Below are 230,686 nucleotides of genomic sequence, written 5' to 3' on the forward strand. Positions count from 1 at the left end.
AGGCGGCAGGAATTCCATCAGCTGGACTTACGGCTTTGCAGTCTTTTAAGAGAATGAATGTTACGTTAACCGATTCGATATTGATTACAGGTGCGGCTGGAGGAGTAGGAAACGTTTTTATTAAACTGCTTATCGCTAAAGGTTTTACCAATTTTGTGGTAACAGCTGGAAACGAAGAAAGTATAAAATCTTTATTAAATCTTGGAGTCAGACCAGAACAAATTATCAATTACAGAAAAGAAGCAATTTACGAAGCGACTTTTGTTTTAAATGGAAATAAAAAATTTGATATAGCAGTAGATTTAGTTGGAAATAATGTTGCTGAAATAGCAAAGAAAACTTTTAAAAATAAACGGAAAGTATATTGATGTTACGAACTTTTCTACTGCAGAATCGCGTGGTATACTTTTTTCGAAAGGAGCTACAATTCATAATATTTCAAACTATGCTTATGGAATTGAAAAGCAATACGATTACTATAAAAAAGGATTGTCAGAATTGAATCATTTAGTGGAGAATGAAATAATTACAGCTCCCCATATTGATGTAATAGGAGAATTGAGCAAAGAAACGGTAGATAAAGCGCTTAAGATTTTGAGAGAAAACAAAACCGTGGCAGAAAATTAATAATGAAGATTAATTAAATGAAAACAATACCAAGAAGAATCGTAACTGGTTTACGAAACGGAAAATCGATTATAGAACAAGATGAAATTGTGACCAATGTATCGGAACATTTTCCGGGTTTGATTATTTCGGATATCTGGTCAACAGATTCGACACCAGCGAAATTTGAAGAAAAAGTTATTGAGAATACGGCTTTTCCAAACACACCCAAAAACGGAAGCTATTTTCGTTACGTCCAGATTCCACCTGATAAAGATTTAGGCATTATAGTCACAGAAGGACAACCGCATCCTTTGATGCATCAGACCGATACTTTAGATTATATTATCATAATTTCTGGTGAAATTTATCTAATTGTTGATGAAGAGGAAACTTTATTGAGAGCTGGAGATATCGTAATTCAGAGAGGAACCAATCACGCTTGGAGCAATCGCTCAGACTCTTCTTGTATTCAATTGGCAGTTTTGCTAGATGCTCGCAAAAGCTGAAAAATAGAATTATACGCCGAAAACTATATTTTGATTTATTTGTAAAAAGCAATAATCTACTTGATTATTGCTTTTTTTTTGTCTTTGGATAGACTTAAAAAAGTTTCAAAATGGTTTCATCTTATAAAATGAAACCATTTTAAATTTTTGTTTTAAAGTATTGATTATTAATTATCTATATTTAATTCAAAAAATAACTGCCTTAAAAAAAGCAAATTTCTAAGCCTGTACTGCTACTTTAAAAACAGGTGAATTTGCAAGTTTATCTGAAATGTTTGCTAAATAATATTGATTACAAATTCCCGAAAAAAGCAAAATTAAATCAATATAATCGAATGAGTTATTGGCAATTTAGAGCTCCAAACATAAAACATTTGGTTCTAGTTTTATTGTGTCGCGGTTCTAACTTAAGTTTTGCGCAACAAGATACCGTTAGCCTCGTTTCTGCAAAAAAAATAAGGCTCGACGAAGCAATTTTATTAGGCATTAAAAATAACCGGCAATTAAAACTGGCAAATGCTGATTTGGCTATTGCTAACGAAAATGTTGGTCAGGCTAAAATTGCAAAAATGCCAAGGATAAACTTAAACGGCGGATACAATTATATTGGCGATCCTAAATTGTATAACGGATTTTATGAAAGCCAAGTTACTGTAGATTATTACAATCATCAGGCATTTGCCAATGTTGTTTCTTCACTTCCAATTTACGCAGGAAACGCTCTTAATACTAGAATTAATCAGCAGGAATTAATTACCCAAATGCAAGCAATCTGCTGTGAGAATGACCGAAGCTGATGTTAAAAATGCCATAACAGAGCAATATTTTACACTCGAAAAACTATACCGTCAGATTGAGGTTACAAAACAAAATATTATAAATACCGATATCCGAATCAATCAATTAAAATCGCGTGTAAAGAATGGCCAGAACTTGACGAGTGATCTTTTAAGAACCGAATTACAGCAATCAAACTTTAAGGTTTCGGTCTTTAGAAGTACCAATACCATCGAATTAATCAGCAATTATCTTGATATATTGATTGGTTTTCCAAATAATACCATTCTGAAACCAGAAGTGGCAGAAAGCATGATTCCGACAGAAAGTATGAATTTGCAAGCAAAGTTTAGAAGAAGCTTTTGCTAACCGCGAAGAGATAAAACGGGCGGCCGTAAAAATCAAATTATCAGAATCATCATTGAGTTTAACCAAAAGCGGATTTAAACCTAATTTAAACGCAAATCTTATTCTAAATACAGAATATCCGGCGCAATGGCCCAATTATGTTAATCTACTTAATTATTGGGCTGCAGGACTTTCTTTAAATTGGGATATTTCTAGTTTTTACAATTTAAAACATCGCATAAGCGGAGACAAATTAGAAATTGACAAAAGCAATTTAGCTCTAGAAGTGACCAAAGATCAGATTTCTACAGAAGTTAAAAATGCTTATGTGAGATATGCAGAAAGCAAAGAAAACATCAAAACCTATAAGAAAGATGTAGAATTGTCTATGAGCAATTATAAAATTGTAAAAAGCCGATACGACAATGATTTTGCTTTAATAAGTGAGATTGTAGATGCCGAATTACAATTAAACAACTCTCGTATTTCGTTGGTAAATGCCAATTTAGATTTGATTATTCAATACTATTCACTTCAATACGCAATGGGCAAACTTTAATTTATCTTGTTATGAGCGAAGCAGATATACAAAATAGCGCAATTCAGAAAAGCGAAAAAAGAAGAAACAGAGTTCTTACGATTTTGTCTTTTGTTTTTTTAATAACAGGAGGATTGTGGATTTTAAGCCTATTCTTCGATTTCAGTTCTTACGAAACTACAAATAATGCTCAGGTCGAAGCTTATATGAACAATATTGTGGCTCGCGCTACGGGACATATTAAAGAAATAAAATTTGAATCCAATCAGTTGGTGCATAAGGGAGATACTTTGGTTGTTTTAGACGATGAAGAATACCTCATTAAAGTTAGACAAGCCGATGCAGATTTGGCTATAGCCGAAGGAAATCTACATTCGTTAGAGCAAAATATTACAACTTCAGTTTCTAATCAGGCCTCGGGAAAAGAAAAATTAGCAGGAGATTTGGCCAGTTTAGAAAAAGCCCAAAAAGATTATCAGCGCTTTAAAAATATGTATGCAGATTCGGCTGTAACGCGAAATCAGTACGATCAGGTTATTTCCAAATTAAAATCGGAAGAAGCTTATGTTAAAGCAGGAAGAAAAGGCTTAGATGCAAGTAGTTCTATGACCAAACAAAGTTCGATTAATCTGGAAGCCGCAACAGCAACTGTTGCTAGAAAGAAAGCCGATTTGGATGCGGCCAAACTTCAGTTGTCTTATACGGCAATTATCTCGCCAGCAGATGGTTTTATTGGCGAAAGAAATTTGTCTATTGGCGAATTAATTAATGCCAATCAAACTATTGCCACCATGGTGCTGAGTGAAAAACTATGGATTTCTGCGAATTTTAAAGAAACTCAAATCGAAAAAATAAAGCAAGGTCAAGAAGTTACCATTAAAATCGATGCTCTGGACGGAAAAGAATTTAAAGGAAAAGTAATGGGTTTTTCGCCAGCAACAGGAGCCAAATTCTCGATGGTAGAACCAGATAATTCGACCGGAAATTTTGTAAAAATCACGCAGCGTATTCCCGTTAAAATAGAATTTGAAGTTTCGTCTAAAGAGCTTCAAGATGTAAGACCAGGAATGAATGTTACAGTTAAAGTAAAAAAGTAAAAGATGTTTGCAGGAAAAAAAGGAGCCTTTTTACACTGACAGGATTGTATATCCTGACGATTCCTTTTTTAACGGATTGAATGTAACGACTTATGATAATTCGCGACTATTAGGACATTTTGCACCTTCTACTACTGCTTTTAGTTACGCCGTTTATATTCCCATTTTTGCCATGCTAGCTTTTTTGCCTTTAGGATTAAAATTAGGAAAACAAATTAAAGTGCGTACCATGATTTTATCGGTTTCATTTTTATCACTTTTATTTAATACTGCTTCATTGTTTGCGCCAACTATTGCGTGGTTTGTTTTATGTCGTTCTCTTTTAGCAATTGTTTCCATAATCGGAATATTTGCTTCTATGGTGCCTATTTTATTAAAATACAATCCAGCGTTAAATATGGCTTTGATGTATGGCATTTTTCAGTTTATACAAAAAGGGAGTCAGCATTTGTATCAATATTTAGGAGCAAATTTTGTAAGTTTTCATAACTGGACATTTGGAGTTTATTTCTTAAATCTCAATTTTTTAATCTGTATTATTCTGGCTTGGTATTTTTACAAAGCTGATGTTGCACCTCTTAAAACCAAATTTCAATTTGATTGGAGAGGTTGGATTATTATGATTTTATTCTTTGCGATTATTCTTTTTTTGTGTGCTGAAGGACAAACGAGAAATTGGCTTAGCGACCCTAAAATAACTCTCGCTTTTGCATTTTTATTTATTACTGTGGGCATTTATCTGCTTCACGTTCGATTTACGACAGAACCTTTAATTAATCCTGATGTTTACAAATTTAAAAATGTAATTGTAGGTGCTTTAATGATGTTTTATATCGGGATAATGAACGGAACAGGAAGCGTAGTTACAGGTTATATGACCAATGTTTTAGGATTTGATTCTGTTCTTGGGGCAGTAACACATCTTTCATTGCTGATCGGATTATGCATTTCGATTCCGCTTTCGACTTATCTTTTATACAAACGAATTTATTTGGCCACAATTTGGATAATTGGTTTTGCTTGTTATGGAATTTATCATATTACGCTCTACTTTAGGTTCTATCCAGGAATCGATGCCTCTGATTTTTATTTGCCCTTAATTTTTAAAGGAGTAGGAATGGGATTTATTTTTCCTGTTTCGTTACTCTATATTTCAGAAGGAGTTCCACCGCAGCTAAGCACTTCACGGATGATGACAGGAATTATAGCTCAAGCCATTTTTGCTTCTTTATTGGGCGGTGCTGTTTTGGGAACCTTTATTTCAAAAATGAATGTACAGCATAAAACGGGCTTAAGTCAACAGTTAAGCGCAATAAACAAGCAAGCAGAAAGCCAGCTAGAAAATTCAAAAAAGAAATTTTTATTCCTGGGATTATCTGATGCTGAGGCGCAGAAAAAAGCAGAAAAAAGTCTTTCTAACCAAACTTCGCAAGCTTCTATTTTGTTGGCTTACAAAGATATTTATCTCGTCATGTCGGCAATTTGTTTTCTGCCCATTTTTATTATTCTGATTTTCAAACTTTGGCGCAGACCAATAGGAAGAGTAGAAGTAGAACCAATACCGATTTGAGAATGAAGAAACTAAATGAAGAAGCAAGAAATGAGACTTTAGAAAAAGCAACTAATTAAGCATTGATTTATATTATGATAGCAAAGAAAGATCGTTTTTTATACCGCTTTTGGACTCAAGAAAAGGGACTTAGTGGCATGCTGATACTTTTGTGTATCATGCATTTTATTGCTATTCCGTTTTTTGGGAGTAAATCCCATTTTATGGTGGCTGTCAATATATTTTGGATGCTGTTTCTTTTTGCGGGAATTGTGGCATTATCAAAACATAGAAAGCAAGCCATAAGTATTTCAATAATCCCTATTCTGTTTCTTATTATACAATGGATTAATTACTTAAATCATAATGTCTTTATTTTATTTGCCGATCTTATTTTTTCGGTTGCAATTATGCTTCTCTTAATCTCTTTGGTTTTAGTAAAAGTTTTAGAGCCAGGTCCTGTAACCAATTATCGCATCATAGGATCTATTGTAGTCTATATGCTTTTAGTTCACTTTTGGTCGGTGCTTTATTTATTTCTTTATAACCATATCGAAGGTTCTTTTCAGATTGCAGAGTCAAAATTTGCAAGCAATAGCGACCAAGCTAATTTTATGTATTTCAGCTACATCAGTATGACTTCAACAGGTTTTGGAGAAATAGTTCCTCTTCATCCGTTGGCACGCTCTTTAGTTCAAATAGAAGTTCTTACAGGCGTTTTATATCCTGTTATCTTAATTGGAAGACTGGTTTCTGATGCTAATTTCTCTATTAATAAGACTGGAAGTAAAGAAGAATCAAGAGGCAAGAACCAAGATTAGAGTATTAATAAGAAAGAAGTTAGAAAAGAGATTTGTGGAGAGAAATCATTTACCATTAACAATTCACAATTTACAACTCATAATTACCATTCACCATTAAAAAATATAACCATGAAAACAACAACTAATTCGAATAAGAGAAAAGAACTCTTTGATACTATTTTGCAGTTATTTTTCATTTTTCTCCTTGTAGGATTTTGTCTTAAATTGCTGCTACCTTTTTTTATGCCAATTCTCTGGGCTGTAATTCTGTCGGTGGTATTTTATCCTTTGTTTAATTCGTTGCAGAAAATTCTGAAAGGCCGTAAAGCATTGGCTTCAGTTGTCATTACTATTTTGATTATCGCTATAATGATATTGCCTTTAATTTATTTCCTAAAAGCGGCAACGGGAAATTTCTTAGAATTGAAAGATAGTTTTGATGCAGGAACGCTAAAAATTACGCCACCCGGAGCTTCTATAAAAGAATGGCCAATAATAGGAAAACCGCTTTACGAATTTTTACTTTCGATGTCGACAGATTTGGAACAGGGAGTTATTAAATACCAAGACCAGATAAAAGAATTAACTTCTAAAATTATGGCTAGCATTTTGAGTTCTGGAGCTGCTTTTCTTCAGTTTATTCTATCTATTATTATTGCAGGTATTTTACTAGTATCGCCAGGTGGAAAAGCTTTTTTTATGAAATTCCTTAAAAAAATTGCTGGAAATGAGGCTGAAGAGATTATGACAATTTCGGTTTCTACAATTTATCAAGTTGTGAAAGGAATTTTGGGAGTTGCGGTTATTCAAACTATTATTCAGGCTATTGGATTGTTTTGTGCTGATATTCCGTATGCAGGAATTTTGACTTTGATTTGTCTTATATTTTCTATTTTACAGATTGGACCAATTATTATTAATATCGGAGTTATCATTTATCTTTTCTCAACAGGAGATTCTGGTTATGCCATTTTTTGGACGGTATTTTTCATCATCAGCGGATTATCAGATAATGTCTTAAAACCGCTCTTATTAGGAAAAGGCGCGCTTGTGCCAATGCTTGTTATTTTTCTTGGTGTAATTGGTGGTTTTATCATGTCGGGTTTTATTGGGTTGTTTGTAGGACCAATTGTATTTTCAATAGGTTACAAACTTTTTGTTGCTTGGTTAGACGACAATATAGAGCCTGTTGAAGAACCAGCAGAAGATATTGAGATTGTCTAGATTGTGAATTATTTTTAGCAGTAATTTACAATTCACAATTTATAATTCACAATTAAAAGAAGTATTTTTGCAGGATTATAAATTCCTCACAAATGAAACGTTCAGGCACGGCAGATCTTCCCTTACATTATGGACATGTTCCAATGTGGCTTGCTGAGCGAATGTCTAAACTTGGTTTTGCAATTGTCGAAACCATTGCGATGGAATTTTCTACTGCCGAAGTTATCAGTAAATTGAGCAATCCGTTTTGGTTTCAGAGTTTTGGCGCTGTTATGGGAATGGATTGGCATTCGTCTGGAATTACAACTTCGGTACTTGGAGCTTTAAAAAAATCAGTTAATCCGCACTCAAAAGAGCTCGGAATTTATATCTGCGGAGGCAAAGGAAAGTATTCTATGGCAACGCCGCAGGAACTTTTATTTGTTGGCGAAAAAACAGGTCTTGACGGAGTTAATCTTGCGAGTTGCGACCGACTTACCGCCAAAGTAGATAACACTGCCATTCAAGACGGATTTCAATTGTATCAGCATAATTTTATTGTCGATAATAAAGGGCAATGGGCTGTTATTCAGCAAGGAATGAATCCAGATTCTAGAACTGCGAGAAGATACCATTGGCATTCTCAAGATTTGAAATCCTTTATAAACAAACCTCATACTTTTATTTATGGCGAAAATCAAGGTTCTATATTGAACCTTACTGCCGACGTCTGCTACAAAATCTCGAGAAGGAATTTTAGAGTTGGTAAAAGAATCGCCAGTAAAAATCATAAAAGAAATGCAAGCATCTTTCTATGCCTGCGCATCACGATGTGAGAATAGAAGATGTGAATATGAAAAGATTGGGCGCAATGCTTTGGACAACTCACGAAAATAAACCAGAAGATTTTGAAGAATTACTGCTTTTAAAAGGAATGGGACCAAGAGCTTTGCAGTCATTAGCATTAGTGAGCGAAATTATTTATGGAACTCCAACACGATTTGAAGATCCTGCTCGTTTTTCTTTTGCTCATGGTGGAAAAGACGGACATCCGTTTCCTGTTCCTGTAAAAATTTACGATGAAACCATAGATACGCTTCAAAGAGCTATTAATCGAGCCAAAATTGGCAATAGTGACAAATTAAGCGCTATTCAGAAACTATCTGAAATTTCGCGGAAAGCAGAAGAAAGCTTTACTCCAAATTCAAATTTTGATGCTCTTGTTCAGAGAGAACGAGAAGAATCGCATAAATACGGAGGAAAAACCGTTTTTGGAGATGCAAAACCACCAAAAAAGAAACCTATAAACCCAAACAATCAGTTGGAATTATTCTAAAAAAATAGATATTCCTTATCAGCCTTTAGTTATCAAAAAACAAATAATGTCACAAAACGAAAAATCAATCTACACCCTACAATTCATTTTACTTTGTTTGAGTTCTTTATTATTTTCATCAAGTTTTAATATGATGATTCCTGAACTTCCAAACTACTTAAGCAGTTTGGGAGGAGCAGAATACAAAGGACTTATTATCTCCTTATTTACTTTAACGGCTGCAATTTCACGTCCTTTTAGCGGTAAACTTACCGATAAATGGGGAAGAGTTCCTGTTATGGCAATCGGATCTTCGGTTTGTGTGGTATGCGGATTTCTTTATCCGATTTTGAGTTCTGTTTCCGGATTTTTATTATTGCGTTTGGTTCATGGTTTTTCAACAGGATTTAAACCAACATCGACATCAGCTTATGTAGCAGATATTATTCCGCAACATAGATGGGGTGAAGCTTTAGGAATGCACGGATTGTGTTTTAGTATTGGTGGAGCGCTCGGACCTGCATTAGGAAGTTTGATTGTGAATTTGTACGGAATTAATGTCATGTTTTACTGCTCATCTTTTTTGGCGTTTTTCTCTATTATTATCGTAATGAATATGAAAGAAACTCTTGCTACAAAAGAAAAGCTGAACCGCTCTATGTTTATTATTGGACGAAAAGATATCGTAGACAAAAATGTATTTCCTGCAGGAATTATTACTTTTCTTTCATACACGGCATTTGGACTTATCTTGACTTTAATTCCAGATTGGAGCGAGCATGTTGGAGCAACCAATAAAGGTATATTCTTTACTGCCTTTACGGTGGCCTCAGTTTTAGTTCGTTTTGGAGCAGGAAAAGTTTCAGACCGACATGGGCGACCAAAAGTGATATTGGCAGGATTAATTATAACGGCTTTTGCACTTTTTGTAATAAGTGAAGGAAGAGATATTCAGATGTTATTGGTTGGAGCAACAATTTACGGAATTGGTACAGGGATTTTGTCTCCAGCAGTCAGCGCTTGGACTATCGATTTGAGTAATCCCGATCATAGAGGAAAAGCAGTTGCCACAATGTATATTTCGATGGAACTTGGAATTGGTTGTGGAGCGCTTTTAGGCGGAAGTTATTACAGCGATCAAATTATGCGTATTCCGCAGATTATGAAATTTGATATTCTGATTCTCGTTTTAGGAATTGTATATCTTTTGTATTGGGCAAAGATTGCTAGAAAAAAACACAAAAGTCTTAGTTAAGAATTTGTTGTGTGAAATTATTCTAACAGATAGGCTGCATAGTTTTTTGGTAAGCATAAAAGTCATTCTATTACTTAAAATATACATAGCAAGACTGTGTGAGAGAAATGCTTTTCTCTTTGTAAATTTTTTTAGAGAAGCAAATCTATATTTTTATATGTCAGAACTGCCTTTAATCAATTTCACTTAACTGGTAAAGGATTATTTTTAAGCCTGTAAATTTATTTTTACAGGCTTTTTCTTTTCGCCAATAAATTAAACTTTTGCGTCCCAAATTAGTTTTTTTGAAACTAGAACACTGCTGTTCAATATTATTAAGATTAATCATATTGAATTTTATTCAAAAATGTTTACGAAATCCTTTGCGCTTTTCTAAACTTAACAATCTTTTGGCTTTTAACATTAAAATTGTTTAATATTGTGTTTTTGATCCTCACTTTTTATTAATTAATGTCTGTTTATAGCAAATATGCTGATCATATCTTATTAAATCTCCTTAAGGAAGATGATCAATTAGCCTATACAGAAATTTTTGAAAGATACTCCAGACTTTTAGTAAACCATGCTTACAAAATGACTGGAAATCATGATGAAGCCAACGATGTTGTTCAGGAAGTATTCTTGTTTATCTGGAACAAACGTAAAGAGTTGGGAATTACAGGATCGCTATCTTCCTATTTATACAAAGCAACCAAAAACAGAATTCTAAATCATATCGCACACGAAAAAGTGGTTTCGCGTTATGCCGATTCTTTTTCAAATTTTATTAAAAATGATCATGTTTTTGCTGATTCTAAACTTCAAGAAAAAGAATTGGAAACTATCATTGAAAATGAAATTGCTTTGCTTCCTGAAAAAATGCGTGAAGTTTTTCTTTTAAGAAAAGTAGAAGAACTTTCGTATGACGAAATTGCACTTCAATTAAATATCACAGACAAAACAGCAAAACAACAAGTTTATAATTCGCTAAAAATTCTTCGCGGAAAACTAAAATCTGCGTTGAATGTTTTTATCTGGTAAATTTTTTTTGTTCTTTTTGTTAAATTTTAAAATAAAATATACTCATAAAAGCCTCATTAATAAAGAGAAACTAACGTTTCGAGAAATTTATTAATGATAAATTAATATTTTTTTGATTTTCATCTATGACAAAACCCATTTCTAACTGTCTTATAGTAAAACAAGACAAAATTTCGTGTTGTAATTATGAATGAAACTGAATTTCTAGAACTGCTTAAAAGATATCAAAATGGCACTTTATCTAATGAAGATAAAGACAAACTTGATGCTTGGTATTTGCATAAAGCAACAAATAGCAATAAACAGCTTAGCGAGTACGAACTAGAAGATAGTTACGAATATCTGAAATCGAGACTTCCTTTGGCAAAAGAGAAAAAAGTGATCAATCTTTGGCCGCGTATTGCAGCGGCGGCATCTGTTGCTTTGTTATTTGGCGCAGGATTATTCTATTTTACAAAATCGGAGTCGGTTGTAAAACAAGAAAATATTCAAGTTGTCGAAAAACCAAAAGAAATTGCTCCGGGCGGAAACAGAGGAATTTTAACGCTTTCGAACGGAAAACAAATTGTTCTATCTGATGTTTCTTCAAAAGATATTATTGCTAAAGAAGATCAAGATGAGGTAACCATAAAAATGGATGCCAACGGAGTAATTACTTATATGATAAATCCAAATGCTGATACTTCAAAAGAAGATTCGAATTCGTTCAATACACTTTCGACACCAACAGGCGGACAATATAATATTGTTTTGGCAGACGGAACAAAAGTATTTTTGAATGCAGTTTCTTCTATCAAATACCCAACTCAATTTAACGGAAATCAAAGAATTGTTGAATTGGAAGGGGAAGCTTATTTTGAAGTTGCTAAAAATAAAAACAAACCTTTCTTAGTAAAATCTGATAATCAAACAATCGAGGTTTTAGGAACGCATTTTAATGTTCATGCTTATAATAATGAATCTGTTGTAAAAACGACTTTGTTGGAAGGAAGTGTTGCGGTTTCGTCTAAAAATCAGAAAGCAATTTTAAAACCAGGCCAGCAGTCAAATGTATCAGACGGTTCTAATAAGATTGCTGTTAAAGAAGTTGATACGGAAGCGGCAATCGCTTGGAAAAATGGCCGATTTAAATTTGATAATGCTGATTTAAAATCGGTAATGAAACAGCTGGAACGCTGGTACGGTATTAAAGTAGAATATCGCGGCGATGTTTCTGATGTGAGATTTAACGGAGGTACTTTTAGAAATAAAAATTTGTCTGAAGTATTAAAAGTACTTGAGCTTAGTAATATAAAATTTAAGGTTGAAGGAAAGACGATTATTGTGTATCCGTAAGATCTTATTTAACCGATTATATTGAGTCTATAAACTAAAAAACCAGAGGCAGTTGCGATGCTTCTGGTTGTTTAAAAAGTTTATAGCCAATATAAGTGTCCACCTATTGTTTAACTATAACCAATGTAAATGTATGAAATTAAATTTACAACCAAAAAAACCTTACAAAAAACTTAAAAAAAGATTCCCAAAGTTCATTTTTCTGCTCATTTATGGGCGCTATGCACTGTTTTTATGGTGTTGTGCAGTTTTACTGGACAAGCACAAAGTGTTACCATAAACTTTAAAGATACTCCTTTAGAAAAAGTGCTAAAAGAAGTGGCTAAACAAGCTAATTTCGAAGTTTTTTATACTCAAAAATTGCTTAAAGATTCGAAACCAGTTAGCATTAGTGTTAAGAGTGCGAATGTAAATGAGGTTTTAAATCAGATCTTTAAAAATCAAAATGTAAAATATACAATTACCAACCAAACTATCGTGGTAACGGCTCCAAAAACCGAAGAGCGGGGAAACGGATTGATAGATATACGAGGCAAGGTAGTAAATAATAGAAACGAGCCTTTTCCTGGTGTATCTGTAACCATTTGGGGAACTAATCGAGTTAGTGTAACTGATTTTGACGGTAGCTTTTATTTTGAAAAAGTGCCATCAAATGGAGTTTTGGATTGTACAGGATTAACAATTGAAAAAAAATCTTTTGGCATTAATGACCGAACAGAACTTACTCTTGTTGTCGAAGACAAAGTTGTCGCTATGAAGGAAGTTGTGGTAACTGGTTTTCAGACTATTGCAAGAAGCAATTTTACAGGTGCAATTGCTAAAGTGGATGAAAAAGTTTTAAACGAAAACATTAATGCCAATTTATCAAGCGCTCTTGAAGGCCGTGTGGCTGGTTTAATGTTTCAAAAAAATCCAAGTGGGTCGGCGGCAGACAAACCAATATTAAGAGGTATGGGAACTTTTTCTGACCAAGTTGGATATAGTCCGCTTTTAGTCATAGATGGTCTTCCAACGGAGTTGACTTTAGACGATATTAATCCTTATGATATCGAAAGTGTAGATGTTCTTAAAGATGCGGCGGCAGCATCTATTTATGGCTCTAGGGCTGCAAACGGTATTATCGTTTTAACTACCAAAAAAGGAAATGGTAGGCTGAAAGTAAGTATTAATTCTGATTTCTTTATTGCTGAAAAACCTAATTTAAGGGATATGAATTATGCTTCTACAAGCGATTTAATTGATTATGAGCAAGCGGTTTATAATAGAGAAAGAGCAAGATATGCTGATACAGCAACTATGTTCAACAGTTATGGCGATATTGGAAGTAGCAGTATGAAATATTACAGTCCGCTTTATCAGCTAAATAGAGATTTAGAAGAAGGCGTAATCAACAATGCTGATTATAATAGTACAATTGCGCAATGGAGAAAAAACGATTACAATAAAGATTACCGCAATAATGTTTGGCAGAACGAATTTAGACAACGTTACAATATTGCTTTTTCTGGAAGCACAACGAGACAGAATACGTATGTGTCACTTAATTACGACGAATCAAAAAATCGTATAAAGTATAATAATAGCCGTGCATTTAATCTTTATGCAAAAAGCAGTTTTCAGTTAAATAACTGGCTGAATGCTACATTTGGAGTAAACGGAACGTACAGTAACGATGATGTAACCGATTCTAGTTACAATAATTACGATATTCAAAAAAGATACGAGCGTATTACAGATGATAACGGAGCTCTTGTAATGTCACCATTTGTTGGTATTAATGACGGTTTTACTTCGGGTAGTGTAATTAATCCTTATGTGGCTAGAAAAATTGGAGCTTTAAGCGGTTTCAAATCAACAGAATTTAATGTTTTAGATGCGCTTAAAGAAGGGATTGAACAGCAAAATTCATTAAGCTTAAGAACTTTTGCTAATGTAAAAGCAAAATTATATAAAGGATTAAGCTTTAACACTCAATTTCAGTACGAAGTACGACGAAATGATAATGAGCAATATTATGATATTGACTCTTACAAAATGCGTTATGCAATTAACTCTTTAACAGGATACAATCCAACAACAAATTCCTATACATATGTAGATGGTTTTTCATCAGGAGGCCGATACAAACAATCAAGCAGTCAAGCGAGTAATTATTCGTTTAGAAATCAATTAGATTTTAATCAGGATTTTGCAGATGGAAAACATTCTATTAATGCATTAGCTGGTTTTGAAATGCGCGAAACTTTTGTACCAAGAACAATTGAGCAATTAAGATACGGTTATGATCCTGTAACACTTAGTTCTGCGGTACTTAATAATTTAGCGTTAAGCCAAACTGGTGTTGCGAGTTATATTTATGGAAGTAACCGTACGCTAGCGGCTTTAGGAAGAACACAGACTGAAATTTTACATCGATATTTTTCAGTTTTTAGCACAGCAAGTTATACTTATTTATCTAAATATAATGTTACAGGAAGCTACCGTGTTGATAGAGCCGATTTGTTTGGAGTAGATCCAAAGTATAAAAATCGTCCATTATGGTCTGTAGGTTTAGGATGGAATATCAGTAATGAAGATTTCATGAAAGAGACAAAATGGGTAAGCATGCTAAAATTAAGAGCTACTTATGGTATTAACGGAAATATTGATCAAAGTACAACTCCATATATTACAGCAACAAGAAGAAATGATAACTTATATCAATCTTTACAATATACCAATATTACAGCACAGCCTAACCCAATGTTAAGATGGGAAAAAACGCAAAGCACCAATTTGGGTGTTGATTACAGTTTATTCCGTGCAAAGTTAAATGGTAGTATTGATGTGTATCGTAAATACAGCAGTGATTTGTTAGCAACAACAGATCTAGATCCGACAGTTGGAGCTTTGTCAAGAAGAATAAATGCTGGAGCATTGTTAAACAAAGGAGTAGAACTAAGTGTAGGATCTGAGTGGTACAATACAGGTGATTTACGTATTTCTTCTAACTTAATTTTTGCTTTCAACGAAACAACGGTTAAAAAAGTTACAAGAGCTCAATCTACAGCTTCTGTTTATGTGTCTTCGCCAGCAAATTACTTTTTAGAAAATGAAGCATATAATAGTTTATATGCTTACAAATATGGAGGAACTGTTAATGGATATCCTTATGTTTTGGATGAAAATGGAAATCCGTCAATTACTTTTGATGATAATGGAAACCCAATTTCGACTTCAGTAAAAACAGTTACAAACCCAGATGCTTTGGTTAACATGGGAACTTTGATGCCAAAATATACGGGATCGATTTCTCAACGTTTTTCATACAAACAATTTGATTTGAATTTCTTGTTTGTTTTCTCTGGAGGAAACGTAATGCGCAAAGAAACTCTTGATATGGGTTCTGATTTAGTGAACCTTTCAGGAATTGCAGATCGTTATACAGATACAAACAGAAATGGAAACACTCGTTTGTATGTAGATTTTGACGAAAGTATGAGAAACTACGCAACAACTATAAGCAGTCAGTGGAGAAATTCAAGTGCAAATGTTGTAGACGGTGATTACATAAAACTTAGAAATATATCATTAGGGTATAATTTGCCAAAAGCTTTTGCAAACAAAATTAAAATGGCATCGGCAAAGTTTACTTTTCAAGTAAATAATCTTTGGTATTGGAGTGCTTGCGGAAATCATATTGATCCAGAAGTTTATAGTGCAAACTCTGCTACACGTAATTTACCGTTACCAAGAACTTATTTACTTGGTTTTAATCTTACTCTTTAAAATAATGAAAAAGATATATATAACACTAATAACGCTAGTGATGTTAACAGCATCATCATGCGAAGAATACACAGATGTTACACCAAAAGGAGCTTTGGTGGTAGAAACGCCAGAACAATTTCTTGAATTGGTGTCGCTGCCAAACAGAGGTTACCCGATCAATAACTTTCAGTATTTGTCAGATGATCAATGGATGCGTGAAGCCAATGTAATCGGAAGAACGCCAAACATCGATATCATTAATTTTACTTTTGACGAAAGCGTAGACCGAGTTTCTTTAATGACTGGTTCAAGTTTTTATAATCAAGCTTATACCTATATCAACCGATGGAATACAATTATTTCTTTAGTAGATAACAGTAAAGGAGATGAAAGCGTAAAGAGATTAGCCAAAGCTGAAGCTAAAATTTACAGAGCTTATGATCACTTTTTATTGGTAAATACTTATGCAAAAGGTTATGACCCGCAGACTGCTGCAACTGATGGAGGAATTTGCATCATGGATAAATTTGATCTAGAAGCACAGCCAGCAAAAGCTACTGTTGCTCAGGTTTACAATTTTATTCAGAAAGATATAGAAGATGCATTGCCATATCTTCAAGAAAAACCAACAGATGTTTATCATCCGTCACTTGCATTTGCTTATGCTTTTAAAGCGAAAGTGCATTTGTTTAAACGTGAAATCGCAGAGGCAGAATCGGCAGCGCAAAAATCGTTGAGCTATAACAATCAGATTTTTGATATGGTAGCATATAATACAAAAGGCGGACCTACGGCACTTGCTGTACCAGCTGCAGATAACGTTGAGGTTTTGAGTTATATGTACATGACAGGTTATAATGAAATGAATTTTGCTCAGAGTTATATTATTAGTCCTGAACTGCGAAATTTATTCGGAACAAACGATGCTCGTTTTAATTTGTTCTTCAATTCTACAAGTACAACCAATTTAGATCAAGGTTCGAATACAGCGTACTGGGCAACTCAATATACGAGATTCTTTTACCCAACAGTTGGAATGAAAACAACAGAAGTATATTTAATTCTTGCTGAATGTTATGCGAGAGAAAATAGACTTAGCGAATCGGTAGATGTTTTAAATACATTAAGAGCAAAACGTATTTTATCAGGTACAATAAACTTAGAGGTTCCTGCTACAAGAAAAGAAATAATGGAACTTGTAATTAACGAAAGAAGAAAAGAATTGCTTTTAGGTTTTAATAGATTTTTTGATTTAAAAAGACTGAATACAGAATCTGAATATGCAAAGACAGTTACGAGAGTATTTCCAATTGTAAACAAAACAGTTCCGCAGAAAACATATACTTTACAGCCTAATTCAAGACTATACATTGTTCCGTTCCCTTTATCGGCATTGACAAAAAATCCAAAACTTACTTTAAATACAGACGAAAAAGTTCCGTTTTAATTCCAATGAAAAAGATAATTATTTCCCTAATCATGCTGTCGGTTTGGCAGACATGGTTTTGCCCAGACTCCAGAAAAAAAAGCCGATAGTACCAGCACACAGCCAAAAGGCATGCAGGCTTATAATAAAGTAATTACAGATAAGGCTAAAAACAAATCAGGTCTTTTTACTGTTAGCCAAGTTGATGCTAAATATTACTTTCAGATTCCTGACAGTTTATTTAATCGATACATGTTGGTTGTAACAAGATATCTTTCTACGCCTGAAGGTTTTGGAAGTTTTGGTGGAGAAAAAACGAACGAACAGACAATCTATTTTGAAAAAGGTTCGAATAATACAGTCTATTTAAGATCGCTTCAATACAGACAAGATGTTCGTTCTGCCGATTCTATGCTGGCAAAAGCATTAGAAGGAAGCAACGAAAATCCGATTGTGGCTGCATTTCCAATCAAAACAACCAATCCAGACACAAAAGATGTAGTTATTGAAGTAACAGACGTTTTCAAAAAAGATAACGCGATGTTTTCTATCGGAAATCAGGACAAAACAGAGAAAAAATTAAGTTCTCTTGCTGATGATAAATCTTTTGTTGAAAGTATAGATACATATCCCATTAATATTGAAGCCAAAACAACAAAAACCTACACGAGTTCTACTGCAAGTAGCGGAAGCATCACATTACGATTAAACACTTCTATTGTACTGCTTCCGAAAACGCCAATGCGAAAACGTTTCTTTGATGAAAGGGTAGGTTATTTTGCTAATAAATATGTTTTGTTTGATGATGATGAACAGCGCGCTCAAAAGAAATTTATTGTTCAACGCTACCGTTTAGAGCCAAAAGACAAAGACATTAAAAAGTACTTGAGAGGCGAATTGGTAGAACCCAAAAAACAAATTGTTTATTATATCGATCCAGCAACGCCAAAAAAATGGAGGCCTTATTTAATTGCAGGTATCAACGATTGGCAGAAAGCTTTTGAAGCGGCAGGATTTAAAAATGCTATTGTAGGTAAAGAATGGCCAGAAGATGATAAAACCATGAGTTTGGAAGATGCAAGATATTCTGTAGTACGATATTTAGCTTCTGAAACACCAAATGCTTACGGACCAAGAATTAGTGATCCAAGAAGTGGTGAAATTATGGAAAGCCACGTTGGCTGGTATCATAATGTAATGAAATTGGTTCAAAGATGGTACATGATTCAAGCCGGGCCTTTAGATCCAAGAGCAAGAAAAATGCATCTGGATGATGAATTGATGGGACAATTAATTCGTTTTGTTTCTTCTCACGAAATTGGGCATACGATTGGTTTGCGTCATAATATGGGAGCGAGCAGTGCAACTCCAGTAGAAAAACTTCGCGATAAAAAATGGGTCGAAGAAAATGGACACACTGTTTCTATTATGGATTATGCCCGTTTTAATTATGTAGCACAGCCAGAAGATAATATTAGTCCAAAAGGCCTTTATCCGCGTATTGGGAGTTATGATAAATGGGCTGTTGAATGGGGGTATAAATATTATACAAACACTAAAGACGAATTTGAAGAAGAAAAATTATTGGCCAAATTAACAACCGATAGTTTAACAGCAAATCCGAAATTATGGTTTGGAGGAGAAGGTAAAGACGAAGATCCGCGTAGTCAATCTGAAGATCTTGGAGACGATGCGGTACTTGCGAGCGATTACGGAATTAAAAACTTAAAGCGTGTTGTGCCTCATCTTATCGAATGGACCTATCAGCCAAACGATCCGTACGATAATTTAGCAGACATGCACAAAGCAGTAGTAAGACAATACGGATTGTATTTGTATCATGTTCTAAAATATATCGGAAACAACTATATCACAAAAAGAACAGTAGATGAAAAAGGAGTAGTTTATAAACCAGTTCCTAAAGCAAAAGTAAAAGCGGCAATAGATTATTTAGGAAGACAATTGTTTGTTTCACCGCTTTGGATGTATCCGCAAGAAATTGATGATCTTATTGCTTTAAAGAGAGAAGACCAAATTTCAGATCAGCAGAATCAAGTGTTGAATATGTTGTTGAGCTCTGGAATGCTTTATAATATTAGTTTGAAGTCGATGCAATCTGAAGGAGCTTATACAGTTCCTGAGTTTTTAAACGATGTACAGCAAATCGTTTGGGTGAAATTTAGCGGAGACGAAAAACAAGATTATTACAGAAGAAGTTTTCAGCGAGGCTATATTGAAAAGTTAGGAATGCTTTTATTGCCAAAAGAACTAGAGCCTGGCAAAGCTTCGAATACGGCACAACGCAGTGATGTGAGATTGTATGGAAAACAGCATCTTTTAAAGTTAAAAACAGATATCACGAAATTGATGAGTGCTTCAACAGGAATCAACAAAGACCACTACGAAAGCATCTTAATAGAAATAGATAAAATCATTACCAAATTAGATAAACCTACATCATGAAAAATTTATTAGTTATAATATTTGTTTTCTTTAGCTTTTTAGCACAAGCACAACTAACTTCAAAAGAAGAAGTAACTCCTGAGTTGGTTGCAAAACGTGAAGCAGAGAAAAAAGAAATTACAAAAAGCTATTTAGCTTTAAAAAATAGCTTTTTGACATCTGATAGTTTAGCAGTTGTTAAAAATGCAGAAGCTTTAAAAAGCTCTTTAAAAAATTTCAAGTTTAAGAAATTAAGCTTAGAAAATATGAATGCAGACCACCACTTCAAGAAGAGAAATTATTGAATTGGCAACAGCATTAACAGCAACAAAAAACATCAATAAACAGCGCAAGATTTTTGAAACGCTTTCAGTAAAATATTGGGATCAGGTTTCAAAATTTAAACCTGCAGATGAGACATTATATTTACAAGTTTGCCCAATGACTGGAGCAGTTTGGACAAGTGATAGTAAGGAAATCAAAAATCCGTACTATCCTAAAAATATGCTGACTTGCGGCGAAGTGAAAGCAAGTTTGTAGTTTTTTTAATTTTGAATTAGTTTGATAAATGCGGTCTCTTAAGGAGCCGTATTTGTCGTTTCTGAAATACACAGCTTTTGTGACCAAATTTTAGATTATAAATAAAAAAGCCTTTTCTAGAAATTTTAGAAAAGGCTTTTTTTATAATTTTTTTAGATGATTATTTATTGTTTAATAATTTTTCCAGAGCTTTAATTTATTCCTTTTAAAGCTTCAATTGAAATTCTCATTGAATTTGAGATTTGTTTGAGCTCTTGAATATCAAAAATAAAAACATCTTGCAAATATTCTTTTTTGTCAGGTATAAAGAATGAATAGTTTTTTATATGTAAGTTTTTCAGATAAATAATATATATCATTTTTTAAATAAAATGGTTTCCTAAGAAAAAAAAGCTAACTTTATAATGTTGAAAGGGAGCTGATTACTAAAATTAAAGATTGCACTTTTGAATATTTTTAATTTTAAATGCAAATAAATACTCCTTCAATAATAGAGCTGTGATACTTTTAAGTTCCCCAGATTAAAAGTGTGGATTTATGCAGTTACTCCAAGTTTAAAATAATAATGTTTAGTTATATATGTAAATGAATATTTAAAAATTAAATTAAGAGCAATGTTATGAAGATACAACTTTTAAAAGCCAAGTTTTATTTAATTCTCTTTTCAGTTGCTCTTATTAGTTTGGAGGTAAATGCCCAAACAGCATCGCTTGAATATTGTTTTAATGCCGCAAAACAAAATAATATTTCGCTCAAGCAAGCCAAATCGGGCTTAAAAACAGTAGAATATAATCTTCAGGCTGAAAAGAACAGTTATTTTCCAAAAGTAGATCTTTTATCCAGCTATACTTATTTAAGCAGTCCTTTAACAATTAATCTGCAGTCAGTTAAAGACGGAATTGTAGAAGGGTCATCAAAGCAGAGTGTCAATACGGCCAATCAGATATATAATGAAATCACTGGAGGTAATTTATCGCAAGCCGCGCAGGATCGAATTTATAATACTTCGAAAACTATAATCGGAGGCATTTATCCTAATTATAATCCGTCTTTAAGCGAACAGTCTTATTTTTTGGCAGGTGTGGGAGTGAGGCAACCTCTTTATTTAGGAAATAAATTAAACTCTTCTGTAGATCTTGCTCAGTCTGTCGTTACTTCGGCTGGACTTAATGTCGAAGCTGTAGATAAAGAAGTAACTTTCTTAATAACACTTCAATATTTAAGAATACTGTATCTTAATTCTTTAATGCAGAAACAGCAAATGATTATTACGGCTTTAGATAAAAATAAAACCTATGCCGAAGAGTCTGTAAAAAATGAAATTCTGCCTCCATATCAAAAAAATTGGACGAATGTAGTTTTAATTCAAGCAAAAAGTCAATTTAACTCCATCGAGAATGATAAAAAAAATGCACAAATTGAATTGAACAAATTGATGGGAGCCGATCTGGATCAGGTTTTGACAATTTCGGATACATTAAATTACAATAGAATTAATTTAAGCGAACCAAAGAAAGATTTTTGGCTTACCAATCCGGTTCAGCAAATGGCAGAAAACAAAATAGCATATGCTGAAACTGCTGAAAAAATAAGTAAATCTCTAGCATTGCCAAACGTTTTTGCTGTTGGAAATTTCAACCTTTATCAAAAAGATCTTCCTGTTGCCATTCCAGATTGGTTTGTTGCTTTAGAATTGCAATGGACTTTATTTAATGCCCAAACAAGTAAACGTACACAGGTTGCTAAACAACTAATCGACGAAGCTAGATTAGGAGAAGAAAATGTGAGTTTGTCTGCTTCAGGTAAAGTCTAAAGTCGCAAAAAATAAAATGGATTCTCTTGAAAAAGATGTTGAAGCACTAGAAGCAGCGCGAAAAGAAGCTCGTACTACTAGTACCTTGATAACACAAAGAATGAACAATCAAATGTCATCGCCAAAAGATGTTAATGATGCTCTGCTAGTTGAAACAGAGATAGAAAAAGTATACTATACGGCTGTTTTTGGGTATTATGTGGCACTTGCAGAATATTTAAATAGTATAGGAGAACCAACAAGAATCACTCAATTTATTAAATAGATGAAAGATATTTTTAAAAATTATTGGGCGTCGCTAATTCCGATTTTGGTAGTTGTTATAGCATTGATCTTTTTTCTTAAAGGAAATAATGATTCAGAAAATAACTTTATTGGAATGGTTGATGCATCAAGTGTCGATGTTGCGGCCGAGTTTCGGGCAGACTCGATTCCTTATTGGTAAAACAAGGTGATACGGTGCACACAGGCCAATTGGTTGCTATACTTCGTTCAAACGAAATCAATGCGATAAAGGCACAAGCATTGGCAGCAATTGATGCTGCAAAAGGACAGCAGGAATTGCTTACTCAAGGTGCAAGACCAGAACTTATTGAAGCGACTTCAAAGCTATATCAAATAAGTGAGGAGCAATACAAATTGTTTAGCACTACTTACGATAGAATGGAACGTTTGTATAATGCTGATGTAATATCGGGTCAAGAAAAAGATGTCTTTTATTTTAAATTTCAGGCGGCAAAAAAAGAAATGGAAACCGCAAAATTAAACCTGAAAATGCTAAAAGACGGTGCAAGACCAGAATTATTAAAAACGGCAAATGCAATTGTAAAACAAGCCGAAGAGGCATACGAACTAACAAAAGCGCTTGGCGATAATACTAGAGTGTTGGCTCCGGCAGATGGTGTGATCTCGAGTATGGTTACCCATCAGGGAGAAATTGTTTCTATTGGTTATCCTATGATGACTATTGAAAAGAAAAATTCGACGGTAATAAAATTTAATATCAGGCAAGACAAAGCAAATCTCCTTAAAGTGGGGACTAAAGCTTCTGTAAAAGTTCCTGGCTGCGATCCTGAAGTTTTTGATGTCTTAGTTAGTTCTATTGCTCCAACATTAGAATTTGCCAATTGGGTGCCTTCTAAAGATAAAGGCGAGTTTGAACTCAGAACATTTACAATTGAGTTTAGACCTGAAAAATTAGCGGAAATAAAAGGATTACGTTCAGGTATGACGGCTTCACTAATTCTACCTTGATGAACAGCGTAATAAATATAATGATTAGAGAATGGAAGCGCATTCTAAATTTGAAGGTGTTTTACCTTGTTATGTTAGTTGTTCCAGCTGTATTATTTACATTTTATGCTTTTATATATCAAAAACAAGAAGCCAAACACTTAGCTTTTGCCATTTGGGATGATGATCAAAGCGCCATAAGTAGACAACTTACTTTTTTATTAGAACAAAAAGAATCCCTAAATATTACGCGTCGCGTTTACAGTGAAGAAGAGGTTAAAAGATTAATTAACGAAGGCAAAATTTTAGGGGCTGTTCATTTTCCAGCAAATCTTCAAAAAAATATTTATAGCAGGCATCCAAGCACTGTGACTTTATATACGAATGCCGCTTCTCTGGTTCCTGCAAAAATGATTTACAAAGCTGTGGCAGAAGTTATAATTACAGGTAGTACAGGAGTAGTTTTACAAAAACTTGTAAAAACAGGAATGAAAGCAGATCAAGCCATGGCACTTGCTAATCCGATAAAACTAAATGCTTATCAGCTTTATAATGCTACTTATAATTATCAGGAGTATTTAGTCCCTGGATTAATTACAGTAAGTATGCAGATGATTTTGATTATAAGTTGTATGCTGGCATTAAATTATGAATGGAAAACCGAAACCATGGAGGAGTTGTATCATTGTTCAAATGGCTCTGTTATCAATGTAATTGTAGGAAAAACAATTGCTCATCTTGTAGTAAGCTGGATTAATTTTATTTTGATTGCTTTTGTAGTATTTCCTTATTTCGATATTGGAGTTCCTAGTGCAACAGGAAAGTTTTTTGTTATTTACACTTTTCTGTCTTTGGCTTGTATAGGAATCGGAATGTTTATCTCTGCATTATTCAAAGATGTAATGCTGTCTGGAGATGTTGCTTTGTTTTATACTTCTCCAGCTTTTGTATTCAGCGGTTTTACATTTCCGCGTTGGGCAATGCCGTGGTACGATCAATATTATGCGCTTATAATGCCATATACCGCATTTTTAGACGGATTTTTTAAACTGTATTATATGAATCTGCCTTTAAAATATGCCCAAGGAGATTTAATCAAACTCCTAATTTTTTGTGCCGTAATGTTTCCAACAGCAATTTTATTGTTTCGACGTCAATTTAATTTAGTTTTCGATGAAAAAAAAGAAGCAAAACTCATTGATTAGTCTCTTTTTTAGAGAAGTTTCATTAATAGGAAAAGATCATAGTCTGCTTCTTACGCTTCTTATTGCGCCTTTATTGTATGCTTTTTTTTATGGAAGTATCTATATCAATAAAGAAGAATTTGAAGTAAAACTTGGAGTTGTAGACGACGATCATTCCAGATTATCACGCTTGCTTCAGCAAAATATTGATAACTCTCCGATAGTGCAATTAATTCATTTTTCTAATTTAAAAGATGCCGAAGAACAAATGTATCAGGGAAATTGTCAAGGCTATTTTTATATTCCTGAAGGAACAGAAACGAATTTATTAAGTTTAAAACAAAGTAACGTAGTTCTAGCAGTAAATGCTTCACGTTTTTTGCCTTCGAGTGATTTGCTAATGAGCGTGCGACAAATTTGTCTGACAATAGGCGCAGGTGTAAGACTTCAATATTTTCAGAAAAGCGAAGGAATGAGCACAGCCGTCGCGATGGATAATGTAATGCCAGTCAATTTAGATTATCGTCCATTATTTAATGAAAGATCCAGTTATGGAGCGTTTCTACTGCCTGGACTATTAGCTCTAATTTTACAGCAGACACTGCTAATAGGTTTGTCTGAAAGTGTGGCTGGAGAACGGCAAAATTTACGCTTGCGCGAATGGATGAATGCAGGTGTTTCTAACGGAATATGGGGAAAAGGTTTGTTCTATTTACTGCTGTTTTCGTCTTATGCATTTTTCTTTTTAAATGTAAATTATAAAATACTCGATTTGCCTCAACGCGCAAATGGTTTAGAGCTGGGTATTTTACTGGTTTTATTTATCGCAACTTTAGTTCCGATGGCACAATTTATCGGTTCATTGTTCAAATCTCAATTAGTTTGTTTGCAAATGATGGCATTTTCAACTTACCCGATATTTTTAATTACCGGATACAGCTGGCCGCACGAATCACTTCCTTTACTATTACAATGGCTGGCCAATTTATTGCCTACAACTCCTTTTATAGCCATATACACAAGGATGGTACAATCAGGAGCAGGATTATGGGAAAACGTATCTGCTTTTTTTCATTTAATCTTTTTATGGATTTTTTACAGCTTTATTTGTTTTGTAAGAATTAAACGATTGTTAATTAATCTAAATAAGTAAAAATTTTCTTAGTTTGAGCTAATTTTTTGATTATCTTCACGTTACGTAAAAATAATTATATGGATTGGTTAATAACTACACTTAAACAATATCCTGAATTAGCTGTTTTTCTTACATTATCTTTAGGATATTTCATTGGTAAATTTAAAATCGGAAGTTTCTCTTTAGGAACCGTAACAAGTGTTTTGCTTGTTGGAGTTTTAGTCGGACAATTGGACATTGTTATTGCCCCAGCTGTAAAATCTGTTTTTTTTCTTATGTTTTTATTTGCTGTCGGTTACAGCGTCGGACCTCAATTTTTTGGAGGCTTAAAAAAAGACGGTTTACCCCAGATGTTCTTCGCTGCTATTGTATGCGTATTGTGTTTGGTTTGCCCCTATTTTATAGGTAAAATAATGGGATACGATATGGGACTCACAGCGGGTATGCTTGCAGGCTCTCAGACTATTTCAGCTGTAATTGGTGTGGCGTCAGATACAATCAATCAGCTAGATATTCCAGCGAGCAGAAAAAGCGACTTTAATTAACAAAATTCCTGTCGCATATGCCGTAACCTATATTTTTGGAACGGCTGGATCTGCATGGATTCTGGCTTCTATTGGACCCAAACTTTTGGGTGGAAATCTAGTCGAAAAAGCAAAAGAACTCGAAATACAACTTGGAGGAGATTCCATTGGTGACGATCCTAGCATGGCTTCGGCGTATGATAGAGTGATTTATAATGCTTATCAGATCTCTGCACAATCATTTGGATGTAATAAAACCGTTGCTCGCTATTGAAGCAGAATTGGAAAGCAAAGGGAGACATTTGTTTATAGAAAGAATTCGTAAAGGAAAAGACATTTTTGAAGCCGAAAAAGATACCATCGTAGAAGAAAATGATGTTATTGCACTTGGTGGCAGAAGAGAGTTTATGATGAATTATGTGGCTGTAAACGAAAAAGAAGTTTTAGATGTTGAACTCCTTAATTTTCCTGTAGAAGTCTTAACGGTTATGATTGTAAAAAAAGAGGTTCTAAACAAAACTATTGGGGAGTTAAGAGGCAGTAAAATTGCACATGGCGTTGTCATAAGATCTTTAAAAAGAGCAGGAATTGATATGCCTGTTCTACCTAACACAACTTTTAATAAAGGCGATCTGATTGAGCTTGTTGGAACTAAGAAAGATGTTGATCGAGCAGACATTGCATATAGGTTATGCAGATCGGGCAACAAATGCAACAGATATGGCATTTGTTGGATTAGGAATTGTCTTGGGAGGCTTGTTTGGCGCGCTTACTTTAAAAATCAGTGGTGTTCCAATTAGTTTAAGCACAAGCGGAGGTGCTTTAATTTCGGGACTTATTTTTGGATGGCTTCGAGGACAGCATCCAACATTTGGACGTATTCCAGAACCTGCTTTATGGGTTATGAATAATGTAGGTTTAAACATATTTATAGCCGTAGTAGGTATTACCGCAGGGCCAAGTTTTATTGTCGGATTTCAGGAAGCTGGATGGGGACTTTTTATTGCTGGCGCCGCTGCCACTACACTTCCTTTAATATTAGCCCTTTTGTTAGGTAGATATGTTTTTAAATTTCATCCTGTTATTACATTAGGATGTGCTGCAGGAGCGCGAACCACTACCGCAGCTCTAGGAGCACTGCAAGATGCTGTTAAAAGTAAAACGCCTGCTTTAGGTTATACCGTTACTTATGCGGTTGGAAATACCTTGCTTATTATCTGGGGCGTTGTTGTTATCCTAATGATGAGTTGATAAATCGTTTAGTTCTAAAAATCTTTAAAAATTTTTATTATGGCAATTGATATTTCTAAAATTAAGACATCACGAGAAGTAGAGAAAACACTCCAAACTCTTAGCCCCTTTGAAATTAAAAATGAACTTATTCGCTTGGCAGATGAAAGTGCATTAAAATCGACCGCGATAACACTTAATGCAGGAAGAGGAAATCCGAACTGGATTGCAACTGTTCCAAGAGAAGCTTTCTTTTTGTTTGGACAATTTGCGCTTGGCGAATGTCGAAACGTTATGGAGGAACAAGGTATTTTGGCTGGAATTGTACAGAATAAAACAGGAGTAGCAAAACGCTTCGAAGAGTTTTTAAGTAATCATAAAGATTCGCCAGGAGCATCACTTCTAGAAAAAACGTATCATTATGGCGTTGATAATCATGATTTTGATGCCGATGCTTGGATTAGAGAATGGATTGAAGCCGTAATTGGTTTTAATTATCCTGTTCCAGATCGTATGTTAAGCCACATTGAAATAATAGTGCACGATTATTTAATACAAGAAATGTGCGGTATTGGCAGTAATATCGGGAAATTCGATATTTTCGCAGTAGAAGGGGGTACAGCGAGCAATGTGCTATATTTTTGATTCTTTCATGCAAAACTACCTTACACAGCGAGGAGACAAAATAGCACTATTAACTCCAACATTTACACCTTATATAGAAATTCCCGAATTAGAGCGTTACAATTTTGATGTTGTGCATGTGCAGGCAAGTGGTGTGGGTGAAAACGGTTTTCATACTTGGCAATACCCAGACTCTGAGTTAGACAAATTGAAAGATCCGGAGATTAAAGTAGCATTTGTGGTTAATCCTAGCAATCCTCCGTCATCTGCAATGAGTACAAAAACACTTAATTATATCGCTGATATTGTTAAAAACCACAATCCGGAATTAATGATTATTACAGATGATGTCTACGGAACGTTTATCAATAATTTTAGGTCTCTGATGTCTGTTATTCCTGAGAATACGATCAATGTTTATTCTTTTTCTAAATATTTTGGATGTACAGGATGGAGATTGGGAACTATTGCAATTTATGAAAATAACATTTTTGATAAAAAAATTGTCGCTCTTAGCGATGATCGTAAAAAAGAGCTTCATGATCGTTATGCTACTTTAACTTTAGAACCAGAAAAAATTAAGTTTATTGACAGGCTTGTAGCCGATAGCCGACAAGTAGCTTTAAATCACACAGCAGGTTTGTCACTTCCGCAGCAATTTCAAATGATGCTTTTCTCTGCTTTTTGTCTGTTGGATACTCAAGATGTTTACAAAACTTTGACGCAGTCTATTATCCAAAAACGTTTAAAACTTTTATGGGAGGGATTAGAAGTTCCAATTATAGAAGATCCAATGAGAGCTGGATATTATTCTGAAATTGATATTATGGTAGCCGCAGAACATTTTTACGGAAATGAGTTTGCCGATTGGATGAAGAAAAATTTTGAGCCTGTAGATGTTTTGTTCCGTTTGGCTGAAAAAACAGCAATAGTGCTCTTAAACGGAGGCGGTTTTGCTGGTCCAGAGTGGAGTATAAGAGTATCATTGGCAAATCTTCCCACAGATAGCTATTTAATACTAGGGAAAAATGTTCGCAAAGTCATAATGGAATATTTGACTAGTTGGGAAAATTCAAAAAAACAATAAATCTAATTGAAAAACTACTTAATTATGAAAACATTACTTACGTTACTTCTATCAGTTTTATTATTTACAGGTGTTTATGCGCAAAAATTGCCACGAATTAAAGTTTTGGCAACAGGAGGAACAATCGCTGGAAAAGGAGCATCGGCAGATCGTTCTGCATATAAAGCGGGAGAACTCCCTATTAAAGATCTGATTGGCGCTGTTCCAGGTATAGAAAAAATTGCCGATATCACAGGAGAACAAATTGCAAATGTAGGCAGACCAAGATATGAGCATTGATATTTGGATTAAGCTCAATAATAGAATTAATGAAATCTACAAAAATAATGAAGCAGATGGCATTGTCATAACACATGGAACAGATACTCAGGAAGAAACCGCCTATTTTTTATCTCTAACCTCTCGTTATGATAAACCTGTAATAATAACAGGCTCTATGCGTCCTGCAACTGCTATAAGCGCCGATGGACCAAAAAACCTTTTTGATGCGGTGACTTTGGCGGCTTCAAAACAAGCGAGCAAATAGCGGAGTATTGTTGGTATTTAATGAATACATATTTTCCGGTCGGGCTGCTTTAAAAACAAGCACAACCCATTTAAATGCTTTTACAGCTCCAAACAGCGGACCTATTGGACAGGTTTATGATGGAAAAGTTGTGATGTATGAAAAAATACTCCGTAAAACGAACAAGGATACGCCTTTTGATATCACAGGTTTAAAAACACTTCCAGAAGTTGCAGTAGTAGAATTATATGCAGATGCTCCTGCAACAGCTATAAATGCGTATGTGAATTCTGGAGTAAAAGGAATTGTAACAGGTGGTTTAGGAAATGGAAATCTTAACAAGGTCAATTCAGATGCAGTCGCAGCTGCAGTGAAGAAAGGGGTAGTTGTAGTAAGAGCCTCAAGAGTAGCAACTGGTAGAGTTACGCTTTTGGATGAAACGGATGATCAAAAATTAGGAACAATTGTAGCAGATGATTTAGTCCCTCAGAAAGCTAGAATTTTGCTAATGCTTGGACTAACACAAACAAACGACACAAAAAAACTGCAGGAGTACTTTTTTGAGTATTGATGCAGAAGGGAAAAGGAGATAAAATAACAGTATTCTAAAAAATAAAAATATGCGTATACTATTTTTAATACTTTCATTTAGTTTATTGGTGTCTAATGTTTATTCCCAACAAGAAAAGCAGGCCGATACAACGGTAAATCATACTGTACCATTAATAAAAGCTAATAAAGCCGATCTGTTGAATAACATTGATGTTATTTTTAATACTCAAATTGGACTAAATAATAATTTTGAGGGTGGAAATTACACAGGAAGTAGCTTTGAAATTAATCAGTTTAGATTTGAAGTAAAAGGAAAAGTCTATAAAGACAAAGTTTTTTTTAGATTTAGAGACAGATACACAAGAGATCCAGAAACGCAATCGGTAGATAACATTAGCCATTCAACAGATTTAGCATTTATTGGGTATAAAATATCTGATCGTACAAGTATTGCTATCGGAAAAATGACAGCAAATTGGGGAGGATATGAATTTGATATGAATCCAATTGATATTTATCAGTACAACGACATTGTAGATAATTCAGATAATTTTTTAACTGGGGTTCAATTTAATTGGACACTATCAAAAAACCATGTTTTATCGGGTCAGATATTAAATTCAAGAACGAAAAGTTTCACAGAACTATACGAGAATGTACCCGATGTTGAGGAAGCAAAATTCCCTGCTTGCATACATTGGAAATTGGAACGGAAGTTTTCTAGATGGAAAATTTAAAACAATCTACAGCTTTAGCGTCTTTCAAGAAGCATTAAAAAATGGCAGACCAGTAAATATGTACTATACCGCGTTAGGAAATCAATTTAGGACAAAAAAATGGCTCTTCCAATATGATTTTAAATGGAGCATCGAAGATTTGGATCGCACTGGTGTTGTAAGTTCTCTTATTCCTGAGACAGTTTTAGATCATGCGGCAGAAAATGTTTATTATATAGAACACTGGCTCAGAACTGTCTACTCTATTAATGAACAATGGAAAATTTCCTTAATAGGCATGATAAGCACGTCTTATTGGAAGGATATATCATCACTAGAAAAGTCAGATAGGGTAAGAACAGCTTGGGGAGTAATTCCGACTGTTGAGTTTTATCCTATAAAAAACTTTAATTTAAAGTTTTTTGCTACTTATGTCGGAAGATATTACCGTTATAGCGATTATTCAAAAACAGTTTTAGGACAAGAAAATAATAATACAGGACGAATAATGATCGGTGTAATATCGCCACTATTAGTTTTATAGTTGCTATTATTTTTTTAAAACGGGTTTTCATTAAAAATTAAATAAAAAAAGGAAGATGTAAAACATCTTCCTTTTTTGTGGAGTCGCCGGATTTCGGTCGAAAAGTTAATTCCTATATTAATGTTTATAGATAAGCTTGAAAAAAAGCCTTAAAGTCTTATGTTTAAAGGTTTTTTTGGAAAATGATATTATGTTTAAGTTTATACTCATTTTTATATTTTGAATATTTTTTTGAGAAAATCGATTTTTTAAAAAAAAGATTTGGCCCAAGAATAGTGCAAGGTGTTCGACAGTTGAACACTTTGAATACCTACTTCAGGGTAAGTTGTTGCTCAGAAAAAATCTTAGAAATAGTTTTGTTGTTATAAATTAAATTATGCTGAGCGAATATACCAAAGAAGATATGATTGATATAAAAATATCAAGTTCTATTAGAAAATTTGAAAATGAGAAAGAAGAGCAGTTAACAGAATTATTAATTGAAATTCTTGTTGAGTCAATTTTAAACCAGTGCAATGAAGAAAGTAATAAGATATCTGAGGTTTAGCAGTCTTGGACAGAGCAACGGTTCGATAGAAGCGCAGGAATTATGCACTGATAAATGGATCTCGGATAATTGTGCAGAATTAGTAGATACTTTTGTGGATGTAGGCAAAAGTGCCAAAACTTTTGAAAGGCCTGATTTTATAAGACTGCAGGAGTTTGTTTCGAAGCACCATAAAACTGTAGATTATCTGCTTGTTGATCAAATGGACAGATTCAGCAGAAATGCAGGAGATGCGCTTACAATGATTAAAGAACTTCAGAAAAAATATAAAATACAGGTTGTAAGCGTTACAGAGGGAATTACGTTTGATTATGAAGTTCGGGAAACTTTTTTAGAACAGGGTTGCAGTTTTTATTAGCGGAAGAAGATAACATAAACAGGAGTATTAAGGTCCGCAAAGGTTTATATACGGCAAAGGCAAAAGAAGGACGTTTTATTGGAAGCACCCCTCCATTTGGTTATAGAAAAATTGGTGCTGGGAAAGATCGGCGCTTAGTGATTAGTGAAATTGAGGCTGAAATTGTAAAGTTTATTTATAAAAGCTATTTGAAGAACGTTCCTCTTTATGTCATTAAAAAAGAAGTTTATGAAATGGGATTTGACAGGAAAGGAAATGTTGCTGTAGAAAATATATTAAAAAATCCTGTTTATGCAGGTATGCTAGAAGTAGAAGCATTTAGAGAGCTACCCGGAGGGCTATTTCCAGCTGTTCATGAACCTATTATCGATAATAAGACTTGGATATTAGTACAGAATAAGATTAATGAACCCAAAAAGACTAGAGTTATTTTAGATGAACAGCTTCCGCTTAGAGGAATTTTAAAATGCCATTGCGGAAATCCTTTAACAGGCGCACCATCAAGAGGGAAATCAGGAAAATATTTCTACTATTATAAATGTAAATTTCCAAGACACAATAATCTTAGTGCCGTAAAAATTCATGACCAGCTTCTTTCAGTCTTAGAGGTAATAACTTTCCCTGAAAGCATGATTAATCAGATTATAAAAGGATGTCGAATAAAAGTAACTAAGGAATTAAATTTAAAAAAGCTAAAAATAATAAGAAAGGAAAAACAACTTTATGATTTTCAAGAAAAACTTTCACTTCTTGAAGAAAAATGGATTATTGGAGAAATAAGTGTCAAGAGTTTTGAAAAATGGAGTTTAGAATACCAAAGCAAAATAACACATATAGCCGAGTATATAAAAAAGATGAAATTGTTTGTAGCTAGAGTAACTGAATTACTTCAGCAGCGACTAGATTTACTTATTGATATGAAACAGATATTCTGCTTCGCAGCTTTATTGCAAAAGAGAGAGCTTCTAAAATTCTTGTTTAATAATAATCTGTATTATCTCAATGGTAATTATCTTACTAATGAAATAAATAAGTCAGTTTTATATAAATTATCTTCATTGGAAAATAGAGGACTATTTATAATATAATTTTCTTTATCTTCTTCCAGTATTAATTAATATTTATAAATAACACTGGATACATTTTGGCTATATTGCTATATTATTGATACTTTTGATAAGCAGAAACACCTGCGGATAAAATTTCGAATGCTCGCTTTTAAGCAGTAATGAACTGAATAATTGAAAGAGAAAACTGCTGAAAGAAATGGAAATTAAATTTATAGTACTACCGCTGAAACGCGATGTTGAAAATAGAACGATTTTAAAGAAAGTCGCTAAAGCTCATCAAGCTCTGGCAGAATTAAAAGGTGCTGCGAATGCAATTCCTAATGAAAGTATTCTAATAAATACTCTGTCTCTCCAAGAAGCAAAAGACAGTTCTGCAATTGAAAATATAGTAACCACGCATGATGAGCTTTATCAGAGTGATATATATACCCGTGATTTTAAATCTCTAGCGACGAAAGAAGTTTACAGTTATTCAAAAGCCCTTCAGCATGGTTTTACTAAAGTAAGAGAGAATGGACTTTTGATTAACTCATATATCCTTGAAATCCAGGCTGAATTGGAAGAAAATAAAGCAGGTTACAGAAAAGTTCCTGGAACATCTTTGAAAAATCAGAATGGAGAAGTTATTTATACTCCTCCACAGCACCCAGAGGAAATTATTTTATTGATGAATAATTTGGAAAGATTTATAAATGATGATGACATAAGTGATTTAGATTCTCTGGTAAAAATGGCTATTATTCATCATCAATTTGAAAGTATCCATCCTTTTTATGATGGTAATGGAAGAACAGGTCGTATCATTAATATATTATATTTAGTTAAACAAGGACTTTTGAAAATACCTATTTTGTATCTAAGCCGATATATTAACGAAAAAAAGCAGACTATTATAGACTACTCCAAGATGTTAGAGATAATGATAATTGGGAAGATTGGATTCTTTTTATGTTAGAAGGTGTTGAACAGACTTCAAAACAGACTATACTTCTCATTGATGGTATCAAGAGAGAAATGATGACATTTAAAAATAAAATGCGCCGTGATTTGCCAAAGATTTATAGTCAGGATTTATTAAATAACTTGTTTAGACATCCATATACAAAAATTGAGTTTGTAAAAAATGAGTTAAATGTAACTAGAGTAACTGCAACTAGATATCTTAATGAATTAGTCAGAGTTGGGCTTCTTGATAAACATAAGTTTGGAAGAGATATCTACTATATAAATACTTCTTTACTTATGCTACTAAGCAATGCTAATAAAAAGGAAGTATAACTTATTTCATTATATATATAGTATTACCAATATATTTACATAGAAATTTAATTAAATTATATGGAAATATAATGTTTTCTGTAGATATTAAAACAAAGTATATAGAAAACAATGGAAAACTATACATATCTATTGTAATATGTATAGAAAATACCAATTATATATACTAATTAATGTAGAAAAGTTGTTTATAGATGTTTTTAACACTGAAATAGATCAATACTTTTATTTAAACTTCTATTAGGCATATTGGATTTCTTGCAATGTAGATTTCTTTAAATTCTAATACCAATTAAAGAACTTTGAATGGTGAAGATATAAATTTCTAGCAATGAAAAGGCATTCCTGAAATGGTGTTTAACTTGTTTATAAATTGGTTTATAAGTATCTATGAATTTTGTAAAGAATAAGATTCGCCATATTTATCTTTGTAGAGTTAATTTGTTTAAACGAAATAACTCGATTCAAATGGTTTGGTTAGAGACGTCAGCATTTGTATTTAAATCTGCTACTGAAAGGGCACTATACACAGCAGAGCTATGGCACTAAGGTATGAGTAGTATGTATGGGAGGTTGATTAATAACCTGAAAGTTGATACCAATCTGGAGAGCATTAATCGAACTGCTTCAGACACGTGATGGGGAGGATGGCTCCGGAAGGAAGTTAACTTAACCTTGACTGTGAGTGATAACCTAATAGGGTAGCCGATTTAGGGGAAACTCACTATGCACATTCCAAAGAGAATTTTCCAAAAGGAATTTAAAATGTATATACTTTAATATATAAGTAAAAAGTTCGAAAAATCTAAAAATTCCCAAAAATTCGCAAAAATTTCAGGGAGCTAAAAGTCTCTAAGATTACAGAATTTCTCGAATTCTTGAATTTTTTCATTGGATTTTTTTTTGGCATAATTCTAAAAAGCTTCCCTAGAGAATTTGTCTGCTCAAACATATTTTATCAGTATAAAAAATTAGGAATAAACCATAAACTCGACAAAATGGCGAGTTTTTTTTGTCAAAAGTTTATACCTAGTAAAACGACTTTCTCAATAAATAAAGTTGAAAACTTATGTTGTTTTGAAACTATTTAGGTTTTGAAAATTTGATGTCACAGCTAATCTAAGATATTCTTTTGTAATTTGTACATCAATGGAAAAATAAACTTTAACAGATATAATAAACACACAAAAATTAAAAATAATTAATTAATTTTGTTTTTATGTGTGTTTTGATTATCTTTGAGAAAAAATAAAAGGAATGAATATCGGGCAAAGAATAAGAGAGTTACGTATAGAGAAAGGTTTTTCCCAAGAAGACCTGGCAATTCGGGCAAATTTCTCTAAGTCGTATATTCAAAAATTCGAAGAAGGGCAAAGAGATATTAAATCATCCCAAATGGCTCAACTTGCTGAAGCATTTGGAATGGATATATCTGAAATATTAAAACCGATTAATTATACTTCTAACGAGTTTGTAATTAAAAGCATAGAGTTTAGAGAAGCAAATAAACTTGAAATGCATGTAGATTATTTTACAAAAAAAATACTAGGTCTTTTATATAAAAAATATTCTGCCTATAGTAAGTTAGAAAAAATTATGAACGAAAATATTTCTTTTATAAATCCGCTAAGAAATTTTGAGAAAATATCTTCAAATGAAAATGTTGAACAGGCAGCAAAAATTTTAAGAAAAAAATGGAAATTTGAAGACACGCCAATATATAATTTGATTATTTTTTTAGAAGATCTAGGTGTTAAAATATTTGAAGTTGTCGAAGATGAGGATTTTGTGGGATTTTCTTGCTGGGTTAAAAGTACACCAATAATCGTTATTAATACCAAAAGTACAGATGTGTCAAGAAGAAGGTTTACGATTCTTCATGAACTTGCTCACCTGCTACTCGTATTTAAAGAAAATGAAAATAAAGATAAGATTGAGCGTTATTGTGACCAGTTTGCAGGAGCAATGCTTTTGCCAGAAGAAATTCTTAGATCATATGTAAACTCTACCGTAAGTATTACTCTTGAAGAACTTAAACGAATTAAAAGTAAGTACGGTATTTCAATACAGGCTATTTTAGTAAGAATGGCAAATATTAGGTTGATTAGCTGGGAAAAATATAAACAATGGAAAGATATTTACCATTCATGGACCGATAAAGATATTGAATACAACGGAAGAGAAAAAGTAAGCAGATTTAGTTATCTGCTTGCTAAAGGTTTAAGGGAGGGATTGATAACAAAAGATTTAGCAAGTGAACTTTCCGATATCCCTATGTCTCAATTAAGTAGTAGTGCTATAAATCAAGAATTTTTATTCTAATGATAGTGCTAAATGACATAGAATTATTAACATGTTTAAAGATTTTAAACATGTTGAAAAGTGAAGATTTTTATTTTTCGAATCTTTACATGACTAAAAATTATTTAACAGTTACAGAAAGACAAAGTCTTAATATTCTAGCTGAGGAAAAAAAATAGTCTTATTTGAATCCGGATCTAGCTTTTATAGTTTTTTTAATAAGTTAGATGCTGAAAGATATCCAATCGGATTGCCTGGAATGTCATCGGTTTATTATGCAAAGGAGAATAATATTCCAATTGTAACAAAATGTAGACTTACTAGAAGACTTGCGGAGGAAATAGGAGTGCTAGTATATAGTTACGAGGAAATGCTTAAATTAATTAATATACAGCAAAACCAAATTGATCATATCAATAATCTGCTATTAATGCTGGAGAACAGTCAAAATAATTGAAATTTCAATTTGAAAACTTAATAAAAATAACCGAAGCGAAATGGAATTAGGCTTCGGTCGGAAGAAATAAAACTTTGGACGGTATTAATTTCTTCTGCAAAAGTAATAGAATTCTATTTATTACCTAATTATTCCTTGGGTTTTTAGTCAAACGCCTCAGTATTAAAATGTTTGATTAGTCTAAATCTAAAAACCATGGCAAAAAATGGTACACCAGGAGACGGACATCGAAATGGTGCCGTTAAAGGAAGAAGTCAGACTTATAATCCGGCAACAGAACAGTATGTTAAAAGAGATACTAGTACTGGTCGCTTTATGGATGTTAAGAAAGATGGTACTCCATTTAAAGGGGTTAGAAAAGAGAAATAATTCTTTTTAAAACAATTAGAGTACAGCACCTGCAATATGGTGCAGTACTTCTATTTACCTCAATAATAAATTTTTAGGAATAATATTTTCTAGATTTCATTTAATCTTAAAAAAACTGATTGTTGCTTCAAAAAGGATGTAATAGTTAAAGAAAAACAGCTTAATAGTTAATGTATTGTTGCGGTATATTATTTTAATTGAAATATTTTTTTTAACGGTTTAAACTTTAAAATTGGTTTTTCTAGGAGTTTTACAACTAAAATAATCATCACTTAATTCTTATAAAAAATAGAAATGAATACTTCAGAAAAAGAAAGATTGAATTTCAATGTTAGCAGATTTGATCATTATTATGATACTATAAATAACAAAATAGCAGTTTATATCGCTATCAATACTTTTCTTTTGGGGGGAGTATTAGGAGCTTATTTAACTATTAAAGGTAAGATAGTAAATTTTGAATGTGTATTTGAATTTTTGGTGGTATTATTCACATTTATTGGATTAATAACTATAGCAGTATTGATTTATTCAAGTGTACCGTTTCTAAATTACAAGTCATCTTCTCTGTATTATTTTCTAACAATATCACAAAATTCATTAGAGGAGTATAAGAAAAAAGTAAAAAGAGGAACGAAAAAGATGATTTGAAGGACCTAAGAGAGCAGGTCTATTTCTTATCAAAAGGATTAAATAAAAAATTTACAATATTAAAATGGACAGGCTATTCAATGCTATTTCAGATAGTGGTTTTAATATTTGTAACAATAATAATTTTTAATAATAATATTTAATATGAATATATATTCAGATTACTTTGATGTAATCAAAGAGGCGGTGAGAGCTGACCAAAGTGGTGTTTTTCCTAAAGGTTTGGCAGGAGTTGGTAATTTGAGCGACAGCTCAAAAAAACCTTTTCAGCAATTAATAATAAAATATCTAAAAAAGAATTTGCTCCAAGTTTGAAAAAATACTCGGAAATAGTTGGTTTAATTGGTGTTAACTATAATCAAGAATTAGGACTTCATCCTGATTTTGGTTATTTAAAAGCGACAGATAACACTGAGGAACATTATATCATTTCCTGTTTTGTTGATATTGTAGGAAGTACTAATATGTTTAAAAAGTTTAGTAAAGAAGCAGTTTTTTTAATTACTAATACATTAGTAAAAGCTAATATTCATACAGCATTGATTCATGGAGGATATGTCCAAAGAATTCAGGGAGATGGACTATTTATTTACTTTGGAGGTAAAAACATTTCTAAGGAGACTGCAGTGAAGAATGCTTTATTGTCTTTAAGTACTTACAGTTATTTTGTTCAAAATGACTTAAAAGATTACTTGCTTTCTCAAGGAGTAGAAAATATATCTATTAGAAGCGGTATTGACTTAGGAGAAGCTGAAGATGTACTTTGGGGGTCATGTGGAATTGAAGGAATTAGTGAAGTTACAACATGTAGTCTACATACAAGTTTAGCTAGTAAAATGCAGGCTTATGCAAATAAGTGCGGTATTGTTGCCGGCGCTAATGTAAAGAATCAATTGGTCAATAGTGAAGAATATTTTACCGTGGTTTCTAAAAGAACGGGAGAGGAAAATGACCGTTATATTTTTAGAAATCCTGAACAGTCATTTTATTATACTCAATATGATTTTAATTGGAGTAAATTTTTACAACAACAGTCTAATGTAACTATTGATCAAAATGGGAGGTTGAATTTTAGATTGCCTGCTATTTTAAATCCTACAAATTTGCGACCAATTGCTGAATTAAGTAAGCCATATTTAAACAGATGAGTTCTAAATTAAAAAGTGATATTGAACAGTTTGTTCAATTATATCCAATGTTCTCTTTAATGAAATCAGATAATGAAAATTTAGAATTGAAGGGCTTGGTTGATATAGTTGATACTTTTGGAAATTATTGGGATAATTATGAAATAAAGATTGTTGTGCCTTTTCATAAATATCCCAATATTATACCATTAGTGTATGAAAGTTCTAATAAAATTGACAGAGAAGATGACTGGCATATTTCAACAGATGGAGAATGCTGTTTAGATATTACTCATAATTTAATTTTACTTCAAAAGAAAGGAATTGATTTGATTTCATTTTATCAAAAAAAGGTGTACCCTTTTTTGCAAATCATCAATACAAACTCCGAACAGGTAATTATGCAAATGGAGATTATCCCCACCAGTTTGAAGGAATAAAATATTTTTATAAAAAAGAGATTGGATTATGCGATGACGAATTGATCATAAAAATATTATCCTCAATACTAAAAAATAGACTGCCTCAAAAATTAGGAACTTGTATTTGCGGTAAGAACAAATATAAACATTGTCATCTTGCTATCGTAATAAAACTTATTAGTTTTGGAAAAAAAGGCTGTCCGAAGATTTAATGCTTTTTAAAAATTTAAACGTTAAAAATTGATTTATTTTGAATTCTGAATTAATAAATCTTGTAGTTGTAATCTCTTTATTATGTACTTATACTATTTTTTAATTATTAAAAAAAACAGAAATATAAAGGATCTTTTTGACTTGAGATTACTTAAAGCATTGTCAATTATTATATAAAAAGCCCATTTGTAAAATTTTTATCATTTAAAAGTGCCTCATAAAAGGCAGTTTGCCATGAATTAATATTAATTTCTGAACGGCTGTCAAATCCCTCTTTTAAATGTTCCAGTAGTAACATACTTCCTCCGCTATTAAATAAATTAATTAGTTGTTTTTGTATATTAGAGAATTCTTCTATTCCATGCGTTACATATAGATCGTTTAAATTAAAAGAATCAAAATGATTTTTAATTCTTTTATTCAATAGTTTAGGCACCATAGATTCAGTGCTCACATAGTATTCGATTAATAGAGGTTTTACATTAATTACTTTGCAATGTAACCATTTTATGTTTTCAATATCATCATAGTAAGGATGAATTGATTCCTCTTCTGCTGATCGAGGAAAACTAACATGTTTTCCTTTATTACAATCTGTGCATGAGGGAATAAGATTGAAAGCTGATACTGATAATAGAGCATACTTTGATTTCGGAAGATTGTGGTCAAGGGTTGTTGCTATTCGTATTCCACATTGAGGACATCTGCCATTTGGTGCAGAAAAAAGTAAATTGTCATAATGTTTTCTTGCAAGATTATTTTTATTTATAAATCTTTTGCTATATAAATCTTTTAAAACTTTACTTGTAACTATTGAATTTATTTCCTGACCTCTTACAAGATGATGCAACTCATTAGACGCTTTTTTTAGGTCATATTCAGTATTAGCTACTTCTATTAAGTGAATAGCACGTTCGATTTCAGTTTTTAATTTCAGGTCTGACATGTTAGAAATACAGTCAGTAACTATTTGCCGTATATATACAGATGGTTTTATTATTTTTCTCATTCTTTATTGTGAAGTAAGTTTCTCAGTATTGATTTTCCTTCCATTCCTAATTGGCCTTCGAGGCTGGATATAGCATCATCATATGAAAGACTGCTATCGGCAATCTTTTTTAGCATAGTGTGAAATCCAGCATCAGTAACTTCGAGTCCAAATATCTCCTGCGTAAGAACCCCAACATTTTCTCCAAAAGATTCAATTTCAAGCCGTTCAGCTCTTGCAAATGCTCCCTGTCTTCGAAGTTTCCAGACACAGCTGCGTGGAACTTCTTGCAAGACAACAGGGGAATGTGTCCCAATAATTGCTACTGCATTTCTTTTTGTTAATAATTCAGATAGTGCTCTAACGAACGATGATAGTAGGGGAGGATGTAGGTACGCCTCAGGTTCATCCAGAAGAACTAGGCTTTTTTCTTCAAGTGTTTCTACTAACTTAGTAATTGTTAGAAGTACGATCTTATGACCTGAACTCAACTTATGGAAAAGCGTACCGGAAATTTCTTCAAATTCATCATCAATACTAAGTTTTGCAATCTTTGAAACTTCAGCTTCAGCAAATATTGGATCACTTTCTAGGATCCTTAATGCACTAATCCATCTTGAATTTTTAGCACCTATTATACATTTTTCTACACTTCTGACAAATTCATTTTTTAATATTATAGGACTTTTTGGAGGCAATTTCTGATCTTTGTTTTTATTGGTTGGAAAACGTTTAAGACCTATGTAAGAGTATTTGAGTCGTTTATTGGCTCTTTCTTCGTTTAAAGCTTGTAACTCATCAAAAGCGCTAAAAGATACTGAAATTAAATTTGCAAACAGGTTGGCAATATCTATTGTGTCAGTGGTTGAAAATTTTCCACGTTTAACTCTAGCAGGAGGGGTAATTTCAAGTAGCGACATTACAATATTTGTGAAAAGATGAGTCTTTCCAACTCCATTTCTGCCAATTATTACATGAATGTTAGTTGGTGGGTTAGATTTGGGTTTAACATGAAAATCGAGCGTTATCTCCTCTTGATTTCTTGTATATCCAGGTATTGTAAAAGTAAAATTATATTCCGTTAATATGCTTATCCCTTGTGCAAGTCTTCGGAACTGCCCTTCGACAGATACAGAACTGACATCCCTCATCAGGGATCTAGATGTTACAAATTGTGTCTTTGCTACTTTATATGTTTCTTCTTTTAAAGCTATATCACGAAGTGCGTTTAATACGGAAAAACGAAAATCTTCTCCGTATGAATTTAATCTTTCATAATATGAAGAGTCTTGCCCAAGTGAAAAAAACTCTTCATTTAAATCATAAAAATTATCTGGTAAATTAGGAGATCTTTGCCCTGAAACCATATTTACTTGTCCAATTTTGGTAGACCCTATTAAGAAGGCTTCACCAGAACTGTTAAAATAAGTAATGCGATAAACAGTTTCAAACCTAAACCAGTCATCCCAATTATCATGGTTAAGAACTATAATATCTTTCTGTTCAATTTTTAGAAGTTCAGGAGATGTACTTAAGTAAAATTCCATTTAAGCTATTATATGATTTAACTTCTCTTGCGTTATGATTTATTATAGATTGCAGCCCAGGCTAAAGATGTTTGTGTAAAACTTATAAAGAAACAACTATGCTTTTATATAAAAATAAGTATTTATACGTGTTTTTTAGATAACTATAATATTGACGAGGATGTGTGTTCTACGTCTAAAATCTTCAGGAAAAGTTTCATTATGAAACCGACATTCCTGATGATTATCGTTATAATATCATGTGCGGCTCGCTTTAAATTCATTTTCTCCATCTCCATCAGTCGAATAGCATTAAACACGATTTATTGAAGCAAGTCCCATCTGACTGATCATTCTACCATACTGTGAATCTATTTTTATATGAGACCACCAATTTTTTATTACAGGAATAAGGGTTCTGCTTCTTCGCGCCATTTCAAGTGATTAAACTTATGTCACGTCACGTATAAAGAATTTGCCATTGTATAAAAGAACAATTTAAAAAGTATTGATAGCTGAGATATCGGCTGACGCTGAAATACTAAGGTAATCTTAGTAGGAAAAACTGTAGTCAACTTAAGGGAATTTTTTGAACATTCTTTTCATCGTTTCTTTTACAGACATTCATTATTCTTGTATGAGAATGGTCATATTTCTCAAGAGTTACGATTTAATCAGCTGTATTTGCATTTGTTTTCATCAGTTTTTCAAGTGAATTTCTTCTCCATTTATAATACCAGTCGGGTACTAGAGGACTGTCTTTTCTACTACAGAAAATTTTATCTTGAACTGATCTCAGTTCGGTTTCCGTGGGATCTTGCGGCCTTTCCTTAAGTTGCAGTACCGTTTTTCTGAGTTCAGTAGAGAATGCCAATGATTTTCTGTTTTCCATTACAATTTTCAAAGTTAAGACAATCATAGGAAGTACTGGAAGTAGCACTGCAGTAATATAGCTATTAACTTGAATATCAGAAAGAATAGCAATAAAAAGAGACATAACAACTAGACCCACACATACTAAAATATTTGCCATTTTAAAATGCTCTCTGAGCTGCGTATCATAAAATAAATTTGTTTCTTGGCAGAGGAGTACGGCGCGTTCACGGGAAAGGTTTTCAAGATCAATATCATACCAATTTTCAATGGGAGCTTTGGAGTCGGGAATGTACTGCGCTGAATTATGCTCAATAATATATTTTTCAGGTTTTGACCCCGAGTTAATGCTATTCCACGTAAGGGAATACACATTGCAGTCAAATAGCTCTTGCGCTTTAGCCCCTGAAGTTCTCAAGCCAGAAACATACAGATTGAAATAAAGAATTTCGGTACATGTAATTACAAGTGCGGCGACACCGATACAGGCATTGAGATCAAAAACCAGTTGATCTTTAGGAATTAATTTCAGAAAACTAAATATAATGGTAAGGCCTACCGTTACAATAATCTGGATTCCAAATGCAGATTTAGCCCTGCTATACAATATCCTTCCAGCTTTAAGATACTTCAGTTTACCTGAAGCATTCTGTTCAGTTTTTATAGTATTCATATTTTAACTTCCTGTATATTTTGGAAATTCGCTTCCGAAAATGCTTCCCCATTTAACGATAGATTCTTTTATCTTCTTGTCTACTTCAAGTTGGCGTGCTTCGCTAGCAGTCTTAAAGTCTACAGCCGCTTTTGACTGAACTGAATTTCTTTCCTCATAGGTTAAATGATTTATGTCTCCTTGAAAGCCTTTAGGGTCATTGAGAGGCTTGTGGATGTTATTATGTATATAAGCTAGGACTTTTGGTATTTCAAGATCAATATATTTTGAGCTTTCAACTCCTGAATTGTAATAATTGAGTATCAGGTTTTCAAGAAAATAGGATTTCATTGTAGGCATCGTAGGTCTTTTGGTCCAGTACTTCATGATACGGATCACTTCAATAACTGATACCTCTTGTATGCTGTTGATATAGTCCATTCTTTTTTTATCTATTCTGGGGTCTGTGGCTTTCCAGTTTCCCTTCCCGTTAGGAATTAGGTAGAAGGTGCTTCCGTCTGCCAGAGGTGCGGTGATGAAACATGGAACAATATCATATACCCATTCGTATGATTTTAGATTCAGAGTAGCGGCTTCTTGATTACGTTTGATCACGGCCTTATCGTAATAAGACACACCTGAAAGAGAGCTTATGAATTTATTGATTACTTTGATTGAATTTAAAATATTTGTTCCGTCATTGCAAAGAGCCAGTTGTCTGTGAGCTGTTGCGGGTACCGAGATTTCGAAACGGTCTGAGTACTCTGTCCTCATGTTTGATTCCGCATGCAGGACAATCATAAGGTCGATATCATCTAGAGGTCTAATTTTGGTTTTTCTGGAAAAAGACCCGTAGTCGATGCTTACATCTGGATGCAGGAGAGGAAAGCTATTATCATCCGGAAATTTTTTAATTTCAGATACAAGGTTATTTTTACTGGATTTGGCAACTTCTGACCTTGAAGTATCTATTCTAACATAATAGTGCAGAAACTGCTCAAATGCCTGGTTAACTGTTGATGCCATGTTTAATGATTTATAGTTCAATTTATTGTATGTCTGATGGGTATTTTGACATTACTTGATTAATAAACATAGCCATAATTGATCAGGTGCAGCAGGTTATCGCGCACAGTACCATCTTGGCTAGTTCTCAGGAATGACGGATTGCCTGCCACCACATGCACATCCCCTCCAGCGAACCAGCCTGCAGCGGTATAGTTCCAAAGATATGTTTTTGCCGTATTGCCCAGTCTTTGCAACAACTCTACAGCAGCTGCTTTAGTCATTTTCATTGGCTTATCGATGGTATAGGTTTTCCCGTCTGCATTTTTTGTTCTCAAGTGGACTGCATAATGGGTGATGACACCGTCGGAATTTTTCCAAATTCCTGAAATTCTGTATTCTGCCATTTTTTTTTGATTAATTAGTTGTTAAACAATAAAGCAAATATCCATTTTTAGTTTAAAGCTTTTTTACGGAAAACCGTAACTATCCAATATTATTTCTGGGACTTCAAACTTATCGTTTATTTTTCTTAAATCCGTAGGTAGAAATACTGCTTTTTTGTTTATATTATTTTCTTTTTCAGGTTCTTAACTCCATGATTTTTTAGGTAGAAAAAAGAAAGAATAACGTCCTCTATAAAATGCCGTTGTTGGTACAAGGAATAAGAATCAGCTGATATTTTTAGTTTGTGGAGGCAGTCGTTCTATATTTAATTACTAATATTTTTAGTGTTTAAAAGAGTAAGCAGAATTTCTTAGAGATAGTTAACAAAAAAGTGCACTTCAAATTTTTATAAAATGAAGTTATAATTAAAAGTATTGTATAGAAGAATGAGTTAAATAGAATATTTTTGACAGTAGAACACCTTTTTTACGCAAAATATATATAATTAAGTTTTTTTAAGATTTTTAACTTTTCTTTAAAAGTGTTCGACACTTCTGTGTAATTTTATTAAAATGAAAATTATAAAATACCGAAAACAAAGGGATTGCAAGTGTTTTGCAAATTACTGAATTTTGAAATTGAACACCTTATGTAGCCTTTATTTACTGGATATTTAACATAAAAAAAGGCAGAAAATTATATAATTTTCTGCCTTTGTGGAGTCGCCGGGAATCGAACCCGGGTCCAAACGAGCAACTAAAGAGCTTTCTACACGCTTATTTCCTGATTGAATTTTCGATGTTGAGCTAGGCCAGAAACAACCACCCAACACTTATCTTCTTAATTTTCGAAATCCACCCGAAGCTCATAGAAATCTAGGTTTATTTTTACGGTTCCCCTGAACGGAACGCCACAAACCAAGGCTTTCCAGGAGAATCCAGCTTCTCTACCTTGTAGAGACGTGGCGCAATCGTACTATGATTCGGATTATGCGGCTAAAGCGTAATTATTTTCGCCGTGTAAAAGTTTAAGATCTTATATTTACGAGCAAGGTCTCAATGCTCGACGTGCTTACTGTTCAATTCGACTCGCTGTCAAAACCAGTCGACCCCAAAAATGAGTCTGCAAATTTAGAGTATTTGAAATTACTTTCTACTAAAATTTTAAAAAAAAGTCATAAAGTCCAAAGTCGAAAGTCCAAAGTCAGCATTAGCAAATGTTTTTTAAGACTTTACGACTTTTGACTTTCGGCTTTACGACTATAATTTTATTCTTCGTCTTTAAAATTAAAAGGATAATCTCCAAAGATTGGAGCTAATTTACGAACTGCATAAGTGTTTCTAGTCATCTTATTAGATAGTGCAATAATTGTTACGCCCTCATTCATCAAAGTAATATAAGATGAGGTGTTTCCGTGCCACCAACCATTATGAAAATAGAAGTTTTGCCCTGTTTCCCAATTAATCATTCTTATTCCTAAACCATAATTTTTAGTTCCTTTACGCTCATTACTGTAGCCTGTGTAAACTTGTTTCAATAGTTCTGGTTTCAAGAAATCTGGAGATTGTCTTGCTCTATCAAATTTTAGAAGATCTCTAGCGGTAGAGAAAACATTTTTATCTCCGTAAACATTATCCAAATAATCAAAACCAATTTCTACGCCATTGCCTTTATAAGAAGGAACAATCTTTTTTCTATCCTTATCATCATCAAAAACGTAAGTATTTTTCATTCCAAGAGGTTTGAAAATCATTTCAGACATTGCTTCTTTATAGCTTAAACCTGTAATTTTTTCGATAATAAGCGCTAGCATTGCATAGTTGGTATTGCAGTAGCTAAAACGGGTTCCAGTTTTAGATTCCAAACCAATATCTTTTGTTGCCAGAATATTTAAAATGTCTTTATTGGTCAATTGATTGTGTCTGTCCCAAATAGATTTGTCGCGATCTGTAAAATAAGCATAATTGCGCATTCCTGTGCGGTGGCTTAAAAGCATTCTTATGGTACAGTCTTCGTATGGAAAAGTTTTTAAAATAGTATTGACCTTTTGATCTAAGTCAATTTTTCCAGCATTAACTAGTTTTAAAACAGCTGTAGCGGTCAAAACTTTACTTACAGAAGCAATTTGAACCGGTGTTTCTGGTGTTATTTTACTGCCTTCATTTTTATTGGCAAAGCCATTATATCTTTCAAATAAAATTTGTCCATTTTTGGCAACCAAGAAGCTTCCGTTCATGGTGTTATTAGGCCAATTTTTATTATAAAAGTGATTTATTCTACCTACAACCGAATTTTTATAAGCTTGCGAAACTGGTTTTTCAGCTCCTAACGGCTTCATTTTTGGCAATGTATCTTCGACTGTCTGAGTTGTATCTGTTGCTGTTTTTTTGTTTTGACCACAAGAACTTAAAACTAGTATAGAAAAAAGTATTTGTGGTATCTTTGTTTTTTTAAGGAAAATCATTTGCATCGTTCTTTAAAAACAAATATATCGAATTCAATTTTGTTGTTTTCTCAATTCTGAGGCTTATAATTATCTATTTTAACATAATTTTAAGTATTGTTAAATTTATTTGTTTGTTTTTCAGCTTTTAACGGTTTTGAAACATTCTAAATAGAATTTTTAAAACAAAAATTTAACTAAAATTGTTATATTTGAAACAAATACAGTGTAAAAAGTTATATTTTAAATATTAAAAAATCAGTTTAGATGAAATTTGGAATCATAAAAGAAAGAAAAAATCCGCCGGATAGAAGAGTTGTATTTTCACCTAATGAATTGACAAAATTAAAACAGTTATATCATGATGCTTCTGTAAAAGTTGAAAGTTCAGATATTAGAATTTTTTCTGATGATGATTATAAAAATATGGGAATCACAGTTGCTGATGATGTTTCTGATTGTGATGTTTTATTTGGCGTAAAAGAAGTTCCAGTAACAGATTTGATTCCAAACAAAGCATATTTCTTTTTTCTCATACAATTAAAAAACAGCCTCATAATAGAAAATTACTTCAGGCAGTTTTAGAAAAAAACATTGATTTATACGATCACGAAACAATTGTAGACGAGCATGATCGTCGTTTAATTGGTTTCGGAAGATATGCCGGAATGGTTGGTGTTTATAACGGAATTAGAGCTTTCGGAATTAAATTCGAATTGTTCAAGCTTCCAAAAGCGGAAACACTTTCTGGAAAAGAAGATTTGATCAAGCATTTAAAACGTATCACAATGCCAGCTCTTAAGTTTGTAGTTACAGGAACTGGAAAGGTTGGGAGCGGAGCAAAAGAGATTTTGGATGCAATAAAAATAAAGGAGATTACAATAGATAATTATTTGACTAAAAAATATGCTCAAGCGGTTTACGTACAGCTTGATGTTTTAGAATATAATAAAAGAAAAGATGGACAGGTTTTAGATTTTGTGGATTTTGTTCATCATCCAGAAGAATACGAATCTGATTTTGAGAAATTTACTAAAGTGTCTGATGTTTATTTTGCGGGACATTTTTATGCGAGCAATGCCCCAATGATTTTAACGAAAGAAATGCTGAATGCAAGTGATTGCAAATTGAAAGTTGTAGCCGATATTTCTTGTGATGTTAACGGGCCAATTGCTTGTACAATTCGTTCTTCGACAATTGAAGAGCCTTTGTATGGTTATTTTCCTTTAGAAGATAGAGAAGTAGATTTCTTTCACCCTGCAGCAGTTGCTGTTATGGCGGTAGATAATTTGCCGTGCGAAATTCCGAAAGATGCGAGCGAAGGTTTTGGAGAACAATTTATGGAACATGTAATTCCTGCTTTCTTCAACGGAGATAAAGATGGAATCTTAAAACGCGCCAAAATAACCGAAAACGGAAAACTAACGGAAAGATTTAGCTATTTACAAGACTATGTTGATAATGGTGAATTGTAAATTGTGAATTATAAATTGAAAAGCCTGAAATTAATATTTCAGGCTTTCTTTTTATTTGTTACCCTGAGCGAAGTCGAAGGGCTTCAGGCATAAGAAGACCTCACTCAGTCTGACAACGTATCATTTTTTCTGAATGAGGATAATTAACAATTCCCCATTAATAATTCACAATTAAATTAAACCATATCCTCAGGTTTTACCCAAGCATCAAAATCTTCTGGAGTTACATAACCAAGACGAACAGCTTCTTCTTTTAATGTTGTTCCGTTTTTATGTGCAGTTTGTGCAATTTCTGCTCGCTTTGTAATATCCAATTTTAGTATTTAAGGCTGTAACTAGCATTAATGAATTATCTACCAATTCTTTGATTCTTTTATGATTTGGTTCGATTCCTTGTGCGCAATGTTCGTCAAAAGAAACACAAGCATCTCCTAATAATTGTGCCGATTGTAAAAAGTTGGCCGCCATAACAGGTTTAAAAACATTCAATTCATAATGACCTTGCATTCCTCCAACTGCAATTGCCATATCGTTTCCGATAACTTGTGCACAAACCATTGTTAAAGCTTCGCATTGCGTCGGATTCACTTTTCCTGGCATGATAGAAGAACCAGGCTCGTTTTCAGGAATGTGGATTTCTCCAATTCCAGAACGCGGACCAGAAGCTAACATTCTTACATCATTAGCAATTTTATTTAAGGAAACGGCTAATTGTTTTAAAGCTCCGTGTGTTTCTACAATCGCATCGTGTGCTTGCAAGAGCTTCAAATTTGTTTTCTGCCGTTATAAAAGGATGATTGGTAAATTTGGCAATATATTCGGCTACTTTTATATCATAACCTTTTGGAGTGTTTAGTCCGGTTCCAACTGCTGTTCCGCCTAAAGCAATTTCAGATAAGTGGGCTAAAGTGTTTTTTAGAGCCTTTAATCCGAATGCTAGTTGAGCCGCATAACCTGAAATTTCTTGTCCAAGAGTTAAAGGCGTTGCATCCATTAAGTGCGTACGTCCGATTTTGACAACGTCTTTATATTCTAAGGCTTTTTTTGCTAAAGTAGCGTGAAGTTTTTCTACACCTGGAATTGTAGTTTCTACAACCATTTTATAAGCCGCGATATGCATTCCTGTTGGAAAAGTGTCATTTGATGATTGTGATTTGTTTACGTCATCATTGGCTTTAATAAATTGTTCGCCTTCGCCTATTTCAAAACCTTTAAGAACTTGAGCGCGGTTGGCGATTACTTCATTTACATTCATGTTGCTTTGTGTTCCAGAACCCGTTTGCCAGATTACAAGCGGAAATTGATCGTCTAGTTTGCCTTCTAGAATTTCGTCGCAAACTGCGGCAATTGCATCTCTTTTTTCGATTGGCAGAACTCCTAAATCATAATTGGCATAAGCTGCGACCTTTTTTAGATAGGCAAAACCCTCAATGATTTCTTTTGGCATTGATGCTGCTGATCCGATTTTGAAATTGTTTCTGGAACGCTCTGTTTGTGCACCCCAATATTTATCGGCTGGGACTTTAACTTCGCCCATAGTGTCTTTTTCTATTCTATATTTCATTATGTTGTATGTAAAATGTTATTCGTAAAATGTGAAATGTTTTGTTTTAAAACGAAAACTTCTTTTGAAAATGAGTCTTTTAGCCCTGATGGTAGCGGCATCTCCCGATTTAGAAAAACAAGGCTTTTTAGCCGTAGTTTTTGTTTATCGGGAATATAGTGGACAGCAGGGAATAGCTCCTGAAAATTATTGCAATTTGTCTGAGCTCTTTATTTTAAAGGATTTCAAGTTCTAAAAAAGCTTATTTAAAATGAGTATAAATATACGGATAAATGTTATTTAACGAAAATTGATTTAGATTTTATTGCTGAGAAAAAATATATACCCTACATTTGTCGTAACATTCAAAAATTCCGGAAAACATGTTTGAATTTTCACAGTACTTAGGCTTTTTACTTTTCTTAACCATACTAACTATAGGGTTTTGGTTAATGTTTTTCTTGGTTGGTTTCGTATCTTATTGGGTTACGGGAGCTAGCTGGGAAATGATCAAAGAAAAAAGAGCCAGAAAAAGACAAGAAGAACAATCTATTTAATTTTAGATTGATGTCATAAAAAAAGGACCCGTTTTACGAGTCCTTTTTTTTATGCTTGAAAGTAAGGAAATATTGAATAGCGAAGCTCCAAATTGGAATATGGTAAAAACCAAAAATCCTAATTCCAATTTTAAAACTTGGAATTAGGATTTTTAGTATTGAAATTTAACAGAGATTACCCAGGAAATCTCCGCCACCTTCTCCGCCGCCATCATTTTTAGGCTGTGCGTTTTTATCTCTTTCGCTTTTCGGTTTATTGAAACGGTAAGTAAACGATAAATTAAATTGACGTTTACGGAACTGGAATTCACTATATGAAGTTACATCATCTAAATAAGTATAAGATCTCATTTTTCTTGAATTGAAAACGTCGCTAATATTGAAAGCAATCGTTCCTTTATCTTTCATTACATCTTTACTGAAAGCAGTATTCATTCCAAATTGGCCTAAGTTTTTACCTTGAGCTGTTTTTTGTTCTCCGTTGTACATTGCAGTTAACTGCCAGTCAATTTTGTAAGGAAGCGTTACTTTAGAGTTTAATCTTGCAAACCAAGAATTAGCCTGATTATCTAAATTTTGAACAATCTCATTTCCTTGCGTATCTGTATAGCTGTGTTCTCCAGTTGTTTTTACGTTAAAAAAGTTGAAGTTACTGTTTAATCTCCACCATTTGAATGGTGTGTAATTTAATGTAAATTCGAAACCAAATTTTTGCTCTTGTCCTAAGTTAATAGGCATACTTTTAATAACAGGCGTACCTTCAACCGTTTGACCTGGTGCTGGAGTTACTACATCACCATCAGGAGTTACAACATCACCAGTAGGAGATCTCACAAAACTGAAAACGTCTTTTGTATCTTCAAAATAGGCAGATGTATTGAATGTTACTTTATTCCATTTCTTGATATAACCAATGTCATATTTGTTTGTTAAAGAAGGGTCTAGGTCTGGATTTCCTTGAAAGATATTGATGTTGCTTGAGTAGTTCACAGCAGGATTCATGAAACGTCCTCTAGGTCTAGTCAAACGTTTGCTGTAACTTGCAGTGAAGTTGCTTTGATCTGAGATTTCATAACTAATAAAAGCACTTGGGAATAAGTTGTTGTATTTTTTAGTATTGAAAACGCTATTGTCTAATAAATTCACATGAATATCTGTGTCTTCCCATCTTAAACCAAATAAATAAGAGAATTTATTTACTTTAAAACCATATTGTGTATAAAGAGCATTAATGTTTTCTTTATACTCTAATGTATTTGATAAATTTGGATTTTTTGCTCCATCATTATCTGTTACATAATATTCGTTATTCAAATCGCCAAAACTTCCTTTATAACCCGCTTCAAATTGTCCAGCTTTTCCTAAAGGCAATACATAATCAGCTTGAAACAAAACTTGTTTTTGGATTTGATCATTTAATGTATTATTGAAATTTGGTGAAGCAGTAATTTCACTAAAGCTGTCGTCTGTGTTTCTTGAAATAGAAAGATCTGCAGTAAGTTTGTGTCCTTTGTCGTTAAAGTTTTTAATTAAATTAGAAGTATACTCAAAGTTTTCGCTTCCAGTATCTGCATTGTTTAAACGATAAGATGTTCCTGTATAATTATGTGCAGCATCGTAGTTGTAGTAATTAATTAAATCTCTATCGTCTCCTGAATTTTTTTGATAGTTGATAGCGTTTGTCCAAAATGTAGATGGAGTTATCGTCCATTCAACACCAGCTCTTCCGTTAAAACCTTTTCTAACACGTTTTGTGTCACGGTCTTCATCTAAGTAATTTTTTATTGTTTCGTCTGGATTAAAATATTCAGAATTTGTTTTACCAGCTCCTTCTGTAGTTCTGTAGTTGTATCCAGCAGTTGTAAAATAGTTTAATTTTTTAGTTTTATAGTTCAAATTGGCACTTAAACCATAAGTTTCTGGTAGACCTGTTGAAGCAATAAAAGTTCCGTTGAAACCTTGATTTTTACCTTTTTTTAGAATGATATTGATGATTCCAGAACCACCTTCGGCATCATAACGTGCTGATGGATTAGTGATTACTTCAACTTTGTCAATTGCATCTGCAGGAAGCTGTCTTAATGCTTCTGCCATATTTATAGCTTGCGAAGGTCTTCCATCAATTAAAATACGAATATTGTCGCTTCCTCTTAAACTTACATTCCCTTCAGTATCAACAGAGACAGATGGAACGTTGTCTAAAACATCGCTTACACTTCCGCCTTTTACAATCATATCTTGACCAACGTTGTAAACTTTTTTGTCTAGTTTAATCTCAACAGTTGATTTTTCGGCACGAACAACAACTTCATTTAGTTGCGCAGCGTCTTCCGACAAATTTACTACGCCTAAATTAGTGTCGTCTTTAATGCTTCTTCCTTTAATTTCAGTTGCTTTAAACGAAATAAACTCAACTTTAATATCGTAAGTTCCAGGCGCAACAGCAACCTCAAATTCTCCTTTTGGATTGGTAATACCTCCTGCAATTACTTTTGTGTCATTAGGTGCAGTAATCGAAACGGTAGCGTATTCTAACGGTTGTTTGCTTACTTTCTCGAAAACTTTTCCGGTGACTTTAACTTTGTTTTTGCCTCCAGGGCTTCCTTGCTGAGAGTAATTGTAAAAACTTGTAAATAAGAATACAAGTAATACTGCAAATTTGATTTTTTTCATTTTCTGGTTTTTCTTTAATCCTTTAGACGGCAAATGTAGTTTTTGGTTTAAAGAGAGAAATCACAAAAAAATGTTAATAAGATATTTTAGAATCAATCTAAAAAAGAAGCAACTAAATCAGGATCACGGCCAATTATGGCTTTTCCGTCTTTTACGACAATCGGACGTTCAATTAAAATAGGATTTTCTACCATTGCATTAATAATCTCATCATTGCTCAAAGTTTTGCCTTTAAAATTCTCGATCCAGATTTTTTCTTTGGTTCTAATAAGCTGAATTGGTTCAAGGTTTAGTTGTCCCAATAATGTTTTAAGCTGTTCAAAAGTTGGAGTTTCGGTTAAGTAAGGTATGATTTCAAAATCTTGATTCGATTTTTCAATAAAAGCAAGGCAGTTTCTTGATTTTCCGCATCTCGGATTATGGTAAATTTGTATCATTTTGTTATATTTAGATGTTTCAAATATTCTTAAAATAAAAAAGAGATATTTTTGCAATATCAAAAGTAAGATTAACTTATCGAATTTGAATTCTCATTTTTTAAAATTTTAAATTTATGTTTTTAGAGCAAGGGATTAAACCTGAAAATAAATTTTGGAAATATCTTTTAGGATCTGTATTTATTATTTCGGCATCTTTTGTTGGGCAAATTCCAATTTCAGCGACTGTATTTTATAAAACGTTTACAGAGCATATTGCTTTTCCGACTACCAACGAGGGCATTATGACCATGTTCGATTCAAATACCACGCTTTTTTTGGTTATGATTTCTTTTGTTTTTGCTTTTGCAGGGATTTATTTTGTTGTAAAATTTATTCATCATCAAACCTTATTGTCGATTACCACTTCAAGATCTAAAGTAGATTGGAAACGAATCTGGTTTTCTTTCTTTTTATGGGCATTTTTTTCATTGCTTAGTTTTTTGTTTGTCTATTTAAGGTCTCCAGAGCAATTTGTATTGCAATTTAAGTTAGTGCCTTTTTTAATATTAGTCATTTTAGGATTTATTTTAATTCCGATTCAAACGAGTACGGAAGAATATGTTTTTAGAGGATACTTAATGCAGGGATTTGCCAATTTGGCTCAGAACAGATGGTTTCCGCTCTTAATGACTTCTGTTATATTTGGTTCAATGCACTGGACAAATCCAGAAGTTGGCAAAATGGGAAATATTATTATGATTTATTATATAGGAACTGGATTGTTTCTAGGTATTATAACATTAATGGATGAAGGAATGGAATTGGCACTCGGTTTTCATGCCGCAAATAATCTTGTAGGTGCATTATTGGTTACCTCAGATTGGACTGTTTTTCAAACCAATTCTATATTTAAAGATCTTTCAGAACCTTCAGCAGGAATAGATGTAATTCTTCCTGTTGTAGTTATTTATCCTATTTTACTTTTTATTTTTAGTAAAAAATACGGATGGACAAATTGGAAAGAAAGATTGACAGGAAACATTAATAATGTCGAATTAAAAGCTTAAGAATATGCAAAATTTAACTCAAAATAACGTTCACAATTATTTCAAACTAAATGGGTATCATTTAAATGCAAAAGATTTGTGTCGTGTTGCTTATAGTTTTATCAAAGAAGGAGATGCTTACGAACAATCTATTGGAGAGTTCTTTTTGGATTGGTTTGATAAAAAAGATTACATCGAAATGACTACTTCTGGAACAACAGGACTTCCGAAATTAGTCAGATTACAGAAACAAGCAATGATACAATCGGCATTGGCAACTGGCGATTTTTTTGATTTAAAGCCAGGAGATAAAGCGTTATTGTGTCTTCCAACTCAATTTATTGCTGGAAAGATGATGCTAGTGAGAAGTTTAATTTTGGGATTAGAATTGGATGTTGTTTCACCGAATCTCCATCCGTTGGCTTTAAATAGTACTACTTACGATTTTGTTGCGATGGTGCCACTTCAAGTTCAGAATTCTATTGAAGGACTTTCTAAAGTGCGAAAGTTGATTATTGGTGGAGCAAAATTAGATTCGGCTTTAGAAGAAAAATTATTGCCACTTAAAACAGAAATCTATGAAACGTATGGAATGACAGAAACGATCACACATATCGCCGCAAAACGTTTAGGTGATTCAGTTTTTTCGATTCTTCCAAATGTGAAAATATCTCAAGACGATCGTCAATGTCTGGTTATTCATGTGGCAACAATTTCAGATGAGCCAATTGTTACAAACGATTTGGTTGAATTATTGAATGAGCAAGACAATTCAAATTTTTAGGAAGAATAGATAATGTAATTAATAGTGGAGGAGTAAAGCTAATTCCAGAACAGATTGAAGCTAAACTAATCGGAAAAATTGCGAATAGATTTTTCGTTACCGGACTTCCAGATACTACTTTAGGTGAAAAATTGGTTTTGGTTATTGAAGGAGAAAAACAAGAATTTGCTCCTGATTTCTTTGACGTTTTAGGGAAATATGAAAAACCAAAAGAAATAGTTTTTGTTTCTAAATTCAAAGAAAACGAAAACGGAAAGTTGTTGCGAAAACCTACTTTACAAGATTAAATTCCAATCTTTTAAATCCCAAGTTTTCGTAATCTTGTCATTTCGACGTAAGGAGAAATCTTCGCAAGTAACTCCGCTCCAATAGACAAATCTTTGTGGAATTTCTAACGAAGATTTCTCCTTACGTCGAAATGAGAAAGCTATATGGAATTAAAAAAAATCCAAACTCCAAGTTTTAAGATTGGAATTTGGATTTTTTTATTTTAAGTATTCCGAAATAATTTGGAATTTATTTTTTGCGTTCCAGTAAAGCCATATAGAAACCATCAAAACCAGATTCTGAAGCTAACATTTTACGATCTTCAATAAAAGTAAATTGCTGTCCGATTTCTGTTTTCAAGAACTTCTCTACTTGCTCTTGGTTTTCTGAAGGAAGAACTGAACAAGTTGCATAAACTAATTTTCCTCCTGGTTTTACAATTTTAGAATAGTTTTCTAAAACTTCACTCTGTACTTTACGGATGTTATCAATAAACTCAGGTTGTAATTTCCATTTAGAATCTGGGTTTCTTTTCAAAACACCTAATCCGCTACAAGGCGCATCGATCAAAACACGATCAGCTTTTTCGTGTAATTTTTTGATCACTTTTGTGCTATCGATGATTCTGTATTCAATGTTAAAAGCACCATTTCTTTTCGCTCTTAATTTCAATTGCTTCAATTTGCTTTCGTACAAGTCCATTGCAATCAATTGCCCTTTATTTTCCATTAAAGAAGCCATATGCAATGTTTTTCCACCTGCTCCTGCACAAGTATCTACAACTCGCATTCCTGGTTTTACATCTAGAAAACCTGCAACCAATTGTGAGTTGGCATCTTGAACTTCGAATAAACCTTGTTTAAATGCATCTGTTAAAAATACATTCGCTCTTTCTTTTAAAACAAGAGCTTCTGGTTGGTCTTTTAAATATTCTGTTTCAATATTTAAGTCCATTAAAGTATTTCTAAGACTCTCTTTAGTTCCTTTTAAAGTATTGGTTCTCAAGATAACTTTTGCAGGCTGATTTTGTGCTCGCAATTTCTTTTGCCCAAACTTTTTCTCCAAGTTCTTTCACGCCCAATTCATCCATCCAATCTGGAATAGATTCTTTGATAGCTCTAGTCTTAGATAATTCGTCAAAACGTCCTTTAATTTTTCTTTCAGGAGTTCCTTCCAATTGTCTCCAATCTGGAATTGGATAACCGCGTAAAACAGCCCAAACAGCAAACATTCTCCATAGATTGTCTCTGTCATAAGGTTCTTTTACTTCTGCAATTTCAGCATATAAACGTTTCCAGCGAACAATTTCGTATATGGTTTCAGCAACAAACTTCCTATCAGAACTTCCCCAACGTTTGTCTTTTTTTAATGCTCTTGCTACCACTTTATCTGCATATTCTCCTTCGTTGAAAATTGCATTTAAAGAGTCAATGGTAGTATAAACTAAATTTCTGTGTAATCTCATTTTATTTATTTGAAGTGCAAAGGTAGTATTAATTGGTTGAAAGTTAAATTTTTAATACCGAATCTTGTTCAGACTGCTACTAAAAGAAAAAAACACTCTGATTTAGAGTGTTTTTTTAGAAATATCTTTTTTTGAGTTTTACTCTTTAGAAATAATTCTCGTTAATCCAATATTTTCAGGAGCATGAAGCACCATTGGGAATTTTTCTATCTTAACAGAGTCTGCTGTCTAGACCAAAAGCTCTTTCTTCAGACAAACTCAGTTTTTTGATGAAGAAATAAGAATTCATAATAATGTTTTCATGCCATCTTAAATCATTGTCGTTCGATAAGAATTTCTCAGACAATACAAATTTAAAGTCTCCAATAATATTGTTTTTGTTTAAAGACTCGTAACGGCTGGTAATATCTACCTCGCCACGTTTTACCATGTCTTTGATAACTTCTCTAAACATCAAATTGATTTTGGTTGGCTCTCTAAAACCTAAATTAAAGTCAATTCTGTAAATATCGTCTTTAGCAATTTCTGTTACTTTGTATTGCGTTTTATAAGGTTCTGTTAAAATATTAACGTGTACAAACCAATAAATATCTGCTCTTTTTGGGCGTTTTTGAAGGATAGAATAAATGATTTTTTCCTCTAGTTCATCTACACGATTAGCGTTGGTCATATAAACCAAATGCGTAGCATATTTCGGAATTGATAAATCTTGGCTTAACTCAACAAGAACTTGTTTGTAATCGTCAACCTTAACCACTTTCGTGTAGTTTTTGTTGATTTTCTTAGCCAAATACCAAATTGTCATTACAGAAATTAGCATACTGGCAATGATTAGTGTTACATAACCACCTTCTGCAAATTTGGTAATATTAGCGAAAAGGAAACTAAACTCAATCAATAAATAAATAGTAATCAACGGTACCATGAAGTACAGTTTTACACGTTTCATGATTAAGTAGTAATTTAATAGTATAGTAGTCATGATCATACACAAAATGATAGCAAGACCATATGCGTGTTCCATGTTTCCTGATTTTTCGAAATGTAAAACGATTCCAACACAACCAAAAAACAATAACCAGTTGATTGATGGAATGTATAATTGACCTTTTACTTCTGTTGGATATTTGATTTTTACTTTTGGCCAGAAGTTCAATCGCATTGCTTCGTTAATTAAAGTAAACGAACCAGATATAAGTGCTTGAGATGCAATTACAGCTCGCAAGAGTTGCAACTACAATTCCGAATGGTAAAAACCAATGTGGCATAATTAAGTAAAACGGGTTTCCGTTTTCACCACCTAATTGCTGTAATGTGCTTCCTTCATGGTGAATTAAATAAGTCGCTTGCCCGAAATAGTTTAAAACTAAAGTCGTTTTTACAAACATCCAGCTGATTCTAATGTTTTTTCTACCACAGTGTCCCATGTCAGAATACAATGCTTCTGCTCCAGTTGTACATAAGAATACGAAACCTAGAACGAAGAAACCATCAGGGTGTATTGATAATAAATGATAAGCGTAGTATGGATTAATTGCTTTAATTACTTCTGGATAATTCGATACCTGAATTGCTCCTAAGGTTCCTAACATGGCAAACCAGATCAACATCATTGGGGCAAAGAATTTACCAACCAATTTAGTTCCGAACTGCTGAATGGTGAATAAAACGAATAGAATTGTAATTACGATATATACAATGGTTTGTGTTTCCATCGTTGGATAGAACGCTCTAATTCCTTCTACAGCAGATGAAATCGAAATAGGCGGAGTTATAATCCCATCAGCAAGCAGTGCGCTTCCTCCAATAATGGCGGGTACTATGAGCCATTGAATTTTTGTTTTTTTGACTAATGCATATAATGCAAAAATTCCTCCTTCACCGTGGTTGTCTGCACTTAAAGTAATAAGTACATATTTAATTGTAGTTTGTAATGTTAAGGTCCAGAACACACAAGAGATACCTCCTAAAACAATATCAGCATTTATCGTGTGATCGCCTAATATAGCCTTCATTACATACAATGGAGAGGTTCCAATATCTCCATATATAATCCCTAAAGTAATTAATAAACCCCCAATAGACAACTTACTATGTAAGTTTTTATGCGATGCGCTCATGTTAATTTTATAAAAAGACGGTTGCAAATTTACTGTTTTAAAACAAATTAGAGGCATTTAAAATTAAAAAGATAAAAAAAGCACAATCGTAAAATTGTGCTTCTCTTTTTAAATATTATTTATTCTAAAATTAACCTCTTCTTCCATTTCCTCTAGAACTAGAACCACTTTCTCTTTGGGTTTGTCCGCCTCTAGATTCTTGGCTTATTCTTGGAGACTCTGAACGCTGACTTTGTTGTGTTCTAGCAGAATAGTCTCTATTTGAATTGCCAGATTGGTTTTCAGAATAACTTCTTGAGCTTCTTTCTACTCTTGGAGCAGATGCTTCTCGATTAGAATATCCTCTTGATGTATTAGAAGAATTTGTGCTTCCGTAATCTGCTCTTTGCGTATTCTGAACTCTTGGAGTGCTTTCTACTCTTGGAGTATTATTTGCGTTATTAGAATAACCGCGGCCAGTTGTGTTTCTTTCGATGTTTACATTTTCAGGACTTCTGCCAGTAGAGTTGTAACCTCTATTACTATTGCTATTACCGTAGCTATTGTTGCTTCTGTCTACAGTAGGTCTGCTTGTTGTGTTTTTATTATCAGCGTATGATCTGTTAGAAATTCCGTTATCAGAAGTTCTACCTGTATAATTTCTGTTTGTATTATATGTATTTCTGCTAGTTTCTCTGCTTGCAACACGTCTTTGATCTAAATCATATCTGTTGGTTGTGTTAGCATGTCTTTCTGCAAAGCTATAGTTCGGACGCATTCTTTCGTAACCATAACTACGTCTTGTTTCATAAATCGCAGGAGCTGAATAGCTTCTTCTAACATTTACATAGTTGTAATGGTTGTTTACGTTAATATAAACATTTACATTATTTCTATATCTGTAAACTGGATACGGATTCCATGCTCTATAGTAGGTTGGGTAATAACCCCAATACCAAGTTGAGCAGTATGGTCTGTAATTGGTCACCCAGAAAGAAGAATAGATAACAGGAACCACACTATAAACAGGCTCATAAATGTAATTTGCTCCGTATAAATAGGTGTTACCTACAACCTGAACACTTACTTTGTTGTAATTGTCTCTCTCAACATCAATAGTTGCAATGTCTTGATAAACATCACGATCTAAAACAGCTTGAATAATTACAACGTGCGTTCTGTTTTCAACGCTCTCAATAACACGAAGATAATCTACTTCGTTATCGCCATTAAGGTCTAAGTTTGATATTTGATATTTAGGGTCATTTAAACGTCTTTCAAAATCTTGAAGGTTAGCTGATTCTCCAAACATCGAAGCAACAGCTCTTAAATCTAAGTTATCGCTTATATCTGAGTTTTTTGCATAAACAGTAGTTTGACCTTGTGCAAGCACAAGAACCAAAAACTAAGGCTGATATCGCTATTAAAAGTAAATTCGCTTTCATGGCTAATTTGTATTAAATTATTTGTGTTATGAGATATTCAATTACTGTGCCATAAAATTTATGTACTAAAATATTGCTTTTAAAGTATTGATTAATAGGTTTTTGTGTTTTTGTTGAAATGTCTTTGAGTTTTTTTTAGATAAAGATCTGTAAATGAAATAACAAATATTCTTGTCAAAAAAAATGAGAAAATTAATTTTCTATGTTGGAATTAATTGTATTTTAGCGTTAACCAAATTTTAAGTTTCCTATGAAAAAACTCTCTTTATTTTGTGTTATTTTTATTTTATTGATGTCTTTTAGGACATTTAATTATAAAACTGACGTTGTTTACAATAATGGCTTTACTTCAATGACAATAGATACATTATTTAAAGACAGAATTAGTATTAGAGCAATTCTAATTGACAAAAATAAAGTTTGGTACGGGGCTGATAATTCTCGTTTTGGTTATTATGATTTGGATAAAAAAGAAAAATTTGAAGAACATATTTACCGCGATACACTTAAATTAGAATTTAGAAGTATAGCACAAACTTCAAAAGATATTTTTTTGTTGAGTGTGGCAAATCCAGCTCTTCTTTATTCCGTTTCAAAGAAAGACCGCAAAGTTAAATTGGTGTATAAAGAAGTTAATCCGAAAGTGTTTTACGATAGCATGCAGTTTTGGAATGATAAGGAAGGAATTGCAATTGGCGATCCGACAGAGGATACTTTTTCTATTATAGTTACACGTGACGGTGGAGAAACTTGGACAAAATTACTGTCTGATAAATTGCCAACAAATAGCACAGGAGAAGCAGCTTTTGCGGCAAGTAACACTAACATCGTTATAAAAGGAAATGATACATGGTTAGTTTCAGGTGGAAAAAAAGCACGTGTTTTTTATTCTCCCGACAAAGCAAAAACATGGAAAGTTGTAGAAACTCCTATTGTGCAGGGAAAACAAATGACAGGAATTTTTACGGCCGATTTTTATGATTCTAAACAAGGTTTCGTTGCAGGAGGAGATTACGATCTTCCTAATAATAAAGCCAATAATAAAGCTTTTACAAAAGATGGTGGCAAGACTTGGCAATTAATTGGTCAGAATATGGGATTTGGCTATGCATCATGTGTGCAATATGTTCCAGGAGGTAATGGAAAAGAAATTGTTTGTGTAGGCTCTGAAGGAATACAATATTCTCAAAATGGAGGAGAAAACTGGATGCAGCTTTCTACCGATAAAGGATTTTTTACCATTCGTTTTGTGAATAGGAACACTGCAATCGCAGCAGGACATAATAAAGTGGTTCGACTTAATTTTAAATAAAAAAATAAGAACCCTAAATAATAAAGCAAGTATTATTATATAGGGTTCTTATCGCTGTTGTATCGTTAAGTTTAATCTTTATTGCCTTTGTCTCGGTATTGTTGCAGTAACTTTCTATTAAAATCGTCTTCTGATTTTTTAAGCAATAATATTTTCTTTGCTGGGAGTACTTTTTTAAGGTCTGCTCATATATTTGTCTCGAAGCTGATATATTTCTTTATCAGTACTCTCTATTTGAGATAATAATGTCGCTGCTTCTTTATCTGAAAGATTTTTTAGATTCTCATCTTTAAGCTGTTTAATATAAGTTTTCATTTTCAGATACTTTAATTCATATTGCTTGTCATCGTAAGCATTATAAATTGGCCAGAATTTTTCGGCTTCGGTTGAAGTTAATTCTAATTCTGTTGTTAAAAATGACACTTTAAAAGCTTTGATTTTTTCTCGCTTTTCATCAATTTTTCCATTTTGTGCAAAAAATGAAATACTTGTCAGAAATAGTAGTAGCGGTAAAATGTTTTTTATTTTCATTGCTAAGTTAAGTTGTTGAGTTAAGTTTGATTTAATTTTGTTCTGAAATTAAGTGTTCTATGTTTGGACTTGCAGCTAAGATATCTTCTAGTGTTTCGTCTTCTAGAGTAACATTGTTACCTAATTTTTCTATGTCACTGTCGTCTAATGTTTGAATTAAATCGTATTGGCTTATATTGGAGTGATAAGATAAATAGTTTTCTAAAGTAGCTTCGTCAAGATCGTTTACGCTAGCTTTATAATTGTTTGCAATTGGTATTAGTAATGCAAAAGCAATTACTGCAGCAGCAGCCAGAGAAATTGTTTTTTTGCGTTTGTAAAAAGGAATTACCTTAACTTCTTTTTCGTTTAATTGTTGTAAAACCTTCTCTGAAAAATCATCAAAATAATTGTCCGGAGCTTTAAAGCCGGATTTTATTTTGGGTTCGTTTTCTAATTTAAATGTTTTCATAATACTTATAAGATAGTTTTAGTTACAAAAGGTTTAATTTGATGTAACATATAATTCAATTTTTTTTACTGCGTGATGATAAGATGCTTTTAAGGCTCCAACAGATGTTCCTAAAATATCTGCGATTTCTTCATATTTCAATTCTTCAAAATATTTCATTTTGAAAACTAATTGTTGTTTTTCTGGAAGTGTTACAATTGCTTTTTGAAGTTTGATTTGAATTTCATCTCCATCAAAATAAAGATCCGCTTTTAAATTATCAATCGTTTTGTTTTGCAGATCTTCAGACGAAATGCCGCTTAATTTCGCTTTTTGCGATAAAAAAGTCAAAGCCTCGTTGGTAGCAATGCGATACATCCAAGAAAAAAGTTTGCTTTCTCCTTTAAAGTTTTTAAGATTTTGAAAGACTTTTACAAAAGTATTCTGTAAAACATCATCAGCATCATCATGATTCAAAACAATATTTCGAATATGAGAATACAAAGGTTTCTGATAATCAGACAAGAGTTTTTGAAACGCAATATTTTGCGTTTCAGGGTTTAATAATTCTTTTATAAATTCTTTCTCGTCTATCAAACTTTTTGTTTTGTAAACTTTTTTAATAGAAGTTAGACAGAATTTAAAGGAAAAGGTTTAATGTACCTTCGAAATTATTTAAAATTCTGAGTCTTCTTCTTGTGTAGGTGTTTGCGTAGGAGCTGGTGCTGGCGCAGCAGGTTTACGTTTTACAGGCTCTGTACGTGGTTGTTCTGTGCGTGGCTCGCTTGGAGTTTCACTAGTGTTTTCTGGAGCGTAAACAGGCTCAGCAGTAACAGGAACTACTTTAGGTTTTATAGGGAAATAAATCTCAGTTACCAATTTGGATGAAGCTTTTACATCCAATTTGCTTAGAGTCAAGATTTCAAGATGCGACCAGCTTAAATCTGGAATAATTTTTTGGTTATTAATGTAGGCAGTTGTTTTAGCTATTGCTTCATTTCTATGAGAGTAATCTCCAGTAAGAGTTGTTTTTACAGCGTCGAAACCATTTAATTTTCCAGCTAAAATATCGCTTCCTGAACTTGTTGAAATTTCTTTGTTAATAGGCAAACAGATTGAAATCTTTGCCAAACCAGTTTTAGTATCGTAAGTATGATAAATGATAAAAGGTTTTCCTGCCTCAGACAAACCATTCGTTTCACTAAAGTGAATAAGCTTCGGAATTACAATTCTAGCATTTTTACTTATTTTAGAAATTTCGCTAGTAAAAGTCTGCTTGATATAAGGAGTTTCGGTTTTCTTTACCACTCCGTCTACTGTAACGGCAAAAGTTTTGGTTTCGTAGTCTAGGTTTTTATCAATATTGGCTAAGCTTTTTTCGTAGATAGTTCCAATAACTCTATCTGAACCTCCATGTAAAGCGGTATATATTTTAAACAAAAAGCTCATTGTTCCTTTTCCTTTCCAAGTAACTTTTGTTTTTCCGTTCAAAGTATCTTTTAAAGTCCAGTTTACATTAGCTTCTGTACCATCAAATTGCATTTTTTGGTCAATGCTTTCGCCGTCTTTTGTTTTAAGAATAATAGAATTTCCTTTTCCATCAACACCATCCCAATAAAATGTAGCGCCATTTCCGCTTGTTTTATTAGCATAAGTCATTTTGATAGAAGGATCTTCAACCGACCATGATTCAAAATCTTCGTAATTTCTAAAGTCGTTTAAGTAGTTATAAACCGTTGCGCGAGGCGAATTGATAACTTTACTTCTTTCTACAGAAAAATCTCCTTTCTGAGTAGCAACAAAAACAGTAAGAGCAACAAAGCTTAAAAGTGCAAAAAGAAATAAATACTTTAGAATTTTCATGGTAGATTGTTTGGTTTCGGTAAAGTTATAAATTTATCATGAGTCTTACTAATAACCCATAATGATTAGGTTTATTTTATGGTAACCAGAATAATTTATCTTTTTAAAAATATTTTAATTACGAACAAAAGGACAATAAAAAGCAGAAAGGCTAGGAGTACTTTGTAATTCCCTTTATAAAAGACTTTATGTAATTTCAAATCTTTTCGATAAGCAAATATCATGATGATTACAAAAGCGATAAAAAAACATACTCCAAATAGTATTTGACCTTGACTGAACATAGTTATAAAAATTTTTAGCAAATTTAGAGATTTGTAAACGATTTGTTGCTAAATTGCCTTTTCATTTCATTCAATAAATTTTCAGATTTATAAGAAAGTGACTTAAATTAGCAAAAAAAGAAAACTACTATATGAAAAAACAACTTGATGCCGTAACAGAATTCCACACTGCTTTTAGAATTGGCCACAGCACAACACCAAAGGCTGATGTAGGAGCAGAAAAGAAATTACTTCGTTATAATTTAATGAAGGAAGAAAATGAGGAATATTATGAAGCGGTTCAGAATAATGATTTAGTTGAAATTGCAGACGCTCTTGGAGATATGATGTATATTTTGTGCGGAACAATTATAGAACACGGACTTCAAGATAAAATTGAAGCAGTTTTTGATGAAATCCAGCGCAGTAATATGAGTAAATTAGGAGAAGATGGTCAGCCAATTTACCGCGAAGATGGAAAAGTGATGAAAGGTCCAAATTATTTTAAACCAGATTTTTCTAAATTATTCTAAAAAACAAAACCCGATAAAAGTAAATTTATCGGGTTTCTTTTTTATAATGGTTTTGGAATTATTGAACTTTAACTGTCCATCCGTAAGTGTCTTCAGAAAGTTTATTTTGAAGATTTGTTAATTTTTCTTTTAAGAAAGAAGCATAAGAATTCTCGATTGGAGCCATTTCGAAGTATTCGTCTTTGTAAGAGAATCCTTTGATAACGCTAATAACTGCAGCAGTTCCTGCTCCGAAGATTTCTTTCAAAGATCCGTTTTTAGCGGCTTCAACCAATTCTGAAACAATTACTGGGCGAACTTCAACTTTTAATCCTTCTTTTTCTGCCATTGCAATTAAACTTTTTCTGGTAACACCATCTAAAATTCTTTCGCTTGTTGGAGCAGTTAATAAAGTATCATTAATTCTGAAGAAAACGTTCATTGTTCCAGCTTCTTCTAATTTTGTGTGTGTTGCATCATCTGTCCAGATAACTTGTTGAAAACCATCTTTGTTCGCCAAGTTAGTTGGGTAAAACTGAGCGACATAGTTTCCGGCAGCTTTTGCAGCACCGATTCCACCATTTGCGGCTCTACTGAAATGCTCAGCAATGATAACTTTTACTTCTCCTCCATAATATGCTTTTGCAGGAGAAAGTAAAATCATAAATTTATATTCGTCAGAAGGATTTGCAATAACTCCAGGACCTGTAGCAATCATAAATGGACGAATGTACATACTAGCTCCGTTTCCTCTTTGGATCCAATCTTTATCTAATTTCAATAATTCATTTAAACCATCCATAAAAATAGCTTCAGGAACTTCTGGCATTGCCATTCTTACAGCCGATTTATTGAAACGGTTGAAGTTTTCATCTGGTCTAAACAACCAAACATCATTATTGTCATCTTTATAAGCTTTCATTCCTTCAAAAATTGCTTGTCCGTAATGGAAGACTTTTGATGACGGGTCCATTAAAATAGGAGCATAAGGCTTAATGACAGGATTTTGCCATTGCCCATTTTTAAAATCGCATTCGAATAAATGGTCTGTAAATACAGCACCAAAACTTAAGTTGTCAAAATCTACTTCGTTGATTTTTGTAGAAGTAGCTTTAATGATTTCAATTTTGCTTGTTTGAGTTGTACTCATAGTTATGTAAGTTTTTTGTGAGATATTCTTCACTGTCAGAAATACTAAAGTGATGATATCGTGTAAAATGGAATTTATTGAATGCAAAATTACGTAAAAATCTGTAAAATGCTTAGCGAAAATTCATTATTTAATGGTTTTGATTGAGATTTATTTATCCTATAATAAACTCAAATATTTGATTGGTTTTTATAAAGATTTTATGAAAAAAGTATGGTTTTTTAAGGCTTTACGCATTAGTTTTGATTAAATTTGATTATTAAAATGGCTTGAAAACCAATAAAAAGCCATTGTAAAATTCTGAAAAAAGTGAAAAGAGAAATAATTAAAACGCTAGATGGCTCAACTACAATTCGTTTACCAGAGTGGGATGAATGCTATCATTCTAAACATGGCGCAATTCAGGAAGCAAAGCACGTTTTTATTAAAAACGGTCTTTCATTATTTGATAATCCTATAAGTATATTAGAAATTGGTTTTGGTACAGGGTTAAATGCTTTTATTACTTTTTTAGAATCTGTTAGAAAGAAACAGACTATTGATTATGTTGGAGTAGAAGCGTATCCTGTAGATGCAGACGAGATTTTGGAAATGAATTATGCTGACGAGTTGGATGCATCGGAATTTTATAACATTTTTGAAAAAATGCATAAATCGCAATGGAATGAAAAAATAGAAATTTGCGACCTGTTCTCGTTAACCAAAAGAAAACAATTTTTTCACGAAATAAACGATTTTGAAATTTTTGATTTGATTTATTTTGACGCCTTTGGTTACCGAGTGCAACCGGAACTTTGGAGTACTGAAATTTTTCAGAAGATGTATAACAGTTTAAAGCCAAACGGAGTTCTTGTTACATACGCAGCTCGAGGAGTTGTTAAAAGAAGCATGATTGAAGTTGGATTTACTGTAGAAAAATTAGAAGGACCTCCAGGGAAAAGAGAAATGTTTCGAGCTTTTAAATAGGTTTAAATGAGTTATTTAGAATAATTCTACATTGATTTATGTGTTTTAAGAAAACGTATTCGTTGCTAAAGTTTTTAAAAAAATAAGTTAAAAGTAGAATTTATGTTAGTTAATTGTTTAAATTTGGCTCGAGTTTAAAAAAATAGATAACCCCCGAAAATCTTATTTTATTATGTCAAAAATGATGTTTGATTATACGAAATCAATACTTGAGAGAGTTAGTTTCGATCCGATACTTTTCTGCAAAGAGTTAGAAAAAGCTATCAAAACACTGTTACCTTACGAAATGGAACAATTGCAAGAGTGGTTACTTAATTTCGTTGTCGGAAAACCAGAATTAAAGCCAAGTCTACAGCTAATTAAAGTATAAAAAGAAAGGAGCCAAATTGGCTCCTTTTTTATTGCGCTTTCTTTTGTAACGGACTAATGATTTGAACATTCTGAAAAACAATTGCGCCTTTTACAACGCCAGCAATTGTAGATCTTAATGCATCAATGATTTGCATCTTTAATTCGCTCTTTGGGTAAATTAAACTTACTTCTCGAGCAGGTTTTGGCTCCTTAAAATTACGGAGCTTCAGTTTGTCGGATTCTTTTAAGTCTAAAGTGTGCAAGTACGGAAGTAACGTTGTACCAAGGCCTTCGTCTGCCAATTTAATTAAGGTTTCAAAACTTCCGCTTTGAATCTGGAAATTAGTTTGATCGGCGTCTGAGACATTTTTGCACAAATTTAAAATCCCATCTCTAAAGCAATGTCCGTCTTGTAATAACAGAATTTCATTCAGATTTAAATCGGAAACTTCAATTTCTTCTTTCTGAAAACTTGCATGATGTTCAGGAATATACGCGACGAAAGGTTCAAAATACAAAACAATTTCTTTAATTTTTTCGTCTTCAAGCGGCGTTGCGAGCAATTGCAGCGTCCAAATGTCCGTTTTTTAGTTTCAGAATAATTTCCTCGGTATTCAACTCTTCAATTAAGAGTTTAACTTTTGGATATTTTTTAATAAAGTTATTCAAAAACATTGGCAGAAGAGTAGGCATAATCGTTGGAATAATTCCTAAACGAAATTCTCCGCCAATAAAACCTTTCTGTTGTTCTACTATATCTTTTATACGATCAGCCTCGTTTACAATATTTTTTGCCTGATTTACGATTTTTTGTCCAATGTCAGTAAGTTGGATCGGTTTTTTACTTCTATCGAAAATTAAAATATTAAGTTCTTCTTCGATTTTTTGTATTTGCATACTTAAGGTTGGCTGTGTTACGAAGCATTTTTCAGCAGCGAAGAGTGAAATTTTTATGCTCAGCAACCGCTAACACATATTGCAATTGAGTTATAGTCATGTTGATAGTAATTTGTGATGCAAAAATAAGAAAATATAATTTTTATTTATGTTTATTTTAGTAAAGTTACTCTAAATTTGTAGTAAATTAGTGTAAAAAATAAGATTATGAAGACAAATATTTTAGGGTTACCAGTAAAAGAATCAGAATTATTAGTAAAAGAATTGAATGTATTATTGTCAAATTTTCAAGTCTATTATCAAAACTTGAGAGGAATTCACTGGAATATTCGCGGAAAACGTTTCTTTGATTTACATGTAAAATTTGAAGAATTATATACAGATGCACAATTAAAAATAGATATGATCGCAGAAAGAGTTTTGACAATAGGAGGAACGCCTCTGCATACTTTTGAAGATTATATTAAAAACAATAAATTGACGGTTGGAAAAAATATTTCTAACGATGAAAAAGCGGTTCAGCTTATTGTTCACTCTTTATCAGATTTATTAAAAATTGAAAGAGAAATCTTGAACAAATCTGACGAAATTAATGATGAAGGTACCAATTCTATGATGAGCGACTTCATTGCAGAGCAAGAAAAAACAATTTGGATGATGAATGCTTGGTTGGAAGAGTCATTGTAAAATATTGGTTTTTAATAAAATAGAAGCAGAATGGAATGAAAATTGCATTCTGCTTTTTTGTTTATGTTAAATTTCTATAAAAATCTCTTTGATTTTATTTGTTTAACGCTATTTTTGCTTCAATGAAATTTATAGCTCGCATATTATTATTCATATTTATTGCCTTCTTATCGACCCCGACAATTGTTCAGGCGATTAAGAAAGGAAATAATACGGCTATATCTTTTAGTATTGCTGAAGAAGAAGTGCATAAAGAACTTAAAAATGTAGTTCATCCAACTATTCTTGAGCATGAAGTTTTGATTCCGGTTTACATCGAGAAAAAAACAATCATTTCTGAAAACATTGTCAAACTAGACAACATCTCTCCGAGCATTTTTGCTCCACCACCTAACGTAGCATAATACTTCCGATTATTTCGAACTTTAGCCGCATTTCTATCGAGATGGGGTAAATCTTTAATGAATAATTTTTTTAGTATTATATTATGACAAAAAAATCAATCTTTTTGCCAACCTTAAATCTGATTTTGCCTCAGGTTTAGTGGTTTTCTTGGTGGCTCTTCCGTTGTGCTTAGGTATTGCAATGGCTTCTGGAGCGCCGTTATTTTCTGGAATTATTGCTGGTGTTGTGGGTGGTATCGTTGTTGGATATTTAAGCCAGTCGCATATTAGTGTATCGGGTCCAGCTGCTGGGTTAACAGCTATCATTTTAACCGCAATTACCGATTTAGGAGCTTTCGATGTATTTTTAATGTCTGTTTTTATTGCTGGATTAATTCAATTAGCATTAGGATTTTTAAAGGCAGGAAGTATATCAAACTATTTTCCGACAAACGTAATTGAAGGAATGTTAGCGGGTATCGGGATCATTATCATCTTAAAGCAAATACCACACGCTTTTGGTTATGATGCAGATTTCGAAGGAGATCAGGCTTTTGTTCAAAATGATGGAAGCAATTCGTTTTCATTTTTATTTGATGTTTTAAATCATATTCACTTAGGAGCTGTAGTAATTTCTGCGGTTTCATTGGTGATTTTATTAGCTTGGGACAAAGTTCCTTTCTTAAAAAGAATAAAACTAGTTCCAGGAGCCTTGGTTGCTGTAATTGCTGGAGTTGTTTTAAACGAAATATTTGTATCTACAGGAAGCACTTTGGCAATTGCAAAAGAACATTTGGTTTCTTTGCCAGTTCCAAAATCTTTTGAAGACTTTAAATCAATTATAATTACCCCAGACTTTACCGCTATTACAAATCCGCAAGTTTGGGTAGTTGCTATTACAATTGCCATTGTCGCTTCTATTGAAACGCTCTTATGTATTGAGGCTTCTGATAGAATGGACGTTCAAAAACGTTATACCAATACTAATGTTGAGCTTAGAGCACAAGGAGTTGGTAACATTGTGAGCTCTCTTTTAGGAGGTTTGCCAATGACTTCTGTAGTAGTAAGATCTTCTGCGAATAATAATGCGGGAGCAAAATCTAAAATGTCTGCCATTATTCATGGTGTGCTTCTATTAATAAGTGTATTGTCTATACCAGCAATTTTAAACAAGATTCCACTGGCAACATTGGCGACTGTTTTGATTTTGGTTGGATATAAACTAGCAAAACCAGCAACCTTTATGCATTTCTGGGAAAAGGGGAAATACCAGTTTGTACCTTTCATTGCAACTTTGGTCTTTGTTGTTGCGACAGATTTGCTAAAAGGTGTTGCGCTGGGAATTGTTATCAGTATTGTTTTTGTTTTGAGAGGAAATTTGAAAAGAGCTTATGTTTTCAAGAAAGAAGAATATGAAGATGGAGACCTTATTCATATTGATTTAGCTCAAGAAGTTTCATTTTTAAATAAAGCGGCAATCAAACAAACGTTGGCAGAAATTCCAGAAAATTCTAAAGTAATCATCAATGCTCATGATACAGAGTATATTGCTCATGACGTTTTAGATTTAATTCGTGAATTTAAGGAAACCAGAGCCATCGATGAAAACATCAAAGTAAAGCTTAAAGGATTTAAAGAAGCATACGAATTAGAAAATACACCCGAAAATCACAATCATGTTACAATAGAACACTATTATGATGTAGCAAAAAGAGAACTGGTTAAAAAAGAAGTTGTTAGAGAAGAATAATTAAAAAATGGTGTTTTTAAGGCCTTAGAAATGTCAAATTTTAGGTAACTTTACATTTAAGTTCTTTTTTGAGACATTCCTAGAATTAGAAATTACCACACAAAAAATAAAAAAATGAGAAAATTTTATGAGCAGTTATTAGAAAATAATAAGAAGTGGGTTGAAACTTCATTGGCAAAAGACCCTAATTATTTTGCTGATTTGGCAAAAGGACAACAGCCACCACTATTATGGATTGGATGTTCTGACAGCCGTGTTCCTGCAAACGAAATTGTTGGTGCAAAACCAGGCGAAGTTTTTGTACACAGAAACATTGCAAATATGGTTGTTCACTCTGACATGAATATGCTAAGTGTACTAGATTATGCAGTAAATGTTTTGAAAATAAAACATATTATTGTTTGTGGCCATTACGGTTGCGGAGGTGTAAAAGCGGCAATGGGGCATCAATCTGTTGGAATTATTGATAACTGGATTCGTCACATTAAAGATGAGTACCGTTTGCATGATAAATACTTGAATTCGATCGAAGACGAAACAGAGCGATTCAATGCTTTTGTAGAAATAAATGCTAAAGAGCAAGTTTATAATTTAGCTAAAACGTCAATTGTTCAAAATGCTTGGCAAAACGGTCAAGACCTTATGCTTCACGGTTGGGTTTATGGATTGAATTCTGGTTTTGTAACAGATTTAAATGTTACAATCAGTTCAAATGCAGAGCTTGATAGTGTTTATAAGCTGGACTTTTAATAAGAAATAAAAATCGCCCTTTTAGAGGGCGATTTTTTTTATTCGTTTTCGTCTAAATTCTCATTAAATGCCGATGGCAGCATTGTTGGGATAAACTTAATCAGTATCGGTAAAAGTAAACTTCCTCCAGGAAGTAAAAATATGGTTAGCGATGGAATGGTTTTACAAATGTCCAAAAGCTGTTTTTTTACTTTTTTCTTTTCCTTTGCATCCAAATCTCTTGTTGTAGAATAGGCAAGTAGCACCATCAATTCTTTACTTTGAACAATTTCTTTAATCAATCGGTTTTTGTTTCTTATGATTAATTTGACTACACTGTGCGTCATTTGATCATAAAAGTGCTTAACAGGATTGGAATAATTAAAATATGGAATCTTCTTTTTGTGTGTTGTAATAAAAGTATTGGTTGTATCCATACTTTTTGTTACAAAATCGTCAGAAACTCCCATTGTTGAACCTAAAGCGTATAGAAAATAAGATTCTTCGTTTTCAACTACACCATCGCTCCACAAAGCCATTCCGGCCATATCTATTAGGTAATAATGTTCAAGTCTATTTTTAAAATAGTCAAGATTTAAAGTTTCTAAAGTTTCAACCGTAACTTTCGAAAATTTGGAATAGCGTATAGAAGCTTCAAAAAGTTTGATCAATAAATCATCATGCTGAGATTTTACAGTTTTGGTTTTTAAGGCCAAACCAACAATTCCGAGAACCGTTTCCTCGATTCTTTTTAAATATTTTTCAGGAATTTCTCCATGCTCCAAATATTGTCTGAAAGCCAAAACATCAATAAACAAAAGCGCATTGGTTACCAAATGCGAAAAGTTTTTACTAATAATGCTGTCATTGGTTTGAACTCTCTGGTCAATAATATTTTCCAGAGATAGGGAAGGCGTATCTTTTGGCAATAAAATTTTAAACAAATTAAATCCTTCTGGATTCATTTGCTTGTAAAACTTTAAAACTTCAGAAATAAAATGTTTAGGTTCCGAATTTCTTTTCTCTAAACAAAAAACATGATAGAGCGTATTAAGTAAAGCAACTTTTGAAATTTCGGTTTTAAACCAGCCTTTTATCGGAATCGGAATTTGAGAATCTATCGCAATAATATGTCCGTAAATGAATCCCGTTTCTCTCACTTTATAGTAAAACGAGTCCACTGTTTCAAAAGGAATTGCTTCTGAAAACTTCTGTTCACTAAAAAATTTATCGATCCAGCCTGGTGCTGATGGGTTAATCATGGACTTAATTTTGCTGATGCAAAGCTATGTCTTTTTCTTGTTTTAGAATTCATTTTAAAATGAAATAACCGCTACATTTTGTTAAAAATAGCGGTTATTCAATTTTTTTCTTATTTAATGATTCCTGCACAAGCAACTCTTCCTCCTGCATTTCCAGTTGGCTGGGTTGTAAAATCGTCTGTTCCTGCATGTACAATTAAGCCTTTTCCTAGAACATCTTTGTTACTGTCGCCGCATCCAATGCACCATTCGTCAGTAGTTAAAGTGATAGATCCGTTACCTTTTGCATCAGCGGTAAAGTTTCCAATATCACCTTTATGATATTCTCCAACTCCCCATTTTCCATGTTTTTTAAAAGTCGGGTTCCAGTGTCCTCCGGCAGAACTTCCGTCAGCAGAACTACAATCTGCTTTTTCATGAATGTGAATGGCATGAACTCCAGGTTCTAATCCAGTGATTTTTGCTGTAAAAGTTACTTTGCCATTTTTCTCAACAAAAGTGGCAGTTCCGGCTACTTTGCTGTTGCTTTTTGGTTCTAATGCAACAGTCAGAGTTTTAGCGTCATTTGATTTGTTATTTGTTTTACAACCAACGATTAAGGCTGTAATTATAGCGAAAGAAACAATTAGTTTTTTCATATCTACGGGCATTTTTAGTTAAAGATTAAGTAAATTTAACATAAAATAACGGAATTGATTAACTCTAAAAGTTAAAAAAAAGTCAAACTATACTTTATAATTTAGTATTGATTGAGTTAAAAACCGAAAATATTGTTTAAATTCGTATAGGTTTTTAACGAATAATTTCTGAAAACCATTTATCTAATTCGCTCACATTTAATCCTTAATGTTATGATGAAAAAGATTTTTACCCTCGTTTTTTTTAGTTCGTTTTTAATTTCCTGCAAATGCACAAAAACAGATTCAGTTTCTAAACTTGATGGAACTTGGGAATTGAATTACATTTCTGGACCACGAATTGCTTTTGATGGATTATACCCAAATAAAAAACCATCCATACAATTTGATACCAAAACAAATCAGGTTTCGGGTAACGCAAGCTGTAATTCATACACAGGGAAATTGGTTGTTGATGGTAACAAAATTGATTTTACTCAGCCAATGGCAGTAACGAAAATGATGTGTTTGGACGGATTGCAAGGTGAACAAACTTATTTGAGTACGCTTCAGAAAATAACTTCTTACGATGTAACTGATGATGGTAAGACTTTGAATTTTATTTCTGGCGATATTGCCATGATGCGTTTTACGAAAAAATAGTATTATGAAAACTAAATTATCTGTCTTACTGTTTTTGATTGTAATTAACTTTTCAGTTTCTGCACAGGAGAAAACAAAAAAAGAACTTAAACAAGAAAGAGAGTTAAAGAAACAAAATGAAATCAAAGCTCTTATAGATTCTCAAAATTTTGTTTTTGAAGCCCAAAAAGCAACACCTCAAGGAGGTAGATTGCTTCAGCTCGATTATAATACTTATTTTTTAAAGTTTAATGCGGATAACACAACTTGCGATTTGCCTTTCTTTGGACGTGCTTATAATTTAGGATATAATAGCGATGGCGGAATAAAATTTGAAGGCAAGCCTGAGAATATTAAGGTTGAAACTAAAAAGAATAATACCATTCTAAAGGCAACAGTAAGAGGTAAAAGTGATGTCTATGATTTAACGTTTTCTATATTCTATAACGGAAGTACAACACTTTCTGTGAGTAGCAATAATAGAGGTCCAATTAATTATGATGGAGTAATATATGCTCCAAAAACAGCAGAGAAACAATGATTTAATTCAATACTAAACTTGTCACAAATTCGTCTGAATATATGGTAAGAATCTTTTTTTGGTTATTAAAGTGGCAGTTTTCGGTTTTGTTTTTCTTTTTTGGTGTGTGCAGCGTATTTGGTCAGGATTTAGAACCCAGAGTGTATGCAAATGTTCCTAAAGGTTTAAATGTAATTGCGGCAGGTTATGTTTTTATGAATGGAAATGTGCTGACAGATCCTTCTCTACCCATAAAAGATTTTACACTTCAAAGCCACAATATGGCTGTAAATTATATCAGAACATTTGGAATGGCAGATAAACTGGCTCGTATACAGGTAGCGCTACCTTTTACGTTTATGGATGGATCTGCTGTAATTAGTGATCAGCTGGTTACTGGGTCAAGAACTGGTTTTGCAGATATGAAAGTGCGTTTCGGAATTAATTTGCTTGGTTCTCCTGCACTTGATAAATCTGAATTTAGAAGTTTTGAGCAAAAAACAATTCTTGGAGTCAGTTTGGTTACTTCAATTCCAACAGGAAGATATTATGGTGATAAACAAGTAAACATTGGAACAAACCGCTGGGCTTTTAAGCCTGAAATAGGGGTGTCGAAACGGTTTGCTCATGTATATGCCGAAGCCTATGGTGGGATGTGGTTTTATACCGATAATAATGATTATTTAGGGAAAAAATTAGAGCAAAAACCAACCTATAGCCTTCAGGCGCATGCAAGCTATTATTTTAAGAACCAAATGTGGGTTGGCTTCAATACGACTTGGTTTTTTGGAGGACGAACTATTACTGATGGAGTTTCAGATGATAGCCAGATTGATAACTGGAGAGTAGGAGGAACTTTTTCTACCCCAATTGCCAAAGGGCAGTCGGTCAGATTTCAATATCATATTGGAGCTTATACCAACAACGGACTAAATTATTATGCCTTATCAGCAGTTTATCAATATTCTTTCTTTTAAAATCTTGATTATGATTTAATGTGTTTAAAATCAGTATATTTGAGTATGCATATATTTTTAAAAACAAATTTAAAATTGAAACTATGAAAAAATTAAGTCTTATTCTTATCATGGCGGTAGCCTCATTTTCATCTTATGCGCAGTCTTCTTACAAAGAAGATTTAGAAGTAGTACAAAGTGTTTATGGAAAATCTAAAGCTGACCTGGTAAAACAGTACATGAATTTATCTGATGCACAAGCGGCAGCCTTTGCAAAAGTTTACGATAATTATGAAACGTCGCGAAAGGCTTTAGGGCAGACAAAGTTTCAATTAATAAATGATTATGCGGCGAATTACGAAACTTTAACCGATGCTAAAGCTGATGAATTGGCAAAAGCTACTTTAAAAAACCATGTTGATTATGAAAAGCTTTACTCTAAAACTTATAATCAGGCAAAAAAAGCAATTGGTTCAATAAATGCGACAAAATTTATTCAACTTGAGGTTTATCTTCAAACTATAATTAGAAGCGAAATTTTAGAAGCTATTCCATTTATTGGTGAAATGGATAAAAATAAGACTAAAACGATGTAAAAATATTCGTCTATAAAAAAAACGGGAATCAATTTGATTCCCGTTTTTTTTTATTTTTCAGTTTTAACTTTGTAAATCTCATTTACCATTCCGTCGCGGAAACTATCCAAAGTAAGTTCCCAAAACATAATTCCACCTAGTTTTTTTGCTTTTGCGTATTCAGCTTTTGCTTTGATTGATTTTAAATCATCAGATGTTGCAAAAGTTTTCGTTGAAGCATTGTACCAATATGGTGCTTGAGCTTTTTCATCATAAAAATATTTCCAGCCGTTTGCTTCTGTATATGTTGTAGCGTAGTTTTTAAAGTCAACACCTTGAAAGTGTTCTCCAGCTTGATATAATCCGTTGTTGATATTCTCTACATTTTTCCATTGTCTAGTATAAAATGCTCCTCCAATTACTAGTTTTTCAGCAGGAACACCAGCTTTTAATAAAAACTCAACAGCTCTGTCAGTAGATTCTTCTTTCGGATTTGTGCTGTATAATGGTGTGTGATGACCTGTAACTTTTGAATATCCGTTTACTAAGTCGTAGCTCATAATATTAATGCGGTTTACATAAGGAGCAACAGCTTTCCAGTCTATAGACTCATCTAAACATTTTTGAAAACCTCCAGCCGCAAAACTTAGTTCATATTTTTTTCCTAATGTTGAACGTAAAATTTTAAGAAGTTCTGTAAAATTAGGTTTGTCAGCAGCTTGGTATAAATGTCCAGGAAGTCCTTCAATTGATGGATATTCCCAATCTAAATCTAAACCATCAACTTTAAAATAGTCACTTACTTCTTTTACAGATTTTGCAAATTTTAAGCGTCCTTCTGCAGTAGAAAAAGCTTCTGAACAAGGTTCGCAACCTCCCCAGCCACCAAGTGATAGAACGATTTTAAGTTGCGGATTTTTCGCTTTAAAGGAAACTAAATGTTTGATTGTAAGAGAATCTTTTGCAGAATCGACACTTAGTTTGCCTTCTTTTAAATGACAAAAGCTAAAAATAATCTGGTTCAATTTTCCAACTTCGTATTGATCAATAAGTTGAGAATCGCCAGTGTAATAGGCAATAATGTCCATTTTTTTATTTTTCTGTGCGAAGGCGGCAGTGAAGCAAAAGCACAATAAAAATGATGCAATTAGGTTAATTTGTTTCATTATTTTGTTTTTTATAGTTTTTAGAATGTTAAATATAATGCAATCCATTTGATGTTTGACTATTCTCTATGAGTCGGAAAGCTAATTTTAACAAATATTTTGCAAATAACTGCAAAATTATTGCGACTTGTAGGAAATGCCTTTTACTGAAAATTGTAAAAAAATAAACCCGCACAGTTTCGGACTTGTGCGGGTTTATAACAAATTAAAAGCTAAAAACTATCTTTATATTAGAAGCAGTATGTGTTTTCTGCTACTAATTTTGTCGCAATTTTTTCTCTAAGTGCCACAACATTTGGCAGGTTAGTATATTTAGTGAAACGTTTAAGTCCCATTAACATCATACGTTGTTCGTCACCTTCAGCGAAAGAAGCGATTCCTTCTTTTCCTCTTAAGTTTACGATATCTACCGCTTTGTACAAGTATAATTTTGCCATAGCGATTTGCTCTTGTACTTTATCTTCGCCTTGAGCTTTTGCTAATTTTTCAGTTCTCAAAATTGTACTTTCAGCCATGTAGATTTCGATCAAGATATCAGAAGCTGCCATCAGTAATTGTTGGTGAGCATCTAATTCAGGACCGTATTTTTGAACAGCGCTTCCTGCAACCATCAAGAAAACTTTCTTCAAGTTAGCAACGATTACTTTTTCTTCTGCAAATAATTCAGAGAAATCTGGAGTATCAAAAGATGGAATTCCCATTAATTCTTCTTGAACTTTCATTGCTGGTCCAAGTAAATCAACGTGTCCTTTCATGGCTTTTTTGATCAACATACCAACAGAAAGCATTCTGTTGATTTCGTTTGTTCCTTCGTAGATACGAGCGATACGAGCATCTCTCCAAGCACTTTCCATTGGCGTATCTTCAGAGAATCCCATTCCACCAAAAATCTGAATTCCTTCGTCAGAACAAGATTGAACGTCTTCAGAAACCGCTACTTTCAAGATAGAACACTCGATAGCGTATTCTTCAACACCTTTTAATTCTGCTTCTTGGTGAGAAGTTCCTTCTGCTTCACGAGCAAGCAATTCTGTCTTCGATGTCTTTTGCAGCACGATAAGAAGCACTTTCTCCAGCGTAAGCATTAGTTGCCATTTCAGCTAATTTAGAACGGATAGCTCCGAAAGATGAAATAGAAGTGTTGAACTGAATTCTTTCGTTAGCATATTTTACAGCTCCAGAAGTAACTCTTCTTTGAGCATCTAAACAAGCTGCACGCCAATTTAATACGACCAACATTCAAAGCATTCATTGCAATTTTGAAACCGTTTCCTCTTTCAGACAGCATGTTTTCAACAGGAACTTTCGTTTCGTTGAAGAAAACCTGACGAGTAGAAGAAGCACGGATTCCTAATTTATGCTCTTCTTCATTCATAGAAATTCCGTTTGAAGGATCGTTTTCTACGATGAAACCTGTAATATTTTTATCGTCTCCAATACGAGCAAAAACGATGAAAACGCTACAGAAACCTGCATTCGAAATCCACATTTTTTGTCCTGTAATAGAGTAGTATTTTCCGTCTTCAGATAAAACTGCTTTTGTTTTTCCTGAGTTAGCATCAGATCCTGCGCCTGGTTCAGTTAAGCAATAAGCTCCAAACCATTCTCCAGAAGCTAATAACGGAACGTATTTTTTCTTTTGTTCTTCAGTTCCATAAAGTGTAATTGGCATAGTTCCAATTCCTGTATGAGCACCAAAAGCAGTTGAGAACGAACCAGTTGCTCCAGAAATGTAGTCACAAACTAACATTGTAGAAACAAATCCCATTCCTAATCCGCCGTATTCTTCTGGAACCGCAACTCCAAGAAGTCCAAGTTCTCCAGCTTTACGCATAGATGATTCTGTATAAGCGTAATCTTTTTTCTCAAAACGATCTTTGTGCGCCCATAATTCTTTATCAACGAACTCTTTTACAGAGTCACGCATCATTAACTGCTCTTCCGAGAAATCTTCTGGTGTGAAGATATCCTCGCATTTTGTTTCTTTAACTAAAAACTGACCACCACGAGTCACGTTTTTTTCGATTGTATCTGCCATTGCTAATGTTTTTTTGTATGTTTTTTATTTATGGTTTTTGTACACAATCTTGTCATTTCGACGAAGGAGAAATCTTCGCAAGTAGCTCTACATCGAGATTCCAATCTTTGTCGAGTTTCTCATGAAGATTTCTCCTTCGTCGAAATGACAAACTATATGTGTACTTTACTTAATAATACTTATAATACTTCGTAAACTCCAGCGCTTCCTTGCCCTGTACCAACGCACATCGAAACGATTCCGTATTTATTGCCTCTGCGTTTCATCTCATCAAATAACTGAACAGAAAGTTTAGCTCCTGTACATCCTAGCGGGTGACCTAAAGCGATTGCTCCTCCGTTTACGTTTACGATTTCTGGGTTAATATTTAATTCGCGAGTTACTGCTAAAGCTTGTGAAGCAAAAGCTTCGTTTAACTCAATTAACTCAATATCGTTTAATGTTAAACCAGCTTGTTTCAACGCTTTCGGAATTGCTTTTACCGGACCGATACCCATAATTCTTGGCTCAACACCAGAAGAAGCAAAGTTTACCAAACGTGCAATTGGCTCAAGGTTTAATTCTTTTACCATTTCTTCGCTCATAATTAAAACGAATGCAGCACCGTCGCTCATTTGAGAAGAGTTACCCGCAGTTACACTTCCGTCAGCAAGAAAAACTGGTTTTAAACCTGCTAAAGCTTCTTTAGAAGTTCCTGCTCTTGGTCCTTCGTCTTTGTTTACAACGTATGATTTAGTTTCTTTTTTTCCATTTTCATTGATGAAAGTCTGCTCAACAGTAATCGGAACGATTTGTTTGTCGAATTTTCCTTCTGCTTGTGCTTTTAAGGCTTTCATATGAGAGTTGTAAGCAAACTCATCTTGATCTTCTCTAGAGATTTTGTATTGATTGGCAACCGCTTCAGCAGTTAAACCCATTCCCCAGTAGTAATCTTCGTGACCTGCAGCAAGCAACTTTATAATCCGGAGTTGGTTTGTAACCTCCCATCGGAATATAACTCATACTTTCTGCACCACCGGCAATGATACAATCCGCCATTCCTGATTGGATTTTAGCAGTTGCCATTCCGATAGTTTCTAATCCAGATGCGCAGTAACGGTTTACTGTAACACCTGGAACGTCTTCCACTTTTAATCCCATTAAAGAGATCAAACGTCCAACGTTAAGACCTTGTTCGGCTTCCGGCATGGCATTTCCTACCATAACGTCGTCGATACGTTTTTTATCGAAATTAGGCAGTTCATCCATCATAAACTGAATGGTTTCTGCAGCTAATTCATCAGGTCTTTTAAATCTAAAAACACCTTTTGGAGCTTTCCCAACTGCTGTTCTATATGCTTTTACTATATATGCTGTTTTCATTTTCTTAGTTTCTAAGAGGTTTCCCTTTGGTTAACATGTATTGAATTCTTTCTAAAGTTTTTCTCTCTGTACAAAGAGATAAGAAAGCTTCACGTTCGATATCTAATAAATATTGTTCAGATACTAAAGTTGCTTCAGATAAATCACCACCAGCCATTACATAAGCCAGTTTGTTAGCGATTTTCTTGTCGTGCTCAGAAATGTATTTTCCAGCCTGCATTTGATCTGTTCCAACTAAGAACATACCCAAAGCTTGTTTTCCTAGAACTTTAATATCATTTCTTCTGATTGGCTGCGTATAACCTGCTTCTGCCATTAACAATGCATGTTTTTTAGCTTCAGCAATCTGACGATCTTTGTTAACTACAATAACATCTTTTCCGTGCTGTAAAAGTCCAGTATCAAAAGCTTCATAACCAGAAGTTGAAACTTTCGCCATTGCGATTGTTAAGAAATACTCTTGAAGAACATTCAATTCCACATCGTTTTTGCGGAATAAATCTGAAGCTCTTAAAGTCATTTCTTTAGATCCACCACCACCAGGGATAACTCCAACACCAAATTCAACTAATCCCATGTACGTTTCTGCAAGCAGCAACCACTTTATCAGCGTGTAAGCTCATTTCGCATCCACCTCCAAAAGTCATTCCGTGAGGCGCTACTACAACTGGAATAGAAGAGTAACGAACGCGCATCATTGTATCTTGGAACAATTTAATTGCCATGTTCAATTCGTCGTATTCCTGCTCAACTGCCATCATGAAAATCATTCCGATATTAGCTCCAACAGAGAAATTCGTCGCCTGGTTTCCAATAACTAAACCTTGATATTCTTTTTCAGATAAGTCGATTGCTTTATTGATAGCTTGTAGAACATCGCCACCAATTGTATTCATTTTAGATTGGAATTCTAAGTTTAAGATTCCGTCTCCTAAATCCTGAATGATTGCACCACTATTGCTCCAAACTTTTTTGCTTTCGCGAATGTTGTTCAGAATAATAAATGAATCTTGTCCAGGAACTTTTACTTGTGATTTTGTCGGAATGTTATAGAAATAAGTCGCTCCTTCTTTTACAGAATAGAAACTTTCGCTTCCAGAAGCCAGCATTTCAGTAACCCATGCAGCAGGCTCTAAACCTTCGGCTTTCATGATTTCAATTCCTTTGGCAACACCAATAGCATCCCAGATTTCGAATGGACCATTTTCCCATCCAAAACCAGCTTTCATGGCATCGTCAATTTTGTATAATTCGTCTGAGATTTCAGGAACTCTGTTTGACACATAAGCAAACATTCCAGCGAAACTCTTACGGTAGAATTCTCCCGCTTTGTCTGTTCCTTTTACTAAAACTTTAAAACGATTGATAGGTTTGTCGATAGTTTTAGTTAATTCTAAAGTTGCAAAATTTGCTTTTTTTGCGGCGCGGTATTCTAATGTATCTAAGTCTAAAGAAAGAATATCTTTATCTACTTTTTTGTAGAAACCTTGTCCAGTTTTGCTTCCTAACCAGTTATTTTCCATCATTTTGTTGATGAAATCAGGAAGTTTGAACAATTCGTGTTGTTCGTCGTTCGGGCAGTTTTCGTAAATACCATTGGCAACGTGTACCAAAGTATCTAAACCAACAACGTCAACTGTACGGAAAGTAGCCGATTTTGGACGGCCAATTACTGGTCCAGTCAATTTATCAACTTCTTCAATCGTTAATCCCATTTCTTTAACTAAATGGAATAAACTTTGGATTCCGTAAATCCCAATTCTGTTTCCAATAAACGCAGGAGTATCTTTAGCAACAACCGAAGTTTTTCCTAAGAATTTAGATCCGTATTCGTTTAAGAAATCCAATACTTCAGTAGAAGTTTTTGGACCAGGAATAATTTCAAATAATTTTAAGTAACGCGCAGGGTTAAAAAAGTGAGTTCCGCAGAAGTGCTGTTGGAAATCTTCGCTTCTTCCTTCACTCATAAAGTGAATTGGAATACCAGAAGTGTTTGAAGTAACTAAAGTTCCTGGTTTACGGAATTTCTCGATTTGTTCAAAAACTAATTTCTTAATGTCTAAACGCTCTACAACAACCTCGATAATCCAGTCAACATTAGCAATTTTAGCCATATCATCTGTCGTATTTCCAGTCGTAATTCTATTTGCGAATTTCTGACTGTAAATAGGAGATGGTTTCGATTTTAATGAATTCGCCAAATGTTCGTTTACCACACGGTTGCGAACGGCTTTACTTTCAAGTGTTAATCCTTTTTTAGCTTCAGCTTCGGTCAATTCACGCGGTACAATGTCAAGAAGTAAAACTTCGACACCAATGTTAGCAAAATGACAAGCTATACCTGAACCCATAATTCCGGATCCAATTACAGCAACTTTTTTAATTGTGCGTTTCATAATTTGTTACTATTTGTTTGTAGGAGGAAAAGAATGTTATTCTTTTTCTGTGTTTTCTGTTTGATTAAATATGTTTTTATCGTGAATCAGTTCGTTGATAATTTCAGAAACTTCGATAAAATGATTCAGTTTTTCTTCTGAAACATGTTTTCTAACGGTTTCATTGAACTTTAGAACTGTATTTTTAGATAAATCTCTTTTTTCTTTTCCAAAATCGGTAAGGTAGATTAAAACACCTCGACCGTCGCTTGGGTTTTTTTGCGAACAATTAAACCTTTTTCTTCCATAGATTTAAGTGTTCTTGTTAAGCTGGTTGCTTCCATACCCATTCTCGGACCTAAAGCGGTTGATGGAGTTCCTTCTTCCTTATCCATACTTAAAAGAGCAAACCCTGTTGCCATTGTTGCATCATACTTTGCGACCTCTTCATTATACATTCTTGAAACAGCTTGCCATGTCGCTCTTAAAATATAATCTATCGTTTTGTCTTTCATAGGTAACTATATCGATTTCAAATATAATTAAAAAATACTATGCATGCATATAATTTTTTAATAAATTTTTGGTTAGTTATAAAATATCCCTGATTTAGAGGGTTTTGGTTGTTTATTTTAAGTGAAATATACTATTCTTTTTTTAGATTTTAACATTTTTGATGCTGTAAAAATCTCTTTTTGGTTTTTAAAACGCATTTAATTCTATATTCTGTAAAAAATTATGCATTTATTTCAGTTGGTTTTTCAGAATCGTAACGCGAAATAGCGTCTAGAAGTATCTTTTTCATACGATTTCTCAGACCTTCTGGTCTTAAAATCTCCAAACAGCTTCCAAAACCTAATAAAAGTCGTTCCATCTCGTAATTTGGGATTACATATATGTGTATAATGACACTTCCGTCTTCGTTTTGTTTAATTAGTCGCTGAGAAGTATGCAGAGGTTTTGTAAGTACATAAGGCGCATTTGAAGCATCAACCCATAATTCAATTCGTCTTGCGTTTAATCCTGAATTTACTGTTACGCCAATTACATCTTTATAAAAATTATCAGCATCAAAATCTTCTTCTAGGTAAGGATGATTAAAATCGTAATCAATAGAAATAATTCTGTCTAATGCCAAATTGGTAATCGGTTGTGAGTCTTTTTTCTTTCCGATTAAAAACCAGCGGTTATTGAATTCCTTTAATATAAAAGGATGAAAGTGGAATTTCGTTTCTTCGGCAGATTTAAAAGATTTATAAGTAATAATCAGAACCATTTTCTTGATAATCGCCTGATATATTTCGTCCAAATAATGCAGTCCTTTTAGCTTCTCATTTTTATCCAGATAAATAACGGGTTTAGTGTGCGATTTCTCAGCATAGATTTTATCCTCTAATCGCTGTAGAATATCCGATACATCATTAAATAAAGAGAAATCTTTAAACTGTTTCAGCATAGAAACCGTTTCTGTCAAAACATTCATATCGGTTTCTGTTAGCGGAATATCGGTTATCGAAAAATCTTCGTCTTCATATTTATAATACTTTTTATCATAAACCACGATTGGCGCATTATAACCCAATTTTTCACTTCGCATCAGCTGAATATCCATCTGAATGGTTCGCTTGCTGATTGGATTTTGACGACCTTCGTATTCAGATAGTGCTTCAGAACATTCTTCGATTAAATCTTCGAGTGTCCATTGCCTGTATTTGTTTTGCAGACATTTGTCGATTGTTTTGTATCGGATTAAGGCGTTTTTGTTTTGTGACATTTTTATGATGTTTTGCCACAAAGACGCTAGGGCACAAAGTTTTTGTTTTTAAGCCACAGATTATGAGGATTAAAATGATTTTTCCCCATTTTATGTCATTTCGACGAAGGAGAAATCTCCACAAGTAACTCCACATCGAGAAGCCAATCTTTGTAGAGCTTCTTGCGAAGATTTCTCCTTCGTCGAAATGACAAACGGTGAGTTTAATTAATACTTTAAATAAAAATTTTGCGACTTCGCGTCTTTGCGAGATTAATTCTGCGTTGTATATTTTGGGCGTGTCCCTCCGGTCGGGCTTTCGGCTAAATCTTTTGTTCCATTTCATTTCACAAAAGGATACCGCCTCAATCCCTCACGCATTTACGTTAATAATGCAATCTCTTTTTCAATATTCGCTCTTGCTTTCTCTTCATACAAACCTCTAAATTCCTCAGTTTGAAAAATAAACTCATTTTCTAGAAAATGCTTCAACGCTTTCGCACGTCCGGGTTTGTATAGAAAATCAGGATAGATGCGGTATTCTTTTCTAATTTGTTCAAAATAGATTTTATAATCTTCCCAATCTTTAGCGAGGATTTTCAAATCAAAATCGATTAACCAGTTTATATCTTCAATCGCATTTTGCTGATGTTGTTGTGTTGCACAGATTGCATCAAAAACCAATTGTTTATTTAGATTGATATTTTCAGGTAAAATTGCCAAAGCATATTCAGCACTTTTAAGTTCGTTATCTTTTTTAGAAGCCGAATAAACAAAATCATGATAAAAAATAGAAAATAATATTTCGTTTGGATTTTGAAGTTGATCACGATAGGTTTCAAAACTGTCAATCATTTCTTTTAAATGCGTGAGATTATGATAATGTCTTGATTTTTGGAATATGCCTTTTCTAAATTCAACCAGTTTTGCTGAATTTCATTTGCTGAAAAGCCAATATTCGAAAGCAATTCAGAATAGATTTTCTCTAAATTCATGTTGTTTTTTACTCAAATTTAAAATTCTTTTTTTACTGCGCAAAATAATTGCGTAGTAGTTTTAAAATCTTTGCTCAAGAAATAAAACAAAAAGTATTTCTAAAAAATGAAACAAAAATTTTACTACGCAAAATAACTGCGCACTAGTTTAAAAATCTTTGTTCAGGAAATAAAAACAAACGTTCATAGAAATAAAAAAAGAATAAAATAGGTCAAGTTTGAGTTACTTCGAAAACACTTTCCAATGTACACACTTACACCATTACCTTTTTATTTTATAATCATAATTGAGGCAGTAGCTCAGCGGTTAGAGCAGGTAGTTTTGAAATTATCCATCAAAGGTCAATCAAAACTTACTTCGTACACTTTTAATGTCCGGGTCATGGGTTCGAATCCCATCTGCTTCACAATTAATGGTCAATTAAAACTTACTTCAGACAACGGCTACTTTCGGTTCGAATCCGAACATAGTTTTAAAATCATCATTAATAAAAAAACGAGGGTCAAAATTAGCTTACTTCTTGGGGAAACCCGCAAACTTCCAATTTGAATCAGCTAATTTATTACACTCCAATTTCAGGTCAAGTGTTTCTTACTTCAAAAATCTTTTAGGTAGAACTCAGAAACGCAATTATCTAAATTTTAAAAATTAAAAAAAAATGAAAACAAAAGAATTATTAAAAATCAGTTTACGTCAAAATGCTATTTTCATTCCGTCAGAAATGATTGCGAATGACGTTAAAAATTTATCAGGAACAACATCAGTTTTGTTAGCCAATGTTTCAAAACTTGGATTTACATTTTCTGAAACTTTGCTTCACGCTTTAAACAATGTGAGCCCAACTTATAAAATCGAGGTTTTAGAAGTTTTAAGAGAAGTGTTAGGAACAGATAAAAACTGGACGCCATTGGTAAAAGAATGGAATGTTCCAACAGGTGAATCTGTTTTAGATCATATTATCACATATTTCGGAAATGTTTTTAAAACTAAAAACGGAACAACTTTACAATGCGGACATATTATCCCTGATAATACTTTTCCATTAGAAAGATACAACGGTTGTCCGTTCTGCGGAACTCCGTTTGAATTTGGAAAATTAGAAAATATCGGACAAGGAAGCAAATTGAAAATGTTGGAATTGTGGACAGAAAAAGATTTAAATGATTTCTATATATCGTTATTGCAATCTAAAACCGCTTTAGACGCTACTCAGGTAGATAGTTTAAAAATGGCGATGCACTATTTGCCTTTACCAAAAGCTGAAGTAGCAATGAAGGAAACTTTAATGCTGGTGATCGATCTTTTGATTGAAAATGGTAAAGAAAATGAGGCTTCTCAGTTTTTGAAAACACCAACAGATATCTTACGATACTTGTGGTATAAAAACACAGGAATACTTCAGATTATCGAGCCAAAAACGATTATCAAAAGAACATCAAAAAATGCTCAGCATTTCTACAATGTTTTAGATACGAGCGTTCAGGCCAGAATTGCATCAACAAATGATTTGAAACTAAAATATTCCCGAAAAGAATGTTTAATGGTGGCAAATTGGTTGAACAATATGAACATGGATGTTGAAGCGATGTGCGAGACCATGCATCCAAAAAGAGGAATGTGGGTTCGTTTTATCCGAGCGTTGCGTTTGGCAGAATACAGCAAAAGAAAAGGGTTTGAGAAATTGAATTTTTTAATGGATGTATTCTACAACCAAGTGTACGATGTTTGGCAAAGCAAAGTAGATTCGTCAAGATTGAAATTTGATGCCGATAAAACATTTGCCTTATTGAAACAGCGTCCAGGATTATTTGCACGTTCGTTATTCTCAAACATGCTTTGGTTTGGAGCAGAGGAAACTATTGCTCATTTTGAAGAAATCATCGATAAAGTTCCGGCTCGATTGGTGTTTACTTTGAACATGTATGCTCAAAATTATTTTGATAAAAACATGCAGAGAAGTGTGAAACCTTTGGGTGGAACAAACAAACGAATTGAAGCAAATCAGTTATTAGGATTATACGAAGATTTTCAGTTGGAAGCAATGAAAAACCAAATCGAAGAATTGTGTCTTTTGGCCATGAAAAAACGATTTGCAAAAATTGCGAACACCAACAAAACAATCTATATAGATCCGCAATTGTTTAATATTCCAGTTTCTATAGGAGATCGAAGCGAAACCGTTCAGGATTTACCAGTTGCTTTAATGGGAACACGTTTCACAGTTGAAGGAAACGAAGTTAGATTGTTCATGCAATGGGGAAAAGATTTGCCAGCACAACATTTAGATATGGATTTGAGCTGTCAGATTGCATACGAAGATCGCTTAGATATTTGTTCTTTCAGCCGATTGACAACTACAGGTTGTCAGCATAGTGGTGATATCCGAAGCATTCCGAATAAAATTGGAACAGCCGAATATATCAACATCAATATCGATGAATTAGCGAAAGCTAAAGCTAAATTTGTAACTTTTACTTGCAACGCGTACAGTAACGGAAGTATTACGCCAAATTTGGTTGTAGGTTGGATGAATAGCAAACACCCGATGAAAATTTCGGAGAAAACAGGTGTAGCATACGATCCGTCGTGTGTTGATCATCAGGTTCGTGTGACGCAAAATGTTGCCAAAGGTTTGGTTTTTGGAGTGTTGGATGTAGCCAAAAGAGAAATCGTTTGGTTAGAGATGACTTTCGGAGGTCAGGTTGTTGGTGGATTGGATTTCAAAGGCGTTCAGGCGTTGTTGTCAAAACTAAACAGCAAATTGAATATTGGTAGTTTGTTACAGCTTAAAGCGGAAGCCCAAGGTTTAACAATCACCGAAAATGAAATTGCTGATGAAGTTTACACAGCACAATGGGCGATGAACCCAGCGGTTGTTACACAATTATTGGTAGATTAGTGGCAAAGGTTCATAGTAACAAAGTGACAAAGGTTTTAATATTTCACGCAGATTTAAAAAGATTTTAGCAGATAAGCACAGATTATTTATCAAAAAAAATCCTTTTAGATCTGCTTAAATCTGCAAAATCTGCGTGAAATAAAATCTACGCAAAATAACTGCGCAGTAGTAATTAACCTTTGTACTATCAAAAAAATAGAAATCATGAGTACACAAATAAACGGTACAGATATATTAGAATTAGGATTCCCAGAAGGAAAAATAATTGGGATTGCCTTAAAAATAAACAGCAAGAGAAATGGATTCACAAGAGACGAAATGATCACAAATTTCAAAAACGTCTTAGAAACTCCAGAGAATTATATCGACGATAAAATCTTCAGCAAACTGGCTGTTGCTTTAATCGAAAAATCGAATGAAAAACCAGAAGATTTCATTGCTTTAAATCAGAATCCGAATGCGTATTCGGCTTACGGATTGGATCATATCGAAGACGGAGCCAGAAAGCAAATGGAAGTCGCCATGAAACTGCCTGTTACGGTTGCCGGAGCTTTAATGCCAGACGCGCACCAAGGTTACGGATTGCCGATTGGCGGAGTTTTAGCAACGAAAAATGCCATTATTCCGTATGGTGTTGGAGTTGATATTGGGTGTAGAATGGCGTTGTCGGTTTATGATATTCCAGAAGCTTTTTACTTTGAAAACGAAGCTAAATTCAAAAAGGAATTAATTGCGAATTCTATTTTTGGAGCAGGTCACGGATTTCACGGTCAGTACAAATCAGATCATGCGGTTTTGGAGAACGAAACTTTCAATATGAATCCGTTTGTGAAGAATTTGAAAGATAAAGCTTGGTCGCAATTAGGATCTTCGGGTGGTGGAAATCACTTTGTGGAATTCGGAATCATGGAATTTGCGCAAGACGATGCGGTTTTAAATATCCCAAAAGGAAAATACGTCGCTTTGTTAACGCATTCTGGTTCACGTGGAATGGGAGCAACCATTGCTGGACATTATACCAAAATCGCCAAAGAGGAATGCAGACTTCCAGAAGTGGCAAAAAACTTAGCGTACTTGGATATGAATTCGCAATTGGGACAGGAATACTGGATGGCAATGAATTTGGCGGGAGATTACGCTTCGGCTTGTCACGAGATTATCCATAACAAAATGGAACGCGCTTTGGGTGCGACGATTTTAGCAAAAGTCGAAAACCACCATAATTTCGCCTGGAAAGAAATCTGGAACGGCGAAGAAGTGATCGTACATAGAAAAGGAGCAACTCCAGCCGGAAAAGGCGTAATGGGAATCATTCCGGGAAGTATGACCGCACCGGGATTTTTGGTTAGAGGAAAAGGCGAGGAGAACGCCATTAATTCGGCTTCGCATGGAGCAGGAAGACAAATGAGCAGAACCCAAGCCATAAAAAACATCACACAATCTGAAATGAAATCTATCCTGAGAGATCATGGCGTTACGCTTATCGGAGCGGGTCTAGACGAAGCTCCAATGGCCTATAAAGATATCAATCAGGTCATGGAAGCGCAGCAGGATTTGGTGGATGTGGTAGCGAAGTTTACACCGAAATTAGTGAGAATGGCGGATGATGGGAGTAAAGAAGATTAGTTTTTTGAGATGCTGAGGTTCTAAGATGCTAAGATTCTAAGGTTTCTCATCACAGCGATTATCCTCATTTTATGTCATTTCGACGTAAGGAGAAATCTCCACAAGTAGCTCCGCAACGTGAGTCCAATCTTTGTAGAGTTTCTCGCGAAGATTTCTCCTTCGTCGAAATGACAAATATTACGCTTAAAAAACTTTGCGTCCTAGCGCCTTAGTGGCAAAAAATAAATAATTTAAGGCAACAGAGAGAAAAAACTTAGAATCTTAGCCTCTTAGAACCTTAGCAACTTTTAAAAAAATGAATTACATAGACATAGGAATCAACCTAACCAACAAACAATTCCAAAACGACATAGACGATGTCATACAAGACGCGCTCGACGCCGATGTATCGCAAATGATACTCACAGGCACCAGCGTACGAAATAGCGAAGAATCTGCTAAGATTGCGAGGCAGTATCCGGGCGTGTTGTACGCTACGGCGGGAATACATCCGCATGATGCGAAGAGTTTTGATGCGCAGAGTATTTCGAAACTTAGGAAATTATTAGAACTGAAACACGTCGTTTCGGTTGGCGAATGCGGACTCGATTTTGATCGCGACTTTTCGCCTCGAAACAAACAGGAAGAATGTTACAAAGCCCAGCTCGAATTGGCGATTGAAGTACAGAAACCTTTGTTTTTGCACGAAAGAAACGCTTTTAGTTCGTTTATGAATATCACAAAAGACTATCTTCCGAAACTGCCAAAAGCCGTTGTGCATTGTTTTACGGGAACTTTGCAAGAAGCCAAAACCTATCTCGATAACGGATTTTATCTCGGTTTTACGGGAGCGATTTCAGATGTCAAACGTTTCAGCCATTTAAAAGAAGTCATTCAGTACGTACCGCTCGACCAAATGATGATTGAAACCGATGCGCCGTTTATGCTTCCTAAAAATGTCCCGAACAGCCTCTTGAAGAAATACCACGAACGCCGTTGCGAACCTGCTTTTCTGCCGTATGTTGCCGGAACAATTGCACAGTTTAAAGGGATTACTTTAGCTAAAGTAGCAGAGGAAACGACGAGGAATTCTAAAAGCTTTTTTGGAATTTAAAGTTCACTGATTTTCAAAATGACATATTAATTGTAGGTTAATTTTTATATTTTTGTAAAATGACTAGTCTTAAAAACAGAGGAAAAGAAGCAAGCGACGATGATTTATTCGGAACAGAGAAAATACAGTTTAAACTCAAAGAAGCTGTAACCGACTTGTCTTATTTTCTGAGTAGAGGTTATGGCGAAAAAGCAACATTAGCTTTAGTTGGAAACCGATATCGTTTAAATTCCCGACAGCAACAGGCAGTTCGCGGAATGAGCGCTTCTCAAAGTCAGATTGAAGATCGAAAATCTAAAGAAATTCAAAGTCAGGATTTAGAAGGAAAAGAAATTGCTATAGATGGTTTTAATGCTTTGATTTTGTTAGAAAGCATTTTATCAAACGCTTATGTTTTTAGAGGACAAGATGGATTCATTCGTGATTTGTCAAGTGTACACGGAACTTATAAAAGAGTGAAACAGACATCACAGGCAATAGAAATAATTGCTGACTTCTACAAAAAAGAAAAGATAAAAACAATTTATTGGTTTTTTGATAAACCTGTTTCAAATAGCGGAAGATTGAAAAAGATGATTGAAGAAATAGCTTTAGAAAATCAATATGATTGGCAAGTGGAATTGGTTTATAATCCCGATAAAGTAATTGCAGAAAGCAATTGGATTGCTGTGACTTCTGATGCTTGGATTTTGGATAATGCTTCAGCTAATTTTAATTTGATGAAGTATATGCTGTTGAAAATGAATATAAAAGAAACTGTGATTTCTTGTGAATAAACAATGAAGCCAAATGATACTTTTAAAATGGAAGAAAAAATTATATATAAATCAGGTAGAAATGAAAAAGTTATTTTAAAGGAAGAACTTCATACTGCAAAAAACTTTTTCAAGAATTTTTATATTGATGATGAACTTATAAGAACCGAATATATCTCATCTAATAGTAATAGTAATTTTACGATTTACTATTTGAATAACAATCAGTCAATAGAAGAAATATTGCTTGAAAATAATCAATTTTTAAATAGAAGTTTCTATTATAAATTATTTGATAAATCTGGTTTTACAGTCTATTTGTTTCAAAGTTATGATTTTAGAAATCTTGAACAACAATCGATTATCATAAAAGATAAAGAGGAGAATTTAGTTGTAAAAACTGGTAATAGTTTGAAAACTTATGAGGATTCCAGTTTTTTTAATTTTTCCAAAACAATAAAAAGTGATGCTAAATATTCAATTTTGAGTAGAAAGGTTGAAGAAGATTCGACTGTTAGAGTTGACTATTTTGAAAACGGAGATTTTAAGTCAGCATATTTTTCTAATGAAAATTTAGAAATGAATCTTCAGGAATTTTTAATTACAAATGATTTTTCAGAAAGATATAAGCTAAATATTGATAAAGATTTTTTTAAATCATTTTTTCCTGTAATTCCTAATTCAGATTTTAAGATTCCTGAAATTTTGATAGAATATTCAGATGATTACAAGAATAAAATAGCATTTAAAGAAATTTTTACGGAAAGATTCTTTCATAAAATTTTGTATTTAGATAAAAAGAAACGATTAGTTGAAAGATTTGCGTATGGAAAAATTATATCGAAAACGAACTATCTAAGTAAAGAAGAAAACATAGAGGACTTTTTAGAAGTAATGCAAAATGGAATTGAATATTGCTTTTATCATAAACCAGTAATTAAAAATAATTGTATCTATTGGGAAATTATAAAGTATGATGAAAAAGGTGTTTTAATTGAAAAAAGAAATGAAGTATACAATTATCAAGATCAATTGATTAGTGTTAATTATCTTCTAAGCAATGAATTTAGAACCCATTCTTTAATCAAGTATTGTTACAAAAATAATTATGAATCTCAGATATTGAGTATTTTTAAGTATGATAATTGTGGTTCATTATCTTATATAGATGATTGTGGTTTTGATTCTGATTCTATGTGGGAAGATACAGTTTGGGAAATGCCAAATTTAAAATTTGAAACTTATATTAAAAGGATAGAAGAACCTTTTTTTAAATCTTTTTTTTCAGAGGTTCCGGAAAGCTCAAAAGATGAAATAGAAATTATTTATAAAAATCATCTTGGTAAGGTGATCGATGAAACGGAAATTGATAAAGTATATGAATATCAGAAAGAAGTAAAAATAAACCAATTCATAAAAGAAATCAAAACTTATAAAGATAATTCCTGTTCTTTTGTAGAATATTATTGTTGCGATCAGGAAAAACCAGAAGATTTTGAATTTTATTCTACAAGAAATTATATTGTTTATCATAATAAAAAGCATCAAAATGGATATTTTGTGTATGATATTTTTGAAAGTGTAGTTGAGACATTAGAAATTGGATATTACAAAGGAATTTTGGTTCAGGATTTTTTTGGTAGAGAAATTACACGAGTTGTTTTTAAGAATGATGAAATGGATTTAAAATATGCCCGAAAGATTTCTTACGATAATTTTAAAAGTGAATTAGGCTATGATTTCGATACCGTAATTGTAAATTTTGAAGATTCGAATAAAGTTTTAAATTATTATTCTAATGAAACAACCTATACAGTAGATGAATTTGAAAAAGAGCAGTTTAGTAGTCTGAATAAAACTAATAATTCTTTTTTTAAATCAATTTTTCCATTTGTTCCGGAATTAGAAGCAAAAGTATATGAACCTTTTATTTTTAAATTAAAACTCAAGAGCCAAGAAAATTCTTTTGAGCCTGAAGAAATAAAATGCCTTTATAGTTCTAATAATAAATTGAAGTACATATTTGACGGTTATAAAAAATGGAGCTTTTTAAAAGATAGATTAGAAGTTAATTTAAAATTGCCAGAATTATTATATTATGGTTATAATATTTCATTTTACAATATAAAACAGGCAGATGAAATTATATCATGTGATATAGTATATAACCTGCAATTTGAAAAAGACAGATTTAAAGAGTTTAATGTAAAATTAAAAATAAGCACAACGTCTTTCGATTTTAGTTACGAATCTGATGATCCAATTTTCTCTTTTAGAAAGATTTTTTTGAACATTATGAAGAAGAGTTATTTTGTTTTTATTTGAATGAAGAGAGAATTTGGAATACAGAAATTAGTAAAGAAAAATTAGTCATGTTTTTAATTGAAGCTTAAAAAGAATACTTTTAAAGCTAAATCGACTCTAAAGAAATCAACTTCGTTGATGAGATTAATCTCTATCTTTGTTTTCGGTCTAAATTCAGAATTAAAATCTAAAGAATTAAAAAGTAGGTTTTTTCTTTCTTTTTAAAATAAAAGTATATCTTTGCGATGCAAAACAATCAAAGGAGAAATCCTTAAAACTTTTTTTAAGTTAACATAAACGAATACCTCGTCATGGTGAAGGAACAGGAAACTGTCCTAAATCATTCCTTTGAATGTTTTGCACACCTAAAGCGAGGTATTCGCGCATCTAAAATTTTCTATTATGCAAAAAGAAAATCAAAAACCAACACATCGTGATGTAGTGCCATCCGTAATTAATTTCCTTTCAGACGAATTGTTTGAGGGAGATTACAAAGAACAGCCACTGTATTTGCAGGAAATCTTCGAGCTCTTAATGCATACAGAGTTTGGCGACGATATCAATTTAAGGCAAAAAATACTGAGCTGTTTAAGAACCAGCCGTAATCTGGCAGAAACGTTATCGCCATTTTCAGAGAAACAGATTTATAAGGCTTGTAGTAGCAATCGTAAATTATCTCAATAAAAACTCAAATCCCGACAATGTCTATTTGTCGGGATATTTTTTTAGTATTGGTTTGTAATTTTATAAAAGAGATTATAGACGATAGTTTCCATAATCTTGTCATTTCGACCGAAGGGAGAAATCTTCGCGAGTAACTCCGCAACGTATAGTGCCAATCTTTGTAGAGCTACTCGCGAAGATTTCTCCTCCGTCGAAATGACAAACTCGACGAAAAAAACTTTGAAAATAGCTAAAATATGTGCATTTAAATTAGTGAAACGCCTTTAAATATAAGGAAAGACCATGTTTCTATGTGTTTAAAATAATTATGCTTAAAAGTTTATTTCTAATATTTTTTTAACATTAAAAAGACATTATTTTAAGTAAAAATCGCTTTAAAATTCTTACATTACCGCCTCAAAATAAAAGCCGATAAAGATGAATATAAGTATCTCAGTTAAACAATTAGGAAAAAAACATCCGCTACTTCAGGAAAAAAGTATCGCTCTGGATATAGAAAATCCTGTCATTACTACACAAAAACTCATAGAATCGATTGTTGATCATCAGGTTCAATTGTTCCGTTCTTCATCCTTTGAGTTTGAGGACGAAGACAAAATCCATCTTCCAAAAGAAAATTATTTACCCATTCTTACCGATACCGGAAAAGTAGGTTTTGGCGCGCTGTACAATCACAACCAAGTAGATTTGGCCAAAGCGCAAGAAAATGCCATTGTAGCTTTTGAAGATGGTTTGTATGCTGTTTTCTATGGAGACGATCAGCTGGAAACGTTAACTGAACAAATCGATTTATCTCAAAATAAAAACCTCACTTTTATTAGGCTTACGTTCTTGGCGGGAAGCTATTGGTAATTTATAATTGTTAATGGTGAATTGTTAATGGTGAATTGTAAAATCTGGAATGGAAGAACTTTTACGATTTCCATCTAGCCTTTCACTTCTCAATAAAAATCTAAAATCTGCAATCTAAAATCTAAAATAATCATGACGATAGAAGATCTTTTAAAAAGTAAAGTAATTGAAAATCCAATTAAGAGATTTAAAAAAGAATTGGAAGAAATTGTAAACAGTAATCTGCTTTCTAAATTACTTTCTGGAAAAAAACTGAAAAAAGAAGCGGCGGAGTTTGGTCTGGAACTCTTGAAACTTCAGGACAATTATTACAGCAATTATATTTCGCTTGGTTCTAAAGAAGCCGAAAAGTTTGCCGCTTTAATAAAAGAGAATATCTGGGAAGATAAAAACTATTACGACTTGTCGCTTTACTTTTTTGGTGAAGAAAATGTCGCATATGTAAAGGAAGCTTGGAACAGATTGCCTCAAAAAATGTATCAGAACGGGTATACGCGAAGAGCTTTTAGAGCGCCTAATCATAAAAGTTATCTTTTGGTAAATCAGATCAATTTTCTGCGTTCTTTGCTAAATGGACCTTACAAATACAATTATCAGGACAGCAGTACTTTTTATTATGATTTGAGTATTGAAGATGAAATTCGTCACGATACCGAGATTTCAAATTCTATCAATAAATTTATGGTGTGGTCTTCGGCACTGGATGCTGGCAAAGAAGGACTTTTTCAATTGTTTGAAGACATTATTTTTAATAAAGATACACACGGAAAAGTTTCGAGAAATATCATCAAAGCTCTTTTAAATAGCGAAAAACAACAGCATTGGGAGTTGGTAGAAAAACTGCTTTTGGCGGCTCAGCGTCAGGAAGGTTTGCGCCAGACGATTCTGGAGGCTTTAGACGAAACGAGTATCGGCGCTTTGCAATACATGATCAAAGTGCTTATTGATAATAAACTGACTCGTTTTTCATCGGTTGTAAGAGCGATTGACACGTGGACAGGTTTGGGTTGGGATTCTGAAAAAGAAACTACGGTTCGAAATATTATCGAGTTGGCTTCGGGTTATTTTACCAAACCAGAAACGATTCCGAATGGCGTAAAAAGCAAAAATAATAACGAAGTCTATATGGCGCTTTGGGTTCAAGGTGTTTTGGATGTCGAGAAAACGGTTCCGTATCTGCATGAATTATTAGAAAACGGTTCGGTCGAAAAGAAATCGCTGGCATTAAAATTTGCTGGAGAAACCAACGATCCTTATATCGAAATGCCTCTTTATTTTAAAGCATTAGATGATGAGAATCTGCAGGTTTTAGCCTTTGCAGTTCCGAGAATGAATGCTTTGTTGGAAGCCAATACAAAATCGAAATTCTATATCGAAAATGCAGATTATCCGAACTTTTTTGATAAAGTTTACAATCTTGCACAAAACATTACTGAAAAAGAAAAAACTTTTGAAGGAAAAGTATTTTCGTGGTTAAATGTAAAGTTTGAAAGAGATACGCTTTATGCCGCGGCGATTAATTTGGTTGGCGATAACAACGAAAGATTAGAAGCGGTTTTACAACATTTTGAAGGCTTCTCAATCAACTTAAGAGAGAAACTGACGAGAAATTTATTGGGAAGTTTTTACAGCTATTCTTACTATAGCAACCAAAATAATCAAACCAAAACAGAACCAACTGAATTTCAAAGAAATTTTGCCCTACGAATTTTAAAAGACAGAGGAGAATCTCTTGTGGCTTCGGCGGTTAATGTTTTAAAAGATTTGAGTTTAACAGAAGATGAATTAGCTATTTTTCAGGAATTATTTAAACGTAAAAATTCTAATTTAAAGAAAAATCTAACGTCGATTCTGATTAAACAAGAAGATCAGAAAGTTATCAATTTTGTAGATCAGACCGTAGAAAAAGGAGATTTAGAACAACGTATGTCTATGCTAGACGTTATGCTTCAGCTTCAGAAAAACAATAAACTAACGGATAAGGTTAACGATTGGGTAAAAGACTATCTTCAAAGACCAAAAATTACCGAGAAAGAAACCAAATTTATTGAGCAGTTAGAACCTTCAAAAAAACAAGATCTTTTAAGCGCAGAAAACGGTTACGGATTTTTTACGCCAAACGAAATTTCTACTTATGAACTTCCTAAGGTAGGAGCAGATTCTTTGTATGCAAAAGCGGTAAAAGAACATCAATACGGTTTCTCTAAATCGATGTCGCATATTAAAGACGAAATTGCGAAGCTTTATAAATTGTTTGAAGAAAACAGAAATTACGAATACGAAATTGAAAACTACGATAATAGCAAATCGACGGTTTTATTAGGGAACTCTTTTAGACCATTAAAAAATCTAAAAGACGAAAAGAATTCAGAATTGGCGACAACCAATTATCCGTTGTATGGAGTTTGGGAAGAATGGTTTAAAAATTCAGGTTTAGTAGAACGAGATTTGTTTTTACTGACATTTGTAAGCAATTGTGACCGTAAAATTTGGCGTGATTTCCTCGAAAAACATGTTTTTTATTATAAAGAATTACTGCCTCATCCAAACAAAAGAGGTTACGATTGGGACAATGCGATTCTGAATATTTTGAATGCGCTGCAAGTAAAATATGCTTTTGAAGAAAAAACAGATTTCTTAATTGACGCTTGTGCCATTTTGTATGCAGATCTTCCAGAATCTGTAAAAGAGTTTGAATATGTGCCTGGTAAAAATGAATATTATTACAATAACAATAAGGGAAACGGCTGGCAAAATCAGAACTTTTTTGATGTTTATCTAAACAGAATTGACTTAGGAAACGTAACTGCAGAACAAGAAATTAAGATATGGAATCTGTACAGATGGAGACAGTTAAATGGACTGGAAAAAAATATTTCGTACTGCAAACCTTTTGTTCAGTTATATAGCGCTGCATTTGAACAAAAGTTAATTACCGAAGGTGAATTGTATGAAGGTATTTTGGATCCAGAAAGAATTTCATTTTTAACAGGCGGAAATAGAAATTACAGAAATCAAGGAAGCGAAGACTTATTGGCTAGATTTCCATTCTTAGTTTCGATGATAGATAAAATTCGTGAAACATTTTTGGATGTTGAGGTTAAAAGAGGCGATTCTAATACTGCGGTAACACATTTGGTGCAGAGTTTCCAGAAGATTGTTGGTGCAAACCGTTTGGTCGAATTGATTACAGCGCTTGGAAAAGCAAGTTTGTATAAAGGCTATATTTACTCGTGGAGTTACACCGATTTAACGAAACAGAAATTATTTAGTTTCTTATTGAAAAGATGTTATCCGTTAGAAACTGATACGCAGGAAAGTTTTAATGCTTTAATTAAAAAAGCTAAAATCTCCGAAGAAAGATTGATTCAGACTGCTATTTATGCGCCTCAATGGCAAAAGTTTATCAGCACTTATTTGGATTGGAATGGTCTGGATGAAGGAATTTGGTGGTTTCATGCGCATACCAAAACGGCGTCTTACAGTGCTACAAATTCAGAATTAGAAAGTGAAGCGACAAGATTTTCGACTTTAGATTTGCAAGATTTTAAAGATGGTGCTGTAGATAAAGATTGGTTTACATCGGCTTACAAGAAATTAGGAAAAGCAAAATGGGAACTTTTATACGAATCTGCAAAATACGTAACAGACGGAAACGGTCATCGTCGCGCGCGTTTGTATGCAGACACGATTACGGGCGATTTAAAAATTAGAGAAGTTACCGCTAAAGTAAAAGACAAACGTGATCAAGATTATTTAAGAGTTTATGGATTGGTTCCGTTAAGTAAAGCAAGTCCAGAAAAAGATATTTTGGCGCGTTACGAGTATTTACAGCAATTTAAAAAAGAAAGCAAAGAATTCGGTTCGATGAAACAGGCGAGCGAAGCTTTGGCAATTCGTGTAGCTTTGGAAAACTTGGCAAGAAATGCGGGTTATCCAGATCCAGTTCGTTTGACTTGGGCAATGGAAACGAAACAAGTTCAGAATATTTTATCAAAAGAAACCGAAGTGGTTTTAGATGATGTTACAATTAGTTTGGTGATCAATAAAGAAGGAAAAGCTGATTTGGTTACCTATAAAGCAGGAAAAGAATTAAAATCGATTCCGCCGAAATACAAAAAAGACAAAGGAATTCTAGAACTGACGAATTATAGAAAAACCATGCGCGAGCAATGGACTCGTTCAAGAAAAGGCTTGGAAGAAAGTATGATTCGTGGCGATGAGTTTTTATTCGCAGAAATGCAAAACCTTTTCGAGCATCCAATTATTTCAAAACATCTAGAGAAATTAGTTTTTATTTCTAATGACAATCAGATTGGTTTTTATGTCGATGGAAGTTTAGTTACCGGTTTAGGAGAAATGATTTCGTTAAACGAAAAGCAGACTTTTAGAATCGCACACTGTTTCGATTTGCATAAAAATAACGTTTGGGTAGATTACCAGAAATATTGTTTTGATAATAAATTGCAGCGACCTTTTAAACAGATTTTTAGAGAATTGTATGTTCCGACGCCAGATGAATTGAAAGAGAAATCGGTTTCAAGACGTTATGCAGGGCATCAAGTTCAACCGAATCAAACTTTGGCTTTATTGAAAACAAGAGGCTGGAAAGTAGATTACGAAGAAGGATTACAGAAAGTTTTCCATAAAGAAGGATATCAGGTAAAAATGTACGCGATGGCAGATTGGTTTTCGCCTGCAGATGTTGAGAGTCCGACTTTAGAAACTATCGAATTCCATTCTTTAAAAGATTATAAAAATATTGCTTTTGAAGATATTAATCCGAGGATTTTCTCAGAAGTAATGCGTGATATTGATTTGGTGGTAAGCGTTGCCCACGTTGGTGGTGTAGATCCAGAAGCGAGTCATTCTTCTATCGAGATGAGAGCAGTATTGTTAAGAGAAACATTGCGTTTATTCAAAATCAAGAATGTTGAAATTACTGGAAACCATGCCATCATCAAAGGACAATTGGCAGAGTATAGCGTTCATTTAGGAAGTGCGGTTGTACATCAGATGCCAGGTAAATATTTATCGATATTGCCAATTCATTCGCAACACAGAGGACGTTTATTCCTTCCATTTGCAGACGACGATCCAAAATCAGCTGAGGTTATGTCTAAAGTTTTATTGTTTGCCAAAGACAATGAAATTCAGGATCCGACTGTTTTGAATCAGATTGATAAGACGTATGCTTAATAGTTAAGTTTCAGAAATAATAATTTTAACATTTTTAATGTGAAATGTTAAATTAAGAAATAAAATATTACATTTGTTCCCGTAATTAAAAAATAGAAAAATACATATGAGACTTTCAATAGCAAAATATTTTGACCGCTTAGCAGGATCACTTCCGGCTAAAGTATCAGGATGCAATATGTATTTTTATGAAATTAAAATGTAAAATTTAGAGTCAAACTCATCATAAAATAAAAAAGCGTCCTCGAAGTAGGGCGCTTTTTTTGTTTTTAGCCATTTCGAATTCGTTTAAAAAGCACTTCGACTTCGCTTAGTGTGACAAAAAGAGGACAAAAAATGATTGAAATACAAACCATAACTAAAAAAAACTAAAAAATAATTGACCAAAATGTTTAATGATTAATCAAAATAGAGAAATATAGTATTGGAAAGTAATCTGATGAGTAACAGTCATTTGATACAAAATAGAGATCTGCATCAGTTTGCGGACAGGAATTTCCTTGTTTTAATTTAAGGCCTAACTAATTGATAATCAAAAAAATAATCTTAAAAAATATTTGGAAATATGATTTTTTCGACTTTATCTTTGCCAAACAAAATTGAAACACAGCGTTTCAAATAATAACAAGAATTTTAAAATATAATACAGCATATAAAAATGGCTTTACAAAATAAAATATCATACGGATTACCACTAAACGCAAGATTCGATCTTGGACGTTTCGCAATGCAGGTGCATCAATATAGGCAATAGGATAGTTATATCACGTTGAATTTTGTAAAGCACCTTTGATCAGGTGCTTTTTTTATGCCCAAAAATAAATGATTTTGTAGCTCAGTTGGATAGAGCGTCTGCCTTCTAAGCAGATGGTCGAAGGTTCGAATCCTTCCAAAATCACTTGTTCTCTAGAAGGAACTGGCTCATTGGGGTTACTGGCTAACCTTCCCGACTGTCTCTCGGGAGAAACGGGTTCGACTCCCGTATGAGCCGCTTTTTTAAAGTTTCTAAGTTGCTGAGACACTAAGATTCTAAGGTACTTAAATAGACCTGGGAAGATAACGGAGGTTGTTTACCCGCTTTGGATGCGGGAGGTCGCAGGTTCGAATCCTGCTTCCCAGACAAATGAAATGGTTTTTAAAGTTGCTAAGATTCGGATTTAAAAGTTAAAAAAACTTAGTCCCTTAGCATCTCAGCAACTTAGAAACTTAAAAAAAATGCAGGAATGGTGAAATGGTAAACACGGCTGATTTAGGATCAGTTTCCTGAGAGTTCGAGTCTCTCTTCCTGTACAAAATGAAAAATTAAAAAATATACGATGAAAAAGATAAGCACATTATTCGCCAAAGATCCTAATGATTTAGGAAGGGTAGTAGATAAAATTAATATTGAAAACAAATGGGTTTTTGATGGAGAAGCCATTGCAACTAGAAAATTTGATGGTACATCGGCAGCGATTATAGGCGGTGAAATATTTAAAAGGTTTGATGCTAAAAAAGGAAGAGCAATCCCGATGGGTGCAATTCCTTGTCAGGAAGCTGATCCAAAATCAGGTCATCATCCACACTGGTTAAAATGCGACCGTTCAAAATCGGAGGACAAACATTTTTTTGAAGGTTTTGATGGATTAGAAAGTAAAGTTGACGGAACCTACGAATTATGTGGACCAAAAGTTCAAGGTAACTCTGAAAATTTTGAGAAACATACATTGGTAAAACACGGAAGTGAAATACTTGATTTTGTAAGTCTTGATTTTAAGGATTTAGAAGTATTCTTATCAGAGAATGACATTGAAGGTATTGTTTTCCATCACATTTCAGATGAAAGAATGTGCAAATTAAGGAAATCAGATTTTGGTATTAAACGATTAAAACTAGAATCTGTGTAAAAAGTAAATAACGCTAAAAAGTAAAAAAAATGAAAGAATTATTCAACCGAATAGCCCTTGTTGGAATTGAACAAGAAGAATATGATGTTATAAAAGCCAATTTTTCAGGACACATTATTTGGCATCAGTTTATTCCTAAAATCGTAGTAAAAGATGGAGTGCTTTATATGGAAAAAACAAATGGAGTTGGAATGCTTCCGGTTGATAAAGTGGTTTATTACGGAATTTACGATAATGATTTCGATTTTATTACTGGTTTAGCAATTTGGCGAGGAGACTGTTATCCGAATGCGGCAGCAATGCTTGACTGTAGATTTAAGATTCCGTGTTTGGTAAAAGCATTATCTCTTTCAAAATTTAGTGCACCTCGTGGGTTTATAAGTGTAGGAGCTTCTGTAAATATTGCCAATGATACGGTTGCCAAATGGGGTAATTGGCATTGCGGCGAGAATAAACATCGTTTTACAGGAGAATGGGAAAGCCAATTTACGGCTACAATTGAACCCTATTATGAAGGAGAAGCCGTTCGTATCATGATGATTGGAGATGTTTATTGGCAGATTAAATTAGAAGGAGACGATTGGTTAAAATCTATTCATCCTGACAATGCAGGTTTTATGCCTGTTGATGAAGATTTGCTAGCAGATACAATTCATATAAAAGAAACTCTGCAAATGGATATGATTGGAAATGATTATATCGTTGCAAAAGATGGTTCTAAATATTTATTAGAAGTAAATCATATTCCGAACATAACTCGATTTGATGAAGTAAGAGAAGCTTATTTATCGACGGTTATAGAATGGATTAATTAAAAAAAATATCCTGCGCAAAATAATTGCGCAGGATCATTTGAATCTTTGTTTAAGAAACAAAAACGTTCTTTAAAAAATGAAATGATATCAAAGGAAACTTTGATTAAAAATATCAAACAAGCCTTGTTGGGTGTTTCTGTATAGCACTATTGTAGCAGACTTTTCGCGAAAGCGTATTATGTTTTTCTATGCAGCTTGGTTTGGAGGTTTTGATGGTTTTCCAAAAAATTATCGCACAAGGGATCTGAGGGTTGTGGGTTCGAATCCCATTCACAGTAATGTGGTAGCTCAATTTGGATAGAGCATTGGATGTGTTATGCAGGTTCGAATCCTGCACCGAACGCGTTTCGGTTGGACGAATCCGGTAAGTCGACGGGTCTCAAAAACCTGTAACAGTAGAGACCATCACTCTTAAAAAGATGACCATTAGAAAAAACTGATTTGTCTTTGTCAGTGAAATTAGGATTTTACAATCTGATGTTTCACACTCTGATAAAGCCAGTGCAAATAGAAATGTGTTTTGAAAAGTTTGTTTTCTTTTTGATTTGATTGTTAAGAGAATTTGGGGATTCTTTCAATAAAATAGAATCAGAAATAATTCAGACAGACAAAGAACAAACTATTCGACCGTTTTTCTTAGAGGAGAAAGGCAAAGAGGTTTTTTTATTTAGCAAGAAGAAAGAAGAAAGATAATAGAGGTTATAGATTTCAAAACTTGAAACATTAAACCTGAAACAAAATATAATTATGATAAAAAAGAATTAAAATCGAGACTTACCAAGTGGGCTTGGTGTTCGAAAATAGAAAATTAGAAAAAGTCTTAGAAGAAGGATTACACTGGATTTTTGGAAATAAAAACATTATGATTTATGATCTAAATGGATCTTTTCAGGCTCCTTTTGAGTTGGATATTTTATTGCAAAATGAAGTGTTAGTATCTCTTTTGGAAGTTGTTGAGGTTGCCGATAACGAAATTGTATTACAATTCGTAAAAGGAAATTTCAAAGAAGTTTTAACGCCAGGAAAATATGCTTTTTGGAAAGGAGTTGTAAAAAATGAATTCATTAAAGCAGATTTGTCTAAGATTGAAATCACAGAAAATATTCCAGTAAACTTATTGGAAAATGTTAAGATGAGATACTTTACAAGAAAATTCATTGTGGCAAGCAACGACAAGGCTTTGTTATTTGTGAATGGAACTTTTGTGAAAGAATTGAAATCTGGAACACATTATTTCTGGAATAACGCCATTACAATCGAAGTAAAAACTGTCGATACAAGACAGCAAGCAATTGGAGATTTCCGCCAAGAATTGTTGACTAAAGATAAAGCAGGATTGAGAATTAACTTTTTTGTGAGATACCAAGTAGTTGATATCATGAAAGCTTTGACTGAAAATAAAGATTTTGAAAAACAATTGTATGTAGCAATGCAATTGGCTTTAAGAGCTTTTGTTGGAGGCTTGACTTTAGATGAATTGTTAACTAAAAAAGATGCTATTGCCGAGGCTATTTTAGAAGAAGCAAAAACTAAAATCGAAGATTTAGGTTTGAAAATTTCTGATGCTGGAATAAGAGATGTAATTCTTCCAGGAGATATGAAAGAAATCATGAATCAGGTTTTGGTTGCGGAGAAAAAAGCGCAAGCCAACAGCATTATGAGAAGAGAAGAAACTGCTCGCAACAAGAAGTTTGCTTAACACAGCAAAGCTGATGGAAGAAAACGAAATGTTGTGGAAGTTGAAAGAGATGGAATACGTTGAAAAAATCGCAGATAAAATTGGTGAAATCACTATTTCTGGCGGCGGAAACGTAATTGGTCAATTAAAAGAAATCTTCGTAAAGTAAAAGAACCATTAGCAGTAAATGTTGATTGTTTAAGTTTAATAATAAAAATTTAAGGATGAATCAAGAAATAGGATTTGGGTCGGCCCATAAAGGTCAGACAGATACAGTGGAGTTTAGTGAATCTTCGTTTGTCTCGATTATCGAAGCAGATTTAGAATGCATTAGCCTATGGAATGAAAAGGTAAATTTTCGGAAAACCATATATATCATTTAGAGATATTTCTCTAGTAAAGCAAGCGTGCTTTTGAACTTTTGTGATATTGGATTTCCCAGAAAAGCCTTCAATTTCCTGAGATTCCCAAGAATTGCAAAAGAAAAATACCATGCAAAACAATACACTAGAAAAATATAAAAAAGCAATTAGAAATAAATACGAGACAGAAAAAGGCGGTCAATACTTTGATTATTTGTACAAGCCTTCTCGTGGTAAACTTCGTGATTTGTGCTGGCTTATTTTCGAGAATAACCCAACCCAAGATGATTTGAATGTTTTCAAGAATCTTCTGGGCTTAGATTTCGATCATACCAAAAAGAACAAGTTTAAGGAAAAGAAAGATAAATTCCGTCCTATAGAAACGTTCTTAAAAGGAGAGACAGATCCATCAAATATTGATGCTATAAACATGGCGACTATTTTGGTTGATTTTGAGCCACGTCCTTTCAAAAAGTTTTATGAAACTTCTAAAAAAGAAGAAACAAAACCAGTTAAAAAGCTTGAGAAAGCTAAAGCAGTTTTTGAAAAAAAGAACTCTGAAAAAAGAGAAAAGCCTGAAAAAAAGTCTAAGAAAAGAAGTTTCTTTCTAGATATTAAAAGCATGTTTTTCTGATGAAAACAGAGAAAACACAATAGAAACCATCAATATAAAATTGGTGGTTTCAAATTAAAAATTTAAAAAATTAATGAATCAAAAAATATTTTTTACGTCTGATCATCATTTTGGTCACACGAATATAATTAGGTTTAGCGAACGGCCTTTTGCCTCGGTAGAAGAGATGGATCAGGAACTCATTAAACGTTGGAATGAAAAGGTGAGTCCGCGAGACATTGTCTATCACTTAGGAGATATTTCGCTGGCAAGACCAGAACGAACAAAAGAAATTTTAGACCAATTAAATGGTTCTATTTTTCTTGTAAAGGGCAATCACGATAAATCGGCATTGAGTTATGCAAAACGATTTGAATGGATTAAAGATTATTATGAATTAAGTGTTGAAGATGCAGATGCACCAAACGGAAGGCAGAAAATAATCTTGTTTCACTACGCAATGAAAGTATGGAGAAGTTCTTTTAGAGGAACATGGCATTTATACGGTCACTCTCATGGTCATTTGTTTGATGATGAAACTTCTCGATCGTTTGATGTTGGTGTTGACTGCCACAATTATGAACCTCTTTCTTATGATGAGGTAAAAGCCATTATTTTAAAGAAAGATTGGAAAGCTCCTTTTGGAGACAGAGAATTGTAAAATTTTTAAAAATTAAAAAAATGAAAACTACAGATAAAATTATTATTATCGATTTAGAAGCCACATGTTGGCAAGGTGCTGTCCCGAGCGGACAGCAAAATGAAATTATTGAAATTGGTTTAGCTGTATTAGACACAGAAACAGGAGCAATTTCGAAGAATAGAGGAATATTAGTAAAGCCACAACGTTCAACCGTTAGTTTGTTTTGTACGGAATTAATCACCATCACTCAGGATTTACTTGATAAGAACGGAGTTAGTTTCGAAGATGCCATCAATGAGCTTGTTGACGATTATAATCCTGATTTGTATACTTGGGCAAGTTACGGTCAATATGATTTGAATATGCTGAAAAAACAATGTAAATCGTTTGGTGTTTCGTATCCAATGGGAGAGGAGCATATCAATGTAAAAGAGCATTTTGCCGAAAAGTTTGGCTTGGTTAAACCAACAGGAATGAATGGTGCGCTTGCATTGCTGAATATTCCGTTAGAAGGAACACATCACCGCGGAATTGACGATGCCAAAAACATCGCTAAGATTTTGAATTGGTGCCTTAAAAATTAGAATTTAATTTGTTAATCGCAGTTATTAAAAAGAATAGCTGATAACTGTAGAAAACTGTAAATCGTTGTATTTGCAGTTTTTCGCATTTTCTACAATTGCTATAAATACATTAAATCCATTCTCCTGCAGCATTGTAATCATCTGGAAGATAAGTAAGATATTGCACCATTCTTGGATTCTCTCCTCTGTTGGGTGTTGCGCAATGCGGCAGTGCATTATGCCAGATTATAAAATCACCGGCATCTCCTGTAATTGGTTTTGGCTGTAAAGTTTTTAAAGCTTTTTCTCTAGCATTTTCATTCGGTGCAAGTTGATCGAGCCATTCATTAATCTGGTTATGAAAACCAGGAACACAATGAAAAGCGCCATCATTTTCTCCGCATTCGGTTAAATACAGTAAACCTTGAAGGCTATAAATAAGCGGTTTTTTTAAACTCATATCCCAGTGCAACGGACTTCCAAGAAAAGTGAAATGTTCTGTTTCCGGAGGATTAAAACTTACTTTATCAATAGTTTTGTAAATTTTATTGGTTGTGTAAAGCTGTTCGTAAGCTTTTTTTATTCTTGGCGAAAAACGGTTACGATTTAAAGTTTCGTGATCCGAAAAATTAAGCATCAATCCTTTTTGTTTTTCATGACGTTTGTACCAGCTTTCTTTTTGATTTGGATCCATTTCTAAATAATCCCAAATTGCGTTTTGTGTGGCTCGGCAATCTTCTTTAGAAATGGCATTTTTAACTACTATATAACCGTTCTCATTCCAAAATTGAAGATCTTCTTCAGACAATACATTTTCTATTAAATCCTCTATTTCTGAGGCAGCATTTCGTTTTCTGTTATTAATCCATGTCTTGAAAGTTTCAAAATCTGGTTTTTCAGAATATAAAAAGAATAAAGTATCTTCCATGGCAATACCTAATTGGTACAATGTTTTAATTTCGTTGTCCCAATTGGTAAGATCTGGATTCGTGTTTTCTGGATTTACAGCACGGTTCCATAATTGTTCGAGAATTGTCCAAGGCATACTTTTCAATTTTAGTTGAATGAAAACATAAAAATACGGGAATTATAATTTTGGGGTTAAAGTAAAAATACCCGTTTTTTTTGATACTAAAAAAGGCTATCCTATTGAGATAGCCTTTAGAACAAAATCTTTATCAATTAAACAGCAACTGTATTTTGAGTTGTTTTTGGTGCTTTTACAAATTTGATATAAATGAGAAGTTCAACAAACGGAATCAAAAGAAAAAACAGAAAAAAATCAATTCGTGTTTTAGAATTCCATAAAAAACAAAGTTCTGTACCGATTGTAATTTTCGCCCCATTTCTGATTGTAAGGAGAGTTCGATCTTTTGAGGTTCAATTTGATCTAGTTTTGCCAAAGTAGCTTTAAAATCGGCATAATTAATGTCTTTTACATTTTTCATGTCGGCTTTTTTGTCGACAGCCTTCATAAATCCGTAGACGCAAGCACTGTAAACATCCGATTCGTATTTTTCAAGCAAGTAAGAAGTCGAAGAATTTTTAAAGTTATCTAAAGTGCTTAAACCGCTATTGTTTTGTTTGATATAAGATGCAAATGCTTTAGTAAGCGTTTTACTGGCATCTTCTGAAGAATTTGAAAGCAATTGCAAAGCATGCAAAAAATCTTTTTTCTCTTTTTCAGATGAAAATGTGGTTCCAAAAGTGTTAGAATAAATCTTAGCGGCAATGTTCTTGTTTTCAGCTGCGTAAAATAGAATGCGTTCCATAGAACAAGCCAATCATTGTCATAAAATAGAGAATGACAATTAGGAAATACGGAATCCAGAGTTTGGCAAACCAGTTATAATATTTTTTGTCGCGGTAAAAGAAATTTTTTCGATATAAAAAGACATTGAAAAGAATGCCTAAAATAATCCCGAGAACAATAAATAAAACAATCCAAAGTATAAACCAACCGATGTTAGGCAGGATAAATTGTTTTGAAAACTCCCAAACTTCTGACCAATTTATATTGTCGATATATTCTTTCATTATTTTGTTTTTAGTAGATTAAAAATAGTTAAAAAATATTCAGACAAAAAAATATTCAAAACTAAAAAAAGGCCATCTCATTGAGACGGCCTTTTCGCTTTGGTTATATTATTTTGATTTATTAATTGTTTCCGTAGATTTTAGCATAAAGGTCTTTGTAAATCTCTTTAATAATTTTTCGTTTCAATTTTAAGGTAGGAGTAAGTTGTCCGCCATCAATTGACCAAACATCTGGAGTTAGCTCAATGCGTTTCACTTGTTCCCAGTGACCAAATTTTTTGTTGATGTTTTCTACTTCTTCATCAATTCGTTTAATAACATCTGGATTTGAAGAAATTTCAGCATCTGTACTTCCTAAAGTAATTTTATGAATTTTAGCCCACTCTTTTACAAATTCAAAGTTGGGTTGAATAAAGGCTGCAGGCATTTTTTCACCTTCACCAATAACCATAATCTGCTCAATAAAGCGAGATTGTTTCATGGCATTTTCAATCATTTGTGGAGCGATATATTTACCTCCAGAAGTTTTGAACATTTCTTTTTTACGATCTGTAATTTTCAAGAAACCTTCACTGTCAATTTCTCCAATATCTCCTGTATGGAAATAACCATCGATAATTGCTTCGGCCGTTTTTTCAGGATCTTTATAATAACCTAACATTACGTTTGGTCCTTTTAATAAAATTTCTCCGTCTTCAGCAATTTTAACTTCAAGGTTACGAATTGGTTTTCCAACAGTTCCAATTTTAAAACCTCTGTTTCTTTGATCGTTAACTGCAATTACAGGTGATGTTTCAGATAAACCGTAACCTTCCATAACTGGAATTTCTGCAGCGACAAAAACTCTCGTTAAACGTGGTTGCAAAGCAGCGCTTCCAGAAACCATTAAATCTAGATTTCCTCCCAAACCTTCTTTCCATTTGCTAAAAATTAGTTTGCGAGCAATTTTTAATTGGAACTCATACCAGAATCCGTTAGCTCCGTATGGTTCGTATTTCAAGCCTAAATCAATAGCCCAGAAAAACAGTTTTTTCTTGATGCCAGTTAATTCGGCTCCTTTAGCATAAATTTTATCGTAAACTTTTTCTAAAAGTCTTGGTACAGCTGTAATGACAGTTGGACGAACTTCTTTTAAGTTGTCACTAATTTTATCGATCGATTCTCCAAAATAAACTGAAACACCATAATATTGATAGATGTACAAAATCATTCTTTCAAAAATATGGCAAATAGGCAAGAAGCTTAATGCAGTGCTTTTTCCTGGATCAAACGGAATTCTTGGCGCACTGTCCAAAACATTTGACACAATATTTTTGTGAGAAAGCATAACTCCTTTTGGTCTTCCTGTTGTTCCAGAAGTGTAGATAATAGTAGCTAAATCATCTGTTTTGATGCTGTCTTTTCTAGCTTCGACTTCGCTTTGATTGCTTTCGTCTTCACCAAGTGCAAGTAAATCTGTCCAGTGTTTGCAACCTGCAATTTCATTAAAGGAATACACCTCTTTTAAAGTTGGCACATTTGCTTTTATGGCATTTACTTTCTGTAATACTTCTTCATCAGAAACAAAACAGTAAATGCTACCGCTATGGTTTAAAATATATTCGTAATCTTCTTCTGCGATAGTTGGATAAATAGGAACATTTTGAGCACCAGTCTGCAAAATACCAATATCCATTATATTCCACTCCGTTCTGTTGTTCGAAGTAATTAATGCGATTTTATCATCTTTCTGAACGCCCATACGCAATAATGCTCTCGAAACAGCATTTGCTTTTGCAATATATTCTTGGCTAGATGTTTTTTCCCAGACTCCATTTTTTTTGGTTGCAAGAGCAACTGGAAGGTTGTAAGTTTCTTGTTGATAATAGGGAAAATCAAAAAGGCGTGTGATTGAAACCATGTTTAATATATTGAATTTTATTGCAAATTAAATAAAATTTGGGTATGATTTTCAGTTTTATAAAATTTAATGGGAAAATTTATAGAGACTATTAAAAATCAACGAAAACGTTTTCTTTTTCGCCGTGAAATTTCCAAAAAATCAAGAAAAATTTAATTTGAAGATGCTTTTAAAAGTTATTGCACGTTATAATCTTCGTAAGTTTTTACTCTTTCGCCCATTAAAAACATTTTCTTTTTGGCAAAATGAATAGAGAATTGAGAGTAATACCATTCTTCACTGTCATTTGGTCTGTACCAAAATGTATAAGTTGCACTGTTGAATCCTTCTTTAAAAACAGGAACACCTTCTTCTGTGCATTCTATTCCCCAGTTTATTTTTTGTTTGCTTAAATCTTCGGCCTGAATAAAACCTGTTCCGTCTGGATTTAAAACTGTAATAGGCTCTTTTTGGTTCAAAGGTGCAAAAGTTCCTGGAACTGGATAACCAATAGTTGTGGTAATGTAACGTTCTTTAGAATTATGGATGATCTGATCAACGTGTACTTGTGAATACGATTGAAAGGCAGTAAAAAATAGTGTGACCACTAATAAATGTAAAAATTTCATTCTATGTAGGATTAAGTGTTTTCGGGCTTAAAAAAATCTGTCGAGCTGATTTCTTTTGGCGAATATAATTCAATTTTTCAATAGAATAATAGCTTAAAAATACAAGAATGAAATTTTTCTTTTTTTATGATTCTATGTCAGTTTTTACTCCGTCGAAAACTGATTTTCTAGTAATTTTTCTTTGAAATCTGATCTAAAGGTATAAGCAAACGTTATCATTAAAGCTCTTGTATCAGATTTTGAAGTTCTATTGCTTTTAAATAATAAAGTATTGTTTTTATAACCGCTTTCTAATGTGTTAAACATATCGGTTACAACTAAGCCTAATCGTGCATTTCCTTTTCCTAATTTTTGCTGAAATCCCATATCTACATTGTAAATCGGGATTCTTTTTCCTTGTGGAGTTGCAACAGCAGAATTGTAGTTTCCTATAATTTGTAGTTTTCCATCTTTCCACGGCACAAAGTTATTGATCACTTTTCCATACCAACTGAATGCACTATTGACAACATCTTCAGATTGTGGTAAATTGGTTGCACTAATGTTTTGCTGAAAAGCCGTTAAACTAATATTGGCATCATAAAAAGAGAATGGTTTTAGACTAAAAATACCTTCAACTCCATAAGTAACCATGTTTCCAATGTTCTGAGGCTGTAATAAAACAACTCCATTATCTTGCAATGTGGAATATTGTCTTATGGTATTGTTAGCATTTCTATAAAAGGCATTTCCAGAAAGCGAATATTTATCCCATTCTTTATTATAATTTAATTCTACAATATGAATAATTTCTGGTTTTAAATAAGGATTTCCACTATGAGGATTTAATGCATCGGTAATATCAACAAAAGGATTTAAATCATCTAAATCTGGGCGATTTATACGTTTACTATAACCAAATTTTAAAAATTCGTCAGATTGCAAATTCAATTGAACAGATGCCGAAGGGAAAAGTTTTAAATAATGATTAGAAAAATTATCACTTCCATTTTCTGTTTTTCCATTATTTGAAACTTGTTCAGCACGAAGTCCGACATTATATTTCCATTTCTGATTGTCCTTTGAACCAGAGTACGAATTTAAAAGTCCATAAAAGGCATTTATTTGCTCATTAAAATCAAAAATATTACTCGCAAGCGGATTAACTACATAATCGCCATTAATTAAATCAGCGGTTTGAAAATCAGAATTAAAAAATCTAAAAGTTCCTTTATAGCCTGTTTCAATAGTTGATTTTTCTGAAATTGGAAAAGCATGATTTACAATAGCATTCGAAATATTTTCTTTCCCATAATTATGTGTTTTTTGCCAAAATGTGTCACCAATCAGCATTCCATTTTCATCGTAATTATTGGTATCGATATTTGTGTTTTCTCTGCCAAAATTGAAAGAACTGGTAATGTTTGCATTTAAACTTTTTCTGTCATCAGAAAATTTTCGGTCATAATTTAACGAAAACTCTGCAGCTTTAGCTTTTTGAATTTCTGAAGAATGGCGTTGGTTAGCAGAGAAAAAGGCATCTGAATCGTTATAAACATTCGTTTTTAAAGTCTCTTCATTGTCTTTGTTCTCAAGATTTCCAAGTGCTTCAAAAGAGAAAGTGTTTCTTTCGTTTGGAGAAAAATCAAGATTGAATTTTAGATTTTGTAAACCTTCTGTACGCTGGTCACTTCGAGTCTGATGGATATAATGTTCGTCTTGAATAAAATAGTTCGTTCGGTCGCCTTCAATACTTTTTGTTCTTCCTGCAAAACGATTGTCGTAAGCAAGGCCAACATTCCATTTGTCGTTTTTATAATTTAAAAGAGCAGAGTCGCTTAATCTTCCTTTTGCTCCAAAACCGCCACCAAGAACTGCAGCACCATTTATTCCGTTTAGATTATTCTTTTTAAGTTTGATATTGATAATGCCACTTTCTGCATTAGCATCGTATTTTGCAGTCGGACTTGTAATGATTTCGATGCTTTCAATACTGCTTGCAGGAATCTGATTCATATCAGTAATAGCAGAATTTTTCCCATTGATTAAAATCAAAGGCGTTTTTCCTCTTAACGAAATGGCATCATCAGCATCAACCGAAACTGTTGGAATATTTTTTAGCATATCAATTGCTGTTCCTCCTGATTGCGAAATATTTGAAACCGCGTTAAAAACAAAACCTTCTGCAGTTTTTTGAATCTGTTTTTTCTGTGAGTTTACAACTACAGTATTAAGCTGATTTGCATCTTCTTGCAAAATGATAGTGCCGAGTGAAATAGCCGTGCCTGTATATTTTATCTTTTTAGTATTTATTTTAAAACCGATTAATTTAAATTGAAGCAGATATTCTCCAGAAGTTACATTTTCTAGAGCGAAATTGCCGGAAACATCTGTTGTGGTATAATTAGCAGTTTTTGTTGAATCGGCTGTACTTTTTAAAATAACATCAACAAATTCTATAGGGTTTTTTCCGTCGGTGATGGTTCCTTTTATTGCTGTTTTTTGAGCAAAAGAAAATTGGCTTAAAGTAAATAAGAGAATTGGGAGGTATAATTTGCGTATAATATTTTTCATGAAGCAAAGATATTTATCGCAGTAAATGAAGCTTTAAAAATAGCCTTAAGATATCATTAAGCTATTCTTATATGTTAATTAGAGTATAATTAATGAAGAAAAAAAAGCTACGACATGGGGATAGCGTCGTAGCATTTTTTTATGTCCGAATAAACTTAATTTTTAGAATAAATTGGTATAAACAATCTTGAAGCCGAAGATGATGCATATTACCGAAGAAATTATTATTAAGGCATATTGCAATTTTTGAGATTTGAGAATGCTCTTTGTAAACGGAATACTAAATAATCCAGCGAGCGATAAACATTCCTATTATAGAACCAATTCCGAAAATTAGGATATATAGTAATCCTTCTATTGGAGTTTTCATTTGCGAAATAACTAAAATAACCAAAGATCCGCTCCCTGCCAAACCATGAACCAGTCCTACACCAAATGCCGTTTTATAATTTGTTGATTCATCAAAATGAGCATGTTTAAAAGAGGCAATAGGATGGGAATGATAGTAGGTGTGAGCGTGCATGTGTGTATGCGTAACTCCGTTACTGTGCGTATGCTCGTGACTATGATAATACGTGTGCGAATGTTTTTTCTTGTACAATAATTTAAACAAACGAATTATTCCCAGCACAATAAGCATCAAACCTACAATGGCTTCGAGATAGCTAAATATATTTTCGCTTATCGAAATTTTAAAGCCAATCATGATAATGCCGATTAAAAAAATTGTGGAAGTATGGCCAACACCCCAGAACATTCCATCTTTTAAAGCATCTTTGATTCTATTTCTATTAGTAACCAAATTATTTACAGCCAGTAAATGATCAGCTTCAAAGGCATGTTCTAATCCAGCGTAAATTGTAATCAGAAATCCAATCATAATTTTTTACAAATAATTAAAATAGGCCGCGCAAGCACCTTCAGAAGAAACCATTGGTGCGCCTAAAGGATTGGAAGGTTTACATTTTTTTCCAAATTCAGGACATTCATTTGGTCTTTTATGTCCTGTTAAAATTTGTCCGGCAATACAGTATTGATCTGTATTTTTGTGCAAAGTTGTGATCAAAAACTTTTGGCTAGCATCATACATTTTATATTCTGCTCGCATTACAAGTCCGCTGTCTTTAATTACACCAATTCCTCGCCATTCCTGAGTTCCAATTTTAAAAACACTATCAACAACTTCTTTGGCTTTTACATTGCCTTCTTCTTTTACTAATCTGGTATATTGATTTTCTACGTTGTGTTCTCCTTTTTCTAATTGAACTACGGTATGATAAATGGCCTGAATCATATCGGCGGGCTCAAATCCTGAAACCACAATAGGAATTTTATATTTTTCAGCTATAGGATAGTAATCTCCGAGCCCAACAATCGTACATACATGACCCGCTCCTAGGAAAGCATTAATGGTACAAAACTCATCAGATAAAATAGCTTCCATAGCTGGCGGAACCAATACATGAGAGACTAATAAACTAAAGTTAGTAAGCCCTAATTTTTGAGCATAGATAACAGCCAAAGCATTGCTTGGTGCGGTAGTCTCAAAACCTACAGCAAAAAAGACGACTTCTTTATCTGGATTTTTTGAAGCAATATTTACAGCTTCCAAAGGTGAATATAAAATTCTAAGATCTCCTCCTTCGGCCTTTGCCTGAAGCAAGCTTTTAGAAGATCCAGGCACGCGAATCATATCTCCGAAAGAGCATAAAATGACACCTTTTTTCAGTAATTCTATTGCTTTATCAATTAATGAAATTGGAGTAACACAAACGGGACAACCTGGTCCGTGGATCATTCTAATATTTTTTGGAAGCAAATCTAATAATCCATTTTTGACCAATGAATGTGTCTGACCACCACAGATTTCCATTATATTCCAAGGTTTAGTGGTAATTTTATGAATTTCATTTAAATAATAATTTACTAGTTCGGGATTTCGATATTCAGAAAGATATTTCATTTCAGACAATGTTTAAGAGCTTAATAGTAAACACTAAAGTAGAGTTGGGCTGTATCATTGGCGGTGCGCCAATCTCGGCATACGCAAGATGATGCGGAATGTAAATTTTCCAACTTGATTTTTCGGGCATTAATTGTAAAGCTTCCTGCCAGCCTTTTATGGTTTCTGATACACGCATTTTTTGTGGTCCAGAATCTTTAGTAGAATCGAAAACGGTCTTATTTAATAAAGAACCTTCGTAAATAACATTTACTGTATCTGATATTTTTGGAATTTCGCCTGTGCCTTCTTCTAAAATTTCATATTGCAAACCGCTGGCTAGAGAAGTAATTTCTTCTTTTAAAGCATTTTTCTCTAAAAAAGCAGTTCCTATTGCGGCATTTTTTACTTTTAGTTCTTCTTGTAAGAGGGCAACATAATTATTGAAAATTTCAATAGAACGTTTTGGAGAGATTTTTTCACTTGATTTCTCAAAAATAGATTTCATGCCGTCAATAAAATCTTCATACATTATTTCTTCAAAACCAATGTCTTTAAGACTCAATGCCATAACAACACCAGTAGAGTAAGAAATCTTGTCTTTTTCTTCTGTTTTCCCAATATGCCCTAATAGTTCAAGAATATCCATGTTTTAATTTTTTTAAGTGTAAATAATGACTCAGTTGTCCAAATGAAATGTTTTCGTCATTAGGAGAAAGCATTTCATGAAAATGCAGTTTGTATTTTGGTTTTAAATGATCAATTATTAAATCAATAAGGACCGTATTTTGAAAAACGCCGCCACTAAATGCGAGATGTTTTGATTTTTTGTGCCTAGCTATTTTTTCAATGCATTTAACTAAAGTGTAATGAAAATTTAATGCGGCGTTTTCTATCTGGGTATTGTTTTTTACTGCTTTATTGAGATTTAACAAAAGTGTTTTTGTTGGAATCAGATTTGTGATTTTCTCGTCTTGAAGGTAATCTTTCAATTTTACAGTAGATTTACTAAAAGCTTCTTGAGCTAGTTTTTCGAGATACATTCCAGCTTCGCCTTCAAACAAAATTGGATTTTTGAAGCCCAATATAAAAGCAGCGGCATCAAATAAGCGTCCCATCGAAGAAGTTTTTATTACACTATTTTCAATATGTTTCGAATAAATTTTGATTTCGTTTTTATTGAAAAGTTGCTGAAAGTGATGATTGTTTCTGCTAATCGAGAATGCTTGCTATTTTTGGATTCCTAGACATTTGATCGCCTAAAATCCACGGAAAATATTCTAAATGCCCAATTCTGTTAATCTGTCCAAGATTATATTCAAAAAATTCACTGCCAAATATCTCTGTATTGCTTCCAAAACCTGCTCCATCCCAAATAACTCCTAATATTTTGCGCTTTTTCCATAAATTTTTCTCACCCAAAATAGCAAGCAAAGTGTGCTTCATGATGCTGTATTGTAAGCGTTTCTATAGTTTTGTTTTCGAATGTGAAAGCTGAAATTTTATTGGCAGATTGGTAACTGGGATGCGGGTCATAAATAATTTTTTGTGGTGAAAAATTGAAAAAAGTCAAATAGCTATTAATCTTTTTTTCAAATCTGTTATAAGTATCATAATTTGCAAGATCTCCAATGTATTCGCTTATGTAGGTCTGTTCGTTTGGTGTAATTGTAATAGTATTTTTTAGATCTGAACCTAAGCAAAGCAGTTTTTCTGACCTCGGAGCTAAAAAAGACAAATTGAGATTTGGAGCAAGACCACGCGCTCGGCGCAATATTACTTTTTGCTTATGCTTTTTTGAAAATTTTAATATAGAATCATCTTGCGAATGTTGAATTTCTAAATCATGATGTAAATAAAAGTCGGCAACAGAATTTAATGATTTTAAAGCTTCATTTTGGTTCATACAGATTGCTGCGCCATTAAAGTTGCCACTAGTTGCTACAAATGGTTTTTGAAACAAGTTTGAAATTAAATGTAAAATGCCAGAATTAGGCAACATAGCGCCAACAGTTTCGATAGCTGGACTGATTTCTGTAATAGCTAAATCTGCTTTCTTTTTTAGCGGTAAAATTACAATTGGAGCTTGGCAGGAAGTGATTGCTTTTTTTTCTGCTTTCTGACAATACAGATAATTTTCTATTTGTTTAATGTCTTTAAATAAAACTGCAAATGGTTTTGTGAGACGTTTTTTTCGGTTTCGTAATTCTAGAACTGCTTTAGGATTTGTTGCATCACATAAGAGTAGGTAGCCGCTGATGTTTTTTACGGCAATGATTTTTCCTGCTGTAAGTTTTTCGCAAAGAGCTTCAAATATTTCTTTATTTGTTCCCTTTGTTATGATTCCTTTATTGTCTGTAAATGAAATTCTTACACCACATTCAGGACATGAATTAGTCTGAGAATGAAAACGAATGTCTTTGGGATTATTATATTCCTCAAGACATGTTTTACACATTTTAAATTCATTTAAACTTGTGTTTTCTCTTTCGAAAGGAAACTTTCTAGCAATAGCATATCTTGGTCCGCATGACGTACAGCTTATAAATGGATAAGAATAACGTCGATTATTTGGATCTAAAACCTCACTCTTACAGTTTTTACAGATTGCAAAGTCAGGAGTTAGAGGAGCATTGATTGCGATGTTTTTCTCAGTTGGTCTTATAGAAAAAGTATCAAATGTTTCATCGCTTAAAATTTCTACAATCTCAATGTGTTTTATTTTAGCATTTTTAGGATGTTTTTTTTAAGCTCTTTATAAAATTCAGTTACAGTAGGCGATTTTTCCTGTACTATGATAATGACTCCATTTTCATTATTAGAAACATAGCCTTTCAGATCATAGCTGATTGCCAAATTATATACAAAGGGACGAAAGCCTACACCTTGCACACTACCTGAAATTGTTATTTGAAATGTAGGATTCAAAAAAAGTGAATTATGTATTTTTAAAATTTTCAATTTGCTGAATAATCTGAAGGGTAACCTTTTGGATTGCTTCATCTACCTTTGGTGAAAGGTTCATAGACATAGGTTCCATTTTTAGGATTGTAATTGTGTACAGAGAGATTTCGGGCATGACATTCAGCATTGATAAAATGTCAACCATGTCTTTAAGTCCAAAATTATGTCCGCTTAATGCAGTTGGAAAGTCTTCTGAAAAACGAGGTTTTAAGAGCGTAATCGTTCCTTCATCTTTACCATCCATCGTTGCATCTACAATGATTACTTTTTTATGATTCTCTATATAAGGAATCAAGGTAAAGCCACCTGTCCCTCCATCAATAAATGAAATGTTTTCAGGAAATTGGTTTTTGTCTATTCTGTTTATAAAATGCACGCCAACACCTTCGTCTCCCATTAAATAGTTTCCAATTCCAAGTACTAAAATCTCATTTCCATCTGTGTGAAACTCATCTATTTTTTTTGCAATAATTTCTTCCTGCATATATTTTATTTTTGAAATCGATGAAACGATTTAAACTTTTTCCTGTTCAACGATTTCGATCTTTTTCTCTAAATCTTCGTCTTTTTTTATTCTTTCAGTTCGTACAAACTTATAACCGCTGACCATTGCCGACGTTTCACCTAGTCCTTCAAGCCAGTCATGAAAGAAGACTAAATAAATGTGAACAATAGCAAACAATATAAAAGTCCAAGTGATAAAATGATGTATAGTTCTGACGTTCAAATCACCACCAGCAAAATTGGTTACCCAGCCAAACATTTTAGGAAAAAACCAAGTTGAGGTTGGAGCGTACATTGCAAAACCTGTAGCAATCATAATTAACGCCATAACAAACATTATTAAATAAGAGGCTGCGGCTACGCTATTGTGTCCCACGGCTCCTGATGGAGAGCCATTTGTATGTTCATTTTGCAGGAAAATATCATATTTTATAACATGCCACATTCGTTTAAAACCTTCTTTTTTGAAAGGAAAAAACACACGCCAGCTGGCATATTTATTTCCCTTAAAAGCAAAATAAATTCTTAAAATCATTACGGCTACTAATAGATAAGCACAGGCAAAATGAATTTCTCGGACATACCCAAACCAAAACTGGTTTGTTGCTTCTCTAGTCGAAATTATACCTGGCGGATTGCCAATAATAAACCCTGTAGCCACTAGTCCTGTAATAGCCCATGCATTTACCCAATGAAAAATACGTATCGGCAGCTGCCATATGTAGGCTCTTTTATAATCGTTAGTTTTTGCTGGCATGTTTAACAATTTTAAATTATACGGTACAGATTGAGATATCGTTTACTTCTTTAATAATACTGCCGTTTTCATCATATAAGTGAACAGCGCAGGCAATGCAAGGATCAAATGAATGTATGGTTCTAATGATTTCTAATGGCAACTCTGGATTAGAGACAGGTGTATTTAACAAACTGCTTTCATACGGCGAACGTTGTCCTTTAGGGTCTCTCGGAGAAGCATTCCAAGTCGAAGGAACTACCTGCTGATAGTTCGCAACTTTTGCATCTTTTATTACGATCCAGTGGCTTAATGCACCTCTTGGTGCCTCTACAAGACCAACCCCTTGAGCTTCTTTAGGCCAAGTTGAAGTTTCCCATTTTTCCATGTTGGCCATTTTGGTATCTCCATTTTTAATGTTTTCAATTAAACGGTCAAAGAATTCGAGATTCCAGCCAGCCACTAATTTCGATTCCAATGCTCTTGCGAGCAGTTCTGCCTAAAGTAGAAAATAAAGCTTCTGCAGGAATTTGAAGTTTGGATAATGCGAGCATCGATAGTATCTTTGAATTCTTCTCTTCCCGATGCATATCCTACTAACATTCTAGCTAGAGGGCCAGCTTCCATAGCATGGCCTTTCCACCTTGGTGTTTTAATAAAACTGTATTTTTCATCAACATTTAAATGCGTATAAGGAGGTTTTGGACCAGAATAATTTATTTTGGTTTCTCCGCTCCAAGGCTGTCTTCCGGTATTGCCGTCTCCTTCATAATCATACCAAGAATTGTTTACGTATTCTTCTACAGTTTTTAAATCTCTCAGATCTAGATCGTGTACTTTTGTGAGGTCTTTATTTAGAATAACTCCCGACGGAAATTTAAAAGTATCACTATTGGTGTTATTATACCCTTGTGTTGGAAAATCACCAAAAGTCATAAAGTTATGAAAGCCTCCAATGGCGCCCCAGTCTTTATAATAACTTGCTATGGTTAAAACATCTGGAAGGTAAACTTGTTCTACAAATCGTTTTCCTTCTTCCAGCAATTGTCTTACAAATGCCAATCTTTCAGCATTTAAGCCACTGGCATCATCAAGATTAATAGAGCAGGCCATTCCTCCCACAAGAAAATTAGGATGCGGATTTTTGCCTCCAAAAATAGCGTGAACTTTGACAATTTCTTTTTGCCATTCTAATGCTTCCAGATAATGTGCGGTTGCCATTAAATTGGCTTCCGGAGGCAATTTCATTTGCGGATGTCCCCAGTATCCATTTGCGAAAATTCCTAATTGACCGCTGGCTACAAATTTTTTTAATCTTTTCTGCAAATCAGAAAAATAACCAGGTGAACTTTTGGGCCAATTGGATATGGATTGAGCCAATTGAGATGTTTTTACAGGATCGGCGTTTAGTCCGCTTAGTACATCAACCCAATCAAAAGCATGCAGATGGTAAAAATGCACTACGTGATCATGAAGGTATAATGAGCCTAACATGATATTTCTAACAATTTCTGCATTGGGCGGAATAACAATTCCAAGCGCATCTTCCACAGATCGTACAGATGCCGTTGCATGTGTTGATGTACATACGCCGCAGGTTCTTTGCACAAAGGCCCAAACATCTTTTGGGTTTCTGTCTTTTACAATATTTTCTAAACCTCTAACCATTGTAGAAGATAGGAAAGCTTCTTGTATTGTGCCGTCTGAGATTTCTACTTCGGCTCTAAGATGCCCCTCAATTCTGGTAATTGGATCTACTACTATTCGCTCTGCCATGTTTTATTTTTATTAGATTATAAATCCTCTAAGTGTTTTTCGTTTTCAGTTCCTTGATTAATTCTCTGATTAAGCTCTTTTCTTTTCGATACATTCGAAAGGATAGCATGAACTCCAATTCCTGCGGCTACGCCTCCAAGAGCAATTTTTCCCAGAGTATCTGCATTAGCTTCAATATTGCCAGGGCTTACAGCTGCATCTCTGGAATAAAAACTTCCTGCATCCCAAAAATCTTTAGCACTGCAACCAATGCAGCCGTGACCAGATTGTATAGGATAACTAACACCGCCATTCCATTTCATATTGCCGCAAGCATTATAAGTGCTTGGCCCTTTGCGACCTACTTTGTATAAGCAATAACCTTTCTTCGCATTTTCATCATCAAAATTTTCTGCAAATAATCCCGCATCAAAGTAAGGTCTGCGGTAACAGCTGTCATGAACTCTTTTTGAATAAAAAGCTTTTGGACGTCCAGAACTGTCTAATTCAGGCAGTTTTCCAAATGCTACCACATGCACAATAATTCCGGCCATTACTTCGCCTATAGGAGGACAGCCAGGAACATTTATAATAGGTTTGTCTGTTATGATTTTATGAATTGGCACAGCTCCGGTAGGGTTTGGTTTTGCGGCTTGTACGCAACCAGATGTAGCACAGCTTCCCCAAGCAATAATAGCTTTTGCTCCTGCTGCAGATTCTTTAAGAATATCTACAGCACTTCGGCCGCCAATACAGCAATAGTTTCCATCAGCTCCCATCGGAATAGAACCTTCAACGCAAAGGATGTATTCTCCTTTATATTTTTCCATAGTAGCTTTTTTAGCCGCTTCAGCCTGATGACCAGATGCGGCCATTAATGTCAAAGTATAGTCTAAAGAAATTTTGTCTAGGATAATATCTGCAACAATAGGATGGTCAGAACGAATGAAGGATTCACTGCAGCAGGTACATTCCTGAAAATGCTCCCAAATTACAGGCAAACGCGGAGTAGTTTCTAGCGCTTTGGCTATCTGGCCAATTGCCGAACTTTGAACGCCCATGTAGGCTCCAATATAAGCTACAAACTTTAAGAAATCCCTTCTGTTGTAACCTTGTCTTTCAATACTATTGTAATAGGTTTCGTTTTCTTTGTTTTTTTCCTCCATCCGTTATGTTTTAAATTATAGATAAAAAGACTTTTTGTGTGTTTAAAAGGATTTTAAAATTATCTAAATATTGTTGCTATGAATGTGATAAATATCAGTTTTTGGGATTTCTTTTGTTGATACCTTGCGAAATTGAAATATATTTTAAAGAACAGATAAGTTATGCATGAACTTTCTATAGTTACTTCAATCGTAAAAATTGCTAAACAAGAGGTAGATAAAATAGGAGGAAACAAAGCCTTAGAGATTTACTTGCAAATAGGAAAATTATCTGGCATTGAAATGAGTTCTTTTCATTTTATCTGGCCGCAATGCATAAACGGAACCGTTTTAAGAGATGCAAAATTGTTTATAGAAGAACCTGAAGGAAGAGCAAAATGCGCTGAATGTGAAACGAAATTCCAAATCGAAAAAAGTTTTGACAGTTGTCCAAATTGTAACAGTCCTTTTAAAGAAATCATAACAGGAAAAGAGTTGAAAATAAAGAAAATAATCATTAAATAAATTTAATTATGTGTACCACTTGCGGTTGCAGTTCTGATGAAAACGAAATTAGGTTTACTAAAATAGGAGATAAAAATTCCTACTCTCATTATCATTCTGGACATTTTCATCGCCATCATCACGAAGATCATCATCATGAACACCATTCTGATCATGACCATGACCATGACAATCATGACCATCAGCATGACCATAATTATGGGAATTCGCATTCTCATGAAGTTAATATAGTACAGTTGGAGAAAGATATTTTATTTAAAAATCAGCTTACTGCCGAAAGAAACAGAGGCTTTTTTGAAGCATTGAATATTTTCTCTATAAATCTAGTTAGTTCTCCGGGTTCTGGGAAAACATCTTTATTAGAAAGAACAATTTCAGATTTGAAAAACAAAATGGCTTTTTCTGTAATCGAGGGGGATCAGCAGACAACAAATGATGCAGATAGAATTCATAAATTGAATGTTCCTGTATTGCAAATTAATACAGGAAAAGGCTGTCATCTGGATAGCGAAATGATAGCAAAAGCCGTTAAAGAGCTAAAACCTGTTTCAGATTCTGTATTAATGATTGAAAATGTTGGGAATTTAGTTTGTCCTGCAATGTTTGATCTTGGCGAATTAAAACGTATTGTCATTATATCGGTTACCGAAGGAGAAGATAAGCCACTAAAATATCCTGACATGTTTTCGGGATCGCAAATTTGTATTATTAATAAGATTGATTTACTGCCTTATCTGAAATTCGATTTAGAAAAATTAAAAGAATATGCGAAAAAAGTCAATCCGAACTTAATCTTTTTTGAAGTTTCAGCAACGTCAGGAGAAGGATTGTCGGCTTGGTACGATTTTTTGTCTCAATCTATAAAACAATAGTATATGTGTTTAGCAGTTCCGGCCGTTTAGAAAAAGTTACAGTAGAACTTGACGAAACTTTTAGAATAGGAAAAGTATCATTTGAGGGTATTATTAAAGAAGTAAATTTAGCTCTCGTTCCAGAGGCTAAAATTGGAGATTATTTGTTAGTTCATGTGGGCGCTGCCATTGGAATTATTGACGAAGATGAGGCTAAACGAACAATGGAGGTTCTTAAGGAAATGGGTGAAGATTTAATTGAGTGAAATGGAAAAAAATAGTGAAGTAATTCATTTGCATCATGGCAGTGGTGGTGAACATATGACAAAATTGCTGAATGAAGTGATTTTTAAAATTTTAAAGAATGATGTTTTAGAAGTTCGCCATGATGGTGCATTTTTAGACGTACAAGGCAGTTTAGCATTTTCTACAGACAGCTATGTCATTTCGCCTATATTTTTTAAAGGTGGTAATATTGGCGAGTTAGCTGTAAATGGTACTGTAAATGATCTTGCGATGTGTGGTGCAGTTCCTAAATATCTTTCACTTGCTTTAATTATAGAAGAAGGTTTCGGTTTGGAAGAATTTATTCAAATCATTAAATCAGTAAAAAAAGCTGCTGATAAGGCAAATGTCAAAATCGTTACTGGAGACACAAAAGTTGTAGAAAGAGGAAAAGGAGATAAAATTTATATCAATACTTCTGGAATTGGAGTTATTCATGAAAAAGCGAATATTAAAGCTCAAAATATTAAGGAGAATGATGTTATAATCATAAATGGAGCAATAGCTTCGCACGGAATGGCAATTATGTCAGAACGTGAAGGATTAGAATTCGACAGCGATATTTTAAGCGATACAACAAATTTAAACCATACAGTTGTAGATTTAATAACACAATTTGGAGATAAAATTCATTTTTTAAGAGATGCTACTCGTGGCGGATTGGCTTCAGTTTTACATGAAATATCGGCAGAAATTAATTTAGGAATTTCACTTTTAGAAGAGAATATAAAAGTAGAAAATCAGGTAAAAAGCGCTTGTGAATTATTAGGATTAGATCCGCTTTATGTTGCCAATGAAGGGATTTTTGTTTGCGTTGCTGCGCCAGAAATTAAAGATGAGGTATTGAGAATTTTGCAAAAAGCAAATCCAAAAGCATCAGAAATTGGTTTTGTCACTGCTGAACATCCTTCAAAAATAATTATTGAAAGTGCTTTTGGAGGCAAAAGAGTGGTAAACCCTTTAGTGGGAGAACAGTTGCCACGAATTTGTTAATTTTTTTTGCCACGACCTGAGCGATAGTGAATAGACGAAGCAATTACACAAGTTATTTTTTATAGCCACAGATTAAAAGGATTATGATGATTTCTTTTATTAGAAAAAAATCTGTGTTAATCTGTGTAATCTGTGGCAAAAAAAAACGCCCGAATTATCGGGCGCTTTTAGTAAAAATATATTTTTAGTTTTTCTCAATCCATTTTCTGGCGTTAACAAAAGCTTCGTGCCAAGGAGAAACCTCGTCATTTCTGTCTTTTGGATAATGTGCCCAGTTCCATTGGAAAGTCGAACGCTCAATATGAGGCATCATTACTAAATGTCTTCCTGTTTTATCGCACATCATAGCCGTGTTGTAATCAGAACCGTTAGGGTTTGCAGGATAACCTTCGTAAGCATATTTAGAAACAATGTTGTATTGATCTTCTGCATAAGGTAATTTAAATTTACCTTCTCCATGAGAAACCCAAACTCCTAAAGTGCTTCCCGCTAATGTAGACAACATAACAGAGTTGTTTTCTTGAACTTTTACAGATGTAAAGATACTTTCGTGTTTCTGGCTTTCGTTATGGTGCATTTTTCCGTGAACTTCATGCTCTGGATTAATTACTTCTAATTCCATAAACAATTGGCAACCGTTACAGATTCCGACAGATAAAGTATCTTCTCTTTTGAAGAAATTATCTAAAGCTGTTTTTGCTTTTTCGTTGTATAAGAACGCTCCGGCCCAACCTTTAGCAGAACCTAAAACGTCAGAATTAGAGAATCCTCCAACTGCTCCAATAAACTGAATATCTTCAAGCGTTTCACGACCAGAGATTAAGTCTGTCATGTGAACGTCTTTTACATCAAAACCTGCCAAGTACATCGCGTTTGCCATTTCACGCTCAGAATTACTTCCTTTCTCACGAATAATAGCCGCTTTTGGTCTTGGTTTAGAATTGTCGATTTCTGGTTTTTTTCCTGTGAAATGTGCAGGGAAAGTATAATTTAAAACCTGATTTTTATAGTTTTCGAAACGTGCCTGAGCTCTTCCGTTTTTAGATTGTTTTTGATCTAATAAATAAGAAGTTTCGAACCAAACGTCTCTATAAGTTGGAATGTCTAATTTATAATCTGCAATTTCTAAAGTTGCTGTAGAAGTTACAGAACCAATTTTGAAGAATTCAATATTATTAGCTTTCAATTTAGCTTCAACAGCAGAATCTGATTTAGCTTGGAATACAATTCCGATGTTTTCTGCGAAAAGGATTTTCAACAAGTCTTTTTCCGCGAAAGCGCTGAAATCAATTTTTGCTCCCAAATTCACATCAGCAAAACACAATTCTAATAAAGTAGTAATTAAACCACCGCTTCCAATATCGTGACCTGCTAAAATTTGGTTTTCTCCAATTAAATCTTGGATTGTATTAAATGCATTTTTGAAGAAAGAAGCATCTTTAATGGTAGAAGTTTCGTTTCCGATTGTGTTTCTGATTTGTGCAAAAGATGAACCTCCAAGTTTGAAATCATCTTGAGATAAATTAATATAATAGATAGAATCTCCGTTTTTCTGTAAAACAGGTTCTACTACTTTTTTAATATCTGTACAGTTTCCAGCGACTGAAATAATAACCGTTCCGGCGCAATTACTTCATCGTTTGGATATTTTTGTTTCATTGAAAGTGAATCTTTTCCTGTCGGAATATTGATTCCCAATTCAATTGCAAAATCTGAACAACCTTGTACAGCATCATATAAACGAGCGTCTTCGCCTTCGTTTTTACAAGCCCACATCCAGTTTGCAGATAATGAAACTCCTTTTAAACCATTGATTATTGGAGCCCAAACTAAGTTTGATAACGATTCTGCAATAGCATTTCTAGATCCAGCAACAGGATCAATCAAAGCAGCGATAGGAGCGTGCCCAATAGAAGTTGCAATACCTTCTTTACCTAAATAATCTAGAGCCATAACTCCAACATTATTTAAAGGCAATTGTAACGGACCTGCATTTTGCTGTTTTGCCACTTTTCCTCCAACGCAACGGTCTACTTTATTAGTTAACCAGTCTTTTGAAGCAACTGCTTCTAAACGTAAAACGTCTTTTAAATAACTTTCGAAGTCATTTGCTGAATAAGCTACATCAGCATATTTTCTATCGATAGTTTTGTCTGTCATAACCGTTTTTGGAGAACTTCCGAAGAAATCTTCTAAAGCATAATCCATCGGTTTTGAACCATTTGATTTTGATTCGAATGTAAAACGGTGATCTCCCGTTACATCCCCAACCTGATACATTGGCGAACGCTCTCTGTCGGCAATTCTTTGCAACGTATCAATATCTTTTTGACCGATAACCAATCCCATTCTTTCCTGAGATTCGTTACCGATAATTTCTTTTGCAGAAAGAGTAGGATCTCCAACAGGCAATTTATCTAAATCGATCAAACCTCCAGTTTCTTCAACCAATTCAGAAAGACAGTTTAAGTGTCCACCAGCTCCGTGATCGTGAATAGAAACAATTGGGTTATTGTCACTTTCTACTAAACCACGAATTGCATTTGCAAGCACGTTTTTGCATTTCTGGATTTGAACGCTGAATTGCATTCAACTCAATTCCTGAACCGAAAGCTCCTGTATCTGCAGAAGAAACTGCAGCACCACCCATTCCAATTCTATAATTTTCACCTCCAAGAATTACGATTTTATCGCCTTCTTGTGGTTTCTTTTTAATTGATTGATCTAGTTTTCCGTATCCAATTCCACCCGCTTGCATGATTACTTTATCGTAACCAATTTTTCTGTTTTCTTCTTCGTGTTCGAAAGTTAAAACAGAACCTGTAATTAACGGCTGACCAAATTTATTTCCGAAATCAGAAGCTCCGTTTGAAGCTTTGATCAAAATATCCATTGGCGTTTGGTACAACCATTTTCTTTCTTCAACTGCATTTTCCCATTTTCTATCTTCTTTCAAACGAGAATATGAAGTCATATAAACCGCAGTTCCAGCTAATGGCAAAGATCCTTGTCCTCCAGCTAAACGGTCACGAATTTCTCCTCCAGATCCTGTCGCTGCTCCGTTGAAAGGCTCAACTGTTGTTGGGAAATTGTGTGTTTCGGCTTTTAATGAGATAACCGAATCGAATTCTTTTATTTCGTAAAAATCAGGTTTGTCTGCCGATTTTGGAGCAAATTCTTGCACTTTTGGTCCTTTTACAAAAGCAACATTGTCTTTGTAAGCAGACACAATATCGTTAGGATTTTCCTGAGATGTTTTTTTGATTAATTTGAAAAGAGAAGTTTCTTTTTCTTCACCGTCAATTACAAAAGTTCCGTTGAAGATTTTGTGACGGCAGTGTTCTGAATTCGCTTGAGAAAAAGCAAAAATTTCAGAATCAGTTAATTTTCTTCCTAGTTTAGTCGAAAGATTATTTAAATAATCAACTTCTTCTTCGCTTAAAGCTAAACCTTCAACTTTGTTATAAGTCGCAATATCATCAATTTCCAGAATTGGTTCCGGTTGAATGTTGATAGTGAAGATTTCTTGATCTAATTCGTTGAATTTTTGAGAAAGCATTGGATCAAAATCAGTAAAATCTTCCGTTGCAGGATGAAATTCTTCAATTCTGATAATGCCAGAAATCCCCATGTTTTGAGTAATTTCTACAGCATTTGTACTCCAAGGTGTGATCATAGTGGCGCGTGGACCAACAAAAAATCCTGTCAATGCAGATTTTTCGATCTTGTTTGCGTCGGCAAAAAGCCAGTTTAATTTTGAAATGTCTTGAGCTGAAATTTCGTTTTGCGTTTGTACGGCAAAAACAGTTTTGCTTTGGTTTTCAAAGAAATGGATCATTTGTGTAGTTTGTTGTATTGAGTCGCAAATTTAATGTAAATAAATAGTAAGCGCAAATTTGGAAACGATCTCTTTTCAAAAAAAATGAAATTGCTTTTTTCTTGCATTTTTTCTACCAAAAAGACGCAAAATCAAGAGGTTTAGGTATTTGGTGAAATTTAATGATTTAGTAAAATTTCTTTTTTGATATGTTCTGTAATATTAAACTTTTAGAAGAAAAAAATCAAAATTTAAAGTTCATAAGTTTAATGTCTTTAAATGAATGGATTTGCAAAAATTACGAAATCTGGAAATGAAGAAAAAGTATAAATTTTGAAAAAATGATTTTAATTAAAAGTTAATTGTGGTAATTTTCTTAGCTTTAAGTGTGTTTTGTCATTTCGACGGAGGAGAAATCTTCACAAGAAGCTCGACAAAGATTGGATTCTCTTCGCGGAGTTACTCGCGAAGATTTCTCCTCCGTCGAAATGACAAACTGCATGGATGCTTTATAAAAATACTTTGCGCCTTAGCGCCTTCGTGGCAAAACCATTATTTAGGGAAATCCTGATTCTGATAAGCACCCAAGTCAGGCGGCGAAGTTCTTGTAATTCCTAAAATATCTGTTGTAATGATATAGGCCTGATTCCCTTTAGCGAAAGCGGCAGAAGTTTTATCAATATTGAATTTATTTTCAGAAGCATTATAAAACTTAGGATTTTCATTTAGAATAATGTTCGTGTAATGTTCTGTATCGGTTTTGAATTGGTAATTAGGATTGGTTGTTGAGTTGCTAAATTTCAATAAACAATTATTGAATTGATAAACAAATGTGGCTTTTGCATTTTTATCTAAATTTAATTCGTTTGTAGCTGAACCATAAATAATGCAATTATTGAAAGTAGCCTGAGTAAGCGGATTGGTTTCTGGAGTTGCTCCTGCCAAAGAGTTGCTTAAATTTACTGCAAACGGAGAACTGCCTGACCAATTATTATTAAAAGTACAGTGTGCAAAACTATAATTTCCGCCATAGATGCAAGATAAACTTGCTATTCCAGCACGATTTATAACAATGTTTTCTCCAGTAATTTGTTCGTTTTGAGCTAAAATTCCGTATTCAACGCAATTGTAAACTTGTGTGTTTTTGATCGAAATAGGATTTAATGAACTTCTGAAATCTAAGCCTACAATCGCATTTTTTAAAGTCAAATGATTGATAGAATGATTCGCGCTTCCTTTTTCAAAAATAACCGATTTCCATTGCCCAGGGATGTCAGAATAAAGTGATTCTAAACGGTCGCCTTCAAAAATAACTTCATTTTCGAGTTTGTTTGTCGTAGAAGTTTTTCCGTTAATTTCTAGAGAAGCATTTTTACCAACATACAAACCAGAATTGGCATGAAAATGAATTCTTGCACCAGCTTCAAAAGTTATGGTTTTGTTTTCTGGAACTCCAGCATATCCATAAATGACGTATGGTTTTTCGTTTGTAAAAAGAAGCTCGTTTCCGTTTATGGGATCATTTTCGCTCAAATAGAACCCATCAACATCTTTGCCGTCAATTTTAATTTTTTCTTTGGTTCCGTCAGGATTTTGGTTCGGATATAAAAAAACAGCATCTTGAATTAAAGTAACCAAAGCAACTTCTTGCAAATTGGCTCCGCTGTCAAACTGAATTTGGTCAGTATATAAAAAATCATCAGGATTGGCATCTGTAATATCTGCAGTTGTTTCTATAAAAATGTACAAACTGTCTTTTGCTAAAAGTGTAACATTTTGAAAAATCTTACCGTTGTTGCCCAACATTCCATCAACAGTCATTCTGTATTTAGAATTCAAGCCTTTTTTAAATTGTACAATCGGAATCGAAATGTCTTTTTTGCTTTGGTTGTAGACTTTTAATTGGTAAGTGCTTGAACCAATATTTTTAAAAACAGTATCCAAATAAACGGTGTCTTTTGAAAACTTTAAATCTCCAGAACTAGTAATGGTATCAAAATCAGTTCGACAAGAACTGAAAGCAAGAATGATTCCGAAGATTAAAAGTGTAAAGTGTTGACGCATTTAAAAAAGTTTTTTTTTGCCACAGATTAAAGGATTAAAAAGATTTTTTTGCCACAAATTCCGTGAATTTTCTTAAATTAAATTGAAATATAATTCGCTGAAATTTGTGTAATTCGTGGCTATACTTTTAAAATCCCTTTAATCTGTGCAATCTGTGGCAAATAAAATAATTTCTAGCCAAAGATTGATTTTGATTGTTTTTGTAAAAATAACAAAAAACCTACACGTTTGAAGTTGAATTTTAAATTTAGGATCGGATTTTAGATTTATGTCTTATCTTTCTTTAATTTTACGATTTTAAAGTTTATTTTAATGAATTATACAAAAGAGCAGATTTTGGCGCGCTGCAATGAGTTTTCTAAAAACACATTGATGGAAACGTTAAAAATAGAATATATAGACGCCGGAGAAGATTTTTTAACTGCAAAAATGCCTGTAAATCCAAGTGTTCATCAGCCAATGGGATTGTTGCATGGAGGCGCTTCTGTTGCTTTGGCAGAAAGTGTCGGGAGTGCGGCTTCTTTCTTTTTTATCAATCCGAAAGAACAGGAGGTAAGAGGTATCGAGATTTCGGCAAATCATCTAAAAAGCATTCGTGAAGGTTATGTTTTTGGAACAGCCAGAATTATTCACAAAGGAAGAAGTCTTCATCTTTGGGAAATCAAAATTACTGATGAAGAGGGAAATCTGGTTTCGCTTTGCAAATTGACGAATATGGTTTTGGATAGAAAGAAAAGCGAATAAATATGAATTCATTTTTCTTAAAAATTAAAAATCATAAAGAACAAAATTTACCCTTTGTACTTTATTCAAAACCCAATACAGAAAGCTATGTTGGGATTTTACAGCAAAATAATACATTATACAATGTTTCTGATTACAGTGAAAAAGGATTTGTTTTTGCTTCTTTTGATGAAAAACAACTAGTCTTGATTCCTGAAAATGAATCAGAAATTATTTCTGTCCACAAAGATCCAGCTTCATTTGAACCAATCGAGATTGACGATTTAAATTTTGATTCTGAAGCTAAGTTTCAATACGAATATTTGGTAGCACAAGGAATTCAAGCGATAAAAAACGAAGAATTCAAAAAAGTCGTTTTATCGCGAAACGAAGAAGTGCCTTTATCTAAATTTGATTTTATTGAAACGTTTCAGCACTTGGTTCAATTGTATCCAGCAACTTTTTGTTATTGTTTCTTTCATCCTAAAATTGGTTTGTGGATGGGAGCGACTCCAGAAAAACTGCTAAAAGCAAACGGAAATGTTTTTGAAACGATGGCTTTGGCAGGAACGCAAAAAGACAATCAGGAAACTAAAATTATTTGGCGACAAAAAGAAAAAGACGAGCGACAATTTGTAACTGATTTTATTGTAAAAAGGCTTCGAGAATTTACAGCTTCGGTTGTGGTTTCTGAACCTTATAGTTTAAAAGCAGGATCTATTTGGCATATAAAAACCGATATTTCTGGAGTTTTAAAAGATAATTCGACTTTAGAAGAAGTAATCGATACGTTGCATCCAACTCCAGCCGTTTGCGGACTTCCAAAAAAGAAATCGAAAGGATTTATTATTGAAAACGAAAATTATGATAGAACTTTTTACACAGGTTTTCTAGGTGAATTGAACAGCACTTTTGGAGAAGCTCAAGCAAGTTCTGATTTATTTGTAAATTTACGATGCATGCAGATTCAGGAAGAAAAAGCAATTTTATATATGGGTTGCGGAATTACAAGAGAAAGCGTTCCGGAAAAAGAATGGGAAGAAAGCGTCAATAAATCAATGACGATGAAAAGAGTCTTGAAAGTTAGGAGTTAGAAGTTATGAATTATGAGTTTTCAGTCAAAGTCACAGTTTTCAGTTACTGAGACTTAATATTGCGACTGTGGCTAAACTTGAAACAAAACAAACAAAAAGAGAAAATGAAACTAGATATATTAGCATTTGGTGCACATCCAGACGATGTAGAATTAGGTTGTGCTGGAACAATTTTAAAAGAAGTTTCCCTTGGGAAAAAAGTAGGCATTGTAGATTTAACACGTGGTGAATTAGGAACACGTGGAACTGCAGAAATTAGAGATCAGGAGGCAAAAGATGCGGCTAAGATTTTAGGTGTTTTAGTACGCGAAAATTTAGCAATGCGCGATGGCTTTTTTGTGAATGATGAAAAACATCAATTAGAAGTCATAAAAATGATACGTAAATACAAACCTGAAATTGTATTGTGCAATGCAATAGACGATCGCCATATTGATCATGGAAAAGGAAGCAAACTAGTTTCTGATTCTTGCTTTCTTTCGGGATTAATGAAAATTGAAACTTCGATTGATGGAGTACAGCAAGAAGCGTGGAGACCTAAAATTGTTTATCATTATATTCAATGGAAAAATATTATTCCAGATTTTGTTGTAGATATTACAGGATTTGAAAAAAAGAAAGTAGAAGCGATTTCTGCTTATAAAACCCAATTTTACGATCCGAATTCAAAAGAACCTGCAACACCAATTACAAGTAAAAACTTTTTTGAAAGTCTAAATTACCGCGCGCAGGACTTAGGAAGACTAGTTGGGAAAGATTTTGCAGAAGGTTTTACAGTTGAAAGATGTTTGGCAGTCAATAGCTTAGAAAATTTGATATAATTTTTATGAAAATTTTTCATTTTTTTCTTTGTAGAACTCAACCTTTGTTCTATATTTGCACTCGCTAAGCAGAAAAATGGTGGTTGTAGCTCAGCTGGTTAGAGTAGCGGTTTGTGGTGCCGCGGGTCGCCGGTTCGAACCCGGTCAGCCACCCAGAAAGAAAGCCTTGAAGAAATTCAAGGCTTTTTTAGTTTAAAAGACAAAACTTTCAAATGTTTAAAATCCAAATATCAAAGTGTCTCAACTTGATGTTTGGATTTTTTTTGATTTCATAAAAAAAAGCACAACTGGTAGGGTTGTGCTTTTTTGGTTGGTAATTATTTGGTTTTTATGTATTATCTAATGTCTTCAAATGTAGTTCCTTGTTTAATATCTCCAGTTGTAAAACCTTTCTTAAACCAATACATTCTTTGTTCTGAAGTTCCGTGAGTAAAAGAATCAGGAACAACATGTCCTTGCATTTTGCTTTGAATAGCATCGTCTCCAACAGCATTTGCAGCACTTAAAGCTTCATCTATATCTCCTACATCAAGATCTTTCTGGTTATCGTGTGCCCAAACTCCAGCATAAAAATCAGCTTGTAATTCTAAGGCTACAGATAATTTATTAGCTTCTGCATCGCTTTTTCCTTGCTGCATTTGACGCATTTTAGAAGATGTTCCCATTAAGGTTTGAATATGATGGCCAATTTCATGCGCAATAACGTATGCAATCGCAAAATCGCCTCCTTTTGCGCCAAATTTAGTTTTTAACTCTTCAAAAAAATCTAAATCCATATATACTTTGCGATCGCCTGGGCAATAAAAAGGACCTGAAGCAGATGATGCTCCGCCGCAAGCAGTTTGTACAGCGCCTTTAAAAAGAACTAATTTTGGTTTTTCGTAGGTCATTCCATGTTCTGCAAAAATCTTTGTCCACGTATCTTCATTGTATGCAAGTAAAGTCCTTACATATTCGCCCATTTTTTTATCTTCCTCGCTTAGAGGAGCTGCAGTTTCTGTTTGTTGGGATTGTCCACCTTGCATTTGTTCTAGAATTGGCGCTATTTGCTGACCTGTTTCGCCTCCAAAAACATTAAGCAGTAAAATAATAATCCCAATAACTCCACCGCCGACTAGTGCTTTGCCACCGCCAGAAATTGATCTTCTGTCTTCTACATTGTCACTTTGTCTTCTGCCTTGCCATTTCATATTGAATTCTTTTTAATCTGGTTATTAAAACGTTGTACGAATTTATAGATTTTTTATGATAAATTTCACAATTGGAACATTAAGTTTTCAGTCTCATTTTTTGTTTTCTATCAAAAACAATTTATTAAGGCTGTGACTCAAACTGAGATTCAAAAACTAAATCATCCTAGCCATTTTACTAATGCTTCTTCAACTGTTCCTTTCATGATTGGTTTAGAAATATAATCGTCCATTCCGGCAGAAATGCATTTATTGCGTTCTTCTTTTTCAGCGCCAGCCGTAACGGCAATTATCGGAATGTCGCGTCCTTTTTTAGTATTTCTAATGGCTTTTGCAGTCTCATAACCATTCATTATTGGCATTTGAATATCCATAAAAATAAGGGTTGGATTTATTTTTTCAAATTGTTGAATGGCTTCGTACCCGTTTTCGCATTCGAAAATAAAGGCATTATGGTATAAATTTTTTATAATTGTTTTAAGAAGAAGCATGTTTACCTTGTTGTCTTCTACAATTAGAAAAGTAATATTGTTGTCGTTTGTTTCTATCTCGTCAGAATCTAGATCGATATCTAAACTTTTAAGCTCGGCATTATATTTATCATTTATACTTTGATTGCTTGTTTTTAGATTTAAATCAAAGAAAAAAGTGCTTCCTTCGTCAATTTTGCTTTCCAACTGTAAACGACTTTCCATTAAAGCGAGCAATTGGTTAGATATGGTTAAGCCTAATCCGGTTCCTCCAAACTTTCTTGTTGTAGAGCTATCTTCTTGTAGAAAAGCTTTAAAGATTTTCTTCTGATTTTTTTCAAGAATTCCAATTCCAGTATCGATTACGGCAAAACGAAGCACGCAGTTGTTGTTATGGTTCTTCTCTAAAACCGAAACGTTTAATTTGATAGATCCTTCGGTTGTGAATTTAACAGCGTTTGAAAGCAGATTAATCAAGATCTGTTTTAGTCGAACAATATCTGTCCAGATATATTTGGGAACATCAGGATCAATGTTTAATTCAAGTTCCAGATTTTTTTTGTTCGATTCGTAAACAATTAAATCAAAAACTTGACCTAAAATTTTTTTAATATCATATAGGTCAATAAACAGTTCCAGTTTTCCTGCTTCAATTTTTGAGAAATCCAAAATGTCATTTATAATTTCAAGAAGAGAATGAGCTGATTGGTTAATCGTGGTCATGTATTTTTCTTGAATTTCCTCCAATTCCGTTTTCATTAATAAGTGTGTAAAACCAATAATTCCGTTTAAAGGAGTTCTAATTTCGTGCGACATATTAGCCAAGAAGTCAGATTTTGATTTGTTTGCCGCTTCAGCCAGCTGTTTCGCTTTTATAGCATCTTCTATTTCTTTTTTACTTGTAATGTCAAAATAAATTCCGCCAACAAATTCAATTTCATCATCTCGTTTAATTACATCTCCAAATTCTTCAATCCAAATAAACTCGCCACTTTTGCGTTGAATGCGATACACATTATGCAAAGGCATTCCATGCTGTAGATTATCGATTTGATTGTTAATTACCTCTTCTTTGTCATCTGGATGAATTAACGATAAGAAAGATAAATTATTTTCAATGAATTCAGATTTTGAATATCCCGTAAGATTTAAAACTTCATCGTTTAAGAATATTTTGGTAGAGAAGGCATCAAATTTTGATAGATAAACTGTGCCAGGAATGTTGTTTGCAATCAGTTTAAATTTCTCCTCACTTTCAATAATTTTAGTTTCGTTTCGGTTTCTTTCTAGAGCAGATGAGATATTATTTGCTAATACCTGAAAGATGTTTATTTCGTCTTCAGACCATTTTCTTTCAGTAGTGCAGTCGTCAAAACCAATAAAACCAGTAAATAAATCGTTAATGTAAATTGGCAGAATTAAGATCGATTGAATTTCATTATCTATAAGTAGTTTTTTGAAAAAGCCATCATTAAGATTTCTTGTAAATGTGTTTAGAATTTTTCTTTGCGAAGCAACATCATAAATTTCTTGAAGATTTTCTTCTGTCATATGGTGCAGAGGAGTAATTTGATGGACAACACCTTCACGCGACCATTTATATTTTTGACTAACGGTATTGTAAATCGGATCCTTTTCGTAGTAATACATATGATCTACTTTGGTCGCTTTTCCTATAATTTGATAGGTTTCCTGAAACATCTGATGAGTAGTTTTGCTCAAGAGAAACTTTTCGGTACATAGAGAAAGTGCAGACAAGAGCTGACTTTTAAGTTCTAATTTTCTTTCTGCTTCTAAACGCATTTGTGAAGAAATTGCAAGTGAAATTACATCAGAGATAGTTCTCGCATAATTAATGTCTTCATTATCCCATTCTCGTTTTTGTTCTGTACTTTCAAAACAAGCAACACCTGCTAATTGGCCTGTTAAGAAAATAGGTACATCTAGCATCGATTTGATATTGTTTTTTGTAAAATAAAGCTTTTCAAACTCAGAAGTTTCCAGTTTATTGAATACGTCTGGCGCGTTAATAATGGCTTTATTGTTTAAGGTTTCAAAATAAATAGGATAGGATTCTTTATTTAAGATGTTTTTATCGCTTAAACTTTGATTGTCTATGCTAAAAAGGTTTTTGCAGGTAATTAAATCATTGTCGTATTTCCAGAAACTTACGCGGTTCGTATTGCTTATAGAGGTCGCTTCTTTTAAGATTAAGTCTATAACCGTATTTAAATCATCGTATTTGCTAAAGTCTGTTGTAGATAATTTTTTGGTCGAATTATTATAGGCTTCAATTTTTTTAAGACGTCTTTTTTTCTCGTTTTCGATGTTTTTCTTCTCGGTAATATCTCGCGCAATTCCAGAAAATCCAGCCGTTAATCCTAAGTCGTTTTTTCGAACAATAATTTTTTGTGAAATCCATATTTCATCACCATTCTTCTTCAAAATAGGAATTTCGATAATCGGATAATTATTTTCGTTAAGCACCAAATTTTCATAAAAATCAACAGCACTACTGATATAGTTATCATGAATGAAATTAGAATAATGCTTTTTGATTATTTCGTTTTGAGTGTATCCAAGAGCAGAAATGCCAAATTCATTTATAAAAGTAAAATGACCGTCAGCATCGATTTCAAAAATAATATCTGTTGCCGTTTCAATTAGATTTTTATATTGATCCTGAACAATAACTTGTTCTGTTACGTCTTGTCCAATGCTAATAATTAGGTCGTCTGAGAATTTTTTATCTTTCCATTGAATGTATTTATATTCACCGCTTTCGGCTTTTAATTTTCTAATGTAAAGTTTGTTTTCTTGATTTCTAACAAGATTTAATTTTTCGTTGGATTCTAAATTTTCAGTCAATTCCCAGAATTTTAAACCCATAACCTGATCAGGTTGGTATCCTAAAATAGGGGTTATGGTTTCGCCGCAAAAAAGTATTTCGCCTTTTTGGTTGGATGCTATTGTAAGCGAATTTCCTTTATGAACAATTTCGCTTGCAAATCTAAAATTGTCTCTATTGTCTAATAAAACTGCATATTTTACTTGGTTTATGATGAAAATAAGGATGCAGAAATTGATTAATAAAATAGAAGATTTTATTGGAATTAGCTGAAATGCAACTGTTGCTATTAAAAAGCTAAATGTTAACGCAACAAAAAGCCAGTATATTTTTATGGGCTTAAGTATGTTGTAAGAAAAGAAAAATGAAATCAGGAAGACAATAATTGGTACAACATCACTGCTTAAAGTAACAATGTTGTAAGCCACGTAACTGATATAAACAAAGAAGCAGGAAATGAAAATCTGTTGAATGTGATCTCTTACCCATTTAATTTTGTTTGTTATAGTGTAGATAACAAGAACAAAAATACCAATTAGAACATTGACTATTAATAGACTTTTAGGTCTAATTTTAAAGATCTCATTTATGATCTCAATAATAATAACTGCAATACCAAAAAATAAAATATAAAGCTGATATTCTCTGCCAACGGTATCTTGTTCTTTCTTTTTTTCGATGAAGTATCCAATTTTAGCTTTAATTCTAAAAAATTGGTAAACTAGAAGCGACAAAAATGCAAAGAGCGATAAACCTAAAACAAAAAGCTTATGGTTATTGTAGTAAATTATGTCTGAATTAAATACATACCACCTAGTCACAATCGATTCGAAGGTACTTCCAACAGTGGAAATTCCTGAAAGAATCAAATTGAAAAAACTACAGTTTGCGGCCATAGAATTTGGGGGTATGTTGGTTTAGTAAATAGCGTTTTGAAAATTCTTAAAAAGAAGTGGTTAAGTTCTCTGAAATTAAGAATTTTCTATTTTAATCTACATTGTATTTTCCAATTGAATCAATTGAATCTTCATCTTCAGATTGTGTTCCAAAAATGGCAAAATAGGTCGCGTAAATCATTGAACTATTAAAAACAACAGTGAAAATAATCCCTACGCAACAACCGATAAAACCAACCATTGAACCAATGAAACCTATGATAAAAAAAGCAAATATATTAAGTGGGTTTTTTGTAACGATTACTAAGCTCGATTTTATAGCATCTATAGCCCCAAGGTTTCCAAAAACAATTAACGGAATTGATAGAAACATAAAGTAAGAAACCATAAATGAAACTACATTTCCAACAAATATGATTCCTGCGCTTTCAATTAAATTGGCAATGGCAGTTCCGAAAAGGGCAGGAATAAAGGTCGCTACAAAAATTTGCCCAAAATATGGTGATTTGTAATAAGTGAAGATAGTAGAAACATTAAATTCTACATCTCTATCTGCAGAATCTGCCATTTTTAGAAAACCAGCACCAAATGGAGCTGTTATTCCTGCAACTATAGAAACGGCAACAGTTTGAATTACAAGCTGAATAGTAGTGAATTGTTGGTTTTCAAAATTTTGAATAAAATCTTTTGAGATTGCTTCAGCTCCATAATAGGCAACCATTATGCCCATAAAAGCTACAGCCGCAATAATTGAAAATACCAAGATGATTAGCCCAGAATAAAGTGCTATTTTTTTATAATTTTCGAAGGCGTGATTAAAAACTGTAGCAAAATCAAGGGAAAAGCCATTTTTTTTAATGTCCTCAATTTGGTCAAGTGTAGATTTCATTTATGTAAGATTGTTTTATAGACTTGTAATATTTGAAAGGTATCTTGACGTAAATATAATATATTTAATCAATTCCGTATAAAAATCTACAAAACATTCCGAAATGTTTTTAACTGATTTATAGCCAGTCTAGAATTCGTTTTATTGGGCCCAGTTTATCCTTATATGGCGCATAACGCATTGGTAAATCAAGCCAATTTCCTTTTTTTACAATTGCTTTATGATGAGAAAATGTATCGAAGCTTCGTTTGCCATGATAAGCACCAATTCCGCTATGCCCGACACCGCCAAAAGGCAGTCTATTGTTAGAAAAATGAATAACCGTATCGTTAATGCATCCGCCTCCAAAAGAGTATTTTGAAATTAATTTCTTTGCAAATGAATTATTTTCGCTAAAAATGTAAAATGAAAGAGGTTTCTCATAACGGCTTACAACCTTTTCAATATCATTTTCATTTTCATAAACAAGAATTGGCAGAATAGGCCCAAAGATTTCTTCTTTCATAACAGCGCTATCCAAATCTGGTTCTTCTAGAAGAGTAGGTGCAATATAAAGTTTATTGGCATCGCTTTCTCCACCAAATAAAACATGTTCGCCTTGAATCATATTGGTTAATCTATACCAGTTTTTCGTATTTATAATTCGTGCAAAATCAGGAGATTTATCTATTTTCTTTCCATAAGCTTTTATGATTTCTTCGATCATAAAAGAAATGAAATTAACTTTCATGTTTTTCTGAATTAGAATATAATCTGGAGCAATGCAAGTTTGTCCTGCGTTTATAAATTTTCCCCAAACAATTCGTTTTGCGACCAGTTTTAAATTGGCCGTTTGATCAATAATGCACGGATTTTTCCCGCCTAATTCAAGAGTAACTGGCGTTAAATTTTCTGCTGCGGCTTTTGCAACAATTTTTCCAACAGCGACACTTCCTGTAAAAAAGATGTAATCCCATCGCTGCGCCAGTAATTTATTAGAAACATCAACTCCGCCTTCAAAAACTTCAACATGATTAACATGAAATGTTTTTTCTATAATTTTTGCAATTACAGCAGAAGTATGAGGTGTAAGTTCAGATGGTTTTAAAACAACTCTATTTCCTGCGGCGACAGCAGCAACAAGAGGGCATAAAGCAAGTTGAAAAGGATAGTTCCAAGGAGCAATGATTAATACATCGCCATAAGGTTCTTTGTAAATATAATCGGTAGAAGGAAAATTAAGCAGTGACGGAAAAACACGTTTTGGTTTTGCCCATTTGTTAAGGTTTTTGATAACATCTTTAAGTTCTGAAATGACATAATTGGTTTCGGTCAAAACAGCCTCAAACTCTGGTTTTTTAAAGTCATCATATAAAGCTTTTACAATTAAATCTTCGCTTTTTTGAATATTATACAATAACTTTTTTAGAGTTTCCTTTCGATATCCGATGTCGCTTTTAAAGTCCATTTTACGATTAGCTTGTTTTTTTCTCCCTGCAAGTTAATCGATAAAATTTAAAAATTTAACAATTAAATCATAAAAATCATACAGCATTCCAAATTGGATCGTCTGGAGTAGGGGCAATAATTGTAATATTCTCTTTTGAAACCGGATGTACAAAAGTCAGTTTTCGAGCATGAAGATGAATTCCGCCATCAGGATTGCTTCGATCTGCTCCGTATTTTAAATCTCCTTTAATCGAAGATCCGATTGCACTTAATTGAGCACGAATTTGATGATGGCGACCTGTATGCAAATTGATTTCTAATGCTGTATAATTTTGAAGTTCTTTGATTATGGTATAATCTAAACTAGCCAATTTGCTATCTGGAACTTCTTTTAAATGAGCTTTAGAAGTATTATTTTTTTCATTTCGTTTTAAATAATGAACCAGTTTTGCTTTCGCTTCTTTTGGTTTGTTTTTTACAACAGCCCAATATGTTTTTTTAGTCTCACGATTGCTAAACAATTCATTCATTCGAGACAAAGCCTTACTCGTTCTAGCAAAAACGACAATTCCCGTTGTAGGTCTGTCTAATCGGTGAATGACGCCTAAGAAAACATCACCTGGTTTGTTATATTTAGCTTTAATATATTCTTTTACAACATCAGACAAAGGTTTGTCACCCGTTTTATCTCCCTGTACAATATCACCTACACGTTTATTGACCACGATAATGTGATTGTCTTCGTGTAAAATTTGGAGATTATTTTTATCTGAAACAATTTTCATTTTGAAGTGAAATTTTAAATTGAAAAGTTTGGCTAAAGCCTTTAATATGTGTTAAAAATAAACCTCCAGCTAAAGCTGGAGGCAATTCAAAAATCTTTGAACCTGTGTTCCTTTGCCTCTTTGAAACTAAAAACTTAGAACCTTAGCAACTCAGAACCTTAGTATCTTAAAATCTAATATTGTTCATTAGCATTAGGAAAATCACTAGACTTAACATCTGCAAGCATATTGACCGATTGCTTTAGTCATTTGGTCGTAAAGGTTTAAGTAACGACGTAAGAAACGCGGACTAAATTCATTATTCATTCCTAACATATCGTGAATTACTAAAACTTGGCCGTCTACGCCACCTCCAGCTCCAATTCCGATTACTGGAATAGAAATGCTTTCTGCTACTTTTTTAGCAAGTTCTGCTGGGATTTTTTCTAAAACAACAGCAAAACATCCAACTTTTTCAAGCATTTGAGCATCTTCAATTAGTTTTTCAGCCTCTTCTTCTTCTTTTGCGCGAACACTATAAGTTCCGAATTTGTAGATAGACTGAGGAGTTAAACCTAAGTGTCCCATTACTGGAATACCAGCATGTAATATTTTTTTAATTGATTCTTTGATTTCTTTTCCGCCTTCTAATTTTACAGCATGAGCACCACTTTCTTTCATAATTCTAATAGAAGAACGTAAAGCTTCTTTTGGATCAGATTGGTAACTTCCAAAAGGCAAGTCAACTACAACCAAACCTCTTTCTACAGCGCGAACTACAGAAGAAGCATGATAAATCATTTGATCTAAAGTAATAGGTAGAGTTGTTTCGTGTCCAGCCATTACGTTTGATGCCGAATCACCAACTAAAATTACATCGACACCAGCGGTATCAACAATTTTTGCCATTGTATAATCATATGCAGTAAGCATAGAGATTTTTTCTCCGTTGCTTTTCATTTCTATTAATGACTTTGTTGTGATTCTTTTATAATCTTTTTTTGCTACTGACATTTTAATGTTTTTTTGATATTGTAAAAGTATTGAATAAATGTAAAACAGGAATTAGCAATTGTAGAATATTTCGACAGAAAATAGTTTTCGGTCTTTAAATTCTAATCAAAATTGCCTGTTTTACATTATAATAAAATAATTATGCGACTTATGTATAAGTATTAATTTGTAGAATTCTTGATAACTTAAAGTTTAGCAGTCGGCCATATTTACGGCAACCGCCAGACCTCCTTCAGAAGTTTCTTTATATTTTGAATTCATATCTTTTGCTGTTTCCCACATCGTATTAATTACTTTGTCTAATGGGACTTTAGCATTTTTAGAATCGGTTTCTAAGGCCAATTCAGCAAGCATTTATTGCTTTAATGGCACCCATTGTATTTCTTTCGATACACGGAATCTGGACCAATCCGCCAATAGGATCGCAAGTTAAACCTAAATGGTGTTCCATTGCAATTTCTGCCGCCATTAAAACCTGAGCAGGAGATCCGCCCATTAATTCGCAAAGCGCTGCTGCAGCCATAGAAGACGAAACGCCAATTTCGGCCTGACAACCGCCCATTGCGGCGGATATAGTTGATCCTTTTTTGAATATACTGCCAATTTCGCCAGCAACCATCAAAAATTGTTTTATTTCTTTTTCGCCTGCATTATGGTTTTCAATTACCATGTAGTACATTAAAACAGCAGGAATTACACCCGAACTTCCGTTAGTTGGAGCAGTAACTACACGGCCTAAAGAAGCATTTACTTCGTTCACGGCAAGTGCAAAACAGCTAACCCATTTTAAGATTTGGCGGAATTTAACTTCGGTTTTTCTAATTTCTTCCAGCCAGCTCTGCGGATCATTATAGTTAGATAATCCGATTAAGTTTTGGTGCATGTCAAAAGCTCTTCTACGCACATGAAGTCCGCCAGGAAGAATACCTTCAGAATGGCATCCAATATACATACATTCTAACATCGTATTCCAAATGCGCATTAATTCAGAATGCACTTCAGCTTCTGGGCGCATCGAAATTTCATTTTCATATACAATTTCAGAAATCGATTTGTTTTCAGTAATAGTATAATTCAATAATTCGGTCTGCGTTTTGAATTGGGTAGGGAAATGCACATTTAATTGCCTTTTTTTCTTTAGCATTTGTACGTTCTTCTTTAACCACAAATCCTCCTCCGATAGAATAGAAAGTAGATTCATATTCAGAATCATCAGACTTGTAAGCCGTAAATTTTAGTCCGTTTGCATGAAACGGAAGAAAATCTTTATTGAAAACAATGTCTTGAAGAAAAAAGAACGGAATCACTTTTTGGTTTCCCAAATTGATTTCGTTTGTCGTTTCGATTTTTTTAATAATACCAGCAATATCTTCGACAGGAATATACTCAGGATCTTGTCCACTCAATCCGAGCATAACGGCAAGATCTGTTGCGTGGCCTTTTCCAGTTAAAGAAAGTGAGCCATATAAATCGACTTTTACCCTTGTGATATCCTCTAAAATTGCTTCGTCTTTCAACTCTTCTAGAAAGCGTTCGGCAGCGCGCCAAGGACCTAAAGTGTGTGAGCTTGAAGGGCCAACGCCAATTTTAAGCATATCAAAAACAGAGATACATTCTTCCATTGTTCAATTTTTGTTAAGACAAAGATAATCGAATAATGCAATGATGATTTCTTTTTGAGTGTTAATCTTGCGTATTTGTTAAAAAAAATATTAAAATTTAATAATTCGGCAACGAAATAAATTTAAAACCTTAATATGCACTTTCCGTAAAAAGTTCGTGTTTTTTCGGTATTTTTGTAGAAGAACGAGGCGCATTGCTTGGCTCTTAATATTAATACTTCCTGGAATTTTGTTTTAATTCTGAAATGTCTTTTTACAAATGTTAATGCCACAAGAAGATAAAGTTACCATATGATAGAATTTTTCAGACATCTATTACAAGAATTCGAATTACCTCTAAGCAACCCAGTATTAATCTTTTCGTTAATACTATTTATAATCCTGCTTTGCCCGATTTTATTAAAAAAGATCAATATTCCTGGAATTATCGGACTTATTATTTCGGGTGTTATTATTGGCCCGCACGGATTAAATATTCTGGCAAAAAACTCTGCTGTCGATTTATTTTCGACAATCGGGCTTTTGTATATCATGTTTATTGCGGGACTAGAATTAGATATGAATGAGTTTAAGGCAAATCGTAACAAAAGTGTTCTATTTGGATTTTTTACCTTTATTCTGCCACTTTCAATTGGATTTCCGGTTTGTTTTTACTTGTTGAAATATGATTTTAATGCCAGTTTCTTAACAGCGAGTATGTTTGCAACTCACACTTTGGTTGCTTACCCAATTGTAAGCAAGCTGGGAATTGCTAAAAACCAAGCGGTTGCCATTACAGTCGGCGGAACTATTTTGACCGATACCGCAGTTTTGATTATTCTAGCGGTAATTATGGGAAGCAGTCAAGGGAATTTGAATCAGGCATTTTGGGTTAAATTAATTGTTTCTTTAGCCATTTTTTCTGCGATAATGTTTATGATTATTCCACGTGTTGCAAAATGGTTTTTTAAGAAATTAGAAAGTGAAAAACACGCTCATTATATTTTTGTGCTTTCTGTGGTTTTCTTTGCCGCATTTTTGGCCGAGGTAGCAGGAGTAGAGCCAATTATTGGTGCATTCGTTGCAGGTTTAGCGCTTAATCCATTAATTCCGCATTCTTCTGCGTTGATGAATAGAATTGAATTTATTGGAAACTCCTTATTTATTCCATTTTTCTTGATTTCTGTTGGAATGTTGGTCGATGTAAGCGTTATTTTAAGCGGACCAACAGCTTTGATCGTAGCAGGAACTTTGAGTGTTGTAGCAATTTTTGGAAAGTGGATCGCGAGCATTTTTTACTCAAATTGTTTTTAAATACACTAGAACAGAAAGACAGCTTATTTTTGGATTGAGCAGTGCACACGCAGCGGCAACTTTGGCAGTAATTTTAGTTGGTTTTAAAGCTAAAATCTTAGACGAAAATATTTTAAACGGAACTATCATTCTAATTCTTATTACGTGTATTGTAGCTTCGTTTGCAACTGAAAAAGCGACGAAAAAAATTGCCATCTGCGAAGAAGAAATTTCACATGAAGACGCCGATAAAGATCAAATTTTAGACGAACATATTTTGATTCCGTTAGCAAAATCTTCTGCTGCGGCAAGTTTATTAGATTTTGCTCTTTTGATAAAAGATAAAAAATCATCTAATCCAGTTACTTTATTAACGATTGTTCCAAACAATAATCAGGCAGAAAAGAACATTTTAAAATACAGAAAAGCAGCCGATAAATTTGTAATTCAAGGATCGGCTTCAGAAGTAAAAATTAATACGATTGCCAGAATCGACCATAATCCTGCGAGCGGAATTGCAAGAACGTCAAAAGAAATTATGTCGGATATTGTGATTGTGGGCTGGCCAAGAAAGACCGGATTTATTGATAAAATCTTCGGAGAAAATGTAGATTCGATAATAAATAATGTAGATAAGACTTTATTTATCTGCAGGTTTCAAAAGAATTTTATTGAAGAAAAAAGATTGGTTTTTATTTGTCCGCCGTTTTCAGAAAGAGGAATTGGTTTTCATTTGTTAATGCAGAAAGTGAGCCGTTTGTCACAAGAATTAAGCATTCCGATTGTGATTTATGCTGAAAAGAAAACACATGAAGCTATTCAGCAAATTGGTTCTAATTTAAAACTGAACAGTAAATTTGGTTTTAAAAATGTTTCTGATTGGGAAAATTTTGAAGTAATTTCTGAAGACATAAAACCAACCGATTTTATTATTGTCAATTTATCTCGAAAAGGTTCTGTTTCTTATCAATCAATCTTTGATAAATTGCCAACAAAGTTTGAAAAGTATTTTGATAGCAATAATGTAATGCTTGTTTATCCGCAAGACGACAGAAAAGAAAGCGCAATGGATGCTTACGAAGATTTTACTGCATCGCCTTTAGCAAAAGGTATTGAAGCAATAGAACAAATTGGGCGTGGTTTAGGAAGTATTTTGAAGAAAGGCTAAAATCGAATCTTCATGAAAATTTCAACTATTTTACTTGTTTTGGCTCTCACTTTTATTTCTTTGAATTGCAATAAAGTTAAAGAAGTTGTAAACTTAAATTCTGAAAAAGCATTTAAGAATGATAGCGTTGTAAAACCTGTAAAAATAGAATTGCCTGAGAATTTTGACGAATTTAATAAAAAATTCCATTCTGATTCTCTTTTTCAGGTTTCGAGAGTTGATTTTCCGATTGAAGGACAGCATGTTTCAGGTTTTGAGCAGTACAATTGGACAAGAAAGAATTGGCAGTTTCAAGCAATTCCCGTTGCCGAAAAATCGGAAATAGAAGAATATCAGCATTCATTAGTAAAAACAGATACCTTAATTACAGAAAGATTTTGGATTCCTGACAGTGGTTTTGAAGTAGAAAGACAGTTTAAACTCATTCAGAATAAATGGTTTTTAATTTATTATAACGACATAAATTTATAGTATATGGAGACTTTAGATGAGATTTTGCAGAAGTATCGTTTTCCTAAGAGAAAGATAGAATCTTCAGTTGATATTGAAGATATTCAAGCACATTTAAAATTTGATCTTCCTGAAGATTATGTTTTTTATGTCGAAAATTATCTTGGAATCGATCAGTTTATTGGAGCTGAGTTTATAAAACTTTGGAGCCTAGAAGAAATTATTGATGCTAATTTGGAATATCATATTTTTGAAAAACTGCCCCAAACATTAGCAATAGGTACAAATGGAAGTGGAGAATTTATTGGAATTGAATTTGAAGATGATAATTCTTTAAAAATTATTCTTTCGCCTTCTATAGATTTGGACACAAAGTATCATGTTGAAATAGGAAATTCATTTACAGACTTTCTCCTTCGACTTGATAATGGAGTGGAATGGTTTTTATAAATTTAAATAGATTATATGAATCACAATGTTAAATCTATCAGACCGTTTATCGGCGCTAAGAACTTTGAAGTTTCAAGAAGTTTTTATCGTGATTTAGGGTTTGAAGAAACAGTTTTAGAATCTAATTTTTCAGTTTTTAAAACAGGAGAAATCGCTTTTTACCTCCAAGATTACTACGATAAAAGCTGGATTGAAAACACTATGATTTTTCTTGAAGTGGATAATGTCGAACGATATTATAGCGAACTTTTGGCTCTAAATCTTCCTGAAAAATATGAAGGAGTAAAACTAACTCCGATAAAATATTTAGATTGGGGGAGTGAATGTTTTCTGCACGATCCTTCGGGAGTTTTATGGCATTTTGGGAAATTTAAGTGAATCACCTCAAGCCAAAATCACCTAAAACGCGTGTCGTACTTTTACGCTGATACCAATCATTGTAAACCAATTCTAAGTTTTTAACCTCAAATTCTCCAAAATCATAATCACGAAATTTTTCGGCTATTTCTATTAATTTTTTCGGATCATGGAGTTTTTCCTGAAAACGCATTACAGTTGAATGTGCTGTAGATATAGAATAACGGCTGTCGATACTTTGTTGTAATCCTGAATTTTTGAAATTTTCGCGAAGTCTATTTCGTAAATTATTTAGTGTTTCATCGCTTGGAAATCCTTGAATCATAAGAGCAGACGGAGAAGCAGTTATTCCTTTAAAGTGAATTTGAATTTTCTCAACATCAACAAGGCTTCTGCAGATTACTTCTATGTATTCCTTTGCAGAAATCTGATTTAAAGTAAAATCAGAAGAACAAGAAATAATAGACATAACTGTAATATGAATATCTGAATCAGGGTAAAAATATTGCTCAGGTTCTGCTTTTCTTAATTCGTTTAAGAAAGAGTGAATATTTGCTTTAATTTCATCATTTGGGCGAATAAGCAACGTGATTCCAAAACGAGAATCGGATTCATTTTTAAGTTCAGAATCAATTGAATATTTTCCTGTCGAAATAATCTCAGAAGAGGTTTTGTAAAGTTGGTCGTAGTGTTGGGTTAAATTCATTTGTGGTTTTATTTCTTTTTGGCTTTTGCCAGATTTTCTTTGACTCTAAATTTTACAATTTCAGTAATTAAGTCATAAGGCATTGGGTCTTTGAGAGGAAATTGTACAGAACCTTTTCCCGATTTATATTTAGAGAGTTTTGCGACAAAAGCTTCATGTCCGCTTGGCAAAGCATAAAGTCCGATATGGTTTTTAAAAGCGACAAAATAAACTACAATTCCATTTTGCTCAAAAGCTGGCATCGAATAACTGATTTTCTCTTTTGCATCAGGCGCTGCTTTCTGAATCGTTATTCTAACTTTCTCCAAAATTTCTTGAACATCATTAGGGAATCCGCCAATGTATTCGTCTATGTTTTCTGGTTTTTTAACTTCCATGACATTTTTTTGTTTCAGGTTTCAAGTTTCAAGTTTCAAGTTTCAAGTTACTTTTCTTTGTGGCTAGTTTTTTAACCGCAAAGGGCGCAAAGTTATTTTATTAAGAGACTAAACAGAATCTAGATATAAAGTTCGCAAAGTTTTGTACAGATAAAGCTTTGTGGACTTTTCGTTTTAGTGACTCTTAAAATACTTAGCAAGCTTTGCGTAAACCTTTGTGTTCTTTGCGGTAAACACACACACACACACACACACAGATTTTGCGGTTAAATAAGATTAAGCAAGTCCTTTTGGAAAACGATCCAAAACCAAATTCAGTTGTAAATTATGTTCTAAATAAGCTTTTGCTCCAGCCAAAACCAAAGTAAAGCCTTCAGTCGAATTACGAACCTGATCTATAATTTTATCGGTGTCTCCATGAAAACCAGAATTGGTAATACTTACAAAAGTTTCACTTTCGTTCAACGGATTAAAAACCCATTCTACCAATGTAATTTCGTCAGGATTTCCCCATTCAATAACAATTTTTTTATTTTCTTGAAGTACAATTGTCGTAACAGAAAGAGAAAAACCATACATTTCCCAAGTCCATTCTGTTTTTTGATTTTCTTCTAATTTTCCAGATCCTTTTGTAAACCAAAATTTACTCGTAATCTGCGGATCAATAAAAGCCTGAAAAACTTCTGAAACAGGCTTTCTTATCAGCATTTCTGCCTTTGCGTATTTGTTGTTTTCTGTTTTCATTTTGTTTGAAGTTAATTAGTTAGATCTAACGAGGAAATGTAAATATAACTCTAAAATTTGTATTGAGATCTTAAGTTCTGACTTATAACTTTTTTTTATCAATCCACTTTCCGACAGTGGGCGCAGTGTAATTTTTCATTTGATCTAATAAATCGTCAATAGAATCGCTAACCAAAAGCATTTTTTGATTGACTTCTTTCAATAATCCTTTTTCAGTCATAGTTTGCAATAGCGTTATTAGAGAATCATAATAGCCATTTACATTCAAAATTGCGATTGGTTTTTTATGCAAACCTAATTGCGCCCAAGTCAACATTTCGAAAAGTTCTTCTAGAGTTCCAAAACCACCTGGAAGTGCGATTACACCATCACACAAATCGTTCATTTTGGTTTTTCTTTCATGCATGCTCTCGACCAAAATCAATTCGGTTAGACCTAAATGTGCAATTTCTTTCGATCTTAAAAAATTAGGAAGCACGCCAATTACTTTTCCGCCAGCACTTAAAGCTCCATCAGCGACAGCGCCCATTAAACCGACATTTGCACCGCCATATACTAATTCTATATTTTGTTTGGCTAAGGTTTTGCCTAAATTGGTTGCTTGTTCTTCGTAAATTTTTTCAGTGCCAAAACTTGAAGCACAGAAAACAGTTATTCTTTTCATTTTTTGAGTTTTATGAGCTATGAATTAAGAGTTATGATATAAATTACAAGTTATCGTCAACTCAAAATTCATAACTCAAAATTCATAATTTTCTATAATTTTTTCTTCAATTCATATTCAAAATATGGTACTTCACGACCATTAACCGTAAATGTTAACTCATTGATTTTTTTGGCTCCAAGTTTTAAAACGGCTTTTTGCGAACGGAAGTTTTCTGCTCCAATATGAAAAAGTACCGAATCAACATGCTTAAATGCGTAATCGATCATTAATTTTTTGTTTGAGTTGTTGTACGGGCCGCCCCAATATTTTCGGGTAATAAAAGTGTAACCAATGCTAATATTCGATTTTTCTGGATTGTAATCGTAGAAACTTGTTGTTCCCATTATTTCATTGGTTTGTTTATCGAGAATTAGGAACGGACTTTTTGTAAGTATCAGATCAAAATAAGCTCTAAAAACATCTCTTTCATGTCGATCCTTCGCAGGATTTTGTTCCCAAATTAACGGATCAGAAGCTGCTTTAAATAAGGCCTCAAAATGTTTTTCTTCTAACGGAATTAACTTGGAGATTTCATTTTCTAAGAAATCTGGCTGTAAATTGAAGTTACTTATTGTCATTTTTTTTTAATTATTTAATAATTTTTGACACAAAGTTTGTCATTTCGACGAACGAGAAATGACAAGATTATCTATAATATACTTATAAGAAAATTAAATCTGTTTAATCTGTACGCAAGAAACATTCTCCATTTTTACTTCTTTTCCCACTTTCTTTAATAATCCAGTTTTCGAATCTCTTTTAAAAACAATTACATTTCCGGTTAAAACATTCGAGGCAACCAAAAATTTTCCGCTTTCATCGAGAGCAAAAATTCTAGGATGTTTTCCTAGAGTAGATTGATAGCCAATGTTTTTTAAAAGACCATTTTCATCGATAGAGAAAATAGCAATATTATTTTCTTTGCCGCGATTTGTTGCGTATAAAAATTTTCCATCAGGAGAAATATGAATATCAGAACTTTCAAAACCATCTTTTATTTTATCTGAATGCGTAGCAACGCGCTGGATTTTATTTAAAACACCATTTTCATAACTGTAAACGCTAACTTGTCCAGCCATTTCTTCAATGCAATATCCATATTTTTGATTTGGATGAAAGGTTAAATGTCTTGGACCAGCTTCTAAATCGGTTTTCGTAAACGGATTTTTAGTTTCTACTAATGGCTTTTTCAGATTTTCATCAAAAGCGTAACAGCGTATTTTGTCGGCTCCTAAATCGGGCAAAAATAAATAATCACATTGCGGAGAAAATACCGCCGAATGTACATGAGATCTAGTTTGCCTATCTTTATTTACGCTTCCGTCTATATACTGAAAATTCTGGGCAATCGAATCGATTTTACCACTTTCTAAAATAGGATAGACAGAAACACTTCCTTCTGTATAATTGGCATTGGCAAGCCATTTTCCGTTTTTGTGAACACTGACATAAACAGGATTTTCGCCACCGCTTCTTTGACTGTTTAAAAAAGTCAAAGTTTTTGCTGACGGATTAAATTCAAAACTGCTTACGCTTCCTGCATTTGGCGTTTTAGTGTCTGTGCAGGCATAAACATATTTTCCGTTTGGCGAAACCGTCAAATAAGACGGATTTATAATGTTTTTGACTGAAGTAAATTTGGTCAATTTTCCGTTTAAAGTATCCAATTGATATACTTGAATAGCTTCAGCAGTTTTATCACGATTGTAAGACCCTAAAAATACATAGGTGTTTTGAGAAAAGACATTAGTTATTAAAAGGAAGAAAAAGGATAGAAATATTATTTTTGGTTTCACGGTTTTTAGTTTGTTTCAGGTTTTAAAGTTTCATGTTTCAAGTTTTGCTCACTTTTGTCAGGCTGAGAGAAGTCGAAGCCCTAGTGTCAATTGGATCGCCCTTCGACTTCGCTCAGGGTGACATAGCATGAATTTATAATTCGGTTCATAATTCATAATTCATTAACATTAGTTAACCCCTTTCCACCATTGTTTAAATTCTTGTTTATCATTTTTCAATTCAACAATTTCGCCAATCATTGGTGTAATTAACGGAATCGGATTTTCAGACAAACTATTCAATTCGGTTACTTTTTTCAAAGGTTCGTCCCAAGCGTGAAGTGATAATGAAAACTTAGAAGAATGTACGGGAAATACTCTTTTTGCATTCAGGTCTTTCATGGCTTTTATTACATCTTGAGGTAAATTATGAATATATTTCCAACTTTCGTTGTATTGTCCATTATCAATTAAAGCAATATCAAAGGGTCCGTATTTTTCGCCAATTTCAGCAAAATGCTTGTCGTAGCCACTGTCTCCGCCCAAATACATTTTAAAATCCTTGCTTTCTAAAACAAAAGAAGCCCAAAGCGTATTGCATCTTTTAAAACCTCTACCCGAAAAATGTCTTGATGGCGTGGTGTGAATTGTTAGATTTTCATCTAATTCTATTTTAGAATACCAATCTTTCTCAATAATATTTTCAGAAGGAAATCCCCAGAATTCCAAGTGCGAGCCAACACCAAGAGCGGTAACAACTTTTTTAGTTTTAGGTTTTAATTTTAAGAAGGTATCGTAATCCAAATGATCGTAATGATCGTGCGTGATTATCAAATAATCAATTTCAGGGAGATCATCGACCGTATAAATATCAGTTCCTTTAAACGATTTTGTTGTTCCTGGAATAGGAGAGGCATTCCCACTAAAAACGGGATCTATTAAAAAGCGTTTTCCTTCCAACTGAATAAAATAGGACGAATGCCCAAACCAAACTAAAACATCCTGATTTAATGGGAGTTCTTTTAAGTTGGTTTTTACTGACGGAATTAAATCTGTCGGAATTTTTCGATCTACTTTCTTGAAGAAAAATTCAAATAAAACTCCAGCCATAGTTTTGCCTTCGGCGAGATCGGGTGTAAAGCTCTGGTTTTCGAATTTTCCGTTTTTATATTGCGGCGAATTTTGAATTTGAACCAGTCTTTCTCCCGAAGGTGCTTTTCCGAATTTTGGGTGTTGAAGAAACATATAAATTGCAAAAGCAATCAGGAATAATAGAATTAGGAATGTTGTCATTTATTTTGAGGATATAAATTTTGGGTATATTCAATTGAAAGTAAAATTATCTTTTTTAAGATTTCAATATCAATATCTGCGAGTTTTTTAATGTAAATGCATGCCTTAGACGAAGTATGTTTTCCAAGTTTAGATAAAAGTTCTTCTCTTTTTTCTTCTGGCAGATAAAAATAAACGGTCATGGCTGTTTTTCTTGGAGAAAAACCAGCCAACGGAGCATCACCTTCGTGACCGCTGTCGTATTTGTAATGATAGCTTCCAAAACCAATAATGCTTGGCCCCCACATTTTGGGTTCAAAATCAGTTGCTTCTTGAATTATTTTTAGAAGTTCAAAAGCATCACTTTTTTTAACTTCATTTTCAACAGCGTTAATAAAATCAGTAACGCTACTTTGAGTTTCTGTAGTTTTATTTTTTGCCATTTTGTCTACGATTTACTTAATAAATCACTTTTAAAAAGAATGTTTTTGATTTTAAATTCAGAAGCATAAAACAAATTAGAATCTTCGGGCATCTGATTTTCTAAAACAATTAAGCTTACATCACTGTCAGGAAAATACAAGTTTACAGCAGAAAATCCGTTGCCAAGGCCAGTATGTCCAAAATATTTTATAGGTTCTTTTTCTATAATTCTTAAACCGTAACCGTATCCTTCTTTTACTTTTCCGAAAAAGTTATGTTGACTTTGAATTGTATAAGATGTCATTAATTTGTATGATTCGGGTTTTAGAATTTTTCCCTTGTGAAGGTTGTTATTCCAAATTAAAAGATCATTTACAGTAGAAACAAGACCGCCTGAAGGCACTTTGTATGGAGATATTAAATTATTTTCTGCTTTTTCTAAAGTATTGCCGTTAGAGATGTATCCTGTAACTAAATTTTTATCGCTGTCTTTTGAATAGCAAAATGTATTATTCATTTTAAGCTTTTTAAACAGCTCGTTTGCTAGTTCTGAATAGTTTTTTTTAGATACCGATTCGAGAATTTGACCCAATATAGGATAACCTTCATTGCCATATTTAAAATCGCTTCCTGGTTTAAAAAGTAAAGGCTTTTGTAAATCAGTGATTCCATGTGAATGATTTAATAACTGATGTACTGTAATAGTATCTGCCCATGTCTGCTTTAAATTGGGCAGGTATTTTTTTATTGGAGTATTGAGATCAATTTTACCTTGTTCTACTTCTTTTAAAACCAAAGCGAGCAGTAATTTGTCGAGTAAGAGACATAATTTCAAATTGGCTATCTAGATTTAAAGGTTTTTTGGTTTCAAAATTCGCAAATCCCTCAGCCTTTGAATAGACTGTTTTGCCATTTTTCGCAATCAAAATCACGCCATTAAATTTCGGATTGGTGTTTTGAAGTAAACTATCAATACTTTTTTTATAATTGTCTTTTGTTTGTGCTGAAGAATGACAACTGGTTAAGATTACTAGTAGTAATAAGGAAATTTTAGGGATTAAGTTCATTTATTAATTGTGAATTGTAAGTTGCAAATTATGAATTGTTTGTAATTTATCATTAGTTAAAACATTCCATTTTCGTTAATAGAATCTTTTGGGACAGGTTGTCCTAGATCCCAAAGTTCGACGATTTTATCCGATTCGAATTTGAGAATATGCACAACAGCAAAACCAATATCTGAAGGCGTTTGTTTGAGGTGCGAATGCACAGCAACTAAGTTATCGTCTTCTAGAATATGATGAATTTTAAAAACCTTATTCGGATTTGTTCTGGCAGATTCTTCCATGGCAAGCATTAAAGTGTCTGCATCGCCTTTGAAATAGGCGTTGTGATGTTTGAAATTCTTTCCGACATACAATCGAAAACCTTCGTGAGGGTGCCCTTTTGTCGCTAATTTCAAGAAGTTTTTAGCGATTTCTTTCCTAGTCATGATTCAAGATTTAAAAGCAAACTAAGTTAAGAAATAAAGCGCTACAAATTTTGCAGAAAAGGATTGTAAATTTATAAAATTAAAGGGCTTCCGATTTTATTTTATTCAGATCTACGCCTAGTTTGGTAAATTCTTTTTCGCCCAATTCGGTTATGTAGAAATGCTTGTCTGTCGAATTGTTTTTTGCAATCCATTTTTTAGCCGCAAATGTCTCTAAAAGCAATTCGCCCAATTTGCCACCAATATGTTCGTAGCATTTTTTTGCTGGTTTTATTGTTTTGTCGCTCATATTATTTTTTCTTTTTTAAAGCAATTCTAGAAGCTAAATATGCCATCGGAATATAAGCAAAAATTAAATCTGCAAAACCAAACCAAATAGGAGAAGGCAAAGTAAAAACCGTAACTATACCGCCAAATAAAAAGAAAGCTCCAATACCGAAAGCTAGTTTTGTTTTGTGTTTAATTGCGGCAACAGCAGTTGTCAACGCTCCTGCAAAAGTTCCGATTGCGTGTGCTAAAAATGGAAAAAGAAAATGCTTTGGTTCAAATAAATGCATGGTTGCCTTTAAGCCTTCGGTAGTGCTAACATCTGCGCCATTTGGAGCCGGAATTATAGAGCCGCTTAGTAAAATGATGCTCATATTGACAATACTGCCAATAACTAAACCTGCAATTACAGCCAAAGTATTTCTTAAAAATGGATTCATAATTTTCGCTTTTTAAGCTAACGAATTTATGAAAAATAAAGCAATTAGTTAAATGATTGTCTGAATTCTAAAGGTGAAGTATTTGTTTTGGTCCTGAATAATTTGCTAAATGATTGCTGATGTTCAAAACCAAGTTCAAAAGCAATTTCGCTAATAGATAGCGTAGTGGTCGAAAGCTTTTCTTTTGCTTTTTCAATCAATTTGTTGTGAATGTGTTGCTGTGTACTTTGGCCCGTATGCATTTTTAACAATGCACTTAGATAATTAGGAGAAACGTTTAAATTTTCGGCTATAAAGTGTACCGTCGGAAGTCCTTTCTGTTTTAATGAATCATCAGAAAAATGGTCTTCAAGCAATTTTTCTAAACGCGCTAAAATCTGATGGTCTGCTGATTTTTCTAGTAATAAATTGTCTGTTGTAAAATCTTTCAGCGTAAGTCAAAAACAATTCAATTTGTGCAATAATTACATCTTGGCTAAACTTATCAATATTAGACTGGTATTCCTGCTGAATATTTTTTATGATGTCTATTAGCATATTTTCTTCTTTATCAGAAAGATGAAGCGCTTCATTGACTGCATAACCAAAGTAATCATATTGTTTGATTTTCTGCGCAAGCGGTGTATTCCAAAGAAAATCAGGATGAATCAATAATGACCATCCTGTGTGTTGCATTTCGTTATTTCCTTCAATAGAAAAAACTTGTCCTGGCGAAAGAAAAATTAAAACTCCTTCTTTAAAATCGTATTCCTGCTGGCCATAACGCATTTTTGCGTTGGCATTTCTTTTAAAGCAATCGAATAAAAATCCAGCATTAAGATTTTTGGTTCTTCGTCATTAAGATATTTTAAATCTTCAAAATTGTAAACGCTCACCAAAGGATGTTCGGGTTTTGGCAAATTTCTAAAATCATGAAATTCGCTTATTGTTTTAAATCGAAGAGGTTGCTGATTTGCCATAATACAAAGTACTTAATTTTGGTTGAAAATAGAAGCAAATTCTTTAGCATAATCTGCCAGTTTTGTTTTTCCTAAAACTGCAGGACGATTTCGATAATAATCTTCACCAAGCAAACCGCTGTAAAGTGCAAGATACATTTCTACCAAACCTTGTGCAATTTTAGGTTGCATTCCAACAGCAATTAATCCGTTTAGTGTTTCCTCGTCACTTATTAATTTCCATTTTAGATCTGAATTGCCAATTACGTCGCCCAAAATTTTTGCGGTTTGATCTCCAGTAACTTCTTCGCTTGCTACATAACGTAGTTTTTTTCCGTCGAGCGGAGTTGTAAGTTCTTCTGCAATTGCTTCGGCTATATCGTTTGGAGAAACCCAAGGAATTAATTGATCTGCTCCATAATTAGCGGCTATAATTCCTTGATTTTTAATCATCGGAATATAAGCCAGTAAATTGTAGTAAAAAGAAGTTGGACGCATAAATGTTATCGAAACATCTGAAAGTCTGTTTAGAACGGCTTCGATTTCATTATAACGCTGAATGATTCCAGAACCTTGCTCTAAATGCGCACCAATACTGCTTAAAAACACTACGCGCTTTACGCCAGATTTTGAGATAGCTTCTGCATAATTATTTCCAATTGTACGAGTAAAAGCATCTAAATCAAGATTCGGATCAAAATAATTTGCACGCGGAATCATGCAATATACAGCATCTGCTCCTTTAAAAGTTTGAGTTAAAAAAACAACGTCATTTACTGAACCAATTGCGGCTTGCGCTCCAAGGTTTTCAATTTCCGATTTTCTTTCACTACTGCTTGCAATTACTGTAATTTGATGTCCTTCTTTTATTAAAGCTTTCGCTAAAGGTTTGCTAATGTTTCCTAAAGAACCTGTAATTATAATTTTCATACTATTATTTTTTTGATGATACAAAGTTGCGCATCATTAGAGAAATAGATTTAGCCAAATCTATGATTGACGTAGTCTAAAATAATAGTATGAAAAGTGATTTTATTTTTCGGATAATTTTCTTTCCGTTTCAATTTGAGGTTTTCCCGTTGCGTTTGGTTGGCCTTTTCCTGTTTCAATTAGTTTTTTCAAACTATTCTCGATGTAATTACTCCAGCCTGCTTTGCAAACATCAAAACATTCATATTCTGGAACCAAACCAATATGTGTAAAAGTGAGTTTTGTTTTGTCATCTTCTTTTGAGATATCAAAAACTGCTGTTGTATTAGTCCATTCTGTATCGTCTTTCGTGAAGCTGAAATAATTTTCTTCAATGAGCCAAACAATTTTCTGATTCGGAATTACTTCAATCAATTTTATTTTACAGCGATGAACATCTTCATAATGATATTTAAATTCATCGCCTTGATTTGCTGTTTTTCCTTCAATCTCTTCAGACCACCAGCCGCGAACATTTTGTATGGCTTTAAAAACTTCTTCTGGTAACTGATTGACAATTATGGTTGTGGTAAAATCTTGAGTATTCATAATCAATTGACTTTTAAATTAGTAAAGTAAAATTACAATCTAAAAATCAATTGATTAAGGTGTTTAAAAGACAATTTAAAGGTGTATTTCAGACAAGTTTTTTATTAGATGCCGTAAAAGAATACTGCAATTGCCATGATTAAGCCAAATAAAATTAGAAAACCTAGAAGAGTAATTAGAGTAACTCTCCATCCGCCATAATTATCTCCTCCGTTATCGTTATGCTTTTGTATGTTTTCTTCTTGATAAGTCTGAATTATATAGGAAGCGATGAAAGAATAAATAACTGGAAAGACAATTTTTGGAAAGTTTTCGGGAAGGCTAAATGAGATTCCAATGATTACGATTGTACAGATCGCCGTAATAATCCAAGTGTTTCTGGCTTTTTCAAGATCATTGAAAGTTTTAAAATTTTCTGCAATGCAATAACCGACAACCAACGGACCGCCAAAAAAAGTTGCTGTGCTAATTGCTTTTTTAGAATATATTTTTTCTGTTGGAATTTCTTCAAAGACTGATTTCTCTACATTATTGTCTTGTGTCATTTTGGGTAAATTTAGATTTGAGTTTTATACTATTGTTTTAATTTTTTGAGGAATTGTATTGATAAGGTCAAAATGTTTTGACATCACATTTTCGAGATTCAAAGTTCCGCCTAGAATAATCATTTCTTTATGTGTAAAACGTTTTCCAAGTCGGTCTTCGATCATAATTTTTTCCATGCTTTGAGCAATTTCGATTTCATGTAAAAACTCATTCGGATGACCGGCTGTGCAAATTACAAGACCGTACGGAATGGTTTTCATTTTTCTGGAAGTTTCGTTTTGCCCATATGCATATCCTACCGAATATACACGATCAAACCAGCCTTTTAATTTTGCTGGACAATCGTTCCACCAAACAGGATATAGAAAAATAATACAGTCTGCTTTTTCTATTTTTTCTTGTTCTGCTAAAACATCTGCAGGTATAGGAAGTTCTGTTTTCGCAAAACCTTCACGATCGTATTCTTCCTCAGACATATCGCTAATAAAATTAGACGCATACAAATCAGAGATTTCTATATTCCATTTTTGATTGTTCAAGGCTAGTTTTAATCTTTCTAGAACTTGAAAAGTATACGATTTTTTGCTAGGATGCGCGTAAACAATAAGAATATTCATTTTTGGATTTTTTGTCTTAGAAAATGCTTTTAAAAACTAATTATATTTTGTACGAAAATACAAATAAAAATATGAGTAATAATGGATTGTTATTTAAGAACTTTCCTTTCGTTTTCGAGCATTTTTTCGATATTGAAATAAATGCCATCAACATTGTAAGCACCTTTTTCAAAGCTTAAATAATCACAATTATCAACAAGTGATTGTCCTTTCGATTCGATTTCAAAAAGGCTAAGCAGAATATATTCGTGATCGACCATTAATACGTGAAAACCAGTTTCGCATTTTTTACCGTCGCCAGAAGAAAGAATAACGTTCATGATGCTATGAAATCTAAAAGAGGCAATTTTTGCACTAGTTTCATCGCCTTTTAAGTGATAAATATAGGCTAGAAAGTTAAGCTGCTGTAAGTCGAAAGGGAAATCGTTTAGAGAATGATTGATTAGTTTGATAATGGCATCGTAATCGGTAGTTTCGAGTTTTTCTTTGTTGTAATAAGCTTGGAGCTTTTCTTCGTCTGGAGATTTCCAGAAAGCATTGTATTTGGGCTGAAAAAAATAACCAAGATACAAATGGCGGTATTCATCATGCGTTAAAAGAGTGTCGTTCTTCGTGAGTCTTTCCATTAATTTAGGATAGAAAAACTTTGAATTTTTGTCGCTTATTTCTTTTTCAATGGCTTTATAATCTGGTGTCGTAAAACCAGTTTCTTGTGAATGCAATTGGATTCCGAAACAAAAAATGAAAAGGATAAAAATTTGTTTTAGCATGATTTAGAATGTTTTTGGTTGTAGTTCTGATCTTACTAAAATACAAATTATATTAGAACAAAAGTGTTCTTATGAAAACCAATGCGTGAAGGATGGGAGCGGCATCCTTTTATGGCAGGGTTTGCCATAAAAGATATAGCGGACAGCCTGACCCGGAGGGACACGCCCATATAAAACTCAAATGTTTTGCATTTAGGGTTATTTTACATCGTTGGTTAATTCAAATAAAATATAACTTCCGTTGCTAGAATTTCCTCTTGATTTTTCTACAAATCCTTTTTTTAGGTAAAAATGAATTGCTTTACTATTGTTTTCAACACATTTTAAAGTAAGCGGAAAATTGGTTTTAGAAATTGCGACTTTTAATAATTCGGTTCCAATATTTTGTCCTTGATGTTTATGGTCAACATAAAGATGATGGATAAAATTGTTGGGCAACCAGATCGAAATAAATCCGATTGGGATATTGTCTACATGTGCAATTAAAATATATTCTCCTTGAGTTTGCTTATCAAAATCTTCTAATTTGAATTGAGAAATGTCTTGGTCGGCAAATGTGCGCCGTCTTTCATTTAGAAAAAGCTTTCTTAAATGTGGCAGATCACTATTTTGGGCTTCTATTATGCGTATCATTTCTAATTTTAATTTACTGTTCTTCAATTGCAGAAATTGTCTTTTAAATTATTTTTAGAATTCTGCTGGAAGTAGACAATATAGATAAAAAAATCCGACCTGTTTGCACAAATCGGATTTTGAATTATTTATTACTGTAGCTTTTTTATAAGCTCATTTGAAGCCTGCTCTAGCGCTTTATAGTAATTTCCTTTTTTAAGCTCGGGAATAGAATAGGTGCTGATTATGTTTTGAGTGTCTTCTGTGTTTAACTTGTATTTTATAAAATCGACACTTAAAAGCTGAATCTGTCTCAATGTTTTGCTAACAACAATTAAAAGAGTAGGATCTAATCTTGGGTCTTTTGATAAAAATTGATCTAAATCGGTTGCAAACTCTTCAAATGATTGAAAAGGTTCTATAGAAGGAGTTGTTATAATAACAATTTTGTAAAGGTATTTTTTTTCAAAATTGTTTAGAGTAGTGTTTAAAGCCTTAAGTTCTTCTGGTTTTAGTATTTTTTCGAAGTCGTTAACACAGTCTGTAGATTGAGAAAAAGTGCTTTTTAAACGTGAAGCAAAATCAATATCGTTTTTTGTTTGGGCAGACAAAAGAACTGAAGATAATAATAGTAGCGTAAAGAATAATTTTTTCATTCTGTTGCAGGTTAGATTTGGTGCAGACAAAAGTAGCATATTCTTTATTTTAAACCATCTAAAAAAAAATAGTTTTGATTTTGAAATGAAGAAATATTCATTTTGAAAGCAACTTAGTAAATAAAAAACCCGACTTGTTTTTGCAAATCGGGTTCTAAAATTTTCTATTGAAGTACAGGAATTAAGTGATCCCATTTGAGCTCTTTGGCAAAATCTAAAGCTGTTTTTCCGTTATTGGTTTTTGCATCTGCATTGGCTCCTGCTTTTAAAATGAGCTCTACAGAAGTTTGATTTCCGGCAATAGCTTCGCGATGTAAAAAAGTATAACCCAAATCGTCTTGAGCTTCTATTTCTTCTGGATTGTTTTTTAAGAATTCAATGAGACTTTCTCTCATGTTTTTGCTCATCGGATGTTCTATTAGGTTTTCGGGTTTTTCTTTTTGCTCATTTACAACCAGAATGTCATTAAAGTCACCAAAATCTAATCCCCACGCTTCATCATGCGATTCTCTTTCTTCATCGCTCATTTCAGAGCGCATTGTCTGAATTGTAAATGCTCCATAAGTTTTGCCGTCAATAGCAAATAACCAATCACTAATTTGATTAATAGGAATTGCGATTTCGTCTCCATTATTTACATTAGTCAATTCGTTGGGATCATTTACTAAAATTCCGTATATCGTTTCGCCGTCAAAGTTTACGTCGTTAATCCACATGTGTTCTACAATGGTGTCGTCGTCTATATCTTGGGTGAAAGCTAGTTTTACACAAGCAACATCTAAACCTGGAACTATTCTTCGGTATTCCCAAGATAGTTCTCTCCAGAAGTATTTAAAGGTTTCTTGAGCTCTTTTGTAAGCTTCGATCATTTTTGGATTTTCTCCGTCGGCGTAGAAAATTGTTGTTTCAGACATGATTTTTTTGTTAGATTATATTTACTAAAATTAAGTAATATTTATTTCAATAGATGCTTTTCTTTTTAAGTTTAACATTCTGCGGTGTTAGGGATTTGAAGGCTTAAAAAAAAATCCGATTTACTTTTAGTAAATCGGATTTCGTTAAATAATTATATGTCTTTTAAAAAACGTAACCAATTCTTAGATGTAAATAAGGCGTGTATTGGCTTTCAGTTGTATTAAAATCATCTACATTTTGTGCGTGTCCGTTGTATGAGTTTGCTTTTAGAAATACGAGTCTGTATCCTAATCCGACTCCAGTTTCATAAGTAAAATGATCTCCAATCGAACGTTTTATTCCCCAAGTTGGAATAATAGACAAATCTGCTGTTTTGGTAATATTGTCATCTAGATTTATTACAAACCAATCCGGATGATAACTTGTTCTTAAAGAAAGATAGTTGCCGCTATTGTTAGAAGTTTTTCTTCCTTGAGAATTTCTTTTTTCAAATTGTAATAAAATCTGGGTTCTAATGTTATAACTGGCTGTAGAATAAAACCAGCTTCGTCGTAATGGTCTCCTACTGCAAAATCGTATTCGATACCAATTTCGCTTCTTAATGCGAGTGAATTAGCAAGTTTAAATTCGTTATTAAGCCATAATCCTGCAAATCCAGTTTGGATTGAGAACATTGATTTTTCAACACTGGCTTCTTGGGCTTTTAAATTAATGGTTATTCCTAAAATGATAAAAAGGAAAATTTTCTTCATACTATTTCTGATTTGTAAAAATGGGTTAGTTAGATTTTTGCGAAAATAATATTAAAATATTAAAAAACTAATTTTTTAAAAGAGTAAGGTTTACATTGTCGATTTGATTAAAAAGCATAAAAAAAACCGATCTGTTTTCACAAATCGGATTAAATCTCTTGGGGTAAATTCTTTTCCCTAATTATTTTACTTTTTCTAAATCATTCAGTTTCCAACTTTGATCATATAGATTTGGTTTAGGGCCATAGAAACGTGCAAGAATTTCAAATTTACCGTTAGAATCTGTTGGTACCCAATTAGATTCACCGCTTTCTGGCGGTGTCGGACCAAAGAAAAGATCAACAGTACCATCACTATTGGTTTTAAGTCCTGGCGTTTGAGAAGAGCGTGCGGCCCATTTTTTATCTCGTATGAAAGTATGGGTTTCACGATTATAAACAGTCATTGACCAATATTGTTTTACGGGAACATTTGCAGGAACGGTAACTTTATACGTGTTTTTTCCGTCAAGCGGATTACCTTCTTTATCTACTATTTGCATTAAATAATATTGAGATTCACCCAAATGTTTGGCACTGAAGAATGCAATCATGTAACAAACTGCACGATTATCTATTGGATAAATTTCGGATATTCCGTAGGTGCTTTTTACACTTCGAATGTTGTCTTCATCTGCAGGAAAGAACCAGTGAGTATCTTTGTAAAAGGGTTTTGTAGCTTCATAATTATATTCTAACCATTCTTTTGCAGTCTTAACGGCGTGTGCTAATATTTCTTTGGTACGAGCATCGGGACTGAATGATTTTCCTCTTTCTATACCTATTGTTTTTAGAGGATCAATCATAACGCGATCTCTACTAAGCCATGGCTCTACCTGTACTATTTTATTTAAGGTTTCGTAAAAAGTAAAGTCAAAAGGTATATTTGATTCGTATACTTTGTCGCTTGCGTCTACAAAAGTTGTAGTAGGATTATTTGAAGCTTCACTTAACGGATAAAGTTTAATTCGTTTAGAATATGCCACAGCTGTTGCAACGTCTGCAGCACTTCCGCTTTTTAAGACAGAACGCAATAATGCATAACCTCTGTAAGTATCAGATTGTAAAGGAATATAACCTGCAGGAATTTTACTTTTATCATAACCTGGCGGCAGAAAAAGGTATTTTCCTCCTTTGCCTTTATCAACTCCTCCTGGGCCAACATCTTCGAGGGCATTTTGCCAGTAGGTCATAACGCTTCCGTTAAAAACGCCATTATCAGCTGGCGGAATTTCAAGCACAACCGGTCCTACTTTTTCGGTATTGAAAAAGGGCATTAAATAAATTACATCTGGATTTGGAGTCAGGGTTTGATTTTTCCAGTCTAACAACTTTGGCCAGATAACAACTTGATTGTAATTGCCATTTAGTTTCTCCAGTGCGTCGTACATTAATTGATAATTAACAGCAGGCATTCCCCATATTGCGGCTTCAACGCCACGTTGATACAAAATTTCTTCTTTAATATTTGCTGGTTTAAATGCAGTTGTGTTGTCTTTACTGCTTTTGTTTTCGGTATCTGTCGTTTTGGTCTGATTGCGACCTAAAAGTAACAGTAAACTTAAAACTGAAAGGAAGGTTTTTTTCATAATATTAATTTATTAGGAATTATAAATTTTATTATTCTTCATTCTTCAGCTTTTAAGAAATAGGAGGCCTTATAAATCAAAAACCGAAGTTAACCTATGTTTTCTGCTTCTTTTATCAACTAATGAAAGCAGGATTTATTTTTTGTATTGGAGTTCGAGGAGACTAAAATCGTTGTTGCAATTTTTGTAAGGCTAAAAATACAAAAAAAGATTATTAATAAGATGTTTTTTTCTTATTGTATTCTTTTTCAAAGCTTTTGTATTGTTGTAAAAAAAAATCCGATCTGTTTTCACAAATCGGATTTTATAAATTGAAAATTATATATAACTCCGTAAAGATGTTTAGGTCTCTACTTTGTATATTTTTACAAGTGAATTACTTCGCCGTAAGCATCAGCAACAGCTTCCATAACAGCCTCGCTCATTGTTGGGTGAGGGTGGATAGATTTAAGGATTTCGTGACCTGTAGTTTCTAGTTTACGAGCTACAACTGCTTCTGCAATCATATCTGTAACACCAGCACCAATCATGTGGCATCCTAACCATTCTCCATATTTAGCATCGAAGATTACTTTTACGAATCCGTCAGCATTTCCAGCGGCTTTTGCTTTTCCAGAAGCTGAGAATGGGAATTTACCAATTTTTAATTCGTAACCTTTTTCTTTAGCTTGTTTTTCTGTTAAACCAACAGAAGCGATTTCTGGAGTTGCATAAGTACAACCAGGAACGTTTCCGTAATCGATTGGCTCAACGTGTAAACCTTTAATTTTCTCCACACAGTTGATACCTTCAGCAGAAGCAACGTGAGCTAAAGCTTGACCTGGAGTAACGTCTCCAATTGCGTAGTATCCTGGAATGTTAGTTTCGTTGTAAGCGTTTACTAAGATTTTATCTCTGTCAACAGCAATACCAACTTCTTCTAATCCGATGTTTTCAATGTTTGTTTTAATTCCAACTGCAGAAAGTACGATGTCTGCTTCAAGAACTTCTTCTCCTTTTGCAGTTTTAACAAAAGCTTTAACTCCTGCACCAGTTGTGTCAATACGCTCAACAGATGAGTTAGTCATTACTTTAATTCCTGATTTTTTCAAAGAACGCTCAAATTGTTTTGAGATATCTTCGTCTTCTACAGGAACTACATTTGGCATAAATTCTACAATAGTAACATCTGTTCCCATTGAGTTGTAGAAATGAGCGAACTCCACTCCAATTGCTCCAGAACCTACAATGATCATAGATTTTGGCTGAGTTGGTAATGTCATTGCCTGACGGTATCCAATTACTTTTACACCATCTTGAGGTAAGTTTGGTAACTCACGAGAACGAGCACCAGTTGCGATGATAATGTGATCAGCGCTGTATTCTGTAACTTTATTATCTTTATCAGTAACGTCAAGTTTTTTTCCTGGTTTTAGTTTTCCAAAACCTTCAATAACGTCAATTTTGTTTTTTTTCATCAAGAATTGAACTCCTTTGCTCATTCCTTCGGCAACACCACGGCTACGTTGAATAACTGCAGGGAAATCTTTATCAAATTCAGAAACTTTCAATCCGTAGTCAGAAGCGTGTTTAAGGTAATCAAAAACCTGAGCAGATTTTAAAAGCGCTTTTGTTGGGATACATCCCCAGTTAAGGCAAACTCCACCAAGATTTTCTTTTTCTACTACAGCTACTTTAAAGCCTAATTGAGAAGCTCTAATCGCTGTTACATATCCTCCAGGACCACTTCCTAAAACAATAACGTCGTATTTCATTTTTTTTGTTTTTAGTATTAACTATCGAAAATGAAGTTTGTATTTCCGAAACTCATCTTTCGATTTCTTCTTTTGTTATTTGTGATTGCGAATTTAAGGATTTATTTTATATGAACACTTGAAATTTTGTTTTTAAAGACAGAGATTTTGGTCTTTTCACAGAAACCGAATGAATTGTGAATTGTAAATTGTGAATTATGAATTGATTTTTATTATTTAATGAGTAATTGTTGGTGGTTGATTGTTAATGGCAAAAAAATAAGCCACAGATTACACAGATTAAAATGATTTAAAAAAAATCTGTGTTAATCTGTGTAATCTGTGGCTTATATAATTATGAGTTATGAATTAATAATTTACCATTCACAATTAAGAATTCACCATTAAACTTTTACATGTCCCCAGTTTTCTCCGCTGGCAATTCTTCTGATTTGCATTTCGCTTACTCCAAACTGTTTTGCAATCATTTTAAGACGTGTTTTTTGTTCTGGTCTTGCAAGGATTTTTTTAATTAACATCACTTTTGTAGTGGTTAATTTTCGGCCGTCAGCTTTTAGATTGTGCTCAATTAAGTTCTTTTTTGCCTGAATAACACGCGGACTTTTACGGCTGTGTGCCATCATTTCTTGTTTTGTAGCCCAACGCAGATTGCGCTCATCATCGTTTGCTCTGTTATAATCTAAGTGCAGAACATATGTTTGATCTTCAGAATCTTTCGGAATAAAATATTGGGCAACGAGTTTGTATAAGAAGAGATATTTATTTACGATTTTATCGTCTTTTTTAACTTTAAAACGGAAAGTTGGATATCCGTCGCTTAAACCTCCTTTTAGGATCCTTCCGTTTTCAATTTCATCGGTAAAACTTATTAATCTACCTCTGTTTGAAATGGCGTATCTTAGTTGCAATGAGGCATTTATTTCTATTTCTTTGAATTTTTCATCAGGATAAAATCTATTTTGTGGCATTGTCTTTTACATTTGATTTCTATACTCTCAAAGATAAAGAATAAACAAAAAATTTCTGCTATGTAACTGATTGTGAAAGGTCAATTTTATGATTTCTATAACGCTAATTTAACGTTTTAAAGCGTTTTTGACAGTTTTTAGTCGGATTTTAAATCACAATTTGTGAATACTGCAGTTTTTTAATTTAGGAAACCAACATTAATTTATAGCTAAATAATTATTAAATTATTGATCTAGCCAATTTTTGAAATTATTGATTTCTTTTTTACTGATGAAAATTGCCTCAGATTCGGCTGGAGGAACATTCAAAATCAATTCTACTTTCTGATTGGAGTGTTTTACAACTTCTTTTATACTGTTTCGAGTCACAATATATTTTCGATTTATTTTAAAGAAATTGAAAGGATCTAAATTGTTTATAATATCGGTTAAGGTATTATTGTATAAGTAGCTGTTTCCTGATTTTACATGAATAAATAAATGTTTTCCTGTTGCTGTAAAATAAGTGATTTCATTTTCGTTAATAGAAATCATTTTATAACCGTGATTTACCAAGAAATGATGCTGGATTTTACTGCTTTCAGGATTTTCTATTGCTACCAAAGATTGAAGCGTAGAATCGCTGTTGAAATTATCTTTTATTTTTTTGAATTTCTGAAGTGCTTCTAATAATTCTTCTTCTTCAAATGGTTTTAAAAGATAATCGATTGTAAAATGCTTGAAAACTGAAATAGCATAAGAGTCGTAAGCTGTGATAAAAACAACAGGGCAGGAGATAGTGGTTTTTTCGAAGATTTCGAGACTTTTCCCGTCACCCAAATGAATGTCCATAAATGCAAGATCAACTTTGTTTTCTTTAAAAAAAACAACAGCTTCTTTTACAGATTTTAAAACAGTGATTGCGGCAATCGATAAAACATCTTGCTGTTCTAAAATCGATTTTAGATAGCTAGAAGCAAGATGTTCGTCTTCGACAATGGCAATTTTCATTTTTTCGAAATTTATAACCAATTATACTGCAAAGATAAAATCAGTAATTCGTATTCGCAAAAAAGAGTGTAATTTGTTGCATGAATTTGTATAAAAAAAGGCCCAGCTGTGAAAACTGGACCTTTTTAAAAAAAACAATAGGTGTATTATAGATTGGGATTATTCAATCTCGCGTTTGCTGGGTAAATAAGAGTATAACGCGGATCATTTTGTATCAAAGTATAATTTTGCCCTTTTAGAGTATGAACAATCTGTTTTTGTGTTGTTCTTCTTAAATCAAACCAACGCTGACCTTCGACAACAAATTCACGTTGTCTTTCTGCCAATATAAAGTTGGTTAGATCTGCTGCATTCATAGCGTTTACTTGGCTTTCAAGTTGTGTGTATCCTGTTGCAGAATATCTGTTTTTTACAAAACTTAAAACAGTTCTTTTAGCGTCTGAGATATTGTTCAATTTTACAGATGTTTCTGCTTTTGTCAAATACAACTCAGAAGTTCTGATAGTACATTTGTTCTCGTCGAATCTTCCTTTTTCAATTATGTAATTGCTTCCACTAGTTGAAAAGTAAAGAGGAAAACGCAAATCTGTCGTTTTGCTATAAGCATTAATCAACTCTGGCGATGCAAAAGAAGATTCCATAATGTCGGTAGTATATCCTACTTCTATAGCTAAAATAGATTCTGCAGTATCAAACTTTGTTGGAATAATAGGAGTCGAATTTAGATTAACCAGATTACTGTTTATTGCAAGTGCTTTGTTGGCAGCATCTAAAGATTTTTGCCATTCCTGTCTATAAAGATAAATTCGGCTTTCTAAGCTATATAAAGCAACTTTAGAAAAGCGGTAGTTTATGCCTTTAGTTTGAGAACTTACATTGATTAATTTTTCAGCTTCATTAGTGTCTGAAATAATTTGGTTGTAAATAACTTCAACAGTTTGCGGAACAAAAACTTGTTCTAAGTCGATTTCTAAAGCTAACGGAACTGATTTGTCTGAAGCAGCTGTTGCCGCATTGTATGATTTTCCAAAAAGATTTACCAAGTCAAAATAAGCTAAAGCTCTAAGTGCATAAGCTTCTCCAATTAATTGATCTCTTTCAGGAGAAGCATCCAGTTTTTTTGAAGCTTCATTGATTACTACATTGGTATAGAAAATTGTAGTGTAAAGTTCGTCGTATGGAAAACTTTTGGTAAACTGATCTGGGTTTCCATCTTTCCAGATATGAATATCTCTATAAGAAACAGTTCTGTCACTATCTTCATTCAAAACCAATTCGTCTGTACGCATAGACGTCAATGCTTTGTGTTCTGGATATATCGAGTAGCCTGTAGTTAAAACAGCTCGAAATTGTGGTAAAGTTTCTGGAATCACTTTTCCGATAGGAGTAACATCCAGATATTCATCGCAACTACTTACAGCAATTGATGCAACGAAAAGGAATATATATTTTGAGAATTTTTTCATCTTTAATTGTATTAGAAAGTTACATTACATCCTATTGTAAATGATCTAGGAACTGGCTGAGCATAAATGTTTCCGTATGTTTCAGGATCAAAATATCCTTTAAAATCAGAACCTACTACAAATAGGTTTCTCGCTTCAACATTTAATCTGATGCTTTGAATGTTAATTTGATCTGTGAATGCTTTAGGTAATGTATAACCTAAACGCACACTGCTTAATCTCATGTAGCTCATTTCGCTAACCCATGTGTCCAAATAGTTGTATGTAGGCATTTGATTTGCTCCAGCAAACCATAAATAAGCTAAATAAGAATCTCCTGTTCCAGAATCTTTACTTGTAATTCCTGGTAAATTAGAAGATGTATTGGTTGGTGACCAAGCATTTAAGATATCTGTAGTATAGTTTTGTCCTCTATCTACTTGTGTTCCGTTATAAGGAGGTGTTTTAACTACTGTTTGTTTTAAATTGAAAGTCTGCGACAACTGTCAAATCAAAATTGCTTATTTTAAATGTGTTGGTAATACCTCCAGTAAATTTCGGGTCTTTGTCTCCTAAATAAACAAATAAATCTCTGAATTCTGCGGCCGTTAAACTTGATTGTGCAAATTCTCCTGGAAAAAAGTCTGCATAAGGATCAAATAAACCAAAGAAAGTTTGTGCGTTTACCGTTTCTCCTTTTTTGTTTACAAATAATGGATAACCGTTTTCATCGATTCCGTTTGTTTTAAATCCGAAGACAGCATTTACAGCATGACCTTCTTGGTTTGGCGTATAAGTGTTGTCGCGAATCTCTAAACGGTCAACATTACTCTTGTTATGTGCAAAGTTGATGTTTGTTGTCCATTTAAAATTAGGGCGATCTATGTTTTTTGTCGCGATAGCGATTTCATAACCTTTGTTGCTTACTTGCGCCCAGTTCATGTTTGTAAACTCAAAACCATTTTCTAAAGGCAAAGATCTCATGCCAATTAAGTCGGTGCTTTTTCTTCCGTAAGCATCTGTAACAATGCTGATGCGGTTATTGAATAAACCTAAATCTAAACCAAAGTTGGTATTTTGTGTTTTTTCCCAACGTAATTTATCGTTTGGTGGACTTATAACAACGATTGTTGGTTCTGTTGTTCCTGGTAAAATAGTAGTTATTTTGTTGTTCCCCATTACGTAAGGCGAAGTTCCTTTATCAATATTACCTTGTAAACCGTAAGAAGCACGAAGTCTTAAATTAGAAACCACTTTACTGTCTTTTAGGAAGTTTTCTTGAGAAACTAACCAAGATCCAGAAACAGACCAAAGCGGTAAATATTTGTACTTAGGATCTACACCAAATAAGTCAGAACCATCATATCTAATACTTCCAAAGAAGCTATATTTTCTATCATAAGTATAAGAACCAGTTGCGTAAAATGAAGCAAAAGCATTTTCGTTTTGGTTTTTTACGTATGTTCTATATTCAGGATTGTTTGCAAAGTCTGAATTTGGGAAAATAATTTGCTGTGTTGTCAATGTGTTTTGGTCAAATCCAAAACCTTTTGTTGCAATACTTGTATTGTAAGTTCTTCTTAACTCATTACCCACCATTGCTTCAATTTCGTGTTTTTCACCTAAAGTCTTGCTATAGTTAACCATTGTTTTTAGGTTATACTGAAAGAAATCGGTGTTTGAATTTTGAATAATACCGCCATTTGGAAGGAAATAATTGAATTTTCCGTCTTTGTAATAACGTGTTTGTTCTTTTGTTCTTCTTGTAAAATAAGTGTCTGCAGTGACAAATTTTTCACTTGAGCTATTGTCTAACTGTAAACCTAATTGGCTAGTTACTCGTAAGTCTTTTGTGATTTTGTATTCAGCGTCTAATAAAGCCTTAACAGCTCTAGTTTTTAAATCGTAAGAAGTATTGTTTCTTTCTTCGATGATGTTGAAAGGAACATAACGATCAGAATAACCAACGATGTCTGGGTCGTATTTGTAACTTCCGTCAGCATTATAAGGAGTCAAGTACGGATTTACGTTTCTTGAATAGTTTGCAGGATTAGTAAAACCACTTGTATCTGAGATGTAAGAAGTAGTTTTGGTTTCAGAACCAAAAATTCCAACACCAACTTTAAATTTATCTGTTATTTCGAAATTGTTTTTTAAAGTTAAGTTATAACGTTTTAAACCAGTTCCAATTGTAGTTCCTTTTTCGTCATAATATCCTAAAGAGAAATAATAATCTGATTTTTCTCCACCTCCAGATAAACTTAAACCGTGCTGTGTATTAATTGCCGTTTGGTATAATAAGTTACCCCAGTTGGTATTTATATTTCTTAAACTATTAATTGATTGCTGTGTCTGCGGACTCAAAGAAGAGAATCCAACCGGCTCTGTATGCGTCTAATTCATTCGCTCCATTTAGGATACGAGCAACATCTCCACCGGTGTCTCTGTAAGTTAAATCTGCACGGCTAGCCAAATCAAGTTCAAAATCAACTTTTTGATTAGAATTCATCAAGTTTAATTTTGATATTTCTGGTCTTAGCGTAATAAAGGTATTTGTGTTGAAGTTAATCGACATTTTACCGCTTCTTCCTTTTTTGGTAGTAACAACGATTACACCATTTGCAGCACGTGCACCATAAATAGCTGTTGCAGCCGCATCTTTTAAGATGGTAATATCTTTAATATCATCTGGATTTAAACCAGCGATAGAATAGTTATTTAAAACATCAATATTGTCTTTATCATAATTTTTAGGAACATCATTGTTCTCTAACGGAAGTCCGTCTAAAACCCATAAAGGATCTTGAGAACCGTTTAAAGAAGCTGTACCTCTAATTCTAATTTTTGCAGCCGCTCCAGGTGCTCCAGATGGTGTAGTAACAGCAACTCCGGCAACTTGCCCAACTAATAATTGGTCGATACTAGAAACCCCAGCTTGCTGAATAGAAGCCATATCTACTTTTGTAATAGCAGATGTCAGTTTTCTCTTTTCAATTTTTTGGTATCCAGTAACTACAATTTCTTGAAGTTTTGCAACTTCAGATTTTAAGTTGATTGTATATTCTTTTTGAGCTGACAATTCAAGAGTATAAGGCTGATATCCCATGAAAATGATTCTCAAAGCGGTAACTTTTTTTCCTATTTTCAATTGAAATTTACCGTCAAAATCTGTAGTAGTTCCAATGCTTTCACTTTGTATAATTCCTGATTGTGATGTTTTGCTTCCAATAGAATTGTTTTCAACAAAAATAGAAGCTCCAGGAATAGGCTGGTGATCATTTTCATCTAGAATAATTCCCGAGATGGTTCGGGTTTCCTGCGAGTATCCTGCGATGGCCAGGAATAGCAGTAAGGCTTGTAAAATTTTCTTCATGTTTTTGGGTTGTGTATTAAAAGGTTGTGTTATTTAATGCTTTTTCGATTCGTTGGATCAAATCGCGGTAATGGTTTTGGGTAGATTGGTCTCCTGTATTCTTTTTAATTTTTAATAATTGAAGGACTTTTGTTAATTCTCCTTTTTTATCTGAAGTCACTTCTGTAACTCTTTTTAAAGAAGATTGATTAATATTTTTTACCATGTGGGCATCATCTAAATAAGTGCATAAATGAGGCATATTTAAAGTCTGCTGAATGTCTAATAGTTTCTTAGCATCTGTTTTTTCAAATAATTTATTTGTAGAAACAACCAAAACGTCTACATAATTTTTCTGTGTCATACGTTCTAGAATTGATAATGATTTATTGGCAATCGTTCCGGCAAAAACACTTTGATGCATTTTTTTAAACAAATCATTTACGGTAAAAACTGGATCTTTGGTTTTATTTCGTTGATAAAGTTCATTTTCTGTCATTCTAAGCAAGCGATCGTCACTAAATAAATCATACATAATGCTGTATTGTAATTCTCTCGAAAGTGTATACGGAGTATATTCGTAAGGACCAAGAGGAGAATCTTTCAACGGATTTGTTTTGTCTAAAATGTCATTGAAAAACAACCATTGCGGAATTGTAAGTACATTTTTAGCTAAATAATCTGTTGCTCTTTTTTGCATTGTCTGCAGAAACCGGAATGTAGCTTTGTTTGTTATCTCCGTGAACTGTTGTGTTTAAATAAACACCACCAATATTGTTCATTACATGACGGTTGTACAATTGCCATTGACCAATAGTTCCGATGTATAATTTTCCTGTCTCATAGTAAGACTGATCTTTATCGTAAGTCCAGCTTAATATATTATCGACAACACGTTTTAGGTTTTTTAAACCATATTCACTCGCTTTTACAGCATCGTTTCCTAAATCTTCAGATTGAGAACGAGGGTCAATTATATTTTCCTGTTGTTCTCCATAAAAATAAATGGGGTCATCTTGATGTTTTGTAAGTAAGGCGTTTAGTTTTGCTGTTTCGTTTTCGTTAGGCGCGTACCATCTGTAACCCCATTCAATAGCATATTTATCATATTCTCCAATTTTCGGAGTAATAACTGTTACATTGTCTTCTGGTTGTGCTACATAATTGTAACGGGCATAATCCATAATTGATGGAGCAGTTCCGCCCATTTTTGCTGTGAATTCTTTAGAGCGAAGAGATTCAACATCATAAGCAAAAGAAGAACCCATATTATGTTTTAAACCAAAAGTATGTCCAACTTCGTGAGACGAAACAAAACGAATTGCTTCTCCCATATGTTCATCACTAAATTTATTTCCTCTAGCTTTCGGATCAATTGGTCCTGTCTGAATGCGCATCCAGCTTTGAAGCGAAGTCATTACATTATGCCACCAAATAATATCTGCTTCGATAATTTCGTCGCTTCTTGGGTCAACCACAGATGGTCCCATAGCATTAGATTTTGGAGAAGCTGCATATGTAATTACAGAGTAGCGAACATCATCAATATCAAAATCCAAATCAGCTTCTGTTGGTTCTTTTGCGATAACAGCATTTTTAAAACCTGCTTTTTCAAAAGTCTGCTTGCCAATCGTGAACACCATCAATAATATACTTTCTCCATTGTTTTGGAGTCGATGGATCAATATAATAAACGATAGGTCTTTTAGGTTCAACCAATTCGCCTTTCAAATATCGTTCTTCGTCTTCTTTTTTAGGTTCTAATCTCCAACGTGTAATTAGTTCTTTTTCAAGCATTGCTTGTTGATCATCGGCAAAATACCAGTGTTTTTCTGTGAAGAAACCAATTCTGTTATCAGAAAAACGAGGTTTCATTGGAGTTTTGTCCAATAAAATAATATTGCTCGTAACGCCAAGAGTTACAGACAATGCAGGTCCGCCTTCGCTAACAGAAGTAGTCAATTGCGATTTTACAACAATGTTTTTTGGGAAAGATTTTACACCTTCAATATAAGAAAGATCAGATTTTACAGAACCGCCAAATCCAATGTTGCTCAAAACATCATTGAAGCTTTTTTGTTTTCCGTCAAAAATCTTATTTACTTTAATAACAACAGACGTCGAATCGTTGTTTTTGGTTTCAATATCAAAAACTTCAATAATAGATTCTGCAAAATTATTTTGAACAGATTGTGTAATCGCATCTTCTTTTGGTGAAGAAACCTTTGGCACATACGATTTTACCCAGACTTTCTTTTGCGATTGTATCTTTATAAAAACTAATTACTTTGTTTTCATAATTCATTCCTTTATTTAAGCCAGCTTCGTTTACTTGAAAAGGAACTTGAGATAATTTGTTTACAACTAAAAACTCTCTTTTAAATAAGCTGTCCTGAATTTCAAAATAAACATCTGTTTTAACTTGAATGATATTAAATAGACCTTTTTTTAGAGAACCTTTTTTTACTAGGTCGTCATATTTTTTACCTTTTTTAGAATCGGTAGAATCTTTTTTAATTTCGGTTGCGACTTCTTTTTTGTCTTTCTTTTTCTTTTGAGATTGAACAGTAAGCGGCGATAATAATAATAAGAGTATGCAAATTGTTACCAAATTATGCAGGAATGACTTTTCCTTCATCAGATGTTAAGTTTAGGTTAATTTTCGATCCGAAACTATTTTATTTTAGTTCAGAAAAAAAACAAAAAGGAGTGAGTGGCTTTTTTTTAGGAGTGAATGTTTATTAATGGAAGAATACAGATAAAAACGCCGTCTTTTTCTGATGTTTTAAAATCGGTTTTTGAGTAATAATTGTAAATGCTATTCAGGTAGTTTAACCCAAATTTAGTACTCGGTTCAGCAGTCAATTTCTTTTGAAGATTGTTGCTGATAATTGCCTGATTTTCTTGAATCAGGATTGTAGTAGTTAAGGGACTTTCTTGAGTTGCCGCATTATGCTTAATAGCATTTTCGACCGCAATCTGGAAAGCAAGATAGGGGATGTGTTTGTTTAAAGCAGTTTCACTTTCTATTTGAATAGAAAAGAATAATTCGTCTTTAAAACGAGTCTGCTGTAAAAAGATATATTTTTCGATAAATAATAATTCGTCTTTCAGAGGGACAATATTTGTTTCTGGCGGATCAATTAAATAACGATAAATACGAGATAAGTTTAAGGTAAATTTTTGCGCAACTTTAATATCACTTCCAATTAGCATATAAAGCGAATTAAGTGAATTAAATAAAAAGTGCGGATTTATCTGCTCTTTCAATTGTTGTAACTGAATAAGAGCTTTTTCTTTTATTATTTTTTCGTTTTCTACTAAGAGTTTATTTTTCTCTTTTATGGCAATTCCTTTTTCTCGGTACGCGCGTCTGTTGATATACAAGAATAAGTAGAAAATAAGGAAAAGCATTACTGTTGTAATCAAGTATATCCAAGTAGAATATTTTTTGATTAATTCTACATTTTCATCCACAGAAAATTTAGGAACATTGACACATATAAACCAATGCGAGTTTTTTAAATCTAATCTTTTTGTAAAACGAATAACATCCAGTTTTAAATATTCGGACATTGTAATTCTTCTTACATAATCTTGTTTTTTAGTAAAAATGGTATCAAGAGATCGGGTAGAAGATATTTTGTAAATGTCTTTTCCTATAAACGCAATTTCAGGATGATAAATGCATCTTCCAGATTTATCAAAAATAAAGGCATAATTTGTTGCCGAATTAGACTTGTCTACATTCGAGATATAATTATGAAGATTTTTTAAGTTGATATCGTAGCCATAACGAACTGTTGTGTTTTTTGAATTAAGTTTGAAATAAATTCTCCAAACCCATTCTTTTCCTTGCGGAATAACAGCGCTGAAATAATCTACATTTTTATTTTTTAGAATGAAATCTGAAACTTCTTTTTTTAAGGCATCAGAAATAGAATCTGTTCCAAACTGAATTCTATTTTCATTGATTTGAAACCAGCTATCGGCAACCAGTGAATTGGTATTTTGAACCGAAGACAAAATATGTAAGTTGGATGCTAGATTTTCTGGTGTACTTATTTTTAAAACATGTTTTATTTGGTTTTCATGTTCCATAAATTTAGAAAACTCTTGTGACATAAATTCCTGCTTCTTCATAAAACTGCGAAGTGATACTTCATCATTCGCTTTTTCTGTCAAATCAGTAATAAGGTTACTCAAAATATAAACGGACAAAACTGTAACCAGAATCGAAACCGTAACATATATTAAGAATGCCCGTCTAGAGGTAATATTTTTTAATCTAAATTTCAAAAAGTAACATTATGACCTAGTTTGCCACAGCAAATTGCGAGTCATATAAATTTTTATAGTACCCATCAGTTTTTTGCAATAACTCCTGATGCGTTCCTTGTTCAACAATCAATCCCTTATCCATCACCACAATCTTATCTGCATTTACAATTGTTGCTAATCTATGTGCTATTATAATCGAAGTTCTTCCTTTTGTAATCGTTTCTGTTGCACGCTGAATCATTTCTTCAGAATACGTATCGATAGAAGAAGTCGCCTCGTCTAAAATCAAAATACTTGGATTACTCACATAAGAACGTAAAAATGCAATAAGCTGGCGCTGTCCAGACGAAAGCATAACACCACGCTCTTTTACATCAAAATCATAATTATCTGGCAGGTTCATAATAAAATCATGAACACCAATTTTCTTTCTTGCATCAATTACCTTGTCTCGAGTAATTTCTGGATTGTGTAAAGTAATATTATTATAAATCGTATCGGCAAACAAAAAGACGTCTTGTAAAACAACAGCAATTTGTTTTCTTAAAGAAGCCAAAGTATAGTTTTCTATATTTTCTCCATCAATGCAAATTGTTCCGCTATTGATTTCGTAAAAACGATTCAATAAATTAATGATCGTAGATTTTCCTGCTCCTGTAGAACCTACAATAGCAATAGTCTGTCCAGCCGAAACCGATAAATCAATTCCTTTTATAACTTCTTCTTCTGGAATGTAGCTAAAACGAACGTCTTTAAAATCAATTCTTCCATCAAAAACTGGCGCTTCAATTGTTCCCGTATCTTGAATATGATCTTGTGTGTCAATAATATCAAAAACACGATTGGCGGCAATCATTCCTAACTGCATTTCATTAAATTTATCCGCAATTTGTCTTAACGGATTAAAAAGCATTCCGATAAACATGGTGTATGAAAATAAATCTCCAAAAGTTGTAAAATGATCTCCGTTTAAAATTCGGAAACCACCATAAACTACAACCAAACCTAAAGTTATGGATGAAATAATATCGGCAATTGGGAAGAAGATAGAGTTGTATAAAATAGTCTTAATCCAAGCAACTCTATGTTTGTTGTTGATGTCTTTAAAGTTTTCGGCTTCGATTTTTTCACGGTTAAAAAGCTGAACGATTTTCATTCCCGTTACACGTTCTTGTACAAAAGAGTTCATGTTGGCGATCTGGGTTCTTACTTCCTCAAAAGCAACTTGCATTTTGCGTTGGAAAATTCTAGTTATAAAAACTAAAATTGGCATAGCAACTACGACAATCCAAGTCAGTTTCCAATTCATGTAAAACATAAAGATCAAGACAACAACCATTTTCATCAAATCGCTTATAATCATAAACAAACCTTGACTGAAAATTCGAGCAATCGACTCAATATCTGAAACGGCACGTGTAACCAATTGTCCAACTGGAACCAAGTCGAAATATTTCATTCTGAAACTCAAAATGTGCTGAAAAAGTTTGGTTCGAATATCTTTTACAATATCCTGCCCAAGCCAATTGGCCCAATAAACAAAGTAAAACTGCGAAAAAACTTCCATCAGTAAAACCACTCCCATTAATATAATATATAGGAGCAAACCCATTTTGTCATGAGTTTTGATGTAGCCATCGACAGTTTCTTTAAGTAAATAAGGACGAAGTGCGGCGAAGATAGATAGCGAAATGGCAAATATGATTACGCCATAATAACGCCATTTATAAGGACGAGTATATTTTAAAATTCGTTTGAATAATCCTGTATCGAATGCTTTTGCTTTCATTTATTTTTTCGTGCTTTAAGCTTTAGGCTTTTAGGCCATAAGCTATTAGCAGTAAGCGACAAGAAATAAGCCTAAAGCCTATTGCCTAAAGCTTAAAGCTTTATAAATAATCGTAATCTATTTTGGTTAAATATAAACCATGTGCAGGAACCGAAAATCCTGCTTTTTCTCTGCTTTTGCTGGCAATGATATCCTCAAAATCGATTAAAGTGATTTTCTTTAAACCAATATTGATCAAAGTGCCTACAATTGCACGAACCATATTCCTTAAAAACCGATTTGCCGAAATGGTAAAAATCAGTTTTCCGTTTTCTTGTTTCCAATATGCCTCAAAAACCGTGCAATCAAATGTGTTGACATCAGTGTTAACTTTTGAAAAACATTGAAAATCGGTATGTTTCAATAATAATTGCGTCGCTTCATTCATTAAACTGACATCTAGTTTTTGCGAAACATACCAGCTCAATTCCTGTAAAAACGGATTTTTTAAGGTATTAATATGATATTCATAAGTTCGCTTTGTAGCGTCAAATCTACAATGGGCATCATCGTGAACTGGTATAATATCAAAAATAGCAATATCCTTTGGTAAATACGAATTCAGTTTATGAGTCAAAACCGGAATATCTAAGGTTTTTTCTGTGTCAAAATGGCCGTACATTTCGCTCGCATGAACACCCGTATCTGTTCTTCCAGCACCCATAATGCTGATAGTTTCATTTAATAAAACCGAAAAAGCTTTATTTAAAGTTTCTTGAACTGAAGAAGCATTTGGCTGTATTTGCCAACCATGATAATGTGTTCCGTTATAAGCGAATTGAATAAAATATCTCATTTTTAGGGACAGAGGTTCTGAGGTGCAAAGGTACAAAGGTTTTTTTAAAAGAAGCTAAGATTCTAAGATACTAAGGGTCTAAGTTTTTTGCGTAAGGATATAGTGCTTTTATGTCTCTGCTAAAACAATCACATCGAAAACAAAAATTAGCTTAGTGACTAAAAAGAAAAACCTTAGTATCTTAGCATCTTAGAATCTTAGCACCTTAGAAAATGACCAAAATCCTGCTTCTCTCAGACACTCACAGTCATATTGATGATACCATTTTAAAATATGTTGCTCAAGCAGATGAAGTTTGGCATGCTGGAGATATTGGAGATTTGGTAGTTACGGATACCATAAAAAAGCTAAAACCTCTAAGAGCAGTTTATGGGAACATTGACGATGCGCAGGCAAGATTAGAATTTCCGTTAAATAATAGATTTTCTTGCGAAAATGTATCAGTCTGGATTACGCATATTGGAGGTTATCCTGGAAAATACAATCAGAATGTTAGGGAAGAATTGGCTCTGAATCCGCCGAAATTGTTTATTTGCGGACATTCTCATATTCTGAAGGTCATGTTTGATAAAAAAAATAATTTGTCGCACATGAATCCGGCGCTGCTGGAAAAAGCGGATTTCATAAAGTGAGAACCATGTTGCGATTTGTAATCGATGATGATAAAATCAAAGATTTGGAAATTATTGAAATAGGAGCGAAGTAATTAATGTGGTAATGGAAGCTGAATTTTTATTTTGGTTCCCTGTTTTTCTTTTGAAACAATAGATAAAGTTCCTTTGTATTTTTTAATTTGAGCTCTTATCCTATTTAACCCAAAACCTTCAACCTCTTTTAATTTCTGAGTTTTAAAACCAATTCCGTCATCGTAAATGCATAGAATTAATTGATTTTCTTTTTCAGTCAGAGAAAGCTTTGCTTTTTTAGCGTTGCTATGTCTGGTGATATTGCTAAATAATTCGCTAACTATAAAATAAATTTTCATTTCGAACTTTTCAACATATCTTCTGCTAGTTGGAATGGAACTTGAAAATTCAAATTCGATCGCAGAATTTGAATTTTTTTCGCATAAATCTTCTAGAGCATAAATTAATCCAAAACGAACCAAAAGCGACGGAACAAGATCGTGAGACATATCTCGTAGTAATTCGTGCACTTCAGATAAAATGTTTTTAGCTTTCTGGATTTCATCCGATTTTATGTCATGTTGAGCCGTAAAAGTATTTAAATGCAATCCTGCGGAAGACAAAAGTGAATTGATATTGTCATGCAGAAAAGAAGCAATTTTTTTTCGCTCTACTTCTTGAGAATCTATACCAGAATTTATAATATCGAGAAGGATTTTCTGTTTGGTGTCTTTTCGTTTTATCTTCTGCTTTAATTTATTGTTTTGGTACAGAAAATAAAATAAAAGAAAAATGATGATGGTAAGTATAATAGACAAACTGACTATTTTTTTGTTTCGTAGTTGTTCTGATTTGCTAAAATGATTATTTGCAATTTTACTCTTAATTTCAGTTTGTGGAACTTTTACAGTATCAGTAGATTGCGCGGCACTATTTCCTTCAAAAACAATAAGAAAAAAAATATATGTAAAGAATTTAAAACGAAACATAAAAGCAATTTTTAAGGATTGATCAAATTGTTTTTAAGAGCATATTTTACCAAACCTATTGTGCTTTTTATATTGAGCTTTTTCATAATGTTTTTACGATGCGTTTCGACAGTATGCGAACTGATGAAAAGTTTTTCGCTGATTTCTTTTCCGCTATATTCCAAAGCAATCAAAATAATGATTTCAATCTCACGAGGGCTTAAGATTGGATTTTCTATAACCGCGTTTGAGTTGAGTTTTGGGTTGTCTCTAAAAGTATTGAAGATTTTTTCTCTAACAGCATCGCTAAAATATTCCTGACCTTGATAAACAGCTTCGACAGCTTCAATGATATTTTCGCCAGCGCAATTCTTGGTGAGATAGCCTTTTGCACCTAGTTTCATTACTTCTTTAATGATTTTAAGATCATCATAACTAGATAAAATAATGACCTTGCAAGGAAGTTGTTTTTGGTTAAACTCTTTTAATGTTTCTATGCCGTCTTTTTTAGGCATACTGATGTCTAGAATCAAAACATCGGCTTTATCGTTTATAACATCATCATAGACAGTGGTGCCGTCCAGTGAAGTTCCTGCCACTTCAAAGTTTGAAACGGTTTGAAGCAGGTTGGACAGTCCATCAATTAGAACCTGATGATCATCTGCAAGATGAATCCTTATTTTGGGAATCATGATTGTCTAAATTTGAAAACACAAAATTATACTATAAAACGCATTTTTATTATGCTCTTCAGGTTTGATTTATAATATAATAGGGTAAAAAAAACCCGAATCAGAGTTCGGGTTTTTCTTCGCACAAAATAAACTAAAGTTTATAGGTTTACCTCAAACGATCAACAGATTTTACAAGATCCTCATCCTTTTTGATGGCCTTATTAGCTAGAACTAATAACACGATAGCAACAATTGGCATGAACATCCCAATACCTTTCTCAGAGACCTCAGTCCCTCCAGATAAATTTAGTGATCGATATACAAATAATCCTAATAAAATTAAATTTAATATTATGTTCAGTCTGTTTAGTACAAACTGATTTTGTCTCTTTTTAAATGAAATTATACTGATAACACTAAGCATAGTTGTTAATCCTAGTAAAAAAGTATAAAGCATATCCTGCATAAAAAAGAATGGCTTTCCTGCACTAGTTGTCCAAAGCGGAACAAAAAGCAATAAAATGCCAGTTCTTTGCAAAAGCTAGAAATATATATACAGTTTGAATTCTTTGTATCATGGTCTAAAAATGTTTTACAAAAATATATTTTCTTTTTTTAAAATACTATTGTATGATAAAATTTTATTCGTATTATTGCATCATAATACCGTAAGCACTTCATACTGCGGTCAATTCAAATTAATTATCTACCTATTCTTTTTACAGTATTCCTTAAAATAATTAAATTCATAGAACATTCATGTTTGATATTTCTGCATTAAAAGAAATGAAGCTTGCTGAGCTTCAAGAAATAGCTAAGTTAGCTAAAACAATAAAGATTACTGGTGTCAAAAAAGAGACTTTAATTAGTCAGATTTTAGCACACCAAGAGAGCACTAATGCTCCGGCTCAAGCACCTCAAGCAGAAGTAGTTTCTGAAGCCAAAGATGAAAAACCAAAACGCGCTAGAATTGCTCCAGCAAAAACAAAAGCGACAAATACCAAAAATGCTCCTGTTTTAGAATTTGATGAAGTAGAGGAAACTGTTCAAAAAAACGATACTGTTGAAACAGTTCAGCCAATTGCAGAAAAGGCAGATGAAGCAGTAGAGGAGAATAAAACACCAATAGCAAAAAAAGAGCCTAAAGGTGGAAAATTCAATAAACAGGCATATGAGAAGAAAGTAGCGCAGAAAAAAGAAAAAGAAGTAACCGCTACTGAAGAAGTTGTAGAAACAGCTCCATCAGAATCAATTACTTCTGAGCCAACAGCCGAAACAGCTGAAAAAACTTCACAAATTGCTCCTGCAAAAAGATCAATCCGAATCAGAATAAAAATCAGAACCAGAACCAGAATCAAAACCCGAATCAGAACCAAAATCAGAACGGGAATGGCAATGGAAACGGAAATCACAATAATCAAAACCCTAACCACAAGAATAAAAAGAACAATAATAACTTCAGAGATTCGGATTTTGAATTTGACGGAATTATTGAAAGTGAAGGCGTTTTAGAAATGATGCCAGACGGTTATGGGTTTTTACGTTCATCAGATTATAATTATTTAGCTTCTCCAGATGATATTTATTTATCAACTTCACAAATTAGATTATTTGGTTTAAAAACCGGAGATACAGTAAAAGGAGTGGTTCGCCCGCCAAAAGAAGGCGAGAAGTTTTTTCCATTGGTTCGTGTATTAAAAATTAACGGTCACGATCCGCAAGTAGTTCGCGATAGAGTTTCTTTCGAACACTTGACACCAGTTTTTCCTTCAGAAAAATTCAAACTAGCCGAAAAAGGCAGTTCTATTTCAACAAGAATTATAGATTTGTTTTCACCAATAGGTAAAGGTCAGCGTGGTATGATCGTTGCACAGCCTAAAACAGGTAAAACAATGCTTCTTAAAGATATTGCAAACGCAATTGCGGCTAACCATCCAGAAGTTTATTTGATTGTTCTTCTTATTGATGAGCGTCCAGAGGAGGTTACAGATATGCAAAGAAGTGTTCGTGGTGAAGTTATCGCTTCAACTTTCGATAGAGAACCACAAGAACACGTAAAAATCGCTAACATCGTATTGGAAAAAGCAAAACGTTTAGTAGAATGCGGTCATGATGTTGTGATTCTTTTAGACTCGATTACACGTTTAGCAAGAGCATACAACACAGTTCAGCCAGCATCTGGAAAAGTATTAAGTGGAGGTGTTGATGCAAATGCATTGCAAAAACCAAAACGTTTCTTTGGAGCGACTAGAAATGTAGAAAATGGCGGTTCTTTAAGTATCATCGCAACTGCGTTAACAGAAACAGGTTCTAAAATGGACGAAGTTATCTTCGAAGAATTTAAAGGAACTGGTAACATGGAATTACAATTAGACCGTAAGATAGCTAATAAACGTATTTTCCCTGCAATCGATCTTACTTCATCTAGTACACGTCGCGACGATTTATTATTAGACGAGAAAACTTTACAAAGAATGTGGATTATGCGTAAATATCTATCAGATATGAATCCAGTAGAATCTATGGACTTCGTAAACGATCGTTTCAAGAAAACAAAGAATAACGAAGAGTTTTTGATTTCGATGAATGACTAGTTAAAGTTGCTAAGGTTCTGAGATGCTAAGATTCTAAGTTTTTTAGCTTTGAGAAAAAGCAAACCAAAAGATATATAAAACAAAAAAAGGATGAGTTTTACTCATCCTTTTTTTATATTCGTTCCTAAGAGAAACTTAGAATCTTAGCATCTCAGAACCTTAGCAACTATTTTTTATCAACTACCGGTCTGTTTTCTCTATTTGCCAAATCCCAAGCTACTACAAAAGCAAGTTTAGTTCTTTTGGTTAAAGCATCGTATTCGATTTTTTGAGGTTCGTCGCCTTTTCCATGGTAATCTTCGTGAACTCCGTTAAAGAAGAAAACTGCAGGAATGCCATGTTTTGCGAAGTTATAGTGGTCAGAACGCTCATAGAAATGGTTTGGATCTTTTGGATCATTAAATTTAAAATCTAAGTCCATTTTGATGTATTTATCATTTTGAGCCACAACTGCATTGTGTAAATCAGATGATAATCTGTCTGCGCCAATTACGTATACATAATTATTTGTGTTTGCATGCTCCACATCACGACGCCCAATCATATCGATATTGATGTCTGCAATTGTGTTTGCAATTGGAAACAATGGATTTTCAGAATAAAAACGAGATCCGTGTAAACCATGCTCTTCGCCAGTTACATGAAGAAATAAAATAGAGCGTTTTGGTCCGTGTCCTTGTTTTTTTGCTTTAGCAAAAGCCTTAGCCATTTCCATAACTGCTACAGTTCCAGAACCATCATCATCAGCTCCGTTGTAAACTTCCCCATCTTTAATTCCAACGTGATCGTAGTGTGCAGAAATTACCAAAACTTCATCTGGTTTTTCTGAACCTTCAATGTATGCCCAGATGTTTTCTGAATCAGGCAAATTTTGATTGCGTTTTGCATTCATAAATGTTGCAGGAACAGGCTGGTAATAATCTGAAGCTCCTTTTGGAAAAGAGATTCCATTTTTTTGTATTGCTCAATCATGTAAACTCCCGCTTTTTTCTGTCCTTTAGAACCAGTTTCGCGACCTTCCATTTCATCAGAAGCAATAGTGTAAAGCATTGTTTTAAGATCTTTTTCGCTGATCGCCTTAATGTATTTCGAAGGATCCGAGTTGTCTTTTGATGCTGTTGACTGTGTAGTTTTACAAGAATACGCAGTAACAATTAAAAATAAAATGAGTAATTTTTTCATTCTAGATAGTTAGTGTAAATTAATAAATGTGTAAAGAACGTAAAGGGTCAGTAAAAATAGAATAAAAAGTGAGTTTATTATAAAGAGCATAACGCTTTTAACAAATGACACTATTCGGGATTCTCCATAAAAACGATGATGTGCAGGATAAAAATAGTAACACATCCAAATTGTCCCTACAAATGTTGTTATTGATGATATAAAAGTCAATGGATTATCTTCTCCGAAGAAGCCAATCAGTCTGTCAACGATAAACATGATAAGAAAGATCAGTAAAAGGAAAGAGAAATAATGGAGAGTGAAAATTCCATGATCAAAATAATACCACTTTTTTTTGTTGTGAAAAAGCCACAGGAAAAAAGCAAAAAATGGCATAATGATGAATAAGATTTTGGGAAGATTGTGAAAAAAAGATTCAATAAACTTTTCTATAATTTCTCTTTTCGTATTGTTTTCAGTTACATGTACAGCTTTTTCATAAACCCAATACGTAGAAGCATTCAACTTATCGTTTTCTTTTCCATATTTCTGAATAGAATCGATTTCCTTCATCGATTTTAAATGGAAATACTTGTCTGCTTCTTTTTTAGTGAGTCCTTCGGTATTTTTTGCCAGTTCTTTGCTAAGCACTTTTTCACTTTTATCAATATCGCCTTTCACTTTGCTAGGAAACATTGCAATTAGAAAAAACGTAATAAAACTGATGAAAATATATAATCTAACAGGAGCTAAATAAGATAGACGTCTTCCCGAAAGATATTCTTTAGTAAGTGTTGAAGGCTTAAAAAGCAGATTTTTTATTGTTTTCCAGAATGCATTTTCATAATGCGTTAAATCTTCGAAAAAATGGATAAATAAATGATGAAAAGTCTTTCTGGAATCACTGTTTTCTTGTCCGCAGTTAGGACAAAATTTTTGCTCAACAACGTGCCTGCAATTTAAACAGGTTTTGTCTTCTCTAATTTTGTTGTGTGACATTGGTTATTTCAGTTGATTTTGATTTGGTGTAGTTTTTTAGTTTTTATTTTTTTAGCACTTCATTTAAGAAAAGCTGTAAATGCTCAAAAGATCTTTTTGCCGCAACAGGATTATATGCAGCGCCTTTAGAATTGTCATTTCCAGCTTCTGGATTTGTAAAAGAGTGAACAGAATTAGCATAGTAAATCATTTGCCAATCAGCTTTAGAATCGCGCATTTCTTGTTGGCAAGAAGCAATTTCTTCTTTAGAAACAAAAGGATCATCGGCACCATGGCAGATTAAAACTTTTGCATCGATTGTTTCCGTTTTTCTACTAGCGTCTTTTCCTAAACCGCCATGAAATGATGCTACTCCTTTTAGCTTCAAATGCCCACGTGCAGCTTCTAGAACTCCAGTTCCGCCAAAACAATATCCGATAGCAACAATATTATCAGCATTAGCTCCAGACTTTACTAATTCTTTCAAAGCGACATCAATACGTTTTTGATAAGCTTCGAAGTTTGTTTTGTAAAAACCAGCTTGTTTTCCAGCATCTCCAGTATTTTTAGGATAGTTTCCTTCTCCATATATATCGGCGATGAAAACATTATAGCCTAGTTTAGATAATTCTTCTGCAATTCCTTTAGAAGCGTTATCAATTCCTAGCCAAGCCGGTAAAAGCAGGATTCCTGGGTTGTTAGCACTTTTTTTAGCAGATTTAATAAATAAGCCATTTAACTGTTGGTCGCCTTCTGTGTATTTTACGGGTTTTAACTGCGCATTCATGAGGTTAGAAAATAAGATTGCACTAAATAAAATAGCTATGGAGTTTTTCATGATTTCTTCAATTTTTAACAAATATCAGAAATATTATGTTACAAAAAAACCTCACAACTAAATTCTTGTGAGGTTTGTAACGAATATTTTAAAAGAATGTTTTTCTTTTTTATAAAGATATATTTCGTTTAAAAGCGCTGACCTAGTTCTACGATAGAATCGGTTTTGTCAATGCCTGGAATTCCGTCGATTTTTTCATAAAGAATGCGACGCATATGTTCGTGATTTTTTGCTATGATTTTTATGTAGAGTGTAAAAGAACCTGTTACATAATAACATTCGGTAATCTCGGGAATTTCTTTAAGCGCTTCAATAATTCGTTCAGAATCAGAATCTTTGTTCAGTGTGAGTCCAGTAAAAGAAGCCCAGTCATAACCAATTTTCTTTTCCTGAATAATAGGTTTAATACCACCAATTACACCTTGTTCAATCATTCTGTTAATACGCTGATGCACCATTGTATTTGATATTTTAAGATTAGTGGCGATAGAAGAAAAAGCCATTCTTCCGTCTTTTTCTAATTCTTTAAGAATACTAATATCAAATTCGTCTAATAATTCCATTCAGTAAAAATCGTTTAAAAATTGAGTCTTTTGCGATTCATAAAAGTAATTCTTTTTTTTAATAAACTGACAGCTAATCAAATTTCCCCTAAAAAATAAATTTCTCTTTTTTGAAGTGCTTAATTTTTGTTTTTGACTTTTATTTTGTTACATTTAAGTCAAAATATTGTTTTTTGAATTGTTATTTGTTTAATTTTAATATTTTTGTAGAAATAAAAAGCATATTATGATAAGTACAGAAAAAGCACTTTCGTCAAAATCAGAAATTTTGATTGAAAAAGAGAATAAATACGGAGCTCATAATTACCATCCGCTTCCGGTAGTTTTGGAGCGTGGAGAAGGAGTATACGTTTGGGATGTTGACGGTAAAAAATATTATGATTTTTTATCTGCTTATTCTGCAGTAAATCAAGGTCATTGCCATCCAAAAATTGTGAATGCAATGGTAGAACAAGCTCAGAAACTTACTTTGACTTCTCGTGCTTTTTACAATGATAAATTAGGAAATTACGAAGAATATGTAACCAAATATTTTGGTTTCGATAAAGTTCTTCCAATGAATACAGGGGCAGAAGCGGTTGAAACTGCTTTGAAAATTTCTAGAAAATGGGCTTATGAAGTAAAAGGAATTCCAGAAAATCAGGCACAAATTATTGTGTGTGAAAATAACTTTCACGGAAGAACAACTACTATTATTTCATTTTCAAACGATGAAACAGCTCGTAAAAACTTCGGACCTTTTACTGATGGTTTCATTAAAATTGAATACGATAATTTAGAAGCACTTGAAAAGGCTTTAAATTCATCAAAAAATATCGCTGGATTTTTAGTTGAACCAATTCAAGGCGAAGCAGGAGTTTATGTTCCTTCTGAAGGATATTTAGCGAAAGCGAAAGCCCTTTGCGAAAAACATAATGTATTATTTATTGCCGATGAAGTTCAAACAGGAATTGCTCGTACAGGAAAACTTTTAGCAGTTCATCACGAAAATGTACAGCCAGATGTTTTGATTTTAGGAAAAGCAATTTCTGGTGGAGTTTATCCAGTTTCTGCAGTTTTGTGTAATGATGAAATCATGAATGTTATCAAACCTGGACAACACGGATCTACTTTTGGAGGAAATCCTGTCGCAGCTGCTGTTGCAATTGCGGCTCTTGAGGTTATTAAAGACGAAAAACTAGCTGAAAATGCAGAACGTCTTGGCGTTATTTTAAGAGACGGATTAAATAAAATCGCTGAAAAAAACAACTTAATTACGCTAGTTCGTGGAAAAGGTCTTTTGAATGCAATTGTAATCAATACAGACGAAGAATCGGATCTGGCTTGGGAAATCTGTTTGAAATTTAGAGATAACGGATTATTGGCAAAACCAACTCACGGAAACAAAATCAGACTGGCTCCGCCTTTGGTTATGACGGAAGAACAAATAAAAGAATGTCTTGAGATTATTGAGAAATCTTTGAATGAATTTAAATAATTATCGGTTAGATATAAAAATAAAAAAGCGACAAGTAAAATTGCTTGCTTTTTTTGTAGATCATTTTTTATTTTAAAAAGCGACTGTTGTATTACCAATCGCTTTTTGTTATAATTACTAAAAATATCAAAAAAAGTAATTATTTTTTTAATGCAGCGCCGCCAGGCATTGTTTCCGGTTTCAACTTAAATTTGCTGTATTCTACGACTCCTGTTTTGTCTGCCCAATCAAAATATTTTGCTGAAAGATCATTTACAATTCCAGGATTTTGAGCGAGCAACATTTGTTGTTTCGCCTCGGTCTTTTTCAAGATCATAAAGCTCCCATTGGTATGACGGATAAATAGAGACCAATTTCCATTTTCCTTCTCTTACGGCTCTGTTTCCGGCTCTTTCCCAAAATAACGGTGCGCCTCTGTTTACTTCAGAAACATTGTCAAATAAAACAGGCAACAGACTTTTGCCAGCAAGCGGATTAGAATTTACTCCATTTAGATTTTTAGGATATTTAATTCCTGCCAATTCGTAGAAAGTAGGAGCAAGGTCAATAATATGACCTGTTCCTTTGTCAATTCTTCCGGCTTTAATTTTTGAAGGATACCAAGCTATAAACGGTGAACTAAAACCTCCTTCATGCATATTGTTTTTATAATCCTGTAATGGAGTATTCGATAAATAGGCCCAGTTTTGTTCCTGATAATCAAATGATCCCGAAGTTCCAATAGGTCCATCATTTCTAACCAAACCTCTTCCTAAGGGATTGTAAGTATTGAATCCGCCTTGAGCACCATTATCAGAAATAAAAATAATCAGTGTGTTTTTGTCTTTTTTAAGTGCTTTCAGTTTATCTAAAACTTTGCCCACATTCTGATCCATATTATCTACCATTGCGGCATAAACTTCCATTTTTGCTTTCCAGAATTGTTTTTCATCATAAGTCAGTTTATTCCATTCTGGAACTTCTGGATCTCTCGGGGCAATAGTTTGGTCTGGTAGTAAAATTCCGTTTTCTTTTAATTTTTTGATTCTTTTTTCTCTTAAAATGTCCCAACCTTCATCAAATTTCCCTCTGTATTTTGCAATATCAACGGGTTTTGCCTGTAATGGCCAGTGCGGAGCAGTAAAAGCTAAGTATAAGAAGAAAGGTTTGTTTTCTTTATTTTGTTCGTCTAAAAAAGTAACAGCGTTATTTCCAATTTCATCTGTAAAATAATAGGAATCATCTTTTGGGTGCAATTCCTCGTTATTGCGAATTAATTTTACTGGATAAGGCGTTTTTCCGAAAGGCAAAGGTTTGGTGTCAAAATAATTGGAAGCTCCTTTTAAGATGCCATAAAATTTATCGAAACCTCTTTGATTTGGCCATTGGGCTTGATCTTCTGAACCAACATGCCATTTTCCTGATAAAAGGGTACTGTACCCGCCCGAACGGAAAACTTCTCCTAATGTTAAAGATTCTTTGTTTAAATATCCTTGATAAGCTGGCAGTCCTAAATTGACGTCAAAAAAGCCAACTCCCGCTTTATGCTGATATTGTCCCGTTAGTAAAGAAGCTCTTGTTGGTGCACAGATAGAGTTATTGTAAAATTCGCGTAGACGAGTTCCTTCTTTTGCCAACCGGTCAAGGTTTGGCGTACTAATTTCAGATCCGTAATTTCCTAAATCCGAATAGCCCATGTCGTCAACCAAAATCAAAACGATGTTAGGTTTTGATGCATTATTCTGAGCATTTAAATCGTAAATACATCCTGTTCCTGAGAGAAGGAAAGAAAGTAAAATGTTTTTTAGTTTGGTATTCATAGTATTATATTTTGTTTTTAAAGCTCTCTTTAAATTATTTGCTAAAGAGTAAAAAAGCAATGATAAGTGTAATGATGATATTAAATAACTGTGCGATTAAGAAAGTAATCAAAGGTTTTTTGCTATTGTTTTGAAGCAGATCTTTGAAATTGGTTTCTAGACCAATACTTGTAAAGGCCAAAGCAAACCAAAGGCCCTGAATATTTTTTAAACTTTCCTTGACAGTTTCTCGAGTTTCGGGTGTAATGAAAAAAGAGAAAACTATAGAGGCGCCAATAAACCCAATAACAAATTTTGGAAAACGTTCCCAGATGACATAAAGTGATGGTTTTGATTCTAAAGCTTCTCCCGATTTGTTGTGCGTATAAGTCCAATAAATAGAAATGGCAAAAGCAACAATTCCTAATAAAACATTTTGAGAAAACTTTACAATAGTACTGATTTTTAATGCCGTTTCGCCAACCAAAGTTCCAGAAGCAACCACGGCGCCAGAAGTATCAATGCTTCCTCCGAGCCAAGCTCCTGTAACTTCTTCAGGAAAATTAAAGTATTTGGCAATCATTGGCATAAAAATCATCATTGGAATGGCTGTGACCAAAACGATAGAAATTACATAAGATAATTTTTTAGAATCTCCTTTTATGGCTCCAGAAGTTGCAATCGCTGCCGAAACGCCACAGATAGAAACAGCACTCGAAATCATCAAAGTCAATTCATCATCAATTTTTAATTTTCGGCAAAGCCAAAAGGCAAAATACCAGACAGATAAAACAACAACCAAAGCTTGAATTAACCCTAAAGATCCTGCTTTTAGAATGTCTGAAAAAATAACAGTCGAGCCTAATAAAACCAAGCCAATTTTGACAAAAAGCTCAGTTGATAAAGCAGAACGAAACCATTCTGGAAGTTTGAATAAATTTCCAATTATTAATCCGATTATTAAACTGAAAATAACTGCTTCCAGATTTAATGCTTTGATTTTTGCATTTCCGGCAAGAATTAGCGCAATTAAGGTAAGGAAATAAATTATTGGAAATGCAAGAATGAAATTCCTAACTGATTTTCCAACTAAAAAAGTTCCGATAATTCCAATTAAAAGGAAATAAATAAATTGCAACCCTATAGTTTGAAGGTTTTTGATTTCGAAAACATTGTTTATTAAGTCTGTTCCGTTTGTCCATTTAAAAAAGGGAACTTCTGGCAGAAAAATAAAAAGTGAAATTCCGATAATGAGAAAACCGAGAATTACGACGGTCCAATCTTCGTGAATAGTAAATTTTGTTGAGGTTGACATTTTGATTTTTTTCTTTCCTGCAAGGTTTCCAAAACCTTGTAGGTATTAAGTAATTATTGGAGTAGTTAAAAACAAACCTACAAGGTTTTGGAAACCTTGCAGGAGAGGAGTATTTATATTTAAAGTTTACAAATCGACAAAGTATTTTTGTTTGCCAAAGTCAAATTCATAATAAGTCAAATTAGGCCAAAGCGGTTTTATTAAACCTTTTTCCCAAGTTTGTAAAGCTGTTTCTAATTCTTTTACTTTCTGCGGATTTTGTTGTGCTAAATCTTTTGTTTCCGATTTATCTGAAGCCAGATTATAAAGCCATTTTTCATGCGTTTTTCCGCTAATGATTAATTTCCAATCACCACTTCGAACCGCTTTTGCATCACCAGAACGCCAATACAAATCTTTGTGCGCTACTGTGTTTTCATTTACTGTTTTTACTAAATCAACACCGTCATAAACTCTGTCTTTAGGTAAATCAGAACCAATAGCTGCGGCAATTGTTGTAAAAATATCTAAAGTGCTTACAGGTGTTTTGTAAATTGTATGAGGTTTGATTTTTCCTTTCCACGAAAGTGAAAACGGAACATTAATTCCGCCTTCAAAATGAGAAAATTTCCCACCTTTTAAAGGAGCATTTGTTGTAGCAAAAGTATAATCGGCACCACCATTGTCACTTGCAAAAATGATTAAAGTATGATCTTCTAAACCTTCTTTTTTGACTTTTTCTCGAATTCGCCCAACGGCATCATCCAAAGCGCTGATCATAGCAAAATAAACACGTTTGTTTTCGTCTTTAACATTCGGAAAACGATCGTAATATTTTTTGCGAACTTGAAAAGGAGTGTGAGGCGCATTAAACGGAAGATAAAGTAAAAAAGGCTTATTTTTATTTTTATCAATAAAGGCTTCGGCTTCGTCAGCAAACTTTTCAGTTAAATATTCTTTTTCATCGATAATAGTAGAATCTCGTCTAATTTGGCCAATTCCAACTCGTCCTTTGCCCCAAATCGTTTTATCGGTAAAATCTTTGTGATGATGATTGATAATATCTGGATTATCATCTTCAGGCGTATAAAGTGAGAAAGCTTGATAAAACCCGTAATGATAATCGAAACCGCGATCTAAAGGGAAAAATCCTTTGTTGTGACCCAAGTGCCATTTCCCGATTATTGCAGTGCTGTAACCTTGTCTTTTAGCTAAATCGGCAAATGTGATTTCTGATTTTGGAAGTCCTTGTGTTGCAATTGAAGCTTCATTTGGATAATTGATTTTATCATTTAATCTCCAATTGTCTGTTTTAATTAAATATTTAAAACCGTAATATTCCAAATTGTTTTTTGGATAGCGATCACCTGGCTGATATTCATGACCAAAACGTTCCTGATATCTTCCTGTAATTAATCCAGCGCGTGAAGGCGAGCAAATTGCTCGCAGATGCATATCCATCAGTAAAAGTAACTCCCGAAGCGACCAAAGAATCGATCTGCGGAGTAGGAGTCGTTTTTCCGCCGTAGAGCGAAATATCATATTTGCCTAAATCATCAGCAAGGATAATAATGACATTGGTCTTTTTTCCGGAAACGGAATCTTTAGGTTTTGAAGCCAAAAAATCTTTTTTCCCTTTTGCAAGTTTTTGATCTTCTTTGACTAATGTTGCGTCTGTATTAATTGGCCAGAATAAAAATGCTCGCTATAATCAGAAGCACTAGTAAAATGGGGAGAGCAATTTTGGTTATTTTTCTATAGGTTGCCATAGTATGGTTTTTGGTTTGTTTTTTTATGGAATGCAAGAACTTTGACAAAGTTTTACGCGTTTTTTTGTCATTCCGAGGAACGAGGAATCTCCGCAAGAAACTCTACAAAGATTGGCGATTTTGATTGGGTGGCTTCGACTTCGCTCAGCCTGACAAATATTACGATTATAGAACTCTGTCAAAGTTTTACACGCATTTTTGTCATTTCGACGAAGGAGAAATCTTCACGAGTAACTCCGCAACGAATATCCAATCTTTGTAGAGCTTCTTGCGAAGATTTCTCCTTCGTCGAAATGACAATATTATGGTTACATAAGTGTAAAAAGTTTCGAGACTATTTCGAAGCCAACGCAACATCAATCTCATTTTTCAAATCGTTGATGCCTTCTTTCTTAAAAATAATTTTTCCATTTTCGTATAAAATCAAAGTCGGAAAAACTCTTACGGTTTTTAAATCGGCAATAACTTGCGGACTGTCTTCTAACTCGATTTCTAAGATCTTTAAATTGGTTCCGTATTCCGATCGGATAGTTTCTAAAATGGGTTTTACTTTTTTACAAGGCGCGCAATATTTGGAACCAATATCTACTAGAACAGTTTTATTATCGGCAATAATTTTATTGAATTCTGCCAATGATAATTTGCTTTTTAGATTCGAATAAAAAGGTTTTCCATTTCCAATCCAGTTAGCAATTCCGCCTTCTAAACTGTAAGCTTCTGAGAAACCATTTTTTAGCAATTCTTTTTCTAGAGCAACACTTCTTCCTGCTCCTATAGAATAAATAAAAACAGGTTTAGATTTATCAAGTTTTGAAACAGATTGTATGTAATTTTCAGATTGAAGATTAAAATTTACAGCGCCTTCGATATGGTTTAAAGCAAATTCTTCGGACGTTCTCGCATCAACAATCTGCGGACTCTTTTGGCTTTTTATTTTCGAATAAAATGAATCTAAAGATAATGAATTATGAATTTCATTTTGCGAAAAAGCGACAATTACCCATAAAAGGGCAATTGCTGTTATACTGATTTTTAAAAAATGATTTTTCATATCTGAAAAGATTATACTTGTTCTAAAACTGGTTTAGGAGTTTCTTCAGTAACTGCTTTAGGTTTTAAAGGAAGTGATAATACTCCTTCAGAAAGTGAACTTCCTTCTTTTTTAGATTTAAAAATTGGCCATAAAAACTGTGCGTACCATTCTTCTTGTTTGTATGATTTTGTTCCATACGATTCTGGATATTTACGGGTAATTAATCCTGTTCCAAAAATGACATCCCAGATAAAAAACATGTTTCCAAAGTTTCCTTTAAAATGCCCAACACCGTCTCCGCTTGTATCAGCATGATGTGCATGATGCGTTGCTGGAGTAGAAATAAGTCTTTCTAAAACCCAAGCAATTGGATGTAATATTTTGTATTTGTAAAAAGGTTTATCCCATTTAATGCTTGAATGCGCTCCCAAAGTGATAAAGCTTTTGATTACCAGAACAAATAAAGCCGGAAGTCCTAAACCTAAATACGTTAAAGTCGCTGTCAAATAAATTTGAGAAAAGAAAACGGTATAAATAAAGTTTTGTCTAGAAGCCATAGCCATTCCCATATATGGAGCAGAGTGATGCGTTCTATGAAAACGCCATAAAAACGGAACCTGATGATGCAATCTATGATACCAATATTGCGTTAAATCGTCTGCAATGGCGATTAAGAAAAAGCCTCCCCAAAACGGAACCCATGATAATGAATTAGCCAAATTTGGCAACAAATAAGGCAAAGCTGTTAAACTAAAAAAAGCAATTACAGGAGGTAAAAGCAATTTTGGAGCTAGGAAACAAACAATATCTATTTTACGTTCTTCGCCTGTCCATTCGTCATCATACAAACCAGTCGCAAATTCGATTACGCCAAGAACTAGCATAAAAACAGTTAATCCCCAAGTTCTGATGTTGGCAAAGACAGGCTGTGCAAATTCTAAAAATGATGGAAGTGTAATATGCGACTGACTTATCGCTCCTCCAGTTAATTTAAAATAAAGGTAAATTGCCACTACAGGCAATGAATAAATGAAGAAACTTATTGTTAAGTCTCTCGTTAATTTTTCTTTTTGAACTATTGCCATGATCTCTTACTTTAAAAAATTATTTACTACTGCTAATCCGCCAGCCAGAATAGCCAGTGGAACTAAAAACAAGATTATCCCCACGACAATCTTTTTTCCTATAATTTCATAATCTACTCGTTTCATAATTACTCTTTTTATTTCCTGCAAGGTTTTTAAACCTTGTAGGTATTTTTTTAGCTTTTAATTTAAACCTACAAGGTTTTAGAAACCTTGCAGGTTGTGTAATTAGTTATTGGTTCCTCCAGGTTTAGTAGCCTGTTTGATTAAGTCAGAAACTGTTTTTCCTTTATCAGCTCCTGTGTTATGGATTCTTCTGTTGTAAACGTCCTGCCAATCAATCAATGGGTACACATTGTTTTCTTTTGCTTGTTCGTCAAATAATTTTTGAAGCTCAGCTAGTTTTTCAGGATATTTTTTCGCCAGATTATTACGTTCGTTGAAATCCTCGTTTAGGTTATACAATTCCCAAACATCTGTATCGAAATTGCTTGGAGCAGGTTTCTCATTGCTTCCTAGAGATTTTTTCACAGCAAAAGAATCTGGTAAATGTGCTGCAGAAGCTTTCCATCCGTCTTTATAAATAGCTCTATTTCCGAAGATGTAGTAATACTGAACTTTATGCAATGATTCTGCTTTCGGATTATCTAAAGAGGCTTGGAAAGAAGAACCTTGAATGATATCTTGTTTGATTCCTTTGATATATTCTGGCGCTTTAATTCCTGCAATAGCCAAAGTTGTAGGAAGTAAATCGGTTACGTGGCTGTATTGATTTCTGATTCCGCCTTTATCTTTAATTCCGTTTGGATAAAATACAATCAACGGGTTACGAGTTCCTCCTTCTGAATGTGCATCTTGTTTCCAGTTTTTGAAAGGAGCATTGGTAGCCTGAGCCCATCCTAAAGGATAATTCGTATTTAATCCTTTAGCAGTTCCGATTTCTCCAATATTGTTTAAATTGCTTTGGAAATTTTCTTCGTCTGTTTTTCCTTGAGCAAACAAACTCTGATTGATTGTTCCTTGCAAAGTTCCTTCTTTACTGGCTCCGTTATCACCAATGGCAACAAAAATTAAAGTATTATCCAATTGTCCGCTTTGTTTTAAATAATCCACAACTCGTCCAATTTCATAATCGGTATAGGTTAAGAATCCAGCGTAAACTTCCATGAATCTTGCATATACTTTCTTTTGGTCTGGAGTTAATTTTTTCCATTCTGTAATTAAAGCGTTACGATCTGGCAGTCCTGCATTTTGAGGAAATATTCCCAATTTCTTTTGGTTGGCTAATACTTTTTCACGGTAAACATCCCAACCTTCATCAAATTTTCCTTTGTACGGTTCAACCCATTTTTCAGCTACTTGATGAGGCGCATGAACTGCTCCAGGCGCATAGTACAAGAAGAATGGTTTTCCCGGTGCCGCTTTTTGCTGTTTTTGAATATAACTGATGGCTTTGTCTGTAATCAATTCATTTAAGTGGCGTCCATCAGGTTTAATATGAGTTTGATCTTCTACCAAATCAGGATTGTATTGATCGGTTTGCGAACCTAAGAATCCGTAGAAATGATCGAAACCTTTTCCTGTCGGCCATCTGTCAAACGGACCCGCATCTGTAGCATCTTCGTCTGGTGTAACACCATATTTTCCAACTGCAAAAGTGTTGTAGCCATTGTCACGTAAAATCTCTGCAATTGTTCCTTTATCAGAAGGAATTCTTCCGTCCCAACCTGGGAAACCGGCAGATAAAATAGTGTGAGAAAATCCGCTTACGTGAACTCTTCCTGAATTTCTACCTGTCAATAAAGCAGCACGGGTAGGAGCACAAATTGCTGTTGTGTGAAAGTTAGTATAACGAAGTCCGTTATTAGCAAGATTATCAAAAGTAGGAGTGTTGATTAAACCTCCAAAAGTACTTGAAGCTCCAAATCCAACGTCGTCCAAAAGAATCCAAACAATATTCGGAGCGCCTTTTGGAGCCGTTACAGGTTCTGGCCAATATTCTTTAGAATCAGCTAAAGTTTTACCGATTACACCTTTAAATTCTGTTTTTTCCTGTGCTACTCCTAATTGTGCAATAAGGAAAGCTGTAACCAAAAGCCCTTTTTTCGGACTTTTGAATGTAATGCTATTTTTAAATTTTTTCATTGTTTTATAGTTTTCTAGTTATATGGTTTTATTTAATATCCAGGGTTTTGCGGTAATCCATCAGGGTTGATGTTTCTTTCGCTTTGCGGAATCGGATAAAGATTATTTCTTTCTGAAACCGAGTTTTTAGCCGTTACTTTTTTCACTTCGGTAACCAATGTTCCCCATCTTACCAAATCGTACCAACGCTGTCCTTCTTGAACAAATTCTTTTTTGCGCTCTTCTTGAATTGTTGCTCTAAAAGAAGTTTGGTCTAATCCAGATAAATCAAGAGATGCATCTGGAGTTGTAATATCTTTTCCAAAAGCTCTTCTACGTACTTGATTAATTAATTCGTAAGCTTCTGCAGTTGGTCCACCTTGTTCATTTATCGCTTCCGCTAAAGACAAAAGAATGTCCGCATAACGAATAACAGGAAAGTTGATCGCTACGTTTGAAGGTGTTGCCAGATTAGACAAATCCAAGTATTTTTTGAAGATTGGTTTCGGAAAAGTGTAAAGTGTTCCCGTTGACGGATTAAGCAATTGTTTGGCATAACTCACATCTCTTCTTTTATCACCAGGGGCATAAATATCATAAAACAAAGCAACGTCTGATATAATATCTGCTGGTTCAGTCGCTGTAAATCCAGTAAAAGAAGTTGCTTGAAAAGTACTTCCGCTAGAACCATTTCCTGCTTGATTTGGTTCAAATTGAACCGAGAAAATATGTTCTTTTCCGTTCTTTTTTGTTTTAGTGAAAATGTCTTGAAAATCTTCAAACAAAGCATAGCCGTAACCTCCATTAATAACTTCTCTAGATTTTGCAATCGCATTTGGCCAGTCTTTTCTAGTTAGATACACTTTGGCTAAAATTGCTTTTGCAGCACCAGAAGTAGCACGCCCAGCATCTGCTGCAGTATAGGTTTTTGGTAAAGCTTCGGCATCAGTCAAATCTTTAATGATTTGATTGTAAACTTCGTCAACTGTTGAACGATTAGTTTTTAAATCTCCCAAATTGATAGAAGTAGATTCGTGCAAAACAATTGGAACTCCGCCCCAAAGACGAACTGCCTGAAAATATAATAGTCCTCTAATAAATTTAGCTTCATTAATTAATCTAGTTTTGATTACTTCAGAACCAGAAACTTTCGATATATTATCAATAGAAACATTGGCTCTATTGATTCCGTTATAAATTTGTCTCCAAGCTACCTGAACACGGTCATTAGTTGCATCATGCGTTAAACTGCTCATTGCTCTAACCTGCGGATTTGTTGCAGAAACTCCTGCAGCTGCATAATCAGATCCCATATCGGTCAAGAAATAAAGGTTTCTTCCAAACAAACTTTGCTCACCTGGATCAAGGCTTAAAGAAGCGTAAACGGCAGTTACACTTGCAACGGCATCATCTTGAGTGACAAAATAATTGTCTTCGGTTACAAAAGAGGTAGGTGTTACCTCTAGATCAGCGCACGATGCCAATAGGCCGGCACTTAAAAGGAATGTTATAATGATCTTTTTCATTTTGATATTTTTTTACTTAGAAAGTTACGTTCAAGCCCGAGATGAATGTTTTAGAGTTTGGATAAGAACCAAAGTCAATTCCCGGATATAAGTTGTTTTGTTCATATGAACTTACCTCTGGATCATAGCCAGTGTATTTTGTCCATGTAATTAAGTTTTCTGCTGAAACGTAGATTTTTACGCTTTTTGTTCCCAATTTTTTAGAAACGCTTTTTGGTAAAGTGTATCCTAAAGTGATTAATTTTAATCGTAAGAAAGAAGCATCTTCTACGTATCGTTCAGAAACAATTCCAAGTGGAGAACTAGAAGCTCTCGGAATTTCATTACTCGGATTGGTTGGTGTCCAACGATCATTTAAAGTAGTCTGCTGCATTAGTCCCAAGCGTAGAAATTTCTAATTGCTGATTTAAAGCATTAAAGATTTTTCCTCCGTATGCTCCTTGAAAAGAGAAATTCAAATCAAAATCATTGTATGAAACGGTGTTGCTGAAACTTCCAACAAATTTTGGCTGAGAAGTTCCTAGATTTCCTTTGTCAAGAGCTGTAATTACACCATCTCCGTTTGTATCAACATATTTTCTGTCTCCAACTTTTGTATTTGCTAAACTGTTGATTTTTGGTTGCGTATTAACTTCTTCCTGAGTCTGAAAAATTCCGTTAGTTTTGTATCCCCAGAAACTTCCCAAAGGCAAACCTACTTTTACAATAACTGGCTGCTGCTGTAATAAAGAACCATTTGGAACTACTGGGAAAAATTCGTTTACACCATTTCCAATCTCAGTAACTTTATTTCGGTTGAGAGAAAATACAATGTTTGAATTCCAAGCGAAGTTTTCTGTTTTGATATTTTCGGTAGTTAAACCAACTTCAAAACCTTTATTTTCAACTCCTCCAATGTTTTGAAGCACAGTTGCATAACCTGAACTCAAAGGCACGGGAACGTTAATTAATAAATCTTTTGTCTTTTTGTAATACACATCAAAAACAAAATTGATTTTTCGATCCAATAATGATAAATCCAATCCAACATTATATTGGTTTGTTTTTTCCCATTTTAGATCTGGATTTGCCAATCGAGTAGGAGCAAGACCAGTGTATAAAGTTCCTCCAAAAGAGTAATTTACAGATCCCATTGAAGCAAGTGGAAGATAATTTCCAATTTCTTGGTTTCCTGTTGTTCCTGCTGTAATTCTCAGTTTGGCCTCGGTTACGCCTTTAATATTGTTGGCAAATTCTTCATCAGTAATATTCCATGAAAATCCCGCAGAAGGAAAGTAACCCCAAAGCGATTCTGAACCAAATCTAGAAGAACCATCCGCACGACCTGAAAGCGTAAAGTTGTATTTTCCTTTATATGAATAATTTACTCTTGCTAACCATGATTTTAATACACTTTCATAAGCATCGCTGTATGGTTTTACAGGTACACCGTCTTGAATAGCATTGTAAGTATTGGCATCATTAACAAAAGTTTGAGCACCAGCATTCACAACTTCGCCTTTTGTATATTGAAGCGTATAACCTCCCAAAGCAGAAAACTTATGATTCTCGCCAAAATGAGTATTATAATTCAGTGTGTTTTCATTTAAAACAGAACCTACTGATCTTTCTCCAATAGAAGCTAAACCTTTTGTTCCCGCTCCTGTTGTTGTGTTTGATGGCGCATAATAATTTTGTTTTGTATTTAAAACATCACCGCTTACAGCCACTTTTGCAGTTAATTCTTTATTGAATTTGTATTCGCCAAATAAACTGGTTAGAATTCGGTTTAATTTGGTTTCGTTAATTGTATTATCCAAATCGTTAATCGGATTCGGAACATAACCATTTACAGAAGTTGCATAAGGATTGTTGGTTACATTATAGCTTCCGTCTGCATTTTTAATAGGTACAACAGGAGCTGTTAAGAGCACACTAACAAGCGGGTTCGGATTTCTTCCCGCCGCCGCGCCTCCATTTGTACCAACACCATTTGCAATTGAATTGGTATAATTGGCATTTACTCCAAATTTAAATTTCTGAGAATAGTTTCTTTCATAATTGGCACGAAGCGAAATACGTTTAAAATCAGAACCTAAAACAATACCGTCTTGATCAAAATATCCTGCAGAAATTGCATATCTCGATTTTTCGTCTCCGCCAGAAAAAGATAAGTTATGGTTTTGAACAGGTGCTGCAGTAACAAAAGCCGCAGACTGCCAATCGTAATTTCCAGAAGTTTTTAAAGCTTCGATTTGTTCTGGAGAAAAAGAAGGCGCTTGTCCAATACTTGCCTGAACATCGTTTCTTAAACTTGCCCATTCACTGGCATTCATTAATTTCAGTTTTTTTGAAATATTTTGGAATCCAAAATAACCTTGGTAAGAAATATTATCTTGACCTTTTGTTCCTTTTTTAGTTGTAATAATCACAACTCCATTTGCACCACGAGAACCGTAAATTGCCGTTGCAGAAGCATCTTTCAAAACTTCAATAGATTCTATATCAGCAGGATTAATTGTCGAAAGAACATTTACGCTGGCACCAGCATAAGTTACTCCTGCCGAACTGTTACTGTTATCATTGTAAATTAAAATTCCGTCAACAACATAAAGCGGTTCGTTACCAGCAGTAATCGAGTTTCCTCCGCGAATGCGAACACTCGATGATGCTCCAGGACGGCCAGAACTTTGTGTGACTACAACCCCCGCTACAGCGCCTCTTAATAGGTTATCTGCCGAAGAAGTTACCTGAGATAAATTGGCTTTTGGAACCGAAGCGACAGAACCTGTAATGTCTTTTCTTTTTTGAGTTCCATAACCAACAACTACCAATTCGTCTAATTCTTGGCGTTCTTCTCTAAGACTAATAATAACAGGGTTTTTTTCAACAGTGACTTCTAGTTTTTTATATCCAATGTAGCTTACGATCAAAGTATAAGGAAATTTTTGTCCCGTTTGAAAGTAAAATTTTCCTTCAGTATCTGTTACAACTCCGTGAGTTGTTCCTTTAATATTGACAGAAGCCCCTATAATAGGCTGATTTGTAATAGCATCTACAACAGTTCCGTCAAGTTTAGATTGAATAAGAGGCGTGGTATTTTGGGCTTGTATTCCTGCCGTTATAAAGAGCAACTGCAAGAGTATATATAGGTTTAATTTTTTTTCATTTCTTTGTACTGGTTTTAAGTAATTAACAAGACGCCCTGAGCACTGTTTATACAGCACTCTAAAAGTGTTCTTGATTTAGTGATAAATGTTTCTTTAAGCCTCGCCATTTCTGTTGCCGCAGAAATGGCTTTTTTTATTTACAGCAACAGCTTTGCATTGTTTTCATTTTAGTTTTTTTTAATTGTTAGTTATTTAATTTATTGAATAATAGATATAGTTTCAAGAATCTGCTCCAATACAAATAATTGCATCGAAAGAGACCTTTGGTTAAATTCAGTAAATATTTTTGGTGGTGTTTTAAAAGATTTGCTTCGATATGAAATCTAAAGGCAAACAAAATATGTAGATTATTAACAACAGATACACATATAACAAATAGTGCTATAAGTGTAGTTTTTACGAAGAATGTAACGCGATATGCTTTCTGTTGTTTTCACAATAATAGTTTTTAAGGTTTGAAATACTATTTTAAACTCTACTAATCCTATAGACAAAGTTAAATTTTATATAATAAAAACCAAAAATTTGATGCACTTTTTTTGAAAAATATGTCTGCTACAAGCCTTGTGAAATATCCTTATTTTTTGCGAATGCCTTATTTTAAAGGACTTGATAAGATAATTGAGTTTGAGATAATTGTTAAAGAATAATTTAAAAACCATGCAAAATTGTAGTAATTTACTCTTGTTTTTTATTCTTAAATTCCCTCTAAAATGTTTTTTTTGAATTTCAAATGAAGTAAAAAAGCTCTGTAGAGCAATTTCTAGTTTTAATTTTGTAAAATCTAAATAAGAATTTAAAGTTGATTTTGAATAAATTAAAGTAATTTTATAGGTATTAAAAGAAAATAGAATTTTTTGAACCAACCTAATGATAAATACTTATATTTGTAATAAGTATTTTTACTTAGTTTTATAATTAAAAAGAAAATGATAGAAGTAAAAGAAGCCTTAGAAATTGTTGCGGCAAATAGTTCGGTTTTATCAACGCAGAAAATTTCGGTGAGTAAAGCGTTAGGATATATTTTGGCAGAAACAGTTTATTCGCCTATTTCAATGCCACCGTTTCGCCAATCAGCAATGGACGGTTATGCTTTTACACATTCTATTAGGCATCAATTTGATGTGGTTGGAACTTCTAAAGCGGGAGATCATAACAATATAAAACTAAAAGAAAATGAAGCAGTACGTATTTTTACAGGAGCTTATGTTCCTAAAAATGCAGATACTGTTGTAATGCAAGAGCATGTTATGGCTAATGAAGATTCGATTTTGATAGCCAAAAAACCAGAAGCTTTTGCCAACGTAAGAAATAAAGGTGAACAGATTAATGCTGAAGATGTTGTTTTTGATGCCAATACATTGATTACTCCTGCAGCAATTGGTTTTTTAGCTTGTTTAGGAATTACAGAAATAACAGTTTATAAAAAGCCCAAAATCGCCATTTTGATTACTGGAAATGAATTGATAAAACCAGGAAAAAAACTTCCAAAAGGAAAAATTTACGAAAGCAATTCAGTAATGTTGCAAGCTGCACTTCAGACAATCGGAATTAATAAAGTTAAAGTTCATACCGTTAAAGACAATCTAAAAGCGACTAAAAAAGCATTACAGTCCATCCTTAAAAAGAATGATATTGTATTAATTTCTGGCGGAATTTCGGTTGGCGATTATGACTTTGTAAAAGAAGCATTATTGAAAAATGGAGTACAAGAGCTTTTTTATAAAATCAATCAGAAACCTGGAAAACCCATGTTTTTTGGTGCTAAAAAAGATACTTTGGTATTTGCCTTACCAGGAAATCCAGCATCGTCATTAACTAATTTTTATATCTACGTATATCCTGCGGTTAAAAACAAAATGGGATTTTCTAATACGCATTTGCCAAAAATTGTCCGTAAGTTACAGAATCAGATTACTAATACTACAGGAAAAACACTTTTCTTAAAAGCATTATATAATGAAAGCAGCGCTGAAATTCTAGAAGGACAAAGTTCGGCAATGCTAAATACTTTCGCTATAGCGAATGGGTTAGTAATCGTTCCGCATGATGTTGAAAACATAAAAAAAGGTTCATCGGTAACGATTCTGCCAATTGATTAAATTTTGTAGAAAGATAGAAGAAAGAAACAAATAGAAAGAGAACAGCAATTCTATTTCTAATATTGAAAAGCGTTTTATAAATAAAGCATATAGCTTGAAACCTGAAAAAGAAAGAAACCATGAAAATATCAGTATTTATTCTTTGCGGAGGAAAAAGCACCAGAATGCAGTCAGAAAAAGGATTGGTTTTGTTTCAAGGTAAGCCATTTATCGAACACATTATTCAGGCGATTTTGCCTATTACGGATCGAATTAAATTGATTACATCATCAAAAGAATACGATTATTTGGGTTATGAAAAAATTCCCGATTTAATTGCAGATAAAGGGCCTTTAGGCGGAATTTTCACGGCATTGTCACATTCGGAAACCAAATTTAATCTGATTTTAAGTTGTGATATTCCATTAATTTCAACAGAATTATTGCAAGAATTAATTTCAAAACATACCAAAGAAGCTGAGATAACAGTTTTTGCATCCGAAAGCAAAACACATCCCTTAATTGGAATTTATTCCAAAAATATTGTTGCGACCATTAAAGAAGCAATTGATTCGAATGAATTAAAAATGATGGATTTGTTGGCAAAATTGCCTCATCAAATCATCAATATAGAAGAAAGTGAAAACTTCCATTTAACCAATATTAATTCGGCTGACGAATTGAATGATCTAAATATCAATTTAACTTAAAAGACTATGCGAAATTCAAAAACACCAAAATTGACGATAGTAGGCGCAGGTCCAGGCGATGTTGAATTGATTACATTAAAAGCAATTAAAGCTTTAGAAAGCGCCGATGTAGTTCTGTACGATGCTCTGGTAAACGAAGAATTGCTAGAATATGCATCAAATGCAGAAATTGTTTTTGTCGGTAAACGTTTAGGCTGTCACGCCTACACGCAAGATCAAATTAACGATTTGATAGTTTCAATGGCAAATCTTCACGGACATGTGGTTCGTTTAAAAGGAGGAGATTCTTTTATTTTTGGAAGAGGAAGCGAAGAAATTGATTACGCGGTAAAATTTGGCTTAGAAACCGCTGTCGTTCCAGGAATTTCGTCTGCTTTGGGCGTTCCAGCAACAGCTGGAATCAGTTTGACACAACGTAAAATTGCTGAAAGCTTTTGGGTTATAACGGGAACAACTTCAAATCACGAATTATCAAAAGATGTTCATTTAGCATCAAAATCGGCTGCGACTGTGGTTATTTTGATGGGCATGCATAAATTAAATGAGATTATTTCGATTTATCAAGAGAATAGAAATGACGACCTTCCAGTCGCAATTATTCAAAACGGAACAAAAAATTCAGAACAAAAAGCAATCGGAACTATAAGTACAATTACTAAATTGGTATCCGAAAAGAATATTTCATCACCTGCGATTATCGTGATTGGTGAAGTGGTGAAAAACACATCAAAACTGACAGAATATTTTCAGGAGCATTTTGATGATGAATTCATTTTTCAAAATTTAAATTTATAAAAATGATCGAGGTTAAATATTTTGGAGCTGTTGCTGAGAAAACAAAATGTGAATTTGAAAAATTATCTTTTTCAGAAGAATTATCATTGCAGAGACTTTTGCAGAATTTAAGCCAAAAATATGAGTTCGAATCACTAACTTTTAGCGTTGCAGTAAATCAAAAAATAGTTTCAAAAGAAGTAGATTATACATTGAAAACTAGCGATATTGTGGCTTTATTGCCGCCATTTGCCGGAGGTTAAAAACAATTTTATGAGTGAAACGGAACGATATAAGAGACAAATTATACTTCCTGAAATTGGAGATATTGGTCAGTACAAATTACTGAAATCTAAAGTTTTGGTAATTGGTGCTGGAGGTTTGGTCGCTTCAATTCTGCCTTATCTAGCTGCTGCAGGAATCGGCGAAATTGGGATTGTAGATGATGATCTTATTGAAGTTTCCAATCTTCATAGACAAGTAATTTATAAAACTTCGGCGGTTGGAAAAAGAAAAGTTATAGAAGCAAAAGCAATGCTTTCAGAACTGAATCCGGAAGTGAAAGTGAATGTTTTTGAAGAAAAATTATCTGGAAAAAATGCAATTTCATTGTTCGAAAAATACGATATTATTGTTGATGCAACAGACAATATTTCGATAAAATACTTAATTAATGATGCTTGTCTAGTGAGCAATAAACCAATGGTTTACGGATCTATTTTTAGATTCCAAGGACAAGTTTCAGTTTTCAATTATCAATACGGACCAACTTACAGATGTTTGTATCCTGATGAAAATTCGAATGCGGCAAATTGTGAAGATGCTGGCGTAATTGGAGTTTCCGTTGGAATTATCGGAATGTTTCAGGCCAATGAAGTTCTAAAAATAATTCTTGGAGTTGGTGAAGTTTTGAGTGGAAAAATTCTGGTTTATACTATTTTAAATAACGAACAGCAGAAGTATGATTTCGAAAAGAGTTCAAAATTAGAAATGAACAAAGAAGATTTCGAACAGAAATACAATTCATCTGAAAATCAGATTGAAGAAGTAAAATTTGAATTTCTTTTGAATGAAATAGAAAACGATGAGGTTCTTTTTTTAGATGTTCGAAATGAAGATGAAGCGCCAAAAATCAAATTGAAAAATAGTATTCAAATTCCGTTGCTCGCATTTAGAAAATCAAATTAAAAAATTGAATTCAAATCAAACTATTTATGTTTTTTGCCAATCTGGAATTAGAAGCAAAATTGCGGCCGAATTGCTTCAAAAATATCAATTTAAAAATATAAAAAGCATTGCTGGAGGCGCTTTAGCAATGAAGCAGTTATTACAAGAAATAAAAATATAATCATAGGTTTTAAAATGTTCGTCTAGTTTGTCATTTCGACGAAGGAGAAATCTGCGCGAGTAGCTCGACAAAGATGGCGAATTACTGTGAGGAGTTCCTTGCGAAGATTTCTCCTTCGTCGAAATGACAATATTGAGTTTTAATTCGTGAAAATTCGTGTAATTCGTGGCAAAAGAAAAATCATTTTAATCCATATAATCTGTGGCAAAAAAAACATAAAAAAAATGAGTAAAAATGTATTTGTAGAAGGACCAATTGCTCCTGAGTTTATTGCAGAATCAATCACTAAACATCAATCAAAACATACGATTGGAGCGCATAATATTTTTCTGGGACAAGTTCGTGCCGATGTTATTCATGATAACACAGTCGTAGCAATCGATTATTCGGCCTATAAAGACATGGCAAATGAAGCTTTGTATGCCATTCGCGAAAAGGCCTTTGCCAAATTCGATTTAACTTGCATGCACATTTACCACAGTTTGGGCGTTGTAAAAGCAGGCGAAATCTGTTTGTTCGTTTTTGTTTCGGCAACGCGTCGCAAACAGGTTTATGAAGCCACAGAAGCAATTGTAAACTGGATAAAAACCGATGTGCCGATTTTTGGTAAAGAAATGTTTGAAAATGATACATTCACTTGGAAACAAAATACGTAAGAAATTATAATGGTAGATATTACGCATAAAATAAGCACTTTAAGAGTCGCAACAGCAACCGCAATTGTAAAAGTAAGCAAACAAGAAACAATTGATGCTGTTGTCAATAATTTAGTGCCAAAAGGAAACGTGTTCGAAATGGCAAAAACTGCAGGATTGTTTGCGGTTAAAAATACGCATTTGTCTATTCCAGATTGTCATCCGCTTCCAATTGAATATACTGCTGTAGAATACAATATCGAAGGTTTAGATATTCATATTATTTTCAAAGTAAAAACTGTTTACAAAACAGGAGTTGAGGTTGAAGCCATGCATGGCGCATCGATTGTAGCGCTTACAATGTATGATATGTTAAAGCCAATTGACAAAGAAATCGAAATTTCAACCATCAAATTAATCAATAAAGAAGGCGGAAAATCGTCTTTTAAAAATAAATTCCCGAATGTAATTAAAGCCGCAGTTTTCGTTTGTTCCGATTCGATTTTTGCAGGTGATAAAGAAGACAGATCTGGAAAAACAATAGTAGAAAAATTAGATTCGTACGGAGTTGAAACTTCTCATTACGAGATTATTCCAGATGAATTAGCTATTATTCAGGAAAAAACTAAGGCTTTCGCCAAAGAAAATCAATTGGTTATTTTTACGGGCGGGACAGGTTTGTCTCCTAGAGATGTTACGCCTGAAGCTTTAGAGCCAATTTTAGAAAGCAGAATTCCAGGAATTGAAGAAGCAATCCGAAATTATGGACAACAGAGAATGCCTTATGCAATGCTTTCTCGAAGTGTTGCAGGAACTTTAGGCAAAACTTTGGTTTTGGCTTTGCCGGATCAACAAACGGAGTAAGAGAATCGATGGATGCTGTTTTTCCGCATGTAATGCATGTCTTTCATATTTTAAAAGGAAAAAATCATGACAGCCTCTAACACTATTTTGACTGATAGTTTCGGGCGCAAGCATAATTATTTGCGCATTTCGCTGTTGGAAAAATGCAACTTGCGTTGTACGTATTGCATGCCTGCGGATGGAATCGCTTTATCTCCAAAAGCTAGTTTAATGACGGCAGATGAGATTTTTGCCATTGCCCAGACTTTCGTGAAAAATGGTGTTGACAAAATACGATTAACAGGCGGTGAACCTTTGCTCAGAAAAGATTTTCCTGAAATTGTGTCTAAATTGTCAGAATTAGAAATTTCACTTTCGATTACTACAAACGGAATTTTAATTGACCGCCATATTGAGGTTTTAAAGCGATTTAATATTAAGAAAATCAACTTGAGTTTAGATACCCTAGTTGCTTCAAAATTTCATTCTATAACGCTTAGAAATCAGTTTGAGAAAGTAATTGATAATCTGCATTTGCTTTTGAATAACGATTTTCAGGTAAAAGTAAATGTGGTTTTGATAAAAGGTTTTAATGATACTGAAATTGTAGATTTTGTAAAACTGACTCAATTTCTGCCAATTTCTGTTCGATTTATCGAATTTATGCCGTTTGCTGGAAACGAGTGGGACAGGAGTAAAATGGTTTCGCGACAAGAAATTTTATCTTTAGTAGAAACTCAATTTTCATCAAAAGAAATTCAAAAATTAGAAGACGAAAAAAACTTCACTTCAAGAAATTATAAAATAAAAAACTTTCAAGGTGATTTCGGAATTATTAGTTCCATAACAAATCCGTTTTGTGACAGCTGCAATCGCATCCGCTTGACGGCTGACGGAAAAATAAAAAACTGCCTTTTCTCAAATTCAGAAACCGATTTACTGACTGCTTTTAGAAATGGAGAATCGATTACTGAGTTAATTTCAGAATCCATTCAAAACAAAAAGAAAGTTAGAGCAGGAATGTCAACAGTTAATGAAATAAATGATCCAACACTTCATTTTGATAATCGCAGTATGATTGCGATTGGAGGTTAGGTTTCTCGAGAATTCACAAAATATTGTCATTTCTCCTTCCTCGAAATGACAAAACTGTATTTTTAAAAAGAAAAAAAGGCTTAACTTTTTAAAAGTCAAACCTTTCTCAGAATACTATTTTTTCTTTTTAGTTTTTGCCTTAGCCTTTTTCTGAGCGACAGCTTTCTTTGCCGCAACTTTTTTAGCTTTAGCTTTATCTTTTGCTTTTTTAGCTTTTTCTTTTTTCTTCGCAGCTGACTTTTAGTTTCTCTTTTTTAGCTTTTTCTAATTTTTTGATAACTGCTTTAATTGCTTTTTCTCTTTTCTTATCCTTTTCCTTTTTGGCTTTTAGTTTTGCTTTAAGCTTTGATTTTATATCGTTTTTTTCTTTGCCAATTTTTTCTACAGTGACAACAGGTTTGCTTTCTGAAACATCATTGGTTTTAATTTCTACAATTTCAGAAACGATAGGTTCTTTTTTTGCAGGAGTTGCGGCTACTTTTTTTACCGTTGCTCTTGGGGTAGTTTTAGAAGCCGCTCTTACTGGTGTTTTAGTCGCCGGTTTTACAGTAGCAGCCGGTGCTTTTGCGACTGTAGTTCTTGAGGTAGTCGCTTTTGCCGCAGGTGCTTTTGTAGCAGTTCTTGTTGTTCTTTTAACCGTTGTCTTAGTTTCTGGTTGTACTTCTGTAGTGGTTTCTACAGCTGTTTCTGCTGGAGCATCTGTGGTTTTTTCAGCAGAAATCGATGGATTTCTTTTTATCATAATTGTATTTTTTATTGAGTAAATAGATCTTAACCAAGTGGCTCTAAAGCTTTTGAAGTATAATGCTTGAACCGAAATTCTTAGTTAAGCTAAATATACGTAATTTTTGAATACAAAACGCGATGCTTTTTTAGAACTCATTAATTTTCAATTACTTCTAGGATTTTAAAATTGTTTTTTGGTGCTTCGCAAAGAGAACAGCAATAGGTTTCTGGCAAATTTTCAAATAAAAGGCCTTTAGGAATTCCTTGAGTTTCGTCTCCGTATTCAGAATTATAAAGTGTTAAACATTCCTGACATTGATAGATATCTAATTGCGGTTTTTCTTTTTTCTGCAGTTTTTCAGTTGCTTCTGAGGTCGAATTTCCAAGTTCTTCAAAGTATTTTCGGCTTAGCTCAATTAAAATTGTCGGAAGTTCCAGTTTATCTATATCTTGAGAATGCACAATATATTCTCGTGTATTTGGGTCAAAATTCTTTGCAAACAAAACATTATAGGTATCCCTGATTTTGATGGATTCTAAAGCTGTTGGAAGTTCGTTTTTTTCGATAATAATCGAAGTGAAATAATGCCCATCACGATTGTATTCTGAAATTCCGAAATTCAATCCATAAGTACTGATATCGAATTGATCTAATGTTCGAACTAAGAAAGTTTTTAGATTCAAAGCCCATTCTGTTGCTACAGGCAAATGCCAATTTAATTCCAATAAAGAATGACGAACGTTGATACCGCGTTTCCCTAAGAATTTTTCCCATTCTAGTTTTCGATCTTTCGGAATTCCTTTTATAATGAAAGATTTCCAAGGAGTGATGCAGATTTTCCCGATTTTGCATTCAAAACATAAATCGCACATTTCTTTCAAGAAATCTAAATCGTATAAATTATTTCGCCAATACAATCCTAACCAATATTGATCAATTCCCATTCTGTTCATTCCTTCGTAATACGGAAACGGATAAAACGGAATATTCAACGGTTTGTCGATTGTTCTATTGTTGGTATCTAAAGCTTCGCTCACTAAAGCGAAAAGCATTTCTATATCAATAAATTCTTCTTCGGAGATTTTCTCAATTTCGTAATAAATCTTGGCCAAATCCCAGCTGTAAAGTAAAACTGGATAGATTTCCATTTTTTCCCATTTTGGAAGACGAACATATAGATACCAATAATCTTCGTGTTCTGACGCAATAAAATTTAAATGTCCTGTAAACAAAGGAACCAATTGCTCGCTTCGGATCGGTTATGTTGACTTTTAGTTTTGGCTGTTCTTTAAATTCTTCCAAAACATATAAAAAACGGTTTCCTGTAAGCCAATTGGTGTTTCTAAAAATATCAGTCGAAACATAAGAAGAAACAATATTGTTACCGCTTTTTTGATCTGGATAAACAAAATGATGTTTTCCTAAAGTGGTTTTGTCCAAAGATTTAAATCCTTTCGGAAAAATAATATCTTGTCTAGAACCAAACGAAATCGAATCCAAACCTTCTTCCAAAGCGATATTTACAACTTCTTGTAATTCCCCTGGCGAAATAACGCCTCCTTTTACTATTAATCTTGTTAGTTCCATTTTTGTTTTTGTTTCAAGTTTCAGGTTTTAAGTCTGCGGATTGTGTTGATTTAAACGCAAAGAGCGCAAAGTTTTTTCGCAAAGTTTTTTAAGGTTTATATGCTGTGCGTAAAATTGTTTTCTATCGAAAAAAGTTCGCAAAGCAATACTTTGATTTTTTTTCAAAGCTTTGCGAATTTTGCCTCCTTAGTTAAGGATAAACTAAATATACTTTGCGAAAAAACTTTGCGCTCTTTGCGTTAAAATTTATGTTTAAAGTAATACAACAAGCAACATAAGCTGAAAACTATTTACATTTTGCCAATATTTCCTTTACCTCTGTTTTGCAGCTTCCGCATCCTAAACCTGCGCCCGTATTTTTGCATAATTCGGTGAAATCGTTCACGCCGCTTTTAATGGTTTCTTCAATGTTTCCAGCTCCAACTTGACTGCATGAACAAACTAATTTTCCTAAAACTGGTTTTGCATTTGAGCTTCCTCTCAAAAGCGTATTTCGTTTGTCTGATAGTTCGATTTTGCTTTCAATCATCGTTTTGAATTCGGCAAACTCATTTTTATCTCCCATTAAAATGGCACCAACCAAAAGATCATCTTTTACGATGCATTTTTTGTAATAGCGTTTCTTTAAATCGGTAAAAACAATTTCTTCGTACGAATCGTCATTTTCTGGGATGGTAAGATCGCCAATACTGCAAAGATTAATGTCTTCTAATTTCAAAATATTCATTAAAATCGAACCTTTGTAATAACTGCTAATATCACCAGCAAGGAAATTTGCAAGAATATTAGCTTGTTCTTCGGCAGCAGAAGTGATTCCGAAAAGTTTGTTTTCGAATTCTGCTATTTCTCCAATGGCAAAAATATCTGGATTTGAAGTTTGTAAATACTGATTTACTTTCACGCCACGTCCGCAAGCTAATCCGCTTTCGCGTGCAATTTCAATATTCGGAATTGTTCCAATTGTATATACAATTGCATTTGCAGTAATGATTTTTCCGCTTTTTAAAGCAATTTCGATTTCGTTTGGATTATCAGTTTCAAAAACAGTGCTGACTTCATTATCAAAATAAATCTGAATGTCTCTAAGTTGCACTTCTTCAGCCAATAATTTACTTGAAATTCGGTCTAACTGACGCTCCATCAAACGCGAAGCGCGCTGAATAATCGTTGTTTTTACTTTTTTATGTTTTAAAGCTGCGGCTAATTCCAATCCTAATAATCCGCCGCCGATAATGACAACGTGCTGTTCTTCTGGGGGAAGATTGGTACTGGCTAAATGTTTTTTCAAACGATCAGCATCTTCTTTTCGTCTAACGGTAAAACGTCCAGGAAGATGAAGCTGTGCATTTTCGGGAACGAAAGGACGGCTTCCAGTTGCCATAATCAACGAATCGAAAGTGTGAATTTCGCCTTGACTATCTATAATTGTTTTTTGTTTTGGATCTATTTTATCAATAGAAACTCCTGCTTTCATGGTGATTTTTAGTTTATTGAAAGTTTCACCATCTTTAACTTTTAAAAGCTGTTCCCAAGTGAATTCTCCCGTCATGTATTCAGGCAACAAAACACGATTGTAAAACGGATTTACTTCATTCGAAAAAACAATAATTTCATCGGTTGAATTGAATTCACGATAGTTTTGAATGAATCGGAAAGAAGCCGCTCCAGCACCAACAATCGCAATTTTCTGAAATGGTTTTACGTATTTTTTAATTGAAACTGTTGTGAACTTAAAGTCAGGTTCTTTTGAAATTGGATCAACAACCGTATTCGTTAAATTGTTGGTTCGATTTAAATCATTTTCAAGTTGTTTTCCCCAGTGCATCGGCAGAAAAAGAACTTTTTCTTTGATTGTATCGGTGACTTTCGCTTTTACGCGAACTTCTCCATTTTTACTTGAAACTACGACAATATCACCATTTTTAATATCGTTTTTAAAAGCATCAATAGGATTTATTTCTAAAACAGGACTTGGAATATGTGTTAGTAATCTAGATACTTTTCCAGTTTTTGTCATCGTATGCCATTGATCTCGAATTCTTCCTGTTGTTAAAATAAAAGGGAATTCATCATTTGGCTGAACTGATGTATTTTCGATAGAAACTGGCAGATTAAAAATTGCTTTTCCAGATGGCGTATAGAATTTTTTATCTGTAAACAATCTTGGAGTTCCTGGATGATTATAATCTGGAACTGGCCATTGAAAAGTGCCTTCAGTTTTTAAACGATTATAATTTAAGAATGAAATATCAATATTAGTATTTTTTGTAAGTGCACAATGTTCTTTGTAAACTTCTTCGGCACTGTTGAAATTGAATCCGTTGAAATTCATTTTTTTAGCAAAACGAATTAAGATTTCAATATCAGGAAGTGCTTCTCCAGGTGCATTGATTCCTTTTGGAAGATAGGAAATACGACGTTCCGAATTGGTCATCGTTCCTTCTTTTTCTAACCAACCCGCAGCAGGCAATAATAAGTCGGCAAATTTGGCTGTATCTGCATTATGCGAAATATCTTGAACGACTACAAATTTAGCGTTTTGAAGCGCTTTTTCGGCTCTTCTAGAATCGGGTAAACTCACTAGCGGATTCGTGCAAATAATCCAAACCGCTTTCATTTTTCCTGATTCTAAAGCTTCAAACATTTCCGTCGCTGTTAAACCTGGTTTATCTGAAATCTCATCAACACCCCAAAAATCTGCCACTTCTTTGCGATGTGTAGGGTTTGCAATGTCTTTATGTGTTGCCAAAAGTGTTGCCATTCCACCAACTTCGCGTCCGCCCATTGCATTGGGTTGACCTGTTAATGAAAATGGCCCAGAACCTGGTTTTCCAACTTGTCCTGTTAATAAAGATAAATTTAGCAAAGCCGTATTTTTATCAACTCCAACGGCACTTTGATTTAATCCCATTGCCCAAAGCGAGATAAATCCTTTTGCTTTTCCAATAAGATCAGCGGCAAGTTTGATGTCGTTTACAGAAATTCCACAAAGTTTTGAGGCTTTTTCAAGTGAAGTTCCTAAAACTAAGTCTTTGTATTGTTTGAAATTTTCAGCATTATTTTTTACAAAATCATGATCTACATAACCTTTCTCGATAATTCGTCTAGCGATAGCATGATATAAAATAATATCTGAACCCGGAATAATCTGCAAATGTAAATCGGAGAATACGGCAGTATCTGTTCGTCTTGGATCTATGCAGATTATTTTAGTTTTCGGATTTTTCTCTTTGTGTTTTTCCAATCTTCTGAAAAGAATAGGGTGGCACCAAGCAGGATTTGCTCCTGTAATTAAAAAAGTATCTGCCAATTCGATATCGTCGTAAGCAATGGGTACAGAATCTTCTCCGAAAGTTTTTTTGTACCCCACAACAGCAGAACTCATGCAAAGTCTGGAATTGGTATCGATGTTATTGGTTTTGAAATAACCTTTTACCAGTTTATTGACTAAGTAATATTCTTCGGTTAAACATTGTCCAGAAATATAAAAACCAACGCTGTCGGGTCCGTGTTTTTTTATAATAGAAGTAAAAACTGCAGCAGCGCGATCAAGAGCTGTATCCCAACTCACGCGTTCGAGCGGATAATTTTTACTGCCTCGCATTTCTGGATATAAAATTCTGTCGGAAGTATCGTTAACTACGTAGTGCAGATTCATTCCTTTAGAACACAACATTCCTTTGTTTACAGGATGATTTTTATCGCCTTCGACCATTACACCATTTTTAGCATCGTTAGTCACGATTATACCGCAGCCAACGCCACAGTAGGAACAGGTAGTTTTGATCTTAGTACTTTGCATCGTTTCTCGGTTTTAAATAAATCACTTACTTAAGTTGAGACAAAAATAAGTATTTTTTAAGTATTAATACTTAATTTTTGGTTTATTTTTTTACTTTTGATAAAAAGAAATGAGGAACAACAAATTAGTTTTGAATGTGCTAAAAATTAGAACTCATGAAAGAAGAGCAAGCAGTATGTTATTCCTGTACAAATGAGAATTGTTTTATAAAGAAACACTTGCATTTACATCAGATGGCAACTTATATTTCTAAAAAACAGAATATAATCTGTAAAAAATCTAATCGTTTTATTACCGAAGGTGCACCATTGCAAGGACTTTACTTTATATGTAAAGGAAAAGCCAAAACGGTAAAAACAGGAATTAACGGTCGTGAACAAATCGTTCGTTTAACCACAAACGGAGATATTATTGGTTTCCGTGGATTTGGAACGAGCAAACGCTATTTGATTGGCGCCTATGCTCTTGAAGATACTGTTTTGTGTAATTTTAGCAATGAAACCATGATGGAAATTTTACAGCACATTCCAGAATTCACATATGCTTTAATGTTATTTTATGCCGAAGAATTAAACAAAAGTGAAAATAATATTCGCAAGATCGCTCACATGAATGTTCGCGAACGTGTAATTGATTTGTTGCTTTATATTCATCGTAAGTTTGGACAAAAGAATGGTTTGATTGATATAGAGCTTTCGCGAAAGGAAATCGCAGATTTTGCAGGAACAACAGAAGAACAAGCGATTCGGATTCTATCAAGTCTTAAAAAAGAAGCTTTGATTAAAACCGAAGGGAAACGTGTTGGAATTTTGGGAATTTCAGAATTGCGATCTGAAATTATGGAGCATAAGTATTTTTAATCTAAGGTTCTAAGTTGCTAAGATTCTAAGATGCTAAGATGCTAAGGTTTTATGTTGATGTAAAAATTTTGATTTTTTTGTAGAGACGCACTGCAGTGCGTCTTTACCGCATGCGTCTCCGTCGAGTGTAATTTATTTTTTTCTGCCAATAAATCGAATTACAGAACCCGTTCCGTTATGAAATAAGCCTTCACTGAGTTCGATTTCTTTTTCTTCTAATTCAATGATTTCATAATTTGGAAAATCAGCTTTGATTTCTTCTATTGAAAAAAGAGATTCAATGTCTTTTGGTCCGCCTACTTTTTCATTTTTGGTAACATATTCTAAATGTTTTTTGCTGAACGCTTCGAAAATAATAATACCGCCTTTTTTTAATAATGCATTCAGCTGTTTATGAATATCCGATTTAATTTCTGCTGGAAAATGGGCATAAATTAAAGCAATCGCATCAAATTGTTCCTTCTTAAAATCTAAAGTTTCCAATTCGCCAACTTGATAATCAAGTGAAACATTATTGTTTTCTGCTAATCGAAGCGCTTTGTTTTTGCCTTCTTCACTTATATCAAATGCTGAAACTTTCCAGCCTAATTTCGCTGCAAAAATGGCATTTCTTCCTTCGCCTTCAGCTGGGAAGAGGATAGAACTAGGATTAAGCTTTTCAATTTGTTCTTTTAAATAATTGTTGGGTTCTTCGCCGTATGCAAATTCTTCGCTTTTATAACGGTCGTCCCAACGTTGAGTCCAGTTGTTATTCATTATATTTTTTAGTTTGTCTTGATGTTCATGAATAATAAATAATCATATAAGCATATAAGTTTTCTGAAATGTGTGCCTAATTTACTGTCGTTGATTAAATCTATATTGGCTTCTAAATAATTTTTTAATTGTTCTAAATCTATTTTTTCTGGCGATAATAAAGGAGTGTATAATAATATATGTAGTTGATTATTTGTCTGTTGAAGCTCTTGGAAAGATGAAAAAGTTTCATTTATTTCATCCAATTTTTTAGCATAATGTTTTGAAGGATAAAAAGACTCTATTTTTACATCATTTACTTTTTTTATAAATGCGGGAGAAAATTCTTTGATATCGCTATTTTCGTCTATTTTTCCGAATTCGTTTAAAAGACCTGCAGCATTCAGGTGCTTAAAAAATGGAATATATGTTCCCATTAATGAGGGTAAACATAAAATCGAAATTTTTAGTGGATCCCAATTCCTTGATATTATTGAATCTATTAAAACATCTTTAAATTCTATCCCTTTTATTCCAACTTCTGCAAATCTATCTTTTAAGCCTACTCCATAAACAAATTCAGCTTCATGTAAATTTTCAATATCATCTAAATTATCAGCTACGTATATTTTAGATTTTGAAGAATTAGATTTTACAAAATCATATACCATTCCTTTCATTTGTCTCAAAATTTTTATAGGCAATTTTCTTTTATTGTTAGCAAGTATAGTATAAACATCAATAAAATTATTCAGGGTAATTAGTTTCAATGGAATTACTGTGTCAGAAATTAGAATTGTACTATCAATTATTGTAGTGTCAGTAGCTGAAGAATTCCATTGGCAAAATATTAAACGATCTTTCAATTTGCTTATGTTTTCTTTTGTTAAACATTTAATAATTGATTTTAGAATGGATTGAATATTTTTGTCGTCTAGGCTGTAACCAATAAAGATTATGGGGTTCTCAACAAAGATTGTAAGTAGTTTTGAAGCTAGATATTCATTTCTCTCTTCGAAATTTTGATAATCTTCTTCAGTCAGAACTAGTGAATTTGGTTGGGAAGAACAGCCATGTATTTTATAAATTTCACCAATTGAAAATAGTTCTGAAAAAATTAGTTCTTGTTGTCCAACAAATTTTTTAAAATCAGGGAATAGGTTCTCAAGTAATTGGTCCCAATTAGTTGTAATAATTCCATCGATATTGATTTTTTTTAAAAGCTTAATTTCTTTTTCAATTATATCTTCCGTTAGAAGTTGCATATTTTTGTTTATTTTTTGTGCAATTTCATATTTTAACGGTGAAAATTTACTATTAGCTAGAGTTTCGAAGGTTTGCCTGCTTTCAATAAATTCATCAGCACTCCACCATATCTCATTAAATTCATTTCCAATTAAGGAAGCAACTTTTGGTAATTGTGAGTCAGCATTAGATTTATAAAAATTATAAGGTTTTGGTAATTTTAGTTCTTCACAAATTTCGCTTAACAATAATTCCCATGTTGGAAGACCTATGTATCTTCTAGAAAATCCTGAACCAATGAATAAAAAAGGAGCAGTGGAAAATTTAGCAATATGTTCTTTGAATTGGTTTGTGAATGTTTCCATTTTTTTTTAGAGGTTAATTGGTTGATAAATACCAAATATACTTATTAACTATAATTTATTTTAAAAAAAATACCCATTCTCCAAAGTAGAAAAAGGGTATTTTATAAATTTTTAGATTTTAAAAATCTTGATCTTTCTTTAATCTTAACCAACAAATTTTGTTTCGCCGCTGTTAATGTCGATTTCAGCAAAATTATGTTTTCCGATGACGATAAGCAGTTTGTTTGAGTTGTAACCAACATATCTAATTTCAGGTTCTCCTTTTTTTGGTTTTCCGCAGACAGAAATTACATTGGTCTGCCATTTCAATTTGCTTCTTTTGTAGGCAGAAATGGTTTGTAAGTCATTCTCGACATAATAAACAATGTTGTTTTTTTTAATTCCTCTTTTTTGTGTTTTCGCAAAATTTATTTCTGAGTTTTTAGAAATTAAGGCGTCGTTGTACTTTTGAGCGATGCCTGTTTGCGTGACAATAAAAGTCAGCAAAGACAATTTTAGAAATGGTTTCATTAGGATAGAATTGGGGGTTCATAATCGATTCAAATATAAATAATTAAAGTATATAATGAGTTTTTATTAGATCAAAAAAAATACCCTTTTTTCGAAATGAGAAAAGGGTAAAATTTTTAAGTTAATTTTCAAGAAAAATTATTTTTTCCAGCTAAAAATTTTCGGATCAACAGAAATCATTAACCAAGCCCAGTTATTGGTATGGCTAGTATCTCCGCCTTTAACAAATTCCATTGTTTTAGAGCCAAACATTTGAGAATAACCTCCGGTTACCGTTATATTTTTTCTGAAATTATATCCAAAAGTTGCGTCAACCTCAGTTCCTAAATACGAATCTAATTTTTCGTTTACTGGTGTAACTACATCAGCAGCAGATAAGAATACATGCGGAATTAAAGCAAATTGCCACTTATTGACATTATAATTCAATTTGATAAAAGCATCTTGCAGACCAACACTTTTCAGATGATTTCCGACATAAAAATAATCCATGTAACCGTTAAGTCCGTGATTAGTTCCAAAAATCGGATTGAATGATTTGATTACCGTGCTTCCGTCATTTGAATCTTTTCCTGATAAAAATTCGTAGCCCAAACCAACTTTGAAGGCATTAGTAATATTATATCCAAAATTAGTCGCGGCATTCCATGCACTTACTTGTTGATCGGTGTTTTTTCCAGTTTGTCCATACAGCCAAAAGCTGGTATCGATTTTACCTTTTTTATAAGTTAAATAAGGTCCGAAAGTTTGCATGTAATCTACTAGTAGCTTAGTAGAAGGAGCAGGATTAGGAGCATATTCATAACCTGTATTCAATAATAAAAAGCTAGCGCCTAGATTTTCGTTGAATTGATTATGATACCAAGCGTATTGCATAGCTTTATAATTTGCAACTGTATAAGGAGTTTGAACGACATTTTCTGCTGTTGAATTATAAGCCCCACCAAAATCTAATTTTTGTTTTTCAGTTTGATAAGTTACAATAAGTGCGTCATGGCTTTGACCTTGTTGTGCCCAATCCATTTCACCCAAGATACGCTGATTATCATAAGAAAGAACCTGACGTCCCATTCTAGCACTCCATTTCTCAGTAAAATTATATTGTGCCCAAGCCTCAAAAACTGCCACTCCATTTTTATCTGCAACCGTTGCCGGAGGGACATCCCCCCATGTTCTGGTATTTTGAAAAGTTAATTTTACAATTAAATCGTCTTGTTTGTAATTAATGCCTAAGCGAGAACGCTGTGAAATTTGTGATGTTCCTTCTTGACCATAGGATAGTGGTTGTTTGTATCCGTTTCTATACTCAAAACGTGGTCTGAGTTGAAGGTTTACATCTAATTCTTGTGCTTGAATTTTGAAACTTAATCCTACGATAAGTATTAAAATTAGTTTAAGTTTTTTCATAAAATTGTGAGATTTTTATCGAAGGTAAATTTAGAAGAAAAAGCCATGTTTTGCTATGACTGGAATCATATTTCTAATTTTTTTTTAATCTAAGTCTAATATGCAGGTTCTAATTTTGCCTTACTTACTTTGATTTGTTTCTTTTTAGATAGTTGTGTTATAGTGTAATGCATCCAAACCAGGCAAACAGTTGAAAAGATTAGAATAAAGATCCATGAACTAGACCAGATTCCGGTTGCCGTTAGTAAATATCCGAAGATAATTGGGCCGAAAAATCCGCCTAAACCGCCAATCATTCCAACCATTCCGCCAACAACACCAACTTCTTTTGGAAAATATTCTGGAATGTGCTTGTAAACTGCAGACTTTTCCGATTCCCCAAGAAATCCCGATTAGAATTACTAAAATCAGAAATACCCACATATTTGCATCAAACTTAATCACAGTAACACCTCTTGCAATTAGTTCTTTTTTAGCCACGCTTTGATTGTGCGCGACTACAACATCTTGCCAACTTGATGTGGTTGGAAAAATAGTGCTTTCATTAGTGTTGGTTATTTTTTGGGCAATCGGATATTCCTTATCACCAACTTTTACGGTTTTATCACTAATTTCGTTTACAACGCCTTTTTTAGTAGCTAGAATTCCCGGACCAGAAGTGGTGATTTCCATTTTTGGAATTGATAACAATGCACTCAAAATTACTGAAGAACCCAAAACCCAATACATTACTTTTCTAGCTCCGAATTTATCTGATAAATATCCGCCGAATGCACGAATTACTCCTGAAGGCAAACTGAACATTGTTGCAAATAAACCTCCCATAACTAAACTTGTTTGATATACATTCATGAAGTTTGGCAATAGCCATTGTGAATAAGCCACAAAACATCCAAATACTAAGAAGTAATATGCTCCAAAACGCCATACTCTTTGTGATTTTAAAGGCGTAAGCATTTGCGAAATAGATTTACCGCTACTTTCTATTTTTTTATTTTGTGCGAAAATTAAAAAGGCAATGCCAATTATTACCAATGAAATAGCATATATAACAGGCAATACTTTCCAGCCGTTTTGCGGATCGTCTATTGAAAAATGGTTTAATAATGATGGTGCTAAGAATGTTGTAATGGCTGCACCAGCATTTCCCATTCCGAATATTCCGAGCGCTCGCCCTTGCCATTCTTTTGGATACCAGATTGAAGTATATCCAATTCCGACCGCAAAACTGGTTCCAACCATTCCAAATAAAAAGCTTAGTAAAGCAAACATCGCGAAGCTGTCAGCATAAGGAAGGAGAAACAGCGGAATTGAACAAAGCAGTAATAAAAGCGAAAAAACATATTTTCCTCCAAATTTATCTGTCAAGATTCCGATTGGCAGACGCATGATTGATCCAGTTAAAATTGGAATTCCTAAAAGCCATCCAACTTGAATAACATCCCAGTGGAAAATTCCGTTATCGACTAAAAAGGTTACCAGAACTCCATTTAATGTCCAACAGGCAAAACACACTGTAAAAGCCAATGTGTTCAAAAATAAAATTTTGTGTGATTGCGATAGTGAGTTTGTATTTTTCATAGCACTTATATTTTTATGTAAAAATAAGTACTATAACTTAGTTAAAAACTGCTAAAACGCAGTTTTTGAAAAACAATTACGTATTTATACGTAATTTTAAATTAAAGAATATTCAGTCGCTTTATTAGAAAGTTCCATTAGGTTTTTTACTTTCAGTTTTTTCATTAAGTTGAAACGGTGTACTTCGGCAGTTCGTTTACTAATATCTAAAGCTTCCGCGATTTCTTTGTTTCCTTTTCCTGATAATAAAAGAGTAAGTATTTCTTTTTCTCTTTTTGTAATCATCATTTCTTCACCCAAAGTTTGTTTTGGTTCTAGTGATGCAGACGGATTTGTCAATTGTCCGATTAAAATAGAAGAGATATCGCCACTGAAATATTTTCCTCCAGCAGAAACACTATGAAGCGCTTTTAAAAATTCTTCTTTGCTTGAACCTTTGAGTAAATAACCATCAGCTCCAGCTTTTATAGATTTCAATACATATTCTTCCGATTCGTGCATCGAAAGCATGATGATTTTTACGTTGTTTTTCTCGTTTCTAAGTTTTTCTACTACCTCTATACCAGTTAGATTAGGCATACGAATATCTACTATAAGTAAGTCAGGCTTAGTTGACGCAACGACTTCAAGCGCATCTGCACCATCAATAGCTTCGCCTACAACCTCAATGTTTGCTTCGTTTTCCAGTAAAGATTTGATTCCGTCTCTAACAAAAACATGGTCATCTGCTAATACTACACGAATGATATTACTCATAATTTACTTAATTTAGATTCTAGATTTTTACGTATATTCATCTATAAAGAAGACGCTAATATACGTACTTTTTTTAAAATTAAATTCCAATATTAAAATTTCTAATGTTGAGAATTTTAAATTTCAACGATGAAACTCTAAATTTTGAGAAAGTTTTACATCAAGTTTGTCATTTCGAGGAACGAGAAATCTCCACAAGTAACTCCACAATCTAAATCGGCAATCTTTGTAGAGCTACTTGTGAAGATTTCTCGTTCCTCGAAATGACAAAAAGTACTTGATGATATACTGGAAACGATTGTTTGCGAGAGGGATAGGATCAATCCGCCGCGGCGGAGCGGATAGCCCGACAGTATTGGGGAAAGTGGGCGAATATAGACAAAGTTTGTTTGCCCACTTTTTCTAATACTGGCTCGCACAAAATAATTAGATAATTAGTCAATGTGTCAATTAGATAATGTTTAAAATTACTTTAATTATCTAATTGACGCATTATCTCATTTGAGAATCGGAATGTTGAATGTAATTCTCGTTCCTTCGCCTGGAATGGAGTTCATGAAAACGCGTCCGTTGATGTATTGGATTCTTTCTTTCATGAATAAAAGTCCCATTCCGGATTCGCTGTTGCGTTTTTTGTGGACAGAATTGATGTCGAAACCTTTTCCGTTGTCGTCGATGATGATGCTTAAAAGTGTTTCGCTGTGGGATAGCTGGACGATTATATGGGACGATTCGGCGTATTTTATGGCGTTGTTGATGGCTTCTTGTGTGAGACGATAAATGTTGATTTCAATTAGGGAATCTAGTCGTCGGTCGAAATCGGTTTTGTTGTAGAAAAGGATTTCTTTTCCGGTTAGTTTTGAGAGTTCTTGTGTGAGTTTTGCCAATGAAGAAACGATTCCGTGATCGCTTAATTCTGGTGGCATTAGGTTGAAAGTAGCTGTGCGAACACCTTTAATAATGTCAAGCGAAAGCTTCTTTAAATATTCAATTTTTTGTTCTGATTTTTCTCTGTCATCGAGATTGATGCTTTCTAAACTGAATTTTAAACCCGTAAGCATTTGCCCGATTCCGTCGTGAATTTCTTTTGCGATTCGGTTTTGCTCGTTTTCCTGATTTTCAACAATT

General features: G+C 33.5%; 192 protein-coding genes, 6 tRNA genes, 1 other RNA gene and 27 pseudogenes (2 of these 226 running past the window's edge). 108 read left to right on the plus strand and 118 right to left on the minus strand.

What is annotated here, in order from left to right; all coding sequences use genetic code 11:
* The 46 genes and pseudogenes from P5P87_RS23655 to P5P87_RS23875 form a co-directional block, all read left to right on the plus strand.
* A protein-coding gene (locus tag P5P87_RS23655) for a quinone oxidoreductase family protein (protein ID WP_278020802.1) crosses the window boundary here: on the plus strand, window positions 1–368 show its 3' portion. Its footprint begins 349 nt before the window's first position; 368 of the gene's 717 nt are visible here — the last part of the coding sequence; its start codon lies beyond the left edge, outside the window; its stop codon occupies window positions 366–368.
* 276 nt (window positions 369–644) lie between these two features.
* Entirely contained in the window at window positions 645–1,115 is a 471-nt protein-coding gene (locus P5P87_RS23660) for a cupin domain-containing protein (RefSeq protein ID WP_278020803.1), read from the plus strand.
* A 335-nt stretch (window positions 1,116–1,450) separates the two neighbouring features.
* Complete coding sequence (locus P5P87_RS23665; protein WP_278020804.1) at window positions 1,451–1,912, plus strand: TolC family protein; 462 nt, start codon at window positions 1,451–1,453, stop codon at window positions 1,910–1,912.
* The gene (locus P5P87_RS23670; protein ID WP_479724220.1) at window positions 1,893–2,261 is read left to right on the plus strand and encodes a hypothetical protein; all 369 of its coding nucleotides are present in this window, start codon (window positions 1,893–1,895) and stop codon (window positions 2,259–2,261) included. The genes P5P87_RS23665 and P5P87_RS23670 overlap by 20 nt, the downstream gene beginning before the upstream one ends.
* A gap of 31 nt (window positions 2,262–2,292) precedes the next feature.
* Window positions 2,293–2,799, plus strand: a complete 507-nt coding sequence (locus tag P5P87_RS23675) for a TolC family protein (RefSeq protein ID WP_278022828.1) — start codon at window positions 2,293–2,295, stop codon at window positions 2,797–2,799.
* Between the two features lie 11 nt (window positions 2,800–2,810).
* A complete protein-coding gene (locus P5P87_RS23680) occupies window positions 2,811–3,875 on the plus strand; it encodes an HlyD family secretion protein (RefSeq protein ID WP_278020805.1) in 1,065 nt (354 codons plus the stop codon).
* Window positions 3,876–3,882: 7 nt separating this feature from the next.
* Entirely contained in the window at window positions 3,883–5,445 is a 1,563-nt protein-coding gene (locus P5P87_RS23685; RefSeq protein ID WP_278020806.1) for an efflux MFS transporter permease, read from the plus strand.
* 74 nt (window positions 5,446–5,519) lie between these two features.
* Complete coding sequence (locus tag P5P87_RS23690; RefSeq protein ID WP_278020807.1) at window positions 5,520–6,245, plus strand: ion channel; 726 nt, start codon at window positions 5,520–5,522, stop codon at window positions 6,243–6,245.
* Window positions 6,246–6,470: 225 nt separating this feature from the next.
* Window positions 6,471–7,451 (plus strand): AI-2E family transporter, encoded by a 981-nt coding sequence (locus P5P87_RS23695; protein WP_278020808.1) that lies wholly within the window; start codon window positions 6,471–6,473, stop codon window positions 7,449–7,451.
* Window positions 7,452–7,543: 92 nt separating this feature from the next.
* Window positions 7,544–8,266, plus strand: coding sequence for a DUF763 domain-containing protein (locus tag P5P87_RS23700; protein ID WP_278020809.1), 723 nt, complete (start codon window positions 7,544–7,546; stop codon window positions 8,264–8,266).
* Window positions 8,245–8,766 (plus strand): DUF763 domain-containing protein, encoded by a 522-nt coding sequence (locus tag P5P87_RS23705; RefSeq protein ID WP_278020810.1) that lies wholly within the window; start codon window positions 8,245–8,247, stop codon window positions 8,764–8,766. Before P5P87_RS23700 ends, P5P87_RS23705 begins: the two co-directional genes overlap by 22 nt.
* A gap of 46 nt (window positions 8,767–8,812) precedes the next feature.
* Window positions 8,813–10,000 (plus strand): MFS transporter, encoded by a 1,188-nt coding sequence (locus tag P5P87_RS23710; RefSeq protein ID WP_278020811.1) that lies wholly within the window; start codon window positions 8,813–8,815, stop codon window positions 9,998–10,000.
* Window positions 10,001–10,450: 450 nt separating this feature from the next.
* Window positions 10,451–11,020: an RNA polymerase sigma factor gene (locus P5P87_RS23715; protein WP_278020812.1), complete on the plus strand. Its 570-nt coding sequence runs from the start codon at window positions 10,451–10,453 to the stop codon at window positions 11,018–11,020.
* A 186-nt stretch (window positions 11,021–11,206) separates the two neighbouring features.
* Window positions 11,207–12,355 carry a FecR family protein gene (locus tag P5P87_RS23720; protein ID WP_278020813.1) on the plus strand — a complete coding sequence of 383 codons (1,149 nt, stop codon included), beginning with the start codon at window positions 11,207–11,209 and terminating at the stop codon, window positions 12,353–12,355.
* A gap of 234 nt (window positions 12,356–12,589) precedes the next feature.
* Window positions 12,590–16,123 carry a SusC/RagA family TonB-linked outer membrane protein gene (locus P5P87_RS23725; protein WP_278020814.1) on the plus strand — a complete coding sequence of 1,178 codons (3,534 nt, stop codon included), beginning with the start codon at window positions 12,590–12,592 and terminating at the stop codon, window positions 16,121–16,123.
* A 4-nt stretch (window positions 16,124–16,127) separates the two neighbouring features.
* The gene (locus tag P5P87_RS23730; protein ID WP_278020815.1) at window positions 16,128–17,552 is read left to right on the plus strand and encodes a RagB/SusD family nutrient uptake outer membrane protein; all 1,425 of its coding nucleotides are present in this window, start codon (window positions 16,128–16,130) and stop codon (window positions 17,550–17,552) included.
* A gap of 111 nt (window positions 17,553–17,663) precedes the next feature.
* Window positions 17,664–19,994, plus strand: a complete 2,331-nt coding sequence (locus tag P5P87_RS23735; protein WP_278020816.1) for a zinc-dependent metalloprotease — start codon at window positions 17,664–17,666, stop codon at window positions 19,992–19,994.
* On the plus strand, window positions 19,991–20,278 hold the full coding sequence (locus P5P87_RS23740) for a hypothetical protein (protein ID WP_278020817.1): 288 nt from the start codon (window positions 19,991–19,993) through the stop codon (window positions 20,276–20,278). Before P5P87_RS23735 ends, P5P87_RS23740 begins: the two co-directional genes overlap by 4 nt.
* Window positions 20,244–20,513: a hypothetical protein gene (locus tag P5P87_RS23745; RefSeq protein ID WP_278020818.1), complete on the plus strand. Its 270-nt coding sequence runs from the start codon at window positions 20,244–20,246 to the stop codon at window positions 20,511–20,513. Before P5P87_RS23740 ends, P5P87_RS23745 begins: the two co-directional genes overlap by 35 nt.
* A gap of 619 nt (window positions 20,514–21,132) precedes the next feature.
* Window positions 21,133–22,326 (plus strand): TolC family protein, encoded by a 1,194-nt coding sequence (locus P5P87_RS23750; protein ID WP_278020819.1) that lies wholly within the window; start codon window positions 21,133–21,135, stop codon window positions 22,324–22,326.
* 16 nt (window positions 22,327–22,342) lie between these two features.
* Window positions 22,343–22,591: a hypothetical protein gene (locus tag P5P87_RS23755; protein WP_278020820.1), complete on the plus strand. Its 249-nt coding sequence runs from the start codon at window positions 22,343–22,345 to the stop codon at window positions 22,589–22,591.
* Window positions 22,592–22,771, plus strand: a complete 180-nt coding sequence (locus P5P87_RS23760) for a hypothetical protein (protein WP_278020821.1) — start codon at window positions 22,592–22,594, stop codon at window positions 22,769–22,771.
* Complete coding sequence (locus tag P5P87_RS23765; protein WP_278020822.1) at window positions 22,765–23,580, plus strand: HlyD family secretion protein; 816 nt, start codon at window positions 22,765–22,767, stop codon at window positions 23,578–23,580. Before P5P87_RS23760 ends, P5P87_RS23765 begins: the two co-directional genes overlap by 7 nt.
* A gap of 56 nt (window positions 23,581–23,636) precedes the next feature.
* Window positions 23,637–24,764 carry an ABC transporter permease gene (locus P5P87_RS23770; RefSeq protein WP_278022829.1) on the plus strand — a complete coding sequence of 376 codons (1,128 nt, stop codon included), beginning with the start codon at window positions 23,637–23,639 and terminating at the stop codon, window positions 24,762–24,764.
* On the plus strand, window positions 24,733–25,896 hold the full coding sequence (locus P5P87_RS23775; protein ID WP_278020823.1) for an ABC transporter permease: 1,164 nt from the start codon (window positions 24,733–24,735) through the stop codon (window positions 25,894–25,896). Before P5P87_RS23770 ends, P5P87_RS23775 begins: the two co-directional genes overlap by 32 nt.
* A gap of 59 nt (window positions 25,897–25,955) precedes the next feature.
* Window positions 25,956–26,423 carry an aspartate-alanine antiporter-like transporter gene (locus P5P87_RS23780; RefSeq protein WP_278020824.1) on the plus strand — a complete coding sequence of 156 codons (468 nt, stop codon included), beginning with the start codon at window positions 25,956–25,958 and terminating at the stop codon, window positions 26,421–26,423.
* An 85-nt stretch (window positions 26,424–26,508) separates the two neighbouring features.
* Window positions 26,509–26,676, plus strand: a complete 168-nt coding sequence (locus P5P87_RS23785) for a hypothetical protein (protein WP_278020825.1) — start codon at window positions 26,509–26,511, stop codon at window positions 26,674–26,676.
* Window positions 26,663–27,202, plus strand: a complete 540-nt coding sequence (locus P5P87_RS23790) for a TrkA C-terminal domain-containing protein (protein ID WP_278020826.1) — start codon at window positions 26,663–26,665, stop codon at window positions 27,200–27,202. Before P5P87_RS23785 ends, P5P87_RS23790 begins: the two co-directional genes overlap by 14 nt.
* Window positions 27,123–27,653 carry an aspartate-alanine antiporter-like transporter gene (locus P5P87_RS23795; protein WP_278022830.1) on the plus strand — a complete coding sequence of 177 codons (531 nt, stop codon included), beginning with the start codon at window positions 27,123–27,125 and terminating at the stop codon, window positions 27,651–27,653. The genes P5P87_RS23790 and P5P87_RS23795 overlap by 80 nt, the downstream gene beginning before the upstream one ends.
* Before the next feature lie 39 nt (window positions 27,654–27,692).
* Entirely contained in the window at window positions 27,693–28,277 is a 585-nt protein-coding gene (locus P5P87_RS23800; protein ID WP_278020827.1) for a PLP-dependent aminotransferase family protein, read from the plus strand.
* 7 nt (window positions 28,278–28,284) lie between these two features.
* Window positions 28,285–29,343, plus strand: a complete 1,059-nt coding sequence (gene aspD / locus P5P87_RS23805; RefSeq protein ID WP_278020828.1) for an aspartate 4-decarboxylase — start codon at window positions 28,285–28,287, stop codon at window positions 29,341–29,343.
* A gap of 24 nt (window positions 29,344–29,367) precedes the next feature.
* The gene (locus P5P87_RS23810) at window positions 29,368–29,622 is read left to right on the plus strand and encodes an asparaginase domain-containing protein (RefSeq protein WP_278020829.1); all 255 of its coding nucleotides are present in this window, start codon (window positions 29,368–29,370) and stop codon (window positions 29,620–29,622) included.
* Window positions 29,612–29,869, plus strand: coding sequence for an asparaginase domain-containing protein (locus tag P5P87_RS23815; RefSeq protein WP_278020830.1), 258 nt, complete (start codon window positions 29,612–29,614; stop codon window positions 29,867–29,869). The genes P5P87_RS23810 and P5P87_RS23815 overlap by 11 nt, the downstream gene beginning before the upstream one ends.
* Before the next feature lie 7 nt (window positions 29,870–29,876).
* The gene (locus P5P87_RS23820) at window positions 29,877–30,419 is read left to right on the plus strand and encodes an asparaginase domain-containing protein (RefSeq protein ID WP_278020831.1); all 543 of its coding nucleotides are present in this window, start codon (window positions 29,877–29,879) and stop codon (window positions 30,417–30,419) included.
* 49 nt (window positions 30,420–30,468) lie between these two features.
* A complete protein-coding gene (locus P5P87_RS23825) occupies window positions 30,469–31,137 on the plus strand; it encodes a porin (RefSeq protein ID WP_278020832.1) in 669 nt (222 codons plus the stop codon).
* A gap of 58 nt (window positions 31,138–31,195) precedes the next feature.
* Window positions 31,196–31,660, plus strand: a complete 465-nt coding sequence (locus P5P87_RS23830) for a hypothetical protein (RefSeq protein WP_278020833.1) — start codon at window positions 31,196–31,198, stop codon at window positions 31,658–31,660.
* Between the two features lie 515 nt (window positions 31,661–32,175).
* Window positions 32,176–32,565: a recombinase family protein gene (locus tag P5P87_RS23835; protein WP_278020834.1), complete on the plus strand. Its 390-nt coding sequence runs from the start codon at window positions 32,176–32,178 to the stop codon at window positions 32,563–32,565.
* Window positions 32,550–33,653 carry a recombinase family protein gene (locus P5P87_RS23840; RefSeq protein ID WP_278020835.1) on the plus strand — a complete coding sequence of 368 codons (1,104 nt, stop codon included), beginning with the start codon at window positions 32,550–32,552 and terminating at the stop codon, window positions 33,651–33,653. Before P5P87_RS23835 ends, P5P87_RS23840 begins: the two co-directional genes overlap by 16 nt.
* Window positions 33,654–33,831: 178 nt before the next feature.
* Window positions 33,832–34,590: a Fic family protein gene (locus P5P87_RS23845; protein ID WP_340696596.1), complete on the plus strand. Its 759-nt coding sequence runs from the start codon at window positions 33,832–33,834 to the stop codon at window positions 34,588–34,590.
* Entirely contained in the window at window positions 34,584–34,913 is a 330-nt protein-coding gene (locus P5P87_RS26015; protein ID WP_340696597.1) for a Fic family protein, read from the plus strand. The genes P5P87_RS23845 and P5P87_RS26015 overlap by 7 nt, the downstream gene beginning before the upstream one ends.
* 1,257 nt (window positions 34,914–36,170) lie before the next feature.
* The gene (locus P5P87_RS23850; protein WP_278020836.1) at window positions 36,171–37,235 is read left to right on the plus strand and encodes a helix-turn-helix domain-containing protein; all 1,065 of its coding nucleotides are present in this window, start codon (window positions 36,171–36,173) and stop codon (window positions 37,233–37,235) included.
* Window positions 37,236–37,866: 631 nt separating this feature from the next.
* A complete protein-coding gene (locus P5P87_RS23855; protein ID WP_278020837.1) occupies window positions 37,867–38,040 on the plus strand; it encodes a hypothetical protein in 174 nt (57 codons plus the stop codon).
* Between the two features lie 294 nt (window positions 38,041–38,334).
* A pseudogene (locus P5P87_RS23860) lies at window positions 38,335–38,834 on the plus strand (Pycsar system effector family protein).
* 1 nt (window position 38,835) lies between these two features.
* On the plus strand, window positions 38,836–39,006 hold the full coding sequence (locus tag P5P87_RS23865; protein ID WP_278020839.1) for a hypothetical protein: 171 nt from the start codon (window positions 38,836–38,838) through the stop codon (window positions 39,004–39,006).
* Window positions 39,003–39,839: an adenylate/guanylate cyclase domain-containing protein gene (locus P5P87_RS23870; RefSeq protein ID WP_278020840.1), complete on the plus strand. Its 837-nt coding sequence runs from the start codon at window positions 39,003–39,005 to the stop codon at window positions 39,837–39,839. Before P5P87_RS23865 ends, P5P87_RS23870 begins: the two co-directional genes overlap by 4 nt.
* Complete coding sequence (locus tag P5P87_RS23875; RefSeq protein ID WP_278020841.1) at window positions 39,836–40,258, plus strand: hypothetical protein; 423 nt, start codon at window positions 39,836–39,838, stop codon at window positions 40,256–40,258. Before P5P87_RS23870 ends, P5P87_RS23875 begins: the two co-directional genes overlap by 4 nt.
* A gap of 364 nt (window positions 40,259–40,622) precedes the next feature.
* Here P5P87_RS23875 and P5P87_RS23880 read toward each other — a convergent pair whose 3' ends face one another.
* The 7 genes from P5P87_RS23880 to P5P87_RS23910 all read right to left on the minus strand — a co-directional run bounded on the left by P5P87_RS23880 (window position 40,623) and on the right by P5P87_RS23910 (window position 48,354).
* Window positions 40,623–41,462, minus strand: a complete 840-nt coding sequence (locus P5P87_RS23880; protein ID WP_278020842.1) for an HNH endonuclease — start codon at window positions 41,460–41,462, stop codon at window positions 40,623–40,625.
* Window positions 41,459–42,988, minus strand: a complete 1,530-nt coding sequence (locus tag P5P87_RS23885; protein ID WP_278020843.1) for an AAA family ATPase — start codon at window positions 42,986–42,988, stop codon at window positions 41,459–41,461. The genes P5P87_RS23880 and P5P87_RS23885 overlap by 4 nt, the downstream gene beginning before the upstream one ends.
* A gap of 649 nt (window positions 42,989–43,637) precedes the next feature.
* Window positions 43,638–44,513: an S-4TM family putative pore-forming effector gene (locus tag P5P87_RS23890; RefSeq protein WP_278020844.1), complete on the minus strand. Its 876-nt coding sequence runs from the start codon at window positions 44,511–44,513 to the stop codon at window positions 43,638–43,640.
* 3 nt (window positions 44,514–44,516) lie between these two features.
* On the minus strand, window positions 44,517–45,518 hold the full coding sequence (locus tag P5P87_RS23895; protein ID WP_278020845.1) for a hypothetical protein: 1,002 nt from the start codon (window positions 45,516–45,518) through the stop codon (window positions 44,517–44,519).
* Window positions 45,519–45,577: 59 nt separating this feature from the next.
* Window positions 45,578–45,904, minus strand: coding sequence for a DUF3892 domain-containing protein (locus P5P87_RS23900; RefSeq protein WP_278020846.1), 327 nt, complete (start codon window positions 45,902–45,904; stop codon window positions 45,578–45,580).
* A gap of 694 nt (window positions 45,905–46,598) precedes the next feature.
* Window positions 46,599–46,996: a transfer-messenger RNA gene (gene ssrA, locus P5P87_RS23905) on the minus strand.
* A 155-nt stretch (window positions 46,997–47,151) separates the two neighbouring features.
* Window positions 47,152–48,354: a serine hydrolase domain-containing protein gene (locus P5P87_RS23910; protein WP_198856506.1), complete on the minus strand. Its 1,203-nt coding sequence runs from the start codon at window positions 48,352–48,354 to the stop codon at window positions 47,152–47,154.
* A gap of 240 nt (window positions 48,355–48,594) precedes the next feature.
* Between P5P87_RS23910 and P5P87_RS23915 the strand changes: the two are divergent.
* Window positions 48,595–49,802 (plus strand): annotated as a pseudogene (locus P5P87_RS23915) (NAD(P)-dependent oxidoreductase).
* A gap of 176 nt (window positions 49,803–49,978) precedes the next feature.
* Here the strand turns inward: P5P87_RS23915 and fumC are convergent.
* Window positions 49,979–51,366, minus strand: a pseudogene (gene fumC / locus P5P87_RS23920) (class II fumarate hydratase).
* Between the two features lie 64 nt (window positions 51,367–51,430).
* Between fumC and P5P87_RS23925 the strand changes: the two are divergent.
* The gene (locus P5P87_RS23925) at window positions 51,431–51,601 is read left to right on the plus strand and encodes a hypothetical protein (RefSeq protein ID WP_278020847.1); all 171 of its coding nucleotides are present in this window, start codon (window positions 51,431–51,433) and stop codon (window positions 51,599–51,601) included.
* A gap of 127 nt (window positions 51,602–51,728) precedes the next feature.
* Window positions 51,729–51,902: a hypothetical protein gene (locus tag P5P87_RS23930; protein ID WP_111288649.1), complete on the plus strand. Its 174-nt coding sequence runs from the start codon at window positions 51,729–51,731 to the stop codon at window positions 51,900–51,902.
* 165 nt (window positions 51,903–52,067) lie between these two features.
* Here the strand turns inward: P5P87_RS23930 and P5P87_RS23935 are convergent, their stop codons facing one another.
* Window positions 52,068–54,575, minus strand: a complete 2,508-nt coding sequence (locus P5P87_RS23935) for a TonB-dependent receptor (protein ID WP_278020848.1) — start codon at window positions 54,573–54,575, stop codon at window positions 52,068–52,070.
* Window positions 54,576–54,667: 92 nt separating this feature from the next.
* Window positions 54,668–55,012 (minus strand): arsenate reductase (glutaredoxin), encoded by a 345-nt coding sequence (arsC, locus tag P5P87_RS23940; protein ID WP_278020849.1) that lies wholly within the window; start codon window positions 55,010–55,012, stop codon window positions 54,668–54,670.
* Between the two features lie 116 nt (window positions 55,013–55,128).
* Here arsC and P5P87_RS23945 point away from each other — a divergent pair, with 116 nt between their 5' ends.
* The gene (locus P5P87_RS23945; RefSeq protein WP_278020850.1) at window positions 55,129–56,061 is read left to right on the plus strand and encodes a CPBP family intramembrane glutamic endopeptidase; all 933 of its coding nucleotides are present in this window, start codon (window positions 55,129–55,131) and stop codon (window positions 56,059–56,061) included.
* Window positions 56,062–56,065: 4 nt separating this feature from the next.
* Window positions 56,066–57,111 (plus strand): annotated as a pseudogene (locus P5P87_RS23950) (AMP-binding protein).
* Between the two features lie 229 nt (window positions 57,112–57,340).
* Here the strand turns inward: P5P87_RS23950 and P5P87_RS23955 are convergent.
* The 3 genes and pseudogenes from P5P87_RS23955 to P5P87_RS23965 all read right to left on the minus strand — a co-directional run bounded on the left by P5P87_RS23955 (window position 57,341) and on the right by P5P87_RS23965 (window position 62,048).
* A pseudogene (locus tag P5P87_RS23955) lies at window positions 57,341–58,556 on the minus strand (RsmB/NOP family class I SAM-dependent RNA methyltransferase).
* A 138-nt stretch (window positions 58,557–58,694) separates the two neighbouring features.
* Window positions 58,695–60,676, minus strand: a pseudogene (locus P5P87_RS23960) (KUP/HAK/KT family potassium transporter).
* A 130-nt stretch (window positions 60,677–60,806) separates the two neighbouring features.
* A complete protein-coding gene (locus P5P87_RS23965) occupies window positions 60,807–62,048 on the minus strand; it encodes a hypothetical protein (RefSeq protein WP_278020851.1) in 1,242 nt (413 codons plus the stop codon).
* Window positions 62,049–62,350: 302 nt separating this feature from the next.
* Between P5P87_RS23965 and P5P87_RS23970 the strand changes: the two genes are divergently transcribed.
* Complete coding sequence (locus P5P87_RS23970) at window positions 62,351–63,412, plus strand: WD40/YVTN/BNR-like repeat-containing protein (RefSeq protein WP_198856495.1); 1,062 nt, start codon at window positions 62,351–62,353, stop codon at window positions 63,410–63,412.
* A gap of 174 nt (window positions 63,413–63,586) precedes the next feature.
* Here the strand turns inward: P5P87_RS23970 and P5P87_RS23975 are convergent, their stop codons facing one another.
* The 4 genes from P5P87_RS23975 to P5P87_RS23990 all read right to left on the minus strand — a co-directional run bounded on the left by P5P87_RS23975 (window position 63,587) and on the right by P5P87_RS23990 (window position 66,236).
* The gene (locus P5P87_RS23975) at window positions 63,587–63,943 is read right to left on the minus strand and encodes a sensor of ECF-type sigma factor (RefSeq protein ID WP_340696598.1); all 357 of its coding nucleotides are present in this window, start codon (window positions 63,941–63,943) and stop codon (window positions 63,587–63,589) included.
* A 31-nt stretch (window positions 63,944–63,974) separates the two neighbouring features.
* Window positions 63,975–64,394: a hypothetical protein gene (locus P5P87_RS23980; RefSeq protein WP_278020852.1), complete on the minus strand. Its 420-nt coding sequence runs from the start codon at window positions 64,392–64,394 to the stop codon at window positions 63,975–63,977.
* Window positions 64,395–64,427: 33 nt separating this feature from the next.
* Window positions 64,428–64,970 (minus strand): RNA polymerase sigma factor, encoded by a 543-nt coding sequence (locus P5P87_RS23985; RefSeq protein WP_198856492.1) that lies wholly within the window; start codon window positions 64,968–64,970, stop codon window positions 64,428–64,430.
* A 78-nt stretch (window positions 64,971–65,048) separates the two neighbouring features.
* Window positions 65,049–66,236, minus strand: coding sequence for an SRPBCC family protein (locus P5P87_RS23990; protein WP_198856491.1), 1,188 nt, complete (start codon window positions 66,234–66,236; stop codon window positions 65,049–65,051).
* A 415-nt stretch (window positions 66,237–66,651) separates the two neighbouring features.
* Here P5P87_RS23990 and P5P87_RS24000 point away from each other — a divergent pair, with 415 nt between their 5' ends.
* A complete protein-coding gene (locus tag P5P87_RS24000) occupies window positions 66,652–67,032 on the plus strand; it encodes a pyrophosphohydrolase domain-containing protein (RefSeq protein WP_198856490.1) in 381 nt (126 codons plus the stop codon).
* A gap of 58 nt (window positions 67,033–67,090) precedes the next feature.
* Here the strand turns inward: P5P87_RS24000 and P5P87_RS24005 are convergent, their stop codons facing one another.
* Complete coding sequence (locus P5P87_RS24005) at window positions 67,091–68,161, minus strand: branched-chain amino acid aminotransferase (protein WP_278020853.1); 1,071 nt, start codon at window positions 68,159–68,161, stop codon at window positions 67,091–67,093.
* A gap of 309 nt (window positions 68,162–68,470) precedes the next feature.
* Here P5P87_RS24005 and mnmC2 point away from each other — a divergent pair, with 309 nt between their 5' ends.
* Window positions 68,471–69,127 carry a tRNA (5-methylaminomethyl-2-thiouridine)(34)-methyltransferase MnmC2 gene (mnmC2, locus tag P5P87_RS24010; RefSeq protein ID WP_278020854.1) on the plus strand — a complete coding sequence of 219 codons (657 nt, stop codon included), beginning with the start codon at window positions 68,471–68,473 and terminating at the stop codon, window positions 69,125–69,127.
* Window positions 69,128–69,299: 172 nt separating this feature from the next.
* Window positions 69,300–69,497, plus strand: a complete 198-nt coding sequence (locus P5P87_RS24015) for a hypothetical protein (RefSeq protein ID WP_202003427.1) — start codon at window positions 69,300–69,302, stop codon at window positions 69,495–69,497.
* A 28-nt stretch (window positions 69,498–69,525) separates the two neighbouring features.
* Here the strand turns inward: P5P87_RS24015 and P5P87_RS24020 are convergent.
* Window positions 69,526–70,475 (minus strand): annotated as a pseudogene (locus P5P87_RS24020) (LysR substrate-binding domain-containing protein).
* 107 nt (window positions 70,476–70,582) lie between these two features.
* Here P5P87_RS24020 and P5P87_RS24025 point away from each other — a divergent pair.
* From P5P87_RS24025 to can, 4 genes are all read left to right on the plus strand, one after another.
* Window positions 70,583–71,062, plus strand: a complete 480-nt coding sequence (locus P5P87_RS24025) for a Dps family protein (RefSeq protein ID WP_111379024.1) — start codon at window positions 70,583–70,585, stop codon at window positions 71,060–71,062.
* Window positions 71,063–71,184: 122 nt separating this feature from the next.
* Entirely contained in the window at window positions 71,185–71,466 is a 282-nt protein-coding gene (locus tag P5P87_RS24030) for a hypothetical protein (RefSeq protein WP_233074096.1), read from the plus strand.
* Window positions 71,467–71,605: 139 nt separating this feature from the next.
* Complete coding sequence (locus tag P5P87_RS24035) at window positions 71,606–73,195, plus strand: SulP family inorganic anion transporter (protein WP_278020855.1); 1,590 nt, start codon at window positions 71,606–71,608, stop codon at window positions 73,193–73,195.
* 114 nt (window positions 73,196–73,309) lie between these two features.
* Complete coding sequence (gene can / locus P5P87_RS24040) at window positions 73,310–73,945, plus strand: carbonate dehydratase (protein ID WP_198856483.1); 636 nt, start codon at window positions 73,310–73,312, stop codon at window positions 73,943–73,945.
* Window positions 73,946–73,983: 38 nt separating this feature from the next.
* Here can and P5P87_RS24045 read toward each other — a convergent pair whose 3' ends face one another.
* Both P5P87_RS24045 and P5P87_RS24050 read right to left on the minus strand, forming a co-directional pair.
* A complete protein-coding gene (locus tag P5P87_RS24045) occupies window positions 73,984–75,186 on the minus strand; it encodes an LETM1-related biofilm-associated protein (RefSeq protein ID WP_278020856.1) in 1,203 nt (400 codons plus the stop codon).
* A 110-nt stretch (window positions 75,187–75,296) separates the two neighbouring features.
* Window positions 75,297–75,824, minus strand: a complete 528-nt coding sequence (locus P5P87_RS24050) for a superoxide dismutase family protein (RefSeq protein ID WP_111289248.1) — start codon at window positions 75,822–75,824, stop codon at window positions 75,297–75,299.
* Between the two features lie 213 nt (window positions 75,825–76,037).
* Between P5P87_RS24050 and P5P87_RS24055 the strand changes: the two genes are divergently transcribed.
* The 4 genes from P5P87_RS24055 to P5P87_RS24070 all read left to right on the plus strand — a co-directional run bounded on the left by P5P87_RS24055 (window position 76,038) and on the right by P5P87_RS24070 (window position 78,517).
* Window positions 76,038–76,466 (plus strand): META domain-containing protein, encoded by a 429-nt coding sequence (locus P5P87_RS24055; protein WP_278020857.1) that lies wholly within the window; start codon window positions 76,038–76,040, stop codon window positions 76,464–76,466.
* A gap of 4 nt (window positions 76,467–76,470) precedes the next feature.
* Entirely contained in the window at window positions 76,471–76,986 is a 516-nt protein-coding gene (locus tag P5P87_RS24060; RefSeq protein ID WP_198856480.1) for a DUF4251 domain-containing protein, read from the plus strand.
* Between the two features lie 41 nt (window positions 76,987–77,027).
* Window positions 77,028–77,942, plus strand: coding sequence for a transporter (locus tag P5P87_RS24065; RefSeq protein WP_198856479.1), 915 nt, complete (start codon window positions 77,028–77,030; stop codon window positions 77,940–77,942).
* An 83-nt stretch (window positions 77,943–78,025) separates the two neighbouring features.
* Complete coding sequence (locus tag P5P87_RS24070) at window positions 78,026–78,517, plus strand: hypothetical protein (protein ID WP_278020858.1); 492 nt, start codon at window positions 78,026–78,028, stop codon at window positions 78,515–78,517.
* 50 nt (window positions 78,518–78,567) lie between these two features.
* Here P5P87_RS24070 and P5P87_RS24075 read toward each other — a convergent pair whose 3' ends face one another.
* The 8 genes and pseudogenes from P5P87_RS24075 to P5P87_RS24110 all read right to left on the minus strand — a co-directional run bounded on the left by P5P87_RS24075 (window position 78,568) and on the right by P5P87_RS24110 (window position 88,185).
* Window positions 78,568–79,584, minus strand: a complete 1,017-nt coding sequence (locus P5P87_RS24075; RefSeq protein WP_278020859.1) for a glycoside hydrolase family 18 protein — start codon at window positions 79,582–79,584, stop codon at window positions 78,568–78,570.
* 308 nt (window positions 79,585–79,892) lie between these two features.
* A pseudogene (locus P5P87_RS24080) lies at window positions 79,893–81,700 on the minus strand (acyl-CoA dehydrogenase family protein).
* Window positions 81,701–81,879: 179 nt separating this feature from the next.
* Window positions 81,880–83,062, minus strand: a pseudogene (locus tag P5P87_RS24085) (thiolase family protein).
* Window positions 83,063–83,066: 4 nt separating this feature from the next.
* Window positions 83,067–85,458: pseudogene (locus P5P87_RS24090) on the minus strand (3-hydroxyacyl-CoA dehydrogenase/enoyl-CoA hydratase family protein).
* A gap of 36 nt (window positions 85,459–85,494) precedes the next feature.
* Window positions 85,495–85,952, minus strand: a pseudogene (locus P5P87_RS24095) (MarR family winged helix-turn-helix transcriptional regulator).
* 221 nt (window positions 85,953–86,173) lie between these two features.
* Window positions 86,174–87,211, minus strand: coding sequence for a helix-turn-helix transcriptional regulator (locus P5P87_RS24100; protein ID WP_278020860.1), 1,038 nt, complete (start codon window positions 87,209–87,211; stop codon window positions 86,174–86,176).
* A 360-nt stretch (window positions 87,212–87,571) separates the two neighbouring features.
* On the minus strand, window positions 87,572–88,045 hold the full coding sequence (locus tag P5P87_RS24105; RefSeq protein ID WP_278020861.1) for an HD domain-containing protein: 474 nt from the start codon (window positions 88,043–88,045) through the stop codon (window positions 87,572–87,574).
* 5 nt (window positions 88,046–88,050) lie between these two features.
* Entirely contained in the window at window positions 88,051–88,185 is a 135-nt protein-coding gene (locus P5P87_RS24110; RefSeq protein WP_278020862.1) for a hypothetical protein, read from the minus strand.
* 289 nt (window positions 88,186–88,474) lie between these two features.
* On the opposite strand from P5P87_RS24110, the gene P5P87_RS24115 reads away from it, so the two are divergent.
* From P5P87_RS24115 to P5P87_RS24210, 20 genes are all read left to right on the plus strand, one after another.
* Window positions 88,475–88,592: transfer RNA gene (locus P5P87_RS24115), tRNA-OTHER, on the plus strand.
* A gap of 252 nt (window positions 88,593–88,844) precedes the next feature.
* On the plus strand, window positions 88,845–91,085 hold the full coding sequence (locus tag P5P87_RS24120) for a hypothetical protein (protein WP_278020863.1): 2,241 nt from the start codon (window positions 88,845–88,847) through the stop codon (window positions 91,083–91,085).
* A 204-nt stretch (window positions 91,086–91,289) separates the two neighbouring features.
* Complete coding sequence (locus P5P87_RS24125; protein ID WP_278020864.1) at window positions 91,290–92,711, plus strand: RtcB family protein; 1,422 nt, start codon at window positions 91,290–91,292, stop codon at window positions 92,709–92,711.
* 295 nt (window positions 92,712–93,006) lie between these two features.
* Window positions 93,007–93,804: a TatD family hydrolase gene (locus P5P87_RS24130; protein ID WP_278020865.1), complete on the plus strand. Its 798-nt coding sequence runs from the start codon at window positions 93,007–93,009 to the stop codon at window positions 93,802–93,804.
* A gap of 59 nt (window positions 93,805–93,863) precedes the next feature.
* On the plus strand, window positions 93,864–94,580 hold the full coding sequence (locus P5P87_RS24135) for a DUF434 domain-containing protein (RefSeq protein ID WP_278020866.1): 717 nt from the start codon (window positions 93,864–93,866) through the stop codon (window positions 94,578–94,580).
* A gap of 27 nt (window positions 94,581–94,607) precedes the next feature.
* On the plus strand, window positions 94,608–96,884 hold the full coding sequence (locus tag P5P87_RS24140) for a hypothetical protein (RefSeq protein WP_278020867.1): 2,277 nt from the start codon (window positions 94,608–94,610) through the stop codon (window positions 96,882–96,884).
* 381 nt (window positions 96,885–97,265) lie between these two features.
* Complete coding sequence (locus P5P87_RS24145) at window positions 97,266–97,547, plus strand: hypothetical protein (protein WP_278020868.1); 282 nt, start codon at window positions 97,266–97,268, stop codon at window positions 97,545–97,547.
* Between the two features lie 417 nt (window positions 97,548–97,964).
* Window positions 97,965–98,399, plus strand: coding sequence for a hypothetical protein (locus P5P87_RS24150; RefSeq protein ID WP_278020869.1), 435 nt, complete (start codon window positions 97,965–97,967; stop codon window positions 98,397–98,399).
* 132 nt (window positions 98,400–98,531) lie between these two features.
* Window positions 98,532–103,598: a DUF4132 domain-containing protein gene (locus P5P87_RS24155; protein ID WP_278020870.1), complete on the plus strand. Its 5,067-nt coding sequence runs from the start codon at window positions 98,532–98,534 to the stop codon at window positions 103,596–103,598.
* A gap of 824 nt (window positions 103,599–104,422) precedes the next feature.
* Window positions 104,423–104,496, plus strand: a tRNA-Arg gene (locus P5P87_RS24160).
* Between the two features lie 20 nt (window positions 104,497–104,516).
* Window positions 104,517–104,589 (plus strand) — tRNA-Asp (locus tag P5P87_RS24165).
* Window positions 104,590–104,646: 57 nt separating this feature from the next.
* Window positions 104,647–104,718 (plus strand) — tRNA-Pro (locus P5P87_RS24170).
* A 97-nt stretch (window positions 104,719–104,815) separates the two neighbouring features.
* Window positions 104,816–104,888 (plus strand) — tRNA-Leu (locus tag P5P87_RS24175).
* 26 nt (window positions 104,889–104,914) lie between these two features.
* Window positions 104,915–105,484, plus strand: a complete 570-nt coding sequence (locus P5P87_RS24180; RefSeq protein WP_278020871.1) for a hypothetical protein — start codon at window positions 104,915–104,917, stop codon at window positions 105,482–105,484.
* Window positions 105,485–105,513: 29 nt separating this feature from the next.
* A complete protein-coding gene (locus P5P87_RS24185) occupies window positions 105,514–106,299 on the plus strand; it encodes a hypothetical protein (RefSeq protein WP_278020872.1) in 786 nt (261 codons plus the stop codon).
* A 781-nt stretch (window positions 106,300–107,080) separates the two neighbouring features.
* Window positions 107,081–107,998 (plus strand): slipin family protein, encoded by a 918-nt coding sequence (locus P5P87_RS24190; RefSeq protein ID WP_278020873.1) that lies wholly within the window; start codon window positions 107,081–107,083, stop codon window positions 107,996–107,998.
* Window positions 107,991–108,146, plus strand: coding sequence for a hypothetical protein (locus P5P87_RS24195; protein WP_278020874.1), 156 nt, complete (start codon window positions 107,991–107,993; stop codon window positions 108,144–108,146). Before P5P87_RS24190 ends, P5P87_RS24195 begins: the two co-directional genes overlap by 8 nt.
* A 323-nt stretch (window positions 108,147–108,469) precedes the next feature.
* Window positions 108,470–108,973 (plus strand): hypothetical protein, encoded by a 504-nt coding sequence (locus P5P87_RS24200; RefSeq protein WP_278020875.1) that lies wholly within the window; start codon window positions 108,470–108,472, stop codon window positions 108,971–108,973.
* Window positions 108,974–109,046: 73 nt separating this feature from the next.
* A complete protein-coding gene (locus P5P87_RS24205) occupies window positions 109,047–109,613 on the plus strand; it encodes a metallophosphoesterase family protein (protein WP_278020876.1) in 567 nt (188 codons plus the stop codon).
* Between the two features lie 20 nt (window positions 109,614–109,633).
* Window positions 109,634–110,179, plus strand: a complete 546-nt coding sequence (locus tag P5P87_RS24210) for a 3'-5' exonuclease (RefSeq protein WP_278020877.1) — start codon at window positions 109,634–109,636, stop codon at window positions 110,177–110,179.
* A 109-nt stretch (window positions 110,180–110,288) separates the two neighbouring features.
* On the opposite strand, the gene P5P87_RS24215 is transcribed toward P5P87_RS24210, so the two are convergent.
* The 19 genes and pseudogenes from P5P87_RS24215 to P5P87_RS24300 form a co-directional block, all read right to left on the minus strand.
* Window positions 110,289–111,203 (minus strand): phytanoyl-CoA dioxygenase family protein, encoded by a 915-nt coding sequence (locus P5P87_RS24215; RefSeq protein WP_278020878.1) that lies wholly within the window; start codon window positions 111,201–111,203, stop codon window positions 110,289–110,291.
* A 214-nt stretch (window positions 111,204–111,417) separates the two neighbouring features.
* On the minus strand, window positions 111,418–111,930 hold the full coding sequence (locus P5P87_RS24220; RefSeq protein ID WP_278020879.1) for a hypothetical protein: 513 nt from the start codon (window positions 111,928–111,930) through the stop codon (window positions 111,418–111,420).
* The gene (locus P5P87_RS24225; protein ID WP_278020880.1) at window positions 111,902–112,195 is read right to left on the minus strand and encodes a hypothetical protein; all 294 of its coding nucleotides are present in this window, start codon (window positions 112,193–112,195) and stop codon (window positions 111,902–111,904) included. Before P5P87_RS24225 ends, P5P87_RS24220 begins: the two co-directional genes overlap by 29 nt.
* 121 nt (window positions 112,196–112,316) lie before the next feature.
* Window positions 112,317–114,095 (minus strand): AMP-dependent synthetase/ligase, encoded by a 1,779-nt coding sequence (locus P5P87_RS24230; protein WP_278020881.1) that lies wholly within the window; start codon window positions 114,093–114,095, stop codon window positions 112,317–112,319.
* 176 nt (window positions 114,096–114,271) lie between these two features.
* On the minus strand, window positions 114,272–114,703 hold the full coding sequence (locus tag P5P87_RS24235; RefSeq protein WP_198856453.1) for a hypothetical protein: 432 nt from the start codon (window positions 114,701–114,703) through the stop codon (window positions 114,272–114,274).
* 144 nt (window positions 114,704–114,847) lie between these two features.
* Window positions 114,848–117,256, minus strand: coding sequence for a TonB-dependent receptor (locus tag P5P87_RS24240; RefSeq protein WP_278020882.1), 2,409 nt, complete (start codon window positions 117,254–117,256; stop codon window positions 114,848–114,850).
* 280 nt (window positions 117,257–117,536) lie between these two features.
* Complete coding sequence (locus P5P87_RS24245; protein WP_278020883.1) at window positions 117,537–118,136, minus strand: HoxN/HupN/NixA family nickel/cobalt transporter; 600 nt, start codon at window positions 118,134–118,136, stop codon at window positions 117,537–117,539.
* A 6-nt stretch (window positions 118,137–118,142) separates the two neighbouring features.
* The gene (hypD, locus tag P5P87_RS24250) at window positions 118,143–119,219 is read right to left on the minus strand and encodes a hydrogenase formation protein HypD (RefSeq protein ID WP_278020884.1); all 1,077 of its coding nucleotides are present in this window, start codon (window positions 119,217–119,219) and stop codon (window positions 118,143–118,145) included.
* Between the two features lies 1 nt (window position 119,220).
* Entirely contained in the window at window positions 119,221–119,847 is a 627-nt protein-coding gene (locus P5P87_RS24255) for an FKBP-type peptidyl-prolyl cis-trans isomerase (RefSeq protein ID WP_198856449.1), read from the minus strand.
* Entirely contained in the window at window positions 119,834–120,415 is a 582-nt protein-coding gene (locus P5P87_RS24260) for a Kae1-like domain-containing protein (RefSeq protein WP_422854107.1), read from the minus strand. Before P5P87_RS24260 ends, P5P87_RS24255 begins: the two co-directional genes overlap by 14 nt.
* The gene (locus P5P87_RS24265; protein WP_278020886.1) at window positions 120,411–120,644 is read right to left on the minus strand and encodes a Kae1-like domain-containing protein; all 234 of its coding nucleotides are present in this window, start codon (window positions 120,642–120,644) and stop codon (window positions 120,411–120,413) included. The genes P5P87_RS24260 and P5P87_RS24265 overlap by 5 nt, the downstream gene beginning before the upstream one ends.
* The gene (locus P5P87_RS24270; RefSeq protein WP_278020887.1) at window positions 120,613–121,656 is read right to left on the minus strand and encodes a Sua5/YciO/YrdC/YwlC family protein; all 1,044 of its coding nucleotides are present in this window, start codon (window positions 121,654–121,656) and stop codon (window positions 120,613–120,615) included. Before P5P87_RS24270 ends, P5P87_RS24265 begins: the two co-directional genes overlap by 32 nt.
* Window positions 121,657–121,752: 96 nt before the next feature.
* Window positions 121,753–121,920: pseudogene (locus P5P87_RS26250) on the minus strand (hypothetical protein); the annotation flags it as partial.
* Window positions 121,917–122,126, minus strand: a complete 210-nt coding sequence (locus tag P5P87_RS24275) for an acylphosphatase (protein ID WP_278020888.1) — start codon at window positions 122,124–122,126, stop codon at window positions 121,917–121,919. The gene P5P87_RS24275 and the pseudogene P5P87_RS26250, both read right to left, overlap by 4 nt.
* A gap of 10 nt (window positions 122,127–122,136) precedes the next feature.
* The gene (locus tag P5P87_RS24280; protein WP_278020889.1) at window positions 122,137–122,646 is read right to left on the minus strand and encodes a HyaD/HybD family hydrogenase maturation endopeptidase; all 510 of its coding nucleotides are present in this window, start codon (window positions 122,644–122,646) and stop codon (window positions 122,137–122,139) included.
* Window positions 122,647–122,676: 30 nt separating this feature from the next.
* Complete coding sequence (gene cybH / locus P5P87_RS24285; protein WP_278020890.1) at window positions 122,677–123,423, minus strand: Ni/Fe-hydrogenase, b-type cytochrome subunit; 747 nt, start codon at window positions 123,421–123,423, stop codon at window positions 122,677–122,679.
* A 16-nt stretch (window positions 123,424–123,439) separates the two neighbouring features.
* On the minus strand, window positions 123,440–123,880 hold the full coding sequence (locus P5P87_RS26310; RefSeq protein ID WP_278020891.1) for a nickel-dependent hydrogenase large subunit: 441 nt from the start codon (window positions 123,878–123,880) through the stop codon (window positions 123,440–123,442).
* Window positions 123,865–125,178: a nickel-dependent hydrogenase large subunit gene (locus tag P5P87_RS24295; RefSeq protein WP_278020892.1), complete on the minus strand. Its 1,314-nt coding sequence runs from the start codon at window positions 125,176–125,178 to the stop codon at window positions 123,865–123,867. The genes P5P87_RS26310 and P5P87_RS24295 overlap by 16 nt, the downstream gene beginning before the upstream one ends.
* Window positions 125,179–125,195: 17 nt before the next feature.
* Window positions 125,196–126,323: a hydrogenase small subunit gene (locus P5P87_RS24300; RefSeq protein ID WP_278020893.1), complete on the minus strand. Its 1,128-nt coding sequence runs from the start codon at window positions 126,321–126,323 to the stop codon at window positions 125,196–125,198.
* 162 nt (window positions 126,324–126,485) lie between these two features.
* Between P5P87_RS24300 and hypA the strand changes: the two genes are divergently transcribed.
* From hypA to hypE, 4 genes are read left to right on the plus strand one after another with little or no spacing between them, the layout of a single operon-like run.
* Window positions 126,486–126,827, plus strand: coding sequence for a hydrogenase maturation nickel metallochaperone HypA (hypA, locus tag P5P87_RS24305; protein ID WP_278020894.1), 342 nt, complete (start codon window positions 126,486–126,488; stop codon window positions 126,825–126,827).
* Between the two features lie 8 nt (window positions 126,828–126,835).
* Window positions 126,836–127,699: a hydrogenase nickel incorporation protein HypB gene (hypB, locus tag P5P87_RS24310; protein ID WP_278020895.1), complete on the plus strand. Its 864-nt coding sequence runs from the start codon at window positions 126,836–126,838 to the stop codon at window positions 127,697–127,699.
* Window positions 127,700–127,704: 5 nt separating this feature from the next.
* Window positions 127,705–127,944 carry a HypC/HybG/HupF family hydrogenase formation chaperone gene (locus P5P87_RS24315; protein WP_278020896.1) on the plus strand — a complete coding sequence of 80 codons (240 nt, stop codon included), beginning with the start codon at window positions 127,705–127,707 and terminating at the stop codon, window positions 127,942–127,944.
* A 1-nt stretch (window position 127,945) separates the two neighbouring features.
* Complete coding sequence (gene hypE, locus P5P87_RS24320; RefSeq protein ID WP_278020897.1) at window positions 127,946–128,956, plus strand: hydrogenase expression/formation protein HypE; 1,011 nt, start codon at window positions 127,946–127,948, stop codon at window positions 128,954–128,956.
* 184 nt (window positions 128,957–129,140) lie between these two features.
* On the opposite strand, the pseudogene purL reads toward hypE, so the two are convergent.
* A pseudogene (gene purL / locus P5P87_RS24325) lies at window positions 129,141–132,794 on the minus strand (phosphoribosylformylglycinamidine synthase).
* 531 nt (window positions 132,795–133,325) lie between these two features.
* Entirely contained in the window at window positions 133,326–134,837 is a 1,512-nt protein-coding gene (locus tag P5P87_RS24330; RefSeq protein WP_278020898.1) for a hypothetical protein, read from the minus strand.
* A gap of 312 nt (window positions 134,838–135,149) precedes the next feature.
* Between P5P87_RS24330 and P5P87_RS24335 the strand changes: the two genes are divergently transcribed.
* The 4 genes from P5P87_RS24335 to P5P87_RS24350 all read left to right on the plus strand — a co-directional run bounded on the left by P5P87_RS24335 (window position 135,150) and on the right by P5P87_RS24350 (window position 137,628).
* Entirely contained in the window at window positions 135,150–135,581 is a 432-nt protein-coding gene (locus P5P87_RS24335) for a PaaI family thioesterase (RefSeq protein WP_012026684.1), read from the plus strand.
* A 2-nt stretch (window positions 135,582–135,583) separates the two neighbouring features.
* Complete coding sequence (locus P5P87_RS24340; RefSeq protein ID WP_278020899.1) at window positions 135,584–136,654, plus strand: chorismate-binding protein; 1,071 nt, start codon at window positions 135,584–135,586, stop codon at window positions 136,652–136,654.
* Between the two features lie 104 nt (window positions 136,655–136,758).
* The gene (gene bshB1, locus P5P87_RS24345) at window positions 136,759–137,475 is read left to right on the plus strand and encodes a bacillithiol biosynthesis deacetylase BshB1 (RefSeq protein ID WP_278020900.1); all 717 of its coding nucleotides are present in this window, start codon (window positions 136,759–136,761) and stop codon (window positions 137,473–137,475) included.
* A gap of 79 nt (window positions 137,476–137,554) precedes the next feature.
* Window positions 137,555–137,628: transfer RNA gene (locus tag P5P87_RS24350), tRNA-His, on the plus strand.
* Between the two features lie 182 nt (window positions 137,629–137,810).
* Here P5P87_RS24350 and ypfJ read toward each other — a convergent pair.
* The 7 genes and pseudogenes from ypfJ to P5P87_RS24385 form a co-directional block, all read right to left on the minus strand.
* Window positions 137,811–138,665 (minus strand): KPN_02809 family neutral zinc metallopeptidase, encoded by an 855-nt coding sequence (gene ypfJ, locus P5P87_RS24355; RefSeq protein WP_278020901.1) that lies wholly within the window; start codon window positions 138,663–138,665, stop codon window positions 137,811–137,813.
* Window positions 138,666–138,826: 161 nt separating this feature from the next.
* Window positions 138,827–142,879 carry a PAS domain S-box protein gene (locus P5P87_RS24360; protein WP_278020902.1) on the minus strand — a complete coding sequence of 1,351 codons (4,053 nt, stop codon included), beginning with the start codon at window positions 142,877–142,879 and terminating at the stop codon, window positions 138,827–138,829.
* Between the two features lie 91 nt (window positions 142,880–142,970).
* Entirely contained in the window at window positions 142,971–143,768 is a 798-nt protein-coding gene (locus P5P87_RS24365; protein ID WP_278020903.1) for a DUF2189 domain-containing protein, read from the minus strand.
* A 118-nt stretch (window positions 143,769–143,886) separates the two neighbouring features.
* Window positions 143,887–145,215, minus strand: a complete 1,329-nt coding sequence (locus tag P5P87_RS24370) for an aldehyde dehydrogenase (protein ID WP_278020904.1) — start codon at window positions 145,213–145,215, stop codon at window positions 143,887–143,889.
* A 76-nt stretch (window positions 145,216–145,291) separates the two neighbouring features.
* On the minus strand, window positions 145,292–145,981 hold the full coding sequence (locus P5P87_RS24375; RefSeq protein WP_278020905.1) for an RluA family pseudouridine synthase: 690 nt from the start codon (window positions 145,979–145,981) through the stop codon (window positions 145,292–145,294).
* Between the two features lie 173 nt (window positions 145,982–146,154).
* A pseudogene (gene panB, locus P5P87_RS24380) lies at window positions 146,155–146,974 on the minus strand (3-methyl-2-oxobutanoate hydroxymethyltransferase).
* A gap of 192 nt (window positions 146,975–147,166) precedes the next feature.
* A pseudogene (locus P5P87_RS24385) lies at window positions 147,167–148,596 on the minus strand (L-serine ammonia-lyase).
* Between the two features lie 291 nt (window positions 148,597–148,887).
* Here P5P87_RS24385 and P5P87_RS26020 point away from each other — a divergent pair.
* From P5P87_RS26020 to P5P87_RS24410, 4 genes and pseudogenes are all read left to right on the plus strand, one after another.
* Window positions 148,888–151,036 (plus strand): annotated as a pseudogene (locus P5P87_RS26020) (cation:proton antiporter).
* Between the two features lie 12 nt (window positions 151,037–151,048).
* On the plus strand, window positions 151,049–151,507 hold the full coding sequence (locus P5P87_RS24400) for a hypothetical protein (protein ID WP_278020908.1): 459 nt from the start codon (window positions 151,049–151,051) through the stop codon (window positions 151,505–151,507).
* A 3-nt stretch (window positions 151,508–151,510) separates the two neighbouring features.
* Window positions 151,511–151,936: an SMI1/KNR4 family protein gene (locus tag P5P87_RS24405; protein ID WP_198856426.1), complete on the plus strand. Its 426-nt coding sequence runs from the start codon at window positions 151,511–151,513 to the stop codon at window positions 151,934–151,936.
* A 15-nt stretch (window positions 151,937–151,951) separates the two neighbouring features.
* Window positions 151,952–152,314, plus strand: coding sequence for a VOC family protein (locus P5P87_RS24410; RefSeq protein ID WP_278020909.1), 363 nt, complete (start codon window positions 151,952–151,954; stop codon window positions 152,312–152,314).
* Window position 152,315: 1 nt separating this feature from the next.
* Here P5P87_RS24410 and P5P87_RS24415 read toward each other — a convergent pair whose 3' ends face one another.
* The 33 genes and pseudogenes from P5P87_RS24415 to truA form a co-directional block, all read right to left on the minus strand.
* The gene (locus P5P87_RS24415; RefSeq protein ID WP_278020910.1) at window positions 152,316–152,999 is read right to left on the minus strand and encodes a 2'-5' RNA ligase family protein; all 684 of its coding nucleotides are present in this window, start codon (window positions 152,997–152,999) and stop codon (window positions 152,316–152,318) included.
* An 8-nt stretch (window positions 153,000–153,007) separates the two neighbouring features.
* On the minus strand, window positions 153,008–153,376 hold the full coding sequence (locus P5P87_RS24420) for an iron chaperone (protein WP_278020911.1): 369 nt from the start codon (window positions 153,374–153,376) through the stop codon (window positions 153,008–153,010).
* A gap of 276 nt (window positions 153,377–153,652) precedes the next feature.
* Complete coding sequence (locus P5P87_RS24425) at window positions 153,653–154,120, minus strand: SRPBCC family protein (protein ID WP_198856422.1); 468 nt, start codon at window positions 154,118–154,120, stop codon at window positions 153,653–153,655.
* Window positions 154,121–154,202: 82 nt separating this feature from the next.
* Window positions 154,203–154,784, minus strand: coding sequence for an LOG family protein (locus P5P87_RS24430; RefSeq protein WP_198856421.1), 582 nt, complete (start codon window positions 154,782–154,784; stop codon window positions 154,203–154,205).
* A 92-nt stretch (window positions 154,785–154,876) separates the two neighbouring features.
* On the minus strand, window positions 154,877–155,404 hold the full coding sequence (locus P5P87_RS24435; protein WP_278020912.1) for a GNAT family N-acetyltransferase: 528 nt from the start codon (window positions 155,402–155,404) through the stop codon (window positions 154,877–154,879).
* 93 nt (window positions 155,405–155,497) lie between these two features.
* Window positions 155,498–156,622: a lactonase family protein gene (locus P5P87_RS24440; protein ID WP_278020913.1), complete on the minus strand. Its 1,125-nt coding sequence runs from the start codon at window positions 156,620–156,622 to the stop codon at window positions 155,498–155,500.
* Window positions 156,623–156,790: 168 nt separating this feature from the next.
* Window positions 156,791–157,894 carry an MBL fold metallo-hydrolase gene (locus tag P5P87_RS24445; RefSeq protein WP_278020914.1) on the minus strand — a complete coding sequence of 368 codons (1,104 nt, stop codon included), beginning with the start codon at window positions 157,892–157,894 and terminating at the stop codon, window positions 156,791–156,793.
* On the minus strand, window positions 157,891–158,316 hold the full coding sequence (locus tag P5P87_RS24450) for a DUF1801 domain-containing protein (RefSeq protein ID WP_278020915.1): 426 nt from the start codon (window positions 158,314–158,316) through the stop codon (window positions 157,891–157,893). Before P5P87_RS24450 ends, P5P87_RS24445 begins: the two co-directional genes overlap by 4 nt.
* 5 nt (window positions 158,317–158,321) lie before the next feature.
* The gene (locus tag P5P87_RS24455) at window positions 158,322–159,131 is read right to left on the minus strand and encodes a serine hydrolase domain-containing protein (RefSeq protein WP_278020916.1); all 810 of its coding nucleotides are present in this window, start codon (window positions 159,129–159,131) and stop codon (window positions 158,322–158,324) included.
* Between the two features lie 288 nt (window positions 159,132–159,419).
* The gene (locus P5P87_RS24465; RefSeq protein WP_278020918.1) at window positions 159,420–159,788 is read right to left on the minus strand and encodes a nuclear transport factor 2 family protein; all 369 of its coding nucleotides are present in this window, start codon (window positions 159,786–159,788) and stop codon (window positions 159,420–159,422) included.
* 79 nt (window positions 159,789–159,867) lie between these two features.
* On the minus strand, window positions 159,868–160,077 hold the full coding sequence (locus tag P5P87_RS24470) for an ArsR family transcriptional regulator (protein ID WP_278020919.1): 210 nt from the start codon (window positions 160,075–160,077) through the stop codon (window positions 159,868–159,870).
* A gap of 1 nt (window position 160,078) precedes the next feature.
* Window positions 160,079–160,495, minus strand: coding sequence for a hypothetical protein (locus P5P87_RS24475; protein WP_278020920.1), 417 nt, complete (start codon window positions 160,493–160,495; stop codon window positions 160,079–160,081).
* Between the two features lie 44 nt (window positions 160,496–160,539).
* A pseudogene (locus P5P87_RS24480) lies at window positions 160,540–161,454 on the minus strand (helix-turn-helix domain-containing protein).
* A gap of 12 nt (window positions 161,455–161,466) precedes the next feature.
* On the minus strand, window positions 161,467–162,363 hold the full coding sequence (locus P5P87_RS24485) for an NmrA family NAD(P)-binding protein (RefSeq protein ID WP_278020921.1): 897 nt from the start codon (window positions 162,361–162,363) through the stop codon (window positions 161,467–161,469).
* Between the two features lie 102 nt (window positions 162,364–162,465).
* Window positions 162,466–162,951, minus strand: coding sequence for an SRPBCC family protein (locus P5P87_RS24490; RefSeq protein ID WP_278020922.1), 486 nt, complete (start codon window positions 162,949–162,951; stop codon window positions 162,466–162,468).
* 104 nt (window positions 162,952–163,055) lie between these two features.
* Window positions 163,056–163,496 (minus strand): hypothetical protein, encoded by a 441-nt coding sequence (locus P5P87_RS24495; protein WP_278020923.1) that lies wholly within the window; start codon window positions 163,494–163,496, stop codon window positions 163,056–163,058.
* Window positions 163,497–163,520: 24 nt separating this feature from the next.
* Entirely contained in the window at window positions 163,521–164,114 is a 594-nt protein-coding gene (locus tag P5P87_RS24500) for an NAD(P)H-dependent oxidoreductase (RefSeq protein ID WP_278020924.1), read from the minus strand.
* Window positions 164,115–164,203: 89 nt separating this feature from the next.
* The gene (locus P5P87_RS24505) at window positions 164,204–164,884 is read right to left on the minus strand and encodes a DUF4919 domain-containing protein (RefSeq protein WP_278020925.1); all 681 of its coding nucleotides are present in this window, start codon (window positions 164,882–164,884) and stop codon (window positions 164,204–164,206) included.
* A gap of 198 nt (window positions 164,885–165,082) precedes the next feature.
* Window positions 165,083–165,517 carry a GNAT family N-acetyltransferase gene (locus tag P5P87_RS24510; RefSeq protein ID WP_278020926.1) on the minus strand — a complete coding sequence of 145 codons (435 nt, stop codon included), beginning with the start codon at window positions 165,515–165,517 and terminating at the stop codon, window positions 165,083–165,085.
* Window positions 165,518–165,648: 131 nt separating this feature from the next.
* Window positions 165,649–166,152 (minus strand): TPM domain-containing protein, encoded by a 504-nt coding sequence (locus P5P87_RS24515; RefSeq protein WP_198856405.1) that lies wholly within the window; start codon window positions 166,150–166,152, stop codon window positions 165,649–165,651.
* A 164-nt stretch (window positions 166,153–166,316) separates the two neighbouring features.
* Window positions 166,317–167,066 carry a DUF2314 domain-containing protein gene (locus tag P5P87_RS24520; RefSeq protein ID WP_278020927.1) on the minus strand — a complete coding sequence of 250 codons (750 nt, stop codon included), beginning with the start codon at window positions 167,064–167,066 and terminating at the stop codon, window positions 166,317–166,319.
* Between the two features lie 163 nt (window positions 167,067–167,229).
* Window positions 167,230–167,430, minus strand: coding sequence for a hypothetical protein (locus P5P87_RS24525; protein WP_278020928.1), 201 nt, complete (start codon window positions 167,428–167,430; stop codon window positions 167,230–167,232).
* A gap of 65 nt (window positions 167,431–167,495) precedes the next feature.
* The gene (locus P5P87_RS24530) at window positions 167,496–167,819 is read right to left on the minus strand and encodes a hypothetical protein (RefSeq protein WP_278020929.1); all 324 of its coding nucleotides are present in this window, start codon (window positions 167,817–167,819) and stop codon (window positions 167,496–167,498) included.
* A gap of 181 nt (window positions 167,820–168,000) precedes the next feature.
* Window positions 168,001–169,446, minus strand: a complete 1,446-nt coding sequence (locus tag P5P87_RS24535; RefSeq protein WP_278020930.1) for a DUF1254 domain-containing protein — start codon at window positions 169,444–169,446, stop codon at window positions 168,001–168,003.
* Window positions 169,447–169,811: 365 nt separating this feature from the next.
* Window positions 169,812–171,200 carry a dihydrolipoyl dehydrogenase gene (lpdA, locus tag P5P87_RS24540; RefSeq protein ID WP_278020931.1) on the minus strand — a complete coding sequence of 463 codons (1,389 nt, stop codon included), beginning with the start codon at window positions 171,198–171,200 and terminating at the stop codon, window positions 169,812–169,814.
* Between the two features lie 383 nt (window positions 171,201–171,583).
* A complete protein-coding gene (locus P5P87_RS24545) occupies window positions 171,584–172,168 on the minus strand; it encodes an NUMOD4 domain-containing protein (RefSeq protein ID WP_198856400.1) in 585 nt (194 codons plus the stop codon).
* Between the two features lie 225 nt (window positions 172,169–172,393).
* A complete protein-coding gene (locus tag P5P87_RS24550; protein ID WP_278020932.1) occupies window positions 172,394–173,158 on the minus strand; it encodes a LytR/AlgR family response regulator transcription factor in 765 nt (254 codons plus the stop codon).
* A gap of 146 nt (window positions 173,159–173,304) precedes the next feature.
* Complete coding sequence (locus P5P87_RS24555) at window positions 173,305–174,624, minus strand: RagB/SusD family nutrient uptake outer membrane protein (protein ID WP_198856398.1); 1,320 nt, start codon at window positions 174,622–174,624, stop codon at window positions 173,305–173,307.
* A gap of 11 nt (window positions 174,625–174,635) precedes the next feature.
* Window positions 174,636–177,976 (minus strand): annotated as a pseudogene (locus tag P5P87_RS24560) (SusC/RagA family TonB-linked outer membrane protein).
* Between the two features lie 16 nt (window positions 177,977–177,992).
* Window positions 177,993–180,593 (minus strand): annotated as a pseudogene (locus P5P87_RS24565) (zinc-dependent metalloprotease).
* A gap of 86 nt (window positions 180,594–180,679) precedes the next feature.
* Entirely contained in the window at window positions 180,680–182,161 is a 1,482-nt protein-coding gene (locus tag P5P87_RS24570; protein WP_233074093.1) for a sensor histidine kinase, read from the minus strand.
* Between the two features lie 109 nt (window positions 182,162–182,270).
* Entirely contained in the window at window positions 182,271–184,025 is a 1,755-nt protein-coding gene (locus P5P87_RS24575) for an ABC transporter ATP-binding protein (RefSeq protein WP_278020933.1), read from the minus strand.
* Window positions 184,026–184,125: 100 nt separating this feature from the next.
* Entirely contained in the window at window positions 184,126–184,860 is a 735-nt protein-coding gene (truA, locus tag P5P87_RS24580; protein ID WP_278020934.1) for a tRNA pseudouridine(38-40) synthase TruA, read from the minus strand.
* A gap of 212 nt (window positions 184,861–185,072) precedes the next feature.
* On the opposite strand from truA, the pseudogene P5P87_RS24585 reads away from it, so the two are divergent.
* Window positions 185,073–185,566, plus strand: a pseudogene (locus P5P87_RS24585) (metallophosphoesterase family protein).
* On the opposite strand, the gene P5P87_RS24590 reads toward P5P87_RS24585, so the two are convergent.
* From P5P87_RS24590 to P5P87_RS24600, 3 genes and pseudogenes are all read right to left on the minus strand, one after another.
* The gene (locus P5P87_RS24590; RefSeq protein WP_278020935.1) at window positions 185,567–186,475 is read right to left on the minus strand and encodes a sensor histidine kinase; all 909 of its coding nucleotides are present in this window, start codon (window positions 186,473–186,475) and stop codon (window positions 185,567–185,569) included. It abuts the pseudogene before it with no gap.
* An 11-nt stretch (window positions 186,476–186,486) separates the two neighbouring features.
* A complete protein-coding gene (locus tag P5P87_RS24595; RefSeq protein WP_198856390.1) occupies window positions 186,487–187,146 on the minus strand; it encodes a response regulator transcription factor in 660 nt (219 codons plus the stop codon).
* Between the two features lie 148 nt (window positions 187,147–187,294).
* Window positions 187,295–187,706: pseudogene (locus P5P87_RS24600) on the minus strand (DUF4293 domain-containing protein).
* A 181-nt stretch (window positions 187,707–187,887) separates the two neighbouring features.
* On the opposite strand from P5P87_RS24600, the pseudogene rho reads away from it, so the two are divergent.
* Window positions 187,888–189,722 (plus strand): annotated as a pseudogene (rho, locus tag P5P87_RS24605) (transcription termination factor Rho).
* Window positions 189,723–189,888: 166 nt separating this feature from the next.
* Here the strand turns inward: rho and P5P87_RS24610 are convergent.
* From P5P87_RS24610 to P5P87_RS24625, 4 genes and pseudogenes are all read right to left on the minus strand, one after another.
* Window positions 189,889–190,904, minus strand: a pseudogene (locus tag P5P87_RS24610) (M28 family peptidase).
* A gap of 9 nt (window positions 190,905–190,913) precedes the next feature.
* Window positions 190,914–191,882, minus strand: a complete 969-nt coding sequence (locus tag P5P87_RS24615) for a DUF3667 domain-containing protein (RefSeq protein WP_198856386.1) — start codon at window positions 191,880–191,882, stop codon at window positions 190,914–190,916.
* Between the two features lie 43 nt (window positions 191,883–191,925).
* A complete protein-coding gene (locus P5P87_RS24620; RefSeq protein ID WP_278020936.1) occupies window positions 191,926–192,699 on the minus strand; it encodes a dienelactone hydrolase family protein in 774 nt (257 codons plus the stop codon).
* Window positions 192,700–192,808: 109 nt separating this feature from the next.
* Window positions 192,809–193,262, minus strand: a pseudogene (locus tag P5P87_RS24625) (Lrp/AsnC family transcriptional regulator).
* A gap of 226 nt (window positions 193,263–193,488) precedes the next feature.
* On the opposite strand from P5P87_RS24625, the gene rocD reads away from it, so the two are divergent.
* A complete protein-coding gene (gene rocD / locus P5P87_RS24630; RefSeq protein ID WP_278020938.1) occupies window positions 193,489–194,739 on the plus strand; it encodes an ornithine--oxo-acid transaminase in 1,251 nt (416 codons plus the stop codon).
* 139 nt (window positions 194,740–194,878) lie between these two features.
* On the opposite strand, the gene P5P87_RS24635 is transcribed toward rocD, so the two are convergent.
* From P5P87_RS24635 to P5P87_RS24685, 11 genes are all read right to left on the minus strand, one after another.
* Window positions 194,879–195,022, minus strand: coding sequence for a hypothetical protein (locus P5P87_RS24635; protein ID WP_278020939.1), 144 nt, complete (start codon window positions 195,020–195,022; stop codon window positions 194,879–194,881).
* Entirely contained in the window at window positions 194,988–196,538 is a 1,551-nt protein-coding gene (locus tag P5P87_RS24640; RefSeq protein ID WP_278020940.1) for an arylsulfatase, read from the minus strand. The genes P5P87_RS24635 and P5P87_RS24640 overlap by 35 nt, the downstream gene beginning before the upstream one ends.
* A 34-nt stretch (window positions 196,539–196,572) precedes the next feature.
* Window positions 196,573–197,832, minus strand: a complete 1,260-nt coding sequence (locus P5P87_RS24645; RefSeq protein ID WP_278020941.1) for a YeiH family protein — start codon at window positions 197,830–197,832, stop codon at window positions 196,573–196,575.
* 126 nt (window positions 197,833–197,958) lie between these two features.
* Window positions 197,959–199,266, minus strand: coding sequence for a sulfatase-like hydrolase/transferase (locus P5P87_RS24650; protein ID WP_278020942.1), 1,308 nt, complete (start codon window positions 199,264–199,266; stop codon window positions 197,959–197,961).
* Complete coding sequence (locus P5P87_RS24655) at window positions 199,190–199,432, minus strand: sulfatase-like hydrolase/transferase (RefSeq protein WP_278020943.1); 243 nt, start codon at window positions 199,430–199,432, stop codon at window positions 199,190–199,192. Before P5P87_RS24655 ends, P5P87_RS24650 begins: the two co-directional genes overlap by 77 nt.
* A 482-nt stretch (window positions 199,433–199,914) precedes the next feature.
* Window positions 199,915–200,631, minus strand: a complete 717-nt coding sequence (locus P5P87_RS24660) for a thioredoxin domain-containing protein (RefSeq protein ID WP_278020944.1) — start codon at window positions 200,629–200,631, stop codon at window positions 199,915–199,917.
* A gap of 11 nt (window positions 200,632–200,642) precedes the next feature.
* Entirely contained in the window at window positions 200,643–201,698 is a 1,056-nt protein-coding gene (locus P5P87_RS24665) for a sterol desaturase family protein (protein ID WP_278020945.1), read from the minus strand.
* Between the two features lie 228 nt (window positions 201,699–201,926).
* Window positions 201,927–203,843 (minus strand): arylsulfatase, encoded by a 1,917-nt coding sequence (locus P5P87_RS24670; protein WP_278020946.1) that lies wholly within the window; start codon window positions 203,841–203,843, stop codon window positions 201,927–201,929.
* Window positions 203,844–203,875: 32 nt separating this feature from the next.
* Window positions 203,876–205,348, minus strand: a complete 1,473-nt coding sequence (locus P5P87_RS24675; protein ID WP_278020947.1) for a RagB/SusD family nutrient uptake outer membrane protein — start codon at window positions 205,346–205,348, stop codon at window positions 203,876–203,878.
* Window positions 205,349–205,364: 16 nt separating this feature from the next.
* Window positions 205,365–205,730 carry a hypothetical protein gene (locus P5P87_RS24680; RefSeq protein WP_278020948.1) on the minus strand — a complete coding sequence of 122 codons (366 nt, stop codon included), beginning with the start codon at window positions 205,728–205,730 and terminating at the stop codon, window positions 205,365–205,367.
* The gene (locus P5P87_RS24685) at window positions 205,699–208,467 is read right to left on the minus strand and encodes a SusC/RagA family TonB-linked outer membrane protein (RefSeq protein WP_278020949.1); all 2,769 of its coding nucleotides are present in this window, start codon (window positions 208,465–208,467) and stop codon (window positions 205,699–205,701) included. Before P5P87_RS24685 ends, P5P87_RS24680 begins: the two co-directional genes overlap by 32 nt.
* 959 nt (window positions 208,468–209,426) lie before the next feature.
* Here P5P87_RS24685 and P5P87_RS24690 point away from each other — a divergent pair.
* The 9 genes and pseudogenes from P5P87_RS24690 to moaA all read left to right on the plus strand — a co-directional run bounded on the left by P5P87_RS24690 (window position 209,427) and on the right by moaA (window position 215,983).
* Window positions 209,427–210,599: a molybdopterin molybdotransferase MoeA gene (locus tag P5P87_RS24690; protein ID WP_278020950.1), complete on the plus strand. Its 1,173-nt coding sequence runs from the start codon at window positions 209,427–209,429 to the stop codon at window positions 210,597–210,599.
* Between the two features lie 119 nt (window positions 210,600–210,718).
* Window positions 210,719–211,288, plus strand: coding sequence for a molybdenum cofactor guanylyltransferase (locus P5P87_RS24695; protein WP_278020951.1), 570 nt, complete (start codon window positions 210,719–210,721; stop codon window positions 211,286–211,288).
* 6 nt (window positions 211,289–211,294) lie between these two features.
* On the plus strand, window positions 211,295–212,083 hold the full coding sequence (gene cobA, locus P5P87_RS24700) for a uroporphyrinogen-III C-methyltransferase (RefSeq protein WP_198856372.1): 789 nt from the start codon (window positions 211,295–211,297) through the stop codon (window positions 212,081–212,083).
* Between the two features lie 2 nt (window positions 212,084–212,085).
* Window positions 212,086–212,325: a MoaD/ThiS family protein gene (locus tag P5P87_RS24705; protein ID WP_198856371.1), complete on the plus strand. Its 240-nt coding sequence runs from the start codon at window positions 212,086–212,088 to the stop codon at window positions 212,323–212,325.
* 10 nt (window positions 212,326–212,335) lie between these two features.
* Window positions 212,336–213,250, plus strand: a complete 915-nt coding sequence (locus tag P5P87_RS24710) for a HesA/MoeB/ThiF family protein (RefSeq protein ID WP_278020952.1) — start codon at window positions 212,336–212,338, stop codon at window positions 213,248–213,250.
* A 4-nt stretch (window positions 213,251–213,254) separates the two neighbouring features.
* Window positions 213,255–213,410, plus strand: a complete 156-nt coding sequence (locus P5P87_RS24715) for a rhodanese-like domain-containing protein (RefSeq protein WP_278020953.1) — start codon at window positions 213,255–213,257, stop codon at window positions 213,408–213,410.
* 224 nt (window positions 213,411–213,634) lie between these two features.
* Window positions 213,635–214,066, plus strand: a complete 432-nt coding sequence (locus P5P87_RS24720) for a molybdenum cofactor biosynthesis protein MoaE (RefSeq protein WP_198856369.1) — start codon at window positions 213,635–213,637, stop codon at window positions 214,064–214,066.
* 9 nt (window positions 214,067–214,075) lie between these two features.
* A pseudogene (gene moaCB / locus P5P87_RS24725) lies at window positions 214,076–214,989 on the plus strand (bifunctional molybdenum cofactor biosynthesis protein MoaC/MoaB).
* Complete coding sequence (moaA, locus tag P5P87_RS24730; protein ID WP_278020954.1) at window positions 214,976–215,983, plus strand: GTP 3',8-cyclase MoaA; 1,008 nt, start codon at window positions 214,976–214,978, stop codon at window positions 215,981–215,983. Before moaCB ends, moaA begins: the two are co-directional and overlap by 14 nt.
* 208 nt (window positions 215,984–216,191) lie before the next feature.
* Here moaA and P5P87_RS24735 read toward each other — a convergent pair whose 3' ends face one another.
* The 3 genes and pseudogenes from P5P87_RS24735 to P5P87_RS24745 all read right to left on the minus strand — a co-directional run bounded on the left by P5P87_RS24735 (window position 216,192) and on the right by P5P87_RS24745 (window position 222,099).
* Entirely contained in the window at window positions 216,192–216,725 is a 534-nt protein-coding gene (locus tag P5P87_RS24735) for a hypothetical protein (RefSeq protein ID WP_278020955.1), read from the minus strand.
* 140 nt (window positions 216,726–216,865) lie between these two features.
* Window positions 216,866–218,297: pseudogene (locus tag P5P87_RS24740) on the minus strand (rubredoxin).
* A gap of 286 nt (window positions 218,298–218,583) precedes the next feature.
* Window positions 218,584–222,099, minus strand: a complete 3,516-nt coding sequence (locus tag P5P87_RS24745) for a nitrate reductase (RefSeq protein WP_278020956.1) — start codon at window positions 222,097–222,099, stop codon at window positions 218,584–218,586.
* A gap of 155 nt (window positions 222,100–222,254) precedes the next feature.
* Between P5P87_RS24745 and P5P87_RS24750 the strand changes: the two genes are divergently transcribed.
* Window positions 222,255–222,959: a Crp/Fnr family transcriptional regulator gene (locus tag P5P87_RS24750; RefSeq protein ID WP_278020957.1), complete on the plus strand. Its 705-nt coding sequence runs from the start codon at window positions 222,255–222,257 to the stop codon at window positions 222,957–222,959.
* A 132-nt stretch (window positions 222,960–223,091) separates the two neighbouring features.
* Here P5P87_RS24750 and P5P87_RS24755 read toward each other — a convergent pair whose 3' ends face one another.
* The 7 genes and pseudogenes from P5P87_RS24755 to P5P87_RS24785 form a co-directional block, all read right to left on the minus strand.
* Window positions 223,092–223,715: a class I SAM-dependent methyltransferase gene (locus P5P87_RS24755; protein ID WP_278020958.1), complete on the minus strand. Its 624-nt coding sequence runs from the start codon at window positions 223,713–223,715 to the stop codon at window positions 223,092–223,094.
* 8 nt (window positions 223,716–223,723) lie between these two features.
* Window positions 223,724–225,304 carry an SIR2 family protein gene (locus P5P87_RS24760; RefSeq protein ID WP_278020959.1) on the minus strand — a complete coding sequence of 527 codons (1,581 nt, stop codon included), beginning with the start codon at window positions 225,302–225,304 and terminating at the stop codon, window positions 223,724–223,726.
* A gap of 144 nt (window positions 225,305–225,448) precedes the next feature.
* Window positions 225,449–225,814: a hypothetical protein gene (locus P5P87_RS24765; RefSeq protein WP_278020960.1), complete on the minus strand. Its 366-nt coding sequence runs from the start codon at window positions 225,812–225,814 to the stop codon at window positions 225,449–225,451.
* Between the two features lie 138 nt (window positions 225,815–225,952).
* Entirely contained in the window at window positions 225,953–227,221 is a 1,269-nt protein-coding gene (locus P5P87_RS24770) for an alginate export family protein (RefSeq protein WP_278020961.1), read from the minus strand.
* A 95-nt stretch (window positions 227,222–227,316) separates the two neighbouring features.
* Window positions 227,317–228,802, minus strand: a pseudogene (locus tag P5P87_RS24775) (MFS transporter).
* Between the two features lie 96 nt (window positions 228,803–228,898).
* Window positions 228,899–229,558, minus strand: a complete 660-nt coding sequence (locus P5P87_RS24780; protein WP_198856357.1) for a response regulator transcription factor — start codon at window positions 229,556–229,558, stop codon at window positions 228,899–228,901.
* A 497-nt stretch (window positions 229,559–230,055) separates the two neighbouring features.
* Window positions 230,056–230,686, minus strand: the end of a protein-coding gene (locus P5P87_RS24785) for a PAS domain-containing sensor histidine kinase (RefSeq protein ID WP_278020962.1). Its footprint extends 1,178 nt past the window's final position; the window shows 631 of its 1,809 coding nt (coding positions 1,179–1,809); its start codon lies beyond the right edge, outside the window; the stop codon is at window positions 230,056–230,058.

The sequence above is a fragment of the Flavobacterium ginsengisoli genome, assembly GCF_029625315.1.
In the GTDB taxonomy this organism is placed as follows: Bacteria; Bacteroidota; Bacteroidia; order Flavobacteriales; family Flavobacteriaceae; genus Flavobacterium; species Flavobacterium ginsengisoli.

Excerpts from the sequence above, each read along its gene's own strand:
- P5P87_RS23660 (WP_278020803.1), top strand. The coding sequence starts at position 645 with ATGAAAACAATACCAAGAAGAATCGTAACTGGTTTACGAAACGGAAAA.
- P5P87_RS23665 (WP_278020804.1), top strand. The coding sequence starts at position 1,451 with ATGAGTTATTGGCAATTTAGAGCTCCAAACATAAAACATTTGGTTCTA.
- P5P87_RS23680 (WP_278020805.1), top strand. The coding sequence starts at position 2,811 with ATGAGCGAAGCAGATATACAAAATAGCGCAATTCAGAAAAGCGAAAAA.
- P5P87_RS23690 (WP_278020807.1), top strand. The coding sequence starts at position 5,520 with ATGATAGCAAAGAAAGATCGTTTTTTATACCGCTTTTGGACTCAAGAA.
- P5P87_RS23695 (WP_278020808.1), top strand. The coding sequence starts at position 6,471 with ATGCCAATTCTCTGGGCTGTAATTCTGTCGGTGGTATTTTATCCTTTG.
- P5P87_RS23700 (WP_278020809.1), top strand. The coding sequence starts at position 7,544 with ATGAAACGTTCAGGCACGGCAGATCTTCCCTTACATTATGGACATGTT.
- P5P87_RS23705 (WP_278020810.1), top strand. The coding sequence starts at position 8,245 with ATGCCTGCGCATCACGATGTGAGAATAGAAGATGTGAATATGAAAAGA.
- P5P87_RS23710 (WP_278020811.1), top strand. The coding sequence starts at position 8,813 with ATGTCACAAAACGAAAAATCAATCTACACCCTACAATTCATTTTACTT.
- P5P87_RS23715 (WP_278020812.1), top strand. The coding sequence starts at position 10,451 with ATGTCTGTTTATAGCAAATATGCTGATCATATCTTATTAAATCTCCTT.
- P5P87_RS23720 (WP_278020813.1), top strand. The coding sequence starts at position 11,207 with ATGAATGAAACTGAATTTCTAGAACTGCTTAAAAGATATCAAAATGGC.
- P5P87_RS23725 (WP_278020814.1), top strand. The coding sequence starts at position 12,590 with ATGGTGTTGTGCAGTTTTACTGGACAAGCACAAAGTGTTACCATAAAC.
- P5P87_RS23730 (WP_278020815.1), top strand. The coding sequence starts at position 16,128 with ATGAAAAAGATATATATAACACTAATAACGCTAGTGATGTTAACAGCA.
- P5P87_RS23735 (WP_278020816.1), top strand. The coding sequence starts at position 17,664 with ATGCAGGCTTATAATAAAGTAATTACAGATAAGGCTAAAAACAAATCA.
- P5P87_RS23740 (WP_278020817.1), top strand. The coding sequence starts at position 19,991 with ATGAAAAATTTATTAGTTATAATATTTGTTTTCTTTAGCTTTTTAGCA.
- P5P87_RS23745 (WP_278020818.1), top strand. The coding sequence starts at position 20,244 with ATGCAGACCACCACTTCAAGAAGAGAAATTATTGAATTGGCAACAGCA.
- P5P87_RS23750 (WP_278020819.1), top strand. The coding sequence starts at position 21,133 with ATGAAGATACAACTTTTAAAAGCCAAGTTTTATTTAATTCTCTTTTCA.
- P5P87_RS23755 (WP_278020820.1), top strand. The coding sequence starts at position 22,343 with ATGGATTCTCTTGAAAAAGATGTTGAAGCACTAGAAGCAGCGCGAAAA.
- P5P87_RS23760 (WP_278020821.1), top strand. The coding sequence starts at position 22,592 with ATGAAAGATATTTTTAAAAATTATTGGGCGTCGCTAATTCCGATTTTG.
- P5P87_RS23775 (WP_278020823.1), top strand. The coding sequence starts at position 24,733 with ATGAAAAAAAAGAAGCAAAACTCATTGATTAGTCTCTTTTTTAGAGAA.
- P5P87_RS23780 (WP_278020824.1), top strand. The coding sequence starts at position 25,956 with ATGGATTGGTTAATAACTACACTTAAACAATATCCTGAATTAGCTGTT.
- P5P87_RS23795 (WP_278022830.1), top strand. The coding sequence starts at position 27,123 with ATGGCATTTGTTGGATTAGGAATTGTCTTGGGAGGCTTGTTTGGCGCG.
- P5P87_RS23800 (WP_278020827.1), top strand. The coding sequence starts at position 27,693 with ATGGCAATTGATATTTCTAAAATTAAGACATCACGAGAAGTAGAGAAA.
- aspD (WP_278020828.1), top strand. The coding sequence starts at position 28,285 with ATGCAAAACTACCTTACACAGCGAGGAGACAAAATAGCACTATTAACT.
- P5P87_RS23810 (WP_278020829.1), top strand. The coding sequence starts at position 29,368 with ATGAAAACATTACTTACGTTACTTCTATCAGTTTTATTATTTACAGGT.
- P5P87_RS23815 (WP_278020830.1), top strand. The coding sequence starts at position 29,612 with ATGAGCATTGATATTTGGATTAAGCTCAATAATAGAATTAATGAAATC.
- P5P87_RS23825 (WP_278020832.1), top strand. The coding sequence starts at position 30,469 with ATGCGTATACTATTTTTAATACTTTCATTTAGTTTATTGGTGTCTAAT.
- P5P87_RS23830 (WP_278020833.1), top strand. The coding sequence starts at position 31,196 with ATGTACTATACCGCGTTAGGAAATCAATTTAGGACAAAAAAATGGCTC.
- P5P87_RS23835 (WP_278020834.1), top strand. The coding sequence starts at position 32,176 with ATGAAGAAAGTAATAAGATATCTGAGGTTTAGCAGTCTTGGACAGAGC.
- P5P87_RS23845 (WP_340696596.1), top strand. The coding sequence starts at position 33,832 with ATGGAAATTAAATTTATAGTACTACCGCTGAAACGCGATGTTGAAAAT.
- P5P87_RS26015 (WP_340696597.1), top strand. The coding sequence starts at position 34,584 with ATGTTAGAAGGTGTTGAACAGACTTCAAAACAGACTATACTTCTCATT.
- P5P87_RS23850 (WP_278020836.1), top strand. The coding sequence starts at position 36,171 with ATGAATATCGGGCAAAGAATAAGAGAGTTACGTATAGAGAAAGGTTTT.
- P5P87_RS23855 (WP_278020837.1), top strand. The coding sequence starts at position 37,867 with ATGGCAAAAAATGGTACACCAGGAGACGGACATCGAAATGGTGCCGTT.
- P5P87_RS23865 (WP_278020839.1), top strand. The coding sequence starts at position 38,836 with ATGAATATATATTCAGATTACTTTGATGTAATCAAAGAGGCGGTGAGA.
- P5P87_RS23875 (WP_278020841.1), top strand. The coding sequence starts at position 39,836 with ATGAGTTCTAAATTAAAAAGTGATATTGAACAGTTTGTTCAATTATAT.
- P5P87_RS23880 (WP_278020842.1), bottom strand. The coding sequence starts at position 41,462 with ATGAGAAAAATAATAAAACCATCTGTATATATACGGCAAATAGTTACT.
- P5P87_RS23885 (WP_278020843.1), bottom strand. The coding sequence starts at position 42,988 with ATGGAATTTTACTTAAGTACATCTCCTGAACTTCTAAAAATTGAACAG.
- P5P87_RS23890 (WP_278020844.1), bottom strand. The coding sequence starts at position 44,513 with ATGAATACTATAAAAACTGAACAGAATGCTTCAGGTAAACTGAAGTAT.
- P5P87_RS23895 (WP_278020845.1), bottom strand. The coding sequence starts at position 45,518 with ATGGCATCAACAGTTAACCAGGCATTTGAGCAGTTTCTGCACTATTAT.
- P5P87_RS23900 (WP_278020846.1), bottom strand. The coding sequence starts at position 45,904 with ATGGCAGAATACAGAATTTCAGGAATTTGGAAAAATTCCGACGGTGTC.
- P5P87_RS23910 (WP_198856506.1), bottom strand. The coding sequence starts at position 48,354 with ATGCAAATGATTTTCCTTAAAAAAACAAAGATACCACAAATACTTTTT.
- P5P87_RS23930 (WP_111288649.1), top strand. The coding sequence starts at position 51,729 with ATGTTTGAATTTTCACAGTACTTAGGCTTTTTACTTTTCTTAACCATA.
- P5P87_RS23935 (WP_278020848.1), bottom strand. The coding sequence starts at position 54,575 with ATGAAAAAAATCAAATTTGCAGTATTACTTGTATTCTTATTTACAAGT.
- arsC (WP_278020849.1), bottom strand. The coding sequence starts at position 55,012 with ATGATACAAATTTACCATAATCCGAGATGCGGAAAATCAAGAAACTGC.
- P5P87_RS23945 (WP_278020850.1), top strand. The coding sequence starts at position 55,129 with ATGTTTTTAGAGCAAGGGATTAAACCTGAAAATAAATTTTGGAAATAT.
- P5P87_RS23970 (WP_198856495.1), top strand. The coding sequence starts at position 62,351 with ATGAAAAAACTCTCTTTATTTTGTGTTATTTTTATTTTATTGATGTCT.
- P5P87_RS23975 (WP_340696598.1), bottom strand. The coding sequence starts at position 63,943 with ATGAAAATAAAAAACATTTTACCGCTACTACTATTTCTGACAAGTATT.
- P5P87_RS23980 (WP_278020852.1), bottom strand. The coding sequence starts at position 64,394 with ATGAAAACATTTAAATTAGAAAACGAACCCAAAATAAAATCCGGCTTT.
- P5P87_RS23990 (WP_198856491.1), bottom strand. The coding sequence starts at position 66,236 with ATGAAAATTCTAAAGTATTTATTTCTTTTTGCACTTTTAAGCTTTGTT.
- P5P87_RS24000 (WP_198856490.1), top strand. The coding sequence starts at position 66,652 with ATGAAAAAACAACTTGATGCCGTAACAGAATTCCACACTGCTTTTAGA.
- P5P87_RS24005 (WP_278020853.1), bottom strand. The coding sequence starts at position 68,161 with ATGAGTACAACTCAAACAAGCAAAATTGAAATCATTAAAGCTACTTCT.
- P5P87_RS24015 (WP_202003427.1), top strand. The coding sequence starts at position 69,300 with ATGTCAAAAATGATGTTTGATTATACGAAATCAATACTTGAGAGAGTT.
- P5P87_RS24025 (WP_111379024.1), top strand. The coding sequence starts at position 70,583 with ATGAAGACAAATATTTTAGGGTTACCAGTAAAAGAATCAGAATTATTA.
- P5P87_RS24030 (WP_233074096.1), top strand. The coding sequence starts at position 71,185 with ATGAAATTTATAGCTCGCATATTATTATTCATATTTATTGCCTTCTTA.
- can (WP_198856483.1), top strand. The coding sequence starts at position 73,310 with ATGAGAAAATTTTATGAGCAGTTATTAGAAAATAATAAGAAGTGGGTT.
- P5P87_RS24045 (WP_278020856.1), bottom strand. The coding sequence starts at position 75,186 with ATGATTAACCCATCAGCACCAGGCTGGATCGATAAATTTTTTAGTGAA.
- P5P87_RS24050 (WP_111289248.1), bottom strand. The coding sequence starts at position 75,824 with ATGAAAAAACTAATTGTTTCTTTCGCTATAATTACAGCCTTAATCGTT.
- P5P87_RS24055 (WP_278020857.1), top strand. The coding sequence starts at position 76,038 with ATGATGAAAAAGATTTTTACCCTCGTTTTTTTTAGTTCGTTTTTAATT.
- P5P87_RS24060 (WP_198856480.1), top strand. The coding sequence starts at position 76,471 with ATGAAAACTAAATTATCTGTCTTACTGTTTTTGATTGTAATTAACTTT.
- P5P87_RS24065 (WP_198856479.1), top strand. The coding sequence starts at position 77,028 with ATGGTAAGAATCTTTTTTTGGTTATTAAAGTGGCAGTTTTCGGTTTTG.
- P5P87_RS24070 (WP_278020858.1), top strand. The coding sequence starts at position 78,026 with ATGAAAAAATTAAGTCTTATTCTTATCATGGCGGTAGCCTCATTTTCA.
- P5P87_RS24075 (WP_278020859.1), bottom strand. The coding sequence starts at position 79,584 with ATGGACATTATTGCCTATTACACTGGCGATTCTCAACTTATTGATCAA.
- P5P87_RS24100 (WP_278020860.1), bottom strand. The coding sequence starts at position 87,211 with ATGTCACAAAACAAAAACGCCTTAATCCGATACAAAACAATCGACAAA.
- P5P87_RS24105 (WP_278020861.1), bottom strand. The coding sequence starts at position 88,045 with ATGATTGACAGTTTTGAAACCTATCGTGATCAACTTCAAAATCCAAAC.
- P5P87_RS24110 (WP_278020862.1), bottom strand. The coding sequence starts at position 88,185 with ATGAATTTAGAGAAAATCTATTCTGAATTGCTTTCGAATATTGGCTTT.
- P5P87_RS24120 (WP_278020863.1), top strand. The coding sequence starts at position 88,845 with ATGAAAACAAAAGAATTATTAAAAATCAGTTTACGTCAAAATGCTATT.
- P5P87_RS24125 (WP_278020864.1), top strand. The coding sequence starts at position 91,290 with ATGAGTACACAAATAAACGGTACAGATATATTAGAATTAGGATTCCCA.
- P5P87_RS24130 (WP_278020865.1), top strand. The coding sequence starts at position 93,007 with ATGAATTACATAGACATAGGAATCAACCTAACCAACAAACAATTCCAA.
- P5P87_RS24135 (WP_278020866.1), top strand. The coding sequence starts at position 93,864 with ATGACTAGTCTTAAAAACAGAGGAAAAGAAGCAAGCGACGATGATTTA.
- P5P87_RS24140 (WP_278020867.1), top strand. The coding sequence starts at position 94,608 with ATGGAAGAAAAAATTATATATAAATCAGGTAGAAATGAAAAAGTTATT.
- P5P87_RS24145 (WP_278020868.1), top strand. The coding sequence starts at position 97,266 with ATGCAAAAAGAAAATCAAAAACCAACACATCGTGATGTAGTGCCATCC.
- P5P87_RS24150 (WP_278020869.1), top strand. The coding sequence starts at position 97,965 with ATGAATATAAGTATCTCAGTTAAACAATTAGGAAAAAAACATCCGCTA.
- P5P87_RS24155 (WP_278020870.1), top strand. The coding sequence starts at position 98,532 with ATGACGATAGAAGATCTTTTAAAAAGTAAAGTAATTGAAAATCCAATT.
- P5P87_RS24180 (WP_278020871.1), top strand. The coding sequence starts at position 104,915 with ATGAAAAAGATAAGCACATTATTCGCCAAAGATCCTAATGATTTAGGA.
- P5P87_RS24185 (WP_278020872.1), top strand. The coding sequence starts at position 105,514 with ATGAAAGAATTATTCAACCGAATAGCCCTTGTTGGAATTGAACAAGAA.
- P5P87_RS24200 (WP_278020875.1), top strand. The coding sequence starts at position 108,470 with ATGCAAAACAATACACTAGAAAAATATAAAAAAGCAATTAGAAATAAA.
- P5P87_RS24205 (WP_278020876.1), top strand. The coding sequence starts at position 109,047 with ATGAATCAAAAAATATTTTTTACGTCTGATCATCATTTTGGTCACACG.
- P5P87_RS24210 (WP_278020877.1), top strand. The coding sequence starts at position 109,634 with ATGAAAACTACAGATAAAATTATTATTATCGATTTAGAAGCCACATGT.
- P5P87_RS24215 (WP_278020878.1), bottom strand. The coding sequence starts at position 111,203 with ATGCCTTGGACAATTCTCGAACAATTATGGAACCGTGCTGTAAATCCA.
- P5P87_RS24220 (WP_278020879.1), bottom strand. The coding sequence starts at position 111,930 with ATGGAACGCATTCTATTTTACGCAGCTGAAAACAAGAACATTGCCGCT.
- P5P87_RS24225 (WP_278020880.1), bottom strand. The coding sequence starts at position 112,195 with ATGAAAGAATATATCGACAATATAAATTGGTCAGAAGTTTGGGAGTTT.
- P5P87_RS24230 (WP_278020881.1), bottom strand. The coding sequence starts at position 114,095 with ATGGTTTCAATCACACGCCTTTTTGATTTTCCCTATTATCAACAAGAA.
- P5P87_RS24235 (WP_198856453.1), bottom strand. The coding sequence starts at position 114,703 with ATGAAATTTTTACATTTATTAGTGGTCACACTATTTTTTACTGCCTTT.
- P5P87_RS24240 (WP_278020882.1), bottom strand. The coding sequence starts at position 117,256 with ATGAAAAATATTATACGCAAATTATACCTCCCAATTCTCTTATTTACT.
- P5P87_RS24245 (WP_278020883.1), bottom strand. The coding sequence starts at position 118,136 with ATGATTGGATTTCTGATTACAATTTACGCTGGATTAGAACATGCCTTT.
- hypD (WP_278020884.1), bottom strand. The coding sequence starts at position 119,219 with ATGAAATATCTTTCTGAATATCGAAATCCCGAACTAGTAAATTATTAT.
- P5P87_RS24255 (WP_198856449.1), bottom strand. The coding sequence starts at position 119,847 with ATGGATATTCTTGAACTATTAGGGCATATTGGGAAAACAGAAGAAAAA.
- P5P87_RS24265 (WP_278020886.1), bottom strand. The coding sequence starts at position 120,644 with ATGAAGCACACTTTGCTTGCTATTTTGGGTGAGAAAAATTTATGGAAA.
- P5P87_RS24270 (WP_278020887.1), bottom strand. The coding sequence starts at position 121,656 with ATGTGTAAAACATGTCTTGAGGAATATAATAATCCCAAAGACATTCGT.
- P5P87_RS24280 (WP_278020889.1), bottom strand. The coding sequence starts at position 122,646 with ATGCAGGAAGAAATTATTGCAAAAAAAATAGATGAGTTTCACACAGAT.
- cybH (WP_278020890.1), bottom strand. The coding sequence starts at position 123,423 with ATGCCAGCAAAAACTAACGATTATAAAAGAGCCTACATATGGCAGCTG.
- P5P87_RS24295 (WP_278020892.1), bottom strand. The coding sequence starts at position 125,178 with ATGGCAGAGCGAATAGTAGTAGATCCAATTACCAGAATTGAGGGGCAT.
- P5P87_RS24300 (WP_278020893.1), bottom strand. The coding sequence starts at position 126,323 with ATGGAGGAAAAAAACAAAGAAAACGAAACCTATTACAATAGTATTGAA.
- hypA (WP_278020894.1), top strand. The coding sequence starts at position 126,486 with ATGCATGAACTTTCTATAGTTACTTCAATCGTAAAAATTGCTAAACAA.
- hypB (WP_278020895.1), top strand. The coding sequence starts at position 126,836 with ATGTGTACCACTTGCGGTTGCAGTTCTGATGAAAACGAAATTAGGTTT.
- hypE (WP_278020897.1), top strand. The coding sequence starts at position 127,946 with ATGGAAAAAAATAGTGAAGTAATTCATTTGCATCATGGCAGTGGTGGT.
- P5P87_RS24330 (WP_278020898.1), bottom strand. The coding sequence starts at position 134,837 with ATGCGTCAACACTTTACACTTTTAATCTTCGGAATCATTCTTGCTTTC.
- P5P87_RS24335 (WP_012026684.1), top strand. The coding sequence starts at position 135,150 with ATGAATTATACAAAAGAGCAGATTTTGGCGCGCTGCAATGAGTTTTCT.
- P5P87_RS24340 (WP_278020899.1), top strand. The coding sequence starts at position 135,584 with ATGAATTCATTTTTCTTAAAAATTAAAAATCATAAAGAACAAAATTTA.
- bshB1 (WP_278020900.1), top strand. The coding sequence starts at position 136,759 with ATGAAACTAGATATATTAGCATTTGGTGCACATCCAGACGATGTAGAA.
- ypfJ (WP_278020901.1), bottom strand. The coding sequence starts at position 138,665 with ATGAAATGGCAAGGCAGAAGACAAAGTGACAATGTAGAAGACAGAAGA.
- P5P87_RS24360 (WP_278020902.1), bottom strand. The coding sequence starts at position 142,879 with ATGGCCGCAAACTGTAGTTTTTTCAATTTGATTCTTTCAGGAATTTCC.
- P5P87_RS24365 (WP_278020903.1), bottom strand. The coding sequence starts at position 143,768 with ATGAAATCTACACTTGACCAAATTGAGGACATTAAAAAAAATGGCTTT.
- P5P87_RS24370 (WP_278020904.1), bottom strand. The coding sequence starts at position 145,215 with ATGGACTTTAAAAGCGACATCGGATATCGAAAGGAAACTCTAAAAAAG.
- P5P87_RS24375 (WP_278020905.1), bottom strand. The coding sequence starts at position 145,981 with ATGAAAATTGTTTCAGATAAAAATAATCTCCAAATTTTACACGAAGAC.
- P5P87_RS24400 (WP_278020908.1), top strand. The coding sequence starts at position 151,049 with ATGAAAATTTCAACTATTTTACTTGTTTTGGCTCTCACTTTTATTTCT.
- P5P87_RS24405 (WP_198856426.1), top strand. The coding sequence starts at position 151,511 with ATGGAGACTTTAGATGAGATTTTGCAGAAGTATCGTTTTCCTAAGAGA.
- P5P87_RS24410 (WP_278020909.1), top strand. The coding sequence starts at position 151,952 with ATGAATCACAATGTTAAATCTATCAGACCGTTTATCGGCGCTAAGAAC.
- P5P87_RS24415 (WP_278020910.1), bottom strand. The coding sequence starts at position 152,999 with ATGAATTTAACCCAACACTACGACCAACTTTACAAAACCTCTTCTGAG.
- P5P87_RS24420 (WP_278020911.1), bottom strand. The coding sequence starts at position 153,376 with ATGGAAGTTAAAAAACCAGAAAACATAGACGAATACATTGGCGGATTC.
- P5P87_RS24425 (WP_198856422.1), bottom strand. The coding sequence starts at position 154,120 with ATGAAAACAGAAAACAACAAATACGCAAAGGCAGAAATGCTGATAAGA.
- P5P87_RS24430 (WP_198856421.1), bottom strand. The coding sequence starts at position 154,784 with ATGAAAAGAATAACTGTTTTCTGTGCTTCAAGTTTTGGCACTGAAAAA.
- P5P87_RS24435 (WP_278020912.1), bottom strand. The coding sequence starts at position 155,404 with ATGACAATAAGTAACTTCAATTTACAGCCAGATTTCTTAGAAAATGAA.
- P5P87_RS24445 (WP_278020914.1), bottom strand. The coding sequence starts at position 157,894 with ATGACAACATTCCTAATTCTATTATTCCTGATTGCTTTTGCAATTTAT.
- P5P87_RS24450 (WP_278020915.1), bottom strand. The coding sequence starts at position 158,316 with ATGGCAAAAAATAAAACTACAGAAACTCAAAGTAGCGTTACTGATTTT.
- P5P87_RS24465 (WP_278020918.1), bottom strand. The coding sequence starts at position 159,788 with ATGACTAGGAAAGAAATCGCTAAAAACTTCTTGAAATTAGCGACAAAA.
- P5P87_RS24470 (WP_278020919.1), bottom strand. The coding sequence starts at position 160,077 with ATGAGCGACAAAACAATAAAACCAGCAAAAAAATGCTACGAACATATT.
- P5P87_RS24475 (WP_278020920.1), bottom strand. The coding sequence starts at position 160,495 with ATGAATCCATTTTTAAGAAATACTTTGGCTGTAATTGCAGGTTTAGTT.
- P5P87_RS24485 (WP_278020921.1), bottom strand. The coding sequence starts at position 162,363 with ATGAAAATTATAATTACAGGTTCTTTAGGAAACATTAGCAAACCTTTA.
- P5P87_RS24490 (WP_278020922.1), bottom strand. The coding sequence starts at position 162,951 with ATGAATACTCAAGATTTTACCACAACCATAATTGTCAATCAGTTACCA.
- P5P87_RS24495 (WP_278020923.1), bottom strand. The coding sequence starts at position 163,496 with ATGACACAAGACAATAATGTAGAGAAATCAGTCTTTGAAGAAATTCCA.
- P5P87_RS24500 (WP_278020924.1), bottom strand. The coding sequence starts at position 164,114 with ATGAATATTCTTATTGTTTACGCGCATCCTAGCAAAAAATCGTATACT.
- P5P87_RS24505 (WP_278020925.1), bottom strand. The coding sequence starts at position 164,884 with ATGCTAAAACAAATTTTTATCCTTTTCATTTTTTGTTTCGGAATCCAA.
- P5P87_RS24510 (WP_278020926.1), bottom strand. The coding sequence starts at position 165,517 with ATGATACGCATAATAGAAGCCCAAAATAGTGATCTGCCACATTTAAGA.
- P5P87_RS24515 (WP_198856405.1), bottom strand. The coding sequence starts at position 166,152 with ATGAAAAAATTATTCTTTACGCTACTATTATTATCTTCAGTTCTTTTG.
- P5P87_RS24520 (WP_278020927.1), bottom strand. The coding sequence starts at position 167,066 with ATGTCTGAAACAACAATTTTCTACGCCGACGGAGAAAATCCAAAAATG.
- P5P87_RS24530 (WP_278020929.1), bottom strand. The coding sequence starts at position 167,819 with ATGAAGAAAATTTTCCTTTTTATCATTTTAGGAATAACCATTAATTTA.
- P5P87_RS24535 (WP_278020930.1), bottom strand. The coding sequence starts at position 169,446 with ATGAAAAAAACCTTCCTTTCAGTTTTAAGTTTACTGTTACTTTTAGGT.
- lpdA (WP_278020931.1), bottom strand. The coding sequence starts at position 171,200 with ATGAAATACGACGTTATTGTTTTAGGAAGTGGTCCTGGAGGATATGTA.
- P5P87_RS24545 (WP_198856400.1), bottom strand. The coding sequence starts at position 172,168 with ATGCCACAAAATAGATTTTATCCTGATGAAAAATTCAAAGAAATAGAA.
- P5P87_RS24550 (WP_278020932.1), bottom strand. The coding sequence starts at position 173,158 with ATGAAAATTGCCATTGTCGAAGACGAACATCTTGCTTCTAGCTATCTA.
- P5P87_RS24555 (WP_198856398.1), bottom strand. The coding sequence starts at position 174,624 with ATGAAAAAATTCTCAAAATATATATTCCTTTTCGTTGCATCAATTGCT.
- P5P87_RS24575 (WP_278020933.1), bottom strand. The coding sequence starts at position 184,025 with ATGAAAGCAAAAGCATTCGATACAGGATTATTCAAACGAATTTTAAAA.
- truA (WP_278020934.1), bottom strand. The coding sequence starts at position 184,860 with ATGAGATATTTTATTCAATTCGCTTATAACGGAACACATTATCATGGT.
- P5P87_RS24590 (WP_278020935.1), bottom strand. The coding sequence starts at position 186,475 with ATGTTTCGTTTTAAATTCTTTACATATATTTTTTTTCTTATTGTTTTT.
- P5P87_RS24595 (WP_198856390.1), bottom strand. The coding sequence starts at position 187,146 with ATGATTCCCAAAATAAGGATTCATCTTGCAGATGATCATCAGGTTCTA.
- P5P87_RS24615 (WP_198856386.1), bottom strand. The coding sequence starts at position 191,882 with ATGTCACACAACAAAATTAGAGAAGACAAAACCTGTTTAAATTGCAGG.
- P5P87_RS24620 (WP_278020936.1), bottom strand. The coding sequence starts at position 192,699 with ATGAAAAACTCCATAGCTATTTTATTTAGTGCAATCTTATTTTCTAAC.
- rocD (WP_278020938.1), top strand. The coding sequence starts at position 193,489 with ATGATAAGTACAGAAAAAGCACTTTCGTCAAAATCAGAAATTTTGATT.
- P5P87_RS24635 (WP_278020939.1), bottom strand. The coding sequence starts at position 195,022 with ATGTTGCTCGCTCAAAATCCTGGAATTGTAAATGATCTTTCAGCAAAA.
- P5P87_RS24640 (WP_278020940.1), bottom strand. The coding sequence starts at position 196,538 with ATGAATACCAAACTAAAAAACATTTTACTTTCTTTCCTTCTCTCAGGA.
- P5P87_RS24645 (WP_278020941.1), bottom strand. The coding sequence starts at position 197,832 with ATGTCAACCTCAACAAAATTTACTATTCACGAAGATTGGACCGTCGTA.
- P5P87_RS24650 (WP_278020942.1), bottom strand. The coding sequence starts at position 199,266 with ATGCATCTGCGAGCAATTTGCTCGCCTTCACGCGCTGGATTAATTACA.
- P5P87_RS24660 (WP_278020944.1), bottom strand. The coding sequence starts at position 200,631 with ATGAAAAATCATTTTTTAAAAATCAGTATAACAGCAATTGCCCTTTTA.
- P5P87_RS24665 (WP_278020945.1), bottom strand. The coding sequence starts at position 201,698 with ATGGCAATAGTTCAAAAAGAAAAATTAACGAGAGACTTAACAATAAGT.
- P5P87_RS24670 (WP_278020946.1), bottom strand. The coding sequence starts at position 203,843 with ATGAAAAAATTTAAAAATAGCATTACATTCAAAAGTCCGAAAAAAGGG.
- P5P87_RS24675 (WP_278020947.1), bottom strand. The coding sequence starts at position 205,348 with ATGAAAAAGATCATTATAACATTCCTTTTAAGTGCCGGCCTATTGGCA.
- P5P87_RS24690 (WP_278020950.1), top strand. The coding sequence starts at position 209,427 with ATGATAGAAGTAAAAGAAGCCTTAGAAATTGTTGCGGCAAATAGTTCG.
- P5P87_RS24695 (WP_278020951.1), top strand. The coding sequence starts at position 210,719 with ATGAAAATATCAGTATTTATTCTTTGCGGAGGAAAAAGCACCAGAATG.
- cobA (WP_198856372.1), top strand. The coding sequence starts at position 211,295 with ATGCGAAATTCAAAAACACCAAAATTGACGATAGTAGGCGCAGGTCCA.
- P5P87_RS24705 (WP_198856371.1), top strand. The coding sequence starts at position 212,086 with ATGATCGAGGTTAAATATTTTGGAGCTGTTGCTGAGAAAACAAAATGT.
- P5P87_RS24710 (WP_278020952.1), top strand. The coding sequence starts at position 212,336 with ATGAGTGAAACGGAACGATATAAGAGACAAATTATACTTCCTGAAATT.
- P5P87_RS24720 (WP_198856369.1), top strand. The coding sequence starts at position 213,635 with ATGAGTAAAAATGTATTTGTAGAAGGACCAATTGCTCCTGAGTTTATT.
- moaA (WP_278020954.1), top strand. The coding sequence starts at position 214,976 with ATGACAGCCTCTAACACTATTTTGACTGATAGTTTCGGGCGCAAGCAT.
- P5P87_RS24735 (WP_278020955.1), bottom strand. The coding sequence starts at position 216,725 with ATGATAAAAAGAAATCCATCGATTTCTGCTGAAAAAACCACAGATGCT.
- P5P87_RS24745 (WP_278020956.1), bottom strand. The coding sequence starts at position 222,099 with ATGCAAAGTACTAAGATCAAAACTACCTGTTCCTACTGTGGCGTTGGC.
- P5P87_RS24750 (WP_278020957.1), top strand. The coding sequence starts at position 222,255 with ATGAAAGAAGAGCAAGCAGTATGTTATTCCTGTACAAATGAGAATTGT.
- P5P87_RS24755 (WP_278020958.1), bottom strand. The coding sequence starts at position 223,715 with ATGAATAACAACTGGACTCAACGTTGGGACGACCGTTATAAAAGCGAA.
- P5P87_RS24760 (WP_278020959.1), bottom strand. The coding sequence starts at position 225,304 with ATGGAAACATTCACAAACCAATTCAAAGAACATATTGCTAAATTTTCC.
- P5P87_RS24765 (WP_278020960.1), bottom strand. The coding sequence starts at position 225,814 with ATGAAACCATTTCTAAAATTGTCTTTGCTGACTTTTATTGTCACGCAA.
- P5P87_RS24770 (WP_278020961.1), bottom strand. The coding sequence starts at position 227,221 with ATGAAAAAACTTAAACTAATTTTAATACTTATCGTAGGATTAAGTTTC.
- P5P87_RS24780 (WP_198856357.1), bottom strand. The coding sequence starts at position 229,558 with ATGAGTAATATCATTCGTGTAGTATTAGCAGATGACCATGTTTTTGTT.